The organism is uncultured Sphingomonas sp. (assembly GCF_913777625.1).
Classification (GTDB): Bacteria; Pseudomonadota; Alphaproteobacteria; order Sphingomonadales; family Sphingomonadaceae; genus Sphingomonas.
Genome location: NZ_CAJYTI010000010.1, coordinates 281511 through 467350, shown reverse-complemented (window position 1 = coordinate 467350; position 185840 = coordinate 281511). Strand labels below are relative to the sequence as shown.

General features: G+C 67.5%; 172 protein-coding genes, 1 tRNA gene, 2 other RNA genes and 1 pseudogene (1 of these 176 only partly in view). 62 read left to right on the top strand and 114 right to left on the bottom strand.

Annotated features, from left to right (window positions below; all coding sequences use genetic code 11):
* Positions 1-496, top strand: a 496-nt coding sequence (locus QZ814_RS07300) for an LptF/LptG family permease (protein WP_294330483.1), incomplete at its 5' end; no start/stop codon positions are given.
* 38 nt (positions 497-534) lie between these two features.
* Positions 535-1629: a hypothetical protein gene (locus QZ814_RS07295; protein ID WP_294330482.1), complete on the top strand. Its 1095-nt coding sequence runs from the start codon at positions 535-537 to the stop codon at positions 1627-1629.
* 6 nt (positions 1630-1635) lie between these two features.
* Here the strand turns inward: QZ814_RS07295 and QZ814_RS07290 are convergent, their stop codons facing one another.
* Together QZ814_RS07290 and QZ814_RS07285 are read right to left on the bottom strand one after the other, a co-directional pair.
* Entirely contained in the window at positions 1636-2427 is a 792-nt protein-coding gene (locus tag QZ814_RS07290; RefSeq protein WP_294330481.1) for a polysaccharide deacetylase family protein, read from the bottom strand.
* A 129-nt stretch (positions 2428-2556) separates the two neighbouring features.
* Complete coding sequence (locus tag QZ814_RS07285; RefSeq protein WP_294330480.1) at positions 2557-3663, bottom strand: fatty acid desaturase; 1107 nt, start codon at positions 3661-3663, stop codon at positions 2557-2559.
* Positions 3664-3814: 151 nt separating this feature from the next.
* On the opposite strand from QZ814_RS07285, the gene QZ814_RS07280 reads away from it, so the two are divergent.
* A complete protein-coding gene (locus QZ814_RS07280; RefSeq protein ID WP_294330479.1) occupies positions 3815-4972 on the top strand; it encodes an N-acetyltransferase in 1158 nt (385 codons plus the stop codon).
* Between the two features lie 48 nt (positions 4973-5020).
* On the opposite strand, the gene QZ814_RS07275 is transcribed toward QZ814_RS07280, so the two are convergent.
* From QZ814_RS07275 to QZ814_RS07240, 8 genes are all read right to left on the bottom strand, one after another.
* Positions 5021-5305 (bottom strand): hypothetical protein, encoded by a 285-nt coding sequence (locus QZ814_RS07275; RefSeq protein WP_294330478.1) that lies wholly within the window; start codon positions 5303-5305, stop codon positions 5021-5023.
* 93 nt (positions 5306-5398) lie between these two features.
* Positions 5399-5680 (bottom strand): hypothetical protein, encoded by a 282-nt coding sequence (locus tag QZ814_RS07270; RefSeq protein ID WP_294330477.1) that lies wholly within the window; start codon positions 5678-5680, stop codon positions 5399-5401.
* Between the two features lie 221 nt (positions 5681-5901).
* Positions 5902-6672, bottom strand: coding sequence for an exodeoxyribonuclease III (gene xth / locus QZ814_RS07265; protein ID WP_294330476.1), 771 nt, complete (start codon positions 6670-6672; stop codon positions 5902-5904).
* 10 nt (positions 6673-6682) lie between these two features.
* The gene (gene erpA, locus QZ814_RS07260; RefSeq protein ID WP_294330475.1) at positions 6683-7027 is read right to left on the bottom strand and encodes an iron-sulfur cluster insertion protein ErpA; all 345 of its coding nucleotides are present in this window, start codon (positions 7025-7027) and stop codon (positions 6683-6685) included.
* 49 nt (positions 7028-7076) lie between these two features.
* Positions 7077-8246 (bottom strand): M23 family metallopeptidase, encoded by a 1170-nt coding sequence (locus QZ814_RS07255; RefSeq protein ID WP_294330474.1) that lies wholly within the window; start codon positions 8244-8246, stop codon positions 7077-7079.
* A 124-nt stretch (positions 8247-8370) separates the two neighbouring features.
* The gene (locus tag QZ814_RS07250) at positions 8371-9174 is read right to left on the bottom strand and encodes a ferritin-like domain-containing protein (protein ID WP_294330473.1); all 804 of its coding nucleotides are present in this window, start codon (positions 9172-9174) and stop codon (positions 8371-8373) included.
* A complete protein-coding gene (locus QZ814_RS07245) occupies positions 9171-9641 on the bottom strand; it encodes a peroxiredoxin (RefSeq protein WP_294330472.1) in 471 nt (156 codons plus the stop codon). Before QZ814_RS07245 ends, QZ814_RS07250 begins: the two co-directional genes overlap by 4 nt.
* Positions 9642-9654: 13 nt before the next feature.
* Positions 9655-12330 carry a bifunctional [glutamine synthetase] adenylyltransferase/[glutamine synthetase]-adenylyl-L-tyrosine phosphorylase gene (locus tag QZ814_RS07240; protein ID WP_294330471.1) on the bottom strand — a complete coding sequence of 892 codons (2676 nt, stop codon included), beginning with the start codon at positions 12328-12330 and terminating at the stop codon, positions 9655-9657.
* Between the two features lie 89 nt (positions 12331-12419).
* Between QZ814_RS07240 and QZ814_RS07235 the strand changes: the two genes are divergently transcribed.
* A complete protein-coding gene (locus QZ814_RS07235) occupies positions 12420-12611 on the top strand; it encodes a hypothetical protein (protein ID WP_294330470.1) in 192 nt (63 codons plus the stop codon).
* Between the two features lie 3 nt (positions 12612-12614).
* On the opposite strand, the gene QZ814_RS07230 is transcribed toward QZ814_RS07235, so the two are convergent.
* Genes QZ814_RS07230 through QZ814_RS07220 form a run of 3 tightly spaced genes read right to left on the bottom strand, consistent with a single transcriptional unit; the run spans position 12615 to position 15102 of the window.
* Positions 12615-12950, bottom strand: coding sequence for a 2Fe-2S iron-sulfur cluster-binding protein (locus QZ814_RS07230; RefSeq protein WP_294330469.1), 336 nt, complete (start codon positions 12948-12950; stop codon positions 12615-12617).
* Positions 12947-14029 (bottom strand): cysteine desulfurase family protein, encoded by a 1083-nt coding sequence (locus tag QZ814_RS07225; RefSeq protein ID WP_294330468.1) that lies wholly within the window; start codon positions 14027-14029, stop codon positions 12947-12949. The genes QZ814_RS07230 and QZ814_RS07225 overlap by 4 nt, the downstream gene beginning before the upstream one ends.
* Complete coding sequence (locus QZ814_RS07220) at positions 14026-15102, bottom strand: aminotransferase class V-fold PLP-dependent enzyme (protein WP_294330467.1); 1077 nt, start codon at positions 15100-15102, stop codon at positions 14026-14028. The genes QZ814_RS07225 and QZ814_RS07220 overlap by 4 nt, the downstream gene beginning before the upstream one ends.
* Before the next feature lie 92 nt (positions 15103-15194).
* Here QZ814_RS07220 and QZ814_RS07215 point away from each other — a divergent pair, with 92 nt between their 5' ends.
* A complete protein-coding gene (locus QZ814_RS07215) occupies positions 15195-15851 on the top strand; it encodes an alpha/beta hydrolase (RefSeq protein ID WP_264609245.1) in 657 nt (218 codons plus the stop codon).
* A gap of 13 nt (positions 15852-15864) precedes the next feature.
* On the opposite strand, the gene QZ814_RS07210 is transcribed toward QZ814_RS07215, so the two are convergent.
* The 4 genes from QZ814_RS07210 to QZ814_RS07195 form a co-directional block, all read right to left on the bottom strand.
* Entirely contained in the window at positions 15865-16752 is an 888-nt protein-coding gene (locus tag QZ814_RS07210) for an alpha/beta hydrolase (protein ID WP_294330466.1), read from the bottom strand.
* A 232-nt stretch (positions 16753-16984) separates the two neighbouring features.
* On the bottom strand, positions 16985-17128 hold the full coding sequence (locus QZ814_RS07205) for a hypothetical protein (protein WP_294330465.1): 144 nt from the start codon (positions 17126-17128) through the stop codon (positions 16985-16987).
* Between the two features lie 26 nt (positions 17129-17154).
* Entirely contained in the window at positions 17155-17361 is a 207-nt protein-coding gene (locus tag QZ814_RS07200) for a hypothetical protein (RefSeq protein WP_294330464.1), read from the bottom strand.
* Positions 17333-18301, bottom strand: a complete 969-nt coding sequence (locus tag QZ814_RS07195) for a threonine/serine dehydratase (RefSeq protein ID WP_294330463.1) — start codon at positions 18299-18301, stop codon at positions 17333-17335. Before QZ814_RS07195 ends, QZ814_RS07200 begins: the two co-directional genes overlap by 29 nt.
* Before the next feature lie 153 nt (positions 18302-18454).
* On the opposite strand from QZ814_RS07195, the gene QZ814_RS07190 reads away from it, so the two are divergent.
* The gene (locus QZ814_RS07190; protein ID WP_294330462.1) at positions 18455-19678 is read left to right on the top strand and encodes a type III PLP-dependent enzyme; all 1224 of its coding nucleotides are present in this window, start codon (positions 18455-18457) and stop codon (positions 19676-19678) included.
* Between the two features lie 185 nt (positions 19679-19863).
* Complete coding sequence (locus QZ814_RS07185; protein ID WP_294330461.1) at positions 19864-20943, top strand: deoxyhypusine synthase; 1080 nt, start codon at positions 19864-19866, stop codon at positions 20941-20943.
* Between the two features lie 186 nt (positions 20944-21129).
* Here QZ814_RS07185 and QZ814_RS07180 read toward each other — a convergent pair whose 3' ends face one another.
* Positions 21130-21903, bottom strand: a complete 774-nt coding sequence (locus QZ814_RS07180) for an SDR family oxidoreductase (protein ID WP_294330460.1) — start codon at positions 21901-21903, stop codon at positions 21130-21132.
* A 102-nt stretch (positions 21904-22005) separates the two neighbouring features.
* Between QZ814_RS07180 and QZ814_RS07175 the strand changes: the two genes are divergently transcribed.
* Positions 22006-22407: a helix-turn-helix domain-containing protein gene (locus QZ814_RS07175; RefSeq protein ID WP_294330459.1), complete on the top strand. Its 402-nt coding sequence runs from the start codon at positions 22006-22008 to the stop codon at positions 22405-22407.
* A gap of 24 nt (positions 22408-22431) precedes the next feature.
* Here QZ814_RS07175 and QZ814_RS07170 read toward each other — a convergent pair whose 3' ends face one another.
* Entirely contained in the window at positions 22432-23382 is a 951-nt protein-coding gene (locus tag QZ814_RS07170) for a PHB depolymerase family esterase (protein WP_294330458.1), read from the bottom strand.
* Between the two features lie 239 nt (positions 23383-23621).
* Here QZ814_RS07170 and QZ814_RS07165 point away from each other — a divergent pair, with 239 nt between their 5' ends.
* Positions 23622-24497, top strand: a complete 876-nt coding sequence (locus tag QZ814_RS07165) for an alpha/beta hydrolase (RefSeq protein WP_294330457.1) — start codon at positions 23622-23624, stop codon at positions 24495-24497.
* A gap of 156 nt (positions 24498-24653) precedes the next feature.
* On the opposite strand, the gene pspF is transcribed toward QZ814_RS07165, so the two are convergent.
* The gene (pspF, locus tag QZ814_RS07160; protein ID WP_294330456.1) at positions 24654-25697 is read right to left on the bottom strand and encodes a phage shock protein operon transcriptional activator; all 1044 of its coding nucleotides are present in this window, start codon (positions 25695-25697) and stop codon (positions 24654-24656) included.
* A 399-nt stretch (positions 25698-26096) separates the two neighbouring features.
* Here pspF and pspA point away from each other — a divergent pair, with 399 nt between their 5' ends.
* The 9 genes from pspA to QZ814_RS07115 all read left to right on the top strand — a co-directional run bounded on the left by pspA (position 26097) and on the right by QZ814_RS07115 (position 29665).
* Complete coding sequence (gene pspA / locus QZ814_RS07155; RefSeq protein WP_294330455.1) at positions 26097-26765, top strand: phage shock protein PspA; 669 nt, start codon at positions 26097-26099, stop codon at positions 26763-26765.
* 3 nt (positions 26766-26768) lie between these two features.
* Positions 26769-27041, top strand: coding sequence for an envelope stress response membrane protein PspB (gene pspB / locus QZ814_RS07150; protein ID WP_294330454.1), 273 nt, complete (start codon positions 26769-26771; stop codon positions 27039-27041).
* 1 nt (position 27042) lies between these two features.
* Positions 27043-27414 (top strand): envelope stress response membrane protein PspC, encoded by a 372-nt coding sequence (gene pspC / locus QZ814_RS07145; RefSeq protein WP_294330453.1) that lies wholly within the window; start codon positions 27043-27045, stop codon positions 27412-27414.
* A gap of 30 nt (positions 27415-27444) precedes the next feature.
* Positions 27445-27735: a hypothetical protein gene (locus tag QZ814_RS07140; RefSeq protein ID WP_294330452.1), complete on the top strand. Its 291-nt coding sequence runs from the start codon at positions 27445-27447 to the stop codon at positions 27733-27735.
* 11 nt (positions 27736-27746) lie between these two features.
* On the top strand, positions 27747-28076 hold the full coding sequence (locus QZ814_RS07135) for a hypothetical protein (RefSeq protein WP_294330451.1): 330 nt from the start codon (positions 27747-27749) through the stop codon (positions 28074-28076).
* 14 nt (positions 28077-28090) lie between these two features.
* Complete coding sequence (locus QZ814_RS07130; RefSeq protein ID WP_294330450.1) at positions 28091-28357, top strand: hypothetical protein; 267 nt, start codon at positions 28091-28093, stop codon at positions 28355-28357.
* A gap of 196 nt (positions 28358-28553) precedes the next feature.
* The gene (locus QZ814_RS07125; protein ID WP_294330449.1) at positions 28554-28838 is read left to right on the top strand and encodes a hypothetical protein; all 285 of its coding nucleotides are present in this window, start codon (positions 28554-28556) and stop codon (positions 28836-28838) included.
* Positions 28839-28862: 24 nt separating this feature from the next.
* Positions 28863-29111, top strand: coding sequence for a hypothetical protein (locus QZ814_RS07120; RefSeq protein WP_294330448.1), 249 nt, complete (start codon positions 28863-28865; stop codon positions 29109-29111).
* 149 nt (positions 29112-29260) lie between these two features.
* Positions 29261-29665 (top strand): SufE family protein, encoded by a 405-nt coding sequence (locus QZ814_RS07115; protein WP_294330447.1) that lies wholly within the window; start codon positions 29261-29263, stop codon positions 29663-29665.
* A gap of 177 nt (positions 29666-29842) precedes the next feature.
* Here the strand turns inward: QZ814_RS07115 and QZ814_RS07110 are convergent, their stop codons facing one another.
* From QZ814_RS07110 to QZ814_RS07055, 12 genes are all read right to left on the bottom strand, one after another.
* Positions 29843-30142, bottom strand: coding sequence for a (2Fe-2S) ferredoxin domain-containing protein (locus QZ814_RS07110; protein ID WP_294330446.1), 300 nt, complete (start codon positions 30140-30142; stop codon positions 29843-29845).
* On the bottom strand, positions 30139-30675 hold the full coding sequence (locus tag QZ814_RS07105; RefSeq protein WP_294330445.1) for a J domain-containing protein: 537 nt from the start codon (positions 30673-30675) through the stop codon (positions 30139-30141). Before QZ814_RS07105 ends, QZ814_RS07110 begins: the two co-directional genes overlap by 4 nt.
* A gap of 181 nt (positions 30676-30856) precedes the next feature.
* Positions 30857-31235: RNase P RNA component class A (gene rnpB, locus QZ814_RS07100), an RNA gene on the bottom strand.
* A 40-nt stretch (positions 31236-31275) separates the two neighbouring features.
* Positions 31276-31860 carry a hypothetical protein gene (locus QZ814_RS07095; RefSeq protein WP_294330499.1) on the bottom strand — a complete coding sequence of 195 codons (585 nt, stop codon included), beginning with the start codon at positions 31858-31860 and terminating at the stop codon, positions 31276-31278.
* 100 nt (positions 31861-31960) lie between these two features.
* The gene (locus tag QZ814_RS07090; protein WP_294330444.1) at positions 31961-32662 is read right to left on the bottom strand and encodes an N-acetylmuramoyl-L-alanine amidase; all 702 of its coding nucleotides are present in this window, start codon (positions 32660-32662) and stop codon (positions 31961-31963) included.
* A gap of 41 nt (positions 32663-32703) precedes the next feature.
* Entirely contained in the window at positions 32704-33555 is an 852-nt protein-coding gene (locus QZ814_RS07085; RefSeq protein WP_294330443.1) for a protein-glutamate O-methyltransferase CheR, read from the bottom strand.
* On the bottom strand, positions 33552-34637 hold the full coding sequence (cheB, locus tag QZ814_RS07080; protein ID WP_294330442.1) for a chemotaxis-specific protein-glutamate methyltransferase CheB: 1086 nt from the start codon (positions 34635-34637) through the stop codon (positions 33552-33554). The genes QZ814_RS07085 and cheB overlap by 4 nt, the downstream gene beginning before the upstream one ends.
* Before the next feature lie 26 nt (positions 34638-34663).
* Entirely contained in the window at positions 34664-35029 is a 366-nt protein-coding gene (locus tag QZ814_RS07075) for a response regulator (RefSeq protein WP_294330441.1), read from the bottom strand.
* Between the two features lie 76 nt (positions 35030-35105).
* Positions 35106-35534: a chemotaxis protein CheW gene (locus QZ814_RS07070; protein WP_294330440.1), complete on the bottom strand. Its 429-nt coding sequence runs from the start codon at positions 35532-35534 to the stop codon at positions 35106-35108.
* Positions 35534-37849, bottom strand: a complete 2316-nt coding sequence (locus tag QZ814_RS07065) for a chemotaxis protein CheW (RefSeq protein WP_294330439.1) — start codon at positions 37847-37849, stop codon at positions 35534-35536. The genes QZ814_RS07070 and QZ814_RS07065 overlap by 1 nt, the downstream gene beginning before the upstream one ends.
* Before the next feature lie 100 nt (positions 37850-37949).
* Entirely contained in the window at positions 37950-39698 is a 1749-nt protein-coding gene (locus tag QZ814_RS07060) for a transferrin-binding protein-like solute binding protein (protein ID WP_294330438.1), read from the bottom strand.
* 85 nt (positions 39699-39783) lie between these two features.
* Positions 39784-40428, bottom strand: a complete 645-nt coding sequence (locus QZ814_RS07055) for a histidine phosphotransferase family protein (protein WP_294330437.1) — start codon at positions 40426-40428, stop codon at positions 39784-39786.
* A 124-nt stretch (positions 40429-40552) separates the two neighbouring features.
* Between QZ814_RS07055 and QZ814_RS07050 the strand changes: the two genes are divergently transcribed.
* Entirely contained in the window at positions 40553-41845 is a 1293-nt protein-coding gene (locus QZ814_RS07050) for a serine hydrolase domain-containing protein (protein ID WP_294330436.1), read from the top strand.
* Between the two features lie 20 nt (positions 41846-41865).
* Here QZ814_RS07050 and QZ814_RS07045 read toward each other — a convergent pair whose 3' ends face one another.
* A complete protein-coding gene (locus QZ814_RS07045) occupies positions 41866-42009 on the bottom strand; it encodes a lmo0937 family membrane protein (protein WP_294330435.1) in 144 nt (47 codons plus the stop codon).
* 150 nt (positions 42010-42159) lie between these two features.
* Between QZ814_RS07045 and QZ814_RS07040 the strand changes: the two genes are divergently transcribed.
* Positions 42160-43071 (top strand): response regulator transcription factor, encoded by a 912-nt coding sequence (locus QZ814_RS07040; RefSeq protein ID WP_294330434.1) that lies wholly within the window; start codon positions 42160-42162, stop codon positions 43069-43071.
* A gap of 103 nt (positions 43072-43174) precedes the next feature.
* Positions 43175-44059 carry a hypothetical protein gene (locus tag QZ814_RS07035; RefSeq protein WP_294330433.1) on the top strand — a complete coding sequence of 295 codons (885 nt, stop codon included), beginning with the start codon at positions 43175-43177 and terminating at the stop codon, positions 44057-44059.
* Position 44060: 1 nt separating this feature from the next.
* Here QZ814_RS07035 and QZ814_RS07030 read toward each other — a convergent pair whose 3' ends face one another.
* The gene (locus QZ814_RS07030) at positions 44061-44462 is read right to left on the bottom strand and encodes a M67 family metallopeptidase (protein WP_294330432.1); all 402 of its coding nucleotides are present in this window, start codon (positions 44460-44462) and stop codon (positions 44061-44063) included.
* An 18-nt stretch (positions 44463-44480) separates the two neighbouring features.
* On the opposite strand from QZ814_RS07030, the gene QZ814_RS07025 reads away from it, so the two are divergent.
* From QZ814_RS07025 to mtgA, 3 genes are all read left to right on the top strand, one after another.
* Positions 44481-45437, top strand: a complete 957-nt coding sequence (locus QZ814_RS07025; RefSeq protein ID WP_294330431.1) for an RluA family pseudouridine synthase — start codon at positions 44481-44483, stop codon at positions 45435-45437.
* A gap of 60 nt (positions 45438-45497) precedes the next feature.
* Positions 45498-46403, top strand: a complete 906-nt coding sequence (gene rpoH / locus QZ814_RS07020; RefSeq protein WP_125977365.1) for an RNA polymerase sigma factor RpoH — start codon at positions 45498-45500, stop codon at positions 46401-46403.
* A 137-nt stretch (positions 46404-46540) separates the two neighbouring features.
* Positions 46541-47209 carry a monofunctional biosynthetic peptidoglycan transglycosylase gene (mtgA, locus tag QZ814_RS07015; RefSeq protein ID WP_294330498.1) on the top strand — a complete coding sequence of 223 codons (669 nt, stop codon included), beginning with the start codon at positions 46541-46543 and terminating at the stop codon, positions 47207-47209.
* A gap of 155 nt (positions 47210-47364) precedes the next feature.
* Here mtgA and QZ814_RS07010 read toward each other — a convergent pair whose 3' ends face one another.
* The 8 genes from QZ814_RS07010 to QZ814_RS06975 form a co-directional block, all read right to left on the bottom strand.
* Entirely contained in the window at positions 47365-47625 is a 261-nt protein-coding gene (locus QZ814_RS07010) for a hypothetical protein (RefSeq protein ID WP_294330430.1), read from the bottom strand.
* Between the two features lie 72 nt (positions 47626-47697).
* Positions 47698-48021, bottom strand: coding sequence for a YbaB/EbfC family nucleoid-associated protein (locus tag QZ814_RS07005; RefSeq protein ID WP_294330429.1), 324 nt, complete (start codon positions 48019-48021; stop codon positions 47698-47700).
* Positions 48018-49676: a DNA polymerase III subunit gamma/tau gene (locus tag QZ814_RS07000; RefSeq protein ID WP_294330428.1), complete on the bottom strand. Its 1659-nt coding sequence runs from the start codon at positions 49674-49676 to the stop codon at positions 48018-48020. The genes QZ814_RS07005 and QZ814_RS07000 overlap by 4 nt, the downstream gene beginning before the upstream one ends.
* A 76-nt stretch (positions 49677-49752) precedes the next feature.
* Positions 49753-49850, bottom strand: an RNA gene (gene ffs, locus QZ814_RS06995) — signal recognition particle sRNA small type.
* Between the two features lie 45 nt (positions 49851-49895).
* Positions 49896-50024, bottom strand: a complete 129-nt coding sequence (locus QZ814_RS06990) for a hypothetical protein (RefSeq protein WP_294330427.1) — start codon at positions 50022-50024, stop codon at positions 49896-49898.
* Positions 50025-50121: 97 nt separating this feature from the next.
* Positions 50122-50775, bottom strand: a complete 654-nt coding sequence (locus QZ814_RS06985; RefSeq protein WP_294330426.1) for a sigma-70 family RNA polymerase sigma factor — start codon at positions 50773-50775, stop codon at positions 50122-50124.
* Positions 50776-50867: 92 nt separating this feature from the next.
* Complete coding sequence (locus tag QZ814_RS06980) at positions 50868-51005, bottom strand: hypothetical protein (RefSeq protein ID WP_294330425.1); 138 nt, start codon at positions 51003-51005, stop codon at positions 50868-50870.
* Positions 51006-51069: 64 nt separating this feature from the next.
* Complete coding sequence (locus QZ814_RS06975; RefSeq protein ID WP_294330424.1) at positions 51070-51867, bottom strand: response regulator; 798 nt, start codon at positions 51865-51867, stop codon at positions 51070-51072.
* A gap of 270 nt (positions 51868-52137) precedes the next feature.
* On the opposite strand from QZ814_RS06975, the gene QZ814_RS06970 reads away from it, so the two are divergent.
* The 3 genes from QZ814_RS06970 (at position 52138) to QZ814_RS06960 (ending at position 54290) form a co-directional block, all read left to right on the top strand.
* Positions 52138-52305, top strand: a complete 168-nt coding sequence (locus QZ814_RS06970; RefSeq protein WP_294330423.1) for a NepR family anti-sigma factor — start codon at positions 52138-52140, stop codon at positions 52303-52305.
* 12 nt (positions 52306-52317) lie between these two features.
* Positions 52318-53886 carry a sensor histidine kinase gene (locus tag QZ814_RS06965; RefSeq protein WP_294330422.1) on the top strand — a complete coding sequence of 523 codons (1569 nt, stop codon included), beginning with the start codon at positions 52318-52320 and terminating at the stop codon, positions 53884-53886.
* 269 nt (positions 53887-54155) lie between these two features.
* Positions 54156-54290 carry an entericidin A/B family lipoprotein gene (locus tag QZ814_RS06960; protein WP_294330421.1) on the top strand — a complete coding sequence of 45 codons (135 nt, stop codon included), beginning with the start codon at positions 54156-54158 and terminating at the stop codon, positions 54288-54290.
* Between the two features lie 43 nt (positions 54291-54333).
* Here the strand turns inward: QZ814_RS06960 and tatC are convergent, their stop codons facing one another.
* From tatC to QZ814_RS06910, 10 genes are all read right to left on the bottom strand, one after another.
* Positions 54334-55116, bottom strand: a complete 783-nt coding sequence (gene tatC / locus QZ814_RS06955) for a twin-arginine translocase subunit TatC (RefSeq protein ID WP_294330420.1) — start codon at positions 55114-55116, stop codon at positions 54334-54336.
* Positions 55113-55556, bottom strand: a complete 444-nt coding sequence (gene tatB, locus QZ814_RS06950) for a Sec-independent protein translocase protein TatB (RefSeq protein WP_294330419.1) — start codon at positions 55554-55556, stop codon at positions 55113-55115. The genes tatC and tatB overlap by 4 nt, the downstream gene beginning before the upstream one ends.
* Positions 55557-55652: 96 nt before the next feature.
* Positions 55653-55889 carry a twin-arginine translocase TatA/TatE family subunit gene (locus QZ814_RS06945; RefSeq protein WP_294330418.1) on the bottom strand — a complete coding sequence of 79 codons (237 nt, stop codon included), beginning with the start codon at positions 55887-55889 and terminating at the stop codon, positions 55653-55655.
* A 106-nt stretch (positions 55890-55995) separates the two neighbouring features.
* Positions 55996-56595 carry an SMC-Scp complex subunit ScpB gene (gene scpB / locus QZ814_RS06940; RefSeq protein ID WP_294330416.1) on the bottom strand — a complete coding sequence of 200 codons (600 nt, stop codon included), beginning with the start codon at positions 56593-56595 and terminating at the stop codon, positions 55996-55998.
* Positions 56592-57326 carry a ScpA family protein gene (locus QZ814_RS06935; RefSeq protein ID WP_294330415.1) on the bottom strand — a complete coding sequence of 245 codons (735 nt, stop codon included), beginning with the start codon at positions 57324-57326 and terminating at the stop codon, positions 56592-56594. The genes scpB and QZ814_RS06935 overlap by 4 nt, the downstream gene beginning before the upstream one ends.
* A 79-nt stretch (positions 57327-57405) precedes the next feature.
* Positions 57406-58410 carry a beta-N-acetylhexosaminidase gene (gene nagZ / locus QZ814_RS06930; protein WP_294330414.1) on the bottom strand — a complete coding sequence of 335 codons (1005 nt, stop codon included), beginning with the start codon at positions 58408-58410 and terminating at the stop codon, positions 57406-57408.
* Between the two features lie 42 nt (positions 58411-58452).
* Entirely contained in the window at positions 58453-59163 is a 711-nt protein-coding gene (locus QZ814_RS06925; RefSeq protein WP_294330497.1) for an SPOR domain-containing protein, read from the bottom strand.
* A gap of 5 nt (positions 59164-59168) precedes the next feature.
* Positions 59169-60893, bottom strand: a complete 1725-nt coding sequence (gene argS / locus QZ814_RS06920) for an arginine--tRNA ligase (RefSeq protein WP_294330413.1) — start codon at positions 60891-60893, stop codon at positions 59169-59171.
* 239 nt (positions 60894-61132) lie between these two features.
* Positions 61133-61546: a hypothetical protein gene (locus tag QZ814_RS06915; protein ID WP_294330412.1), complete on the bottom strand. Its 414-nt coding sequence runs from the start codon at positions 61544-61546 to the stop codon at positions 61133-61135.
* Entirely contained in the window at positions 61536-62516 is a 981-nt protein-coding gene (locus QZ814_RS06910) for a DNA/RNA non-specific endonuclease (protein ID WP_294330411.1), read from the bottom strand. The genes QZ814_RS06915 and QZ814_RS06910 overlap by 11 nt, the downstream gene beginning before the upstream one ends.
* Positions 62517-63086: 570 nt before the next feature.
* On the opposite strand from QZ814_RS06910, the gene QZ814_RS06905 reads away from it, so the two are divergent.
* On the top strand, positions 63087-63941 hold the full coding sequence (locus tag QZ814_RS06905) for a flagellin (protein WP_294330410.1): 855 nt from the start codon (positions 63087-63089) through the stop codon (positions 63939-63941).
* A gap of 73 nt (positions 63942-64014) precedes the next feature.
* On the opposite strand, the gene QZ814_RS06900 is transcribed toward QZ814_RS06905, so the two are convergent.
* Positions 64015-65160: a DUF1501 domain-containing protein gene (locus tag QZ814_RS06900; RefSeq protein ID WP_294330409.1), complete on the bottom strand. Its 1146-nt coding sequence runs from the start codon at positions 65158-65160 to the stop codon at positions 64015-64017.
* Between the two features lie 4 nt (positions 65161-65164).
* Positions 65165-66673, bottom strand: a complete 1509-nt coding sequence (locus QZ814_RS06895; RefSeq protein ID WP_294330408.1) for a DUF1800 domain-containing protein — start codon at positions 66671-66673, stop codon at positions 65165-65167.
* A 239-nt stretch (positions 66674-66912) separates the two neighbouring features.
* Between QZ814_RS06895 and QZ814_RS06890 the strand changes: the two genes are divergently transcribed.
* Complete coding sequence (locus tag QZ814_RS06890) at positions 66913-67194, top strand: hypothetical protein (RefSeq protein WP_294330407.1); 282 nt, start codon at positions 66913-66915, stop codon at positions 67192-67194.
* 93 nt (positions 67195-67287) lie between these two features.
* Here the strand turns inward: QZ814_RS06890 and QZ814_RS06885 are convergent, their stop codons facing one another.
* A complete protein-coding gene (locus QZ814_RS06885) occupies positions 67288-67563 on the bottom strand; it encodes a hypothetical protein (protein ID WP_294330406.1) in 276 nt (91 codons plus the stop codon).
* Between the two features lie 234 nt (positions 67564-67797).
* On the opposite strand from QZ814_RS06885, the gene QZ814_RS06880 reads away from it, so the two are divergent.
* Positions 67798-68613 (top strand): TorF family putative porin, encoded by an 816-nt coding sequence (locus tag QZ814_RS06880; RefSeq protein WP_294330405.1) that lies wholly within the window; start codon positions 67798-67800, stop codon positions 68611-68613.
* 144 nt (positions 68614-68757) lie between these two features.
* Here QZ814_RS06880 and QZ814_RS06875 read toward each other — a convergent pair whose 3' ends face one another.
* The 21 genes from QZ814_RS06875 to QZ814_RS06775 form a co-directional block, all read right to left on the bottom strand.
* Complete coding sequence (locus QZ814_RS06875) at positions 68758-69924, bottom strand: deoxyguanosinetriphosphate triphosphohydrolase (protein WP_294330404.1); 1167 nt, start codon at positions 69922-69924, stop codon at positions 68758-68760.
* 40 nt (positions 69925-69964) lie between these two features.
* Entirely contained in the window at positions 69965-71806 is a 1842-nt protein-coding gene (locus tag QZ814_RS06870; RefSeq protein WP_294330403.1) for an SPOR domain-containing protein, read from the bottom strand.
* A gap of 87 nt (positions 71807-71893) precedes the next feature.
* Positions 71894-73372 (bottom strand): cell division protein FtsZ, encoded by a 1479-nt coding sequence (ftsZ, locus tag QZ814_RS06865; RefSeq protein WP_294330402.1) that lies wholly within the window; start codon positions 73370-73372, stop codon positions 71894-71896.
* A 110-nt stretch (positions 73373-73482) separates the two neighbouring features.
* Entirely contained in the window at positions 73483-74745 is a 1263-nt protein-coding gene (ftsA, locus tag QZ814_RS06860; protein WP_294330401.1) for a cell division protein FtsA, read from the bottom strand.
* On the bottom strand, positions 74745-75725 hold the full coding sequence (locus QZ814_RS06855) for an FtsQ-type POTRA domain-containing protein (protein WP_294330400.1): 981 nt from the start codon (positions 75723-75725) through the stop codon (positions 74745-74747). Before QZ814_RS06855 ends, ftsA begins: the two co-directional genes overlap by 1 nt.
* Complete coding sequence (locus QZ814_RS06850; RefSeq protein WP_294330399.1) at positions 75722-76642, bottom strand: D-alanine--D-alanine ligase; 921 nt, start codon at positions 76640-76642, stop codon at positions 75722-75724. The genes QZ814_RS06855 and QZ814_RS06850 overlap by 4 nt, the downstream gene beginning before the upstream one ends.
* A 169-nt stretch (positions 76643-76811) precedes the next feature.
* Positions 76812-77702 (bottom strand): UDP-N-acetylmuramate dehydrogenase, encoded by an 891-nt coding sequence (murB, locus tag QZ814_RS06845; protein ID WP_294330398.1) that lies wholly within the window; start codon positions 77700-77702, stop codon positions 76812-76814.
* Positions 77703-77898: 196 nt separating this feature from the next.
* Positions 77899-79311, bottom strand: a complete 1413-nt coding sequence (gene murC / locus QZ814_RS06840; protein WP_294330397.1) for a UDP-N-acetylmuramate--L-alanine ligase — start codon at positions 79309-79311, stop codon at positions 77899-77901.
* Between the two features lie 12 nt (positions 79312-79323).
* A complete protein-coding gene (murG, locus tag QZ814_RS06835; RefSeq protein WP_294330396.1) occupies positions 79324-80475 on the bottom strand; it encodes an undecaprenyldiphospho-muramoylpentapeptide beta-N-acetylglucosaminyltransferase in 1152 nt (383 codons plus the stop codon).
* The gene (locus QZ814_RS06830) at positions 80472-81704 is read right to left on the bottom strand and encodes a putative peptidoglycan glycosyltransferase FtsW (protein WP_294330395.1); all 1233 of its coding nucleotides are present in this window, start codon (positions 81702-81704) and stop codon (positions 80472-80474) included. The genes murG and QZ814_RS06830 overlap by 4 nt, the downstream gene beginning before the upstream one ends.
* Complete coding sequence (murD, locus tag QZ814_RS06825; RefSeq protein ID WP_294330394.1) at positions 81701-83038, bottom strand: UDP-N-acetylmuramoyl-L-alanine--D-glutamate ligase; 1338 nt, start codon at positions 83036-83038, stop codon at positions 81701-81703. Before murD ends, QZ814_RS06830 begins: the two co-directional genes overlap by 4 nt.
* On the bottom strand, positions 83035-84108 hold the full coding sequence (gene mraY / locus QZ814_RS06820) for a phospho-N-acetylmuramoyl-pentapeptide-transferase (RefSeq protein ID WP_294330393.1): 1074 nt from the start codon (positions 84106-84108) through the stop codon (positions 83035-83037). The genes murD and mraY overlap by 4 nt, the downstream gene beginning before the upstream one ends.
* Positions 84096-85481 (bottom strand): UDP-N-acetylmuramoyl-tripeptide--D-alanyl-D-alanine ligase, encoded by a 1386-nt coding sequence (gene murF, locus QZ814_RS06815; protein WP_294330392.1) that lies wholly within the window; start codon positions 85479-85481, stop codon positions 84096-84098. Before murF ends, mraY begins: the two co-directional genes overlap by 13 nt.
* Positions 85482-85749: 268 nt before the next feature.
* Positions 85750-87165 carry a UDP-N-acetylmuramoyl-L-alanyl-D-glutamate--2,6-diaminopimelate ligase gene (locus QZ814_RS06810; protein ID WP_294330391.1) on the bottom strand — a complete coding sequence of 472 codons (1416 nt, stop codon included), beginning with the start codon at positions 87163-87165 and terminating at the stop codon, positions 85750-85752.
* Positions 87162-88865 carry a penicillin-binding protein 2 gene (locus tag QZ814_RS06805; RefSeq protein WP_294330390.1) on the bottom strand — a complete coding sequence of 568 codons (1704 nt, stop codon included), beginning with the start codon at positions 88863-88865 and terminating at the stop codon, positions 87162-87164. Before QZ814_RS06805 ends, QZ814_RS06810 begins: the two co-directional genes overlap by 4 nt.
* Positions 88862-89545, bottom strand: coding sequence for a hypothetical protein (locus QZ814_RS06800; protein WP_294330389.1), 684 nt, complete (start codon positions 89543-89545; stop codon positions 88862-88864). Before QZ814_RS06800 ends, QZ814_RS06805 begins: the two co-directional genes overlap by 4 nt.
* Positions 89545-90492, bottom strand: coding sequence for a 16S rRNA (cytosine(1402)-N(4))-methyltransferase RsmH (gene rsmH / locus QZ814_RS06795; RefSeq protein WP_294330388.1), 948 nt, complete (start codon positions 90490-90492; stop codon positions 89545-89547). Before rsmH ends, QZ814_RS06800 begins: the two co-directional genes overlap by 1 nt.
* Positions 90489-90971, bottom strand: coding sequence for a division/cell wall cluster transcriptional repressor MraZ (locus QZ814_RS06790; protein ID WP_294330387.1), 483 nt, complete (start codon positions 90969-90971; stop codon positions 90489-90491). Before QZ814_RS06790 ends, rsmH begins: the two co-directional genes overlap by 4 nt.
* A 495-nt stretch (positions 90972-91466) precedes the next feature.
* A complete protein-coding gene (locus tag QZ814_RS06785) occupies positions 91467-91757 on the bottom strand; it encodes a hypothetical protein (RefSeq protein ID WP_294330386.1) in 291 nt (96 codons plus the stop codon).
* Between the two features lie 85 nt (positions 91758-91842).
* The gene (locus QZ814_RS06780; RefSeq protein WP_294330385.1) at positions 91843-92835 is read right to left on the bottom strand and encodes a cysteine synthase A; all 993 of its coding nucleotides are present in this window, start codon (positions 92833-92835) and stop codon (positions 91843-91845) included.
* A gap of 46 nt (positions 92836-92881) precedes the next feature.
* On the bottom strand, positions 92882-93211 hold the full coding sequence (locus QZ814_RS06775; protein WP_294330384.1) for a DUF962 domain-containing protein: 330 nt from the start codon (positions 93209-93211) through the stop codon (positions 92882-92884).
* Positions 93212-93279: 68 nt separating this feature from the next.
* On the opposite strand from QZ814_RS06775, the gene QZ814_RS06770 reads away from it, so the two are divergent.
* Together QZ814_RS06770 and QZ814_RS06765 are read left to right on the top strand one after the other, a co-directional pair.
* Positions 93280-93834 (top strand): DNA-deoxyinosine glycosylase, encoded by a 555-nt coding sequence (locus QZ814_RS06770; protein ID WP_294330383.1) that lies wholly within the window; start codon positions 93280-93282, stop codon positions 93832-93834.
* Positions 93835-93943: 109 nt separating this feature from the next.
* Positions 93944-95305 (top strand): GAF domain-containing sensor histidine kinase, encoded by a 1362-nt coding sequence (locus QZ814_RS06765; RefSeq protein ID WP_294330382.1) that lies wholly within the window; start codon positions 93944-93946, stop codon positions 95303-95305.
* Positions 95306-95314: 9 nt separating this feature from the next.
* Here the strand turns inward: QZ814_RS06765 and QZ814_RS06760 are convergent, their stop codons facing one another.
* A complete protein-coding gene (locus QZ814_RS06760; RefSeq protein ID WP_294330381.1) occupies positions 95315-95812 on the bottom strand; it encodes a hypothetical protein in 498 nt (165 codons plus the stop codon).
* 218 nt (positions 95813-96030) lie between these two features.
* Between QZ814_RS06760 and QZ814_RS06755 the strand changes: the two genes are divergently transcribed.
* From QZ814_RS06755 to aat, 3 genes are all read left to right on the top strand, one after another.
* Complete coding sequence (locus QZ814_RS06755; protein WP_294330380.1) at positions 96031-96420, top strand: hypothetical protein; 390 nt, start codon at positions 96031-96033, stop codon at positions 96418-96420.
* An 85-nt stretch (positions 96421-96505) separates the two neighbouring features.
* Complete coding sequence (locus QZ814_RS06750) at positions 96506-97246, top strand: ParA family protein (protein WP_294330379.1); 741 nt, start codon at positions 96506-96508, stop codon at positions 97244-97246.
* Positions 97243-97968 (top strand): leucyl/phenylalanyl-tRNA--protein transferase, encoded by a 726-nt coding sequence (gene aat / locus QZ814_RS06745; RefSeq protein WP_294330378.1) that lies wholly within the window; start codon positions 97243-97245, stop codon positions 97966-97968. Before QZ814_RS06750 ends, aat begins: the two co-directional genes overlap by 4 nt.
* Positions 97969-98003: 35 nt before the next feature.
* On the opposite strand, the pseudogene QZ814_RS06740 reads toward aat, so the two are convergent.
* From QZ814_RS06740 to QZ814_RS06715, 6 genes and pseudogenes are all read right to left on the bottom strand, one after another.
* A pseudogene (locus QZ814_RS06740) lies at positions 98004-98240 on the bottom strand (DUF2155 domain-containing protein); the annotation flags it as partial.
* Between the two features lie 185 nt (positions 98241-98425).
* Positions 98426-98818, bottom strand: a complete 393-nt coding sequence (locus QZ814_RS06735) for an NADH:ubiquinone oxidoreductase subunit NDUFA12 (RefSeq protein WP_294330377.1) — start codon at positions 98816-98818, stop codon at positions 98426-98428.
* Between the two features lie 51 nt (positions 98819-98869).
* Positions 98870-99844 carry an alpha/beta fold hydrolase gene (locus QZ814_RS06730; protein ID WP_294330376.1) on the bottom strand — a complete coding sequence of 325 codons (975 nt, stop codon included), beginning with the start codon at positions 99842-99844 and terminating at the stop codon, positions 98870-98872.
* Positions 99845-99909: 65 nt separating this feature from the next.
* Positions 99910-101061 (bottom strand): aspartyl protease family protein, encoded by a 1152-nt coding sequence (locus QZ814_RS06725; protein ID WP_294330374.1) that lies wholly within the window; start codon positions 101059-101061, stop codon positions 99910-99912.
* 182 nt (positions 101062-101243) lie between these two features.
* A complete protein-coding gene (locus QZ814_RS06720) occupies positions 101244-101828 on the bottom strand; it encodes a cold shock protein (RefSeq protein ID WP_294330373.1) in 585 nt (194 codons plus the stop codon).
* A gap of 66 nt (positions 101829-101894) precedes the next feature.
* Complete coding sequence (locus QZ814_RS06715) at positions 101895-102437, bottom strand: regulatory protein RecX (RefSeq protein WP_294330372.1); 543 nt, start codon at positions 102435-102437, stop codon at positions 101895-101897.
* Between the two features lie 160 nt (positions 102438-102597).
* Here QZ814_RS06715 and QZ814_RS06710 point away from each other — a divergent pair, with 160 nt between their 5' ends.
* From QZ814_RS06710 to QZ814_RS06675, 8 genes are all read left to right on the top strand, one after another.
* Positions 102598-104325, top strand: coding sequence for a fatty acyl-AMP ligase (locus tag QZ814_RS06710; RefSeq protein ID WP_294330371.1), 1728 nt, complete (start codon positions 102598-102600; stop codon positions 104323-104325).
* A gap of 140 nt (positions 104326-104465) precedes the next feature.
* Positions 104466-106829 carry a GGDEF and EAL domain-containing protein gene (locus tag QZ814_RS06705; RefSeq protein WP_294330370.1) on the top strand — a complete coding sequence of 788 codons (2364 nt, stop codon included), beginning with the start codon at positions 104466-104468 and terminating at the stop codon, positions 106827-106829.
* Between the two features lie 120 nt (positions 106830-106949).
* Entirely contained in the window at positions 106950-107498 is a 549-nt protein-coding gene (locus QZ814_RS06700; RefSeq protein WP_294330369.1) for an FxDxF family PEP-CTERM protein, read from the top strand.
* A 373-nt stretch (positions 107499-107871) separates the two neighbouring features.
* Positions 107872-107948: transfer RNA gene (locus QZ814_RS06695), tRNA-Trp, on the top strand.
* Between the two features lie 532 nt (positions 107949-108480).
* On the top strand, positions 108481-118833 hold the full coding sequence (locus QZ814_RS06690; RefSeq protein WP_294330368.1) for a hypothetical protein: 10353 nt from the start codon (positions 108481-108483) through the stop codon (positions 118831-118833).
* 100 nt (positions 118834-118933) lie between these two features.
* Complete coding sequence (locus QZ814_RS06685) at positions 118934-119644, top strand: hypothetical protein (protein WP_294330367.1); 711 nt, start codon at positions 118934-118936, stop codon at positions 119642-119644.
* A 74-nt stretch (positions 119645-119718) separates the two neighbouring features.
* Complete coding sequence (locus QZ814_RS06680; protein WP_294330366.1) at positions 119719-120441, top strand: hypothetical protein; 723 nt, start codon at positions 119719-119721, stop codon at positions 120439-120441.
* Positions 120438-121184, top strand: coding sequence for a hypothetical protein (locus QZ814_RS06675; RefSeq protein WP_294330365.1), 747 nt, complete (start codon positions 120438-120440; stop codon positions 121182-121184). Before QZ814_RS06680 ends, QZ814_RS06675 begins: the two co-directional genes overlap by 4 nt.
* Positions 121185-121342: 158 nt before the next feature.
* Here QZ814_RS06675 and QZ814_RS06670 read toward each other — a convergent pair whose 3' ends face one another.
* The 5 genes from QZ814_RS06670 to QZ814_RS06650 all read right to left on the bottom strand — a co-directional run bounded on the left by QZ814_RS06670 (position 121343) and on the right by QZ814_RS06650 (position 128883).
* The gene (locus QZ814_RS06670) at positions 121343-122947 is read right to left on the bottom strand and encodes an asparagine synthase C-terminal domain-containing protein (protein ID WP_294330364.1); all 1605 of its coding nucleotides are present in this window, start codon (positions 122945-122947) and stop codon (positions 121343-121345) included.
* 84 nt (positions 122948-123031) lie between these two features.
* On the bottom strand, positions 123032-123922 hold the full coding sequence (locus tag QZ814_RS06665; RefSeq protein ID WP_294330363.1) for a hypothetical protein: 891 nt from the start codon (positions 123920-123922) through the stop codon (positions 123032-123034).
* A 64-nt stretch (positions 123923-123986) separates the two neighbouring features.
* Positions 123987-124832, bottom strand: a complete 846-nt coding sequence (locus QZ814_RS06660) for a hypothetical protein (protein WP_294330362.1) — start codon at positions 124830-124832, stop codon at positions 123987-123989.
* Between the two features lie 268 nt (positions 124833-125100).
* Positions 125101-126219 (bottom strand): LuxR C-terminal-related transcriptional regulator, encoded by a 1119-nt coding sequence (locus tag QZ814_RS06655; RefSeq protein ID WP_294330361.1) that lies wholly within the window; start codon positions 126217-126219, stop codon positions 125101-125103.
* A 702-nt stretch (positions 126220-126921) separates the two neighbouring features.
* A complete protein-coding gene (locus QZ814_RS06650; protein WP_294330360.1) occupies positions 126922-128883 on the bottom strand; it encodes a glycoside hydrolase family 127 protein in 1962 nt (653 codons plus the stop codon).
* A gap of 133 nt (positions 128884-129016) precedes the next feature.
* Between QZ814_RS06650 and QZ814_RS06645 the strand changes: the two genes are divergently transcribed.
* The 5 genes from QZ814_RS06645 to QZ814_RS06625 all read left to right on the top strand — a co-directional run bounded on the left by QZ814_RS06645 (position 129017) and on the right by QZ814_RS06625 (position 131709).
* Complete coding sequence (locus tag QZ814_RS06645; RefSeq protein ID WP_294330359.1) at positions 129017-129646, top strand: DedA family protein; 630 nt, start codon at positions 129017-129019, stop codon at positions 129644-129646.
* A gap of 278 nt (positions 129647-129924) precedes the next feature.
* On the top strand, positions 129925-130122 hold the full coding sequence (gene secE, locus QZ814_RS06640; RefSeq protein ID WP_010542828.1) for a preprotein translocase subunit SecE: 198 nt from the start codon (positions 129925-129927) through the stop codon (positions 130120-130122).
* Positions 130123-130138: 16 nt separating this feature from the next.
* Positions 130139-130678 (top strand): transcription termination/antitermination protein NusG, encoded by a 540-nt coding sequence (nusG, locus tag QZ814_RS06635; RefSeq protein ID WP_264609339.1) that lies wholly within the window; start codon positions 130139-130141, stop codon positions 130676-130678.
* 126 nt (positions 130679-130804) lie between these two features.
* Positions 130805-131107 carry a PadR family transcriptional regulator gene (locus tag QZ814_RS06630; protein ID WP_294330358.1) on the top strand — a complete coding sequence of 101 codons (303 nt, stop codon included), beginning with the start codon at positions 130805-130807 and terminating at the stop codon, positions 131105-131107.
* A complete protein-coding gene (locus QZ814_RS06625) occupies positions 131104-131709 on the top strand; it encodes a hypothetical protein (RefSeq protein ID WP_294330357.1) in 606 nt (201 codons plus the stop codon). The genes QZ814_RS06630 and QZ814_RS06625 overlap by 4 nt, the downstream gene beginning before the upstream one ends.
* Before the next feature lie 202 nt (positions 131710-131911).
* Here the strand turns inward: QZ814_RS06625 and QZ814_RS06620 are convergent, their stop codons facing one another.
* The gene (locus QZ814_RS06620) at positions 131912-132523 is read right to left on the bottom strand and encodes a general stress protein (RefSeq protein ID WP_294330354.1); all 612 of its coding nucleotides are present in this window, start codon (positions 132521-132523) and stop codon (positions 131912-131914) included.
* A gap of 44 nt (positions 132524-132567) precedes the next feature.
* On the bottom strand, positions 132568-132879 hold the full coding sequence (locus QZ814_RS06615; RefSeq protein WP_294330353.1) for a hypothetical protein: 312 nt from the start codon (positions 132877-132879) through the stop codon (positions 132568-132570).
* A 170-nt stretch (positions 132880-133049) separates the two neighbouring features.
* On the opposite strand from QZ814_RS06615, the gene QZ814_RS06610 reads away from it, so the two are divergent.
* From QZ814_RS06610 to QZ814_RS06595, 4 genes are all read left to right on the top strand, one after another.
* Complete coding sequence (locus tag QZ814_RS06610; RefSeq protein ID WP_294330352.1) at positions 133050-134123, top strand: AI-2E family transporter; 1074 nt, start codon at positions 133050-133052, stop codon at positions 134121-134123.
* 265 nt (positions 134124-134388) lie between these two features.
* Positions 134389-134820, top strand: coding sequence for a 50S ribosomal protein L11 (rplK, locus tag QZ814_RS06605; RefSeq protein WP_010545000.1), 432 nt, complete (start codon positions 134389-134391; stop codon positions 134818-134820).
* A gap of 4 nt (positions 134821-134824) precedes the next feature.
* Complete coding sequence (gene rplA / locus QZ814_RS06600) at positions 134825-135517, top strand: 50S ribosomal protein L1 (RefSeq protein ID WP_264609350.1); 693 nt, start codon at positions 134825-134827, stop codon at positions 135515-135517.
* A 188-nt stretch (positions 135518-135705) separates the two neighbouring features.
* A complete protein-coding gene (locus QZ814_RS06595; RefSeq protein WP_294330348.1) occupies positions 135706-136191 on the top strand; it encodes a hypothetical protein in 486 nt (161 codons plus the stop codon).
* Between the two features lie 84 nt (positions 136192-136275).
* Here QZ814_RS06595 and QZ814_RS06590 read toward each other — a convergent pair whose 3' ends face one another.
* Positions 136276-139110 carry a TonB-dependent receptor gene (locus tag QZ814_RS06590; RefSeq protein ID WP_294330496.1) on the bottom strand — a complete coding sequence of 945 codons (2835 nt, stop codon included), beginning with the start codon at positions 139108-139110 and terminating at the stop codon, positions 136276-136278.
* Positions 139111-139423: 313 nt separating this feature from the next.
* Between QZ814_RS06590 and QZ814_RS06585 the strand changes: the two genes are divergently transcribed.
* Positions 139424-142069, top strand: coding sequence for a TonB-dependent receptor (locus QZ814_RS06585; RefSeq protein ID WP_294330346.1), 2646 nt, complete (start codon positions 139424-139426; stop codon positions 142067-142069).
* A 66-nt stretch (positions 142070-142135) separates the two neighbouring features.
* On the opposite strand, the gene QZ814_RS06580 is transcribed toward QZ814_RS06585, so the two are convergent.
* From QZ814_RS06580 to QZ814_RS06570, 3 genes are read right to left on the bottom strand one after another with little or no spacing between them, the layout of a single operon-like run.
* Positions 142136-142543, bottom strand: a complete 408-nt coding sequence (locus tag QZ814_RS06580) for a TadE/TadG family type IV pilus assembly protein (protein WP_294330344.1) — start codon at positions 142541-142543, stop codon at positions 142136-142138.
* Entirely contained in the window at positions 142540-143043 is a 504-nt protein-coding gene (locus QZ814_RS06575) for a TadE family protein (RefSeq protein WP_294330342.1), read from the bottom strand. The genes QZ814_RS06580 and QZ814_RS06575 overlap by 4 nt, the downstream gene beginning before the upstream one ends.
* On the bottom strand, positions 143040-145085 hold the full coding sequence (locus QZ814_RS06570; protein ID WP_294330341.1) for a hypothetical protein: 2046 nt from the start codon (positions 145083-145085) through the stop codon (positions 143040-143042). The genes QZ814_RS06575 and QZ814_RS06570 overlap by 4 nt, the downstream gene beginning before the upstream one ends.
* 310 nt (positions 145086-145395) lie before the next feature.
* On the opposite strand from QZ814_RS06570, the gene QZ814_RS06565 reads away from it, so the two are divergent.
* The gene (locus tag QZ814_RS06565; protein WP_294330340.1) at positions 145396-147237 is read left to right on the top strand and encodes a methyl-accepting chemotaxis protein; all 1842 of its coding nucleotides are present in this window, start codon (positions 145396-145398) and stop codon (positions 147235-147237) included.
* A gap of 584 nt (positions 147238-147821) precedes the next feature.
* Here the strand turns inward: QZ814_RS06565 and QZ814_RS06560 are convergent.
* The 3 genes from QZ814_RS06560 to QZ814_RS06550 form a co-directional block, all read right to left on the bottom strand.
* Positions 147822-148103, bottom strand: coding sequence for a CopG family transcriptional regulator (locus tag QZ814_RS06560; protein ID WP_294330339.1), 282 nt, complete (start codon positions 148101-148103; stop codon positions 147822-147824).
* 96 nt (positions 148104-148199) lie between these two features.
* On the bottom strand, positions 148200-149495 hold the full coding sequence (locus tag QZ814_RS06555) for a SidA/IucD/PvdA family monooxygenase (RefSeq protein WP_294330338.1): 1296 nt from the start codon (positions 149493-149495) through the stop codon (positions 148200-148202).
* A gap of 81 nt (positions 149496-149576) precedes the next feature.
* Positions 149577-150353: a hypothetical protein gene (locus QZ814_RS06550; RefSeq protein ID WP_294330337.1), complete on the bottom strand. Its 777-nt coding sequence runs from the start codon at positions 150351-150353 to the stop codon at positions 149577-149579.
* A 540-nt stretch (positions 150354-150893) separates the two neighbouring features.
* On the opposite strand from QZ814_RS06550, the gene rplJ reads away from it, so the two are divergent.
* Together rplJ and rplL are read left to right on the top strand one after the other, a co-directional pair.
* The gene (gene rplJ, locus QZ814_RS06545) at positions 150894-151409 is read left to right on the top strand and encodes a 50S ribosomal protein L10 (protein WP_294330336.1); all 516 of its coding nucleotides are present in this window, start codon (positions 150894-150896) and stop codon (positions 151407-151409) included.
* A 60-nt stretch (positions 151410-151469) separates the two neighbouring features.
* Complete coding sequence (gene rplL, locus QZ814_RS06540) at positions 151470-151847, top strand: 50S ribosomal protein L7/L12 (protein ID WP_084580284.1); 378 nt, start codon at positions 151470-151472, stop codon at positions 151845-151847.
* Positions 151848-151929: 82 nt separating this feature from the next.
* Here the strand turns inward: rplL and QZ814_RS06535 are convergent, their stop codons facing one another.
* Positions 151930-152502, bottom strand: a complete 573-nt coding sequence (locus tag QZ814_RS06535) for a hypothetical protein (protein WP_294330335.1) — start codon at positions 152500-152502, stop codon at positions 151930-151932.
* Positions 152503-152527: 25 nt separating this feature from the next.
* On the opposite strand from QZ814_RS06535, the gene QZ814_RS06530 reads away from it, so the two are divergent.
* Positions 152528-153043 (top strand): hypothetical protein, encoded by a 516-nt coding sequence (locus tag QZ814_RS06530; RefSeq protein ID WP_294330334.1) that lies wholly within the window; start codon positions 152528-152530, stop codon positions 153041-153043.
* Between the two features lie 75 nt (positions 153044-153118).
* Here the strand turns inward: QZ814_RS06530 and QZ814_RS06525 are convergent, their stop codons facing one another.
* The 5 genes from QZ814_RS06525 to QZ814_RS06505 form a co-directional block, all read right to left on the bottom strand.
* Entirely contained in the window at positions 153119-153580 is a 462-nt protein-coding gene (locus QZ814_RS06525) for a hypothetical protein (protein ID WP_294330333.1), read from the bottom strand.
* Between the two features lie 183 nt (positions 153581-153763).
* Positions 153764-154318 (bottom strand): hypothetical protein, encoded by a 555-nt coding sequence (locus QZ814_RS06520; protein ID WP_294330331.1) that lies wholly within the window; start codon positions 154316-154318, stop codon positions 153764-153766.
* Between the two features lie 205 nt (positions 154319-154523).
* Positions 154524-156431 (bottom strand): CocE/NonD family hydrolase, encoded by a 1908-nt coding sequence (locus tag QZ814_RS06515; protein WP_294330329.1) that lies wholly within the window; start codon positions 156429-156431, stop codon positions 154524-154526.
* Positions 156432-156561: 130 nt separating this feature from the next.
* The gene (locus QZ814_RS06510; RefSeq protein ID WP_294330327.1) at positions 156562-158862 is read right to left on the bottom strand and encodes a TonB-dependent receptor; all 2301 of its coding nucleotides are present in this window, start codon (positions 158860-158862) and stop codon (positions 156562-156564) included.
* Positions 158863-158974: 112 nt separating this feature from the next.
* Positions 158975-160063 (bottom strand): acyltransferase, encoded by a 1089-nt coding sequence (locus QZ814_RS06505; RefSeq protein WP_294330326.1) that lies wholly within the window; start codon positions 160061-160063, stop codon positions 158975-158977.
* A 521-nt stretch (positions 160064-160584) separates the two neighbouring features.
* Here QZ814_RS06505 and rpoB point away from each other — a divergent pair.
* The 3 genes from rpoB (at position 160585) to QZ814_RS06490 (ending at position 170048) form a co-directional block, all read left to right on the top strand.
* Positions 160585-164730 carry a DNA-directed RNA polymerase subunit beta gene (rpoB, locus tag QZ814_RS06500; protein WP_294330325.1) on the top strand — a complete coding sequence of 1382 codons (4146 nt, stop codon included), beginning with the start codon at positions 160585-160587 and terminating at the stop codon, positions 164728-164730.
* 131 nt (positions 164731-164861) lie between these two features.
* Complete coding sequence (gene rpoC / locus QZ814_RS06495; RefSeq protein ID WP_294330324.1) at positions 164862-169145, top strand: DNA-directed RNA polymerase subunit beta'; 4284 nt, start codon at positions 164862-164864, stop codon at positions 169143-169145.
* Between the two features lie 141 nt (positions 169146-169286).
* Positions 169287-170048, top strand: a complete 762-nt coding sequence (locus QZ814_RS06490; protein WP_294330322.1) for a GGDEF domain-containing protein — start codon at positions 169287-169289, stop codon at positions 170046-170048.
* A 39-nt stretch (positions 170049-170087) separates the two neighbouring features.
* On the opposite strand, the gene QZ814_RS06485 is transcribed toward QZ814_RS06490, so the two are convergent.
* The gene (locus QZ814_RS06485; RefSeq protein WP_294330320.1) at positions 170088-171155 is read right to left on the bottom strand and encodes a carbohydrate porin; all 1068 of its coding nucleotides are present in this window, start codon (positions 171153-171155) and stop codon (positions 170088-170090) included.
* Between the two features lie 251 nt (positions 171156-171406).
* Here QZ814_RS06485 and QZ814_RS06480 point away from each other — a divergent pair, with 251 nt between their 5' ends.
* Complete coding sequence (locus tag QZ814_RS06480) at positions 171407-173170, top strand: methyl-accepting chemotaxis protein (protein ID WP_294330319.1); 1764 nt, start codon at positions 171407-171409, stop codon at positions 173168-173170.
* Here the strand turns inward: QZ814_RS06480 and QZ814_RS06475 are convergent.
* From QZ814_RS06475 to QZ814_RS06445, 7 genes are all read right to left on the bottom strand, one after another.
* Positions 173167-174186, bottom strand: coding sequence for a nucleoside hydrolase (locus QZ814_RS06475; RefSeq protein WP_294330317.1), 1020 nt, complete (start codon positions 174184-174186; stop codon positions 173167-173169). The genes QZ814_RS06480 and QZ814_RS06475 overlap by 4 nt on opposite strands.
* Positions 174187-174196: 10 nt before the next feature.
* The gene (locus tag QZ814_RS06470; protein ID WP_294330315.1) at positions 174197-174808 is read right to left on the bottom strand and encodes an ATP-binding cassette domain-containing protein; all 612 of its coding nucleotides are present in this window, start codon (positions 174806-174808) and stop codon (positions 174197-174199) included.
* Positions 174798-175487: a molybdate ABC transporter permease subunit gene (gene modB / locus QZ814_RS06465; RefSeq protein ID WP_294330314.1), complete on the bottom strand. Its 690-nt coding sequence runs from the start codon at positions 175485-175487 to the stop codon at positions 174798-174800. The genes QZ814_RS06470 and modB overlap by 11 nt, the downstream gene beginning before the upstream one ends.
* Before the next feature lie 24 nt (positions 175488-175511).
* Positions 175512-176228 (bottom strand): molybdate ABC transporter substrate-binding protein, encoded by a 717-nt coding sequence (gene modA / locus QZ814_RS06460; RefSeq protein ID WP_294330495.1) that lies wholly within the window; start codon positions 176226-176228, stop codon positions 175512-175514.
* 354 nt (positions 176229-176582) lie between these two features.
* On the bottom strand, positions 176583-177662 hold the full coding sequence (locus tag QZ814_RS06455) for a glycosyltransferase (protein WP_294330313.1): 1080 nt from the start codon (positions 177660-177662) through the stop codon (positions 176583-176585).
* The gene (locus QZ814_RS06450; RefSeq protein WP_365898229.1) at positions 177659-180175 is read right to left on the bottom strand and encodes a DegT/DnrJ/EryC1/StrS family aminotransferase; all 2517 of its coding nucleotides are present in this window, start codon (positions 180173-180175) and stop codon (positions 177659-177661) included. The genes QZ814_RS06455 and QZ814_RS06450 overlap by 4 nt, the downstream gene beginning before the upstream one ends.
* Before the next feature lie 129 nt (positions 180176-180304).
* Positions 180305-181552 (bottom strand): NF038122 family metalloprotease, encoded by a 1248-nt coding sequence (locus QZ814_RS06445; protein ID WP_294330311.1) that lies wholly within the window; start codon positions 181550-181552, stop codon positions 180305-180307.
* Positions 181553-181939: 387 nt separating this feature from the next.
* Here QZ814_RS06445 and QZ814_RS06440 point away from each other — a divergent pair, with 387 nt between their 5' ends.
* A complete protein-coding gene (locus QZ814_RS06440; RefSeq protein WP_294330309.1) occupies positions 181940-184372 on the top strand; it encodes a TonB-dependent receptor in 2433 nt (810 codons plus the stop codon).
* Between the two features lie 59 nt (positions 184373-184431).
* Here QZ814_RS06440 and QZ814_RS06435 read toward each other — a convergent pair whose 3' ends face one another.
* From QZ814_RS06435 to QZ814_RS06425, 3 genes are all read right to left on the bottom strand, one after another.
* Positions 184432-185169 carry a hypothetical protein gene (locus tag QZ814_RS06435; RefSeq protein ID WP_294330307.1) on the bottom strand — a complete coding sequence of 246 codons (738 nt, stop codon included), beginning with the start codon at positions 185167-185169 and terminating at the stop codon, positions 184432-184434.
* A 93-nt stretch (positions 185170-185262) separates the two neighbouring features.
* Positions 185263-185580 carry a hypothetical protein gene (locus QZ814_RS06430; RefSeq protein ID WP_294330306.1) on the bottom strand — a complete coding sequence of 106 codons (318 nt, stop codon included), beginning with the start codon at positions 185578-185580 and terminating at the stop codon, positions 185263-185265.
* A gap of 137 nt (positions 185581-185717) precedes the next feature.
* Positions 185718-185840: the final stretch of a hypothetical protein gene (locus QZ814_RS06425; protein ID WP_294330305.1), read on the bottom strand. It continues 432 nt past the right edge of the window; 123 of the gene's 555 nt are visible here — the last part of the coding sequence; its start codon lies beyond the right edge, outside the window; the stop codon is at positions 185718-185720.

The following is a 185840-nucleotide window of genomic DNA, read 5'->3' as shown; positions in this document are numbered from 1 at the left end:
GCCGCATGGCCACCGCGTGGCCAACGGCTGGGACATCGAGCCGGCGACGCGCTTCGACGTGGCGAGCGGCAAGCTGCAATCGCTGGGCCGGGTGACGATCGCCGGCGACGTGCGCCCCGACCAGTTCACGCTGGGCAACGTCAATCCCGACGGGCTGGACTTCACGCAGCTCAATGCCGCGATCGGCGACCTGCGCGATGCGGGGCGGCCGACCAAGTCGCTGGAGGGCACGCTGTGGCACAAATTCTCCGGGCCGCTGTCCGCAGTGCTGATGCCGTTGCTGGGCGCGGTGGCGGCGTTCGGCATCGCGCGATCGGGCCAGCTGTTCGTGCGCGCGGTGATCGGCATGGCGCTGGGCTTCGCCTATTTCGTCGCGGACAATTTCGCGCTGGCGATGGGCAATCTGGGCGCCTACCCGCCCTTCCTCGCCGCCTGGGCGCCGTTCCTGCTGTTCCTGATGATCGGCGAAGCGGTGCTGCTGCGGACCGAGGAATAGGCTATTCGGCTGGCGATCACCGCCGGGAGGCCTTGCCGATGCATCCTCGCCACGCCCCGTTGTTCGCCGCCGTCCTCCTTGCCGGCGCACCGGCAGGCGCCCTCGCCGCGCCCGAGCAGCTGTATCAGGGCAACGTCGGCACGGCGCGGGTCGTGATGGCGCTGACCGCGGACAAGGCCGAGGTTAGCGGCCAGTATTTCTATCTCACCTCCCGGCTCGACATCGATCTTGCGGGGAGCATCCAAGGCCAGACGCTCGATCTCCAATCGCGCGTGACCGGCGACAAGCTGCACCTCGTCCGCAACGGCGATACGCTCAACGGCACGCTCGTCACCGCCAAGGCGCGGCGCCTGCCGGTGCTCCTCCGCCCGGCCGGTGCCCCCGCGGGTCTTCCCGCCGACCTGCCGCCCAAGCTGAGCGCCTATGAACGCTGGCACCTGACCGGCCTTCAGTTCACCGCGCAGCAGGCCGAAACGCGCAACGGCAAGACCATCCGCTGGTACCGCGAGCCGCTTTCCGGCATTCGGCTGTTCCGCATCGAACGCGGGTATCCGGGCGCGGCAATGGCGGCCGTCAACCACGCGCTGGCCCGCAACCAGTGGCAGGACGTCTCGGCCTGGTTCGCCTGCACCGGCTATGAGGGCGGCCCCGGCATCGACGTGGCCGAGGCGCAAACGCCGTGGCTCGGCGCGAACCATGTCAGCTATGTCTGGAATGCCAGCTGGAGCTGCGCGGGCGCGGCGCATCCCGATTTCGGCACCACGGGCTACAGCTACGACATGCGCACGGGCCGCGAACTGCGGCTGGACGATCTGCTGCATTTCGGTCCGACACCCGTGCCGGCAGAAAGCAGCGACGCCTGGTACAGCTATCGCAGCAAGCGCTTCGCGCCTGCCGTGGTCGCGCTGCTCAAGCGCTACCACCCCAGCGAGATGACCGCGCCGGCCAAGGGTGACGAGGACGGCTGTGACTATTCCGATCCGGAGGTATGGAACTTCCCCGGCTGGGCGCTTTCCGAAAAGGGCCTGTGGCTCGGCGCCTATTTCGCCCGTGTCCAGCGCGCCTGCGACGCGCCGGACTGGGCGATCCTCCCCTGGTCTGCGCTGGGGCCGCACGCCGGCGAGGCGCCCTGACCCGCGTCAGGGATGCGCCTTGGCCCAGTCGAGCGCGTCCTGCAGCGTGGTCACCCAAACCTCGCCGCGATGCGCCGCCAGCCAGTCGAGCAGCTTCCTATGCTCGGCGTCCGGCACGGTGAGGTAATCGCCGCCGACGCCGTGGAACAGGAACACGGCCCAGCCGCCGCCCTGCTCGGCCTCACGGACATAGGCGATCATCTTCTCCGCCGTCGCGCCCTCGCCGAAGCCGCGCGCGGGGACATGCATTGGATCGGCCTTGGCGACATTGGCCCGCGCATCCGCCGGCGTGTCGACCACCCCGCGCACATAGGTGACCAGGTTCGCCTTGCGCAGTTCCTCCAGATAGTCGGTGCCGCCAGCCAGGCTCTGGCCGCACGGCGTCGCCAGGCCGTGGCGGGACTTTCCGTCGAGCGCGTGGAGCAGCACATTCTGCTGGGCGATCTCGCGCAGCATGCTGGCGGGGGTATAGGCCTCGCTCACATAGCGGGGGTCGGCGGGGTAGCTCGCCTTGCTGCAGGGATGGAAGATCGTGTGGTTGGCGAGTTCATGCCCCTCGGCCGCGACCTTGCGCCAGCGCTCGACTTGGGCCTCAGCCACATTGGCAAGGAAGAAGGTGCCCTTGAACCCGGCGGCATCCAGTTCGGGCACGACATGGTCGAGCTGCGAGGTCAGCGCGTCGTCATAGGTGAGCACCACCGCCGCCTTGGCGCCGTTCGGCCACTGGGTCTGTGCCGCCGCCGGCATGCCGGCCACCAGCGCGCAGAGCGCCGCCGCGCGCAGGAACATCGCTCGCATCATCCTCTCCCCCGATCTTGCCGGGCGCACGGTAGCGCGCGGGGCACACGAGGCAAGGCGACCATATCAACAAAAAGGGCCGGCGCACCGCCCGGTGCCCGGCCCCTTCCGATTCGTTCGGCGCCGCGATCAGCGCTGGCGCATCGTGCCCTGTGCCAGCTTCACCACGAGGCCCGAGAGCGTCGGGTAATTGGCCTGGTGATAGACCGAGCTGGGATCCAGTGCCGCGACGAGGCGGCGATGCGCCTCGCCCAGCGAATGGTATGGCACCGCCGGCAGCAGATGGTGCAGCGCATGGTAGCGCAGACCCACCGGCGCCCAGAGATAGGGCAGGAAGCCCGGCTCGGGCACGTTGACGCTGTCGAGATACTGGGCGGTCACGGTCAGCGGCTCGCCCTCATTCTCCCAGAGATGCGCGACCAGCGTCCGCACCTGGTTGATCACCGCCGAGGCGGCGACGATGCCGATATAGGCGAGGAAGGCGCGCAGCGGCAGGATGCCCGCGACGGTGATGCCGATCAGCGTGATGGCGAACAGGCTCGCGCCCAGCTCCTGCCAGAACCACTGGCGGCGGAACGCGCCCTCGGGTTCGCGACGCTCGAACGCAGGGTTGATCTGCAGCCCCGAATAGCGCGCGACGACCAGCCGGCGCAGCTTCGGGAAGAGCAGCGACAGCGGCGCCAGCACCGCGAAGCGGAGCAGCAGCCCGATCGGCATCAGCACCGAGACGAGCAGGAACAGCGGCAGCGTCCACGGCTTCATCCGGGCGAGCGGCAGATATTCCGGATCCTGCTCGGTGCCGTAGCGCGTGCGGGCGTGGTGGATCGTATGGATGCCCTCATACATGAACGAAGGCAGCAGCAGCGGAATGCCCACCAGCAGGTTCCAGCCCAGCCGGAAGCCAGGCAGCAGGGAATGCTTGAGGTGGGTGATCTCGTGGATGAACAGCTCGGCGCGATACAGCGCGAACACCGCGATCGCCGCGCCGATCAGCGCGATCCACGGCGACGCTGCGAACATCGCGGTCGCCATGCCGGCATAGCCGATCGCCGCCGAGAGCAGGCAATCGGTCCAGTAGAGCGCCTTGTTCGGCGTGTGCAGGTCGCGGGTCAGCTCGGCGGCGGCGCGAAGCATCGCGCGGTCGTCCGGAACGCCCGAAAGCCGGATGCGCGCGATCGTTGCCGACACATCGGCGTCCGGCGCGTCCGGAAGATCGAAGGCTAGCGTTTGGGTCATGGGTTCTGCCATTGGCCTTAGATAGTGGCTATACGGTGGCATTACAGGGCGACCAAAGGGCCAGTGCGCTGCGCTGCACGCCTGCCGCTTGACAGGCGCCTTCGGACGCAAGACTGCATTGCGCCGTATCAAGAATTTCTGGGGAACCATCGTGGCTAGTGCCGATCTCAAGGTCCGGCCCGTTTCGGGCAAGGCAGATACCAAGGCGTTCATCGAGCTCGCCTATCGCCTGAACGGCGACGATCCGAACTGGGTCGCGCCGCTGCGCGACGAAGTGGCGAGCACGATCAGCCCGAAGAAGAATGGCTGGTTCAGCCATGCCGAGGCTCAGTTGTTCCTCGCCGAGCGCGGGGGCAAGGTCGTCGGCCGCATCTCGGCGCATATCGACACGCTGGCGCTGCAGATGCCGCCCGAACAGGGCTTCGGCCCGGGCACCGGCTTCTGGGGGCTCTTCGAGGCCGAGGACGCGGAGGTCGCCGCCGCGGTGATCAAGCAGGCCGAGGACTGGCTGCGCGCCAAGGGCATGACCAAGGCACTCGGCCCGGTCAGCCTGTCGATCTGGGAAGAGCCCGGCCTGCTGGTGAAGGGCCATGACCATTCGCCGACGGTGCTGATGGGCCACCACCCGGCGCGCTACCAGGGCTGGATCGAGGCGCAGGGCTATGGCCCGGCCAAGAAGATCGTCACCTACGAGCTGGACATCAGCAAGGAATTCCCGCCGATCGTGCAGCGCATCGTCGCCGCCGGCGAGAAGAATGCCCGCATCCGCGTGCGCGAGGTGGACAAGTCGAAGTTCGCCGAGGAAGCGGCGATCATCCTCGCCATCCTCAACGATGCCTGGGGCGACAATTGGGGCTTCGTGCCGCTCACCCAGCCCGAGATCGACGATGTCGGCAAGAAGCTGAAGCCGTTGGTGTTCAACGACCTGATCCGCATCGCCGAATATGACGGCGAGCCGGTGGCGTTCATGGTCACCCTGCCCGACCTCAACGAGCCGCTGAAGCCGCTCAAGGGTTCGCTGCTCCCCTTCGGCTGGGCGAAGCTGCTGCTGTGGCTGCGCAAGCCCAAGGCGCGGACGATGCGGGTGCCGCTGATGGGCGTGGTGAAACGGCTGCAGAGCTCGCGCATGGCGAGCCAGCTCGCCTTCATGATGATCGAATATATCCGCCGCGCCTCGGTGGCGAACTATGGCGCGAGCCGCGGCGAGATCGGCTGGATCCTCGAAGACAATCAGGGAATGGTCGCGATCGCCGATGCGATCGAGAGCAAGATCAACCGCGAATATCTGATCTACCAGAAGTCCCTCTGAACGGGCTGCGGCAGCGGGTGGGGGTGTCCCGCTGCCGCGCCCCTTCGATCAACGCTCGACGAGGTTGTCGGTCAGCGGATCGATCCCCGTGGTGCGGATCCACTCCGCCCGGGTCTTGCACTCGCGCCGGTGCGGGATGCGCGAGCCGGTGGTTTCATATGCCTCCACGCAGATCTTCTGCGTCGTCGCCTTTGCCGCTTGCGGCAGCTCCTGCTTCTTGTCGTTCTCGAACGCGCGGGTCGCGGCACTGGCGGGGGCAATGCTGCCGGCAAGGAGCGCGCAGGCGCCGAACAGGATGGCGCCGGTACGGGCGGTGGTGGTGAACTTGGTCATGCTTTCCTCCTGAGAAACGGGCGTGCGGGGACGTTCCGCCGCACGCGATGCGGTGGTTGTTGCTTCAGCTTGCGATGTCGGTCGGGGTGGCGATCAATACTCGCCGAAGGGGTCCGCGCCTTCGCGGATCCAGGTCTCGCGCGTCTTGCACTGCTTGATCTTCTTGCCGCTGTCGGCGGCCTTGCGCTCGACGCACCAGATCAGGCCGCGCGCCGTGCGGTTGAGCAGGCGGATATCCTTCTTCATCGCGGCGGGGGCCGGCGTGGGTTCGGGATCGCGGGCGGCCTGGGCCGGGGCCGCTGCGGCGAGCGTGGTGACGAGCAGCGCGGCAGCGGGCACGAGGCCGAGAAAGTTGCGAGTGCGATACGTGGTCATGTCAGGCTCCAGTCTCTTGCGAGGTCCGACGCTCCTTCGTTTTCGCCGGTGCCTCGTTCATTGCAGAAGCCGTGCCAGTTTCATCTATCGTTTATTTTCAATCTCTTAGCTAAATTCACTCAAGTGTCATAGTGCCACAACACAGCAATTTGCGCCAGGAGTTGGCGCAGATTACCGGCTATCACACCATGTTACGGAAATGGGACGGAGGCGCCGCGCGGTCAGCGCAGCGTCACCCAGGTAGGCGCGTGATCGCTGGCCTTTTCGCGGCCGCGATAGTCCTTGTCGACGCCGGCGCCGGTGAAGCGATCGGCGGCCTGCGGGCTGAGCAGCAGATGGTCGATGCGGAAGCCCGCGTCGCGCTGCCAGGCACCCGCCTGATAGTCCCAGAAGGTCCACACGCCGCCCTTGGGGAAGCGGGTGCGCAGCGCGTCGGTCCAGCCCTGTGCCAGCAGCTGGCGGTAGCGCGCGCGCGATTCCGGCTGCATCAGCGCATCCTCGGCCATGGCGCGGACCGAGAAGGTGTCGTCGTCGTTCGGAATGACGTTGAAGTCGCCAGCGAGGATCGCCGGTCGCTCTTCGGCGAGCAGTTCCGCCGCGCGATCGTAGAGCCGGTCCATCCAGCGGAGCTTGTAGTCGAACTTCGGCCCCGGCTGCGGATTGCCGTTGGGCAGGTACAGCCCACCGACGACCAGGTCGCCAACCTCGGCCTCGATATAGCGGCTGTGCGCATCCTCGGGATCGCCGGCAAGGCCGCGCTGGCGCTCGATCGGCTGCTGCCCCCTGGCGAGGATGGCGACGCCGTTGAAGCCCTTCTGGCCGTGCCACACCGCGCCGTATCCGGCGGCCTCGATCGCGGCGATGGGCAGCGTGTCGTCGGAGCTCTTCAGCTCCTGCAGGCAGACGATGTCAGGCTGCTGTTCGGTGAGATACTCGACGAGGCGCTCGAGGCGGGCCTTGATGCCGTTGACGTTGTAGCTGACGATTTTCAACGGTTTGCGCTCAGATCGAGAAGCTGGTGCCGCAGCCGCAACCGGATGCCGCATTGGGATTGGTGACCGCGAAATGCGCGCCGCCGAGATTGTCGATGAAATCGACCTGCGCGCCGCGCACCAGATCCAGGCTGACCGGATCCACGACCAGTCGCACCCCGTCGACTTCCGCGATCGCGTCGTCGGCTTCCACCGTTTCCGCGAGGCCGAAGCGATACTGGAACCCCGAACAGCCGCCGCCTTCCACCGACAGCCGCAGGATCGCAGGCTTGGCCTGTTTGGTGGCGATCACCGCGACGCGCGCCGCTGCGGCGGGCGTCAGCGCGATGGTGGGCTGCTCAAGGATCGTCGTCATGGGCGCCGAGATAATGCGCCGGCGCCCGTCCGGCAATGCGGGGAAAGGCTCAGCGCGGACCGCCGACGCCGCCGCCGGTCACCGGCGCCTGCGCGATATATTCGCCCGACTGGATGAAGGGGATCGGATTGATCGCGTGCCCGTCGAGGCGGACTTCATAATGGAGGTGCGTGCCGGTCGAACGGCCGGTCGACCCCATCAAGCCGATGATCTGGCCCCGGCGCACGCGGGTATTGTCGGCGACGAGGATCTTCGACAGATGACCATAGCGGGTTTCGAGACCGCGGCCATGGTTGATCTCGACGAGGTTGCCATAGCCGCCCTGGCGACCGGCATGCGAGACGACGCCGTCGGCGGTGGCGTAGATCGGGGTGCCCATCTGGCCGGGGATGTCGACGCCGGCATGCATCGCAGCGGTACCGCGGAACGGATCCGAGCGGACGCCGAAGTGCGAGGTGAAGCTGACATGCTGCACCGGCTGCATCGACGGGATCGAGATCGACGCGGACTCGATCGAGTCGAGCTTCTTCCAGGTCTCGAACAGCGACCGGAACTGCGCATCCGCATCCGCGGTCACGGCGGTGGTCGCGTCGTCATCGCTCACCGGCTCATAGGGGCCGCCCATCGCGACGGTGACCTTGGCGAAGCGCTGCGGCGCGAGGCCGAGATGCTGGAGACGAGCGGCAGCCTGGCGCACCCGCACCTCGCCGACCTTCCGCGCCTTCGCGGCAAGCGCGACCTGGCGCGCCTCCACCTTCTTCAGCGGCGCGGCGATTTCGTCGGACAGCGCGCTGGTCTTCTGCGGCACGGCCTGGAGATCGGCTTCGAGCACCGAGCGATCGGCCTTGCCGGAGACGACCGCGTTCAGCACCGCCTGGCGCTGCTCGATCTTGGCGGCCTGCAGCTTGGCGGCATCCTTGGCGGCGGCCACTTCGGCGCGCATGCGGGCAACCTCGGCGCGCATCGCGGCGACCTGCGCCTCGGGCGAGCCCGCCACCGGCGCGGTATAGGCGATCGCGCCGGCCATCGCCTGCGACACGCCATAGCCGGAGAACAACACGGTCGTCACCGCGGCGCTGGCGAACAGCAGCTGCGAACGGCCCCCCACGCTGAAGCGGCGCAGCTTGCCGCCTTCGTGGAGGATCACATCCCGCGTGGTGAAGAACTCCCGGAACTTGTGCGCAAAGTCATCATTCTTGCGTTCGGACGGTACGGCCATGAGTCCCCGGCAAATTCATGGAAGCCAACACCGTAGCGACCCGGCGCGCAGCTTCAGGATGATGCGTGGCGAAGGGTCAGCCCCTGTCCTCTCCGTCTCGCTTGGAGACTCTTTTGGAGGATAATCAGCCGTCGGCAAGCGCTTGGTAGTACGCACGCGTCAAACCGGCTGAGTCGCGCGCCGAGTCGTTGAACGGCGGCTTAATGGCACCCCTGAAATGGGTACGGACCAGGTCTTGCCAAGTCGTTTCCGGAACGCAACGAGCCGCAGCACAGGCGGATTCGAACCACTCCGTACCGGCCCGTACATGGCGCACTTCATCGTTGACGATCCGTGTCAGGATCTTCGCGGTGACGGTATCGCCGGCCGCGTCGAACCGCTCGATCGTCGCGGGCGTCACGTCCAGCCCGCGCGCTTCCAGCACCATCGGAACGATCGCCAGACGCGCCTTGGCATCATGCGCCGTCTCCGTCGCCGCATCCCACAGGCCATCATGCGCCGGCAGCGCGCCATAGTGGCTGCCGAGGCTGCGCAGCCGTCGGTCGAGCAGCGCGAAGTGCATCGCCTCGTCCGCCCCGACGCGCATCCAGTCATCGGTGAAACCGGTGGGAAACTGCGCGCCGAAGCGGCCGACCAGATCGAATGCAAGGTCGATCGCCACGAATTCGATATGCGCGAGCGCGTGGATCAGCGCGATCCGCCCGCGCTCCGATCCGCCGCGGCCACGCTTGGGCATGCGGTTGGGCGGCAGCAGTTCGGGCGCTGCGGGGCGCGCCGGCCGATCGGGCATCGCCACGTCGAAGCGGAAGTTGAGCCGCCCGAGCCGCCAGTCGCGCGCCGCCGCCCGCGCCGCCATCACCTTCTCGGTCGGGTCGGCGGCGTCGAGCACCGCCCGGACCGCCGCCGCAACGCTGCGCCGTTCGCTCACCCCAGCGCCTTTGCCGCGTCCAGCACCTCGGCGGCATGGCCGGGCACCTTCACCTTCCGCCAGGCGCGGACCAGCGTGCCCGACGCATCGAACAGGAAGGTCGAGCGCTCGATGCCCATATATTTCTTCCCGTACATCGACTTCTCGACCCACACGCCCAGCGCCTCCATCAGCGCGCCGTCCTCGTCGGTGGCGAGCGGCACGGCGAGGTCGTACTTGGCGGTGAACTTCTGGTGCTTGGCGGGCGGGTCCTTCGAGATGCCGAGCAGCTTCACGCCGAGCGCGGTGAATTCCGGCATCAGCTCCGTGAAGTCCTGCGCTTCGCGCGTGCAGCCCGACGTGTCGTCCTTGGGGTAGAAATACAGGACGAACGGCGCGCCTGCGCCCCACTCGGGAAGCGCGATCGCGCTGCCGTCCGCCGCCACCAGTGCGCCCTTGGGGAGCGCGTCGCCCTGCTCGATGCTCATTGCCTGGTCTCCGTCAGCTACGGGCCTGGATGTCGGCCCAGCATTGGCGCACCTCCTGCCGCGTTGCGTCGAGCGTCGCAACCACCGCTTCCCAATCGGGCAGGCCGAGCGCGCGGGCAATCAGCGCGCGGGTGCGCTCGCCCGGCGGCTGGGCGTCGGGCGCGACCAGCCGCAGCGTCACCAGCAGCCGGGTGAGAAAGTCGTGCGCGTCTCGAAGCGCCGGCGGCATCAGCCCCTGCCCCACCAGCGCATCGATCGCGCGGCCAAGGCGCGGATCGAAGCCGGTGCGCTGGCAGAGTTGCTGAACGTGCACCGCAAATTCCAGATCGACCAGCCCGCCGTCGAGCAGCTTGGCGTCGAGCGGCCCCGCCGGCGGCTTGTGTGCGGCCATGTCGGCACGCATCTTGGCCGCGTCGGCGAGGATGTCGCGCTCGGGCCGGGCGCCGTTGAGCACCCTGTCGATGATCGCCTGCACCTGCGCGCGGGCTTGGCCGGAGCCGAACACCGGCCGCGCCCGGGTGAGCGCCATATGCTCCCAGGTCCAGGCGTCCTTTTCCTGATAGCTGGCGAACCCCTCCAGCGAGACGGACAGCGGCCCCTGCGTCCCCGAGGGCCGCAGGCGCGTGTCGACCTCGTAGAGCGGCCCCGCCGCCGTGGGCACCGAGAGCGCCGCCGTCACCCGCTGCGCCAGGCGGTTGTAATAGGTGACCGCGCCCAGCGGCCGTCGCCCATCCGACTCTGCCGCATAGTCACCGGTGAACAGGTAGATCAGGTCGAGGTCCGAGGCATGGGTGAGCGCGCCGCCGCCCATCCGCCCGAGCGCCAGGATGACCAGCTCGCTGCCCGGCACATGGCCGTGCTGCGCCGCGAACTCCTCGACCGTGGCGGCGGCCAGCACCTCGATCGCCGCTTCGGCGACGCGCGCATAGCCCGCGGAGACGTCGAGCGGGTCGCTTGCCCCCGCGACGATCTGCACGCCCAGCGCGAACCGCTTCTCGTTGACCAGCCGCCGGACATGTTCGAGCCGCCACTGATAGTCGGTGCCGCGCTCCTCGGCCGCCATCGCCGCCATCAGCGCGGGCACATCGCCCACCGGCGCCAATGCGCTCGCATCGATCAGCCCGTCGAGCAGTTCCGCACGCCGCCCGAGCTGTTCGGCCAGCGTCGGCGCGTGGCTGAGGATCGCGCTGAGCAGCCGGGTGAGCGCCGGCTGCGCTTCGAGCAGCCGGAAGATGTTGACCGCGCTCGGCAGCCGCTTGAGCATCGCGTCGAACCGGGTGATCGCGTGCTGCGGATCGGGTGCGCCGCCGAACCCGGTCATCAGCGTCGGCAGCACCGCCTCCAGCGCGCTCTGCGCCGCAGGACTGCGCAGCGCCGGATAGGTCGCGCCCCGCCAGCCCTCCACGACGCGACGAGCGATACCTGCATCGGGAAAGCCTGCCTCCGCCAGCCGCTCGCCGAGCAGGTCCGGATCGGTGGGCAGGCCGCTGCCGGAGCCTTCTGCCAGCGCGTCGTAGATCCGCCCGACCCGCTCGACATGCGGCTGGAGCAGCGCGACCAGCGCGGCACCGTCTTCCACCCCGTGCAATCGTGCGACATGATCGAGCGCGGCGGGGTCGCCCGGCAGCGTGTGCGTCTGGCGATCGTCGATCATCTGCAGCCGATGCTCGATCGTACGGAGCAGAACATAGGCGTCGTCCAGCGCCTTTGCCGCGTCCGCGTCGATCCGCCCTGCCGCCGCCAGCGCCGCCAGCGCGTCGCGGGTGGCGGGCACCCGCAGCGCCAGGTCGCGGCCACCATGGATCAGCTGGTGGATCTGCGCGAAGAACTCCACCTCGCGAATGCCGCCCCTGCCCCGCTTCAGATCATAGCCTGGCCCGAAGCGCTGGCCCTGGTGATGATGGTCGCGGATGCGGCGGGAGATTTCCTGGATCTCGCGGATCGTGCCGTAATCGAGCGCACGGCGCCACACGAACGGCCGGATCGCATCGAGAAAGCGCTGCCCCAGCACCACGTCGCCGCCGGCAGCACGCGCACGGATGAAGGCGGCGCGCTCCCAGGGCAGCGCCTGGCTCTCGTAATAGCTGATCGCCGCCTCCACCGGCAGCGCGATTGGCGTCACCTCCGGCGAGGGCCGCAGCCGCAGGTCGACGCGCAGCACATAACCGTCGCCGTCGCGGGCCTGGAGGATCTCCAGCACCCGCCGGCCGATCCGCACCGCCGCTTCCTCGGGCACCTCGCGCGGCTTCACCGGCAGCGTGGCGGGATCGAAGATCAGGATGGGATCGATGTCCGACGAATAGTTGAGCTCGCGGCTCCCCTGCTTGCCAAGTGCGATCGCGGCGAACCCGCGGGGCTCGGCATCGGGCGTGCGCTCGCGGATCGCCGCACGAATGGCGCAGTCCAGCGCCGTATCGGCGAAATCGCTGAGCAGCCGGGTCGTCCGCTCGAAGTCGTACGCGCCGGAAAGGTCGCCGATCGCGGCGATCAGCGCCAGCCGTCGCCGCTGGACGCGCAGCGCCTGCGGTACCGGCATCTCCAGGGTGGGGGCCGCCGCCACCCCGATCGGGTCGGCCAGCGCCGCAGCGGGATCCTCGGCAATGTCCGTTTCGCGCCCGAGCACGAGGCCCAGGAACGGCGAATGTTGGGCAATGCGCGCCAGGGTGTCAGCAAGGTCGAGAGAAGTCACGGGCAATCCTTAACGTTCAAAAACCGCATTGCTGCGGCGAACGGTGTCATCTTCAAGCAACGAATGCGGTACATGACCGTTTTGTGGCCGTGGTTCAGACGGCACCCTCCCAAGCCCAAGAGGCAAGCGCAGCGACTCCCTATCGCATCGAGGCGCCGCGTGCCGGGGACGGTATCGGCCGTGCGCTGGCCAATGCCTATGCCCGCGATTTCGGGCTACCGCAGGACATGGCGGTGCTGCTCGCCAAGCTGAACGACCGCGATCCCCGCTGCCATTGGTAGGGCTCACCGGCCCTGCATGTCCCGGTGCGCCGAGGGCATGCGAACCGTGAGTCCGTCGAGCGCGTCGGTCAGCACGATCTGACAGGCAAGCCGGCTGGTGCGCACCGCGCCCATGGCGAGGTCCAGCATGTCTTCCTCGTCCTCGCTGGCGGGGGCCAGCCTGGCGAAGTCCTCCGCTGCGACGATCACATGGCAGGTCGAGCACGCCATCTGCCCCTCGCAGGTGCCCTCCAGCGGTTGCCCCGCATTCTGTGCAACCTCGAGCAGCCGGGCACCCGGCGCGGCCCGCACCTCCTGCACCGCACCGCCGCCGGGCGCCTCGAACCGAACCCGGATCATGCCGCAACCCGCTGGGCGTCGGCAGCGGCGCAGATGCGGTCGAGTGCGGTCATCAATTCCTCCTCGGTGGTCATGCGGCCGAAGCCGATACGGATGCTGGAACGCGTCTGGGCCTCGGAAAGGCCCAGCGCGCGCAGGACATGGCTGGGGCGACCGGACCCGCTGGCGCAGGCCGAGCCGGCCGAAAAGGCGATGTCGCGCAGGTCCGCCATCAGGCGGGCGACGTCGAGGCCTTCGCGGTGGAGGTTGAGGTTGCCGTGGTAGCGGTTGGAGGCGGAGCCGTTGAGCTGCCAGCCAAGCCCCAGTCGCTGCGTCGCCGCTGTCCAAAGTCGACGCACATGCGCGGCATCCTCGTCCGATCGCGCCGCGGCGACCTTCGCCGCCGCCCCGAACCCGGCACACAGCGCCGGCGACAGCGTGCCCGACCGCCCGGGCGCTTCCTGCCCGCCCCCGTGCAGCAGCGGCACCAGCGCCGCCCCGTCGCGCACCCACAGCGCCCCGATCCCCTTGGGGCCGTGGATCTTATGGGCGGAAATCGCCACCAGGTCGCAGGTCGCGGGGATCGGCACCCGGCCATAGCCCTGCACCGCGTCGCACAGGAACAGCGCCCCCGCCGCATGGGCGATCTCGGCAAGTTCGGCGATCGGCTGGACAACGCCGATCTCGTTGTTGACCAGCATCGCGGCGACCAGTCCCGTGCCCGGGGTGATCGCGGCACGGGCGACGTCCAGGTCGACCAGCCCGTCCGGCCCGACGGCAAGCACCGTCACCGGCCGACCGCTCGCCGCCACCGTGTCCAGCACCGCGGCATGTTCGGTGGCGAGGGTGACGATGGGGCCGCTGGTGCCCTTGATCGCCCAGTTGAGCGCCTCGGTCGCGCCGCTGGTGAACGCCACCCGTCCGCCGGCGGGAAGCAGCGCCCCCACCTGTCCACGCGCGACCTCCACCGCCGCCTTGGCCGCGCGGCCGGGCGCGTGGGGCGAATGCGGGTTGGCGTGCTGCGATTCGAGCCAGGGCAGCATCGCCGCCAGCGCCTCGGGGGCGAGCGGCGTCGTCGCCTGATAATCGAGATAGATCATGCCGCCCGGGCTCGCGCCTCGGCAACGGTCGCGCGCCACAGCGCGGCGAAGCGATCGACATCGCCCTCGCTGGTGCTCCGCCCGAAACTCACCCGCACCACTTCGCGCAGGGCCGGCTCGGCCCAGCCCATGGCGGTCAGCACATGGCTCGGCCGCATGCTGCCCGAGGAGCAGGCACTCCCCGCCGAGACCGCGATCCCGGCAAGATCGAAGCGGATCAGCTGTGCGGCAGAGGAGACGCCCGGCATCCGATAGGCGCCGATCAGCGGGCTGCGCGGGCTTTGTGCGCCCACGACCTCGCCCCCTGCTTCAACGATCGAATCCTCCAGCCGGGCGCGCAGCCGCACCATTTCCGCCAGATCCTCCGGGACCGCCACCGCCGCTGCATAGCCGAGCGCGCCCGGCAGGTTCTCGGTGCCCGGCCGATAGCCCTTTTCCTGGCCGCCGGTCGGCAGCAACACGCCCAAATCGCGCACCAGCAGCGCGCCGATCCCCGGCGGGCCGCCGCGCTTGTGGGCGGAAACCGCCACCAGATCGGCATGCCGCAGCACCTCGGCATCGGCATGCGCCGGCATCTGCGCCCCATCGACCAGCAGCAGCCCGCCCGCGCCGTGCACGATCTCGGCGATGGCCGCGATCGGCTGGCGCACGCCGGTCTCGCTGTTGGCCCATTGCACGCAGACCAGCGTCCGCCCCGCGCCTTCCAGCGCCGCCGCGAGGGCCGCCATATCGACGATCCCGCCCGCCGTCACCGGCAGCACCTGCGCGCCTTCGCCCAGGCGCAGCACCGCATCATGCTCGACTGCGGTGATCAGCCGCCGCGCGGCGACGCTGCGGCCCATCGCGACGGCGAGCGATTCGCTCGCCCCGCTGGTCAGCAGCAGCTCGTGCGCCCAGCCATAGGCCGCCGCGATCCGCCGCCTGGCATCCTCCAGCGCCGCGCGCGCCGCCCGGCCGTCGCCATGCGGCGAGGAGGGGTTCGCCCAGCGCGTCATGCCGTCCATCACCGCCGCCACGGCCTCCGGCAGCATCGGGGTCGTCGCGGCATGATCCAGATAGAGTCGAGCGGCCAATGGCGTTCCAATTGCGTGAAGGGACCCGCTGCCTATATAGCGACCAAGTTCCTGCGCTCCACTGCGCATCTCCCTATTGAACAGGATCCGCCTTGCCCGAAGTCATTTTCCCCGGACCCGAAGGCCGCCTCGAGGGCCGTTTCGCTCCCGCGCCGCGCCCGCGCGCACCGGTCGCGATGATCCTCCACCCGCACCCGAATGCGGGCGGCACGATGAACAATCGCATCGTCCAGGATCTCTACAAGACCTTCCAGCGCCGCGGCTTCGCGACTCTGCGCTTCAACTTCCGCGGCGTCGGCAAGAGCCAGGGCACCTTCGACAACGGCATCGGCGAGCTTTCGGATGCCGCCAGCGCGCTCGACTGGGTGCAGAGCTTCCACCCCGAGGCCTCGTCCACCTGGGTCGCCGGCTTCGGCTTCGGCGCCTGGATCGGCATGCAGCTGCTGATGCGCCGCCCGGAGATCCGCGGCTTCATCTCGGTCGCGCCGCCGGCCAACATGTTCGACTTCACCTTCCTCGCCCCCTGCCCCAGCTCGGGCATCATCATCCAGGGCGAGCAGGACGAGGTCGTGACCCCCGGCGCGGTGCAGAAGCTGGTCGACAAGCTGCGCACCCAGAAGCACATCACCATCCACCACGACACCATTCCCGGCGCGAACCATTTCTTCGAGCACGAGATGGAACAGCTGATGGGCTCGGTCGACCGCTATCTCGACATGCGGCTCGACCCCAACTGCCCGATCCGCTGAGGATCCTGCCGGCTCAGTGCGACGCGAAGGTCGCGCTGAGCCAGCGATCGACGATCGCCGTGGCGGGATAGTCCGCCTCGCCGAGCTGGCGGTTCATCGCCACATGGCCGCGCAGGCCGCGGCCCCCGACGCCCTGCACCTCCACCTTGGATCCCTCCGCCCGCAGCGCTGCCCCCAGCGCTTCCGACTGGCGCGTACCGTCGTCGCGCTCGACGTGGAGGATCAGGAACGAGAGCACATTCGGCCCGGCCGTATGGGTGATCGGCGACAGCGCCCGCTGTCGTGCCGGATCGCTGCCGAACGCCTTGGTGTAGATCGGCCGCATGAAGCGCCCGGCCTCGGCCAGCTGCGCCGGCACGTCATAGGCCGCACCATCGAGCAGCACCACGCCGCGCAGCTGGTCGAGCATCAGGTCCTGTGCGTGCATGTAGCGCGGATCGGTGCCGACCAGCGCCGCGAGATGCGCGCCGGCGCTATGCCCCATCAGGACCATGCGGTTCGGATCGAAGCCGAGTTGCTTGGCGTGCGCGACCAGCCAGGCGAGCGCGGTTGCCACATCCTGCGCCTGCTGCTCGACGGTCGCGCCGGGGACCAGCCGGTAGTTGATCGTGGCGAAGGCATAGCCCTCGCCGGTGAAGTGGCGGATCTTGGCCGCCCCGGTCGCATTGTCCTTGCTGCCATGCTCCCAGCCGCCGCCATGGACGAAGACGATCAGCGGCGGCCGCGTTCGGGTGGAAACGGTGGGCGGGTAGTAATCGAGCTTCTGCTCTGCGAGCGCGCCATAGCCGAGGTCCCGCTTCGGTGCGGGCGCGGAGGGGGACGGCGTATCCATTTGCTGCTCGGCGAGCACGGGCGGGCCCGCGAGGAACAGTCCGGCCACCACCCATCCGATCGCGCGCATCCCGGTTCTCCTGCTGCGGGCGGGAGATATCGCATCGGGACCGGAGGGGTCGACTCGGAAAAGGTCGCAAGATGTAACGACCGCAAGATCCTCCCCTGCAAGGGGAGGGGACCGCGCCGAAGGCGTAGTGGAGGGGTGTCCCGGTTGGAGGCGTGGACGCCGCTACCAGCGGCGACACCCCTCCGTCATGCCTGCGGCATGCCACCTCCCCTTCCAGGGGAGGGTTGCAGGATCACACCGCCCAGATCAGCACATTGCCGAGGATCACCAGCGCGCACAGCAGCATCAGCACCCCGCGCTGCCGGTCGCCGCGGCGGAGCACGGTCACGCCGCCCCAGCTCAGCGCCAGTACCGCGAGCACGGCGATGCTCATCATCAGCGGATAGAGCCCCGAAAGGGCGTTCAGGTTACGACCATCCACAGCGTCACCCCCGACGCGATGCAGACGCAGGCCGTGCCGGCGACCAACCGCGAATCGCCGCGATAGGCGATCCGCAGCACGATCCAGAGCACATGGCCGAGTGCGAGGGTGCCGAGGCTGGCGAGCCGGGCAATGGCCGCGCCGATCGGATTGCCGCGATCATTCCGTGCTCCCGAGCGTGCGCGCATAGTCCTCCTGGTCGACGTTGCCGCCCGAAACGATCACCAACGCTCCCGGTTCCGCCGCCACCTTGCCGGCGAGCAGCGCCGCGATCCCCGCCGCTCCGCCGGGCTCGACGACCAGCCGCAGCTTCGCCGCCGCCCAGCGCTGCGCCGCACGGATCTCCGCCTCGCTCACGGCGATGCCAACCGCACCCCGGCGGGAGAGCACGTCGAAGGTCAGCGGCGACACGCGCGGGGTCTGGAGCGAATCGCAGGCGGTCGGCGGCGGGTTCGGCCCGACGGGTTCGATCCACCCCGCTTCCAGGCTCCGGCGCATGTCGTCCCAGCCCTCCGGCTCGACGGGCACGACCTCGGCCTCGGGCAGCGCCAGCGCAATCCCGGTGGAAAGCCCGCCCCCGCCGCACGGCACCAACACGCGCCTGGCCGCCTCCAGGCCCGCTTCGGCCATCTGCCTGGCCGCCTCGATCCCGGCGCTGCCCTGCCCTTCGATGATCCAGGGATCGTCGAAGCTCGGCACCAGTGCCGCGCCGCGGGCATGGGCGAGCTGCTCGGCGATCTTCTCGCGGCTTTCGGTGGCGCGATCATAGCGGACGACCTCCGCGCCCAGCGCCAGCGTCGCCTCCAGCTTCACCTTGGGCGCGTCGGCAGGCATCACGATCACCGCGGGAATGCCCAGGCGCTTCGCCGCCCAGGCCACGCCCTGCGCATGGTTCCCCGAGGAGAAGGCGACGACGCCCTTGTCGCGCACCCGCTCGTCCAAGGCGGTCAGCCGATGCCAGGCGCCGCGGATCTTGAACGCGCCGATCGGCTGCAGGCTTTCCGCCTTGAACGCTACCGGCACGCCCCGCACCTCGTGCACGAGCAAGGGCGTCGGCGGCAGGATCGCCGCAACCTTGGCGGCGGCATCACGGACCCCCGCACGGGTCGGCTGTCGCAATATCGTCACAAAACATCCTCGCCGTAGAAAAACGGACCCCAGAATCACTTTACACGGGGGACCGACGCGCATATGTGCGCTCCTCCGCTGCCCCATGGGACTTCCAACCGCAAGGCAGCTTTTCGTCAATGTTTGCCTCGCGGCATTTGGAGGTCCCTTGAGTTGCACAAGCATCATCGCGCGCTGGGGTTAGCGACCACCCGTATCGGCAACCGCGTTGCCGACATCGCTAAGCTTCGTCCGGTCCAGCCGGTAACGCTCGTCCGCCCGCATGCCGCATCGCGTGCGGCCCGGTTCTTCGCAGAGAAGTTCCCGGGTCGTTCGATGTATGCCGTGAAGGCCAATCCCTCGCCGGATCTGATCCAGATCCTGTGGGAGAGCGGAATCACGCATTTCGACGTCGCATCGATCGCCGAGGTTCGCCTCGTCGCCGGTGTCGCGCCGGAAGCAACCCTGTGCTTCATGCACCCGGTAAAGGCTGAGGAAGCCATATCCGAGGCGTATTTCGAGCACGGCGTTCGCGTATTCAGCCTGGACAGCATGGAAGAGCTGGACAAGATCGTTCGCGCCACCAAGGGCGCCACCGATCTCACGCTGTGCGTACGCCTCCGCGTTTCGTCGGATCACTCGAAGCTCAGCCTCGCGTCGAAGTTCGGCGTCGGCGTGGGCGAGAGCAAGGACCTGCTGATCGCGGTTCGCCAGGTCGCCGATGCGCTCGGTATCTGCTTCCATGTCGGCAGTCAGGCGATGTCGCCGGAAGCCTATGCCAATGCGATGGAGCGCGCCCGCGCCGCCATCGTCGAGGCGGGCGTGACGGTCGATGTCGTCGATGTCGGCGGCGGGTTCCCGTCCAGCTATCCCGGCATGGAGCCGCCGCCGCTCGAGCGCTATTTCGCGACGATCCACCGCGCCTTCGAAAGCCTGCCGATTTCCTATTCGGCAGAGCTGTGGGCCGAGCCGGGCCGTGCGCTGTGCGCCGAATACAGCTCGCTGGTCGTGCGCGTCGAGCGTCGCCGCGGCGATGAGCTGTACATCAACGACGGCGCGTACGGCGCGCTGTTCGATGCGGCGCATCTCGGCTGGCGCTTCCCGGTCCGTCTCCTCCGCGAGCCGGATTCGAACGCCAAGGACATGGGCTTCAGCTTCTATGGCCCCACTTGCGACGACATGGATCGCATGGCGGGCCCGTTCGAGCTGCCGGCCGACATCCAGGCGGGCGACTATATCGAGATCGGCATGCTCGGCGCGTACGGCGCGGCGATGCGTACCGGCTTCAACGGCTTCACCGCCGGCGATACGGTGATCGTCGACGACGAGCCGATGGTCTCGCTCTACACCGGCGAAGATGAGGCGGCTGCGGTTTCCTCGAACGTCGTCAAGCTGTAATCTACACGGCCTATCCGACCTCGCTCCCCTCCCGCTTGCGGGAGGGGTCGGGGGAGGGCATGGCGTATTCCTGGTTGGGAGCGGCCGAACAGCCCCTCCCCTAACCCCTCCCGCACGCGGAAGGGGCATTATGGGTTTCCGCGTCCCCTTTGAATGACGGCGGCCATGTGAAAATGGGAGTTCCCATGACCGACAGCCTCACCAAGACCGCGGCGGCCAACGCCCCGATCAACGACACCCGCAAGGCCGAGCTGCTTTCGAAGCAGGTCAAGCACATCGACATCAAGAGCTTCGACGCGCGCCCGATCGTCGACGCGATGGCCGATATGAGCTTCACCAGCCGCGACCTCGGCCGCGCGACCAAGATCTACAACGACATGCTGGCCGACAAGGACTGCACGGTCTGCCTCGTGATCGCGGGCTCCACCTCGGCCGGCGGCTGCATGGACCTCTATGCCGAGCTGGTGCGCAACAACATGGTCGACGTGATCGTCGCCACCGGCGCGACCGTCGTCGACATGGATTTCTTCGAGGGCCTCGGCCACAAGCACTATCAGGCGCTCGAGATCCCCGACGACGACACGCTGCGCTCGCTCTACATCGACCGCATCTACGACACCTATATCGACGAGGAGCAGCTCCAGGACTGCGACTTCACGATCAACAAGATCGCGAACGAGCTGGAGCCGCGCGCCTATTCGAGCCGCGCCTTCATCCGCGAGATGGGCAAGTACCTCTCCGAGCACGGCAAGAAGGAAAACAGCCTCGTCAAGCTCGCCTATGAGCATGACGTGCCGATCTTCTGCCCGGCGTTCGTCGACAGCTCGGCCGGCTTCGGCCTCGTCAAGCACCAGGTCGACCAGATGAAGGCCGGCAAGCCCTATCTGATGATCGACGCGGTGGCGGACTTCCGCGAGCTGACCGAGATCAAGATCCAGGCGGGCACCACCGGCCTGCTGATGATCGGCGGCGGCGTGCCGAAGAACTTCATCCAGGACACCGTCGTCTGCGCCGAAATCCTCGGCCATGAGGACGTGGAAGTGCACAAGTACGCGGTGCAGATCACCGTCGCCGACGTGCGCGACGGCGCCTGCTCGTCCTCGACGCTGCAGGAAGCCGCCAGCTGGGGCAAGGTGAACACCGGCATCGAGCAGATGGTGTTCGCGGAAGCCGGTTCGGTGATGCCGCTGCTGGCCTCGGACGCGTATCACCGCGGCTACTGGAAGGACCGCGCCAAGCGCGGCTGGGCGAAGCTGTTCGCCTGAGCCTGAGCCGCACAGGGCGAGCCCTGCTCGCCCTGAGACGGCGAAGGCCGGCCGGCGCGGCCCTGCCGCGTCCGACGTCGCGGGATTAACGCCGGCGACGGCCCATCCGGAAAAACGAAACGGCCGGGGAGCGATCCCCGGCCGTTTTGCTGTCCAATCCTCCCCGTTCCGGGGAGGATCTAGGGGTCACCCCTCCACCGCTTCCCGCGCCGCCTTGGCCATCGCCGTGAGCTGCGCCAGCGTCTCCTCGAACCGCCCCTCGCGCTCGGCGTCGCGAAGGAACTTCACCCGCTCGACCAGCACTTCCTTCGGGGTGGGCTGCCGTCCGAACAGCGCGATCACCTCGTCGGCGAACTCGTCGAGCGGCTGGTAGCCCGGGCGCTGGCTCTGGCCCGGCGTAAGCTCGGTCTGCACCGCCGGCGGGGCCAGCTCGATCACCTCGACCTTGCCCTCCAGCACCGCGCGCAGCGACACGGTGTAGCTGTGGATCGCCGCCTTGGTGGCGTTGTAGGTCGGCGTCGTTACCAGCGGCACGAAGGCCAGCCCCGAGGTGACGTTGACGATCGCCGCGTCGGGCGTCGCCACCAGATGGTCGATCAGCGCGTCGATCAGCCGGATCGGGCCCAGCAGGTTGGTGGTGATCGTCGCCTCGGCATCGGCGAGGTCGCGCTTGGCGTCGAGCGCCTCGAACCGCATGATCCCGGCATTGTTGATCAGCACGTTGAGCCCCGGATACGCGGCGATCAGTCGGGCGGCGAAGTCTTCCACCCCGGCGGCGCTCTCCACGTCGAGCGTCATCGCGTGCAGGCTGGCGCGGCCCTCGCACGTCGCTGCCAGCGCCTCGATCCGCCGCCCCGCGACGATCACGGTGTTGCCGGCGTCGTGGAAGCGGTGCGCGAGCGCTTGCCCGATGCCGGAGCCGCCGCCGGTGATCAGGATGGTGTTGCCGCTGGCCTTCATCGAACCCTCCATTGCTGGTTGCCGGCCGGGATGTACGCCGATAGGCTCCAAACGAAAGAAGGCACCCGAAAGATTTATACGCACCAAAAAGAGAGCGACTCCATGCCGTCCACCGCGCCCGTCCCCCGGGACCGCAGCCACGAGATGGATCCGCGCGTCGAGGCGCTCGTCACCGAGGTGATCGGGCGCGTGGCAGACAAATGGACGATGCTGATCCTCGAACTGCTCGCCGAACAGGGCGAGATGCGCTTCACCCGCATCGGCAAGGCGGTGCCCGGCATCAGCCAGAAGATGCTCACCCAGACGCTCCGCCAGATGGAGCGCGACGGGCTGGTGGTCCGCACCGTGCATGCGGTGATCCCGCCGCGCGTCGACTATCGCCTCACCGATCTGGGCGAGACGCTGGGCGAGGCGTTCTGCGGCGTATGGCTCTGGGCTGCGGCCAATCTCGAGCGGATCGAGGCCGCGCGCTGTGCCTTCGACGCCCGAGCGGGCGCGGGCTGAACCGCCCGCGCCCGCCCGCCGCGTTCAGTTGGCGAGCAGCCGCGCCACCATCTGGTGCACCGCGTCGATCTGCGGCCCGTGGCGCAGCTGGAAGTTGAGGCCGGAATAGCCCCACCAGTCCCAGCAGCCCATCGGGTTCATCGCGCTGGCATCGACCTGGGGATAGAGGACGACGATGCCGTTGCTGTCCGCCCAGCGGTTATAGCCGAGCTTCGCGTAGATGGCGTCGCTGCCGATCGTGTCGGCGCTCTGCTTGCAGCCATGGAACACGACATGCACCGCGCAGCGCGCACCGCTCGCGCGGCAGGCGGCCGGGACATAGACATAACCCTTGGTGGCCATCAGCGCGGCGGCGCCTCCATAGCGCCCCTGATCGAAGGCGATCGGCGCGGCAGTTGGCGCCGCCGCCGGCTTGAACTTCAGCGCGTACAGATGGTTGAGAATCGCGCCCGGCTGATCGTAGAGCGCGGTGCCGAGCGGACATTTGACGACGAAGATCCCGCCATTCTCGCTGCACGGATCACCGATCTCCGCGGATAGAAAGGCGTGGCCGGCCGGCATCGTGCCGACGAAGACCAGCGCGGCTGGCGCCACCTTGGCCTTGGTGTAGAACTCCCGCACAGCCGCCATCACGCTGGGTGCCACCACCGAATCCTTGGTGCCGCTGAACAGATAGACGCGCTGCTTCGCGATGCCTGCGACCGGATCGATCACGCCGTTGCGGGCGAAATCCTGCGCGGCCTTCCAGCTGCGCTCGGCCGGCGGCTTGCCCTGCATGCACACGCTGATGAAGCCCGCGCCGTTGGGCGGCGCGCAATTATAGGGACCGCCGGCAACGACGCCGACGCCCATCACCTCGCTCGACCAGGCGACCGAATATTGCACTGCCATAAAGGCGCCGGACGACAGTCCGGAGACCGAGACGCGGGCAGGATCCGCTCCCAGCGCGGGCAGGTCCTGCGCCCTGGCAGCCATGCTCAGCGAAAGGACAAGCATCGAGAATAATGAGAAAAAGAGTCGCATCTTCACCCCCCGGTGTTGAGATGGTTCGGCAACGCCCCGGCTGCTTGGCCGGTGGCGCGCATTGCTGCGACCCAGCGCCTTGCATAACATGATTCGCTGCAGCTGCGAAACGGAACCGGCATCCCTCGCCGACCCGGCGCCTTTGCCCTATCCTGACTCCGCATTTTGCCGGCCATAGAAAGGATCGCTGCATGCTTCGGCCCATCGTCGCCCTGTTGCTGCTCGGCGCGGCGACACCCGCACTTGCCCAGACCGACGCACGCGCGGTGCTCAACCTCGCCAAGACCCGCTTGCCCGCGCCGGCGCTGGTCGCCAGGTACGGCAGCGATCCGCTGCAAAAGGGCGAGCTGCGCCTGCCCAAGGGCAAGGGCCCCTTCCCGGTCGCGGTGGTGATCCATGGCGGCTGCTGGAGCGCCACGATCGAGGACTGGCAGGGCACCGCCCCGCTCGCGGAGGCGCTGGCGGCGCGCGGGATCGCGACGTGGAACATCGAATATCGCCGCACCGGCAATCCCGGCGGCGGCTGGCCCGGTACCTTCGAGGACGTGGCGGCCGCGACCGACTATCTGGCGGTGCTCGCCAAGACGCAGCCGCTCGACCTCACTCGTGTCGCGGTGGTGGGGCATAGTTCCGGCGCGCACCTCGCCCTGTGGGTGGCGTCGCGGCCGAAGCTGCACGATCCGGTCGCCGGGGCGATGACGGTCCGGCCGGTGACGGCGGTGGCGATCGACGGGCCGGGGACGCTGGCCCCGTTCGTCGGCGTCGACGCGGAGATATGCGGCGCGCCTGCGATCGTGCCGTTCATGGGCGGCACGCCGCAAGAGAAGGGAGCCGCCTACACGCTGGCCAGCCCGCAGGACCATCTGCCGCTCGGCGTCCACCAGCTGGTGGTGCTCGGCGCGTTGGGGATGATGGTGGAGCCCTATACCCAGGCCGCCCTCGCCTCGGGCGATACGGTGGTGAAGCTGGCCCCGGGCGGCGCGAACCATTTCAACATCATCACGCCCGAAACGCCACAGGGGAAGCAGGTGGCGGACTTCATCGCCGCGCAGGCATTTGGGGAGTAGGCGGCGGCGGTTCGCCCCTCCCCCTTCCCCTCCCGCGAGCGGAAGGGGTGCGCAGGCTGTTGCGCTTCAGCTTCTTCGCGCCCTTCTCGTTTGCAGGAGGGCCTGTCCGGTTATTGCTAATCATTCTCACATTTAAATGAGAGCGATTCGCAACAACTACCCGCCTGCCCCGAGCAGATCGTGCCGCCGCAGCGCGTGCCGCAGCTGGTCGTAGGTGAGCCCCAGCGCCTCGGCCGTCGCGCGTTGGTTGAACCGGTGCTCCGCCAGCGCCTGGCTGAGCAGCTGCTTCTCGAATCGCGAAACCCGCGTCTTGAAGTCGCCACCCAGATCCGCCGGTTCGGGTGCCGCGGTCGCGGGCGCGGCCGGCGCTGCGGCCGTCTCGGCGGGCTTCTCCACGGGACTCATCGACGAGGCCATCGGCCGGGGACGATAGGGTGACGCGAAGGGATCGATCTCGATCCGGTCGATCGGTCCGCCCCGATCCCAGCGATAGACCGCCCGCTCCACCACATTGCGCAGCTCACGCACATTGCCCGGCCAGTCATAGGAAAGCAGCGCATCGAGCGCGTGCGGGCCCCAGCCCGGCCAATCCTGCCACCCCAGCTCCGAGGCCATGCGCCGGCCATAAAAGTCGGCCAGCACCTCGACATCGCCGCCGCGGTGCCGGAGCGGCGGCAGGGTCACCACCTCGAAACTCAGCCGATCGAGCAAGTCGGCGCGGAACGTCCCCTTCTCCACCCGGTGCGGCAGATGCTCGTTGGTGGCCGCGACGATGCGCACGTCCACCCGCACCGGGCGCGACGAGCCGATGCGGGTGATCTCGCCATATTCCACCGCGCGCAGCAGCCGCTCCTGCGCGCCCATCGAGAGCGTGCCGAGCTCGTCGAGGAACAGCGTGCCGCCATCGGCTTCCTCGAATCGGCCGGTGCGCGCCTTGGTCGCGCCGGTGAAGGCCCCCGCCTCATGGCCGAACAGCTCGGCCTCGATCAGCGTCTCGGGCAAGGCCGCGCAGTTCATCGTCACCAGCGGCTGGTCCCAGCGCGGGCTGAGGCGATGGAGACGCTCGGCGACCAGCTCCTTGCCGGTACCGCGCTCGCCGATCACCAGCACCGGGCGATCCAGGGCGGCAGCCCGGCTGGCCTGTTCCAGTGCGTCGAGAAAGGCCGAGGACTGGCCGATGACCTGGGTGATCCGCTCCATTCCCCAAGCTTGGCGAATTTTCCTAACTCTTAGCAAGCGCTATTTGCGAAACTACAATTGTAGTCAAAGCAGAAATGGCGGTTTTCCGCCATTTTCGAAAACTGGCATGCCTTCTGCAAAGATGGAGGCAAGCCCGATGACGGGCACCAACTTCAACCTACCAAGGTTCAGGAACACGACCATGACCAAGCAGATCAGCACCCTCCGCAACGCCTTCATCGCGGTTTCCTTCGCCTTCCTCGCCAGCCTGGTCCTGACCGCTGGCGCGGTGGCACCCGCGATCGCCTGAGGCGGCACGAGGTCTCCTGGCACTGCCTCCCTCGGCGGTGCCAGGGCCGCCGGAAGGGCCCCCATCCCTTCCGGCGGCACCCCCAAAGAACATACGAAGGAGCGCATATCATGGGTATCTTCTCGCGAACCCGCGACATCATCGCCGCCAACGTCACCGACCTGCTCGACAAGGCGGAAGATCCCGCCAAGATGATCCGCATGATCATCCTCGAGATGGAGGAAACGCTGGTCGAGGTTCGCGCCAGCGCCGCCCGGACGATCGCCGATCAGAAGGAAATGCGCCGCCACATCGCGAAGCTCGAAAAGCTCCAGGAAAGCTGGACCGAGAAGGCGGAACTAGCCCTCTCCAAGGATCGCGAGGACCTCGCCAAGGCCGCGCTGGTCGAACGCCAGAAGGCTGCCGACATGTGCGACCAGCTGCAGCAGGAAATCGCGGTGCTCGACGAAGCGCTTCGCGCCTCGGAAGAGGACATCAACAAGCTGCAGAACAAGCTGCGCGAGGCCCGCACCCGGCAGAACTCGGTCGTCGCCCGCCTGGAAAGCGCCAACAACCGCGCCCGCTTGCGGGAAATGACCAACGGGTCGAAGATGCAGGACGCCTTCTCGCGCTTCGACATCCTGGAACGCCGCGTCGATCTGGCCGAAGGCCGCGCCGATGCGATGGGCCTGGGCGGCAATCCGAAGACGCTCGAAGAGGAAATCGCCGAACTCCGCTCGTCGGAAAAGGTCGATGCCGAACTCGAAGCGCTGAAGGCCCGTCTCAACAAGGGAGCCTGACGCATGAACGACTTCCTCATCCCGGTCTTCGTCTGTGCCATTCTCTTCCTCGGACTGCCCTGGATCGTCTTCCACTACGTAACGAAGTGGAAGCAGGCCGGGACCATCACCCGGGAAGACGAGAACCTGCTCGACGACCTGTACCGCACGGCGCGGATGCTCGAAGACCGGCTGATGACGGTCGAACGCATCATCGCCGCCGACAACCCCGACTATCGGCCGCACTCGGCACAGCGCCCGGAGCCCGGCCCCTACGATCCTTCACGGAGGAACTGAGATGTCCGCTCGCACCAAATTCTATCTCGATCGTCAGAACCGCAAGTTCATGGGCGTCTGTGCCGGCCTGGCGGATTACACGGGCATCGACGTGACCTGGGTGCGGGTGGCCACCGTGCTGCTCACCGTCGCCACGGGCTGGGTCGCGCTGGGCTATTTCGTGATCGCCTGGCTCGCCAACCCCAAGCCGGTGGGCCTGTACGACACGCCGGAGGACGAACGCTTCTGGCAGGGCGTCCGCTCGAGCCCCAAGCGCTCCACCGCCGAGGTCCGCTCCAAGTTCCGCGACATCGATCGCCGGCTGGCCGACATCGAGATGTTCTACACGAGCCGCAACACCCGGCTCGCCGAAGAGATCGACAGCCTGCGCTGAGGCGCAGGCGGTCAACAGGGAGGCAAGACAATGAACTGGGGTGGTCCCGAATTCGTGATCGCGCTGATGGCGCTCTCCACCTTCGGGTGGCTGGCCAATAACTGGATCCGCGCCAAGCATGGATATTCGATCAGCGACGATCACGGCGAGAATATCCACAAGACCGATCCCGACGCCCAGCGCAAGATCGACCTGCTCGCAGCCGAGAACGAACGGCTCGCAGGCCAGATCACCCGACTGGAAGACCGGATTTCCGTGCTCGAACGGATCGCCACCGATCCCGCCGAGCGTACCGCCCGCGCCATTGACGCGCTGCGCTGAGGAGACGACCGATGATCGAAGTTGCCCTCGCCCCGTTTCTTCCCTGGATCATCCTTTCGGGCATTGCGCTGGGGTTCTGCGGGATCGCCGCGGGGATCTTCAGCCACTGGCTCCGCATCAAGCACGGCTATCCGCTGGAAAATGCCTGGGGCAAGTCGGTTTACCCGCAGCGTAACGACGAGACGATCGAGCGGGTCAAGCTGCTCAGCCAGGAAAACGGCCAGCTGCGCGCCGAGCTGGGTGCGGTGAAGGATCGGCTCGCCAATGTCGAACGCATCGTGACCGACGGCGCGCACCAGCTCGACCGCGAGATCGACGCGCTGCGCAACCGCTCGAACTGAAAGGAACGCACGCCATGCTTTCCCCCCTTCTTATCCCGATCCTCGGCATCAGCTGCGGCCTTGTGGCGATCATTGGCGGCGTCTTCTTCCGCCCGCTGTTCAAGCTCTGGGAACGCCGCATGGAAATCGAGGCCGGGATCGCCGCCGAAAAGGCCGCCCAGTACGCCGCCCAAACCCAGCGGCTGGAGCAGCGGGTGCAGGTTCTCGAACGGATCATCACCGATCGCGGCATGGGCCTTTCGGAAGAGATCGAGAAGCTGCGTGACGCGCCGCTGAACTGAAGAAACGTTTCCACCCTCTTCAAAGCAAGGAAATTTCGATGATTGTCATGCTCGCAGTGCTTGCCGCACTGTGCGGGGGAGCTATTGCCCTCGCTGAAAGCCGCGATCGCCCCCGCCGCCGCGCGCTGCGCGCCGCCCAGGCATCGCACGCAGGGAATTGAGGCGCTTCGCGCGCCGACTAGGGGAGTAAGGTGCAATGAACCCGTTCGAAATGGTCGTGGCCATCATCGTCGTGATCACGATCGGCAATGTGCTCAAGTCGCGCAATGGCGGCAGCCGGCGGCGGATGCGCGGGCTGGAGGGTCTTGAGGGGCTCGCCGAGCAGGATCCCGCCCAGCGCCTCGAAGCCGAGAGGCTCCGCGACGAGGTCCGCGCCCTCAAGGAGCGCGTCCAGGTGCTCGAGCGCGTCATCACCGACAACGAAAAGAGCCTGCGGCTCGATCACGAGATCGAGAAGCTGCGCGACAAGAACCGGATCTGAGCCATGTTTTTGGGAGTAACCCCGATGACCAGCGACCCGCAACTCACCATCACCCTCGCCGTATCGGGCCTTGCCGGCCTGGGCATGATCACCGCCGCGGCGCTGTCCGGCTGGCGCGGCTGGCTCGCGCTCAAGCACCGCGAGCTGGTGGAACTCCGCCGTCCGGAAGCGACCGCGACGACGATGCCCAGCCCCGCGTCGCGGATCGAGCTGGCCGACCTCAAGGAACGCATCCGCAAGCTGGAAGCGATCGCCGCCGGGGTCGACCTGTGAGCAACACCACCCCGCCGGCGGCGGACGCCAAGCCCGCCCCGGCGCCGGAGCGGGCACCCCGCCCCCGGCTCGGCCTGCGCTACGGCGCGGCGACGACCAAGTAAGCGCGAGGCTGGAAAAGCGCGCGGCTTGCGGCTAGCGCGACATCCATGACCAGCCTCGCCGATCTCCAGGAAGAATACGGGTTTCTCGACGCGGACGATCGCTATCGCTTGCTGATCGATCTGGGCAAGGCGCTCGAGGACATGCCCGCCCCGCTCAAGACCGACGCGACGCTGGTGCGCGGCTGCTCGGCCTCGGTATGGGTCTATCCCACGCGGACGGAGGACGGGCGGCTGCACTTCCTGGCGGATTCGAACGCCGCGATCACCAAGGGCATCATCGCGCTGGTGCTGCTGACCGTGCAGGACCGCGAGCCGGCCGAGATTCTGGCGACCGACATCGAAGGCGCCTTGGTGCCGTTCGACCTGAAGAACCAGCTGAGCTCGAACCGGACGCAGGGCATCCCCAACATGATCGCGCTGATCCGGGAAACGGCGGCGCGGTACGCGTAACGGCTCCCGTCTTCGCCTACGCGCCGCCGGGTTCAACCAAGTACATCGTCATCCCCGCGAAGGCGGGGATCCATTGGCGCCGAGCCCGAAGCTCCTGCCCCTAGCGCACAGGCCAATGGATTCCCGCCTTCGCGGGAATGACGGTGGAACATGGTGAGCGCAGTAGCGCTGCCGACCTTACGAAAGCCCCAGCTCGCGGCCGACCTCTTCCAGGTCCGCGCCCTTCTTCACGATCAGCCACTCGCGCGCCTGCGCGCCGTTGACCACCGTCACCGCGCCGCCGGGGCAGACGCCCAGGCACTTGGTCTCGACCACGCCGATCTCGGCCTTGCGGCCCTTGCCCAACCCGAACTGCTTGCGCAGCGCCTTGGCGAGCGACGTCTTGCCCTTGGGGCCGAAGCCGCCGCCGAGCTTCTTGGAACATTTGCCGCACACCAGCACCGCATTGCCCCAGTTGGACGCGACGAGCTGGGTCATTGCGGCTTCCACTGGCGCCGGTCCTCGGCGGTCTTGAGCACGTCGTACGCTGCCTGGATCGCCTGGAAGCGCTTGGCGGCATCGGCGTCGTTCGGGCGCACGTCCGGATGATATTCCTTGGCGAGACGGCGCCACGCGCCGCGCACCGCCTCGAAGGTCGCGTCGACTTCCAGCTCCAGCACTTCGAGCGCCTTCATCTCGTCGCGCGAGCGGCTGCCGTCGCCGGGACCCGCCCAGCTGTTGGTCGCCGAATGGGCATAGCCGTTCGCGGTGCGGCGCTCGTTCGCCTCGCGCTCGGCCGCCTCTTCGGCGGTAAGCCCGGCGAAATAGTCCCAGTTGCGGTTATACTCCGCGGCATGTTCCTCGCAGAAATACCAGCGTTCGGGATTGTTGGGAGACTTGGGCGCCGGCCGATCGCCCGGCTTGTCGCAGCCGTCGCGGTCGCACAGGCGCACGCGCGCGGCCTCGCGCTCCGAGCCATATTCGCGCCAGCGGGGAAAGCCCCAGTCCATCGATCGCGTGTGTCGCGCCATAGCCCGCCCAGATAGGCGCGGGGCCGGCCAAAGGCCAGAGCCACGCGCGCGTTGATCGTCCGTTTGGAAACGCGCCAAGGGGCGTTTCGCGGCACCAGCCCGCTCCCCCACCCGGCCACCCAACGGCAATATCATCTGGGTAGCCGGGTGGGGGAGCGGGCTGGTGCCGTCCCGCGAAGATACTGCCAGAGGATCTGTAAGCCGGGTTCTGTCCACCCCCGAAGGGGATAGGCGACCATTCCTCTAGGCGACGGATTGCTCCGCCGCTCCAGCAACCAACCCGGACGACGCGCCGGAACGAGGCGCATGTGCCGTCCCTATTCGGTCTTGCTCCCGGTGGGGTTTACCAAGCCGCTTCCGTTACCGGTCGCGCGGTGCGCTCTTGCCGCACCCTTTCACCCTTGCCCTTACCCCGGCGAACCGGGGCAGTGGGCGGTCTGCTCTCTGTGGCACTTTCCCTGGGGTCACCCCCGGCGGGCATTACCCGCCACCGTCGTTCCGTGGAGCCCGGACTTTCCTCCCCTCGCATCGCTGCGAGCGGCGGCCGCCCGATCCTCTGGCCCGCTTGCTCTAGCGCCTCGGGCGCGGCGCGCAAGGCGTTCAGCGTTCCGAGGTCGATACAGGCGGCGATTCCGGTGCGGGCGCAGGCGATGGTGCGGACGCCTCCACGACGGGCGGGGCCGGTGTCGCGGGCGCGGGCGCTGCCTGGGCAGCGGGGGCCGGCGCGGCGGGCACCTCCGCCTTGCGGGCGTCGGCCGCATCGGCCGCCTTGGCAGCATCGCTCGCCTTGGCGTCGTCCGTCGCCCTGGCCTGTGCCTGCTGGGCCTTCTTCGCGGCGTCGGCGTCGCGGGCCTTGTCGGCCTCCTGCTGTTGCTGCGGATCCTGAGGTTCCTCGGCGGCATCGGGCTTGGCCGGGCCCATGGCGGTACCCCAGGCCTGCACCTCGATGCGCCACTGGGTAGAGGCAGTGCCGCCGGCGAGTGCCGCACGCCGGTAGTCGGACGCGACGCTCACCACCTTGTCCGCCCCCACGACCCGGGCGACGCGGTGGAGCTCGGCAGTCGCCTCCGCCGCCGTGGGGGCGTTGACGATACCGATCCCCGGCCCCTTCTGGTCGCCCCGAACCACGCCGGTCATACGGACATGCACCGGGCCGATCGGCGTCAACTGCGGTCGAATCGACATGCTCACCGTGTGTACCTCCGGCGCGCAGTTCATCAGATTCCGCTTAGAATTTCGTAATCCATCATGGTTACCGGGCCGGCGATTCGCCCGGACGCTGGCCTCAGTCGTCGCCCTGCGGCTTGGGAAGCAGCAATGCCAACAGGATGCAGCGACATTCCATGTCGATCTCGCCGTCGATCAGTTCGGGCCGGAAGCGCCGCTGAAAGGCCGTGACCGCCGCCACCGGGTCCGTCACGTCATAGCCGAATCGCTCCAGCGCCAGCATGAAGCCGCCGTCCGGCCAGCCGGGATCGACCAGGTTGTGCGTCGGGCGGGGCAGCGCCAGCCGCAGCCGGGCGAGCGCGTGCCAGTTGAACAGCTCGCCCGGGTCCTGCTTGCGCGCCGGCGCGACGTCCGAATGGCCCACGACATTGCCGCGGGTGATGCCGTGGCGCGCCTTGATGTCGGCGACCAGCGGGATCAGCGAGCTCATCTGCTCGGGCGTGAACGGCCGATAGCCGAATTCATGGCCCGGATTGACGATCTCGATCCCGATCGAGGCGGAGTTGACGTCGTCAATGCCTCGCCAATGCGCGCGCCCGGCGTGCCAGGCGCGCTTGCTCTCGTCGACCAGCCGGAAGATGCGGCCATCCTCCTCGATGAGATAGTGCGCCGAGACCTGCGCCGCGGGGTCGCACAATCGTGCCAACGCCGCGTCGCCGCTCTCCATGCCCGTATAATGGAGCACGATCATCGAGACGGGGGACAGGCGCTCGCCGAAGTTCGGGGACGGTGCGTCGTGCAGTTCCAGGCCGCTGGTCATGCTCTCTTCTACTGCCCGCACCGCGCCAGGCAATCCACCGCTCAGCTCGCTGCGGCGAGCGGTGGCGCATCGGGATCGACCGCACGGTAAAAGCCGCGAAAGGCTTCGCTGGGCGTGAAATGATCGGTCAGGCCGATCACCGTCTCGCCCGCGCCGAGCACCAGCAGGCCGCCCGGTCGAGCGGCGGTGGCCAGCCGGTCGAACACCTGCCGGCGCAGCGGCAGCGAGAAATACAGCATCACGTTGCGGCACAGGATGATGTCGAACTTGCCCGGCGGGGGGGCGTCGGCGGTGAGGTTCTGCTGGCGGAACTGCACGCGCCGTACCAGTTCGGGCTTGGCGACCCAATCGCTTTCGACGCTGTCGAACCATTCGACCATGCGGCGCACCGGCAGCCCCCGCTGGATCTCGAACTGCGAATAGCGGCCCGCCTTGCCCCGCGCGAGCGCTGCCTGGGAAACATCGGTCGCCACGATCTCCGGCGGCATCGAAAAGGCGGCCGCTTTCTCCGCGAACAGCATCGCCAGCGACAGCGGCTCCTGCCCGGTCGAACAGCCGGCAGACCAGACGCGGAGGCGCCGGGGGCCGACTTCCGCTTGCATCGCCACCGCCGCCGCCGCGACCTGATCGAGCACCGACACGTCACGGAAGAAGCTGGTTTCCTGATTGAGCAGCACGTCCACCACCTGATCCGCGAGTTCCCCTGACCGCGATCCCAGCAATTGCCCGACCAGCGCATCGAGGCTGGGCAGCCCGCGCGCGCGCAACACCGGCTTCAGCGCCGTCTCGATCCGCCAGGCGCGGTTGGCGGCGATCTGCTGGCCGGTGCGCTGCTCCAGCAATGCCCCGATCAGCTGCATCGCGCCCCCGCTCGGCGCCACATCCCCGATCATCGTGCGCCTCCCCGGCCGATCAGTCGGCCGATTTCGTCCGGCGGCAGCACCGCGCTCGCACGCCCCGCAGTCGCCACCGCGCCGGGCATGCCCCATACCACCGAGCTTGCCTGGTCCTGCACCAGCACCTTGGCGCCGGCATCGACCAGCCGCGCGGCGCCTTCGCAGCCGTCGCGCCCCATGCCGCTCAGCACCACGCCCAGCGCGCGGGCACCGAACACCTCGGCGACGCTGTCGAACATCGGATCGACCGAGGGCATGCAGCCGCTGCGCGCCCATTCGGTGCTCAGCCGGATCGCCGCGCCGTCCGAGGTACGCACCAGCTTGAGATGCGCCTCGCCCGGCGCGATCACGATCCGCCCGGGCCGGACCCGCATACGGTCTTCCGCCACGTCGCACGGCCGGCCGCCGAGCACGGAAAGCTGGGCGGCGAAATAGCCCATGAAGCTGGGTGGCAGATGCTGCGTCACCAGGATCGGCAACTGGAAGCCGGCCGGAATCTCGCGGAACAACTGGCTGAGCGCGTGAATGCCGCCGGTCGACGCTCCGATCGCGACGACCTGGATGCCATCGAGCTGCACGCCCGCGCTTGCCGGGCGGAGCGGCGGCGGGGCAGGAACCACGCCAGGCTGCCCGCCGGGCGCGGCAAGCAGCCTCGAAAGCCGGTCCTCCAGCACCTCCGCAAAGCGGCCGCCGAACGCGCCCACGCCCGGCTTCACCAGCGTATCCGCCGCGCCCAGCGCCAGCGCCTGGAGCGTGGTTGCCGCGCCCTCGTCTGCGGAGGAGGAAACGATCAGCACCTTGGCACCCTGGCCCGCCGCCACGACGTCCGGCAGCGCGGTGAGGCCGTCGATCCCCGGCATCGCGATGTCGAGGAGGATGATGTCGACCTGCACCCGCCCGAGAAAGTCGAGCGCGGCCCGCACGTCGCCTAGCGCTGCGGCGACCTGGAATCGCCGCGTGCCTTCGATCATCCGGGTGAGCACCGAGCGCGCGACGACCGAGTCGTCGACGATCAGCACGCGCCCCTGCGGCGCGGACGCTGCCGGATCGGGAAGATGGGGGGATGGCTGGCTCGTCACGCGGGCGCGCTCCGGCGAGGGGAAGGTCAGGCGACGCCTACGATCTGCAGCTTGCTTTCCAGCGTCTCGCGATCGAAGGGCTTCATCACATATTCGTCAGCGCCCGCTTCGATGGCGGCGCGGATATAGGCCATGCCGTTCTCGGTGGTGCAGAACACCACCTTGGGCCGCTGTTCGAGGCTGGAATTCTTCAGCGCGCGGAGAAAGTCCATGCCGCTCATCACCGGCATGTTCCAGTCGAGCAGCACCACGTCGGGCGGCGAGGCAAGGCACGAATCCAGTGCTTCGCGACCGTCCCCTGCTTCGCGGACTTCGAAATCGAGCGTCTCGAGAATATGCCGGGCGACTTTTCGAATGACCTTCGAATCGTCCACGACGAGGCAAGTCTTCATGGTCCCTGGTCCCCTGGCAGGCGTCTTTGTCCTTTGACAATAAGGACCAGACGTAAGTTTCGCGTTAATCCCGGGGTCAGGAAAGCAGTGCCGAGGCGGGTACCAGCGCGGCGAGATCGACGACGAGGATCGGTTCGCCGTCCCGCTCGACCACGCCGCGCGCCGCCGCCCGCCAGTTGCCGTCGAGCGCGATTCCCGCAGCCAGCGGGCGCAGTTCGAAGGGCGCGACGTCGTCCAGCGTGTCGACCAGCATCGCGTAATGATGACCATCGATCTGGGTGATCACCGCGCGCTTGGCGAGCGTGCAGCCCTCCAGCCCCAGCGCGGCTTCGGTGTCCACGACCGTCACCACCCGGCTGCGCAGCGCCGCCAGCCCGCGCACCGGCTTGGCGGCGCGCGGCACCGCCGTCACCTCGCCGATATCGACGACCGATTCGACCTGATCGGAATCGATCGCCACGGTGCGCCCGGCGACATCGGCGATCAGATAGAGTTGCTGCGCCATCACCGCCCTCCCCGCTGCGCCACCTGCGCCTCCAGGGCAAACAACAGCCCGGCGCGATCGTAGCGATAGACGCTGTCGTCGCCCGGCTCGGCCTGGCGTTTGCGCCGCAGCCGCACCACCGGCGCGGTGCGCACCGGCGGCTCGGCCGCATCGGCGGCGAGCACCACCGCCGGCGTCTCGCCCGGCGCCAGCGTCGTGGCGACCCGGTAGCCCGCCGTCTCCAGCAGCGGCCGCACGAAGGTGGCGAGCCAACCGTCCCTGTCGCCCGCCAACAGGCAGAGCGGGGCGTCGGGTGCCGCCACCCGATCGACATGCGCATCGAACACCCACAGCACGTCGAGCAGTTCGACCTGCTCGCCCTCGATCAGCGCGACCCCTGCGGCCGGGCCCGGCGTCCGCGCGGGTGCGATCTCGGCTGGCAGAGTGACGATCTCGATCGCAGAATCGATGGCGTAGGCGACCTCGGCGTCTTCGTCCTTCAACCGCAGCACGCTCAGCTTCTCGCGCCCGTCGAGGTGGCCCTGCATCGCCAGCGGCAGAATGCGGCCTTCGATCGCCAGCCGGGCACTGCCGGCAGCGTGCCGCACCTGCGCGGCGGAGATCTGCTCCACCCGGTCGACCGCCGCCAGCGGCACCGCGCGGCGGACGCCATCGAGGTCGTCGAACAACAGCGCCGGCAGCCCCGGTGCCTCGGGCGTCTCCACGGCATCGCCGAACGCTTCGCTCAGGTCGCGACTGAAATCGAGGCCCGCGACCCGCGCAAGCCCGGCGCAATCGAGCAGCAGCATCGGCAGCCCCGAGTCGGGCAGCGTCTGCCCGGCATAGATCCCGGCTGCCATCACCGCCGGCGAGGCGGGCTTGATCACCAGTTCCTCATTGTCGAGCACGCTGTCGACGGCGAGCGCATAGCTCCCCGCCCCCACACCGACGATCACCAGCATCCGGGGGCCGCCCTGCCCCTCCCGCCGCACATCGATGAGGCTGCCCAGATCGAGCAGCGGCATCCGCCGCGCGCGCACGGTGGCGATCGGCGTGCCGCCCAGCAGGTCGATGCGGATCGCCTCGCCGCGCTCGCTGACGATCTCCTCGATCGACTGGCGCGGAATGGCGAAGCGCTGGCGCCCGGCCGCGACGATGATCGCCGAGATGATCGACAGCGTCAGCGGCACATGGATGGCGATGCGCAGGCCCTTGCCCGGTACATTGTCCAGCGTGACACGGCCGCCGATCTGATCGATGCTGGCCTTGACCACATCCATGCCGACGCCGCGTCCGCTGATCTCGGAGACGGTGTCCTTGCTCGACAGGCCGGGGTGGAACATCAGTTCCAGCTTCGCCGCCTCGGGCAAGGCATGAAGTTCGCGTTCGGAGCGCACGCCGCTCGCCGCCAGCTTGGCGATCAGCCGGTCGATATCGACACCGCGGCCGTCATCGGCGATCTCGATGATGATCTGGTTGCCCGATTGGCGCGCCGAGACGCTGAGCCGCCCGGCCTCGCGCTTCCCGAGTGCGCGCCGATCCGCCGGCGCCTCGATGCCATGGTCGATCGCGTTGCGGATGATGTGGACCAGCGGATCGCGCATCACCTCGATCATCTCGCGATCGAGCTCGACGTCCGCCCCTTCGACCTGCAGCGCCACCGACTTGCCGAGCCCCGCGGCGGTGTCGCGCACCATGCGTGGCAGCGGCGAGAACAGCGCATCGATCTTCTGCATGCGCGTACGGGTGACGGTGTCGCGCATCTCGCCGACGGTGAGCGACAGCCGCTCCAGCGCCGCCTCCACCGCCGGATCGAGTTCGCGCATCCGCAGCCGGCGGGCCAGTTCGTTGCGGGCGAGCACCATCTCGGACATGCCGCTCATCATCCGGTCGAGCAGGTCGACGCCCAGCCGCACGCTGCGCGACGGCGCGCGCTGGGCAACGGGAGTCGGCAGCTGGATCTCCTCCGAACCCTCGGCGAGCGCTGCGATCAGCAGTTCCTCGCCGCTGTCGTCGAGCGCCGCGCCGGCGTCGATCGCCTCGACGATCTCGCCGATCCGGTCGACCACGGCGAGCACGGCATTGACCAGCGACCGGTCCGGCACGCGATTGCCGTCGCGGACCTGGGCGAGCACGTCCTCGGCGGCATGGGCGAGCCGCTCCAGCCGCGGCAGGTCGAGAAAGCCGCAACTGCCTTTCACCGTGTGGACGAAACGGAAAATGGCATCGAGCCGCGCCCGGTCGTCGGGCTGCGACTCCCAGGCGACGATTTCGCCCGAAAGCGCCTCGAGCGTCTCGCGCGTCTCGGCGATGAAGTCCTGCAGCAGGTCGTCCATGGGGCCCCGGTGGAAATTTCCAGGCGCCACCATGGCGGGCGAGGGTTAATTCCGGGTTATGGTACTGCCGACGGAGCAGCCCATCGCTTCCAATCGACCGTCAGCGTTGCTTCGCCAGCGCCACGCCTGTGACCTGCAGCGTAGCAGGGTCGGAGCGCGAGCCCGTCGCGAAGTAAAACGGGGCGCCGACCTCCTGTGCTGCGGGCCCGTAGAAGATCGGCGCGATCATTCCATCGAGCGTACCGTCGATGTTCGTGCGCGTGAACGCCCCCTGATACAGAGTACCGTTGAACGTCGCCTTCCCCAGGTCGCGGCTGCTACCGTTCGGCGAACGTCCGGTGAGGGCGAGCGCCCCGGAATAACGCGCATTCGTGAAATCGACGACGAAATCCGCGCCGCCGCTGATGTCGTACTGCGTACCGCTGACCGAGGCAGCAGCGCCATAGGCTACCCCCGAGAAGCTAGCCGATCCGGTTCTGGCCGCGAGCAATCCGCTAGGCGTTGCGATTCCATAGGGCTGGAAGTAGCGCTCGACGTTGGTGAAATCGACCGCGAGAGCGCGATCTGCCTTGGTCTGCTTCCAGGTAGCGAGGCTCAGATACGTGAGCTGCAGCTCGCTGTTTCCCGAACCGAGCTTGTAAAAGGACACCTCAACCGGCGCGCCTTGCACCGTGCTGCGATAGGTCGTGAAATTGGCAGGACCGTCCGACACGATATCCGCGGCCAGCGGCGTGTAGCCGTAGGCGGTGGGCGCAAACGTCGTGACGCCCTGTGGATCGATCACGACGAGCCCGTTCGATGCCGAGGCCTTAACGTCCGCATAGTCGGAATGGCCAGCCACTTGCTGCGTAAAGAATAGCGCCGACGTGCTGAACAGGCGCAAGCTTTCGCGAACGTTCAGGAGCGAGATGGTTTGCCCGGGTGCGCTGGCGTCCCGTTGGCCGGTCATCGCGCCGGAAAGCACGCCGCCCGGGCCGGTGGCTACGAAACTCGCCCCGATTTCGTCGGCCGCAGGCCCGTAGAATAGTCCTCGGAACGTTCCCGCGACGAGCCCGGCCTGTCCACCTGAATAGCTCAGATCGCCGACCAGGCCCGCGCTCGTGACGCGCCCGCCTGCCACGACATTCAGACTGCCGACGCGGCCGCCGCCCGTAATGAAGTTGAATTCGTCGACCGTTCCCGACGCAAGGAAGCTGGCCCGCGCGAAATCGACATCCAGCCCGCCGCGCCCTTGGATGGTGCGCAACTCCTGGCCCGGTGTCGTCAGCAACCCAAACACATCGGTGTTCCAGTGCGCGGAGCCCGAGGTCGGGATGGCGGCGGCATCGGTACGCAGACCGTAGCTGAAGATGCTGAACTGAGTCCTCTGGCTGCCGTCGGCAACGGTATTCCGCTGCCAATACCCCATTCCCACATAGCGGTTGCTGGTGCCGCTACCGTAATAAGGGGTGGTGACCAGGGTGAGCGCCTGCCCGGAAAGGCGATAGCGGCTCTCGCCCGGGACCGAAGAGGCCTGGGCACTGGTCGGGTCGAACAGCTGGCTGCTGCTCCCCGCCGTCACGGTATAGCTCTTGGTACCTGCATTGTAGCTGACGCTCACCGGGTCGTACGCGCCGGTCGAACTCGCCACGATACCCGCCGGCGTCGAAAGGACGACGCTGGTGGTGGCTGCGTCGCTGCTGAACGTCTGGCTGACGCGGAGATCGGTGATGTTGGAATTTGCCGGTGCCGATGCCGGGGGTGGCGCCGCCGAAGGCGATCCCGCGCCTGTACTCCCCCCGCCTCCGCTACACGCCGACAGCGCGCACAGCATACCGGCCACCGAAAGACGGGTGCCCCACTCCATCATTCACTACCCCCCAACCGTGTCGCCACGGCAAGTCGACGGCTTTTCGTTTTTCTGCCGACACTTCTACATCATTGCAACAATATGATCAGCCGAGGGGGAAGGATGCCCCAAACAGCAACACGTCGGACTCCGGCGGGCTGACCTGCAGCGTGCCGCCATGCTGCACGACCAGCTCGTGCGCCAGATAGGCCGCCGCCGCGCGCGGGGTGATCGGCGTCTCCTCGCGGCCGCCAGCAAGGGCGCCGCGCAGTTCGGGGTCGAGCACGATGCGCGGGCCGTCCGCGCGGATCACGATCTCGATCGCGCCGTCGGTGGTTTCCGCGCCGATATCGAGCTGGCCGCCGCGGATCAGCGCGTCGCCGCCGATCAGCGCCAGGTTGAGCAGCACCTTGATCGCCTGCTTGGCCATCACCGGCTCCTCGACCATCCAGCCGATCTTCACGCGGTGGTTGTCGCCGAACAGGCCTTCGAGCGCCGCCTGCGCCTCGCGGGTATCGACCGTCTCGCCGAAGCCGCCGGCCGCGCCGAATGCCAGACGGAAGAACTTCAGCTTGTTGGCGCTCGCCCGCGCGCTCTCCGCCAGCAGCTCGAGGCAGCGTGCACGCATCTCGGGGTCATGCTCGTCGGCGAGCAGTTCGAGACCGTTGTTGAGCGCACCGACCGGGCTCAACAGATCGTGGCACAGGCGCGAGCAAAGCAGGCTTGCGAACTCGGTAGGGCTGATATTCAAGTTTTGTGGCTCCAGCTGTGAATCCCCTTTGGCGCAGCAGACAAAAAGCTGCAAGCATCCCGGCGGTGTGATCGCGCCATCGGAAGTGACGGTCGGACGAACCGCGGACCGGGGGAGGAAATATATGAAATTTCGTATAATCTTGGCTGCTGCCGCCAGCATGACGTTGCTGTCGAGCACCATGATACCGTCCGCTTCCGCGCAAAAGATTGCCCGCCCCGCCGCGACGAAACTTCGCATCGATCCAGCCCGGATCGACCGGGCGCTCGCCCGGATGATCGCGGATGGCCGCGCGGTGGGGGTATCCGCACTGGTGTGGGTCGACGGCCGCGAGGTCTATTTCGGCGCGCGCGGCGATGCCGATCGCGAGGCGCACCGGCCGATGACCCGCGACACGCTGATCCAGATCTTCTCGATGACCAAGCCGGTCACCGGCGTCGCGCTGATGCAGCTTTGGGAGCAGGGCAAGTTCCGCATCGACGATCCGCTTGCCGACTATCTGCCGGAATTCGCGCAGGTCCGCGTCTATGCCGGCAAGAACGCGGACGGATCGGTGCGCACCGAGGCGCCGCGCCGCCCGATCCTGATCCGCGACATCCTGCGCCACACCGCCGGCTTTTCCTATGGCGGGAAGGAGCATCCCGCCGATCTGCTGTTCGACCAGGCGGATCCGCTGGCGCTCGACCACGATCTGCCCGAGTTCGGCCGCCGGCTGGCGTCGGTGCCGCTGGTCTACCAGCCGGGCACCCAGTGGCGGTACAGCGCCGCCGTCGCCGTGCAGGGGCTGCTGGTCGAGAAGCTGTCCGGCATGCCGTTCGAGGCCTATGTGAAGGCGCATGTCTTCGATCCGCTCGGCATGAAGGACACCGGCTGGACCCAGCCGGCCGAGCGCCTGCCGCGGCTGGCGGCGGGCTATCAGAAGGGCGCCGACGGCACGCTCGCGCGCATGCCGGAGGCGATGATCCGCCGCATCAACTTCGCGCCGCGCAAGCTGACGCCCGGCGACTTCGGCCTGGTTTCGACCAGCGACGATTATATGCGCTTTGCCCGCATGCTGCTCAACAAGGGCACGCTGGACGGGGTGAAGATTCTCAAGCCCTCCACCGTGGAGCGGATGGCCACCGACGATCTGGATCCGGCAATCACGCAGCGGCTGTGGCTGCCGGGCAAGGGCAATGGCGGGTTCGGAATCGATTTCTTCGTCCGCACCGGCCAGCCGAAGACGCCCGAGGAGAATCGCGGTGCAGTCGGCGAATTCTTTTGGGACGGTGCCTGGTCGACGCTGTTCTGGGTCGACCCTGCGAACAAGCTGACCGCGGTGTTCCTCGTCCAGAAAGCGCCGTTCGACGGCACGCTGCACCGCGATTTCCGCAAGGCGGTGTACGGCGCCGACTATACGGGCCCGGCCGGCGACTGATCGCCTGCCGGGCGCCCGGTTCAAACCCTGCGGCCGGTGAACAGCTGGATCAGGCCGATCACCAGGGCAATCACCAGCAGGATGTGGATGATTCCGCCGGCGATGTGGAACGAAAAGCCCAGCAGCCACAGGATGAGAAGGATAACGACCAGCGTCCAAAGCATAGAATTCACTCCCAGAAACCGCTTCGGTAACGAGAGATGGCGCGCGATCGTTCCGGCCGTGCCGCGTTAAAATCCGGTAACGCAATGAAACGCTGCGGCAAACAAGGGTGCGCAGTCCTGACGCTTCCGTAACCATGTGGGAAGCGTATCATGTCCCTGCCCGCTACGACCCCGCCTGGACTGGCCGCGTCGCCGCCGTTGCCGCCATCCTCGCGGCCGTCGCTCGCCGGGCGCCGTATCCTCCTTGCCGACCCCGACACGATCTTCCTCCAGGCACTGGTGGAGCCGTTCGAAGCCGAAGGTCTTCACGTGTTCCGGTGCGACGATCTGCCGCATCTGCGCCATCGCCTGACCGGCGCCGCCTGGGACGTGCTGATACTCGATCCCGCGATCGCAGGGGCAACCCCATCCGCCCTGTTCGGTGAGATCGCCCGGCTGCCGACGCCGCCGGCGCTGATCGTCACCGCGCCGGCGATGAGCGAGGTCGATCGCATCATCGCGCTCGAAATGGGGGCGGATCACTGCGTTTCGAAGCCGTGCAGTGCCGCGGAGATGCTCGCTCGCGTGGGCGCACTGCTCGGCCGGCGGCGCGCGACCGCTGCCGGCCTGCCCAGCGGCACCGCGTACTTCGCCGATCTCGCCTTCGATCCGCAGCGCCGGCTGCTGTATCGCCGCGACGGCGGCCGCCAGCGGCTGAGCACCGCCGAAGCCGATCTGCTTACGCTGTTCCTGCGCAACCCGCGGCGCATCCTCGACCGAGACGCCCTGCGCGCCGGCACCGCTGCCGGCCCGGGCAACGATCGCGGCCTGCGCGCGATCGACGTCCTGGTCAGTCGCCTCCGCGCCGATCTGACGGCGGCGGTGCCGGTGATCGTCACGGTGCGCGGCCAGGGCTATATTTTGCCCCATGGCGTTCGCTGGGATTCGGCCAGGCCGGAGGATCCCGGCCGCGCGCCACACGCACGGATGGACGGCGAGCGGCGCGCGTCCGCCACGGGCCGCACCGGGGTCGCCGGGCACGACGTGCCGGACGGTCCTGTCGATATGTCCCCGGGCGGATGACCAGCACGGCCGACGCAGCCAATCCTGCGCTCGTTTCGCAGGCGAATTGTTTCTCTCAAAATGAGCAGCTATGGTCCATTGCGGACTCGATCGGGGGAACGGCGTGCAAACGGAAACGGTGGATCTGGATGCACTGCCCCCCGAATGGATCGATATCGCCGAGCATCCGGCGTACGGGACCGCCGCACGCCAGTTGGCTCAGAACATGCTGGCGATCATCGATTCCGACCGGAAACTGGCGGCGGTGTTTCAGGATGCCGGCCATTACGTCGCGGCAATGTCCGCCGCGTATCTCGAGGCGAATGGCGACCTGACCCTCTCGACGCTGCGCCAGCTCTGCGCCGGGTCGGGCTTCCTGACCGCCAACCGGGCGGGCGCGCTGGTCGACTTCATGGTCCATATCGGCTTCGTGGAACGCCGTTCCGCCCTTCACTGCAAAACGACCCCGGCGTTCCAGCGAGCCTGGGGCGGCCATCTCCAGGCCGCCCTCGATGCCGCGGCGTTCGTCGACCCGGCGATGGGCGCGGCGCGCGACGCGCTCGGTGATCCAGAGGTGTATCAACGCTTTCTCGCCACGCAGGGGGAGCGCCTGCACGAGCTGGCGCGGATGGCAGATCCGTCGCCGACGTTCCGCTCGGTCTTTCTCCATCCCAGGGCGGGAAGCTCCATTCTCCATACGCTGGCGCTGGCCTGCACGGATGCCGCCTTCGTGCCGCATGCCGGCGCGCCGGTGTCGCTCGCCGGGCTCGCCCGCCGTTTCGGGGTGTCACAGCCGCATGTCCGCCGGGTGCTCAAGGGTGCCGAGGCGCACGCCTACCTGCTGCACCTCGGCCCCAGCATCCGCGCCTTCCACCCGCATGGCTTCGAAACGATCCGCTATTATTACGCCATGCGGATCGGGGAACTGATCCGGTGTGCGCGTGCCGTGATGGGCACCAATATGCGTGCTGCGCAGACGGCGACCGCGCGCTGCGTGGCCGCCCGCTGACCTAGGCGAGGATCAGCGCGACCGCGGCGAACCGATCCCATCGGCCGCGCGTCCCTGCCCGCCAGCACGTCACGTCGTCCCCGCCCAGCACGAGCCACAGCTTGCCGTCGGCGGCGGCCATTGCGGCATCGGTCGCGGAAGGCAGCGGATCGCCGCTGGGATGCGAATGCCAATAGCCGAGCAGCGTCGCGCCGCCCGCCCGCTCCGCCCGCAGCGCGGCGAACAGCGCGGCGGGATCGATCTCGAACCGGGTCTCCGGCGTGGCGGCGACGTTCCGGGTGTGCGCGAACGCCGTGATGTGCGGCCCTGCGCCGAACAGCAGCCCGCATGCCTCGCACGGGCTCGCCTCGGCCGCAGCTTTTTTCATACCGTCCAGTATAGATCTTGAAATCGTAACGCCCATGCCCATTTCCGGTAAAACATGAATCAGGGGGTTTCCATCTTAGAAGCGCGGATCGCGGACGAGGCGCATGGCTGGCGGCTGGACCGCGCCTTGACCGACGCGCTGCCAACGCTGTCGCGCGAACGCGTGAAGGCGCTGATCTCCTCCGGCGCGGTTACCGGCCCGGACGGCAACCTCGCCCGCGACCCTGCCCGCAAGGCGATCGGCGGCGCGGTGTTCCAGGTTGCCGTCCCCGATCCCAAGCCCGCGCACAACGAAGCGCAGGACATTCCGCTCACCGTGGTGTTCGAGGACGAGCATCTGATCGTGATCGACAAGCCGGCGGGCCTGGTCGTCCACCCGGCGGCGGGCAATTTCGACGGCACCCTGGTCAACGCGTTGCTCCACCACTGCGCGGGGCAGCTTTCCGGCATCGGGGGCGTGGCGCGGCCGGGGATCGTCCACCGGATCGACAAGGACACCTCGGGCCTGATGGTCGCGGCCAAGACCGATCCCGCGCATGTCGGCCTCGCCCACCAGTTCAAGGCGCATTCGATCGACCGCCGCTACAAGGCGATCGCCAGCGGCCAGACGCGGGTTGCCTCCGGAACGGTGAATGCCCCGCTTGCCCGCTCGCCTTCCAACCGCAAGAAGATCGCGGTCTGCGCGGAAGGGCATGGCAAGCATGCGATTACCCATTGGCGCAAAATTCGCGAACTGCGTGACGCAAGTTACATAGAATGCAGGCTCGAGACGGGACGAACCCATCAGGTGCGCGTGCACATGGCGTCGATCGGCCACCCGCTCGTCGGGGACCCTCTATATGGAAGTATGCGTTCCACCCATCGCGGACTTCTGGCAACCTTGGGTTTCCAGCGCCAGGCCTTGCATGCAGCACGTCTCGGGTTCATCCACCCGATAACAAGTAACGCTTTGTCGTTCGATAGCGAAATACCTGCAGACATGCAGGAACTGTTCAACCAGCTTCTCGTATGAGTTTTGTGGCGCCTGGGTCCTCCGTTCGGACCGGCGCCCGTTGGAAAGGGAGACACGATCATGGCTAGCGGCAGCAACGTCCCCGCGACGATTCCCGCGCTCGGCGGCGAGGCGAGCCTCAATCGCTATCTGGCCGAGATCAAGAAATTTCCGATCCTGAGCCCCGAGCAGGAGTACATGCTCGCCAAGCGCTTCCAGGAGCATGGCGACACCGATGCGGCGGCCCAGCTGGTCACCTCGCACCTGCGCCTCGTGGCGAAGATCGCGATGGGCTATCGCGGCTATGGCCTGCCCGTCTCGGAGCTGATCTCCGAGGGCAATATCGGCCTGATGCAGGGCGTGAAGAAGTTCGAGCCCGATCGCGGCTTCCGCCTCGCCACCTATGCGATGTGGTGGATCCGCGCCTCGATCCAGGAATTCATCCTGCGCTCGTGGAGCCTCGTGAAGATGGGCACCACCGCCGCGCAGAAGAAGCTGTTCTTCAACCTGCGGCGGATGAAGGCCAAGCTCGACGCGTTCGAGGATGGCGACCTGTCCCCCGAGAATCTCGCCAAGATCGCCACCGATCTGGGCGTGACCGAGGAAGAGGTCACCTCGATGAACCGCCGCATGGCGATGGGCGGGGATACCTCGCTCAACGTGCCGATGCGCGAGGATGGCGAGAGCCAGTGGCAGGACTGGCTGGCCGATGAAGGCCCGCTGCAGGACGAAGCTGTTGCCGAGGCGCAGGAGGCCGATGTTCGCCACGACATGCTCGTTTCCGCGATGGAAGACCTCAACGAGCGCGAGAAGCACATCCTCACCGAGCGTCGCCTGACCGACGATCCCAAGACGCTCGAGGAACTGAGCCAGGTCTATGGCGTGTCGCGCGAGCGCGTCCGCCAGATCGAGGTGCGCGCGTTCGAGAAGCTGCAAAAGGCGATGATGCGCCTCGCCGGCGACCGCCGCCTGCTCGCCACCCACTGATCCGGACGGCGGTTTCTGCCAGGTGATTGCAGGAACCGCCCCGACTGGGGCATGGCGGTGGCGTGACGAAGAATCGCGCCCGCCCCTCCTCTCCCCGCCGTTCCTCCGCCGGCCCGCGCAAGCCCTGGTGGCGCCGGCTGATCGTGCTGGGGGTCCAGCTCGTGCTCGGCTTCGTGCTGCTGTCGCTGGTGATGGTGACGGTCTATCGCTTCGTGCCGCCGCCGATCACCTGGACGATGCTCGGCGACGTGGTCGCCGGCCACGGCGCCACCAAGGACTGGATGCCGCTCCGCGAGATCGATCCCAGCATGGCGCGCGCGGTGATCGCCGCCGAGGATGCGCGCTTCTGCCAGCATCACGGCTTCGATTTCGCGGCGATCGAGAAGGCCTATCAGCGCAACAATGACGGCCGGCACAAGATCCGCGGCGGCTCGACGATCAGCCAGCAGACCGCCAAGAACGTTTTCTTGTGGCAGGGCGGCGGCTATTTCCGGAAGGGCCTGGAAGCCTATTTCACGGTGCTGATCGAGAATATCTGGGGCAAAAGGCGGATCATGGAGGTGTACCTCAACGTCGCCGAAACCGGCATCGGCACCTACGGCGTCAACGCCGGGGCGATGCGCTACTTCCACCATGATGCGTCGGAGCTGTCGGACCGCGAGGCGGCGCTGATCGCCGCGGTGCTGCCGCTTCCCAAGAAGCGCGCGGCGATCGACCCGCAGGGGTTCACCCGCCGCTATGGCAACAAGATCAATGCGCGGATCAATGTGGTGGCGGGGAACGGGCTGGATCGGTGTTTGAAGTGAGGCGGTCTCTCACCTGAACCCTCAGTCCATTGCGTCCACCAAAACCGTCATGCCAGCGAAAGCTGGCATCTCCCTGAGGCCTGGCAACAACGTCACACCACTCCTGAAGGAGATCCCAGCGTGCGCTGGGATGACGGCTCCTGAGGGTAGTTGCCTTACTTCGTAGCGTCCTTCGCCGCGTCGCCGACGTCCTTGGCCGCCGAACCCACGTCCTTCGCGACGCTGGTCACCGCATCGGTCTTGCGGTTCTCCCGCGCATTCTGGTTGAACAGATAGAAGGCGCCGATCACCACCGCGATCAGCACCGCCAGACCGATCAGCGCCATGCCGGCACCGCCGCCGCTGCGGCGCTCGATCACCGTGGTGTGGGTCGCGCGGTCGGTCGCCACGCCGTCTTCAACGATACGGTCCGCCATGATCGTCTCTCCTCGATTGTGTCTGGCGACAGCAACCGAGGGGACGGCGCTAGGTTCCCGTAAGCCCTTGTCTCAAAACGGGAGCTTGAAGCCCGGCGGCAGCGGCAGGCCGCTGGTCATCTTGCTCATCGCTTCCGACGAAGCGGCATCGGCCTTGACCCTGGCATCGTTGAACGCGGCGACCAGCAGGTCCTCCAGCATCGTCTTTTCGGCGACGTTGATCAGCGAATCGTCGATGGCGATGCCGATGATGCGGCCCTTGGCGCTGGCCTTCACCTTGACGAGCCCGCCGCCCGACACGCCCTCGACCTCGACCGAATCGAGGCTCGCCTGCGCCTTGGTCAGTTCGGCCTGCACATTCTGCGCCATGGCCATGATGTCTTCGAGACTCTTCATCCGTCACTCCCGGTCTTGGTCCAGCCGATCAGCTCGGCATCAGGAAAAGCTTGCATGGCAGCCGCGACGATCGGCGAGGCGAGCACCGCCTCGCGCTCGGCCGCTTGCCGGGCCGCCTGTTCCTCGCGCAGCGTCATCGCGGTGGCGCCGTCGACAAGGGTGATCTTCCAGTGCACGCCGGTGCTGTCCTTGAGCGCCCCGCCCAGCTCGCGCACGAAATCCTGCGGCAGCGGCCGCGCCGCGCCGAAATCGATCTCGCTGCCCTCGAAGCGCACCGGCCGCATGTAATCGCGCACGAACATCGCGAGCTGGAGCCGGCGATGCGCCTCCAGATGCTCGGCAAGTTCGGTCAGGTTGGTCGGCAGCACCGGCCCGGTTTCCTGCACCGTGGCAGGCGCTGGCGCGGTCGGTGCCGCAGCCGCTGCGGCCGGCGCACCGGCGGGCACCGCGATGCTGCCGCTGAGGATCTGCTTGGCCAGCTCGCCCGGATCGGGCAGCTGCGCCGCGTGGATCACGCGCAGCAGCGCCATTTCGGTCGCTTCGATCGGCAGCGCCGCCCTGGCGACCTCGTCATGCCCGCGCAGCAGCAACTGCCACAGCCGGTGGAGCGCCGGGAAGGACAGGCGGGCCGCCCAGGCCTCCATCGCCTCGCGCTCCTCGAGCGACTGACCGGAAAGCCGATGCGTGCCGAGCTTGACCAGGGTCACGCCGTGCACCGTCTCCAGCAGCGCGCGCAGCACCGCGAGCGGATCGACGCCCAGATCATATTGCGCCCGCAGCCCCGCCAGCGCCTTCTGCGCCTGGCCCTCGACCAGCGTACCGAACAGGTCGCGATTGGCGCCGCGATCGGACAGGCCGAGCATCTGGCGCACGGCTTCCGCCTTCACCCCCTCGCCTTCCAGCCCGGCATGCGCGATCGCCTGGTCGAGGATCGACAGCCCGTCGCGCGCCGAGCCTTCCGCCGCGCGCGCAACCAGCGCCAGCGCCTCGGGCTCGGCTTCAACCTGCTCCGCCTCGCACACGCGTGCGAAATGCTCGGCGAGCAGCTCGGCGGGGATGCGGCGCAGGTCGAAGCGCTGGCAGCGCGACAGCACCGTCACCGGCACCTTGTTCACCTCCGTCGTGGCGAACAGGAACTTCACATGCCCCGGCGGCTCCTCCAGCGTCTTCAGCAGCGCGTTGAACGCGTTCTTCGACAGCATGTGGACTTCGTCGATGATGTAGATCTTGTAGCGCGCCGAGACCGCCGCATAGCGCGACGCCTCGATGATCTCACGCACGTCGTCGACGCCGGTATGGCTGGCGGCGTCCATCTCGATCACGTCGATATGGCGCCCCTCGGCGATCGCGCGGCACGGCTCGCAGACGCCGCACGGGTCGATCGTCGGACCACCCTGCCCGTCCGGGCCGATGCAGTTGAGCGCCTTGGCGATCAGGCGGGCGGTGGAGGTCTTGCCCACCCCGCGCACGCCGGTCAGCAGGAAGGCATGCGCCAGCCGATCACGCTTGATCGCATTGCCCAGCGTGGTGACCATCGCATCCTGGCCGATCAGCGCGCTGAACGTCTGCGGCCGGTATTTGCGGGCGAGCACGCGGTACGCTTCGCCGCGCTGGGGCTGCGGGGGTTCGTCGAGGCCAAGCAGGGAATCGGACATCACGACCCTATCTAGGGACCCGCGCTCGATTTGTCGAAGCGGCAGGCGCGATGGGTTGTGGATAGCGATGTAAAGGATGGGTGGGAGCCGGAACGACCCGGGACGAAATCGTTACGGCTGCTTCCTTCCGGACCTGACCGGGTTGGCGACGATCCCGTCCGCCCGACTCCCGCGGCGCATATGGGCGAAGCGGTGCCCGGACGCAAGAGCCTGTGTGCGTTAGCGGAGAAGCTCGGCAAAGCGGGCGAGGACGCCACCGACGAGTGCGCCGATCCCCGCCAGCGCGATCATCGTCGCGATGCAGGGGCCAAAGCCGGACTGATGATTGTCGAAGCGGTCGAGTCGCATAAAAGCCTCCAGATGACGGGAGCGTGTCACCTGGAGGCCCATGTGAAAATCCGTAGGCTTCCTTACCGGAGTCCCACGCTATCTGGTTATCGACGCATCAACGCTCGCGGCTGAGATCGTCGACCTCGCCCATGATCGTGTCGAGCGCGGTACGGCCGTCCTCGTTGAGCGAGGTCGAGCGGCGCGAGGGCAGCTGTCCTTCCGACATCAGCGCTTCGAGCGCGACGCGGCCACGCGCCACGCGGCTCTTGATGGTACCTACCGCCACCTGGCAGATCTCGGCAGCCTCTTCGTACGCGAAGCCGCCTGCACCGACGAGGATCAGCGCCTCGCGCTGCGGCTGCGGCAAATGGAGCAGCGCGCGCTGCATGTCCGCCAGCTCGACATGACGATCCTGGCTCGCCGGCGCGGCCAGCAGGCGATCGGCAACCAGATCGTCCCATTCGCCCTTGAAGCGCGCGCGGCGCATCTGGCTGAGATAGAGGTTGCGCAGGATGATGAACGTCCAGGCACGCATGTTGGTGCCGGCCTGGAAGCGCTTGCGCGCGGCCCATGCCTTGAGCAGCGTCTCCTGCACCAGATCGTCGGCGAGGTCCCGGCTGCCCGAAAGTGACCGGCCGAAGGCGCGGAGATGCGGGATCACCTGCGCGAGCTGGGTTTTGAATTCGGGATCCGAGAGCGAGACATGTTCCACCGGCGCCGTGTTCGCGCCCGGCTCCTCATGATCCGTATGGGTGGCTTCTGTCGTCATGCATTCCCGATCAGTTGCGCGCGCGGCGTCATTCGTTGCCAAGCTGGGGTCCTCGGGGTCGATTACAAGCATTGCCCGGTGAAACATGCCAATCAAACCAAAAGGATAATGGCGAAGATCACGATCACCAGCAGCAGCCCGATGCCCAACACATAGCGGGTAACACCGGGCGTCGTGCCGGCGCGGGCACGATCAGTACTAACAGAGGCGGGTTCGTCTTGCTCAGCCATGAAAGCCTAAACACCCGAGAACCGTTTTAGCTCCGTACCGGGTGGAACCCGCCCCGATTTCGCGTCAGGCGGGCACCGTCGCCTCGTCGAAGAACAGCGCCTGGCTGATCGTCGCCTTCACCGTTTCGCGCTGGAACGGCTTGGTGATCAGGAAGGTAGGCTCCGGTCGCTCGCCGGTGAGCAGACGCTCGGGGAAGGCCGTGATGAAGATCACCGGCACCGCGAATTCGGCGAGGATGTCCTTCACCGCGTCGATGCCCGAGCTGTCGTCCGCCAGCTGGATGTCGGCCAGCACCAGGCCCGGCCGGTCCTCCATCGCCAGCGCGACGGCCTCGTCGCGGGTGACGGCGACGCCGGTCACGTCATGGCCGAGATCGCGGACGATCTGCTCGAGGTCCATCGCGATCAGCGGCTCGTCCTCGATGATCATCACCCGCGTGCGGGTCTGGCGCTCGATCTCGTTGACCGCCTCCGCGACCAGTTCGGTGACGCGGGCCGGCTGCTCGCCGATCAGATAGGCGGCGTCCTCGGGCGGGAAACCTTCCACCGTGGTGAGCAGCAGCGCCTGGCGCGACAGCGGCGTCAGCCGGGCGAGGCGCTTGCGGGCGATCGCCTCGGCATCATTGCCCTGTTCGACCGCGTCGATGCTGTCGTCCCACTGGCTCGACTGCCAGATCACCTGGAAGGTGCGGTAGAGCCCGAGACGCGCATCCACATCCCGCGGGAATTGATCGGGCGCCTCCACGATTGCTTCCAGCGCGGCGCGCACATAGCGATCGCCTTCGGCCTGGTTGCCGGTGAGCGCACGGGCATAGCGCCGCAGGAGCGGAAGGTGCGGCGCGAGTTGCTGACCAAGCGACATGAGCTATGTATTCTCCATCGAGTGCGGGAGCCGTTGTCGCTCCCCGCGGGCGTGAATTCAATGATTTCGTCACCCGAAGAAGCCCCTCCCCGGATTTCGCATCGAACGTGGAACAATCGAGGCGCTCTTTGGTTTCATCGACCGGACTGCGTGAATGGCTGCAGCGGCGCCGGGTGCTTGCACTCGGCGTCGTTCGCGGTATTCGCAACTGCAGGTCCATCGCTCATTTGGTCCGGGTATCCGGACGATCCGGACCCTTAGGGGGAATTGGTGCACTCCGCTAACAATGATCAGGGCAAGCAGCCTCCGGCGCAGGGCAGCGGCGACAAGCCGAATCCCAGCACCGATGTGGGTGATGCATTGCGCCGCGCGTATGACGAGACGCTGAACGAATCGGTCCCGGATGATCTGCTCGACCTCTTGAAGAAGCTCGATTAAACCAAGCGGGACATGAACGACCTGGATTCCCAACTCCGCGGTCGAGGCTTCTCGGCAGCGCTGGGGCGTTTGCCCACCGGCGCGAAAGTATTCCTGATCCTGGTCGGCGCACTGCTGCCGCTGGCGCTGATCGCGCTGTTTACCACGCTGCAGACCACGCGAAGTGCCGATGACGAAGCCCGCGAGCGGCTGAACGCCACCGCCCAGGAAAGCGCTGGCAATCTCGAAAACCTGCTGGCCAATCATGTCGCCCAGCTCGCTGAGGCCCTGTCGGCGCTCGCCCGCAACCCGAACGACGCCCCCAGCTGCACCCGCCTGGCCGGGACCTATGCGGCACAGGCGCGCTCGCGCTTCCTGGTGCGCGACGGCCATGGTCGCACGCTGTGCGGCCGCCCCTTCGAGCAGGCAGACGGGATCGACGCGGATCGCGGCGCCGTTTCCGCGCGGATCGTGCCGGGCGGGCTGGTGCTGCGTATCGGCGGCGAAGGCGGCAGCACCGCGACCGCTTATTATCCGCGCGACCTGCTCGCCGGACTGGCGCGTCCAAGCGGCTTCGTGCCCGATTATGGTTCGGCGCTGATCGGCCGCGGCGACCGGCTCACGCTCCGCGCGCTGAAGGACACCGGCCCGCTGGATCGCGGCAAGAGCCTGCGCAGCAACCTGGGCGTCGACGATCTCGCGCTGGAAACGACCATGCCGGGCGCGCCGATCACCTCGCCACTGGTGATCGCCACCGTCCTGCTGGTGCTGATGTGGATTGCCGCCGCCGGCATCGGCTGGTTCGTGGTCGACATCCTGCTGATCCGCCCGCTCCGCCGCCTGCGCAGCAGCGTCGCCCATTATCGGCCCGGCGACGTGATCGATACCGAGCGGCTGGGGCCGATTCCGGCGCAGGAGATCCGCGAGCTCGGCGACACGTTCAGCCAGATCAGCCGCACCGTCCAGGCGCATGAGGACGATCTCGCCAAGGGGCTGGTGCAGCAGACCAAGCTGACCCGCGAAGTCCATCACCGGGTGAAGAACAACCTGCAGGTCATCTCCAGCCTGATCAATTTTCATGCCCGCGCCGCCAAGGGGCAGGAAGCGGCCGATGCCTATGCCTCGATCCAGCGGCGGGTCGATGCCCTCGCGGTCGTCCACCGCCACCATTATGCCGAGATGGAAGAGAATCGCGGGCTCGAGCTGCGCTCGGTGATCGGCGAACTCGCCGCCAATCTGCGCGCGACCGCCCCGGAGCCGGCCCGCGGCATCGGCATCACCCTCGAGGTGGAAGCGCTGCTCGTCACCCAGGACGTGGCGATCGCCGTCGCCTTCGTGCTCACCGAAATGGTCGAGCTGGCGATCACCTGCAACGAGGCCGCGCAGATCCGCATCTCGATCAAGGCGCCCGAAGGCGCGGATCGCGCCGTGCTGCGCGTCTCCTCGCCGGCGCTGGTGAGCAATCCCGGCTTCGAACTGCTGGTCGAGAAGCGCTATGGCCGCGTGCTCCAAGGTCTTGCCAGGCAGCTTCGTACCCAGCTTCACCACGATCCGCTTGTAGGCGCGTATGAGACGAGCATCGCGATCAACGGCCGCCCCTGAAAAATGCACCGCGGTGCGGAACCCGGTACAAAGATCGGCGTTCTGACCTTCGGATAGCGACCTTTTGCCCCCCCGCTCTCGCTATCCACGACATGGGCCCGGAAGCGTCTACCCCTCCCCCCCCCGGTGACGCTTCCGGGCCTACTTCCTTCAAAAATAGACGAAAATCCTCATCGCAGCGCAGCCGCAAGCCGGCGCGTTGCCGGAACGATTCTCGGGGCACCGCATTGAACATCCGTCCCGAAAACGGGGAAAATTGGAGAAGTTCGATGCGTACACTCATCGCCTGTGCCGCCATTGCCGGCACCTTGCTGATCGCCGCCTGCAACACCGTGGAAGGCGCCGGCAAGGACGTTGCGTCGGCCGGCGACACCGTCGCCAACGCGGCTGCCAAGTCGAAGTAAGCAATGCAGTGCCCCTGCCGCGTGCGCGCGGCGGGGGCCTCGCTTATTCGGCGGTTTGCGCCTCGGCCTCGGCCTCGGTCGCCGCCGTGCGCTCGCGGCGCCGCCGCGTGAAGTAGATCGCAATCAGCGACAGGAAATAGAGGCCGACCAGCGGGCCCGCCAGCAGCAGCTGCGAGCCGATGTCCGGCGGGGTCAGCACCGCCGCGATCGCGACTGCCGCGACGATCGCGTAGCGCCAGGCGCCCTTCAGCTGCTCATAGGTGACGATGCCGGCATGCTCGAGCAGCATCAGCAGCACCGGCAACAGGAACGAAATCCCGAAGCCGAAGATGAACTGCATGACGAACTTGAGGTAGCTGTTCACGTCCGGCAGCGCTTCCTGGACGACGCCGCCCAGCGGTCCCTGGAAGCCGAGCAGGAATTTGAGCGCCACCGGGATGGCCACGAAATAGGCCATCGCCGCGCCGGCGGTGAACAGCACCGGCGTCGCCAGCAGGAAGGGCAGCAGCGCCTGCTTCTCGCGCCGGTAGAGGCCGGGCGCGACGAACTGCCAGAGCTGGTTGGCGATCACCGGGAAGGCGATCATCAGCCCGGCGAAGAATGCCACCTTCACCTCGACGAGGAAGCCGCCGAAAATCTCGGTGTTGATGATCTTCACCTGACCAGCCGTCTTGAGCGGCGCGACGAGGAAACCGAGGATGCCGCGCGCGAAATAGAGGCAGCCGCCGAACGCGGCGAGCAGCGACACGATCGACCAGATCAGCCGCCGCCGCAGCTCGATCAGATGGTCGAGCAGGGGAGCCTGGGTATCGTCGATTTCGGTCACGGCTGCACTTCGCTGGCAGGAGGCACGGGCTTGGCGTCGGTCGTCATGGGCTTGGGCGCGGCGACGTCGACGGGGTCAGGTTCCGGACGAATGTCCGGCTTCGGAGTCATGACCGGAGCGTCGTCGCCATGGAGCGCGGGATCGTGCGGCTGGTGTTCGATCGCGGCCGGGGTCGCATGCACATCGGGTGCGGCCAGCGGCTGCGGCGGATATTGCCGCATGATCCGCTCATTTTCCGCCGCCCACTGCTTTTCCAGCTCGGCGAGTTCGGCCTCGCGCACCATCGAGTCGAGTCCGGAGCGGAACTGGCGGGCGACGCCGCGCGCCTTGCCCACCCATTTGCCGACGAAATGCATCGCCCGCGGCAGGTCCTTCGGGCCGATGAACACCAAGGCTACGATGGCCACGAGCAGGAACTCGCTGGGCGCGATATCGAACATTCTTTCGGCGTATCCACTCGCATGGCACGTGCCGGAACGCCCGGCACCTTGCGATCAATCTGCGGGCGCCCCGTCAGCAGGGCGCCGCGGTTCGGCTCAGTGACGCTCCTCGCGGGCGCGTTCTGCTTCCGGGGTGTAGCCGGGTTCGGGCGCTGCCTTGCCCTCGATGCGGGTCGGCGGCGTCGGCGTGGTGTCGTCCTCGGCCATGCCCTTCTTGAAGCTCTTGATGCCCTTGGCGACGTCGCCCATCATGTTGGAGAAACGGCCGCCGCCCAGCAGCAGGATGGCGATGATGCCGACGACCAGCCAGTGCATCAGGCTGAAGCTACCCATGAGAATTCTCCTTGATATCTAGGCCTATCTAAGGCCCGCGGCTCCCCACGGCAACGGCTGATCACCCGGTACCACGGTTGTACCGGCCGAATCCGGCAGGATCCGCCTATTCGTCGTCCGCCACGGTTTCGCTTTCCGCCGCCGCCTCGGCCGCATCGAGCTGTTCCAGCGCAAGATCGACGGGATCGAGCAGCCCCGCCACCTTGAGATCCTCGATGCCCGGCAGGTCGCGTCGGGTGGCGAGTCCGAAATGGCTGAGGAAGCCGGGCGTGGTCGCATACATCAGCGGCCGCCCCGGCACCTCGCGCCGGCCCGCGGGGCGGACCCAGCCGGCCTCCATCAGCACGTCGATCGTGCCCTTGGAGATCTGCACGCCGCGGATCGCCTCGATCTCGGCACGGGTGACGGGCTCGTGATAGGCGATGATCGCCAGCGTCTCGATGCCGGCACGGCTGAGCTTGCGGCTGTCCTCGCGGTCGCGGCGGAGCAGATGGGCGAGATCGGCGGCGGTCTGGAAGTGCCAGCGGTCGCCGCGGCGGACCAGCTCGATGCCGCGCCCGGCATAGAAGTCGGCAAGGGCTGCCAGGGCTGCGCGCACATCGACCTCGGGCCCGACATAGGCGCGGATCTCGTCCACCCCCAGCGGCACTTCGGACGCGAACAGCACCGCCTCCACCGCCCGCACCGGATCGCCGGCGTCGATCATTGCGGGATCGCCTTGAGATAGAGCGGCGCGAACGGCGCGTCCTGGCGGATCTCCAGCCGTCCCTGCCGCGCCAGCTCCAGCGCCGCGACGAAGGACGAGGCGAGCGCCGAGCGGCGATACAAGTCGCTGGCGCCCTCGGGCAGGAAGCTCTCGATCACCGACCAGTCGATGCGCGTGCCGAGCTGGGCGGAGAGCCGCTCCAGCGCTGCCTCCAGCGTCATCACGTCGCGGTGGGCGACGACGTGCATCACCGGCCGGGTGCGCGCGCTGATGCGGCCATAGGCGGCGATGAGGTCGAAGATCTCGACTTCCCACTTGGCCTGGCGCTGAACGCGCAGCCCCTCGGGCGCGCCGCGCGGGAAGACGTCGCGCCCCATCCGGTCGCGTGCGACCAGTCGCGCGCCCGCCTCGCGCATCGCGCTCAGCCGTTCGAGGCGGAGCTGGAGGCGGAGCGCCAGTTCCTCGGGGCTCGGGCTCTCGGCGGGGTTGCGCGGCAGCAGCAGCGCGGATTTGAGATAGGCGAGCCACGCCGCCATCACGAGATAGTCGGCCGCCAGCTCCAGCCGCAGTTCGCGCGCGGCATGGACATAGGCGAGATACTGCTCGACCAGCTCGAGGATCGAGATTTGGCGCAGGTCCACCTTCTGGGTGCGGGCGAGCGCCAGCAGCAGGTCGAGCGGGCCTTCCCAGCCCTCGACCTCGATCTTCAGAATATCGTCGCCCCCGTCCACCGGGTGGTCATAGGAGGGGGAGACCCACCAAGCAAATCCACACTACTAAGCCCCCCCCCTGAAGGGTAGGGGCTAAGGCCTAGCTCAACCCCAGCAGCGCATCCCGCTTGGCCAGCAGCTCGGCGAGCGGCACGTCCTCCGCTTCGCCGACCGAGCCCATCGCCCGCGCCAGTCGCTCTAGGCAAGAGGCCAACGCATCGGGGATCCGCGACACGATCTCGACCATCTCCGGCATCCGCGCCCAGCAATCGAGCACCACGTCGCAGCCCGCCGCCAGCGCGCGTTCGGCCTTTTCGCCCGCAGTGCCGGACAGCGCCTTCATGTCGATATCGTCGGTGAACAGCAGCCCGTCAAAGCCGATCTTCCCCCGGATGATCTCGCGGATCACGGTCGGCGAGAGCGTCGCCGGCAGCTCGGCGTCCCAGGCCTCGAACACGATGTGCGCAGTCATTCCCATGGGGGCCGCCGCCAGCCGCTGGAACGGCAGCAGGTCCGCCGCGAGTTCCTCTGCGCTCGCCTTCACCCGCGGCAGTTCGAGATGGCTGTCGACCATCGCGCGACCGTGCCCCGGCATGTGCTTGACGATGCCGACCACGCCGCCCCGCGCCAGCCCATCGAGCAGCGCGCGCCCCAGCGCCGCCACCCGCATCGGCTCGCGCCCGAACGCCCGGTCGCCGATCGCGGGCGTGCCGCCCTCTACGGCCACGTCGAGCAGCGGCGCACAGTCCACCGTCACCCCCGCCTCCCGCAGGATCGCGGCAAGCGCCTGGCCGTTCGCCCGCGCCGCCTCGATCGCCGAGATCGGCGCGCGCTCGTACAGCGCGTCGAACGCCGCACCCGCCGGGAAGGCCGGCCACACCGGCGGCTGCATCCGCGCGACGCGGCCGCCTTCCTGGTCGATCAGGATCGGCAGGTTGGCCCGGCCGCTCAGGTCGCGCAGGTCATCCGTCAGCGCCCGCATCTGGGCGGGATCGACGCAGTTGCGCTTGAACAGGATGTAGCCGAGCGGATCCGCCTCGCGGAAAAAGGCGCGTTCGTCGTCGGTCAGCGTCAGGCCGGACAGGCCGAAGATCACGGGCTTCATGGGGAAGCGGCCTAGCCGATCCGTCTCCGCCCGCAACCCCCCTCAGTTCGCGATGAAGCAGTTCTCGCCGGCGACCTTCAGCTTGCCGCAGATCTCGCGCGCCTGACCATTGCTGCCGGCGTTCACCCGCAGCCGGTAGACGGTCTTGCCGTCCTCGGTGGCGAAGGGGATCACCAGCTTGCCGAGCGGGGCCAGATAGGCGAACCGCTTCGACATCCGCGTCCAGGCGCCATTGGCCGCGCTCTCGCTGGGAAAGGCGCCGAGCTGCACCAGCGCGCCCGATCCCTCGCCGCCGCCCGCCAATGCCGGCTTCGGAGTCGGCGTCGCGCGGACCAGCGTCGGCGCGGGCAGCGCGATCGTGGCGCTGCTGCTCGCCTTGGGGGCATTGGCGGGGCTTTTCTGCGGCTTCTGGCCTTCCACCGGCGCCTCGGGCAGCGCGCCGACATTGATGCCGGCCTCGCTCGGCCCGCCCTGGCTGGTGCGGAAGACGATATCGCCCTCCCCGTCGACGCGCATGCCGCCGGGCTGGTCCGGCCGCACCTTGTACGGCTCGGCGGGTGCCGCGATCAGCGCGCCGTTGCCGTCGCGCCCAGCCTGGTGGCGCAGCCAGTAATAGAGCCCCCCGGCCGCGCCGAGCACGAGCAGTGCGGCGAAGACATAGACGAACACCCGGCCCTGCCGGGGTTCCTCATACACTGCCTCCACGGTCTCCAGCCACGGGAGCCGCTCGCTATCGTCGTACCGGCCGACCATCGAGCTCACATCTCCTCGACCGCCTCCACGCCCATCAGCGCGAGGCCGTTGCGGATGACCTGCTGGATCGAGCGGCCGAGGAACAGTCGCGCGCGGGTCAGCGCCGGCTGCTCGACCATCAGGAAACGTCGATCGGCAGAGTCGTTGCCCATATTGTAGAGCGCATGGAATTCCGCTGCTAGATCATAGAGATAGAAGGCGATCCGGTGCGGCTCACGGGCGCTGGCCGCCGCTTCCACCACGCGCGGGAACTGCGCGGCGAGCTTGGCAACGGCCAGCTCGCGCGCGTCGAGCAGCGACAGGTCGGCGTCCTCGTCCAGGCTGATCCCCGCCTCGGCCGCACGGCGATGCACCGACGCCACCCGGGCATGGGCATATTGCACGTAGAAGACCGGGTTTTCCTTGGACGTCTCGAGCACCTTGGCGAAGTCGAAGTCCATCTGGGCATCGGCCTTGCGGGTGAGCATGGTGAAGCGCACCACGTCCTTGCCCACTTCGCGCACCACGTCCGCCAGCGTCACGAAATTGCCCGCGCGCTTGGACATCTTCACCGGCTCGCCGGCGCGCAGCAGGCGGACCATCTGGACGAGCTTGACGTCGAACCGCGTCTTGCCGCCGGTCAGCGCCTGGACGGCTGCCACGATCCGCTTCACCGTGCCGGCATGGTCGGCGCCCCAGATGTCGATCAGCTGGTCGGCCGACTGCGCCTTCTGGAAGTGATAGGCGAGATCGGCGCCGAAATAGGTCCACTGGCCGTTCGACTTCTTGATCGGGCGATCCTGGTCATCCCCGAACTGGGTCGAGCGGAACAGCGGCAGTTCCACCGGCTCCCAGTCCTCGGGCGTTTCGCCCTTGGGGGCCTCGAGCACGCCGTCATAGACCAGCCCGCGCTCGCGCAGCCACGCCTCGGCCTGCTCGGGCTTGCCGGCGGCCTGCAGCTCGGCCTCGGAGGAGAACAGGTCGTGATGGATGCCCAGCAGCGCCAGATCGTCCTTGATCATGACGAGCATCGCCGCGACCGCGATGGTGCGGAACAACGCCAGCCATTCGCTCTCGGGCGCGTCGACGTACTTGTCGCCATAGTCGGCAGCGAGCTGCTGCCCGACCGGCTTCAGATAGTCGCCCGGATAGAGCCCCTCGGGGATCTCGATGGTCTCGCCCAGCGCCTCGCGGTAGCGCAGGTGCGCCGAGCGGGCGAGCACGTCGACCTGGCCGCCGGCATCGTTGACATAATATTCGCGGATGACTTTGTGGCCGACATATTCGAGCAGGCTCGCCAGCGCGTCGCCCACCACCGCGCCGCGGCAATGGCCCATGTGCATCGGGCCCGTCGGGTTGGCCGAGACGTACTCGACGTTGACGGTCGTCCCCGCGCCCAGCGACGAGCGGCCATAATCCGCCCCGGCCTCCAGGATCGCGGCGACTTCGCCGCGCCAGCTGTCCTCGGTCAGCGTCAGGTTGATGAAGCCGGGGCCGGCGACCGACACGGCCGCGACTTCGTCCAGCTTCTCCAGCTCGGCGACCAGCTTCTCGGCGAGCGCGCGCGGATTGGTGCCGGCGGGCTTGGCGAGCACCATCGCGGCATTGGTGGCGAGATCGCCATGGCTCGGATCGCGCGGCGGCTCGACCGTGATCGCGCGTCGCTCCAGCCCCGCAGGCAGATCGCCGGCGAGGACGAGCGCATCCAGGGCCAGATTCAGATGCGCGGCGAAACGAGCATAGAGCGTCATTGAGCAATCCAATGGGGAATGGGAGCGGCGGCTGTAGCGCAGTGGCGCGGCGCCGTCATCCCTATTGGGTGCAGCGATCCTCCCCTGCAAGGGGAGGTGGCAGGCCGAAGGCCTGACGGAGGGGTGCCCCGGTCAAGGCATGCGCATGCCGCACCAGCGTATACACCCCTCCGTCGCGCTTCGCACGCCACCTCCCCTCGCAGGGGAAGATCGGAAGCACGCGCACCAACTCTCTAAGCTCAGAGCGTGTAGGACGGCGCATCCTCCTCCCAGGGTGGATAGCGGACGGGCTTGTCGCCATAATAGCGACGCAACGCCTGTTCGCGTCGCTCCATCATGTCGTCACTTCGGCTGGGATCATCGGGATAGGTGTAGGTTACCTCAAACCGCCCGTTACGGATGAAATACTGGATCTCCGACCATCGCGCTGTTCCCTCTTGCGCGTGCCAAAGCTCCAGCAGGACCTCGCTCCAACGATCGAGATCCGGCCGCCGATACATGATGTAATCGCCACCATCCTTGTAGATCGAGGGCGAAATCATCTCCGGATCGACTTCCGCATAGAGCAAGCTGTTTTCGATCGGATAAAGCGAGTCGGCCGCCAGCATCTGTCCAATCTCCCCCAGCAGACGTTCCGTCTCCTCAGTCGCCATGCCGCCCTACTCCCCGCTCATTCGGTAGCTTCACGCTGTTTTCACGTCCGTTGATGTTGAAAACGACGTCAATGGTCATGGGCCGCTGTGATGTACCACGAAAATGCGGCACGATCTTCACAGTTACGGCACTTCCCACCCGCTTAGCCCTTGCCCACTGATCCTCAAGGGCCCTGTACTTGCCTCGATTGACGCTGGCATCCTGCGCGAAATAATTGAATGCCTCAGTCGGCCCGTTGAAGCGCGATGCTATGTAATGCCCACCATCGTCTGTCGGCAATCGATCAGCACCACCGGCACCGCGCTGAAGACTTCTGGACCGGGGTTGAGACGGTGCAAGAACTAAGACGCCGGACACGCGTCGGGTTCGATCTCGTTCGTCGATCTGATAGTCATAGCCGTTGCGAGACACATGCCGCCAAGTTCGCTCTTCGGCTCGGCTGGCCAGGGCCATACCGGACCGAGTTTCATGAGCGTCTGCGGAACGGTTGTCGCCAGATGGCGTCTCCCAACTCCCGCTGGCGCCTCCGCCGCCGCCCTGCCCTCCACCGCCAACAAAACCCTCCTGCTGAGGCGAAATTAATGGCGATGGCGGCGGAGAGGACGGAGGAAGACTGAACTGATTGCGGTAGTGGCGGTATCTAACCTCTATCGCTTCTCGCCAATCCGGATCCCCCGGATGCTTGGCCAATTCGCTCGCTCTCCACGCGTCTGCCTCTTCAAGCGACGTGATTGGCTTGAGCTTCGGATCGTCCCCATAGGGCGGAACACGCTTTCGCTTCCGTTGCCCGCGTAAACCGGAGCCGGCCTTCGAAGCACTGCCAGTCCCCGCAAAGGTGAACCGTCCATTAGACGGATCATGCCAAGGGTTGAATTTAAATTCGATGGCACCTTCGCCCCCAATGCGAACCCATCGCCCGGTCCGCAACCAAATCGCAAAAGCTCGCCGCTGCTCGGTTGCTGTCTGCATACGCACTCCCCCGCATCCGCCACGAAGGAACCCATAGAACAAAATGAGAACATTGTCGAGATGGCGTAACGATCTTGGGCGGATTACTTCACCGTTTTGGAGCAATCCGACTCTACACCCGCACATGCCCCTCCATCCCCGCCGCAGCCGCCATCACCGGGAACAGCGCCTTCGCCGGCCGCGACGAGGCCGGCGCGAAGTGGCTGGGACCGCGCTTGCGATCAGCACGTCGAGTGCGTGGCGGGCTTCAGGTCCCGCCCCTAATGCGCCGCCACGCCGGCGCCCCGCTCGCATGCGCGCACTCTCAGCGCTCCGCCACCACCGCTCAGCCCGGCCCATCGAAACGCAGCAGCAACGCTTGCAACAGATTCATGGTTAACGATCGATAACCATCCCGAATATCCTGGTTTCACGAAGTATCCAAATGTAACCATTGAAATTTAAAGAAATAATTTTTTCCACCCAAGTTCCTTCCCAGAATGGACCTGCGAGATGCAGCAGTATCTCGCCGATGACCGGTGGGTCCGGTCTTGGTCGCAGAAGCGACAACCATCCAAGAAGGAAAGCAACATGTCGTTCTCCGTTAACACCAATGTCGGCGCAATGGCGGCTCTCCAGAGCCTCAACCAGACGCAGAAGGACCTGGCGACCACCCAGAACCGGATCAACACCGGCCTGGCGGTTTCCTCGACCAAGGATGACTCGGCAACCTACACGATCGCCCAGGGCCTCCGCAGCGATCTGGGCGGCCTGAAGTCGGTCTCGTCGTCGCTCAGCCGCGCCAAGAGCGTGACCGACGTCGCCGTTGCCGGTGCCGAGCAGATCTCCGACATTGTCAACCAGATGAAGGCGAAGGCGTATCAGGCAGCGGATGCCGGCCAGACGGCCGACAGCCGCACCCAGCTGAACAACGACTTCACCGCGCTGCGCGATCAGATCACCACGATCGTCAACTCGGCGGACTTCAACGGGACCAACCTGTTGAAGACCGGCGGCGGTACCGTGACGGCCCTGCAGTCGCTGCAGGACTCGAACACCGCGACCTCGCAGTGGAACCCGGATTCGCTCACCGTGGCGAACCAGGGCCTCGATCTGGGCGGATCGAACATCACCATCTCGTCGACCGCGACGATCAGCACCCAGGCCTCGGCCCAGGCGATGATCGACACGATCACCACGACCCAGTCGAACCTCACCTCGGTGCTCGGCAAGCTGGGCGCGGCATCGCGCAACATCGACGCGCAGTCGACCTTCACCAGCAAGCTTTCGGACACGATCGAAGCCGGTATCGGCAACCTGGTCGATGCCGATCTGGCGAAGGAATCGGCGAAGCTGCAGGCACTGCAGACCAAGCAGCAGCTGGGCGTGCAGGCTCTGTCGATCGCCAACCAGGCGCCGCAGACCATCACCTCGCTGTTCCGCTGATCGCCCGAGGCCCTTCCCCTGGGGGCCGACGGCATGGGCCGGGATGGTTCGCCATCCCGGCCTCTTTTTGGCGTCAGGCGCGGATCAGCCCGTCCATCGTTGCCGCGGTCGTCATCGCCGGGAACAGCGCCTTGGCCGTCCGCGCCGGTGCCAGATCGAAATGGCGCGAGACCGCGCTGGCGATCAGCACGTCGAGCGCGGTGGTCGGTTTCAGATCGCGATCCTCGTAGAGCGCGGCATCGCTGAGCCCCGGCCAGTCGGCCTGCACCCGGCCGCCCTGCACCGCGCCGCCGAGCAGCATCGCGACCGATCCCGTGCCGTGATCGGTGCCGCCGGTGCCGTTGGCCTTCACCGTCCGGCCGAACTCGGTCGCCACCACCACCAGCGTATTGTCCCAGTGCGGCCCCAGCCCGGACTTGAGCGCCGCGACCATCGCGTCGAGGCCCTTGAGCTGGTTGCCCAGCCGTCCGCGCTGGCCGGAATGGGTGTCCCAGCCGCCGGTCTCGATCATCGCCACGCGCGCGCCGCCGGGGGCCGAGAGGAGCTTGGCCGCGAGCGACCCGGTGTCCGCCGCCTTCTTGGCGCCGAGATCGCCGGCCAGCGTCCGCGTCGCCATCGCTTCCTGCCAGAGCGGGTGGAGCTGCTTGTCGCCCTCGTACATCGCCGTCACCCGCGCGAGCAGGTCGTCCGAGGCATCGGGCAGCGAGGACGGCGCATAGCTCGCCACCTCCAGCGATCCCCGCAGCGCCATCGGCACGGTCGCCGCGAGCGCGATCGCCTTGTCGCCGCTGGGGAGCAGGCGGAGCAGCCGGTTCATCCAGCCGTCCTTGAGCTGATAGGCCGAGACGCCGCCGGTCTCGAGCACGTTCTGCCCGTCGAAATGCGAGCGGTCGCGATAGGGCGAGGCCACGGCATGGACGAACAGCGCCTGTTTCGCCTGGTAGAGCCCCAGCGTGTTGGGCATCGCCGGGTGCAGCGCGAACATGTCGTCCAGCTTCGGCGCGCTGGCGAAATCGGCGGCGAGGTCGCCGCGCGCGCCGGCATAGGCCGGATCGCCCACCGGCGCGACGACGCCGAGGCCGTCGGCGGCGCCGCGCTGGATGATGAAGACGAAGCGGCGCTCGGTCGGCGCCGCGGCGAAGGCCATGCGCGCACCCAGCGGCGAGACCATCAGCGCGGTGGCGCCGGCGGAAAGCAGGTGACGACGATTCAGTATCATGACGCTATCTCCGCAGGAACTCGGGCGCGACCAGCAGGAGCGCGACTCCCTGGCTGTTGCTTTCCGCCCGGGCGATCGCCTGGGCGGTGGCGGGGCTGAGCGCCTCCGGGAACATCTCGGCGGCGCGGGCGCGCGGGTCGATCAGGTCGCGCGTGCGCTGGGCGATCCGCTCGGCGGCTTCCACCCGGCGCAACACCGCATCGGGCGCGGCCCAGGCGCCGGTCACATCGTCCCAGCCGGCGGGCGAGCCCGGCTTCCACACCGGCTGGCCGAGCTGGTACATCAGCCCCGGCACCGCATTGGGCTGGAGCTGCTGGGTGCCGACCGCGCGCATCGCCGAGATCGACCATTCCCAGGGCGACTTGAACTTGACCGTCCCCGGCGCCCAGCATTCGGGCGAGGCGATCAGCGTGCGATAGACGCTCGGCAGATCGCCGCCGGTCTTGACGAAGGTCGCTTCCAGCCGCGCGACCAGCTTGGGCGGCGGATCGTCGCCGGCGAAGTGGCGGGCGAGCTTGGTGGCGATGTGTTTCGCCGTCGCCGGGTGCGTGGCGAGATAGTCCAGCACCGCCGCCGCTTGCGCCTCGCCCGGCACCGTCCATTGCCTGCCGAGGATGGTGCGCGTGCCCGGCTCGTGCATCGCCTCGGCGAAGACGAAGTCGCCCGGACGGCCGGTAGCGCCGGTGAGCTTGGCGACCGGCCCTCGCCCGAAGCCGGCCACCGTCCAGCCGGTCATCGCACGGGCGAACTCGGTCACATCGGCCTGGCTGTAGCCGGAGCGCACGCCCAGCGTGTGCAGTTCCATGATCTCGCGCGCGAGATTCTCGTTGAGGCCAAGGCTGCGACGGACATTGGGCCGGTTGCCCGCGCGCACCGCCAGCGGGCTGTTGGGACCGACCGACACCGCCTGGTCGAGGAACAGCAGCATCGCCGGATGCCGCTCGACCGCGAACAGCATGTCGCGGAAGCTGCCCATCACATGCGGGCGGATCGCCTCGAACTCGAAGGCGCCCGCGAGGTTGGTCACTTCCATCTTGTCGCCCGAGACGGCGAAATGATTGGCCCAGAAATGCACCAGCCGCTCGGCAAAGGGCGCGGGCGACTGGATCGCGGCGAGCGCGCGGGCGGTGACCGCGCCGTTGTAGAGGTCGCGGCTCTGCTGGTTGAACTGCTTGCGAAACGCCTCGGTAGGATCGTCGGCGGGCTGCACCACCGGCGGCTGGGCGACCATCGGCGCCATCGCGCCGGCGGGCCTGGCCGGCATCGCCGGCGGCGCGACCGCGGCCGGTGCCGCAGGCGTGCCCGCCGCCTTTTTGAGCTGGGCGAGACGCTCGCGATAGTCGACGAACTGCGCGACCAGCGTGCCGCTCGCCGGCTGGTTCGCCAGCGCAGCCGGCGCGGGCGCATAGTGTGTAAGCTGCTGATCGAGCCACGCGCGCGGATCGGCGCCGGGATCCTCACCCGGGCGGGCGCCCAGGCCAAAGCGGTTCAACGCGATACTCTTGTCGGCCATCGGCGACACCTCCGCACTGTGGCGGACTGTCTACCCGGCAAGTGTCGCAGAAGTTTGCCAGCCGCAACGGTTCGTCGCATCGGCAAGCCGTTCGTCCCGCGCCGCTACGCTTGCAAAAGCTGCAACCATGACCCCCGCGCTTTGCGGTTGTCGAATCTGCTGCAGCGCAACATTTTGTCTATCAAGAACATACGAAGGATGCCGATCTGGCTCTTTTGGCCCCACGAAGGAGAAAGATCGTGACCCGTTTCACCATCGCACTCGCCGCTACCCTGTTTGCCGCCGCTCCCGCTTTCGCGGCTGACAACGTTGCCACCCGCAGCTTCACCCGTGACGGCGTGACCTATGTCTACACGTCGACCCCGAAGGGTGACGCGCAGGTCCTGGAAGGCGTCGCCAAGCCGGGCAACCAGAAGTTCCGCCTCGTCGTGCGCAACGGCTGGGTCGATGGCAACGCCGCCGGCACCCGCGTGTCGTTCCGCGTGCCCAAGGTGACCAAGGTGCAGGTCGCGTCGCGCTGAGCGACCGCCGCATCGGCTAGCCGAAAAACAGATGGCCCCGCGATCCCGAGGGAGGATCGCGGGGCTTTCCGTTCTGGGGGGACGGAAACTGGATTATTCGCTGGCGCCGGCGTGGCTACCGCTCGCGCGATGGACTTCCTTCGCCGGCGCCTTGTGGGCCGGCAGATACTGGTGCTTGCCGGCCTGGTGATGCGCCTGGGCGGCTCGGGGCTTGTGGCCCTTCATCCGCCAGGTGACGCCGTGGCTCTTGCCGGCGGGCATCCATACCCGCTCATGGGTTTCATGGAGCGACTGGGCGGCCGCCGGGGCGGCGAGCAGGGTCGCAGACAGTAGCGCGATGGTCGCAAGCTTCACGGTGACGTTCCTCATGGTCGGGCATCTCTCCTGTCCCCACCATCTACGCCGCCGCCTTTGCCTTCGCCTTGCGCGCCTGTAACGAATCATGTCCCCGCAGCCAGCAACACTTTCTTACGATCGGGTGAGGAAGCAGCAATGCTGCACTGCGAAGTTGATCCGGCGAGGCGACAGGCCCGGTCCATCGAGAACCAGTCGCCGCCTCGCCGCAGGATGGAACTTTCACTCGCAACCGAGAGGGAATGTTCCATGAAGATCCGTCTTGCCGCAGCAGCCCTGCTCGGCCTGTCCTCGCCGGCGTTCGCGCAGGAGACCGAGGCACCGAAGCCGATCACGATATCCGGCAGCGTCGCGCTCGTTTCCGACTATCGGTTCCGCGGCGTTTCGCAGACCGACAAGCAGATGGCCGTCCAGGGCGGCGTCACCGTGTCCCACGAAAGCGGGCTGTACGGATCGCTGTGGGGATCGAACCTCGCCGGCTGGGGCACGTTCGGCGGCGCCAATATGGAGCTGGACGTGGTCGGCGGCTACAAGCTGCCGATCGGGAAAGGTGCCGCGCTCGATGTCGGCCTAACCTGGTACATGTATCCGGGCGGCGCGGCGAAGACCGACTTTGCCGAACCCTATGTCAAGCTCAGCGGCAGCATCGGCCCGGTCTCGGCGCTGGCGGGCGTCGCCTATGCCCCGCCGCAGCAGGCGCTCGGCAACTGGAGCGCCACGCCCCAGAGCAAGGCGGGTGACAAGGAGCACAATCTCTACCTGTGGGGCGATGTGAGCACGGCGGTGCCGAGGACGCCGATCACCCTGAAGGCACATCTCGGCTATTCGGACGGCAATCCCGGCCTCGGCCCCAACGGCACCAGCGTCGCGCCGACAGGCAGCTATGCCGACTGGCTGCTCGGCGCGGACCTGGCGCTGGGCAAGCTGGTGCTCGGCGTCGCCTATGTCGACACCAGCATCACCAAGCGCGACAGCGCCTACCTGCAGCCCAACTTCTCCAGCACCAAGGACGGATCGAGCATCGCGGGCAGCAAGGTCGTGTTCTCGCTGAGCGCGGCGTTCTGACGGCCCACATCCTCCCCCGCCAGGGGGAGGTGGCAGGCGCAGCCTGACGGAGGGGGAGGAAGCACACCTCGAGGAGATGTTCTGGAATCCTCCCCCTCCGACGCCTTTGGCGCCACCTCCCCCTGGCGGGGGAGGATAAGAGGGTCAAAATCCCTCGGGCAGGTCGATCGTGCCGCAATGTTCGCGGTAGCGGGCGATGGCGTAGCGGTCGGTCATGCCGGCGATGAAGTCCGCGATGTGGCGGCTGCGCCAGGGATCGTCGGCGGGTAGCGCTTCGCGCCACTCGGCCGGCATCCGCGCCGGATCGTCGACATAGGCGGCGAACAGCCCCGCCACCACCTGCCGCGCCGAGGCCGCCGCCGCCAGCTGGCTCGGATGGTGGTAGAGATTGGCGTACATGAACCGCTTGAGGCCCCGCTCGGCGTCGCGCATCGCCGACGAGAATCCGGCGAGGCACCGACCCGCCTGCCGCACGTCCTCCGCCGTCGCCACGCCCGACTCCGCGATTCGCGCCTTCGTCTCGGCGATGAAGTCGTTGACCATCGACCCGATCTGCGAGCGAATGAGCTCGCCGGTCAGCCGCTTGGCGCTGACGCCGGGGAAACGCGCCTCGACGTCGCGCCAGGCGTCGGCGATCATCGGCACTGCCATGATCTGGTCGAGCGTCAGCAGCCCGGCGCGCAAGCCGTCATCGATGTCGTGATTGTCATAGGCGATGTCGTCGGCGATCGCGGCGACCTGCGCCTCGAGCGAGGGCCAGTTGTCCAGCTCCAGCGGAAACTCGGCATCGGCGGCGGCGAGCGCCCATTGCGGCTCGTGGATCGGGCCATTGTGCTTGGCGAGCCCCTCCAGCGTGTCCCAGGTCAGGTTCAGTCCATTCCACGAAGGATAGGGGCTGTCGAGCAGGGTCAGCGTGCGCAGCGTGTGGCCGTTATGGTCGAAGCCGCCCTTCCCCGCCAGCGCCGCCTCCAGGGCGTCCTCACCGGCATGGCCGAACGGCGGATGGCCGATATCGTGCGCGAGGCACAAGGCTTCGGTCAGGTCCTCGTTGAGCCCCAGCGCGCGGGCGATCGCGCGGCCGATCTGCGCGACCTCCAGGCTGTGGGTCAGCCGAACGCGGAAATGGTCGCCGTCGGGCGCCAGGAACACCTGCGTCTTGTGGCGCAAGCGGCGGAAGCTGATCGAATGGATGATGCGATCGCGGTCGCGCTGGAAGGCGTCGCGCGGGCCGCGGGCGCCGCCGCCCGCCTCGGGATGGCGGCGCCCGCGCGTGTCGCCGGGCATGCAGGCCCAGGAAGAAAGCTGTTTCACGCGCCCGCCCCTAGCCGAGCCCTGCGCCCATGTCGAAGGGTCAGGGGGCGATCTTCGTCACCTTCTGCCCGGCCTCGCTGGTGACCGTGAAGGCGGACACGCCCTCCCCCGCCAGCTTGTTGACGAAGGCCTGCGCCTCGGCGCTGGTCTTGAACGGCCCGGTGACGATGCGGTTGGTCGCCTTGAACGGCATCCACCAGCCGCCCCGCGCCTTGAGCAGCTTGGGCGACTTGGCCGCCACGCTCTTCCAGGCGCGGTCGACGGTCGACTCGTTGGCGCCGCTCGCCACCTGCACCCAGACGCGCTCGGGCTCGGCCTTTTTCGGGTCCGGCTTCTTGGGCTCGCCCTTCTTGCCCTTGGTCGGCTTGGCGTCGACGTCGTCGTCGGCTTTCAAGCCCTTCCTGGCACCGGGCCTGCCGGGCTTGGCGTCGCTGTCGTCCTCGACCTTGGCACCCTTTTTGATGCCAGCCTTGCCGGGCTTGGCGTCCGCCTCCTCCTCTGTCCTGGTGCCCTTCTTCGGCGCGCCCTTGACCGACTTGGCGTCTGCCTCGTCTTCGATCCGCGTACCCTTCTTGGCCACGCCCCGAACCGGCTTGGCCTCCACCGCTTCCTCTTCCTTCACCGGCTTGCGTGCGGCGGGCCTGGCGGGCTTGACCGCCTCCTCCGCCGGCTTGGCCGCGACGGTCGCCGGATGCGCCGCATAGGTGTTGATCCAGGGCGGCAGCGCCACCGGACGCGCCGCCGCCTCGCGCTCGCTAGCCGGCACGTCGACATGCGCGATGATCGCGGCGAGCGACTTGTCCTCGGCTCCGACCTTCGCGGAGGGCTGCGGGTTGGCCGATGCCACCGGCGTCGGCGCGCGGTAGCTGGGCCCCGGCGTCGGCGCAGGCGGCTGGTAGGTGGGTGCCGGCGTCGCGACCGGCACAGGCGCGCTCGGAACCGGACGCGCTGGCGACGTCTCCGCCTTTGCCATCTGCACGGGCGCGGAGCGGCTGGTCGAACGGTGCCCGCGCGGCTCCTCGCGCAGCGGCGTCGTGGCGGGCTTCACCGGCTGCGCCTGGGCGACCTGCACCGGCGCGCTGGGCGTATAGGCCGGCAGCGAAGGCGCCATGCGCGCGTCGGCGAGGCGTGCCGGCGTCGGCGAAAGCTCGCCGAAATGCACCGCAAAGGCGCGGTCGGCGGTGGGCAGCGTCGCCATCCGGCGGAAGAAGGGCACCAGGTTCTTGCCCGCCGCGCCCGGCATCATCGTCTCGGATATCTTCTCGGCGCCCGCAACATCGCCGTTCATCGCCAGGATGAAGGCGCGCGCGCGCCATGCCGCGCGGTCCTGCGCGCGCAACAGCGGGTCCAGCTCGCGCTCCGCCCCGGCGCGATTGCCGCTGATGCCGAGCGAGAGCGCATAGCGGCGCACCAGCTCGTCCTCGCGCCGTGTCGCCAGGGCCAGCTTGTAATCGCGCTGGGCAAGCACCGGCTGGCCGAGCAGATCATAGGCGAAACCGCGATCGGCCGCGAACTCGCGCACGTCGACGCCCTGCTGCTCGGCCCGCTGGAACAGCCGCAGCGCCTCGCCCGGGCGCTCCTGCCGGACCAGCACCGCGGCGCGGTTGCTGGCGATGCGCGGGTTGTTCGGCTCGATGCTCTCGGCCCGCTGGAGCAGGGCGAGCGCACCCGACAGGTCGCCCAGCCGCGTGCTCAGCCGTGCCGCCGCCAGCAGCGCCTCCACATCGCGCGGGTTCTCGGCGAGCACGCGCATCTGGGTGGCGAGCGCGTCCGCATCCGGGTTGTGCGCCTGGACGACTTCGCCCTGCGCCAGCGCCGGAGACGCGCCAAGGAGAAGCGCCGACGCCCATGCGCCGATGCCGAGATGTTTCTTGCTGATCATGCTGGCCACATTGCTGGCACAACGGCGCTGAACCGCCGCTGACAAAGCGACAGGTGGCCGGCGAACCGTGCCACCCGTGCGCCGTTCTTACTGGTTGTTCTGGCTGCGCAGGAAGCGCGGTATGTCCAGCGGATCCTTGTCCTCTTCCTCGGCCGGCTTGGTGCCGCGCGAGGCCGAGGCCATGCGCTCGAACAGCGTGCCGCCGGTCTTCGGACGCGGACGGCTGTCCGTATCCTCATCGCCACCGGTCAGCCAGCGACGACGGCCGGCCGGTGCCTCCGGTGCGGGCGCAGGCGCGGGTGCCGGGGTCGGTGCGGGCGTCGGGACCAGCGCTTCGGTGCCGAGCAGCAGCTCGTCCGACGGCGGGGCCGGCGGAGTCGGCTCGGGCGCAGGGGCGGCCGCGACCGGCTCCGGCGCGGACACGACCGGCGCAGGCGCTTCCTCGACCACGGACGCCGGTGCTACCGGCTCCGGCGCAGCGGCGGCCGGTGCGGGAGCCGCGACCGGCTCCGGCGCGGTGGTCGCAGCGGTGGTGCGGCGCGGGGTGGAGAAGGAGAAGACGCGCGGCTGTTCGGCCGGGGCGGCCGGGCGGTTCTCGACATTCGCGTCGATGCCGGTGGCGACCACCGACACGCGGATGCGGCCTTCCAGCTCCGGATTGAATGCCGAACCCCAGATGATGTTCGCGTCCGGATCGACCAGCTCGCGGATATGGTTCGCGGCTTCGTCCACTTCGAGCAGGCGCATGTCCTCGCCGCCGGTGATCGAGACGATCACGCCCTTGGCGCCGTTCATCGAGACGCCGTCGAGCAGCGGGTTGGCGATCGCCTTCTGGGCGGCGATCAGCGCGCGGTCGTCGCCGTCCGCCTCGCCGGTGCCCATCATCGCCTTGCCCATCTCCTGCATCACCGAACGGACGTCGGCGAAGTCGAGATTGATCAGGCCGGGCATCACCATCAGGTCGGTGATGCCGCGCACGCCCTGCTGCAGCACCTCGTCGGCCATCTCGAACGCTTCCTTGAAGGTCGTGTTCGCATTGGCGATCAGGAAGAGGTTCTGGTTCGGGATGACGATCAGGGTATCGACATATTTCTGCAGCTCTTCGATGCCCGCCTCGGCCGACTGGGCGCGACGCTTGCCTTCGAAGGCGAACGGCTTGGTGACGACACCCACGGTCAGGATGCCCATGTCGCGCGCCGCCTTGGCGATCACCGGCGCCGCACCGGTGCCGGTGCCGCCGCCCATGCCGGCCGCGATGAAGCACATATGCGCGCCTTCGAGCGAGGTCTGGACCTGCTCGATCGTCTCCTCGGCCGCCGCACGACCGATCTCGGGCCGCGAGCCGGCGCCCAGGCCCTGCGTGATCTTCGCGCCCAGCTGGATACGCTGGGGGGCGACCGACTGCTTGAGCGCCTGCGCATCGGTGTTGGCGACCAGGAACTCGACGCCCTGCACCTCGGCGCGGATCATGTTGGCAATGGCGTTGCCGCCGGCGCCGCCAACCCCGATCACCGCGATCTTCGGCGTCAGCTCGTCCACGTCGGGCGGAAGGAAATCGATACTCATTCTATGGTCTCCCGTGGCAGCGCCTCGCGCGCGCTGCACAACCTGATATTCTGTGATGCACGAACCGGAGCGACGACTCTAGCCGATATCACCCCGCCGGACGCTTTTCCTTAATAATTCGCCCGGAACGCCGCGATCAACCGCTGGAACAGCGCGCCCGGGCTCGCCCGCGTCACCAGCTGGTGCCGGCTGGGCTCCAGCGTGCGCAGGTCGATCGGATCCGCCGCGGCGAACTGGGTGAGCCCGGCCAGCGTCGAAAAGGCGGGCCCGGCATGCGCATTGGGCATGGCGAGCAAGCCCCGCGGCCGGCCGACGCGCACCGCATTGCCCAGCGCCTGCTGGGCATAGTCGGCAATTCCCGCCAATTCGGCGCCGCCGCCGGTCAGTACGATCTGGCGGCCCACCGGATCCTGGAAATTGAGCTTCTTCAGCTCCTTGCTGATCTCGGCGATCAGCCGCTCCAGCCGCTGGCGAATGACCGTATTGAGCGCCGCCTTGGTGATGCGCGGCCCCTCGACTCCCTCGTCGGCGGTGGCCGGCGCGACATCGATCGTCTCGCGATTGTCACGCGGGCTGAGGTTCGCCGAGCCGTGGAAGCATTTGGTCCGCTCCGCCCAGGCGCGCGCGGTGCCGAAGGCGGCGGCGATGTCGTCGGTGATGTCGGCCGACCCCATGGGAATCGAGGCCAGCCCAGCCAGCACGCCCTGCGCGAAAACGGACACGTTGGTCACGCCCGCGCCGATCTCGACCAGCGCCACGCCCAGTTCGCGTTCTTCCTCAGTGAGGCAGGCGAGCCCGGTCGCCACCGGCGCCGCGATGATCGAGCGGACCTCGAGATGCGCCGAGCGGACGCACAGGTCGAGATTGCGCACCGGCGAGCCTTCGGTGGTGACGACGTGGACGTCGACGCCCAGCCGATCGGCATGCAGCCCGAGCGGCCGCTTGACGCCGCCCAGCCCGTCCACCGTGTAGCGCGTCGGCTGCGCATGCAGCACCATCCGCCCCTGCGGGTCGATCGCCCCGCGCCCGGCCTTGAGCAGATCGTCGATATCCGCCTGCTCGACGCGGTGGCCACCCAGATCCGCCTCGACCTTGACGACGCTGGAGACCAGCCCGCCCGCCGAGAAGCTGACCCAGACATCCTCGATGTTGAAGCCGGCGATCCGCTCGGCCTGCTCCACCGCCTCGCGGATCGCGATTTCGGTGGCGTGCATGTCGGCGACATAGCCGCGCTTCACGCCGCGGCTCTCGCGCTGACCGGTGCCGAGCACGATCAGATTGCCCTCGTCGGTCCGCTGCGCGATCAGCGCCGAGACCTTCGACGAGCCTACGTCGAGCGCGGTAATCAACCCTTCCGGCGCTACTTTCGCCATCAGCCTTCCCCCGTGCCGGTGCCCGCCGGCGGTGTCGTTGTGGTCGGTGTCGTCGTCTTCCCCGGGGCGCTCGGGGCTGCCGGCGCCGTGGAAACCGGCGGCGGCGGCTCGATGACGCCCTGTCTGCGCACAACCAACTTGTTTGGAACGCGCATGTCAAATCCGACATTGCCACGGCCCAGCAGCCGCTGCGTGCCGTCGATCGCCACGAACTTGCGCAGCGCCGCGACCGCCTCGTCCTCGCCCTCCGGCAGCTGCAGCTTCTCGCCCGAGGTGAAATACACGTCCCAGCGGCGATTGCCGACCCAGCTCATCGCCTTGACCAGCGGCTTGAGGCTGGGCTGCGTCTCCAGCAGATGCATGCGCGCCGCCTCCTGGGTGTTGGCGCCCTCGCCGATCAGCAGCGGCAGTTCGGGCATCGCCTCGGGCGATACCGGCTCCAGCGCGACGCCCGAGGGATCGATCAGCATCAGCTGGCCATGGTTCTGCCAGACCGCGGCGGGGGTCCGCTCCTCGATCGCGATGTGCAGCGTCGAGGGAAGCCGGCGCGAGACGCGGGCGTCCTTCACCCAGGGGAAGGTCAGCAGCTTGGCGCGCACCTCGGCCAGATTGACCAGCGGCATCGCGCGCGAATTCTGGTCGAGCACCTGATCATAGACGGTGGCGCGGTCCATCCGCTTGAGCCCGTCGATCTGGATCTCGTCGACGCGCAGGCCGGCGTCCCCTACCGCCTGCGCGAAGCCGATCCCGATCATCTGCGGCACGCCCGCCAGAATGCCGATCGTCAGCACCACCGCGCCGACAGCGCCGACGATGCTCCACGTCGTGAGCTTGTGCAGCGTCTCCGGGCTCAGCGGGATGCCCGCGATCGCCTGGTCGAGCACGCCCGCCCGCTGCGGCCGGCGCGCGGTGCCGCGCGGCTTCGGCTTGTCGCCGCGCCGGGTGGTCGCGCGCTGCGCTTGGGCGGGCCTGCGGCTCACAATGCCTCCTCGACGATCCGTTGCACGAGACTAGCATAGTCGATGCCCAGATGGCGCGCCTGTTCGGGCACCAGGCTGAGCGGGGTCATGCCGGGCTGGGTGTTGACCTCGAGCAGGAACAGCCCGTCGACGCCCTGGGTGTCGTCCCAGCGGAAATCGGCGCGCGAGGCGCCCTTGCAGCCGAGCAGCCGGTGCGCGTCGAGCGCGATGCGCTTGCACGCTTCCGCCACGTCGTCGGGGATCTGCGCCGGGAAGACATGCTCGGTCAGCCCGTCGGTGTACTTGGCGTCGTAGTCGTAGAAACCGTTCTTCGGCTTGAGCTCAGTCACGCCCAGCGCCTGGTCGCCCAGCACCGCGGTGGTCAGCTCGCGCCCGCGGATGAAGGGTTCGGCGAGCAGCTGCTCGAACTCCTGCCAGGGGCCGCGCGCATCCGGATGGATCGGGTTGCCGACATTGCTCTCGGCGGTGACGATCGCCACGCCCACCGACGAGCCCTCGTTGACCGGCTTCAGCACATAGGGACGCGGCAGCGGGTCCTGCCGGTACAGCTCCTCGCGCGACACCATGCGGCCGCCGGGCATCGGAATGCCGTGCGGCACCAGCGCCTGCTTGGTCAGCTGCTTGTCGATCGCGATGACCGAGGTGACCATGCCGCTATGGGTATAGCGGATGCCCATCAGGTCGAGCATGCCCTGGACGCTGCCATCCTCGCCCGGCGTGCCGTGGAGCGCGTTGAACACCACGTCGGGCTTCGCCTCGGCGAGGCGCGCGGCGACGTTCCGGTCCATGTCGATCCGGGTGACGCGGTGGCCCAGGCTCTCCAGCGCATCCGCAACGCCGTTGCCCGACATCAGCGAGACTTCGCGCTCGGCCGACCAGCCGCCCATCAGCACGGCGATGTGGAGGGGGGTCACCACCGGGCGCCTCCAAGACCTGAAAGCCCCGCCGTCATCCCCGCGAAGGCGGGGATCCATTGGTGGAGAGGCATCGGCGCCTGCCGCGAACGCGCAGGCGAATGGATCCCCGCCTGCGCGGGGATGACGGTGGTAGTGGAGCCGCGCCGTTCAGCACGACCGGTACGCATTCTCACTTCGCCACTCCCACGCGCTGAATCTCCCACTCCAGTTCGACGCCCGACTGCGCCTTGACCCGCGCGCGGACGTCCTCGCCCAGCGCCTCGATATCGGCGCTGGTCGCCTCCCCCAGGTTGAGGAGGAAGTTGCAATGCTTCTCGCTGACCTGCGCGTCGCCGCGGCGCAGGCCCCGGCAGCCGGCCGCGTCGACCAGCGCCCAGGCCTTGTGGCCTTCCGGGTTCTTGAAGGTCGAGCCGCCGGTCTTGGACCGCAGCGGCTGCGATTCCTCGCGGGCGGCGGCGATGCGGTCCATCTCGGCCTGGATGTCCTCCGAGGTCTTGGGGAAACCGCGAAAGGTAGCGCTGACCACGATCGCGCCTTCGGGCAGGCTGCTGTGGCGATAGGTGTAGCCGAGATCGGCATTGGCCAGCACGCGGCGCTCGCCCGAGCGGAGCACGATGTCGCATTCGACGAGAATGTCGCAGGTCTCGCGGCCATAGGCGCCGCCGTTCATCCGCACGAAGCCGCCGACGGTGCCGGGGATCGAGCGCAGGAACTCGATGCCGCCGATTCCCCAGTCGCGCGCCTTGGACGAGACGAGGATACCCGAGGCACCGCCGCCGCAGCGGAGCGTCGTGTCGTCGATCTGCTCGACCGCGGCAAAGGCCTTGCCGAGGCGGATCACCACGCCCGGCACGCCGCCGTCGCGGACGATCATGTTCGAGCCGAGGCCGAGGCCCATCACCGGCGTAGCTGGATCGAGCGCGGCGAGGAAGGATGCGAGGTCGTCGGCATCGGCCGGCTCAAACAGCCACTCCGCCGCGCCGCCGCTCTTGAACCAGACGAGCGGCGCAAGCGGGGCGTTGGGCGTGAGTTTGCCGCGAACGGGAGGCATGCCAGACATCAAAGCCCCTCCCCTTCAGGCGCATCAGGTCGACGCTGCTCCCAGCAGCGCCTGAACAGCGCGGGGCGCTGTTCACTTGATGCGGGGTTGGGGTGGGGCGGTGTCTCACCGAGACCAACGTCTGGTCTGGCATCCCTCCACCCCCAAACCCCTCCTCCCAGGAGGAGGGGCTTAAGAAAAGAAACGGCGTTCTGGCTCACGCATCCCCCCGCGCAGCCGCGATCGCAGGCGCCAGGCCGGCCGCCCACTTGGTGATGTCGCCCGCGCCGAGGCACACGACCATGTCGCCCTCGCGCACCACGCCGCCGAGCGCGGTCGCCAGCGCCGTCGCGTCGGTGGTCGACGCCACCGCCCGGTGCCCGCGATGCGAGATCTGCTCGACCAGCGCATCGGCATGGACGCCCTCGATCGGCGCCTCGCCCGCCGGATAGACCGGGGCGACATACACCATGTCGGCATCGTTGAACGCCTGCGCGAACTCGTCCATCAGATTGCCCAGACGCGAATAGCGGTGCGGCTGCATCACCGCGATCACCCGGCCGCGCGTGCTCTCGCGCGCCGCCGCGAGCACCGCGCGGATCTCCACCGGGTGGTGCCCGTAATCGTCGATGATCGCCGCGCCCGCGACTTCCCCTACCTTGGTGAAGCGCCGCTTGACCCCGCCGAACTTGGCAAAGCCCTGCTGGATCGTCGCATCGGGAATGCCCAGCTCCAGCGCCACACCGATCGCGGCCAGCGCGTTCTGGACATTGTGGCGGCCGGGCATCGGCAGCTCGATATTCTCGATCGAGCGGGTGCTGCCGTCGCGATTGCGGATGATCGCCTCGAAGCGATTGCCCCCGGCATGCGGCGTCACGTTCACCCCGCGCACGTCCGCGCTGGCCGCGAAGCCATAGGTGACGATCCGCCGGTCGCGGACGCGCGGGATGATCGCCTGGACTTCCGGATGGTCGAGGCACAGCAGCGCCGCGCCGTAAAAGGGCACATTCTCGACGAACTCGACGAACGCCGCCTTCACCTTCTCGAACGAGCCATAATGGTCGAGATGCTCGGGATCGATATTGGTGACGATCGCATAGGTGCCGTCGAGCCGCAGGAAGCTGCCGTCGCTCTCGTCGGCCTCGACCACCATCCAGTCGCTGTCGCCGAGGCGCGCATTGGAGCCATACTGGTTGATGATCCCGCCGTTGATCACGGTCGGGTCCACCCCGCCGGCATCGAGGAGCGCGGCGACCATCGAGGTGGTCGTCGTCTTGCCGTGGGTGCCCGCCACCGCGATCGTGGACTTGAGCCGCATCAGCTCGGCCAGCATCTCGGCGCGGCGCACCACGGGGATGCGGTTCTGATAGGCGGCTTCCACCTCGGGGTTGGTCCGCACGATCGCGGTGGAAACGACCACCACGGCGGCCTCGCCCAGATTCTCCGCGGCGTGGCCGATAGTGACGGGAATCCCCCGGTCGCGCAGGCCCTGCACGACGTAGGAGTCCGCGACGTCCGAGCCCTGCACCTTGTAACCGAGATTGTGCATCACTTCGGCGATGCCCGACATGCCGATGCCGCCGATGCCGACGAAGTGAATGGTACCGATGTCGGTGGCGACGCCCTTCATGCGCCAAAATCCTTACGCAAAAGCTGGCCTTCCGTTGCTTGCCTTCTGCACCTTGCCCACCGGGGCCTTGGGCGCGTGGATCGATTCAACGAGGTCCGCCAGGTCGCGCACCGCATCGGGTCGGCCGACGCCGCGCGCCCGCGCCGCCGCATTCTCCAGCGCCTTGGTGTCGAGCCCCAGCTTCTGCATCTGCTTGGCGAGCTCGGGCGCGGTGAAGGCGCGCTGCGGGATGGTCCGCGCGCCGCCCGCCTCGGTGATCTCGCGCGCGTTGGCGGTCTGGTGATCGTCGGTGGCGCTGGGCAGCGGCACAAGGATTGCGGGGCGCCCGGCGGCGGTCAGCTCGGCGATGGTCGAGGCCCCTGCCCGCGCGATCACCAGATGCGCCCAGGCGAGCCGCTCGGGCATGTCGGGCAGATAGGTCGCGACCTCGGCGGGGATCTCGTGTTCCTGATACTTGGCGCGAACCATCTCGATGTCCTCGATGCGCGCCTGGTGCGTCACCTGCAGCCGGCGGCGGAAGTGCACCGGCAGCAGCGCCAGCCCGTCGGGCACCACCTGGCTGAGGATCGAGGCGCCCTGGCTGCCGCCGGTCACCAGCACGCGGAACAGCCCATCTTCCTCAAGCATCGGATAGGGCTTGGCGCGCAGGGCCAGCACCGCCTCGCGAACCGGATTGCCGGTGAGGTGGGTCTTCACCGCCCAGCCCGGCTTCATCCGCTCGACCTTGTCATACGAGGTCGCGATCGCCGCCACCCGGCCCGCGACCAACCGGTTGACCCGGCCGAGCACCGCGTTCTGCTCGTGGATCACGGTGGGAATGCGCGCGCTGAACGCCGCCATCAGTGCGGGGAAGGCCGGATAGCCGCCAAAGCCGATCACCGCGGCTGGGCGCAGCTGCTTGTAGAGTTTCCGCGCCATCGACCGGCCCGCCAGCATCTGCCGCGCCGCCTTCAGATATCCGATCGGCCCGCCGCCCAGTCGCCCGGCGGGGAGCACATGCGTCTCCACCCCCTCGAACAGGCCCGGAAAGCGCACGCCGCGCTCGTCGCTGACCAATGCCACCTGATGCCCGCGCCGCGCGAGCTCCACCGCCAGCGCGGCCGCGGGCACCATGTGCCCGCCGGTGCCACCGGCAGCGAGGACGTAACTACGGCGTTCGGTCATGCGGCTTTGCTCCAGCGGCCGGTATAGGGAGACCGCTTCAGATACGGGTTTCGGCGCGTGAAAGCGAGCAGCAGCCCATAGCCGATCGACAGCGCGATCATCGACGAGCCGCCATAGCTGATGAACGGCAGCGTCATGCCCTTGGACGGCGCGATGCCGGTGTTCACCGCCATGTTGATCAGCGCCTGCACGCCGAACTGCGAGGCCAGCCCCGCCGCTGCGAGCAGCCGGAACGGATCCTCCTCGTCGAGCAGCTTCATCAGCACGCGGACGACGATGGCGAGATAGAGCAGCACGATCACCGCGCAGGCGATCAGCCCGAACTCCTCGCCGATCACCGAGAAGATGTAATCGGTATGCGCCTCGGGCAGGCGGAACTTGATCTGGCCGCTGCCGGGCCCTGCGCCGAACAGCCCGCCGGCGCTCAGCGTGTCATGCGCCATCTCCACCTGATAGCGATCGGCGAGCGCGGCTTCCTTGGTCGGGAACAGGAAATTGTCGATGCGGGTGCGCGCGGTGCCGTAGAACAGATACGCCGCGACCACGCCGCCGATCGCCACCCCACCCAGCCCCGCGATCGCAGCGGGCGAGATGCCGGAAAGCATCAGCAGGATCACCCACACGGTGGAGAACAGAATGGTCTGGCCGAAGTCGGGCTGGAGCATCAGCAGCACCGCGATCAGCGCGGTGATCGCGCCCGTCACGATCATCACCGGCAGCTCGGGATCCTTGGCGCGGAAGGAGAGGATCCAGGCGGTCGAGACGATGAACATGGGCTTGAGGAATTCGGACGGCTGCAGGTCCGAAATGCCGAGGCCGATCCAGCGCTTCGCGCCGTTCACCTCGTGCCCGATGATCGGCAGCAGCATCATCAGCCCGAGGAACACCACCGCGCCGGCCAGCGACAGCCGCCGCGCCGCCGAGGTCGGCAGCATCGAGACGATCACCAGCACCGGCACGCAGATGCACACCCACATCAGCTGGCGCCAGAAATAATACATCGGCGGCACGATATGCACCGCGTCCGAATAGCGCCGCGCGGTCGCGGGCGAGGCGGCGGCGACCGCCACCAGCCCGATCGCGATCAGGAACAGCGGCAGGAAGAGGAGCACGCGGTCCACTTCCCAGAACCACATGCCCGCGCGGGACTTGCTGGCGCGGCTGAGCTGATTGGAGATGCGCGGTCGGCCGCTCTTGTTCTCGTCCGCATCTCCCGGCTGGCGGCTCACCCGAGCGACTCCACCGCGGCACGAAAGGCATCGCCGCGTGCCTCGAAGTCGCGGAACTGGTCGAACGAGGCGCAGGCCGGGGAGAGCAGCACGGCGTCGCCCGGTTGTGCGTTGGCGGCAGCGGCGCGGACCGCGGCTTCCAGCGTGCCGCACTGCTCGACGGGCATCTCGCCTTCGAGCAGGCCGGCGAACAGCGGTCCAGCCTCGCCGATCGTATAGGCACGCACGACATGGCCGAAGCCGGGGCGGCATGCCTCCAGGCTGTCGGTCTTGGCGACGCCGCCGAGGATCCAGTGGAGGCGCGGGAATGCCGACAGCGCGGGGGCGGTCGATTCCGGGTTGGTCGCCTTGCTGTCGTTGACAAACAGCACGCCATTGCGGGTGGCGATCCGCTCCATCCGGTGCGGCAGGCCGGGGAAGCTCTCGAGCCCCCGGTCGATCGCGACGCGGTCGATGCCCAGCGCTTCGCAAGCGGCAATCGCGGCGAGCGCGTTCTGGGCGTTGTGCGGCCCCTGCAGCGCGGGCCAGCGCGACTGGTCCATGCACACGCCGGGAGCGATCCTGGTCACGTCCTCGCTGCGGCCGGAGAGCGCCACCTGCCGGGCGATGTTCGCAGAGGCGGCGTCGCCGATGCCGATGATGGCGGCATGGCCCTTGGTCTGCATGCCGAACAGCCGCGCCTTGGCGGCGGCATAGCCCTCGAAGCCGTCATAGCGGTCGAGATGGTCGGGCGTGATGTTGAGCAGCACCGCGACGTCGCAGTCGAGGCTGCGGGTCAGGTCGATCTGGTAGCTGGACAGTTCCAGCACATAGACGCCGCCCGCAGGCAGCGGCTCCTGCCCGAGGATCGGCAGCCCGATATTGCCGCCGAGCCGCGTCGAAATGCCCGCAGTCTCGATAATGTGGTGGATCAGCGCGGTGGTGGTCGACTTGCCGTTGGTGCCGGTAATGCCGACGACGCGGTGCGCCGGCAGATCAGCGCGCGCCTGCGCGAACAGCTCGATGTCCCCGATCAGCGGCACGCCGTAGTGCGCAGCCTTGCTCGCGACCGGATGCCGGTTGAGCGGTACGCCCGGCGACACCACCGCAGCCTCGAAGCGGCTGAGGTCGATCGGAAAGGCTACCCAGTCCTTGGCCTGAAAGCCGGGTTCAGTTCCCAGATCGCGACGATCCGCTTTCAGCTGCTCCCAAACCTGGGCCCGCGCCGCCTCATTCGAATCCCACGCCAGCACCTCCGCCTCGCTGGCCACCAGCGCACGCACGGTCGCAGCGCCCGAGCGTGCGAGCCCGAGCACCGCGAAGCGTTTGCCGCGCCAGGCGGGGCTGGTGATCACCGCAGCTTGAGCGTCGCGAGACCGGCCAGCGCCAGCACGAAGGCGATGATCCAGAAGCGGATCACCACCGTCGGCTCCGACCAGCCGAGCTGTTCGAAATGATGGTGGATCGGCGCCATGCGGAACACCCGCTTGCCGGTGCGCTTGAAGAAGAACACCTGGATGATGACGCTCAGCGCCTCCATCACGAACAGGCCGCCGATGATGCCGAGCACCAGCTCATGGTGGGTGGTGACGGCGATGGTGCCGATCGCCCCGCCCAACGCCAGGCTGCCGGTATCGCCCATGAACACCGCCGCCGGCGGCGCATTGAACCAAAGGAAGGCGAGGCCCGCCCCGATCATCGCACCGCAGAAGATGGCGAGATCGCCCGCGCCCGGCACGTGCGGGATGCCAAGATACGTCGCGTAGATCTTGTTGCCGGCGAGATAGGCGATCAGCATGAATGCCATGCCCGCGATCACCACCGGCATCGTCGCGAGCCCGTCGAGCCCGTCGGTGAGGTTCACCGCATTGCCGAACGCCACGATCGTGAATGCCGCGAAGGCGATGTAGAAATAGCCGAGATTCGGGTGCACCCAGCTGAAGAAGGGCACGTAGAGCTGGGTATTGCCCTCGGCGAAAAGGATGATCGCGCTGGCGATGCCGGCGATCAGGAACTCGCCGATCAGCCGCACCTTGCCCGAGACGCCCGCGGTCTTCTGCTTCCGCACCTTGTCGTAATCGTCGAGGAAGCCGATCATGCCGAAGCCGAGCGTCACGAACATGCACGCCCAGACATAGGCGTTGCGCAGGTCCATCCAGATCAGCAGCGAAAGCGTCAGGCTGGTCAGGATCATCAGCCCGCCCATGGTGGGCGTGCCGCGCTTGGCGAGGTGGCTCTGCGGCCCGTCGGTGCGGATCGGCTGGCCCTTGCCCTGGCGCAGCCGCAGCCAGCCGATGAACTTCGGCCCCACCAGCAGCCCGATCAGCAGCGCGGTCGCCACCGCCCCGCCGGTGCGGAACGAGAGATACCGGAACAGATTGAGGACGCCGGGGAAGCCCAGCTGCTCCGCGATCAGATAGAGCATGTTTGCCTTTCCGCCAGCGCCGCGACGATCGTCGCCAGCCGCACGCCGTTCGACCCTTTGATGAGAACCGCATCGCCCGGCGCGAGCAGGGAGTCCAGCTCGGCCTTCGCAGCTGCGGCATCGGCCACATGGACGAAATCCAGCCGCCCCTCAAGCGCAGCGGCCAGCGGGGCCATCGCTTCACCCACCAAAATGGCACGGCTCACCCCGGCTTGCGCGATCGGATCGGCGAGTTCGGCGTGGAGCGCATCGGAATGCACGCCCAGCTCGCGCATTTCGCCGAGCACGGCGACCTTGCGACCGGCTTCGGCGGCGAGCACCTTCAGCGTGGCACGCACCGAGCTTGGGTTGGCGTTGTAGCTTTCGTCGATCACCAGCGCGGTGCCCTCGCCCACCGGCACGGTCATCCGCGCGCCGCGCCCGGCCAGCCCGCCCAGTTCGGCGAGCGCAAGGCCGGCGACTTCGAGGTCGCCGCCCACCGCATCGACCGCGGCGAGGATCGCCATCGCGTTCGACACCCAATGCTCGCCCGGCTGGGAAATGGTGAAGCTCAGTTCGCGGTCGCCGAAGCGCGCCATCACGAAGGTGCCGCCGCTGCGGGCGCGCATCGTCTCGACCGCCCGGTAATCGGCGCCCTCGCCGAGCCCGAAGGTGACGATGTTCGCCGCATGGGGCCGCGCGGCATTGAGCAGCCGGTCGCGATAGGGGCTGTCGAACGGCACGATCGCGGTGCCGCCGGGCTCGAGGCCCTGGAAGATCTCGCCCTTGGCGTCGGCAATGGCCTCGACGCTATCGAAAAAGCCGAGATGCGCGGGGGCGATCGCGGTGACGATCGCGACATGCGGACGCACCAGCCGGGTCAGTTGCGCGAGTTCGCCGGCATGGTTCATGCCCATTTCGAACACGCCGTAGCGGGAGCTCCGCGGCATGCGGGCGAGGCTCAGCGGCACGCCGGTATGGTTGTTGTAGCTCTTCACCGACCGGTGCGCGCAGCCCGGATCGATCCGGTCGAGCGCGGCGAACAGCGCCTCCTTGGTGCCGGTCTTGCCGACCGAGCCGGTGACGCCGATGATCTTGGCGGGCGAGCGCTGGCGGGAGGCGGCGCCGAGCGCGTTCAGCGCGGCGGTGGTATCCGCCACCTGGACGCTGGGATGCGCGGTCGGGTCGGAGACCACCGCACCGGCCGCGCCTTGCGCGAAGGCTTGATCGAGAAAGCGATGCCCGTCGGTGCTCTCGCCCTTGAGCGCGAGGAACAGGTCGCCCGGGCCGACTTCGCGAGAGTCGAAGGCTACGCCGGAGACGGCGAAGTCGGTCGAGGCGCGACCGCCGGTAGCAGCCGCGATTTCGTCAGCGGTCCAAAGCATCGACGTCATCTTCAAATCCTCCCCTGCAAGAGGACGGAGGTCGCATTTGGAATGTGCCAGCACGCCAGGTCTACCGATCCTCCCCCTTGACGGGGGAGGATAGCGCAGCTTGGCGCTTTAGCGCCTAGCGAAGCTTGGAGAGGGTGAGCGGTTGCACAGCAACCGCGCGATTTGCGGAACGCAAATCGCCCCCCTCTCCCTCCCCCGCAAGGGGGGAGGGGTGGAACGCATCGGCAAATGCGCGGCCTTGCAGAGGAGGATTGTAGAAGAAACCCCCTCACGCCGCGCACTCCCTTGCGACAGCAACATCATCGAACGGCAGCACCATCTCGCCGACGATCTGGCCCTGCTCGTGCCCCTTGCCGGCGACCAGCACGATGTCGTGCGGCGCGGCCATCGCGATCGCCGCCGCGATCGCCGCGCGGCGGTCGCCGACCTCGGTCGCCTCCGGCGCGCCCTTGAGGATCGCGCGGCGGATCTCGGCGGGATCTTCGGTGCGCGGATTGTCGTCGGTGACGATGGCGACATCGGCGCCCGACGCCGCCACCTGCCCCATCAGTTCGCGCTTGCCCGGATCGCGGTCGCCGCCGGCGCCGAACACCAGGATCAGCCGGCCCTCGGTATGCGGCTTCAGCGCCGCGATCGCCGCCTCCAGCGCATCGGGGGTATGGGCATAGTCGACATAGACCGGCGCGCCATTGGCGGCGATCACCGCCCGCTCCAGCCGCCCGCGCACCGGCTGCAGCCGCGCGCAGTTGGCGAGCGTCTGCGTGACATCGCCGCCGGTTGCGATCACCAGCCCGGCGGCGGTCAGCGCGTTCGCCGCCTGATAGGCGCCGATCAGCGGCAGCTTGACGGTGTGGAGCTTGTCCTCCGCCTCGATCTCCAGCGTCTGGCCGAGCAGCGAGGGCGTGCGGCCGATCAGCCGCAGCGTCTTGCCATGCTCGCCGACCGTGATCAGCCGGTTGCCGCGCATCCGCGCGAGATCCTCGACCTGCGGCGCATGCGGATCGTCCGCCCAGACGACGGCGGTGCCGTCCTCCGCCAGCACCTCGGCGAACAGGCGCATCTTGGCGGTGAAATAGGTCGCCATGTCGCCGTGATAGTCGAGATGGTCGCGGCTGAGATTGGTGAACGCCGCCGCGCGCACCGGCAGCCCCTCGGTCCGGTACTGCGACAGGCCGTGCGACGAGGCCTCGAAGGCGACATGGGTCACGCCCTCGCGCGCCAGCCCCGCGACGTTCGACAGGAAGGTGACGATGTCCGGCGTGGTGAGGCCGGTCGAGACGCGCTCGTCGGCCGTGGTCACCCCCAGCGTGCCGATCGAGGCGGCGTGGAAGCCCGCCATCCGCCACAGCTGGCGGGTCATCTCGACGGTGGAGGTCTTGCCGTTGGTGCCGGTCACCGCCGCCGTCGTTACCGGGAACGGCGCGAAGAATTGCGCGGCGAGCCCGGCAAAGCGCTGGCGCGGATTGGCATCGGCGATGTGCACCGCGCCCTCGACCTTCGCCTCAGGGCGCGCGACCACAGCGATCGCCCCCGCCTGCACGGCGGCGGGAATGAAGTCCTCGCCGTTCACCTTGGCGCCTTCGAACGCGCCGAAGATGGTGCCCGGCGCGACCTTGCGATGGTCGATCGCAAATCCGGTAACGACCGCGTCGTCCGCGCCGCCGATCAATGGTCCCAGTTTCATTCGGCGCTCGCTTTCGGCTCAGGGGAGCGATCGACCAGCGGCAGCAGCTCGCTTTCGTCGATGTCCTTGGCGTTGTCGGGCGCGATGCCCAGAAGGGCGCCGGTCCGCGCGATCACGCGCGAGACGACCGGCGCGACGGTCCAGGCCGCAGTGGTCCGCGGCGTATTGGCATTGGCCTTGGGCGAGTCGAGCATGGCCACCACCACATAGCGCGGCGCGTCGGCGGGGAAAGTCACCGCGAAGGTCGAGACGTTGCGATGATGGTCATAGCCGCCCTCGCTCGCGGCCTCGGCGGTGCCGGTCTTGCCGGCGACGCGGTAGCCCGGCGCCTCGCCCTTGCGGCCGGTGCCCTTGAGCACGATCAGGCGAAGCAGCTGGCGCATCCGGTAGCTGGTCGATTCCTGCAGCACCCGCCTGCCCTGCACCGGATGCTCGGCATCCACCTTCATCAGCGTCGCCGGATGCCAGATGCCGCCGTTGACCATCGCGGCATAGGCGGCGGCGAGGTGCAGCGGGGTCACCGCGATCCCGTGTCCATAGGCGGTGGTCATCACCGTGATCCGCCCCCAGTTGGCCGGCCAGAGCGGGCGCACCGCGCCGATCTCGATGCTCGGACGCTGGTCGAAGCCGAGGCGGCGGAACATGTCCTGCATCTTCTGTGCGCCCAGCTCGTCGGCAATCCGCGCGGTCGCGATGTTGGACGAATAGATCAAGGTTTCCGGGATGTTGAGCCAGCGGAACTGCTCGTCGCCGCGGTCGTCATGGATGGTGAAGCGGCCGACCTTCATCGGCGCGGTGGCGTCGAACCGCCGCGACATCGAGGTGATCGTGCCCGAATCGATCGCCGTCGCCACCGCGATCGGCTTGAAGGTCGAGCCCAGCTCATAGACGCTCTGGGTCACGTTGTTGCGCGGCGGCGGCCCGCCCAGCTGGTTGGGGTTGAAGCTGGGCAGCGAGGTCATCGCGATCACCTCGCCGGTATGCACGTCGAGCACCACGCCGGCGGCACCGCGCGCCTGCAGGTCAACCATCGCGCGGCCAAGCTCGCTCTCCAGCGCCGCCTGGACGCGGGTGTCGAGCGACAGGGTCACCGGCTTGCCGCGCAGCGCCGGGTCGGTCAGGCGCTTCTCCAGCACCTTTTCCATGCCGGTGACGCCGTGCCCCTTGTCGTCGAGATAGCCGAGGACGTGCGCCGCCATGTCCGACTGGGGATAGAGCCGGTCGGTCTCGCGCTGGAACTCGATCGCCGGCTCGCCCAGCGCGTTCATCTGGTTGACCAGCTCGGGCAGCGCACGGCGCTTGAGGAAGGCGAAGCCGCTGCCGCTGTTGAGCAGCGCATAATATTGCGCCTGGCTGCGCTCCGGGATCAGCTCGGCGAGCTTTTGCGCAAGCGCTGTCTTGTCGCCGATCACCTGGTTGGGATGGATCGCGATCGTCCAGGCATCGATGCTGCGCGCGAGCGGCGTGCCGTTGCGATCGACGATGTCGCCGCGTGCGGGCACCAGCGCGTTGGTCAGGTCGCGCGGGCTGGCGGGCCCCGCCGACCAGGCGAGAAAGGCGAGCTTGCCCAGAATCGCGAGCACGCCCGCGCCGAACAGGATCGCCAGGATCATCAGCCGCACATGCGCGGTGGCAACGAGCGCCTCGCGCCCGTCGCCCGAACCGCGCGCCCGCGTCGGAGGGGCGACGACGACGATCATCGCTGCGCCGTTTGCTCGCGCTTCGCCACTCGGCGCAGGTCGCTGATCGTCGCGGCGCTCAGCAGCGGCCGGTCCGGCTTGGCGAGCCGCGCCTTGTCGACCTTCTGCATCAGCTTGCCGAGATCCTCGGCGGGCTTGCTGTCCCGCGCGGCGACGCGGACGACGGTGGACGGGGCCGCCTTGACCGTCGGCACCTTGACCGGCGCCGCCGCGGCGGTCGCCACCGGCTTGGCCGCGGCGACGGCGGCGGCAGGCTTGGTCACAACGGCCGCCGTGGCGACCGGCGTCGCTGCCGGCACCGTCTCCACCGGACGGCTGCCGGTCGGGATCACCAGCGCCGCCGTCTGCACCTTGGCCGCACCGCCCGCGGAAGCCGGAACCGCCGTCGCCGGCTGGTCGAAGGCCGCAAGGCCGCTCGCGCTCGCCAGATATTGCTGCGGCTGGGGCGCGTTCATCGCCAGCACGTCGCCGTTCCAGCGCTCGATCTGGGCCATGTTGGCGCGCGTGTCGAACTCGGTTTCCAGCCCGCGAATATCCTTCTGCGCCTCGATGATGGCGACCTGCGTCGCCTTCAGCTTGGCGCGCTCGGCCGCACCGTGCGAGTTCACCATATAGCAGGTCGGCGCCACGACCGCGACGCACAGGAACCAGCCAAGCCCCCTGAAGCCATAGACCGCCATTACGCCACTCCATCCCCGGTCCACGGCGCCGCGTCGGTCCGCCGCGCCGCGCGCAGCGTTGCCGAACGGGCGCGCGGGTTACGCACCAACTCCGCCTCGCCAGGGCGCACGGCCTTGGCGGGTGTTTCAAAACTAGGTTCCGCCCGCGGCCCCACCGCCGGGCGATGCCGCGAACCGGCCGGCGTGCTGCCGCTGCGTTCGCGGAAGAAGCGCTTGACCAGCCGGTCCTCGAGGCTGTGGAAGGTCACCACCACCAGCCGGCCGCCGGGCTTGAGCACGCGCTCGGCCGCGGCCAGCACGTCGGTCAGCTCGTCCAGCTCGCGGTTGATGTGGATGCGCACCGCCTGGAAGGTCCGCGTCGCGGGATCCTTCTTGTCGTGCGGGCGATGGCCGAGCGCACGGCGCACCACCGCCGCCAGCTCCGAGGTGCGGGTCAGCGGCCGCGCCTCTACGATGAACTTGGCCACGCGGCGAGCGCGCGGTTCCTCGCCATAGTGGAACAGCACGTCGGCGATCTCGCCCTCGTCGGCGCTGTTGAGCCAGTCGGCCGCGCTCATCCCCTCGCCTGCCATGCGCATGTCGAGCGGCCCGTCCTGCTGGAACGAGAAGCCGCGCTCGGCCTGGTCGAGCTGCATCGAGGAAACGCCGATATCGAGTACCACCCCGTCCACCGGCGCCAGGCCGCGTGCGTCGAGCTCTTCGGCCAGCCGGCTGAACGGCGCGTGGATGAGGGTGAGCGTGCCGTCGCTCTCCGCGACCAGCCGCGCGCCGTTCGCGATCGCGGTCGGATCGCGATCGAACGCCGCGACCTGCGCACCGGCGCCGAGCATGGCGCGCGTGTAGCCGCCGGCGCCGAAGGTACCGTCGACATGGCGTTCGCCGGGCTGAATCGCGAGCGCATCGAGCACTTCGTCGAGCAGCACGGGGATATGGGGCGCGTCGGTCACAATGCCCCCTTCTGCTGCATCAGGAACAGGCAGATTTCCTTGAGTTCGGGGTCGGCGGTCTCGCTCGCCAGCAGTTCCTCGGGGGACCAGATGTCGAACGTGTCGCCGCTGCCGACGAAGAAGGCCCATTTCTGGATCTTCGCCTTGGCGCGGAAGAAGGGCGGCAGCACGAAGCGCCCGCTGTCGTCGTACGGCGCCTTCTCGACCAGGCCGAAGGCGCGGCGCTTGGGGCGCACGCTCGGCTGCTCGCCGCGATCCAGCGCCTGCTGGTCGAGCTTGTCGATGCGTTCATACTTCTTCTGGGACCAGCCGGTGTCGTGGGCGGAGAGGCACGGATCCTCCGCATGCACGCCGATCACGATCTGGCGGACCTCGGCATTGCGCTCGGCAGCAGCGCGCAGGTCGGCGGGTATGGCGACGCGACCTTTCTGGTCGACCGCCTGGAGCGCAAATCCCTCGAAGAGCTCCCTGTCTGCCACGCCAAATCCCAAGCCAGGCACGACTCTCCCGCCGCCGGAATCACGCGGATCGTGCCCAGCTGGTGATGTTCAGGAGAAAAGGGTTCGTGCCCCCCTTTAGTGTGCCCTTTTAATCACAATATAGGACGGGAAACAACGGGAGAGTTGGGGACAGAGCGGGAATTTGCGCCACTCCGCGCCACCGCCGGTCGCTTTTCACGTAATGCCCCCTGTTTGTTCATTGTTTCTTCTCACGCCACGGTCCTGCGATGCGGCAAAATGCTTAATGCTGCTGGGATCGCACGCCTCCGCGCCGAACGAGGGCACAAGCGGACAGAAATGCCGCTGCCTTGAGGGACAAGCAGCAAACCAATGCGACGTATGAATTTTTCCGGAGCTCGCGCATCGAGGCGGCGCGACCGGGATGTTGCGTCCCCGAAAGGTGGGGCAAAATCCCGTGCGATCCCCGCGCGACTGGCAGGTGGGGCACCCTCCCCCGCCAGCCCGGAGTCGGCGTCAGTGGCCGGCGGCTTCCTGCTGGTGAAGTTGTTCGCGCGCCTTGGCCGCAGCCCCGGGATCCGCCGAATCAGCGCCGGGCGCGACGCCTAGTTCCGCGAGCGGCTCGTCGCGGGTGCGATCGGCCGTGGCATTGTCGACGCCGGTAAGGTTGGCGACGACGGCAGCATTGGAGGCACCCGCCGCCCGCACCGGCGCCTCGCGATTGGCCGAGGACAGGATCATGAAGGACAAGGCCATCAACAGGATCACGGCCGCAAGGCCGGTCATGCCGACGCGGATGCGCTGCATCGCCTGTGCTGGATCCTGATGCGAACCGAATTTCATGACTGTGGCATAAATGTAACGCGCAAGCGTGCGCTTGTCGAGCAAAGCCTCAGCGCGGCGTCAACCATGCCGGGACAGGCAGCCCTTTCGCCTCGAGCCAGACGGGGTTGTACAGGGTCGAGAGGTAACGGAAGCCGGTGTCGCACAGGATCGTCGCGATCCGCTTGCCCGGCCCCAGCGCCCGCGCCAGCCGGACTGCGCCAGCAACGTTGATGCCGGACGACAGCCCCAGGCACAGCCCCTCCTCGGCGAGCAACCGACGGACCCATTCCAGCCCTTCCTCGTCGGAGATGCGGAACTGGGTGTCGATCGGCGCGCCTTCCAGGTTGCTGGTGATCCGTCCCTGCCCGATCCCCTCGGCGACCGAGGACCCTTCGGCGCGCAGTTCGCCGCACGCATAATATTCGTAGAGCGCGGCGCCATGCGGATCGCTGAGCGCGATGGTGACGGTCTCATCCTTCGCCTTCAATCCCAGGCCGACCCCGGCGATCGTGCCGCCGGTGCCCGCGGCGCAGGTGAAGCCGTCGATGCGGCCTTCCATCTGCGTCCAGATCTCCTCGGCGGTGCCGTAGATATGCGCCTTGCGGTTGGCGATATTGTCGAACTGGTTGGCCCAGATCGCGCCCGGCGTCTCCTCGGCGATCCGCCGGCTGGTGTGGACGAAATGGCCGGGGTTCGAATAGGGGGCGGCCGGCACCAGCACCAGCTCGGCGCCGAGCGCGCGCAGCGTGTCCATCTTCTCGCGCGACTGGGTCTCGGGCATCACGATGATCGTGCGATAGCCCTTGGCGTTGGCGACCAGCGCCAGGCCGATGCCGGTATTCCCCGCCGTCCCCTCCACGATCGTGCCGCCGGGCGCCAGCGTGCCCTGCGCTTCCGCATCGTTGACGATGTAGAGCGCAGCGCGATCCTTCACCGATGCGCCTGGATTGGCGAATTCGCACTTGGCGAAGATGTCGCAGCCGGTCGCCTCACTCGGCCCCTTGAGCCGGACAAGCGGGGTATTGCCGATCAGCGCGAGCGTGTTCTGGGAAACGTGCATGGCGGCTAGATAGGAGCGCGCCCCCGCCAGAGGCAAGCAACGCAATCTATTGCGCGACGCCGGCCTGCTTCAGATGCGGGCCCAGCCGGCCGGCGATCCACAGGAAGAACATCCGGTAGTCGGAAGCGAGCGACCAGAGCGGATAGGTGAAGGTCGCCGGGCGGTTGCGCTCCACCCCGAAATGCGCGCCCCAGGCAAAGCCGTAGCCGGCCAAGGGGATGGCGACGAACCACCAGCGGTTCAGCAGCACGCCCGCGGCGAGCGCGAGGAAGGTGAGCCCGGTGCCGATATAATGGAGCCTGCGCGTCGCCGGCCTGGCATGTTCGCGCAGATAATGGGGCCAGAAGTCCCGGTAGCGGGTGATCGTGCGGGCCATTGCGTCGAGCCTACCCGCTTTCGCCCCCGGCGAAAAGCCACCATGGACCAGAAGGCAGAAGGGATGGGATGGCGTCCCCCTTCCCGCACGGCCAGCGCCGGCCTAGACTCGCCGCGATGCCCGATCGCAAGCACAGCTTTCCGCCCGTCGTTGCACCCGATACCCGGCTGCTGGTGCTGGGATCGCTGCCCGGCGAACGCTCGCTGGCAGCCGGGCGCTACTATGCGCATCCGCAAAATCAGTTCTGGCAGCTGCTTTCGCCCGCCGCCGATCGCGATCTGGTCGCCTTGCCCTATGCAGCGCGTCTGGAGGCGCTGAAGGCCGCGCGAATCGGCCTGTGGGACGTGGTCGCCAGCGCCACACGGCCGGGCAGCACCGACGCGGCGCTGCGCGACATCGACCCGCACGACATCGCCGCGCTTGCCGCGCAGCTGCCCGACCTGCGCGCCATCGCCTTCAACGGCGCGACCGCGCACCGCCACGGCATGCGCCAGCTCGGCAGCGCCGCCGCGCGCTACACGATCGTCGCGCTCCCTTCGTCGAGCCCGCTGCACACCATCGGCATCGCCGCAAAGCAGCCTGCCTGGACGATGCTGCGCACCTATATCAGTGATAACGAGTAGCAATAGCGCATTTTCCCTCCTGGCACCCCGGGAAAGCTGCGACTCAGTAGCAATACGGAATAGCATTTGCCGCGCCGCCAGGTCAGGCTGCATCCTGAGCACCCATGCGATGATCACCGGCAGCGATCCTCCCCGCCCGACCGATGTCCGCTGCGATCCCGTCGGGGATTTCGGTTGCGATCCCGGTCAGGACACGAGTCTGCACGAGCAGCTGCTCGAACTGCTCGCCGATAGCGCCACCGAACTCCTCCAGGCCGAAGCGCTTGCGCCGGCGCTCGACCGAATCTTCGAACGCATCCGCCGCGTCATCCGGCTCGACGTGTTCTTCCATTACGCGTTCGACGAGGCCGGGCAGGCGCTGGACCTGGTCGCGTGGAGCGGCGTGCCGGATGCGCGGATGGCCGACTGGCGTCGCGTGCCGATTGCCCATGGCGTGTGCAGCACGCTGGCGCAGGACCGCCAGGTGATGATCGGCGAGAACATCCAGCAGTCCGACGACCCCCGCCACGCGGTCGCGCGCGGCATGGGCATGCAGGCCTTTTACGGCACTCCGCTGCTCCACAAAGGCCGGCTGCTCGGCACGCTTGCCTTCGGCCGGCGCTGCTGCGGCCGGTTCAGCGACGCCGAGATCCGCTTCCTGCAAACCCTTTCGAGCCATGTCACGCTTGCCGACCACCGGATCGGTGTCGACCACGAACTGCGCGCCCGGATCGAAGAACGCGACCGGATGCTGGCCGAACGCAGCGTGATCGAGCGGCAGATGCTGGAGCTGACCCGCGCCAGCGCGCTGGGATCGATCGCCGCGACGGTGGCGCACGAACTCAACCAGCCGCTCTCCGCCGCGACCAACTATCTGGCGGCCCTCCGGATGTCGTCTGCCGGCGACGAGTCTGCCCGCGCGCTCGCCTTGTCCGCCGAACAGCAGCTGCATCGCATCGGCGAGATCATCCGCCGCATCCGACGGATGGTGCGCCAGGACGATCTGCTGCTCGAGACCCGTTCGCTGGCGACGGTGATCGACGAGGCGGTGCTGGTCGTGCGTGCAGCGGCACCGGGACGGATTCCGCCGGTGACGGTCGCCATCGGCAGCGATGCGCCGCAGGCCCGCTTCGACAACATCCAGATCGTTCAGGTGCTCGCCAACCTGCTGCGCAACGCCGCCGAGGCGTGCGAGGGACGCCCCGCGTCCGCGATCACCATCGCGACCGAACGACTGGATCCGGAAATGGTGGTGGTGCGGGTGATCGACAATGGCCGCGGCATCGCCCCGGCGGTGAAGCCGACGCTGTTCCAGCCCGGGCTCCGCGACGGCACGCACCGCGAGCACGGCATGGGCCTCGGGCTCGCCATCTCGCGCCACCTGATCGAAGGACATGGCGGCCGCATCTGGACCGAGGACACCCCCGGCGGCGGCGCGACCTTCGCCTTCACCCTGCCGGCGGCGCCGGCGCGAACGCCCGTGCCCGCCTGACCCTGCGGCCTAGTCGCTGCCGTTGTCGGCGTTGCCCGCATCATAAGGCAGCGCGAGCGCTTCGTTGTACATGTCGCGATGCACCTGCTCGATGGTCTGCGGCTGTCCGCAGCCCTGCAGCCGCTGCCCGCCGATCTGGATCTCGGCGGCGAGCGGCGCGCCGTCGCCGCAGCGCTCAGGCCGCAGCGTGATCGTCACCGGCGCGCCCTCCGGCGTTTGCGTCGGGAACACCGCCTGGCCGCCCTTCACCTGCGGCGAGACCGGATAGAAGGGCACCGCCGCGCCCGATGCCGGCCGGTAGAGGATCCGCCCCGGTGCGAGATCGAGGGTCCAGCCCTTCCCCGCCACCGGGTGCAACTGCAGCGGCGCCGACAGGTCGACGCTGCCCAGCATCGGACCGCGCGCGACGGCGGCATTGGCCGGATCGTCGGCGGCGTTCTCGACGGAACTTCCGCCACACGCGCCCAGCGCCAGCGGCAACAGGATCCAGCACAAGCCAGGCTTCATACGAATGTCCTCCGCCTGCTTCCCTGCGCAGTCGCTCCGGCGCGGTCAAGCACGGTAAATGAGGTACTTCTTCGATCCTCGGCAGCATTCCCGAGTGTCCGGATCCCCCCTTCGCGCGCAATATTGCGTCTGGATCGTTGCGCCGCACCATCGGGTGAGACCATATATCCCGTTTTCGCTTGACGATGATTACCGCCTGAGGAAAAGCACCCTTCGCTATGAAAAACGCCTCCCCCCTCGCCCTTTCCGTCGTGGCGCTGCTTTCGCTCGCTGCCTGTAACAACAAGCCCGAAGTGGTCGACAGCCGCGCGCCGGACCCCATGGCTTCGCAGCTTGCGAACGCCGCTCCGGTCGAAGCCCCGCCGACGATCGAGACCACGGTGGCGTTCCGCTGCCAGCCGGGCAACACCCTGCTCGCCGCCGATTTCTTCAAGGGCGGCAAGATGGTCGCGCTGCGCGAGAAGAAGGATTCGCCCAAGTCGGTCCTGCTGACCGCGCCGGAAGCCGGCAAGCCCTATGTCGGCGAAGGCGGCTACAAGCTCGACGGCACCGCCAAGGCAGCCAAGGTCACCCTGGCCGACGGTTCGACCCACAGCTGCAAGGCCTGAGCCGCCGCTGCAACGCAAAAACAAGGCCCGGCGGGTATTTCCGCCGGGCTTTTTTCATGCCAGCTTCACGGGCGAGGAGACTCCAGTGGCCACCGTTGCGATTTACAGTCTCAAGGGCGGCGTTGGCAAAACAACGCTGACGATCAACCTGGCCTGGGCATCGGCCATGCGATCCGCGCGGCGCACCCTGCTCTGGGATCTCGATCCCCAGGCCGCCTCCACCTTCCTGCTCGGCGGCGATGCGGCCGGGCAGCATCCCGCCCAGTCGATCTTCTCCAAGGACGTCGCTGCCGCCAAGCTGATCCGCGGGACGGCGGTGGACCGGCTGGACCTGCTGCCGGCGGACAGCTCGCTGCGCCAGCTCGACCATCTGTTCCACGCGCTCGACAAGAAGAAGCGGTTGAGCAAGCTGCTCGGCGATCTCACCCAGGACTATGACCGCATCCTGCTCGACTGCCCGCCCGGGCTTACCGAGACCAGCGAGCAGGTGATGCGCGCCGCCGATCTGATTGTCGTGCCCGTCGTCCCCTCGCCGCTGTCGCAGCGCGCGTTCGAGGAGGTGGCGGCGCATCTCGGCCAGCGCGGCGCCAAGGTGCCGCTGCTGCCGGTGCACGCGATGGTGGATCGCCGCCGCAAGCTCCATGCCGAGGCGCTGGCCCGTCACCCGGACTGGCCGGTGATCCCGATGGCGAGCATCATCGAGTCGGTTGCCGTGCAGCGGGCGCCGGTGGGCGCCTTCGCCCCGCGCAGTGCGGGCGCGCGCGCGTTCAACGACGCGTGGCAGGTGGTCGAACGCATGCTCGGCGAAACCGCCGCCCGGCCGTGACGAGCCGTCGCGCAAGGGACATCGACCCGGCGATCGTGCTGCGCGCCTATGCCATGGGCGTGTTCCCGATGGCGGATTCGCGCGACGCCGGGTCGATCTACTGGGTCGAGCCGAAGCTGCGCGGCATCCTCCCGCTCGACCAATTCCACCTGTCGCGATCCTTGCGGAAAACCCTGCTGGCCGATCGCTTCCGCGTGACGGTCGACCAGGATTTCGCCGGCATCCTGCAGCTGTGCGCCGAAGCCGCGAAGGATCGGCCGGAGACCTGGATCAACGGCTCGATCGAGCGCGTGTTTCTGGAGCTTCACCGGCAGGGCCACGCCCATTCGATCGAATGCTGGGACGGCGACCGGCTCGCCGGCGGCCTCTACGGGCTGGCGCTGGGCCGGGCGTTCTTCGGCGAGTCGATGGTGACGCGGGTGCGCGACGCCTCCAAGATCGCGCTGGCGCATCTGGTCGCGCGGATGAAGGCAGGCGGGTTCCAGCTGCTCGATTGCCAGTTCATCACCGATCACCTCGCCTCGTTCGGCGCGATCGAGATTCCGCGGGACGCCTATGTCGCGTTGCTGGGCGAGGCGCTCGGGGCCTCCGCCGGCGCCGCGGCATTGCCGTCGGCCTCAGGCGACCTTTTCGCACTCGATGCGCCCGGCGACGATGCCGGCACGGTATCGGGCCCGCTGTCGCGGAAGGTCATCGCGCAGCTCTTGGGCCAGACGTCGTAAAGCGCATTCTGCACCACGTTGAGCGCCGGCTGCTCCTTGTAGAGCCAGCCGGAGAAGACGCGGTGCCAGTTCTTGTCCTCGCGGCGCAGGTCCATCTGCACGAAGGCGCCGGTCAGCCGGTCCTGCTCCCAGGGCGCGGTGCGCTCGCAGGCGCGCAGGCGGACCGTCATCTGCCCGTCGATCCGCGCGGCCTGGCCTGGCTTCAGCGTGATTTCGCGCTCGACGCCGTTGCGCTTGTTGAGCACGCCCAGCACCGCGACGCGCTCGCGCATCGGGGTGGCGGCGGCATCGACCGTCGCCGAATCAGGGCCGACCGCAACGGTATCCACGCCCTGATTGGCGGTTGCGCCGGTGATGACGATCTCGTCACCGGCATTGTCGCCCGCAGCGGCACCCTTGCCGCTCCCGCCACCCGAACATCCGGCCAGCGCGAGCGCGGCCAGCGCCGCGGCAGCCTTCATGCGTCGGGCGTCCAGGCCTCGTAATCGCCGGTCGCACGGACCCGCTGGCCGCCCTTTTCGAGCGCGCCGGGCGGGCGATAGGCGAGTTCGGTGCCGGTCAGGTTCGGCTCGGCGGGCTTCTGCCACGCGCGGACCGGCGGCAGCGCCTCGTCCGGCGCGCCCTCGATCTGGTGCGACAGCCAGCTGAACCATTCCGGCGGAATGCGGCTGGCGTCGTTGGAGCCCTTGTAGATCACCCAGCGGCGCGGGATGCCATTGGGATCACGGCCGCCCTCATAATAGAGGTTGCCGAGCGAGTCCTCGCCGACACGCGTCTTGCCGCGCAGGCCCATGCGAGTGCCGAACGTGGCGCCGTTCCACCAGGTGAAGATCGGAAAAGGAAGTCCCATGACCCTGCCCGATACCGCCAAGCGCGCGGCTCGGCAAGGTTCCGATGCGGCTCAACGCGCCGAATGCGCGAGGAGGAACGCGGCAATCCCTTCGGCCAGCCCCGGCGCCAGCGGCAGCGCGGGATCGCGATAGGTGGCGAGGTTGGCGGCACGCGCTTCCGAGTCGGTTGCCTTCAGCACATGCGTCATGCCCGGCACCACCAGCAGCGTCGCGTCGGGCCGGGCATGATGCAGCGCCTCGGCATCGGCGGCGGCGACCTGGATGTCTCGCGCGCCGGACACGATCAGCACCGGCCCGCGGTAGGCCCGGGCCAGCTTGGCGGGATCGAGCGCCATCTGGTCGATCAGGAAGCCCTGCACCGCGGGGTTGAACAGCGACATCAGCACCGGGGGCACGGTGGCGGGATCGACCCGCTCGCCATGCTCCAGCCGGGTGAAGCCCGCATCGGCCTGGGCCAGCATCGCCGGCGGCAGCCCGCTCGCCGCCAGCTGCTCGCGCAGGAGCACGCCCATCGGCCGCCCGGCGGCGGCGAGCAGCACCAGGCCGCAAATGCCCTCCGGCGCCTGCGCGGCCTTGAGCGCAATCAGCCCGCCCTCGCTATGGCCCAGCACCCATACGCAACGGGCGCCGGTCTTGGCCCGGATCGCGTCGATCCACCGGTGCGCGTCGGTCGCATAGTCGCCGATCGTCACCGCATTGGGATCGGCGATCGCCGCCTTGCTGCCGAACAGCCCGCGCTTGTCGACCCGCACCGATCCGATGCCCCGCGCCGCCAGCGCCTGCGCCAGCAGCTTGGTACTGTCGCTGTGCACGCCCAGCCGGTTGTTGCCGTCGCGGTCGGTGGGGCCCGAACCCGGAAGCATCAGCACCACCGGCTTGCCGGGCGCCGGGGCGATCCGCGTGCCGGCCAGCGCTCCCTGCGGCCCCGGCGCCTCGATGGCGGCTTCGGCGGGCGTTTGCGCTGCGGCAGGCGCAGCGGACAGGGCGAGCGAAAGCGGCAGAACCACGGACCACCAGGACGACATCAGCGTCTCCGAAGTATGATATCATATTTATATCGGAGAATGTCGCCCGGTGCAATCACGCGCGGTCAAAGATAGTCGGCGAGCAGCAGGGTGACGGTCTGCCGGCTGCCCTGCCGCTCGATCGCCAGCGGCACCGCCGTGCCGTCCGGGCGGGCCAGCATCGCCAGCGCGCCGGGCAGGTCTACGCCCGGCAGCAGGTCGCCGACCTGCAGCCCGGCGGCGGCCGCCGGACTGCCCGTGCCGATCATCGCGACGCGGACGCCCTGGGGCACGGGATCGAACCACAGGCCGGCATGCCCGTAGGGATCGCGCGCCGGCGCGAGCCCGTTGATCTTGCCCCATACCCGCCCCGCGGCCACCTCGGTCGCGAGGTTCAGGTGGCGGAGCAGGCCCAGCCCGAGAATGCCGTCGACGCCGGGAAACCCCATGCCCGGTGTCTGGTTGAGCACGACCAACGGCCGCTCGAAGCGCAGCCCGCCGCCCAGGTCCAGCACGTCGGCGCGGACCAGCGGGGAGACGCGGCCCGGCCCGTTGGTGCTCGCGGTGCGCACCGGCGCGAAGGGGGTGGAGGGCGCCCACAGGCCGCTGGCCTTCGCCGCCTCGCGATAGAGCTGGATATGCCCGGGCCCGCCGGTATCGAGCAGGAAGCGATAGCGCCTGCCGCCCAGCGTCCCGTGGACGAACAGAAAGGCCGAGCCGATGCCGCGCTTCGCGATCCGCGAGTCCAGCGCGGTGAACCCCGCCGGCGCCGCGCCGCGGCTCTTGGGATAGAAGCGCCAGACCCCGCGGTCGAAATCGAGATCGCTGTCGATCATGGTCAGCAGCGAGGAGGAGAGCGTGCCGCTGATACCCCTCCCCAGCCCCTCCGAGCCGAAGCCGGCAAAGGTGATATGACGCTGGGCGAAGACGCCCCCGAAAATCACGTCCTCCGCATCGTAAACGGGCAGCGTGCGGCCGTTGAACCGGGTCTGCCCGGTCTGTGCGAGGTGCAGCGATCGGGCAAGGTCTTCCCTAATCAGCCCGGCAAAGGCGCCGGTGTCGATCATGAAATCGAACGGTCCCTGCCCGCCCAGTCGCAGCGCGACGGTCACCCGCGCGCCGCGCAGCTGGACCGGCACCTCGATCGGCACGTTCGGACCGTCCTCGCCGGACGCGGCCCGGGCCGCGAGCGGCGCCAGGAGCGATGCAGCAAGCAGCGTACGACGGGACAGGGTCAAGGCGGGCCTCCACAACGGGCGCCGCATGCCGCCAGGAACGGCGGCCGCCTTCCGCGCCGACGACACCGCACCGCCGGCAGCTGGCTTTGTCAAGGAGGTCCGGCAAGCCCTTGATTCCGCGGCCCCACGCTATGCCCCGTGCCCGCGAATCCGTTGCCACCCCCTAAACCGGCGCCGCCCGCTTAGAGCGGCCGCTCGACCGCCACGGCGAGCGGGCCCTTCTCGCCCTCGACGATTCGGGCGCGCAGCGGCTGGCCGGGCTCGACCTCCTCGATGCCGGCGCGACGCAGCGTCTCCATATGGACGAAGATGTCGGCCGCGTTGCTGCCGCGGACGAGAAAGCCATAGCCTTTCAGGCGGTTGAACCATTTGACCGATGCCGATTCGAACGGACCTGCCTCGCCCATCAGCTTCTGGCGGTCGCCCCGCTCGGGGGCGCGCTTCACCGGCTCCACGGCCTCGGTCAGGTCGATCGAGACCACCGTCTTGGCCTGCAGGCCGCGCTGGCGCTGGACGGCGACGCATTCGATCCGCGCGCCCTCCGGCAGGCTCCGGCGGCCATGGTCCTGTAAAACCGAGAAATGGATCAGGATATCGCCGATCGCAGGATCATCGGCGACCATGAAGCCAAATCCACGCGTCACATCGAACCATTTGATGACGCCCTGATATACTCGCTCGTCCACGTCGGCATCGCTCACGAACCGGAGTTCCCCTTCCGATACGATCGAATAGTGTTCAGACGCCAGCTGTTGCTCAGCACGCATTATCGTTATCCCCCAAGCCAGCAACATTAACACAGCATTACCCAAAAGGGGAATCGCTTTGTGCGATCAGGAATGTCCCGCAATGAGCGCGCCATCCCCTTCCTCTCCGGGCTCCATCCTCAATATTCTAAGCGCGATTTCAGGCGGATGCCCCGCCCGTAAAAATGCAGCGACTTGCTTTTTGTGAAGTTCGCGTTCCGCGGGCACCGCGGCGAAAGGTCCGAATCGGCGGCGCCGAGCAAAGGCGAGCGCGCTGGCGAACGCATCGGCTTCGATCGCCGCTTCGAGATCGGCACTGTCCTCCGCGTCGATGCCGTCGTGGCGCAGCGCCATCGCCACCCGCCGCGCCCCCAGGCCCCGCCGCGCCATCGACCGTACCCGCATTTCGGCAAAGGCGCGATCGTCGACATAGCCGCGGTCTGCCATCCGCTCGGCGACGCCCTCGGGATCGGGCGGCCCCTCCCCCGCCCAGCCGCGCTCGCGCAGCTTGCGCACGAGATAGGCGGCAAGGCGCGCGCGCGTGGTGGCGAAACGCTCGACATAACGCAGCGCCAGCCGATCGAGATCGGCGGCGACGAGCGGTGGCTTGGGACGGGACGGTTGGGGCATGCGCCTTGATTGTGCCACACTGCCAACCGATTTTGAACGATACTGCGTAGCAGAGCCACTGCGGAAAACTGCGTTGTGGGGGCACAACGACCTGCTACCTCACGGGGGCACGAGAAAAAGAATGGTATTGAACGAAACGGGATCGCTCGAAACAGTGGATATGGCAGCGCCTGCGCCCACGCCCACGGAAGATACGCTCCCGCGCCGTTTCGCTGATTTCGAAACGCTGGGCGCTGCGCTGGACTATGCAGCGCAGGGTGTGCGCGGCCTGAACTTCCATGATGCGCGCGGCAAGCTCGCGCGGCCCTATCCCTTTGCCGAACTGCGTGCCGACGCGCTGGAGCAGGCGCGCCGCCTGATCGCGGCCGGTATCCAGCCGCAGGATCGCATCGCGCTGATCGCGGAGACCGGGCCGGAGTTCGCCGCGATCTTCTTCGGCGTGATCTATGCCGGTGCCTGGCCGGTACCGCTGCCGCTGCCGACGAGCTTCGGCGGCGCGCAGTCCTATATCGACCAGCTGCGCGTCCAGCTCGAAAGCTGCGACCCGGTGCTGCTGATCTACCCGCCCGAAATCGGCGCAATGTGCGCAGAGGCGGCGCGCCTGACCGACGTCGACGGGATCGACTGGGCAGCCTTCTCGCAGCGCCCTGCGCCGGAGACCGTGCTGCCGCAGGCGAAGTCGGACGACATCGCCTATCTGCAATATTCGAGCGGCTCCACCCGCTTCCCGCACGGCGTGGCGATCACCCACCATGCGCTGCTCAACAACCTCGCCGCGCACAGCCACGGCATGGAGCTGGAGGCCAAGGATCGCTGCATCTCGTGGCTGCCCTGGTACCATGACATGGGGCTGGTCGGCTGCTTCCTGTCGCCGGTCGCCAACCAGGTGTCGACCGACTACATGAAGACCGAGGATTTCGCCCGGCGTCCGCTCGCCTGGCTCGATCTGATCAGCCGCAATCCGGGCACCAGCATCTCCTATTCGCCGACCTTCGGCTACGACATCTGCGCGCGCCGCATGTCGAGCCAGACCAAGGCGAGCGAGCGCTTCGACCTCCGCCGCTGGCGCCTTGCCGGCAACGGCGCCGACATGATCCGCCCGGACGTGATGCAGCGCTTCGTCGACGCCTTTGCCGATGCCGGCTTCAAGGCGACCGCCTTCCTGCCGAGCTACGGCCTGGCCGAGGCGACGCTGGCGGTTTCGATCATGCCGCCGGGCGAAGGCATCGTCGTCGAGCTGGTCGAGGAGACCCAGCTCTCCGGCGGTACCGCCCGCGCCGATCGCCCGCAGCGCTACCGCGCGGTCGTCAACTGCGGCAAGCCGGTGCGCGACATGACGATCGAGATCCGCGAGGAAGACGGCACGCCGCTCCCCGAAAAGGCGATCGGCAAGGTCTGGTGCAAGGGCCCGTCGGTGATGGTCGGCTATTTCCGCGACGAGGCCGCCACCGAGGCGTGCATGGCCGATGGCTGGCTGGATACCGGCGACATGGGCTATATGTCGGAAGGCTATATCTACATCGTCGGCCGCGCCAAGGACATGATCATCGTCAACGGCAAGAACCACTGGCCGCAGGACATCGAATGGGCGGTGGAGCAGCTGCCCGGCTTCAAGCAGGGCGACATCGCCGCCTTCGCGATCACCACGCCCGGCGGCGAGGAAACGCCGGCGGTGCTGGTACAGTGCCGCACCTCGGACGAGCAGGAGCGCGTGCGCCTGCGCGAGGAGATTCGCGAACGCGTCCGTTCGGTCACCGGGATGAACTGCGTGGTCGAGCTGGTGCCGCCGCGCACCCTGCCGCGCACCAGCTCGGGCAAGCTCAGCCGCGCCAAGGCGCGCAACCTCTATCTGAACGGCGAGATCAAGCCCTACGCGATCGCCGCCTGAACCGGTTCCCGGCCGGGGCGCCCCCCGGCCGGATGCCCGGTGCGACATTGTTCCCACAGCGGCGAGGAAATGAACCTGTTCAGGTTCATTTCGCTATCAGCCTAACCTCTCGCTAACCTCATAGCGGCTATGCCCGCGACGTGAGCAGTTCCACGACAACGTCGCTGACCCAGCCGCGCGTCGATCTTCGCGCCTTGCTGGCGCTGCGCGATCCCAAGGACGGCATCGACTGGGCGCGGATGCGCGCGGCGCAGCTCGATGCCGGGCGCCGATCTGCACTGCTGCTGTTTTCGGCGCATGCGGCCGGCGCCGCCCTTGCCGCGCTCGCGATGGCGCCGCTCGCTCCGCATCTGCTGCTGTTCGGCTGGATGACGCTGGTGCTCGGCACCGCCGGCTGGGCGGCGCTGCGGCGGCTGCGCTGGCGCGACGGCCATGCGCTGACCGCGACGCTGCGCGACATCCGCCACACCGCGCCCGAGGGAATCGCGATGGGGATCGCCTGGTCGATCCTGCCGCTGGCCTTCGGATCGGTTGCGACCGCCAAGGCGAGCCTGGATCTTTGGGCCGCGACGACACTGGTGCTCACCGCCACCGCGATGACGATCGGCGTGCTGCCGCTGGCCAGCCTGAGCTTCATCGGCATTCTGGGCCTGACCTGCACGCTCACCCTGATCCTGGTAGGGTCGCCGCTGCTGGCCGGCGCCGCGGTGCTGCTGACGCTGCTGCTCGGCACCGGCGCGCATCACCGCGCCCGCTCGCTGGTGCTGCTGCGGGCCAACCAGATCGCGCTGGCCGAACGCGACCAGACGGTGAGCCTGCTGCTCCGCGAATTCGAGGATACCGGCTCCGACTGGCTGTGGGAGATCGACGCCCAGCGCCGCGTCGTCCGGGCCAGCCCGCGGCTCGCCGCGTCCCGCGGGCTGGATCCGGCCACGCTCGCTGGCATGCCGTTCCTCCAGCTGCTCGCCGGCCCGGCCTGGGAGAGCGGGCGCTTCACCCCCGAGTTCCACGCACTCGCCGAGCGGCTGAAGGGCCGCGAGCCCTTTGCGGACCTGGCAGTGCCGATCGAGATCGACGGCGAGTGGCGCTGGTGGCAGATGTCCGCCAGCCCGAAGTTCGATGAGCGCGGCGCCTTTTCAGGCTTTCGCGGAGTCAATTCGGACATCACCGAGCAGCGCCGCGCGACCGAGCAGATCCACCGCATGGCGCGGTTCGACGCGCTTACCGGCCTGCCCAACCGCCTGCACATCAACGAGGCGCTCGCCGCCGCGATGGCGGAATCGGACAAATGGGGCGGCCGCTGCGCCTTCATGATGATCGACCTGGATCGCTTCAAGGCGGTGAACGACACGCTCGGCCATCCGGTCGGCGACCGGCTGCTCCAGCACGTCGCCAAGCGGCTGCGCCAGCTGGTGAGCGAGAACGAGATGATCGGCCGGCTCGGCGGCGACGAGTTCGCCGTGGTGGTGCGCGACGCCCGCGACAGCGGCCGCGTCGAACGGCTCGCCCAAGGCATCATCGATGCGGTGTCGCAACCCTATGCGCTCGACCAGCACACCCTCTATATCGGCGCGTCGGTGGGCCTGGCGATCGCCCCGCTCGACGGCCGCACGGCGGAAACCCTGGTCCGCTCGGCCGATCTCGCGCTCTACCGCTCGAAGGACAAGGGCGGCGGCGTATTCCACGCCTATGAGCCCGAACTCCATGCCGCCGCCGAGGAACGCCGCGTGCTCGAGATCGCGCTGCGCGCCGCGGTCGACAAGGGGCAGATGCAGCTCGCCTACCAGCCGGTGGTCAACGCGCGCAGCGGCGGGCTGATCGGCTTCGAGGCGCTGCTGCGCTGGACCCACCCCGAATTCGGCGCGATCCCGCCGTCCAAGTTCATCCCGCTGGCCGAGGAGGCGCGGCTGATCGGCGCGATCGGCGAATGGGTGCTGCGCACCGCCTGCCACGAGGCCGCGCATTGGGAAGAACCCGCCCGCATCGCGATCAACGTCAGCCCCGAGCAGCTCCACAATCCCGCCTTCGCCACGCTCGTCGCGGAGACGCTCGCCGAGTCCGGCCTGGCACCCGATCGGCTCGAGCTGGAAGTGACGGAGAGCGTGTTCCTGCGCGAAGGCACGGCGGCGGTGCGCGTCCTCGAACAGATCCTCGATCTGGGGGTGCGGCTGAGCCTCGACGATTTCGGCACCGGCTATTCCTCGCTCGGCTACCTCACCCATACCCGGTTCAGCTCGATCAAGATCGACCGCGGCTTCGTCCAGTCCGCCGCCCGCGGCACGCGCGAGGCGATCGCGATCATCCGCGCCGTCGTGGCGCTCGCCGAGAGCCTGAACATGGCGACCACCGCCGAGGGCGTGGAAACCGAAGTCGAGCACCAGATGGTCCAGGCGCTTGGCTGCACCCGCGCGCAGGGCTTCTACTTCGGCCGGCCGTTGCCGGTGGCCGAAGTGCGCGCGCTTGCGTCACGAAACGGTAACGAAACGAGCCGCGCGCTCGCGTGATTCCCGACGCACCGTTCCCAGATTGAGACATAACCCCTTTTTTTCATTGGAACTTTGGAACCGTTCGACGGTCTCGCCTGCACTGCAATGGTTCACTTGCCGTTAAGGGAGACACCCCGCATGTATCGTACACTTATGGCGGCGGCACTTGGCGCCGCAGCGCTGGTCGCCGTTTCGCCCGCGCAGGCGCAAAACTATTTCGGCCCGGCCGACATGAATCTCGCTTTTGGCGTCGACGGCACCATCTCGGCCAATTTCGGCCGCTCCGGCATCACCGCCGGCACCTTCACCGACATCTATCAGTTCACCCTGCCACAGAGCGGCATGGCGAGCGGTTCGATCATCACCAGCGCGGTGACCTTCCAGGGCCCGACCGACCTCGATCTGAAGTCGGTCACCTTTAACGGCGTGGCGCTGACCGGCTTCTTCGGCAGCGGCGTCAACGAATTCGTGTTCGCCAACTCCGTGCCGATCGTGGCGGGCGCCCAGAACGAGATCGTCATCAACGGCTTCGCGCGCGGCAACGGCTCCTATGCCGGCCAGGGCGTGTTCGCCCCGTCGGGCGTGCCGGAGCCGGCTGCCTGGGGCATGATGATCGGCGGCTTCGGTCTCGCCGGTGTTGCGATGCGTCGTGCACGCCGCACCCGCGTCACCTACGCGAACGCCTGAAACCAAAAACACTCGGCCATTGCACCCAGGGCGCCGCTGCGGAGTTCCGCGGCGGCGCTTGTCGTTCCGGCGATCGCCGCAATCGCGCAGCTTCGCTCCCCTCCCCAACCGTCCGAGTCGGAGAGGCCGTACTTCGCCGGATCGGCCGCCCGAAACCGCGGCTCGCGCCCAGGCCGCAGATGAGCTCGCCGCCGCGCCTCTCGAGCTGCCAGGCGGACCTGGTTGGCGGTCATCAGGCCATGCCTGGCGGCGGGAGAGCCCGAAGGAATCCCACAACCATGCTCGCGTTTCCGACGATCACCAAAATACCCGGCGCCGAGAGCGGATCGCTCTTGCCCTCGCCCGTGGCTCGCGCTACACGCGCCATCCGCACAGGGGTGTAGCTCAGCTGGTTAGAGCGTCGGTCTCCAAAACCGAAGGCCCTCGGTTCGAATCCGAGCTCCCCTGCCACTTTCCTGTCGGCGAACGATAGGACTCCACACAATCTGGCGCCAAAACGGCTTCGTGCATGGGCACGGACCGAGAAGGCAGTGCGCGGGCACGCTCTCGAACCGCCCCCCGGCATTCTCCCGGCGGTTGCCCGTCCCCACCCCGATACCGCAGCGACTGCTGGCGCGACCATGGAGTCGTGGAGCGCCTCTGGCGTTCGGTCGCATAGCAAGCGACGTGCCTATTGGCAGTCGGCCGCCAGACCAGATATACTTGAGACTGCCCCCTCGCAGCATCATGATCAAACACCGACCACTCGATTCTCTAATCTACGAACATTGCAGGAAAATGGAACCACATCTCTTCAAAATTGACCTTCCGCCACAAAGCCGTGGAAAGTATCATATTGCCCATTATCTGCGATTACTATAATCGATCACAAGCGATTCTTAGACATATTGCCGCACTGAACACAACAATGGTCGCCTTCATACCGTACGTACGTCACGTTTTGGGGTAATTCCTCGAAGCAAGCGAAGGGCGGACCAGAAACATGGTGGGCTTTACCCTATATAATAACGCGCTGTATTTGCCGACCGCGGATATCGGTGACGTCTCACAGGCTCGGATCGGCTTCCTTTTTCAGGATGCAGCGCGCGCTGATCCAGGGTTCGAACTGAACCAGCAGAGTTGGACCGACCCGACGCAGCAAGGATTGTTCTTCTTCTTCCCGCCTTCGGCGAAGCGAGACTGGGCGAGCTTTGCCAGCCAGGTGCGCGCCCTGTTCGGGGCGAACAAGGGAGCGCAGTTCGCCTGGGTGACGGAGACGGTCAGCGGCACGTCCACACGCGTTTCGGCAACAACGCTCATCTTCGTCAACAACCAGGGGACCCAGCCCCCTTCGCCGCAGCAGGCGTTCAGTTTCGCGTTCGCCACCAACATAACCTTGACCGTCAACGCGAGCGCCTTTTCCCCGTGCATCATCCGCTTCGACGATGCGCTCGGTCAGTTTCTCTTCACGGGTCAGAATGCCACGACGGTCGCCTTGACCGCGCAACCGCCAGGCGGCGCGCCGCAGACCTTCCCCTCGACGAGCCCGACGCTGGCGCTGTCGATGAATGGCGGGGACGATCCGAACGGCGGCAGCGTCAACGCGAGCTTCGCGCTGTCGACGGACGATCTGGCCGCGTTCGAGGCGGGGCTGATGTATTTCGACGCCGGCGCAGCGGGGATGCTCGGCGCGTTCCGCTTTCCGGTCCTGCGCGCGCCGGGGGGAACCGCGACGGCGTTGCGCTTTTCCGCCTGGCTCGACGTCTTGGCCCCCCTGGACGCCACGCGCTCCTATCTGCGGTGCGACGATCCGCTGCTGGGCAGCTATTTCTCCACCGCGAACGGCAAGGCGATCACGCTGACCCCATCCGGGCGGGCGCAGGTGGCGACGGCAGCGCGGCTCGTGTTCGCCAATCGCCCCGTCCATGCGACCAGCGACACGAGCACCTATTATCTGACGCTGGCAGGCGCCTTCACCCTGGGACTGGACGACGGCGATTCCGCTGCATCCACGTCGATGCTGTGCGGCACGGCGGGTACCGAGTTCCTGAGCGTCAGCGTCGCGCCCGAGGGAGCCGACACGCTCGTCTTCAGCCCCGGCAATCCGGCCTTTCAGGCCGCCGCGCCGTCCGCGGTGCGGGGCGCCCAGCCGCAGTTTCTGGAGTCGGCCGGCGGTCAGGTGACCACCGCCTGGGTGCAATTGCAGACGCACGCCGGCGGCTATGTTTCGCAGCCACAGGATTCGCCGCTGTATCAGCAGCCCGTATCGTCCGGCAGCCGCGCGGGTGGGGTCGGCGCCGCGTTCGATGTGCCGCTGCTCGATTTCCTGCCGCTGCAAAGCTGGAGCGCGGTCCATGCCGAACGCCTCTCGGGGGCGGCGATCCAGAGCAGCCCCTTGGTGCCGCTCGTACCCTTTGCCGGCCTGTCCTTCGCCACCGCCACCGAAGCCGCGCCTTTCCTGGCAATGGAGGCAACGGCGCTCAATCCGACGCGGCGGAACCTGTTCGCGCGCGCCGGGGCGACCGCCTCGGCCAGCCGTCGCGCGGCCGGCGTCGCGATGAGCTTCGCGGCGCAGGACGACCTTACCTATGCGATGACGCCGCAAGCGTTGCTCGCTGGGTTGAGCGGTACGGGCGCCGACCAGCTGTGGGAAACGACGCGGATCGCGATCAGCCCCTCGCTCGACGGGGACTCGTCGATCTACCTCCAGTTCACGCAGATGGCCGACCAGATCCGCGCGGCACTGCAGCAGAACCAGATCTTCCTGGTCATCAGCACGCTGACCGATCCCGACGCGCCCGAAAACGCCCTGTTCGGCTTTTCCGGCACGGATCAGCAGGTCAATATCGCTGGCTGGCCGTTCAGCCTGTCCCCCGAGGGCACCGCCGCCAGCGACGGCACGCCGCCGATCCTGATCCTGAAATTCTATCCCGGCCAATCGGTGCAGGACCTCGTCGAGGATACCAGCCTCTGGTCGCAGCCGGACACGTTCAACGGCAGCAGCTTCACCGCCGCGCAGGCGCAGACCTATATCGCCAACCAGATCGAAGCGGCCGCGGCGGCGGTGGCCGAGGACGGCACCGCCTCGATCTACTATAATTTCTACCAGATCGTCACCGATCCTACCTGGAGCGGGCTGCTCGCGCTCAACGCCAACATGCAGCTCAGCAACCTGCCGACGGCGATCAAGGCGGTCACCGGCGGGATGACCTATCCGGGCGCGGACGGCAAACCCGTCAGCAACATCGATGCGTTCCGGGTCCATCATGTCGGCGTGTCGATCAGCGATACGGATCCTGGGCAGCAGGCGCCCACCCTGTCGCAAAGCTCGTTCTTCGGGCTCGTCGATTACGAGAAGCCGGTCCCGTCGACCGAGGCGCGGCTCGCGGCAGCCGGTTTCGACGTGCTCTACAATTTCGAAGTCGAGTATCTGCGCGCCTTGTTCACCAACTCCGCGCTGGACAGCTTCTCCTGCCAGGTCAACCTGACGATCAACAACCTGTTCGGCACCGATGTCACCGGCGAGCCCGCGCGTTCCGCAAACGCGGGTGCGGCAGCGGACGACGACAATGTCATCGTGATCACGGGATCGTACCAGGCGCACTCGACCAGCGGCGATGCCGACAGCGCGGGGGAAGGCGTCTATTCGTTCGTGTCCGAGGCCCCGTTCAACTACACGTTCGGCACCAATCCGTATCTGGACACGATAACGCTGAACAAGGTGCAGTTTTCGTTCCTGCAGGAGACCGAACAACAAGGCAGCGAGACGTCCAAGATCCAGGCGTCCTTCGGCATCTCGGGCAGCATGGTGTTCAAGAAATTCGACTTTCTGGACATCTTCGCGTTCAAGGAACTGGTCTTCAACGATCTGGGCATCGGCGTCAGCTTCGATCTGACCGTGCCGGCGACGGGCGCCCCCACCACCGCCAATACCCATCTCACCTTCGATCCCGGCAATCTGCGCCTCGACCTGGCCGCGACCGAGCCACGGGAAGGCAGCACCAGCATGCTGCGCCTGTTGCCGTTCAAGCTGAGCTCGTTCCTCTACAACCAGTATCCCGACAAGCAGACGGTGGAGGACCTCGGCTATTTCTCGCTGTCCGAGGTGCCGCTCGGCAGTGACCTCAGCCTTGTCAGTACGTTCACCTATGGGCTCGCCTTCGATCTCGACCTGGGCGGATTGGGTGGGCTGGTCGGGTCGCTGGAAGCGTTCAAGTTCGGCTTCCTGGTCGGCTGGGGCGTCGACAACCGCTCGCAGAAGGGCGGGATCGCGTTTGGCGTCCAGATTCCGCAGGCGGACGGCAAGCTGCAGATCAAGATCGAGGGCGTGCTGGACCTGCTGATCGAGCAGTTCGTCCTGCGCTACGAAAAGCCTGCCACGGGGGAACCCTTCCTCGTCCTCGCGCTGCACAAAAGTTCGCTGACGGTCATGGGGGTGCGGCTGCCGCCGGGCGAGGCGCAGATCGACGTCGCGCTCTTCGCACCGATGGACGATGCGGCGCGCATCGGCTGGATCGCCGCCTACAACAACATCGCCCCGCCCTCCCCCGAGGCCTCGCCCGCGCTGCGGGCACCGGCAGCAGCGCTGCACGCCGATCCCGCGCCCGCGCCGCCGCAGGGCAGCACGCCGTTCAACGCGCCGTTGTTCGCCGCCGCCGACAGCCCGGCGGACGCGACGCTGATCGCGGCCCATGACCGCGGCACCGCGCCAGCAGCGGGGCCCGGCTCCGCATCCGCACCGCCGTCGCGCACGGTCCTCACGCCCGATGCACCGGCACCCAGCGCCGCTTCCACCTCCACGACCGGTGCCGTGCTGCTGCCGCCGCTGCGTGCGACGGACGAAGAGGAGGAAAGCTCGGTCTTCGATCTGGTCTATCTGGGCATCGGTCAGCGGGTCGGGCCGAGCAAGGACGACACGCCGACGACGTTCGCCGATTTCATGACGTTCATGACCACGGACTTCTGGGACGCGATCGAGACTCGGGAATATGACAAGGTCTATCAGCGCGAAGGACAATGGCTCGCGCTGACCAATTTCAAGCTGCTCGACCTGATCGAGGTCGGCTTCGTCTTCTACGACACCACCCCGTTCTACAGCCTTACGCTCAATGTCGAGAAGCTGTTCAACTTCGAGATCACCTATACCAAGATCAGCGACAGCATCGGGCTGTTCTATGCCGAATTCAGCCTGCCGGACAGCCTGCGCACCTATGAGGTCGGCGCGGCATCGCTGACGCTGCCCTCGATCGGAGTCAGCGTCTACACCAACGGCAACTGGAAGCTCGATGTCGGCTTTCCCAAGGGCGACGATTGGAGCAAGTCGTTCCGGGTCGAGGCGATGGCGGGACCCGTCCCGGTCACGGGATCGGGCGGGTTTTATCTCGCCAGCCTGAGCTCGGCGACGACCGATGTGTTTCAGGCCGACTATGCGAGCATCCTCGCCTTCGGCTTCGCCGCGCGGCTGGGCGTGGGCAAGGATTTCACCGCCGGGCCGCTGAAGGCCGGGGTCAGCGTCACGTTCTTCGGCATCATCCAGGGCGCGGCCGGCTATCACGTCGCCGCTTCGGACGAGATCTTCAAGAAGCCCGACGCGCTTGCGTTGTCGGGGCAGTTCGGCGTCATCGGCGAGCTGTACGGCGCGATCGACTTCGTCATCATCAAGGCGAGCGTCAACGTCCGGCTGCAGGCGAGCATCGGCATCGTCCTCAAATATGAGCCGGCCGCGGGCAATGATGGTTCGATCCTGCTCTATCTCGACGCGAGCGTCTCCGTGAGCGTGTCGGTGGAAATCGGTCTCGGTTTCTTCTCGATCACGATCAGTTTCAGCTTCGACGCATCGTTCCGCTTCGACTGGCAGCTCGCCGGCCCGAGCCAGAATGCCGCCCGGCTCGCGCATCACCGTTCGCTGCGGGCCGGCAGGTTGGCGATGCTGACGACCACCGGCATTTCGACGCTGCCGCTGATCCCCGTCTTCTCCACGGCGCTTCCGATCTGGTTCACCCCGGAGGGAACCGCCGTGTTTGCCGACAGCGTCAAAACCGGCGTGCCCTGGGTGGTGACGTCGCTCGCGCTTCAGTTCGATCCCGCGCCCAAGAGAGGCACGACCTATGCCGACTTCCTTCCCTTCGAGAAGCTGACGACGCAGCTCGTCACTTGGGCCATCGGCCAGGCCACCGGCAAGGGCGGCTGGGACTATGCCATCGACTATGCGACGCTGTCCGGCCTGGACGAGAATCCCGACGTCCTGCTGGCGGGCATCGATTATGCGCTGCTGCTGGAACAGCTCGCGGTGTTCACCGCCGCGACGCTGATCGTCCCCAGCGAGCCCGCAGGCACGACGGTGAGCGCGGCTACCTTCCCGATGTTCCCCTTCGTCGGCCTCCAGACGACCGGCCGGCAGGTGAACGGCGCAGCTGCCGATCTGGACTATGTGTTCGCGAGCAAGAACATCGTTTCCGCGGACTACATCGCTTGGCTGGATGCCTATTTCAATCAGCTGTTCGTCAACCAGAGCGGCGGCGACGGCGCCGCGAGGCTCTCGGCAGCGCAGGCCGAGGATGCGGCCACGCCGCTCGTCCAGGAAATCTTCTGCGACTATCTCACCGGCCTGATCCGCGGCGGCGTCCACCAGTTGCTGGAGACGATGCAGAACGGCCAGATGACGAACGCGACGATCGACAAGCTGGTGGTCGAAAGCGTGCAGGCCGGCCTGTTCGCGTCGCTCGCCGGGCAGATGTCGAGCGCGTTCCGGGGGGGCACGCAGCTGCCCTATACGGCGGGACTGACCGTGCCCGACGGCCCGGCGAATGCCGTTGCCAACCCGCTCTATGCCTTGCTGTGGCAGGAGTTTCCGGTGGGCGACGTCGCGAGCGGCGGACAATATTCGATCGCGCTCAGCAATCCCGCCGGCAGCGGCCAGGCCTGGCTTTCGGTCACGGCCGACTGGAAGCTGACCAGCGACTGGCTGCTGCCCCTCCAGGGGATCGAGCGGAACGCGATCATCGCGCCATCCGCGCCGGTGCAATTGCCGTTCACCGATGTGGCGCCCCAATCCTTCGCGTTCAACAACGCCATCGTCTGGACCCAGCCTTCGGGCACCGCCACCAGCCTGCGGCCCTTTCCGTCGAGCCTCCAGACGCTGCAGACGCAGCAGGGCACGGCGATCAACATGCTGGTGGAATCGCGGACCGGGGGTGCCCCCTATCTTCCCGGCGGGACCACCCTGCCGCCCGGCAGCTTTGCCTGGGCCACCCAGATCAGCCTTACCGTCGCACAGGCAGTGGGCACGGACGGCAAGATCCTGCCCGACGTGTTCCAGCTGAACGGCGCGAGCGAGCAGGACGAGCAACTGCTCGAACAGATCATCGCGGCGATCACGACCGAGGGACTGCGCCCCACCATCCAGATCCTCTACCAGACCGCGGCAGGCGCGAGCGGATTGACCTCCAACGCACTCGACCCGACGGACGTCTTCGTGCTGCGGACCAACAGCACCACGGTTTCGGCGCCACCGACGAGGGTTGCGATGGCGTACGGCGCGCCGCCGCCCTCGGCGCCGGTCGGCGCTCATATCAACGAAGCCGAACCGTTCCTGAAGATTGTCCAGCAGGCAGTGGTGACCAACGCCACGGGCTATTATCTGCGCTACCGTGACAGCAGCGGCGACAGCCTGCCGCCGACGCTGTTCTCGGCCGGCCCCGCCCCGCTCACGATCCTTCTCACCTATCCATCGGACGGCACGGGCAACACCAAGGCCTCTCCTGCCAGCATCCGCCCCTTCTACAACGCGATCACGCTGGAGAACGCCGATCCGTCGCTGATCTATTATGCGGAAACGACGGATGCGGCATTGAACACGCAGCATGCCACGGTCGCGGCCGGAAGCATCGGCGTGCTGCTGACCCGCGATGATGCGGCGATGCTGGTGGCGCCGTCCGCCAAGCTGGCCGCGTTGACGGCGATGGATCACCGGCAGCGCTACCGGCGATCGGACCTGGTCCGCGCCCTTGTCGGATCGGGAATCGAGGACGAGGCCGACCTCCACGCGATCCTGGCAACCGCCGGCAGCGGCACCGCCCAGCTCAATGCGCTGTACAGCCTCGTCACCTATCGGGTGGAGGGGACGAGCGGCTTCGTTCAAAGCAATTTCTCGGCGCCGCTCCAGCCGCAGCGCCCGGATCCGGCGAGCAGTGCGGCCGACGGCCTGACCGACCGCTCGGACGGCACGCGGTCCTACCGCGCCTATGTGCCGCTCTATGCCCTGGCGGTCGACAATCAGCCGCTGCAGCCCATTCCCAATCGCTATGCGAGCATCGGGGCGCCCGTCCGTATCGACTTCTTCCAGAACGACGCGTTCGGCAACCAACTGCCGGGCGCCCAGTCGTTCGCCGCGATCAACGGCTATTTCGATCCGATCGTGCCGCTCGACCAGTGGCAGGGCCTGGTCTCGACCTATGACTTCAACACGTCGAGCGGCCCGCAGGCGAGCCATCTGACGGTTTATCTCCAGCTGAGCGCGGCGGCGTTCGCCGGGCTATCGGCGGACCAGCGCGCATCGGCGCTGCAAAGCTGGACGACGATCCTGGACCAGATCACCGGGCCCGGGATCGGCTTCACGATCGAGGCCAACCTGGCGCTCCAGGCCGATGGCAGCATGGCGGAAGTGGCGCTCGACACGAGCCAGACCGCCGCCGTCGTGTCGCTGGTCGAAGCGATCGTCGCATGGCTGCAGAATCCGACCGGCAGCTTCCCCGCCGATCGGGTCCCGCTCACCGTGGCGGTGCAGGGACCGGGCACGATCCCGCCGACCTTCGAGATGTTCGTGCTGCTGTCGATCGCGCGCGATCCCGCGCTGATCTCGCCGCTGCTCAAGGATGACGCGGGCGTCATCACCTTCCCCTCCGCCCAGCGCGCCAGCACGACCATCGCAGCCACGGTGGGCGGGTCGCAAGCGGACGGCACCTCGGTCAGCATCAATGCTTTCGCCAGCCAGTTCGTCCAGGCGTTTCCGGCGCTGGCGCTTGCCGTCGGCCTGGGCGGCGCGCACGAGTCCATCAACACGTCCAAACGAACCCGTCAGGCCAGCCGCCTGCGCGACATGGGCGTGCCGGCCGACAGCGGTGGTTCCGGGCAGTCGACGGCGCAGTCGCTATGGGCGGTGCAAAAGGTGCTGCTCGACATCTCGGTCGGAACCGGCCCCCAGGCAGGCCCCTATTACGCATCGCCGATGCCGCTCGACAACACGCTCAACAGCGCGGTCGTGCCGTTGCCGACGATGCCGGAGGGCCTGCCGGCCCTGCCTGCCAGCCAGTTGTTCACCGACGTGGACCTGGACGCGTACAATAGCGGGTTCTTCGCGGCCGTAGACCTGATGCTCACCCCCGCGCTCGCCGCTGCCATGTTCGAGAAGGCGCCCGCCGCCTACACCACGATCGCCAACGGCCGCAGCCGGCTCGCCGAGCTGTATGCGAGCAAGGAGATCGACTGGCTGTTCGATCCGAACGCGCCGTTCACCGGCCCGGTCGAACAGCTGTGGATCGCGCGGGACGCCTTTGGCGAGCAGATGCGGGCAGCGCTCGCGACCGCCTATACCACCGACACGATCGTCCAATATGGCGTTTCCTGGACGAATGCGCCGCCTGCGGCGGTGGACGGCATGTACGAGCTGTTCGGCACCGTTCGTCCGATCGCCGGCGGACCGCTCCCCAAAGGCTGTACGATCAGCGCCCCCCATGTGCCGATCGTATCGAGCGGCGCCAGCACGCTGACCTTCCTGTTCGGCCTCGACGACGTCCGCCACGCCGCGAGCGTTTCGCTCGACCTGGTGTACGAGGTGACGCACCTTCAGCATTTCCTCGAACCGGCCAGCGCGACGCCACCGGGCGAGGCACGGCCCTCGATCTGGCTGCAACTGATCGACACCGCAACGCCCCCGCATATCGGGCCGGCGAACATGTCGACCGTCATTCCGCTGGTGCTGCGCGAATACCCGATACCGCCGACATTGATCCGGCAGGCCGCGCAGGCCGGCGGCGGATCCGGCCAGGCCGGGGCGACGAATCCGCTGGTCGCCGCCGCCGCCTGGACCCTCGCCTATGCCTATCAGGCGCAGTTGACCCCGCACGACCAGATCGTCACCGCGATCACCTACAATAGCGACCTGTCCGTCACCAACGGCGCGGCCGCGGCCGTGAAATCCGGGCCGGACGGCGCCGTGGTCCGATACACGCTGTTCGAGTCGCTCGCCCGCTTCCGGGCAGCCTATGCGCTGCTCCAGTCGGTGCTGCCGATGCCGGAAAACCCCTCTTGGGTCGGTGCGGTCCAGTGCTTCGCCGATCTGGTGGATGCGGTCGTCCACAACACGACCTGGACGCCCGATCCCGCCCTGCTGGGTCGCACCGGCGACTTGCTGCGGATCACCGATTCCTATGGTGTCGAAGATGTCGCGATCGGCGGCGGCAGCAACCGCACCGTGACGATTTCCTGGACCGACGCGGAATCGAGCTTCGCAGGCGCCACGGTGTCGATCGAAGCGCTGGACCCGACCAGCCTGGCACCCTATCCGGACCAGACGCAGCAACGCACCGCCCAGTCGGTCATCGACACCTACACGCCGCAACCGCCGCTGGCGGACGACTGGATCGTGCACCAGATCGGCGTCCAGGGTCTCAACGTCCTCGCTGCCGAGAATGCGCTCGCCTCGGTGCAGGTCGAACGAAACCTGCTCACCATGGAAGCAGGCGGAAAGCCATGGTCCGCCAAGACCGCGTTCGTCTACATGACGCCGGTGGTCAGTGCGACGCAGCCGATCACGCCGTTCGTCGACTATGCCGTGCCGATCAACGTGGCGCAGTTGCCGAGCGCCGGCACCTGCAGCGCATGCACCCAAACGACACCGGCCGGCACGCAGAGCCTGTGCCAGTATGTCTATACGATCCTGTCCGACCTGCTGGCGAACGAGGTATCGGGCGCCGTGCTGGGCGACGCCCGCCGATCTGCCGGGCTGGGCGCCGCAGCGACAAGGCGCATGAAGATTGCGTGCAGCTTCCAATATGCGGTGGCCAGCGCGGCGGGCGTCAGCTCGGCCAACCCGGTCGCACCGCTCGTTCCGGTGGTATTGGCGCCTTCGTTCCTGATCGACGGCAGCGATCCTGCGCAACTGGGTGGGTTCGCCGCGCACTTTGCGGAGTCGATCACGGCATGGACGTCCGCAAATGGGCTGGTGTTCGGCCCCGCGGCGCAGCCCGGGGCGCGGCTCGTCTTCGATCTGACGCTGTTCGCCGAACTCAGCGGCTCCAACTTGCCGGTCTTGCGGCTCCGGACGCTGCAACTCTCGATGGCGGATGTCACGCCATGACCGGCAATCCAAGGCTCGGGCCGATCTGGCCGCACGAGGCGGTCGCAAGAACCGCTGGCGGACCGGCAATACGTCCATCCTCAAGCAAACCACGTAGGAGATGAACATGAGCGATCATGAAGGTGCGGTCCTGGACACGAAGGCCGTGAACACAAACTGGAATGGCGGCCCGTTGCAACTGCTCGTCAACCAGAGCGTCACCATCCCGCAGACGCCGAACGGAACGACGATTTTCGCCGCCACGAACCAGGCGACGCAAAACAACGCCGGCCAGCTCGTTCTCACGTCGGGCGGCGGTGCCCCGACAACGCTGGGCGTGCCGGCATTGAGCAATTCGCCGACCATCCTGATCAACAACTGGCAGGCCAACAATCTCGGCGTCACCAACACCAGCATCAACAACATCACGCCGATCCTGGTGCAGGCGGTGGGCCCGGGCATGCCGGGCATTCAGCCCCTCACGCTGAACGCCGGCATGCCGACGCAGATGGCGCCGGGGCAATGCGCGCAGGCGAATGCATCGCCGCAATGGATGCAGCTGGTCCTCCAGGTAACCGGGGCGACGCTCGGCGTGATCGGCGTGATCGGCGGCCCGCAGGACGCCTCGGGCAACAACGCCTATGCTATTCAGGTCAACGCACCGTCGAATACGGGTCCGGGAACGGGCATGACACCACCTCCCGGTTACTATGCGACGACGACGTCGAACACCTACACGTACCAGTTCAACTGGGGTAGTTCGCTGATCTTCGTCGCCAATTTGTCGCCTTCGACCGCCCAGGCGGTCGCAGCGACACTGCGGACACTGTAACCGCGCCTGCGCGGGACATGCTGCACCGTCGGGGGCGGCATGTTCCGCCCTGCGGCAACCAAAGGGGCGACAGGATGCGCTATCTCCGCAAACAACCGGCGAACTTCCAGATCATCGATCGCGTCTTCACCGATAGGGTCTGGGACGGCAGCGGCACCACGCTCGCCGTGGACCAGTCGGTCGGCATCCCGCAGACCCCGAACGGAACGACGATCCTGGGCTGGATGAACCAGGCCACGGCGAACAACAACGGTGCCCTGATGCTGACATCCGGCGGCAGCCAGCCAGCGCCTTGCAACGCCCCCGCGCTCGCGGCCCAGCCGAGCATTCTGGTCTGCAACTGGCACGCGGACAACCTCAACATCACGAACGTCAGCGCGAACGCTGCGACACCCATCTGGGTCGGGCTTTTCGGCCCCGGCATGCCCGGACAGAGTTCGAAACCGCTCCCGACCAATGGGACCCCCTTGGTGCTTGCGACCAGCCAGAGCGGAATCGCCGCGACCCTGCCCCAGTATATGCGCCTCAAAATGAGCGCGACGAGCGCCAGCCTGTGCGTCTTCGCGATCGTCGGCGGCCCCGCGGACGGCAGCGGCAACAACGGCTTCGTCATTGCCGTCAATGCCGCCCAAAACACCGGGCCCGACACCGGCGTCACCCCGCCTCCGGGCTATTATGCGACCACCGTCGACAACAGCTTCACGTTCCAGTTCAACTGGGCCGGGCAGCAGCTCTACGTGGTCAACATGTCGCCGGTGACCGCATCGGGCGCGCAGGTGACACTGAATTGCCTGTGAGCGCATCGGTCGCGCTGGCCTGGGCCTCGGTGATGCCGCAGCTATTGCCCTACGCGATCATCGACCGGTTGACGGTAGACCCCGTCTGGACCGGCGCGCCGCTGATCCTTCTGGAAAACCAGAACGCCGCCATGCCGCAGACGCCCAACGGCACCGTGATCTTCGCCTATTGGAACATGAGCAAGCAGAACAACGCCGGCTCCATCGCGATCACCTCGGGTGGGGGCCCGCCCAGTTTCAGGCAGGTCCCAGCGCTGCAGAACCAGCCTTATGTCTGGATGAACAACTGGCACAGCAACAACCTTAGCGTTACCAACATCAGTCCCAACCAGGATACCCCCATCCAGATCCAGGCGATCGGACCGGGAATCCCCGGTACGTCGCCGCTGCCGCTGCCGATGGGCGGGGACGGCCAGCAGCTCGGCTATGGGCAGACGGCGATCGGCTCGGCCTCGCCGAGTTACATGCAGCTGGTCATCACGTCGAACAGCTCGACCACGAGCATCGTCGGAATCATCGGCGGACCACCCGATACGCAGGGCAATAACGGCTATGTCATCGCCGTGAACTATTCCCGCGACACCGGCCCGGGAACCGGGACGGCCCCGCCGGAAGGCTATTACGCCACGACAGCCAGCAACAGCTATGTGATGACGCTCAACTGGAACAGCGCGGTGGTATTCGCCGCGAACCTGTCGTCGATGAATGCAACGCCCGTTCAGATCATCCTGCGGCAACTCTAGGGCGGGATAGGAGCAGGCGCCGTGCGTCGGCGGCGGCGGCCGCCGCGCCGAGTTGCGGTGCGGCGGCGCGCAACGCGACGCTACCCGCAGCCCACGATCGGCCTGGCCGGCCTATCGCCCGGGGCCCGCCCGCCATCTCCGCACATCGGCGGCGTCGCCTATCTACGCGCCCCCCTCTGCAACGAAAGCTCCAGGATCGCGGTCGCGTAGAACACCGTCGCGCCGACATCGCGGCCCCCGTCGCACCACGCTGCATAGTCCGCCCGAAGCTTGCCGCCATCGACGATGCCCAGATCGGCGAGCGCCGACGATCGGAACAGCCGGGTGAGCAGCGTGCGGGCGGGGCCCCGCATGCTCCGCGACATGGCGGGCGAGAAATCGTCCCGGACCCGTGGCGAGGTGACTTGCTCCGATAGCCCGTGCCTGGCGAGGAGCAGTCGTTCGATGCGACGGAAACGTCGCCATTCCGGCGGCAGCCTCGCACAGAAATGGACCAGTTCTGGCGTACAAAGCGGGTGTACGGGCCAGATCCCCCGCCTGAGATACCGCGCAGCGCTGAATGCGCTTGCTTCGATCGCGGAGTCGGACGCAGCCGCGCGCGGCATCGATTCCGTGGGACGCCTTAGCGCCTCCCGGGCCATCGCAGTCAGAAACGCCGGTGCATAGACGTCTTCCCCGCGCGAGACATTGCCGTCCGGCCGGAGCCCGAGTGCCCGGCGTTCGGAGGGACGAAGACCGAATAGTTCATCGCCACCGAACCCGGTCGCCAGCACGCCTATGCCGTCCCGCTGCGCCTGTAGCAGCAGTGCGTCCATCGCTTCATAATATCCCTCCTCCCAGGGCAGCGCCGGCAGGTCGCCCGTGACCCTGGCGCTTCCCGGCGCGAGCGGCAGATGATCCGCCATGGGAATTGCCGTGTCGGCGAGACGAAGCTGGCGCGCGATCTCGGCACGGCGCGCACGCTGGTCGCCTTCGGCCTCCCTGGTGCCGACCAGCGCCAGGCCGTAGCTTCGTTGGGAGAACCCTTCGCAACGGTGCGCCAGGGCCGCGACCATGCAGGAATCGAGTCCCCCGCTCACTTCGCACGCCGCACTGGCACCGGCGATCTCCAGCCAGCGACGCACGGACGCATGCAAGATGGACTCGAGGATCTCGACCGGGTCGACATCGGCGCGCAGGGTGCCGGCATAGGGCCGAGGCCATGGCGGCGGCGCAAGGAAGGTGAGGCGCGGCTGGTCGTCCTCGGCCTGGCCATTCCACCGGGCCTTGCCGCGCTCGGGCAGCAAGCGAAGTTGCGGATACAGCGTGCGGGTAGCGTACGGCGTCGCATAGTCGACGATCCAGCGCGCAGCGCCGGCGGCATCGACCGCCACCGGCACCAGCCTTTGGAGCTGCCCGGCGTCCCAATGCCCCTGCAGGCACCTCGCCTGTTCAACGAGAAAGAGCGGCGCGGTTCCCCAATGCCCGGTCTCGATCTTGGCCGACGCGCCGTCGACGATCATCATCAACCACTGCAGGGGCCATTTGCGGAGCTGCATGGCCGCCGCATCGAGATCCGCAACGCCGTCTAGCGCCGATCCGTCGCCCCCTCCCCGCCATCGCTCGCGAACGCAGAGCAACAGCCTGGAGCCTCGCGCGAGGCAGATCGTCTCAAGCGCGGGGTGACGCAACGGGGCAATCCAGCTTGCCCCGCGCGCATACCCTTCTTCGGTTTTTTGCCACGCCAACGCTGCATCGTACGTGGAGAGTGCAAAGGCTAACATCGGACGCCTCCCTCGATGCGCCTAAGAAGCCGCGATGTGCCGGGGCAACGGTGCCCCGGCTTCGCTTCACGGGGCGTCCGTGCCCTAGTTGCGACGGTTCTGGGCGTCCTGCCCGGCGGTACCCTTCGCCCGCAGCTCGTCGTCCTCTTCCGCGCCCTTGTTCCGGCGGTTCTGCGCGTCCTGCCCGGCGGTACCCTTTGCCAGCAGCTCGTCGGCCTCTTCCGCCCCCTTGTTCCGGCGGTTCTGCGCATCCTGCCCGGCGGTACCCTTTGCCAGCAGTTCGTCGGCCTCTTCCGCCCCCTTGTTCCGGCGGTTCTGCGCATCCTGCCCGGCGGTACCCTTCTTGCGCAGTTCGTCGTCTTCTTCTGCCCCCTTGTTCCGGCGGTTCTGCGCGTCCTGTCCGGCCGTGCCCTTCTTGCGCAGTTCGTCGATCCCTTCATCCTCGCCACGGTTGCGGCGGTTCTGGGCATCCTGGCCCGCAGCGCCTTTTCTGAAAGCGTCACCGCGCTCGACCGCGACATAGGCGGGGTCCTCAAAGGCGTCGTCACCTTGCGAGACGCCCGAAGACGTTCCGGCGGCTCCCACGGCATTGACCACCGTGATCGCGATCGTCGCCTGATCCCCGGTATTGTTGACGTACACGTTGACGTCGTTCGAGTCCGGAGGCGTTTGGCTATACTCCCAGTCGGATCCGGCATCGGTAAAGTCGATAATGCTGACCTGGGTCCCGCCCGCCGTCATGATCTTGATCGTGAAGCTCGACACCTCGAAGAAGCAGGATCCTGAATTCTTTGCTTCTATATACTGCGAACCGCTGCTCGGCAGCTGCGTTCCGGCAGGGATCGACGCGTCGTTGAAGATCGACAGGTTGGAGCCTTCATGGCCTTCGTCGTACACGCAATTGGAGTGGGTAATGTAGGTGGTGAGGTCCGTCGCGGACTTGTTCTTGACGACCATGTAAGCGCCGTAGCCCATAGCACTCTCCTCTCAGATGGATGTCGCATATCGAACGCATCGGCCCCGCATACATTCGGGATTGTCAGTCTGCAGTCAGCAGCATCGGTGCACGCAGTCGAATCCGCTTGCCGAGTGTATCCTCGAGGACGATTTCTCCGCTCGAGAAATAGTCGATCGCGATCTCGTTGGTGACGCGCAACGTGTGGGAGCCGTTGAGCGCCTCAAGTGCACCAGCGATGTCGACAGGCCAGACATGCTTCCACTTGAACACGCCCTTGTAATAGGCGGCGATCACGCCGGTGAGATACGCTTCGAAGACCACGCGCACCTTCATCGTCCCCTTGGAGGCGATGAGGTTGGCCGTCACGGACTCGCCTGGAGCGAGGTCCACCATCACGCCCGAGCTCTGCCCCATGGACACCGTGCGCGACTTGGAGCCGCCGACCTGGAAATCCGCCTGGAAGGTGATCGACGTGTCGCCCCCGATAAAGGACGTCCCATAGTTTACCGATTGGGAAACGCCGAACGACTTTGTTTCGGACCAGTTGGAGTCCACCGTATCCGAGACATCGTCGGTGATCGAAACGTCGAAGGATGCTGTCTTGCTGCTGTTGTTCTTGAAGACCTGCGACTTGAGCTGCGAGATCGCGGTATCGATCGAGACGATTTCTGCCTTTACGGGCTTCAGGCGGATGACGATGGCTTCCCAGCTATTGGTCGCGTACCAGTTGTCAGGCGTCGGATCCGCTACATATACCGCGTCGGGAAGCTTGCCGAGATACGCCTCGACCGCCTTCTTGAGTAGATCGTCGGTGAGTCCGAAGATCGGATACAAGTCTTTGGTGAGCGGGCGAATGTCCTCGCCAGTAGCCTTGACCGATGAAGACGCGACATCCTTGCCATAAACGATCTGGACATTGAATGCCATGTTCTTCTCGCCCCCATTCACGATGCCATCGCAGCATATAGGCTTGTCGAACGCACTAAAAATGAAACTGCGTCGATACTCGACACAGCCAATGAACGGATTTCGATGTACTACAGCACTACCAACCTGATCAACGACACGCCATTACAGGCGAAATCTTCGAGCCACCGCGAATCCAGGACCATATCTTCTGGATTGGGGCATCGCGCCTGCGCCTATGGATTGCGAAAGACAGGGCGGTGATCCCGGTCGCGACGCACCGCGCGCCTCAGCGGTCCGGGGCGGCTACGGCGTCGGCCTCGCCTCGATCTCCGGAATCTTGTCGTACCTCCGGCACCGGGAACGTGGTGCGCAGCCAGATGGCGACGCGCTCCGACGCCAGGGGGGAGAGCGTCAGAAAGGCGCGCCGCCCGTCTTGCCGGTCGGCGATGCGACGCACCAGCCCCGCCTTTTCCAGGACACCTATCCAGCGCAGCGCCGTGCTGGCCGCGACCGCGGCCGCGATGCAAGCACTGGAAACCGGAACCGGCCGCCCCTCGACCCCGGCGACATAGAGATCGAGGAGCAGATCCCAGGCAGGATCCGCGAAGTGGCACTTCGGGAACAGCGCGTCCCGGCGACGCCGCTGCTTGAGATAGTGCCTGGCGGCCGAAGCGAGCGCTTGCTCCCCATGCCCCCAAGGCCTTCCTTCGTCGTGGTTCGCAGCGTCCGCCGAACCTGGAATGGGCGCACGGGTCGACGCCTGCCGGGCCGGGGCGTGCGGACCGCATGCACGGCGCGCCGCTACCGGCGCCGACACGCCCCCTGCGCTCCAGAAGGCCTGGACAAGGCCGGATCCGCCGATCCCGCTGCCCGTGGCGCGGGCGGCAAGAGACGACGGCTGATTAGTCAGCGCTTGATCATGCTCATGCTGCCGCAGCATCCGCGCCGCTTCGGCGCGACCCGGCACCTGGAGCAGCGCAAGTGCCGCCCGGACGTGGTTATCGACCGTCGCCGGACTGATCGCCAGCCGCCGCCCAATCTCCTTGGAGGTATAGCCCTGGCGCACCAGCCGCAGGCAATCCCTCTGCCGCCCGGTCAGTCGGCCGATGGCCGTACTCCGTTCCTGCCAAGCGTCGGGCGCCCGGCCTCGACGCGCGACGGACGGATCGGCACGCCGCCCGGGGAAGAACAGGCCTTCCGTCTCCTCGGCTGCCGCAGGCGTCAGCGCCTCCTCGCGCACGAGCCAGTCCGATCCGCCCGACAATGCCTCCGAACTCGATCGGATGACCCCATCTTCAGGCGGCGGGCGGCCCACGAACCCCCGATCGGCTCGAACAGCTTCAAGATCCCCCGAACAAGGGGCGATGGCGTGACGTCCAAGATCATCATCGGGTGCGCCGCTCATGATCTGCTATTAGCACACTCCATGTGCTTCCGCCTGCAAATTCAGCCACCCGATATAAATATACCAATAATATATAGCAATCATTTCACAATACACGCCTGATAAATTGCCCGGGTAAGCGAAACACGTCAATCGTTTGATTGCGCCATGTCGCGACATGGCATTCCAGCGACAAGGAGGAGTCAAGATAGGCAAGCGATTCCGCGGGAACCGCAACCCGACATTCCAGGCGAAGACGGTGCCGACTATAGTACAAAGCGAGAAGACGCGGGCCATGTTCGCGCAGCAACAGCACCATGCCGTGTTACGGAAGCTTCCGGTGGAGCACTGCGCGGCGGACCGTCGGCACGGTGCCGATTATGGGTCGCTCGGCTGGCGCGCCGCCGATCCCGGATGCTCCGCGACGATTCTGCGGGAACAAGTCGCTCTGCACCGCACCCCGGCTTCCGCGGTACGGCAGCCATTCTCCAGCCCGACAAGACGGTCCCCGCACCGACAGGGCATGGCTGAATCCGGGCGGTTCACAGGCGGCGCAGTGGCGCGGCCGCTTCCTTCGGTTTGTCGCCCGCCCCGGCGACATGCGATCGCGCCGGCAGGACGTTCAGCCCGTTTCGCGCGGCATGTCGAAGGCAACGGCATCACCGTGACGGGATCGCATCCTTCGATGCCGCGACGGCATTCCCGATCCCTCGCCGGAACGCCTCAGGCCTGGGCCGGCGCGAGCTGCCAGTAGGTCGCGTAGCGCTCATGCGCGATACGGTGATACGGAATCAGCCGCACCGGCCGTCCGTCGGCGGCGGGCAGCGTGAATTCGAGCGGCCGGGCACCCGGCTGGATCGCCGCGGCCAGCGCCTGCGGGTCGCCCGCCAGCACCGGCACCGCCACCGCGCGATCATTGTAGCGGCCATAATCGCGCTCGTTAACGACGAGATCGTCGCCCGGTGCCAGCCCCTCGCGGCCCAGCGTCCCTGCCAGCACCAGCGGGCCATAGGTGAAGGCCACCACGTCCGGCGCGGCCGGCACGCTCTCCACGCCCGGCGCCATCGCCAACTGCAGCTCGACCGTGTCGCCGTCCTGCCAGGTGCGCTTGACCGCGACATGGTGCCCGGGCGCTACCGAGCGCGCGACGACATGGCCGTTCACCCGCACCTCGGCGGTACGGCTCCAGCGCGGATGGCGCAGGCTGAGCGCGAGGTCGACCGGCTTGTCCAGCCGCCAGCGCAGCGTGGTGCTGGGCAGTTCGGGAAAACGGGTTTCCTGCACCAGCTCCAGCCCCTTGTCGCGCCAGCGCAGCGTCGAGGGGATGAACAGGTTCACATAGAGCCCGCGATCGTCGTGGAAGTAGATCGAGTCGCGGTATTTTACATGGTTCTCCATGCCCGTGCCGGTGCAGCACCAGAAGCTGTGCTCGGGCGTGTGGTAGAGCTTCATATAGCCCGGCCGGGCGCCTTGGAAATAGGTCGCCATGCCGCTGTCCGGGTCCTGCGAGGCGAGGATGCCGTTGTAGAGCGTCCGCTCGTAATAATCGGCATATTCGGGCCGGGGATCGTGGAGGAACAGCGCGCGGGTCAGCTTCAGCATGTTGTGCTGGCAGCAGGTCTCCGATGCCTTGGCCGAGAAGACATGGTTCTCGAAATCGGCCATGGCGAAGAAATGCTCGCCGTCCCCGTGCCCGCCGGTGGCGAAGGAGCGGGTTTCGGCGACCGTCTTCCAGAAGAACGCCGCCGCATCGTGATAGGCGGCATCGCCCGTCGTCTCGTAGACGCGCTGGAAGCCGACGACCTTGGGCACCTGGGTATTGGCGTGGAGCCCGTCGAGATGGTCCTGCGCCTTGGCGAGCGGCGCGAGCAGTGCCTTGTGCGAGAAGCGCCGGGCGAGATCGCGATAGTCGGTCTTGCCGGTCATCGCATAGAGATCGGCATAGACCTCGTTCATGCCGCCATGCTCGGTCTCGAGCATCGCCTCGAACTGGGCGTCGGACAGCGGCCGGCACGCCACCACGCCCCAGTCGGCGAGGCGCAGCAGCACGGTGCGGGCGGGCGCGCTGTCCGCCAGCACGACGCCGTCGCGCAGGCCGGCATAGAGCTTGTGGAGCGTATACCACGGCACGCCGCTGATCTTGTCGCCGCGCAGATGCGCCGCGACCAGCGCCGCGCCTTCGGGAAAGGCGGTCACCAGCCCGCTGTTCGCCGCGTCCTGGCAGGCCGCCAGCTCGGTGGCGATATAATCGATACGCTGGCGGTAGCGGGCGTCGTTCGTCGAGCGATATGCAAGCGCGAGTGCCGACAGATAATGGCCGAGCGTATGGCCCTGGCAATGGATGTCGGTCCACATCGGATCCGATTCCCAGCCGCCATAGGCCGGCGCCTTGGGCTTGAGCCCGGCATTGACCCGGAACTGGTGGAGCAGCCGATCGGGCTGCAACCGCAGCAGATAGGCCTCGGTCGCCCGCTGGGCATGGAGGAAAGGGCCCTCCCCCAGCGTCACGTCCGCCATGTCGAACGGCTGGAGCCGCGGGGGGACGGCGATCGGCACCGGTGCGCCGGAGGGCGGCGCGGCATGGAGCGGCGCCGCCGCCCCGCTGCCGATCGCGACCGCTGCCGTGCAGCTGCCGGCCAGAAATGCCCGCCGCGAAGACTGCAGCCGCCCGCTTGCCGTGCTCATCGCCGTCTCTCCCGTTTTCGCTCTAATTACTCGGGGTTATCAGCCCGGTTCCAGGACGCCAAGCATCTTTGGGTCCGCATGCCCGCGCAAAAAGCGTCTTCCCAAATCCCTGCGGGTGCCGCAACGACGCGCGATGGTCGAACGCATCCTGGGCATCCTTGCCACCTTCACCATCGGCGTCATCTCGAGCGGCGGCTATCTCGGCATCGTCCTGCTGATGGCGATCGAATCCGCCTGCATTCCGCTGCCGTCGGAAATCATCATGCCCTTTGCCGGCTATCTTGTCTCCACCGGGCGCTTCGATCTGTACCTTGCCGCGACCGCCGGCGCGATCGGCTGCAACCTGGGCTCGATCGTCGCCTATGAAGTGGGCAAGCGTGGCGGGCGGCCGGTGGCGCTGCGCTGGGGCAAGTATCTGCTGATCGGCCCGGGCGAGATCGACGCGGCGGACCGGTTCTTCGCGCGCTATGGCAGCGTCGCGGTGCTGATTGGCCGGCTGCTGCCGGTGATCCGCTCGTTCATCGCCTTCCCGGCCGGCGTCGCGCGGATGAAGCTGGTGCCGTTCCACGTCTATACCTTCCTCGGCAGCTGGCCCTGGTGCTTCGGCCTGGCCTGGGTGGGCATGACGCTTGGCGACAAGTGGGATCGCGATCCCCGCCTCAAGGCCGCCTTCCACAGCGCCGATGCGCTGATCGGCGTGATACTGGTGGCGCTGCTGGGCTTCTACATCTGGCACCGCGTGCGCGGGCTGAAGCAGCGGTAGGCGACATAATCCTCCCCCGCCAGGGGGAGGTGTCAGGCGCAGCCTGACGAAGGGGGCGGAAGCACGCCGGCTTCCGGTCTGGCATCCTCCCCCTCCGTCGCCTTCGGCGCCACCTCCCCCTGGCGGGAGAGGATGAAGGGGCGGCTTGCACAACTTGGCACGATCCTCTAGATACAGCCCCCTAGCCGACAGCTTGGGTGGATTGCACCGGTTCCTGAAAAGGACCGGGCAGCGGACCCATGCCCGAAGCACCAACGTTCACACGAGGAATAGCCCCAGTGGCGAAGACCAGCCCCGTCGAATTCATGCGCCAGGTGCGCCAGGAAACGTCGAAGATCGCATGGCCCAGCCGCCGCGAGACGATCATGACCGGCGTGATGGTGATGATCATGACGACGCTGCTCGGCAGCTTCTTCCTCGGGATCGATTCGCTGTTCGATCTGATCGTCAACGCACTTCTTCGCCTCGCGCAGTAAGGAAAGACCAACAACCATGTCGCGCTGGTACATCATCCACGCCTATTCCGGTTTCGAGGGCAAGGTCCGCGACCAGATCATGGCCGACGCCACCCGCCTGGGCCTCGATCGCCTCGTCGAGGCGGTCGAAGTGCCGACCGAGACCGTCACCGAAGTGCGTCGCGGCAAGAAGATCCAGTCCGAGCGGAAGTTCTTCCCCGGCTACGTGCTCGCCAAGCTCGAGATGAACGATGACGTCTACCACCTGGTGAAGAACACGCCCAAGGTGACCGGCTTCCTCGGCAGCTCGGGCAAGCCCCAGCCGATCAGCGAGGCCGAAGCCGCGCGCATCCTCAACACCAAGGAAGAAGCGGCGACCGCGGCGCCCAAGGCCAAGCTCAAGGTCGATTTCGACATCGGCGACACGGTCAAGGTCATCAGCGGCAACTTCGCCACCTTCTCGGGCGTGGTGGAAGAGCTGGACTATGACAAGAACCGCGTGAAGGTCTCGATCTCGATCTTCGGCCGCGCGACCCCGCTGGAGCTGGGCTTCGAGGACGTCGAACGCGTCAAGTGATCACAGGCCGAGCGGCCTGCGCACGACCAAGACGAAGAAGCCGGGGTGCGAACCCCGGCTTTTTTGTTGGTCCGCGGCCGCGCGACGCGAGGTTGACAGAAAATTCTACTTAGGTTGAAATACAGCATGGGCCGCAACCGCCGACCGTCCAAGCAGATGCTCCGCCTTCTCGAGGCGCTCGCCGCGCACCCGCAGCAGTGGCGGCACGGCTATGACCTGATGAAGGAAACCGGCCTGCTGTCGGGCACGCTCTACCCGCTGCTGATGCGGATGACCGATCAGGGGCTGGTCGACGCCGAATGGCGCGCGCCCGAGCAACTCGGGCGGCCGGCGCGGCACGCCTATCGGTTGACGGCAGCAGGCGTCGCCTTCGCGCAATCGGCGGTCCCGGACCCGCCCCTTCCCACCCCCCGCACGGCCCTGGCGTGACGGCTGCCCTGGCACGCGGGGTGATGGCCCTGGCACGCCAGTGTCTCGGTGCCGAACGCGGCGAATGGGCCCTGGCGATGCAGGCGGAGTTCGAGGCTGCCTGCGAAGACGGCAAGCCGCTCGCCTTCGCCATCGGATGCCTGGCCGCCGCCGGAGGCCAGATGGTGCAGCACGGCGAAGGGCGCCGAACGCTTGCCGGCTATGCGCTCGCGCTGAGCGTGCTGGTGCCGATGGCGCTGCTGTATTTCCGGCAGGCGCTTGGCCTCGCGCATCTCTGCCTGGCCTGGGACCTGCTGGAAGGCGATTGGGCGAGCGTGCTGAAGCTCGGCACGGCGATCGGCGCGGCAACGATCACGCTGCGGAACGGCAGCCTGTACGCCGAGGACATGCGCATCGCCGACTATGTCGTCCTGCGCGACCGGCGCGGTCCCTACCTCCTGCCGGACCGGTTCGTCGGCACCTTGAACACGGGCATCGAAACCGCCGGCAATCGGCCGCCGCGCCCGCTGCGCCTCGACAAGCTCCCGCAGCCGAACCACATCCTGCTCCCCGATGTCGACACCGCGACCCTGTTCCGCCGCAGCCCGGCCCATCGACGCTAGCGCGAACAGGAAAGCCCAGGGCGGCACCCCGGCCCTGGTCGTGGTCCGCTGCCGATCGCAGATGCGATGCCGAGGATACGGGCGCTCGCGCTGTTCTCCCCATGGCCCCAGCGCCTGGGCGCACGCCACCGCCAATCCGTGACACCGCACAAAAAAGCCGGGGCGTTTGCCCCGGCTTTTTCTTCGTACCGAGACCTTCGGCTCAGAGCGCCGTTGGCTCGCGATAGGTTGCCCGCTCGCGGGCGATCTCGTCCCGCGTATAGGCTGGCGCGTCGCTGTCGAACTGGCTCCAGCCCGACTGGCGATAGGCGGCACCCCGCGTACCGGCGTCGACGCCGCGATGGCGGTTCAGCACCGCTTCCGCTTCGGCCGCACGATCGTCCGGCACGCGCGCGCTGACCAGCGTGCCGCCACGACGGACGCCTTCGGAATAGACGTTGGCGTCCTCCTCGCTCTCGCCGGCATTCTTGAGCGCGCCGACCAGGCTGCCGGTCGCCGCGCCGCCGATGCCGCCGATCGCCGCACCCGCCGCGGTGGAGGCGAGCCAGCCGGCCGCGACGATCGGGCCCAGGCCCGGGATCGCGAGCAGGCCCAGACCGGCGAGCAGGCCGCCGACGCCGCCCAGCGCCGCGCCGGTCGAGGCACCGCGGCTGACATCGCCATGCGCGTTGACGTCGCTCACCTCATGCTCGCCATGCGCATTGTTGGCGATGATGCTGAGGTCGTCATGGGGTACGCCCAATTGCTCCAGCGCGTGCACTGCCGCCTTGGCATCCGAATAATCGTCGAAGAGGCGCGTAATGGTCCGGCTCATGAACATTCTCCTGCAGAATGAGATAGGTGCAGAAATAGAGGAGGTCAGCGCGCGGTGACGTTGCCCTTATAGTCGAGCGTCACGGTGACTTTCTTGCCGTCCTTCATCGCCATGCCCTGCCAGGCGCCGTTCTTGGTGCCCTTGAGGTCGCTGATGTCGGTATAGCCGGCCTTGGTCAGGCGCCCCTTGGCCTGGCTTTCGGTGAACGAGCTATGGCCCTTGGCGGGTGCCGCGACATGATGCGCGGCGCTGTTCTTCACCACGGGATTGTGCGAGCCCTGCTGACCGCTCTGCGCAGCAGCAGCACCCGTCGTCGCCAGCGCGGCGACGGCGGCGGCGATGATGATCCGTTTCATGCCCATTCCTCTCGTTGGTTGGTCTTTCCCGAGCCACGCCCATCCTCCTGGCGCCGCTGGAATTTCCTAAACGATCTAAGGGCTTATTTAGTTCATCGGGCGCGTGCACCGCACCCGGCTTGCCAGCGGGCGCGGCCGTCGCCACTGTCGCCGCCAAACAGGGGAACCGCATGCAACAGACGACCAAAGCCCAGACCCGTGCGCGCGTCGTGCTCGCCGGGCTCATCGCCGCCGCCGCCCTGTGGATCGGCATGGCCTTCGTGCCGGCGATCCTCTGGGCGGGCGTCCTCGCGATCGGCGTGGAGCCGCTGCGCAGCCGCCTGCACGCGCGCTTCCCCCGCCCGACCTTGGTCGCCGCGCTGCTCACCCTCGGCGTGCTGCTGGTCGTGCTGATCCCGCTGTCGATCGCGATCAGCCAGGCGGTGGTCGAGGCGCAGGCGGTCGCCGGCTGGATCGCCGATGCCCGCGCCCACGGCGTGCCGGTGCCCGACTGGGTCACCCGCCTGCCCTGGGGATCGAGCGAGGTCCGCGCCTGGTGGACGCTCCACCTCGCCACGCCCGAGGCCGCCGCCGCCGAGTTCGGCAAGCTCGACTACAGCCTGTGGCGCAGCCATTCGGGGGCGCTCACCCACACGCTGGTGCGCCGGGTGGTGGTGTTCGCCTTCACGCTGGTCGTCCTCTTCTTCCTGCTGCGCGACCGCGACGCGATCGTCCGCCAGCTCGAACGCGGCGCCACCCGCGCGTTCGGCGATGCGGGCGACCGGCTCGGCCGCCAGATCTTCGCCGCGGTGCGCGGCGCGGTGGACGGCATGGTGCTGCTCGGGCTCGCCCAGGGCATCCTGATGTCGATCCTGTTCGTGGTCGGCGGCGTGCCGCACCCGATCCTGCTCGGGCTGTTCTCGGGCTTCGCCTCGATCATCCCGTTCGGGCTGGCGGTGGTGCTGGTGCTGGCGCTTCTGCTGCTGCTCGCCAAGGGCGCGGTGATGGCGGCGATCATCGTCGGCGCGATCGGCTATGCGCTCAACTTCGTGATCGACCATTTCCTGCGCCCCAGCCTGATCGGCGGCACCACCCGCCTCCCCTTCGTCTGGGTGCTGATCGGCATCCTGGGCGGGGTGGAGACGATCGGCCTGCTCGGGCTGTTCGTGGGGCCGGCGGTGATGGCCGCGCTGGTACTGCTGTGGCGGGAATGGGTGGCCGAAGGCGATATCGGCGGCGCCGAGGCCGGGCATACGGCGCCGTGACGTAAAGATCCTCCCCGGCACGGGGAGGGGGACCGCCGCCGCAGGCGGTGGTGGAGGGGGGCCTCCACACCGGATTCGCTCGCTGCGATCCCCCTCCACCATGCTGCGCATGGCCCCCCTCCCCGTGCCGGGGAGGATCTTGGAGCCCCTTGCCCCCCGCCCCGCTTTCGGCTAAGGGCGCCGGCTTCCAACGCATTCGTGGTGGAACCATGCGGGAGGCGGCCTCTGGTCGTCGCTTGTACCGCTCGACTTGAAAGAGAGTGACATGGCTAAGAAGATTACCGGCTATATCAAGCTGCAGGTGGCTGCCGGCGCCGCAAACCCCTCGCCGCCGATCGGCCCTGCCCTGGGTCAGCGCGGCGTGAACATCATGGAATTCTGCAAGGCGTTCAACGCCGCGACCGGTGACGTCGAGAAGGGCACGCCCCTTCCCACCGTCATCACCGTCTATGCGGATCGTTCCTTCTCGTTCGAGACCAAGACGCCGCCGGCGACCTATCTGCTGAAGAAGGCCGTCAACCTGAAGTCGGGTTCGAAGGAGCCGGGCAAGGTCGTGGCAGGCAAGATCAAGCGTTCGCAGCTGTCGGAAATCGCCCAGGTCAAGATGAAGGACCTGAACGCGAACGACATCGACGCCGCGACGAAGATCATCGAAGGTTCGGCCCGCGCGATGGGCCTCGAAGTGGTGGAGGGCTGATCCCATGGCCAAGCTGACCAAGAAGCAGAAGACCTGGACCGTTGACCCCGTGAAGCTGCACGGCGTCGATGAAGCAATCGCGCTGGTGAAGCAGTATGCGACCGCCAAGTTCGACGAGTCGATCGAAGTCGCGCTGAACCTCGGCGTCGATCCGCGCCACGCCGACCAGATGGTCCGCGGCGTCGTGACGCTGCCGGCCGGCACCGGCAAGGACGTTCGCGTCGGCGTGTTCGCCCGCGGCGCCAAGGCCGAGGAAGCCAAGGCCGCCGGTGCCGACGTCGTCGGCGCGGAAGACCTGATGGAAGCCATCCAGGGCGGCACGATCGATTTCGATCGCTGCATCGCGACCCCGGACATGATGGGCCTGGTCGGCCGTCTCGGTAAGGTGCTGGGTCCGAAGGGCCTGATGCCGAACCCGAAGCTCGGCACCGTGACCATGAACGTCGCCGAGGCCGTGAAGGCCGCCAAGGGCGGTCAGGTGGAATACCGCGTCGAAAAGGCCGGCATCATCCACTCGGGCATCGGCAAGGTGAGCTTCTCGAACGAGGACCTGCGCCGCAACTTCGACGCGCTGGTCGACGCGGTGGTCAAGGCCAAGCCGGCCGGCGCCAAGGGCAAGTACCTGAAGAAGGTCGCGCTCTCCTCGTCGATGGGCCCGGGCGTGAAGGTGGACACGGCGGAAGTCGCCGCGGTCTAAGTCCTTCGGGAACCGAAAAAGCGAAAGGGCCGGGGAGCGATCCCCGGCCCTTTTTGCTTGCGAAGCGCACATGCCCAATCCTTCTGGAATGCCTCCCATCTACGCAGCGACTGATTGCAGTTCCGAATAGATTCTGCTTAACGCTCGCCCCCCGGCGATCAGATCGCCGGGTCCAACAGGGGGATTACATGAAGAACTGGATGCTCGGCGCAGCACTAGCTGCGGCGACCCTATTTGCTTTGCCAGCGTCGGCACAGATTGGTCTGGAAGCGAACGGTGCACGTTCTGAGGATCAGTGGGGCGGTGAAGTTGGTGTCGGATACGGAGTTCATTTCGGTCCGCTCAGCCTACGCGGTGCAGCTGGCGCATTCCTGTACCAAGGGGATAGCTGGCCCTATTATCTGGACGATAATGGCGGCAGCACGCGTTGTCGTAATCATCGCAACGGCCAGTACGCGGATCGCAAAAATTGCGACGCGACCGAGGTCAAGGCCTATGGCCGCCTGGAGGGCATGTTCCATACGCCGACTGGCTTCGCGCTGGGCGTCGGTGCGCGCTTGAGCGACGAAGTACGGCCTTATGGCACGGTATCGATGCCGATCGGTCCGAAACTGAAACTGAAGGCGAATGCAGGCGAGAAGTATTTAGCCGCCGGACTCACCTTAGGATTCTAAACACTCACAGGGCTGCGACGCCTCGCCGGCCGGCGGGGCGGCGGCCAGATCGGGGCCGGGTAGGTGCCCGGCCCCTCCCCGTCCTCAGAAGCCGAACGACAGCCGCAGATAGCCGAACTGGCCCGGCAGATCGTAGGTCGTCGGATCGAAGTTCGCGCTGTCGCAGGTGAAGCAGGCCGGCGGCGAACGATCGAACAGGTTGTTCACGCCGATCGTCAGCCGGGTGCGGTTCTGCAGGAAGGCCGGCGAGAAATAGGCCTGGAAGTCGCCATACACCACCGCGCCCATCCGGTGCACGCCGTCGCGCTCGTTCACGCCGCTGATGTAGCGGGCGGTGAACGAGATGCCGTAGCCGGGCGTCGACCAGTCGAGCGTCGCATTGCCCTTGAAGCGCGGATAGGCCTGGTCCGGGCTGCCGCGCTCGGTGCCCGCGAAGCGCAGCGCCGGGGCGCCCAGATCGGCGGGCGGCAGCACGTCGTAGCGGAGCAGATAGGCGGCGCTCGCGTTCAGCCCCACCGTGCCCTGGCCGATCTTGTGGGTGCGGAAGGTCAGCGTCCCGTCGAGCCCGTCGGTCTTGATCGCGTTGAGGTTGAGCAGCCGCCCGCTGATCCCGGCGATCGTGCCGCTCGCATTGCGCTTGATCGCCGCGCAGCTGATCGGATCGGCATTGAACGCGCAGCGCCGCAGCGTCAGCGTCGCCGGCACCGAGTCGATCGCGTTGTTCAGCTGGATGTTGTAATAGTTCACCTCCAGGCTGAGCGCGCTGGCGAAGCCCTTGGCCCAGTTCGGGCTGTAGACGCCGCCCGCGGTCCAGGTCTTCGCCGTTTCGGGCTTCAGTGCGGTATTGCCCTGCGAGAAGATGCCGAGCTGGCCGCCGGTCGGCTCCGCATAGCTGCCGTTCGCCGGCACGCCGCTCGCGATGCAGTTGGCGCGCACGGTCGCGTTGGTCTGGAAGAAACCGCCCGCCGCGCTGGTGCAGGGATCGTTGATCGTCGCATCGGTGCGCGACAGGCCGGCATAGAGCTCGCCGATGCTCGGCGCGCGCAGGCTCTCGGCATAGCCGCCGCGCAGCAGCAGGTCGGCCACCGGCTTCCACAGGCCGGAGGCGGTGAAGGTGGTATTGCTGCCGAAGGTGGAATAGTTGGAGTGGCGCACCGCCCCGTCCAGCTCCAGCTTCTGGAAGAAGGGCGTGTTGGTGAGCAGCGGCACGCGCAGCTCGCCATAGACCTCGTCGACGTTGAAGCCGCCGCGCGACGGGCTGGTCGGCACGTCGGCGCCCAGCCCGGCGACGATCACCGCATCGGGATCATAGCTGGCGAACTGGTCGCGATGCTCATAGCCGATCGCCACGCCCACCGGCCCCGCCGGCAGATCGAACAGCGAGCCGGACAGGTTGGCGGTGGTGTCCCACAGCCGCTGCGAGCTGCGGTCATGCTCGTCGAACGCGACATAGCGCAGCATCGCGGGCGTGATCGAACCCAGCCCGCCGAAGATGTTGAACGGCACGCAGTCGCCGGTGCAGGCGGAAACCGGGCCCAGCGCCTTGGCGAGCCTGGCGGCGTTGATGTTGCCGGTGAACAGCTGGTGCGCGTCGTTGACGCCGTACACGCCGTTGACGTCCCAATACCATTTGCGGCCCGCGAGGTTGAACGAGCCGTCCAGGGTCAGCGTCGCCGACATGGTGTCGACATTCTGGGTGAACACCCGCTGCCCGGCCTCGACCATGCGCCGCGCGATGAACGAGAAATTGCCGTTCGCCTGCGACAGCGTCTGCCCGAACGGGTTGTACGGGTTGGTCGCGTCGATCGCGATCGTGTCGAGCAGATTGCCGTTGCCGGCATCGGGGCCGACGAACAGCGGGAGGAAGGCCGCCTGAGTGCGCGAATAGCGGTGGTTGTACACCAGCTTCACCCGCATGTTCACATTGTCGGTCAGCGCCTGCTTGAAGTTGAGGAAGCCGCCATAGCGCTCCGAAGGGGTGAGCAGATAGTTGAGCGGCGCGAAGTTGAACCGGTCGGCGCTGGTGAAGGTCTTGAAGTCCGACGGGTAGCTCGGCCGCCCGGCAACCGGCGCCTTGAGCGTGAGATTCTGGCCGAGCACGGCGAAGCGGCCGTTCGGCGTCGCGCCGCTGCAGCCGCCCACCGGATCGGTGCAGCTGGTCTGGCCGGGATTGGGGAATTGCGAGATCGAGCGATCGCGCGTGAACACCTCGCCCTGCTTCACATAGCTGGCGCCGACCACCAGTGAGGTGCCGGTCGACGGCGACTGGATGCCGTAGCTCGCCTCATATTGCTGGGTGGTGCCGTCGCCCTGGCGATAGCTGCCGTACTGGGCGGAGGCGCGCAGGCCCTGCTGCGCCTGCTTGGTGATGATGTTGATCACGCCGGCGACCGCGTCCGAGCCATAGAGCGGCGAGGCGCCCGATTGCAGCACCTCCACCCGCTCGATCAGGTTGATCGGCAGCGAGTTGAGGTCGACCGAGGCCGGAATGCCGCCCGCCGCCGATCCGTTGACGAAGCGCAGCCCGTCGACCAGCACCAGCGTGCGCTTGGCGGCGAGATAGCGCAGGTCGATCTCCGCCGAGCCCGAGCTGACCCCGGTGCCGTCCGGCGGCCCGCCGATATTGCCGGCATTGTTGACCTTGGTGTTGAGCCCGCCCGCCGCGCTCGGCAGCCGCTGGAGCACATCGGCGATGGCGGTGAGGCCGGTGCGGGCGATCTCCTCCTGCCCGACGGTGACGACCGGCTTGTCCTGATCGAGCGGGCTGCGCCGGATGCGCGATCCGGTCACGACGATATCCTCGGCCGGGCCGGTGCCCGGCTGGCCGCTGTCCTGCGCCCAGGCCGGCGTCGTGATGGTCCCCAGCGCCAGCGCGGCCACGGCAGCGCTGCAATATACCCGTCGCTTCTTCTCGATCATCCATCGTCCCCTGTTGAGGCCGATCGAGACATCCCCCCGCAGCATTTTGTAACAAAAGTGACTCAACGGGTGGCAATGGCAAGTGATTATTCCGCATATTGCCATCATTCTGGAAATAGTGTGTCCTGCACGCGGCGCGGCCATGCGCGCCGCCTGCGCCAGCCGCATGTTTCCCAAATTCGCACATCGTAATCGTTTGGCAACATTGGTTGCCGCGGGATTCATCGTTCTGAAAAGGTTTCGAAGCCGAAGTGTTGCAGTCGGCGCCTACAGGCGCGGGCAAGACCAATAAGGGTCCAGGGAGAATCCAATCATGCAACCGCACTCCGCGCTGCTTCGCGCCACGTCGGCGCTCGCCCTTTCGCTGGCGACGCTTGCCCCTGCCTATGCCCAGACCAGCGCCTCGCCGCAGGATGCGCAGCCCGCAGGCGAGGAGATCGTCGTCAACGGCAGCTATGCCCGCAGCCTCGCCGCCGCGACCGAAGCCAAGCGCCGCGCGGACTATGGCCTGGATTCGATCAGCTCGACCGACATCGGCAAGTTCCCCACCCAGAACGTCGCCGAAGCCCTCCAGCTCGTCACCGGCGTCGCGATCACCCGGCCGCGCGGCGAGGGCCTGTACGTCTCGGTCCGCGGCCTGGGCCCGCAGTTCCAGAGCACGCTGCTCAACGGCCGCCCGGTCGCGCTCAACGACCTGGTCGAGAATGGCGGCGCGAACGGCCGCCAGTTCCGCTTCGAGATGCTGCCCGCCGAGTTCGTCTCGAACATCGACGTGGTGAAGACCCCGACCTCGGACATGACCGAGGGCGCGCTGGGCGGCAACATCGACGTGCGCACCTTCCGCCCGTTCGACGTCGGCAACAAGATCACCGCCAACCTGCGCGGCACCTACACGACCCAGACCAAGAAGGTGAAGCCCAACGCCACGCTGATCGGCAGCCACACCTTCGGCGACACCTTCGGCATCCTCGTCGGCGCGCAGTACTGGGGCAAGTCGGTCCGCAACGACCGCTTCATGAACTTCGGCTGGAACCTCGACAAGTTCACCAAGCCCGCCCAGGGCGGCCTCGCCCCCGGTTTCTACACCCCCACCCGCACCCGCCCGACGATCGAGACCGAGGATCGCAAGCGCATCTCCGGCCTGGTCTCCGCCCAGTGGCGCCCGACGCCCGAGCTCGAGACCACGCTCGACGTGCTCGCGACGCGCCTCGACGTCGCCTATGACGAGTTCGGCCTCGACATCTATCCGGACGACACCAGCGTCGCCGGCCACACCCCCAAGATCGATCCCAGCTCGATCAAGCTGCAGGGCAACACGATCGTCGGCGCGACGATCAACGACGTGCGCTTCATGGCCAGCCGCGAATACAGCCTCAACCGGCACGACCTGCTGACCATCGGCCTCAAGCAGACCTGGAACCACGATCGCTTCCACGTCACCGCCAACCTCAACTGGTCGTCGGCGCACAGCTTCCACCCGAGCAACGCCGAGGGCACGGTGCGCAGCCGCGCGGTGTTCTTCGCGCCGCTCACCTATGACGGCTCGGCCGGCTACAAGATCACCCCGACGCTCACCACCCCGGTCGACGTCACCAACCCGGCCAACTACCAGCTGTTCACCTTCAACATCGCGCCGAAGAACAGCAAGGACTGGGACAAGTTCGCACGGCTCGACGGCGCCTATGACGTGGGCGGCTTCCTCCGCAAGATCGCGGTGGGTGCCGAATATCACTGGCGCAAGCGCGATTACTGGCGCCGTGACTATCTGGTGACCTCGTCCAACGGCCAGCCGCTCACCTCGCTGGGCGCCGGCGCGTACCAGCAGATCCCCTATGACGATTTCCTCTCGGGCGTCGGCGGCAACAGCCCGCGCACCTGGCTGGTCCCGGTGACCGCCACCTATTACAACGCGCTGTTCAACAACACGATCGCCAACGCGCCGCTCACCGCCGGCGACTTGGCCGCCTCGTTCAAGACCACCGAGAAGACCGCCTCGGCCTATGCCCGGCTCGACTATGGCACGATGCTCGGCGGCGTCGAACTGATCGGCAATGTCGGCATCCGCTATGTCCACACCGATCAGAACGCGACGGGCTATCTGCGCACGGGCAACAATGTCAGCCCCGTCGCCTTCCCCAAGACGTTCAACGACTGGCTGCCGAGCTTCAACCTCAAGGCCGAGCTGACCAAGACGCTGATCGCCCGCTTCGCCGCCAGCCGGGTGCTGACGCGCCCGAACGTGACGGACAGCGCCCCCCGCATCACCGTCTCCACCGACGCGCCCACCGCGAGCGGCGGCAATCCGCAGCTCCTGCCCTTCCTCGCCACCCAGTTCGACGGTGCGCTGGAATGGTATTTCAACCCGAAGGGCGCGCTGACCGGGGCGGTGTTCTACAAGGCGATGGACAATTACATCACCGCGCAGAACGTCAATATCGACATTCCGGGCCGTGGCACCGTGCTGCTCTCCACCCAGGTCAATGGCGGCAACGCCAAGGTCTACGGGGTCGAGGCCGCCTACAACCAGGTGTTCAGCTTCCTGCCCGCGCCGTTCGACGGCCTCGGCATGCAGACCAGCTATACCCACACCTCGGTGAAGGCGAACTACACCGCCGGCGCGCGGCCGATCGTCGACCAGCTGATCGGGCTGTCGAAGAACAGCTTCAACGTGGTCGGCTTCTACGAGAAGGGCCCGATCTCGACGCGGCTCTCCTATGTGTGGCGCGATCGGTATCTCTCGGGCACCGGCAGCACCACCCAGGCGCCGACCTACACCGCCCCGTTCGGCACGCTGGACGGCAGCATCGGCTACAAGCTGCTGCCGAACGTGCAGCTGAGCGTCGAGGCGATCAACCTCTCGGGCGCCAAGCTCTACACCTATAACGACGCATCGAGCCGCTTCGGCGAGATCAACTATTACGGCCGCACCTTCCTGTTCGGGGTGCGCGCGGAGTTCTGATCCACACGCTCCCCCGGGAGGGTGCGCGGAAGGGCCGGGAGCGATCCCGGCCCTTTTGCCATGGGGTCAGGACAATTTGGGGAAGCAGCCATGCGCCTGCACGGTCGCCGGCAGCACCGGCAGGAAGCCGGTGAGCGGCGAGGCGAAGGCATAGCTGAGGGTCACCTGCACCATGCCCGCATTGCCGTCGCACGCGGTGCTGGCGGTGTAGCCGATCTGGGTAGCGTCGAGCTTCAGCCCCCAGCGCAGGGCACGCGCGGCGGCGAAGCTCTGGACGTCGCTCGCCGCCTTGCACGGGGCGCCCAGCGCGCCGCATCGGGCGGCGCTGAACGCGGTCTCGGTCAGCACCTGCTTCACCCACACCAGCCGCCCGACCTCGAGGATGCCGAACAGCAGCAGCAGGAACACCGGCGCGAGCAGGGCGAACTCGATCGCGGTGGCGCCGCGCGGGTCGGAGGCGAGTCCCCGCCTCATTGCAGCCGGATGACCACGGATTGCGCGACGGGGGTGCCGTTCAGCATGCCGTTCGGCAGCACCATCGCCCGATAGGTCGACGATGCGCTGATCTGCAGATAATAGCCCGCGGTCGAGTTGGTCGTGGCGCCGCCGGTACAGACGCTGCCGCAGGTCGCGGCGGTATAGGTCCCGGTCTTGGAGAGGCAGGCGCAGCTGCGGTTGCTGTTGGTGCATGCCCCTGCCACCCCGTTGCAGGTGATGCTCACCTGCGGCGCCGGGGTCAGCCGCGCGGCGTTCTGGACATAGCCGGGCAGCGTGTCGAACGGCACCGACGTGCGGTTGGCGAAGGCCGAGACCGAGGCAGCCGACACCGCCGCCGCGAGCTGGCTGCGCTGGACGAAATAGCCCGCGACATCCAGCGCGAGCAGCGCGAAGACGAAGAAGAACAGGGTGAGCAGCGCGAACTCGATCGTGGCCGCGCCGCGCTCGTCCGCCGCCAAGGGGCGCCGCCGCCTCATTGCACCAGCCCGATCGACGTCGCGGCGCCGCTGCTGCCGCTGCCGGCGATGCTGGCGCAGGCCGACCCCGCCGCCGCCCCGCCGCTGGCGTTGATCGTCCGCACGATCAGCATGAAGCATTGCCCGGCCGAGAGCGTGCTGCTCCCGCCGGACATCGAGAGATCCGAATTGGGCAGATGCACCGCGCCGACGAACACGTTCTGCGCGCCGCCGCCCCAGCTGGTCGGATCGCTCGTGATGCTGTCGATCAGCAGGTCCGCGATCGCCCCGCCCGATACGGTGGTGCTGCTCGCGATCAGCTTGGTCTTGGCGCCGCCCGCAAGATTGACGGTGCCCGACAGCACGAAGGAGACGTTGATCCCCGCCATGTCGTAGCCCGAGACATCGACGCCTTCCAGGGTCTGCCCATAGCTCTGCCCGGTCACCGGCGAGCTGTAGGGCCAAGTCGTCCCCCCGGTGCCGTTGACCATGGCGCCCGCCACCGTATAGCGCCCCGCCCCGAACAGCGCCGATCCGGCGATGGTGAAGTTGCCCTTGATCAGATGGTTGGCCGTCCGCCCGAACACGATGCGGCTGCCACCGGCGGTGTTGATGTCGCCGCCGGCGCTGAAGATGCCGTCGCCCATCAGCAATACCGCGCTGCCCGACAGCGTGATCGCCCGGCCCGACCCGTCGGCGCCGATGCGGACGGCCCCCGGCCCCGCCGCGATCGTCGAGGACCCGTCGATCGCCAGACCGCCGCGCACGTCGAGGTCCCCCGCGCCCATCTTGAGCCAGCTGCCCCCCGCAACGCTCACCGCGCCGAAGGCATGGTTGCCGGTCCCCAGCGCCAGCGTCGCGCCGCCGCCCAGCGACAGCGTGCCGTTCATCGTCACCGGTCCGTTGCCGAAGCTGTTGCTACCCGAGAAGCTGATCGTGCCGCTGCCGATCGTCAGGCTGCCATCGCCCATCGTCACGCCGCTCGACCCGCTGTCGAACCCACCGTTGACCGACAGATTGACGTCGCCGAACGTCACGCTCGATCCGCCGCCGATCGACACGCCATTGGCCACCGTGATCGTCGATCCGCTCTGGAACTGCACGGTCAGCCCGCCGTCGATGGTCAGCCGCCCGATCGTGTAGTTGCCCTTGGGGATCACGTACTTGGCCGAAGCGCCCTGGCGATAGCCGGCGACGTTGCTGGACGGCGTCCAGCCGATCACCCAGTCCGCGCCCGCGGGGGTCGAGGGATTGCCGATCGCCACCGGCGCGGTGCTGCTGCCGATCGCCGCGCGCGCCGCCGCCAGATCGCTGTTGCCGTCCAGCGGATCGGCGAGCGTCGTGGCGGCATGCACCTGCTTGTCGCTGCTCGGTACGTTGGTGTTCCAGGACGGGTTGGTGAAGCTCCCGGCATAGCGGAGCAGCGACGTGGTGAGCGTTCCCCAGTCGTTGAGCACGCTGCCGGTGCCCGCCACGATGTTCTTGGCGGCGATGCGGGTGCCCTGGTTGGCGATGTTGGCGACCGCCGCGACCGAACAGTCCGGCGCGTCGATCGTCGCGCCGCCGCTGGTCTGGATGCCGGTGCCCGAAGGAGCGAGCGCCAGGATGCACACCGGCGCGATCGGGCTGGTGCTGCCGAGCGAGGCATAGGCGGTCGCCCCCACGTCGTAGCTGCCGCGATAGCCGAGCGCGGTGGCGACGGCGAACGGCACCGGGGTGGTGACCGTCACCTTCACCGCCTTGGCACCGGCGGTCGGCACGTCGGCGACCACCGCGGCGGTGACCACCGCATTGGTCATGCCGTTGGCGACGGTGACGTCCTGCGCGCTGGGCAGCAGCGCCGCCTCGCTGGATCCGGCGGCGCTGTAGGCGAGCGCGGCGCTGAGCGCGGCGGCATCGGCGGTGCGCTGGTTGCCGATCATCTGCGCATAGCCGCGCGCCAGGTCGACCGAGATCGCCGCCATTCCCAGCATCGCCGCGAGCGCGAGCGCCCCGATCGCCGCCACGGCCCCGCGCAGGTCTGCGCCGAGGGCACCGACCATCGGAAAAATACCTAGGCGCATCAGGGGCTTCATGCCCCACCTATTACCGAAACAGGTTGGAATAGCGTTAAAGGCTGCAAAATTCGAGAAACATCGCGCCTTTGCATCGGCTTGGAACGCATTCTTACGTGCATGCCGTGGTTAACCATGCGGCCCGCCAAGTCCTCCATAAAGGTCCTCCTGCCGACACCTTCATGAACTCAACGTGATAAATTGGGTATACGATTCGTCCGCACGGCCGCACCTTCCCCTATAAGGCGAGCAAGGGATCAAAGCGTGCCTGCGTCTACCTCATGCTGTGGGAAACTTTGCCGTGTCTGCCTTCGCCAATTTGAAGATACAATGGAAGATCCTCGCTCTACTTGCAGCGCTTGGCCTGGTGACGCTCGGCGTCGCCTGGTATGGCGGCAAGGTCCTCCTCGAGGCGGACGACAGCTATAGCGACATGGTCGACACGCGGCTGCCGGACACGGTCAAGCTCGCCCGCGTCAACCGGCTCGCCACCGAGATGGTCTATGCCGGCTACAAGGCGATGGCCTATGACGGCGCATCCGAGACCGCGCGCGCCGCGGCGAAGGACGAGGCCGCCTCGTTCGAAAAGGCGTTGAAGTATATCGACGAGGTCAGCACGTCGGAGCCCAAGCAGGCCGACACGCTCAAGCCGTTGGCGGACCTCGTCCGCGAGCTGCACGCGCGCCTCCAGAACAGTATCGCCCTTGGGCTGCGCAACGACGACGAGGGCGCCCGCAAGGTCCTGGTCACGGCGGACGACACCGCCGCCCGCCTGACCAAGGCGATGGCTGCGCTCAACGACGGGCGCATCAAGGACACCGCCCAGACCTCCACGGCACTCAGCGCCCGTTCGCTGTCGATGCGCACGACGCTGCTCGCCACCGCGGCGGTGGCGCTGGTCGCGGCGATGGGCCTCGCCGCCTTCCTCTCCAAGAGCCAGATCGTCGCCCCGCTCCTCCGGCTGCAGGACGCGATGCGCGCGCTGGCCGGCGGCAACACCGCGGTCGACGTCCCCGGCACCGACCGGCGCGACGAAGTGGGCACGATGGCCCAGTCGGTGCTGGTCTTCCGCCAGGCGGCCGTCGAGCAGGCCGCGGCGAACCAGGCCAAGGCGGCAAGCGACGCGGCCCAGCGCCACGTCGTCGAGACGCTGGAGGCGCGGCTCAACCAGCTCGCCGGCGGCGACCTGACCGCCACGATCGACAGCGCGTTCGCGCCCGAATACGAAGCGGTGAAAACCAACTTCAACGCCGCCGTCGCCGCGCTGCGCGATCTCATCGCCTCGGTCATGGAAAGCGCCGAGACGATCTCCACCGGCTCGGCCGAGATCGCCCAGGCCAGCGAAGATCTCGCCCGCCGCACCGAGGCCGCCGCCGCCAGCCTGGAGGAAACCTCCGCCGCCGTCACCGAGATGGGGCAGCGCATCAAGAACACCGCGACCGCCGGCACCCAGACGGTCGAGCGCGCGACCGGCGCGATCGGCGTGGTCGACTCCGGCCGCAGCGTCGCCGACGAGGCGATGCAGGCGATGTCGCGCGTCTCCGAAAGCGCCAAGGGCATCGACACGGTGATCGAGGGGCTCGACAAGATCGCCTTCCAGACCCGCGTTCTCGCGATGAACGCCGCGGTGGAGGCCGGCCGCGCCGGCGAGGCGGGCCGCGGCTTCGCGGTCGTCGCCGACCTCGTCTCGGCGCTGGCGATGCGCGCCGAGGAAGAGGCCGGCCGCGCGCGCGACCAGCTGACCACCACCCAGACGGACATCAACGCCGCCGTGGAAATGGTCCGCCGCGTGGATTCCGCGCTGGGCGCGATCGTCGGCGACGTCAACGAGGTCCACGGCCTGCTCGAGACGATGGCGCGCGACAACCAGGCCCAGGCCTCGACGGTGTCGCAGGTGCAGACCGCGGTCGGCAGCATCGACCAGATGACCCAGCAGAACGCGGCGATGGTCGAGCAGACCTCCGCCGCCGCCCGCAACCTCAACACCGAGGTGTCGTCGCTCAAGGCGCAGGCGCTGCGCTTCAACACCGGTCGCGGCGCGACGCGCGCGATGGCGGCCCCGTCCCGGACGGCGCCCACCGCAGCCTTCGCGCCGAGCAACCGCCCCGTGGCGGAGGTGCGCGCGGTGACGATGGCCACGGAGGACTGGGCCAGCTTCTGACGCCCCGCCCGCCGGCGACCGGCGCGGGCATGCTCTCGAACGACGCGGCGCGGCAACGCACCGCGTCGTTTGCGTTTGGGGTGGCAGTTCCGCCGTCGCAGCCCGCCGGCGACGATGTCGTCCCCCGCAGCGTCCCCAGCGTCCGCATTCCGATCGTCGCTGCGGCACCGGACACGCCACATGGGCTGGACAACATCGCGCTCGCTTGGCCGCTGTCGAACCGCGCCGGCGCATGGCAAAAGTTGGCACGGCTGGTACCGGCACTACACCGGTGCCGATCCTCGAACCGGCGCCCGGCGACCGGTTATCGCGCCTGCGGAACCGCGTTCGGGTTCCACTTCGACGTCCCGGCCGGGCGTGGCGGGGTCGAGAGACATTCGCTACTTCGGTCGGGGCCTGGCGACCATGTCGGCCGCGCCGGCGTCCCCCCGCCCCGCGCGCCCTTATCGCGAATATGGACGAAGTGGGCGCAATATGGACGGCCAGCTTCGTTCGTCGCATCTCGGCCGACGACCATCGAACTGGTGCAAGATGCGGCGCGCACGGAGCGGAAGAGAGATCTCGGCCCTATGGCACGGCGCGCGTCAAACGGTGGGTTCCTTCTGCGGCAACACCGCGACGGGACGGACGCCCTTTTCCTGCGCAGGACTCTTTTCGGAACGTCGACCCGACGCACCGCGCTTGCCCATCTCGACCTCCCGCAAAATGCTGGCATCGTCGGCAACCAGCCAGTCGGCGAGCTTCAGCCCGATCGCACAACGGATCAGGTCGCTTTTGGTGACGTTCAGCCGATGGGCGAGCTCACGAAGGCGCGCGTCATCCGACGGGCGCAGGTAGACGGAGCGCATAACCAATTCATCAGTCACAATAAATCTCCTTCCCCCCAGTCGATCACGACGTGGGAAAGGCATATATACATATATACACCTTTCCACAATCTTACAAGCTCATTAATCTCTCGGTTACTGCACATATCGCGCGAGCAGCTTGGTTGCCATCAGGCCAAGCGCGCCCAGATTCGACATAGCGGGTCCCTGCGCCAAATCCGCCAGCGCAGGGACGTGCAGGCCCGGCGGAAAGTCGAAGTCCGCCGGCATGGACAGATATCGGTCGATGTTCGCTTCTATCGAATCCCGCAAGTCCTGCGCAGGACTTCCCTTGCCGCCGGGTGCCGTAGCCGCTGCCGCCGCTGGATGATCCACCAGCTTGAGGAGCGACCAGCGATCAAACCCCAGCGCGTTGACGAGAAGGTCGGCTTCAATCGCGGTGGAACTGCCGGAGGGTGTTTCGACATCGATCGACAACATGTCGTCGGCGTCGATCGCCACGCTGCGCGCCTTGCCCATCTCGTAGCGAATCTTCGCGGACCCGTCGATCACGCGCTTGATGCGCATTGAGATGACCCCGGCCTCAGTCCGTTCGAGAAGCAATTTCCGATCCGCCAACGTCAGGCTCTGCCAATCGGAAGGATCGGAAAACCAGCGCCGCTCGGCATGGCCGTCCCCGCGCGGGAACAGCGTTCCCATGGGACTTATCGAGTGGATCTGCTTGTCATTCTCGAGATACCGCTCGGCAAGCCATGCCACGATCGTTCCCGCAGAGCCACCATTGCCCGCAACCACGATTTTCTGCGGGCCGGCGTCTAGGAAGCGCGCGCGATTGGGCCAGAAGCTGGCCGCATCGAACACCCGGTCGGGAGCAATTTTTTCCTGCCCCGCCAAGCGACGCGCATCGCCGCAGCCGGTCAACACGACGCCATCCACGATCATCGGGTTTCGCCAACCGTCCTTTACCGATTCGACGCACCATTTGTCGTTAACCCTGGAAACGCGCTTGACCTCCGCCTGGACCAGCGTCTGTCCCGCCTGCTCGAATACCCATCCGAGATATTTGGCGAAAAGGGCATGATTCGGGTGGGCACGATCGCGGTCCACCCAATCGGCGTACAGATCGTTTGCCACCAGGAACGCTGGCCAGGAAAAGCGGGCAAAAAGGTCGGAAGAAAGCAGGGGACCGAAAGGATCGCCGGGCCCCTGTTCGCCATAGGGAAAACCGACATCCTTCTCCCCCGGCGTGCAGAGCGTGAGAAATCCGGAGCTGAACGCGCCGTCTCCATCCCATGCGGCGCCAACTCTTTCACGTTCAAATATAATGAGTTCGGGAACCCGGCCGCTCCCCAACCGATCTCGTAATACTGCACATCGGGCAGCGAGTGCTGCCGCCTTCGGCCCACCCCCCACAACTGCAATCCGTGCCACGATTTCTTCCCCCCGTTTCGTTACCCCTCCGTCGATCGGGACATTTAATCAGGTATTCGTCAGCCTTGCACGGCATTTGCGCTAGTGTTCGTCTGTGCATCTTCCCCCATCCCGCTTCCGCCGCCCCTCCATCCGGTCCAGCGCGCGCGTCAGCCATCCCTCCGCCTCCTCGCGGGTGGTGCGCGCCAGCGGGAGGCCGGCATGGGGCTTTCCCTCGACGATTTCCGGGCGGCGATAGCCGAGCAGCAGCAGCGCTTCGCGCGGGGTCATGCGGGTGAGCGGCTCGGTCTCGTCCAGCCGCGCCTCCCAGTCCGCCAGCGCCTCCCCGTCAGGACGGAGCGCGTGGAGCGCATTGTCGAGCAGCGCCAGCTCCAGACGTTCATAGCCCTCGTGCAGCGCCGCTTCCATGGCGCGGGCGAAGGCGGGCGAGCGCGCCCGTCGGGCATAGATGGCATTCCAGCCGATCCCGGTCGCCTCGGCCGAGAGCCGGACATTGGCGGTGGTGGCGAGATGGACGAGGAAGCGACGCTCGCCCTCGGTGGTCAGCAGCCCCTTGGGCGCGCGGCGCACCTGCAGGCGCCGGCCGCGCGACGCGCGCACGCTATACTCGCCGCCGCCGGTGATCGCGGCATCGCCTTCGGGCGGGGTCGCGCCCCTGCCCGCGGCGAGCTGGGCCTCGGCGAAGCTGAGCGCTGCGTCCCATTGGGCGGCGAAATCGGGGTCGCGGGCGCGGCGCTTCTGGAAGGTCTTGCGCGTCTGCCCCGCCTGCTCGGCGGCGAGCGTGACGTTGGCGGTACGGCGCAGCGCCTTCAGGAAGCGCTGGTTCTCCCGGTTCCGCTGCGTCCTGGTGCCGCGCATGCTCCGCCCTCCCCTGCCGCCCGCTGTCCGGGTGGGGAGATTGTGTTCCTTTTTTGTTCTGTCAAGATCCTCCCCCGCAAGCGGAAGCGACCGCTGCCAGGGGCGGTGGCGGCGGGGTGTCCCGGCTGGTACGGGAGGCCTGCGCCACCGGCCGGGACACCCCTCCGCCAGGGCTGCGGCCTGCCACCGCGCCGTGCAGGGGCGATCGTCCGCCGGTCGCGCGTCGCTTGACTCCCCTGCCGATTCGGCTATGTGCGCGGCTCCTTCTTCGGAAGGAATCCGTCCGAGACAGCGAGGGACCGGAATATGCCGGTCTTAATCTCTCGCCTAGACGGGGACAGAATTTTCCGGCGACGTCGCCAGTCTCGCGCAGCTGCGCAGCTGGTTTTATGCGTTCCGGGTCACGCTCCAGGGATGCGTTCCCCGGCCTCGTGACGATCCTTCCCCTCGGACAAATGCGCCTGGCCCGTGTTCGCACGGGTCGTTAACCGGGGTTGCCGTCCGTTCGCGGGAGGCAGCCTCATGTATGAGGAGACCGGCATGGATCGTTCCCAGAAGGCCGACGCCGTTGCCGAGCTGAACCGCACCTTCAACGAGGTTGGCGTGGTGGTTGTCACCCGCAATCTCGGCATGACCGTCAAGCAGTCGACGGACCTGCGCAACAAGATGCGTGCAGCCGGCGCGACCTATAAGGTCTCGAAGAACAAGCTCGCCAAGATTGCCACCCAGGGCACCGATTATGCGGTGCTCGCGGACCTGCTGACGGGTCCGACGGCACTGTCCACCTCCGTCGACCCCGTGGCTGCGGCCAAGGTCGTCGCGGACTTCGCCAAGACGAACGACAAGCTCGAAATCGTCGGCGGCGCGATGGGCAATGTGCTGCTGGATCCGGCTGGCGTGCAGGCACTGGCCTCGCTGCCGTCGCTGGACGAGCTGCGCGGCAAGCTCGTGGGGCTCATCGTGGCACCCGCGACCAAGCTCGCCACCATCACCCAGGCACCGGCGGCGCAGATCGCCCGCGTGCTTGCGGCACACAGCGAAAAGCAGGCTGCCTGAGCTTCGGCTTCAAGCGACCGTTATCTTATCCCGAAACTTTTGAACTGATTGGAGTTTACAATGGCTGACCTCAACGCAATCGTCGACCAGCTTTCCGCGCTGACCGTTCTCGAAGCCGCTGAGCTTTCGAAGCTGCTCGAAGAGAAGTGGGGCGTTTCGGCCGCCGCTGCCGTCGCCGTTGCCGGCCCGGCCGCTGGTGGCGCCGCTGCTCCGGCTGCTGAAGAGCAGACCGAGTTCGACGTGATCCTCACCGGCGACGGTGGCAAGAAGATCAACGTCATCAAGGAAGTCCGCGCGATCACCTCGCTCGGCCTGACCGAAGCAAAGGCGCTGGTCGAAGGCGCCCCGAAGCCGGTCAAGGAAGGCGTGTCGAAGGACGAAGCCGAGAAGATCAAGAAGCAGCTTGAAGAAGCCGGCGCGACCGTCGAAATCAAGTAAGTGCTTCCTGGCCGATTTCAAGGCCTCGAAACATGGAAAGGGCGGCCTGGCAACAGGCCGCCCTTTTCTTTTGTTGCCAATACTAGAGCGCGGCCGGGCGATACGCGGTAGCCGCCAGCGCAGCGGGTGCGGGCCGATCAAGCCAGATCGGGCCCGGCTTGTCCGAGGCACCGGCGCTCCCGATCAGAAAGTCCGTCCCGCTTCGGCGAATACTGAGCCCGGCACGCCAGCGCAGATCGAGCATCAGCAGCGCGACGAACATCGGGCGGCCGCGCAGCGACACCGTATGGATCCGCGATCGCGGCAACACCATCCGAACCGGCAGCCGCAGCACAGCGCCGGGCGCGAGATCGAACGCCTCCGCCTGCGCCATCCCCGCAGACGCGCCATGGAAGGCGGCAATGTCCCGATCCTGGCCCGGATGCGCGCTGATCAGGGCCAGTGCCGGCCGTAGCGCCTCGGCCCGCTGGGGCCGGGTGTTGGTGATCTCCAGCTCCAGCTCGAACCGGAGCTCGGTCTCGGCAAAGCGGAGCTGCCCGGCGGCGACGCGCACGGCGAAGGGCGAGGTATCGGAATCGGGTATCGCGCGATCGCGTGGACGCGGCGGCGGCGCGGGCCGCGGCGGATCGACGGGGTCCAGGCGCGCCGCGATCACCGGCTCCGGAGCGGTGCGCCGACGATTGCGCCATAGGACCCACCCGGCCAGCGCGAAGGAGATCGCCGCGCCCCCGGCGAGCCACGGCCAGCGCGCCACGGGCGTTGCGGTCGGCGGCAACGCGGATCCGGCAGGAGGCGGCGGAGTCGCTGCCGGCCGCCGCTCGATCGCCGGCGACCCTGTCGGCGGCGGCGACGGCGCCCTTGCCCGCGGCGGCGTGGGCGTTGCCGAGGCCCGGGCTGGTCCTGCGGGGGACGATGCGACATGCGGACGGGGCGGAGCCGGCGTAGTTCTCGGCGTCGGAACCGCAACCGGCACGGGCGTGACGATCGGCACGGGCGAAGGCGCGGGGCTCGGCTCCGTCCCCGGCAACCGAAAGCGCTCGGGCAGCACGCCCGGAATGGCCTGGGGCGTGGATGCAGGCGTCGGAACAGGCGTGGGCGCCGCCTGCTCCTGCGCCGCTGCCGGCGCCGAGGCCAGCCCCGTCAAGATGGCCGCCGATAGTGCTGGAAGGATCCCCGATCTCACCTGCGCGTGCTGACGATCCGCAGATGAACCGCCGCTGCACCGGCCACAGTTCAGTCTATTGCTGCGGCCGCCTGTGGTCGCGACAAGATCAGTGGTTGTTGCGGCTCATCTTGCGCTCGACCTCACCGCGGATCCGCGCGACACGCGCGCGATCCACCCGATCGAGCCGCTCGCGCTCCATCCGGTCCCGTTCGGCACGCTCGAATTCCTCGCGCTCGCGGTCCTCGCGCGCCATGCGCTCGGCGATCCGCAACCGGATCGCCTGCAGCGCGGGGGACGCCTCGTCGCGCGCCAGCCGTGCGCGCAGGCCGTCCTCGCGGCGCACCGCCTCGGCCGCAGCGATACGGTCCGACCAGTGGCGCGGTCGGTCCTTCTTCTTCGCCCGGGCGCGGAGACGCTGCAGCGCGACCCGGTACATACGGAACATCCGCCCGGCGTGGATACCCGTCAGAATCGCGGCCAGGATCGCGACGCTAATATAGATTCCGCTGTTGGGGTGCGGCGCACGCAAAACCAGCAGGACCATGAGATAGCTGATCAGCGTCATCATCAGACAATAGGCGCCGAATTCCAGCGAGGTCATGAGATACCGGCGAACCGATTCGGGCTTCATCAACGCAATCCCATCAGGCGAGCCGCTCCTGCGTTGTCACCCCCGCCCGGCGCACTCTTCGCATCCGCATCATGAACCGAGCACGTTAATGAATCCTAAAGGCGCGGCAGGTGGAACGCCTCAGGACCGAAAAATCGGCGGCCGCACATCCGCCTCATCCACTTCTGCAAGTCGCAGCATGCGCGCGGCAAGGCGCGCGCGGATCGCCTCGAGCGACAGGTTCGGATCGATCGTCGCCGTCTCCTCCTGCTCGGGGTCGATATCCAGCTCGGCGCAGCGCTCGCGATAGGCAAGTTCCACCGCTTCCAGCTTCTCGAGCAGCCGAACCCGTTCGGGGTCGCCGCCGCGTGCCTCCAGCCGCTCCGAGGCGATACGCTCAGACCATTGCAGAGTCACCAGTTCGTCGCGCTGCGGCTCGCGCGGCCCGATGACAAGATCGTCCGGGAGCGCCGCCAAGCGCCGCATCGCCCTGCGATAGCGCCCGAACATCCGTAGCGCGTAGAGCCCGGTGAACACCGCCATCGCGATGCAGGTGTTGATATACCAGCGGGCATTGGCCTGGGGTGCGTAATTGACGAGCACATACATCGCCGCGCCAAGGGCCGTCATGAACAGGAAGTAGACGAAGAACTCCAGCGTCTCACGAAGATACCGCCGAATGTCCGCGACCCTCATGGCACTGCGCCCCTGCCCGTGCGGCGCCTGGTTCAGCCGCCGCTTGTATCGGCTGCAATTCAATCGGAAGGAGGTTAAGGAAGAATGCAGAGGGACGCAGAAGGCCTAGGGATTTCCCCGTAATACCAGGCATGTATGGCGAACCCGCCGCTGCCGGCCTCGCCGGATGACGGCCGCCCCGCACGCGGCGGGGCGGCCGCATCGATCAACGCGCTTTGGCCGCGCTCTGGTCTACCGGCACCACCGGCAGCAGCACCGAGCTGGCCTGCTTGCCGCCATAGACGATCGACACCGTCGCCTTCTGATAGTCGCCGGGCTTGGCGAAGAAGATGTTCTCCACATATTTCTGCGGGTTGCGGTCATAGACCGGGAACAAGGTCGACTGGATCTGCACCATGATCCGGTGGCCCGGCAGGAAGGTGTGGTTCACCGCCGGCAGTCGGAACTTGTACTCCTGCACCTTGCCCGCCGGGATCGGCGAGGGATGCTCGAACGAGTTGCGGTAGCGACCGCGGAAGATGTCCATCGCGATCGGCAGCTGGAACCCGCCCATCTCCTTGGCCGAGGCGATCTCGTCCGGATAGACATCGATCACCTTGACGACAAAGTCGCCGTCGGTGCCGGTCGTCTTGGCGAAGATGTCCGCGAGCGGCACGCCGGAGAGGCGTACGGCCTCCTTCAGCACCGGGGTCGAATAGCTCAGCACGTCCTGCCGCCCGTCGACGAAGCGCTGGTCGGTGACCAGATAGGTGCCCCAGCGGCCGTCGTTGAAGTTGATCGGGCGCGGCAGGTACGGGACCGGCTTGGCGGGATCGGAGACATAGCTGTCCTCCCCTGCCCCGGTCTGCGCGAAGCCCGCAGTCTCGCCGGCGCCGAGATAGAGCGGCGTCAGCTGCGCGCCCAGCGGCCACTTGTTGAGGAAGTCCCAGTGGTTCTCGCCGGTGTTGTAGATGCTGGCGACCGGCGGGGTATAGGACGGCGCGCCGTCCTTCAGATGCGCGTTGAAGAAGGGCAGCAGGATGTCGCGCCGCGCCTGGAGCGCCGTATCGCCCTCGAAGTTCAGCTCGCCGAGCTTCGAGCCGTTATAGTTGAAGCCCGAGTGCCGCCACGGGCCCATCAGCAGGAAGTTGTTGGTCGCCTGCGGAGTCTTCTGCCGTTCCTCCCAGGCATGGATCGCGCCGTACATGTCCTCGTGATCCCACAGGCCCTGCTCCCACAGGGTGGGGACGTTCGAGGGATTGGCCGCAAGGATCTTGTCGAGGGCCTGGCCCTGCCAGAAGGCATCGTACGACACGTGCTGGCTCAGCTTCTGCCAGAAGGGCAGCTGGTCATAGCCGTACTGCTTGGCCCAGTCGCCGGCCGAGCCGACCTTGCGGAAGGTGTCGTAATCGTCCCAGCCGCCATTGGGCGGGGTCGGGCCGCCGGCCTTGTAGCCGGTGATGCCGGAGATCCAGCCGATATTGGGCAGGCGGAAGGCGCCGTGGTGGAACCAGTCGTCGCCCATCCATCCGTCGATCATCGGGCTTTCGGGCGCGGCGACCTTGAGCGCCGGGTGCGGATGGAGCAGCGCCATCACCACCGTCCAGCCTTCGTAGGACGAACCGAGCATGCCGACCTTGCCGTTCGATTCGGGCAGGTTCTTCACCAGCCAGTCGATCGTGTCATAGGCGTCGGTCGTGTCGTCGACCTTGGTCGGGTTGAGCGGGCCGACCGGCGGGCGGGTGACAACGAAATCCCCTTCGGAGCGATACTTGCCGCGAATGTCCTGGAACACGCGGATATAGCCGGCCTGGGTGAACACCTCGTCGCCCTGCGCCAGCACCGAGAGCATCTTGTTGCTGTCGGTACGGCGAACGCGGTTGTACGCATCATAGGGCGTGCGGGTGAGCAGGATCGGGGCGTTCTTGGCGCCCTTCGGAATCACGATGGTGGTGAACAGCTTGGTGCCGTCGCGCATCGGCACCATCACCTCGCGGCGGATATAGTCCTTCGGCCCTTCGGGGAGCACGAACTTGGCCGGGATGTCGTTGAACGGCTGCGCCTGCTGGGCGTGCACGGCGGGAACCAGCGCCGTCGTCGCGAGGGCGGCCAGAAACAGGGTACGAAGCTGCATGATGTCTCCCCAGAGAACCGAAGCCCGGGGTGATAGTGTCACATTGGCGCGATGGGAAGCGCCTGCCCATGCATTTTGATCGGCGAAAAAGCTGGAGGGACGAGGCGCTGCCCCGCCCCTCCAGGGCCGATCAGAAGCGGCCGGTCAGCTGCACGCCGTAGAAGCGCGGCTCACCCGGGATGTAGGTCGGATCGTTGAAGGCGCCGCCGGTATTGCCGGCGTCGAGCAGATACTTCTCGTTGAGCGCGTTGCGGACATAGCCGGCGACCTCATATTTGCCCTCGGCGAAGCTGACGCCCGCCTTCAGGTTCACCAGCGTGTACTTGGTCTGCGAAATGGCTTCCTTGTTGGGGATCTCGAAGAAGATCTTGCTGCGATAGGTCACGCTGGGCGTCGCGAAGACGCGGATGCCGTTGCCGACCGGCGCGTCGACCGTGAAGCCGGCCGCCCACTGGGTGCGCGGCTGCAGGCGGAAGCGGTTGTTGGCATAGATGCCGTTCGCCTTGGTGTTGTCGATGCCGCCGTCGATGAAGCCGACATTGCCGAATACCGTCAGCCAGTTGGTCGGTCGCAGCTGCCCCTCGGCCTCGAAGCCGAGATTGCTGGCGGTGCCGGCGCTCTCGGTGATGCTGGTGCCGACCGGGCGGCCCGACGGATCGTTCGCGTCGGTGACGGTGCGGCTGATCTGGAAGTTGCGATACTTCTGGTAATAGACCCCGATCGAGCCGTTGAACATACCGCGCGACAGCTTGGCGCCGCCCTCATAGTTCCACACCGTCTCTTCCGGGATCACCGAGGCCACGACCGGCGCGGCACCCTGGTTGACCACCGGCGAACGGCGGCCCTTCGAGATGGTGGCATAGAGGTTGAGCGCATCGTTCACCCGGTACAGCGCGTTGAAGCGCGGCAGGAAGGCCTGGAAGCTGTCCTGGCTCCACAGCGTGCCCTTGGTGGTGGTCTGGCCCGGAATCAGCGGCGCCTTCGACAGCACCGAATTGGGGGCGACCGACACGAAGCCCGACTTGCGCTGCTCGATCATCGCGCGAAGCCCTGCGGTCAGCTCCAGCTTGTGGCTGGGCATCCAGGTCGCTTCGCCGAACATCGAATATTGGTCGTTGATGCCCTTGTTGGTGAAGATCGAGCTGTACGGGATCTGCGTCGCCGCGCCCTTGGTGAGGATCGACGTCGCCTGCGCGGCCGTCACCACGCCCGTGGACGAGATGCAGCCCAGCCCCGGGATCAGGTTGGCCGCGCACTGCAGGTAGATGCCTTCCTCGGTCGAGAAGGGCACTTCCTGGCGGTTGTTCTCGTGGAACACGTTCCAGCCGAAGCTGGTGCGGAAATGGTCGTTCGCATAAGCGAAGCGCGATTCATGGCTCAGCTGCGAGCCATAGGCGCCCTCGGCGAATTCGAGCCACCAGGCGGCCGAGCCGTCGGCGTCGAATACTTCGAGCGAGCTGAACGAACGATAGCCGTTGACGGTGGTGAAGCTCCAGCCGTCGCCCAGATCGTAGCGCGCGGTGAGGTTCACGTCATACACGTCGCGGGTGAGACCCAGCTTGTCGCTGCCCAGCACCTGCTTGGAGAAGGGCGAGCCCGACAGGTTGGCGGCACCGAAGGGGTCGCCGGGGCCCTGCGACGTCGCGAAGCGCTTGGAGACGAACGCCGTGCCGCTGTTGCGCTGGCGGTCATAGGTGCCGACCAGATCGACGGTCAGCGCACTGGTCGGCGTGTAGCGGAGCGAGGCGCGCAGGCCGAGCTGGTTCTGCGCGTAGAGGTCGCCCTGGGTGGTCGACAGGTTCTTCACATAGCCGTCGCGCTTCTTCCACTCGCCGGCGATGCGCGCGGCAATCACGTCGTTGCCGACATTGAGATGTCCGCCCGCCAGATAGGCATTGTAGTTGCCATAGCCGGCGGTCACCTCGCCCTCGACGCCCGGCTTGGGCTTGGCCGAGATGATGCTGACCGCGCCCACGGTCGAGGCCGTGCCGAACAGCGTCGCCTGCGGGCCCTTCACCACTTCGATGCGGTCGACGTCGTAGACCGCCTGGTACGCGCCGCGCGACCGCGAGATATCGACGCCGTTATAATAGAGCGTCACGCGTGCCGCCTGCTGCGCCGAGCCGCTGTCCGAGGTGATGCCGCGGATCACGATACCGGGATTGTTGGCGCTCTGCTCCTGGATGTTGAGGCCGGGAACATAAGCGGCGACCTCGTCGAGATCGTCGACGCCGAGGCGCTTCATCGTCTCCTGGGTGACGGCGGTGATGGTGATCGGCACGTCGCGGAGCTTCTGCTCGAACTTCTGCGAAGTGACGATGATGTCGCTACCCCCCGGCGCTTCCTGCTGCTGCTGCGCATCCTGCGCGTGGACCGCCGTCGCCGAAACGGTGGCGAGCAAAATGGCGACGAGACCCGATTTCTTGTTCATGGTGACCCTCCCTGGTTCGGGGAGGCCGTTGGGGCTCAAATATGAAACTATCACTGCAACGCGATGATGGTTTTATGTCCTGATCCAAGGGACACTCGGTGGCGGGCCGCGCTCAATTCGCCTTCAGCGCGGCGCCGCGCGGTTTGCGGAAGCGCTTGCGCAGCGTCTGCGCCGGCCGCTCGATCGCTTCCCAGGAGAAGGCGGCGAAGGGAAGTACCAGCACCATGGTGGCGAGCGCCAGCAGATGCCCCTCGATCGCCGGCACCAGGAGAAGGATCAGCCGCATCACCGGCATGCCGTAGATATAGGTGCCGAAGGAAAAATCGGGCAGTCGCGGCGCGCCCGGTATCTTGCCGGCGGCCAGGAACCCGACGCACAGCACCCAGTAGAGCACCGCGATGCTGCGAAGAATGTCCCCGAAGAACAGGGATCGGGTCAGATACACCAGCACCAGCAGTGCCAGCGCGCCGAGCCAGGACAGCGGGATGCGGTGCCGGTTGGCATAGGCCACGCCGCCCAGCAGGAACGCGGTCCACAGGCGGGCAATCTGCTCCAGAAAATAGAGGTGCCCGTGCAGCATGCCCTGCAGCCAGGCATGCACCGGCGGAAACAGAAACAGCAGCGCCCCGCCCAGACTGACCGGCACCACGAACCGGTGGAAGGGCTTGCTTCGCAGCAGCCCGAGCTTGGCCAGCACCGCGATGATGACGTAGCAGCGGATCTCCCACGGGATCGTCCAGAGCGAGCCGTTGATGTTGCACGGTTCGCCGCTTCCGCCACAGAAAACGCCGGTCAGCGAATACCAGCCCAGCGTCAGCTGGTTGTAGATCAGGAACCGCAGGGTATCGCTGCCGGTGAGATAGGCCCCGATCGACACCGTCGTGAAGGGAAGGAACAGCAGCACCACGATCACGCACATCGCGATCATGCCCGGCCAGATCCGCATGAAGCGCGAAAGGGCGAAGCTGCCGATCGAGGCATTCCGCTCGAGGCTCCGGTACATCAGGAAGCCAGACAACGCGAAGAAGCCGTTGACCGCAAACCAGGACATCGGCTGGTGGAAGAGCGCAATGGTCTCGTCCATCCCATTCGTCGCTTCCAGCGAGTGGGAATAGATGACGGATGCTGCCAGAATCAGTCGAACGAGGGTGAGGTTGTTGTGCTTCGCATCCAAAACACGGTCTGAAAGGAAATATCCCACACTTGTCCCCTGCACCCGTGGCCGAACCGAAGCCGGTCCTCGAACGCCGCTTCCCTGCTGCGCGGCATACCATGTCGCTGGAAACCGTCGTGTCGGGTCCCTGGCTTGTCCGGTGCCTAGCACAGGCCTTCATCCGGCCCATAGCCTGCGCCGTGCTCTAGCGACGAACTCCGCCGCGGCGCAACAGATTGTTGCTGCCAAGTGCCTAGGCTGCTTGGCGAATTTGGCGCCCCGCGCCTGGCGGGGCCGGCGGGGAACGTCTTGACCTGCCGATCGGCCGGCGCGGACAGGCTTTGACATCCCCTGCCCCACCCCCTATATCCCCGCTCTGGCCCTCCGTTCGGGACATGATGCGCCGTCGCGCAGTGCATCGTACGAATGGAACGGAACGGCTTGTCAGACGCCTGTAGAGCTGCCGAATCCCGAGCATCGGGGGTCGCGCGGCCTTTCGGCGTCGATTTGCACGTCCTGGCTCCCGGACAGGGGCACCGAGTTTACGGCTGACGAGGCAACACACACCTATGGCTACCAAGGCAATCGAGGGCGGCACGCTGAAGCGCCGCATCCGCAAGGTGTTCGGCGACATCCACGAAGTGGTGCAGATGCCGAACCTGATCGAGGTTCAGCGCGAATCCTACGAACAGTTCCTGCGGTCGGACCCCTCGATCGGCTATGTCTCCGGCCTCGAGAAGACGCTCCGCAGCGTGTTCCCGATCCGCGACTTCGCCGGCACCGCCGAGCTCGACTTCGTGACCTACGAGCTCGAGGATCCGAAGTTCGACGTGGACGAGTGCCGCCAGCGCGGCATCACCTATGCGGCGCCGATGCGCGTGACGCTGCGCCTCATCGTGTTCGAGGTCGATCCCGATACGGAAGCCCGGTCGGTGCTCGATATCAAGGAGCAGGACGTGTACATGGGCGACATGCCGCTCATGACCGAGAACGGCACGTTCTTCATCAACGGCACCGAGCGCGTCATCGTCAGCCAGATGCACCGGTCGCCGGGCGTGCTGTTCGACCATGACCGTGGCAAGACCCACGCGTCGGGCAAGTATCTCTTCGCCGCGCGCGTGATCCCGTATCGCGGTTCGTGGCTGGACTTCGAGTTCGACGCCAAGGACATCGTCAACGTCCGCATCGACCGCAAGCGCAAGCTGCCGGTCACCAGCCTGCTGTACGCGCTGGGGCTGACGTCGGAAGAGATCCTCAACTATTTCTACAACCGCGTCACCTTCCTGCGCGGTCCGAACGGCTGGCAGATCCCCTTCCAGGTGGAGAACTGGCGCGGTTCGAAGCCGATGTTCGACATCGTCGACGCCAAGTCGGGCGAGGTCGTGTTCCCGGCCGGCCAGAAGATCAGCCCGCGCGCAGCCAACAAGGCGGCGAAGGACGGTCTCGAAACGCTGCTGATCCCGACCGAGGAAATCTTCGGCCGCTACAGCGCCTATGACCTGATCAACGAGGCCACCGGCGAGATCTACATCGAAGCCGGCGACGAGGTCTCGGCCGAGAATCTCGAGAAGCTCGACAAGGCCGGCATCGACCGGATCGAGCTGCTCGACATCGATCACATCGCCACCGGTCCGTGGATCCGCAACACGCTCAAGGTCGACAAGGCCGAAGAGCGCCAGCAGGCGCTGTCCGACATCTATCGCGTCATGCGCCCCGGCGAACCGCCGACGCTCGAGACGGCAGAATCGCTGTTCGCCGGCCTGTTCTTCGATCCGGAGCGCTACGACCTCTCGGCCGTGGGCCGCGTGAAGCTCAACATGCGCCTGGGCCTCGACACCCCGGACACCGTCACCACGCTGCGCACCGAGGACATTCTCGAGGTCGTCAAGACGCTCGTGAACCTCAAGGACGGCAAGGGCGAAGTCGACGACATCGACAATCTCGGCAACCGCCGCGTGCGTTCGGTGGGCGAGCTGCTCGAGAACCAGTACCGCGTCGGCCTGCTCCGCATGGAGCGCGCCGTGAAGGAGCGCATGTCGTCGGTCGACGTGTCGACGGTGATGCCGAACGACCTGATCAACGCGAAGCCCGCGGTCGCCGCGGTGCGCGAGTTCTTCGGTTCGTCGCAGCTGTCGCAGTTCATGGACCAGACCAACCCGCTCTCCGAAGTGACGCACAAGCGTCGCGTCTCGGCGCTCGGGCCGGGCGGTCTCACCCGTGAGCGCGCAGGCTTCGAAGTCCGCGACGTTCACCCGACCCACTATGGCCGTATCTGCCCGATCGAAACGCCGGAAGGCCCGAACATCGGTCTGATCAACTCGCTGGCCACCTTCAGCCGCGTCAACAAGTATGGCTTCATCGAGACGCCCTACCGCAAGATCATTGACGGCAAGGTGACCAACGAGGTCGTCTACCTGTCGGCGATGGAAGAGCAGAAGCACACGATCGCGCAGGCATCGGCCGAGCTCGACGAGAATGGCGGCTTCGTCGACGATCTCGTCTCGGCCCGCCAGGGCGGCGAATTCCTGATGGCGCTGCGCGATCAGGTGACGCTGATGGACGTGTCGCCAAAGCAGCTCGTCTCGGTCGCCGCCTCGCTGATCCCCTTCCTCGAGAAGGACGACGCGAACCGCGCGCTGATGGGCTCGAACATGCAGCGTCAGGCCGTGCCGCTGGTGAAGGCGGAAGCGCCCTTCGTCGGCACCGGCATGGAAGCGACCGTGGCCCGCGATTCCGGCGCCGCGATCGCCGCCAAGCGCTCGGGCGTGGTCGACCAGGTCGACGCGACCCGCATCGTGGTGCGCGCAACGGGAGACGTCGATGCCAGCGAGAGCGGCGTCGACATCTACACGCTGATGAAGTTCCAGCGCTCGAACCAGTCGACCTGCATCAACCAGCGTCCGCTGGTGAAGGTGGGTGACATCGTGCAGGCCGGCGACGTGATCGCCGACGGCCCGTCGACCGAGTTCGGCGAGCTGGCGCTGGGCCGCAACGTGCTCGTCGCGTTCATGCCCTGGAACGGCTACAACTACGAGGACTCGATCCTGATCAACGAGCGCATCGTGAAGGACGACGTGTTCACGTCGATCCACATCGATGAGTTCGAGGTCGCGGCCCGCGACACCAAGCTCGGGCCGGAGGACATCACCCGCGACATCCCGAACGTCGGCGAGGAAGCGCTGCGCAACCTCGACGAGGCGGGCATCGTGTATGTCGGCGCCGAAGTGGAGCCGGGCGACATCCTGGTCGGCAAGATCACGCCCAAGGGCGAGAGCCCGATGACGCCGGAAGAAAAGCTCCTCCGCGCCATCTTCGGCGAGAAGGCCAGCGACGTGCGCGACACCTCGCTCCGCCTGCCGCCGGGCGTGTCGGGCACGATCGTCGACGTCCGCGTGTTCAACCGTCACGGCATCGACAAGGACGAGCGTGCGCTGGCGATCGAGCGCGAGGAAATCGAGCGCCTGCGCAAGGACGCCGATGACGAACGCAACATCCTCAACCGCGCGACCTGGTCGCGTCTGCGCGAGATGCTGCTGGGTCAGGTCGCGACCGCCGCGCCGAAGGGCCTGAAGAAGGGCGTCACGATCGACGAGGAGTTGCTCGACAGCGTCGACCGCCACGAGTGGTGGAAGTTCGCCGTCCAGGACGACACCATGCAGGGCAACCTGGAAGCGGTGAAGGGCCAGTATGACGAGGCCGTGAAGCGCATCAAGGACAAGTTCGAGGACCGCCGCGAGAAGCTGGAGCGGGGCGACGAGCTGCCGCCGGGCGTGCTGAAGATGGTCAAGGTGTTCGTCGCGGTGAAGCGCAAGCTGCAGCCGGGCGACAAGATGGCCGGCCGCCACGGCAACAAGGGCATCATCAGCCGCATCCTGCCGCAGGAAGACATGCCGTTCCTCGAGGACGGTACCCCGGTCGACTTCGTGCTCAACCCGCTGGGCGTGCCGTCGCGCATGAACGTCGGGCAGATCTTCGAGACCCATCTGGGCTGGGCCGCGCGCGGCCTGGGCCGGAAGATCGGCGATGCGCTCGATGCATGGCGTGCAGCCAACCCGAACCCGCAGGCCGGCGAGCCGCCGGAAGCGGTGCGCGAGCTGCTCAGCACCGTCTATGGCGACAACTACAAGGACGAGCTGCGCGAGCGCACGACCGAACAGCTGGTGGACCTGGCACAGAACGTCCGTTCGGGCGTGCCGATGGCCACCCCGGTGTTCGACGGCGCCGTGGAAGCCGACGTCTCGGCGATGCTGCGCATGGCGGGCCTGGACGAATCCGGCCAGGTGACGCTGTTCGACGGGCGCACGGGTGATGCGTTCGACCGCAAGGTGACGGTGGGGTACAAGTATGTGCTCAAGCTGCACCACCTGGTCGACGACAAGATCCACGCGCGTTCGATCGGGCCGTACAGCCTCGTCACCCAGCAGCCGCTGGGCGGTAAGGCGCAGTTCGGCGGCCAGCGCTTCGGTGAAATGGAAGTGTGGGCGCTCCAGGCCTATGGTGCGGCGTATACGCTCCAGGAAATGCTGACGGTGAAGTCGGACGACGTGGTCGGCCGCACCAAGGTCTACGAAGCGATCGTCAAGGGCGACGACACCTTCGAGGCCGGCATTCCGGAGAGCTTCAACGTGCTCGTCAAGGAAATGCGCTCGCTGGGCCTCAACGTCGAGCTGAAGAGCCAGGAAGAAGACGACGGTCTGGCCGAGGCGGCGGAGTAATCTGCTCTAGCCCCTCCCCCTCGGGGGAGGGGTTGGGGTGGGGCCTGAAAAGGCCCGCTCCGCAACCGACGACGAATGGACATCCCCTCCCCTAGCCCCTCCCGTACGCGGGAGGGCGATGGAGTGAAGAAATGAACGAACTGACGAACTTCGCGAACCCGCTCGCCAAGCCGGAAACCTTCGACCAGATCCAGATCGGGATCGCGTCGCCGGACCGTATCCGCAGCTGGTCGTTCGGCGAGATCAAGAAGCCCGAGACGATCAACTACCGCACGTTCAAGCCCGAGCGTGACGGCCTGTTCTGCGCGCGCATCTTCGGTCCGATCAAGGATTACGAGTGCCTGTGCGGCAAGTACAAGCGCATGAAGTACAAGGGCATCGTCTGCGAAAAGTGCGGCGTGGAAGTGACCGTCTCGAAGGTCCGCCGCGAGCGCATGGGCCATATCGAACTGGCCGCCCCGGTTGCCCACATCTGGTTCCTGAAGTCGCTGCCGAGCCGCATCGGCCTGCTGCTCGACATGCAGCTCAAGCAGCTCGAGCGCGTGCTCTACTTCGAGAGCTACATCGTCACCGAGCCGGGCCTCACCCCGCTCGAGAAGTTCCAGCTCCTCACCGAGGACGAGCTGCTCGACGCGCAGGATGAATATGGCGAGGACGCGTTCTCGGCCGGCATCGGCGCCGAAGCGGTCAAGATCATGCTCATGGATCTCGACCTCGAGGGCGAGCGCAAGGAGCTCCTGGAAGAGCTGGCGACGACCAAGTCGGAGCTGAAGCCCAAGAAGATCATCAAGCGCCTCAAGGTCGTCGAGAGCTTCATCGATTCCGGCAACCGCCCGGAATGGATGATCCTGGACGTCGTGCCGGTGATCCCGCCCGAACTGCGCCCGCTGGTGCCGCTGGACGGCGGCCGCTTCGCGACCTCGGATCTCAACGATCTGTATCGCCGCGTGATCAACCGTAACAACCGCCTGAAGCGCCTGATGGAGCTGCGCGCGCCGGACATCATCGTCCGCAACGAAAAGCGCATGCTGCAGGAAGCCGTCGACGCGCTGTTCGACAATGGCCGCCGCGGCCGCACCATCACCGGTGCGAACAAGCGTCCGCTCAAGTCGCTGTCCGACATGCTCAAGGGCAAGCAGGGCCGCTTCCGTCAGAACCTGCTCGGCAAGCGTGTCGACTATTCGGGCCGTTCGGTCATCGTGACCGGTCCGGAGCTCAAGCTGCACCAGTGCGGCCTGCCGAAGAAGATGGCGCTCGAGCTGTTCAAGCCGTTCATCTACGCGCGTCTCGATGCGAAGGGTCTGTCGATGACCCTGAAGCAGGCGAAGAAGTGGGTCGAGAAGGAGCGCAAGGAAGTCTGGGACATCCTGGACGAGGTGATCCGCGAGCACCCGGTTCTGCTGAACCGCGCGCCGACGCTCCACCGTCTGGGCATCCAGGCGTTCGAGCCGGTGCTGATCGAAGGCAAGGCGATCCAGCTCCACCCGCTGGTCTGCTCGGCATTCAACGCCGACTTCGACGGTGACCAGATGGCCGTCCACGTTCCGCTGAGCCTCGAGGCGCAGCTGGAAGCGCGCGTCCTGATGATGTCGACCAACAACATCCTGTCCCCCGCAAACGGCAAGCCGATCATCGTGCCGTCGCAGGACATGGTGCTGGGTCTCTACTACATCACCATGGAGAAGGAAGGCGAGCCGGGCGAAGGCATGATCCTCGCCGACATGGCGGAGGTCCACCAGGCGCTCAACGCCGGCGCGGTGACGCTGCACTCGAAGATCACCAGCCGCGTGCCGCAGACCGACGAGAACGGCAACACCTACCTCAAGCGCTACCAGACCACGCCTGGCCGCATGCTGCTCGGCGAGTGCCTGCCGCACAGCCACAAGGTGCCGTTCGACGTTGTCAACCGCCTGCTCACCAAGAAGGACGTGGGCGACGTGATCGACGAGGTCTATCGTCACACCGGCCAGAAGGAGACCGTGCTGTTCGCCGACGCGATCATGAGCCTCGGCTTCCGCAACGCGTTCAAGGCAGGCATCTCGTTCGGCAAGGACGACATGATCATCCCGGAAGCCAAGGTTGCGCTGGTCGACGAGACCAAGGCCCTGGTGAAGGACTTCGAGCAGCAGTATCAGGACGGCCTGATCACGCAGCAGGAGAAGTACAACAAGGTGATCGACGCCTGGAGCCGTTGCGGTGATCAGGTGGCCGCGGCGATGATGGACGAGATCAAGGCGGTCAAGAAGGACCCCGTGACCGGCCGCCAGATGCCCGACAACGCCATCTACATCATGGCGCACTCCGGTGCCCGTGGTTCGGCGGCGCAGATCAAGCAGCTGGCCGGCATGCGCGGCCTGATGGCCAAGCCGTCGGGCGAGATCATCGAAACGCCGATCATCTCGAACTTCAAGGAAGGTCTGACCGTTCTTGAATACTTCAACTCGACCCACGGCGCCCGTAAGGGCCTCGCGGACACCGCGCTGAAGACGGCGAACTCGGGCTACCTCACCCGTCGTCTGGTCGACGTGAGCCAGGACTGCGTCGTCCTCGAGGACGATTGCGGCACCGAGCGCGCGCTGGAGATGAAGGCGATCGTGCAGGGCGGTTCGGTGATCGCCTCGCTCGGCGAGCGCATCCTGGGCCGCACCACGGCCGAGGACATCATCGATCCGAAGACCAACCAGGTGGTCATCCCGATCGGCACCCTGCTCGACGAGGCGATGATCGCGCAGATCGAGGCGCTCAGCACCCCCGCGGTGAAGATCCGTTCGCCGCTGGTCTGCGAAGCCAAGCTCGGCGTTTGCGCCAAGTGCTACGGGCGTGACCTCGCCCGCGGTACCCCGGTGAACATCGGCGAAGCGGTGGGCGTCATCGCGGCGCAGTCGATCGGCGAGCCGGGCACGCAGCTGACCATGCGTACCTTCCACATCGGCGGTGCGGCGCAGCTCAACGAGCAGTCGAACCTCGAAGCCCCTGTGGACGGCAAGGCCGAGTTCCGCGACCTGCGCCTGATCGAGGATCAGCGCGGCCGTCGCGTGGTGCTCAGCCGCTCGGGCGAGATCGCGATCATGGACATGGATGGCCGCGAGCTGGCCGTGCACAAGATCCCGTACGGCGCCTATGTGATGTTCGACGACGGCCATCTGGTCAGCGCCGGCGATCGCATGGCCGAGTGGGATCCGTTCACCATGCCGGTGATCACCGAAACCGGTGGTGTCGTGAAGTATCAGGACATCATCGAAGGCAAGACCATGACGGAGCAGGTCGACGAAGCGACGGGCATCGCCCAGCGCGTCGTCACCGAATTCCGCGGTGCGGGCAAGAAGGAGGACCTGCGTCCTCGCATGACCCTCACCGGCGAGAATGCCGCCGAAGCCGCTCGCTACATGCTGGCGCCGGGCGCGGTGATCTCGGTCGAGGACGGTGCCACGGTGCAGGGCGGTGACGTTCTCGCTCGTGTGGCGCGCGAGTCCGCCAAGACCCGCGACATCACCGGCGGTCTGCCGCGCGTCGCCGAGCTGTTCGAAGCGCGCAAGCCTAAGGAAAATGCCATCATCGCGAAGGTCTCGGGCCGCGTGGTGTTCGGCAAGGACTACAAGGCCAAGCGCAAGATCGGCATCCAGCCCGAGGACGGCGGCGAGGTCGTGGAGTATCTGGTCCCGAAGTCGAAGGTGATCGACGTTCAGGAAGGCGACTACGTCAAGCGTGGCGACAACCTGATCGGCGGTTCGCCGGATCCGCACGACATTCTGGAAGTGCTCGGCATCGAGCCGCTGGCCGAATATCTGGTCAGCGAAATCCAGGAAGTCTATCGACTGCAGGGCGTGAAGATCAACGACAAGCACATCGAGGTGATCGTTCGCCAGATGCTGCAGAAGGTCGAGATCACCGACGGCGGCGACACCACGCTGCTGGCGGGCGAACAGGTCGATCGCGACGAGATGGACGAGCACAACGCGAAGCTCCAGCCGGGCCAGCAGCCCGCGATGGGGAAGCCGATCCTGCTCGGCATCACCAAGGCGTCGCTGCAGACCCGCAGCTTCATCTCGGCCGCGTCGTTCCAGGAGACCACCCGCGTGCTCACCGAAGCCGCGGTGCAGGGCAAGAAGGACACGCTGCTCGGCCTGAAGGAGAATGTGATCGTCGGCCGCCTGATCCCCGCCGGTACCGGTGCGGGCATGGGTCGCCTGCGCGTCGCTGCCACCTCGCGCGATGCGGCGCTGCGCGTCGCCCAGCGCAAGATGCAGGAAGCCTCGCTCATCGCGCCGGCGAGCGCGGCGGAAGAGCATGCGGCCGAACTGGCCCGCAGCGCGCGCGATGCGGCCGGCACCGGGGATGATCCCCTGGCGCAGGTGGCGCCCTCGGGCCACGGCACCGACGCGGATGCCGGCGAGTATCTGAACGAGGCGGAGTGATCCGCCCCGTTCGGGGGCTCGCTGCCTGACCGAGCGTGACAAGAAGGAAGCCGCCGTCCGGGAACCCGGGCGGCGGCTTTTTTCATGCGTCCCGCGCCGCACCGCGCGACCATTGTTACGCGGGCGATCTATAAGACGAGGATGACGCTACGGCCTCCCCGGTTCGATTTGCCCGCTCTCGGGCTGCCGGCATTGCTCGCTGCCGGCGGGCTCTATGCCGCGCACGCGCTCGATCTTGTGCATGGCGCCGCGCGCCACCCGCAGCAGATCGAGCCCGGCGAATGGCTGATCCTCGCAGCGGGTCTGCCGCTGGTGGCGGGCTGGTCCGTCCTGCACCGATACAATGTGCGTGCGCGTCAGCGCGCGGCCGAGGAACGTGCCGAATTTCTGGGCCAGCACGATCCGCTCACCGGACTCGGCCATCGCCGAGCGGCCGAGGAACATCTCGCGCTGCTGCTCGCCGAACCCTTGGCTGCGGGCACGCAAATTGCCGTGCTGATGCTCGAACTGGATGATTTCGGCGCCATCAATTCCAGGCTCGGTGGCGCGGTGACCGATGCCCTGCTCAAGGTAGTGGCGCGGCGGCTGGAGGCGTCGGTGCGTGTCACCGATCTCGTCGCGCGCGTCGAAGGACATCGATTCCTCGTGCTGCTGCCCGAAGTGGATGGGGCCATCGCGGCCGAGGCGATCGCGCGGCGGATCTGCGTGGCGATCGAGGCGCCGATCGAGGCGCAGGGCGGCCGGCACGTGGTGCGGGCAGGCATCGGGCTCGCGCTCCAGGAGCGTGACGGCGTATCGGCCCCTACCCTCCTCCGCCGGGCCGAAGCGGCGCTCGACGCGGCGAAGGCAGACGGCGCCGGTACGTGGCGGTTCTACGAACCCGAGGAAGCGCTGGCCGGCTAACCGCCGGCGCGTCAGGGTCTGGCCCTTCCTCGGCGGGGTTCAGAAGGAAAAGGTCGTGCGAAGCGCCGCGACCACGACCGTCGGGGATCGGTCGATTCCGCCGCGATCGAAAATGAACTGAAGGTCCGGCTTGAGCGTCAGCCAGGGAGCGACCTTGTCCGAATAGGCGAGTTCCAGGGCGGTCTCCGCCTTCGCCACCGGCAGCCCGTCCGCAGCCCGCATCGCCCGATATCCCTTGGTCGTCACACCGTGATTGACGGCGATGGAGAACGCGGAATCCGGCCGGTCGGCCAGCACCCGTTCGACCAGAACACCGGCCTGCGCGCCACCCTGATAGGGCGTGGTCTTGCCATCCGACACACCGACGCGGCCGAACAGGGTGACGGCACGGCGATCGTCGGCACCCGCCACCCGCAACTCGGCGACGATATACGCGCCATGGGCGCGCTGGCGCAGCGGCGCGCCGTCGGCATCGGTTTCGGTGAAATCTTCCTGTGCCTTGGTATAGCGCCAATAGCCCACCGCCAGCTTGGCGCCCGCACGTTCGACGCCGATCTCGCCGATCGCCAGCAACCCGTTGCGGAAATCGAAGTCGACCCCGTTCGGCTCGCCGGGGCATCCTGCAGTGGCGTTCAGCAGCGCTGCGCGGACATAGCCGCTCTTGCCGAACCGGCGCTCGACCCGCACGGTGACCGCCGTCGAGGGGAAGATCGAGGGACCATTCACCCCCGTGGCGGAGAGCTCGGACCCGACGCCGAACGCCGGCGCGATCAACAGCCCCGCCGCGCTGTTGGCATAGAATTCGGTGTTGAGGTCATAGAGCCCGGCGCGCACGCTGCCATGTTCGCCGAGGCGTTGCTGCACCCAGGCCTCGAACAGGTGCAGCCGGTGGCTGCGTACCTCGATATTGTCGATGCCCTGCAGGGTGCCGATACGCTCGTTGGGCGAGGTGCCGAGATTGTTCATCACGTGCACGTGCGCGGTCGCGCCATGCCAGCCGATCAACCGATCCAGATCGACATCGCCGAGCAGATCGAGGTTGTCGAGAACATGCACGCGCCGGTCCTCGCTGCCCCGGATGGCGGACAGCACATCGATCTTTTCCACAAGATGTACGCTCGCGGCCGGCTGCGCGAGTGCAGGACGCGACGCCACAAGTGCAAACGTTATTGCAAGTAGAAATCGCTTCATTGCAAAGCATCCTCCTACCCCTCGTGATAGTTTTTAGGTGAAGGACTCCGGGTAACGGAATTTTGTCTATAATTTCTTTGGATCGGTTGATGGTGTGGGGGACGGTAAAGGCTAGGAGAGCCAGCTTGTCGTCAATTTCCTCTGCAAGTCGTAAGCTAACGCACGTGATGATCGGTCTTTTCGCCACTTGCGGCGGAACCGGCATCGTCTCCGCCTGGCAGCTTTCCTCCGCACTGGAGCACCAGGCGGCGGGCGCGGCGCTGCTGCGCAACCACATGGAGGCCGACATGATGCACGATGCCGTGCGCAGCGACGTGCTCGGCGCCCTGGCCTCGGCCGACCCCTCGATGCACCTGAAGCTGGAGGATGCGCGCAAGGATCTGACCGAGCATCTCGACATGTTGCGCAAGAGCATCGCCGAGGATGCCGCCTTCCGCGGCGACGCGCGCGTCCAGGCTGCCACCGCGACGATCACCACCCCGATGACCAGCTATGCTGCGGCGGCACGCCAGATCGTCGACCTGGCGGGATCCGCCCCGGCAGAAGCCAAGCAAAAACTGCCCGATTTCATGACGCGATTCTCGGCGCTCGAGGAATCGATGAGCAAGGCGTCGGATGCGATTGAGGGCTATTCGGAGCGGATGGCGCGCAACGGGGCGATGCTGGGCAGCATCACCATCGCCCTGCTCACTGCCACCCTCGCCCTCGCCGTTGCCGGCGCGCTGTTCCTCGCGCGCAAGGTCCGCAACACGTTGGTGGCGCCGCTCGCCCATCTCGCCGAGGCCGTGCAAGCGCTCGAACCGGGCGCGAGTGCCGCCGTGCCGGAGGCCCATCGAGACGACGAACTCGGCGATCTGGCCCGCGCGATCGACAAGTTCAACGGCCATGTCGCCGCTGCCGAGGCCCAGAAGAATGCGCTGACCGACACGATTGTTCTCACGGTCGGCAGCGGCCTGCAGCGACTTGCCGAGGGGGACCTCACCACCACCATCGAGGCCGAGCTGACCGGACCGTTCGACCGGCTGAAGCGCGACTTCAACGCGGCGATCGACAGCCTGCGCGGCCTGATCGGCTCGGTCCACAGCGGCGCCACCAATCTGCGCCAGGGATCGAGCGAGATCGCCGTCGCCTCCGAAGACCTGGCGCGGCGTACCGAGGCCAATGCCGCCAGCCTGGAGACGACCACGCATGTGGTGGGTGAAATCGACGGCCGCCTGAAGACCTCGGTCGAAGCCGCCGCCGGCACGGTTGCGCGCGCCAACCAGACGATGGAGGCGGTGACCGCCGGCCGCAGCCGGGTGAGCAACGCCGTGGGTGCGATGAGCCGGGTGTCCGAAAGCGCCAAGGGCATCGACACGGTGATCGAGGGCCTCGACAAGATTGCCTTCCAGACCCGCGTGCTGGCGATGAACGCCGCGGTGGAGGCCGGCCGCGCCGGCGAAGCGGGACGCGGCTTCGCGGTCGTCGCCGACCTCGTCTCGGCACTGGCGATGCGGGCGGAGGAGGAAGCGGGCCGCGCCCGCGACCAGCTGACCGTCACCCAGGTGGAGATCGGCGCCGCGGTCTCCGCGGTCGAGGATGTCGACGGCGCCTTCGACTCCATCTCCGAAAATGCCCAGTCGGTCCACCAGTTGCTCGCGCAGGTGGCGGAGGACAACCGCGTCCAGTCGGCGGCGATCTCGCGCCTCAACGAAACGATCCGGACGATGGACCAGTCGACCCAGCAGAATGCGGCGATGGTGGAGGAAACTTCCGCAGCCGCGCGCAACCTGATGGGAGAAGTCGCCGACCTCGCCGAACGCGCAGGCCGTTTCCGCACTCAGCCGGGCGATCCCCGCCCGGCCGCACCGACCGCGCAGCGCCGGGCGGCTGGGCGCGCGCCGGCACCCGCGCCAGTCGTGGACGTCGAGGAAGAAGGGGCCTGGGTCTAGGCGGCAGCGCCCTGGCGCGCCGCCGCGCGCAGCTTGGCGAACAGGTCGGTGAAGGTCAGCCGCGTGTCGATCGCGCGGTAGACCCGCATCGGCCGGCCCCGGGGATCGGCGAGGTAGCGGCCATCCGGCCCGAGCTTCGGCGTCGGCCGCACCACATAGTCGCTCGAGGCGCTGTCCGGTTCGTAGGGCGTCTGCAGCGCGGTGAGCGTCACCAGCGGGCTGTCCCCCAGGATATAGGTCTCGCCGAGCCCGTCCGGGAAGCGCCCCCGCACCGCCTGCAGCGCATCGAGCAGGAAGGCGCCCGCGCGCCCTGCCCCGGCCAGCGCGGCCTCCAGTTCCGCCATGCCGATGGTCAGCTGCCGATAGACGTTGCGCGGCACCTGCCAGATCGTGACGTCGCTCGCGTTGAACACCGTCTCCACCGCGGCGCTGTCGATGGTGAGATTATATTCGGGGTCGGTGCGCGGCGGCACGCCGGGCAGCAGATCCCCCCACTCCATCCCGCCGATCCAGACGAGCGTGATCCGCCGTCCGATCTCCGGCGCGATGCGCAGCGCTTCGGCAAGGTCGGTCAGCCCGGCCCCGGCGCAGTAATAGAGCGGCCTGGTATCGGTACGCCGCGCTTCCGCGATGATCCGAGTCACCGCCGGGGTTGCCTGGGGCGGTGCGCCCGGGGCCGGCGCTGTATTGCGGCCCGCAAGGATCGGCGGCGGCGTCACGCCCAGCAGGCCCGCCAGTGTGCCCGCAACCGTCGCGGCGTGTTCGGCCTGCACCGTCGAGCGATCCATGAAGTCGTTCGGGTGGATATGCGATCCGACGATCAGCGGGATCGTGACCGAGGGCGAGAGCAGATGGTGCGCGAGCTGGAACAGGCCGTCCGGGTCCCCCGAATAGTCATTGTCCAGGATCACCCGCGACCGCGCCGCCGGCGCGCCCCGCGCCTGGGGCAGGAGGGCGGCGGCGGCCAGGCCGGCAGCACCGCTGAGGATCGCACGGCGGCTCCGCCTTCCCGACATCACGACTTCCTCATCCAAAGGCGACGATGCGATCCCCCAGCCGCTCCGCCTCCTCGCGATCATGGGTGACGAGCAGGATCGGCAATCGCAGCTCGTCACGCAAGCGTTCGAGCAAGCCCAGTATCTCCTCGCGCCGCGCACGATCGAGCGAGGCCAGCGGCTCGTCGAGCAGCAGGAAGGCGGGGTCGGCCAGCAGTGCGCGGCCGATCGCCACGCGCTTGGCTTCCCCGCCCGAGAGCGTGCGCGGCCAGCGATCGAGCAGATGCGCGATGCCGAGCAGGCCGATCACGCCATCGACATCCGTCGCGCCGCCCTTGCGCCGGCCATAGAGCAGGTTGGCGCGCACCCGCAGGTGCGGAAACAGCCGCGGCTCCTGGAACACATAGCCCGCGCGCCGCGCCTCGGGCGCAAGATCCAGCGCCAGGGCAGCGTCGAACAGCGTGCGCTCGCCCACTCGGATATGGCCGCGGTCCGGCCGCAACAGCCCGGCCACCATGTTGAGCATGCTGGTCTTGCCCGCGCCCGAGGGGCCGAACAGCACCGTCACGCCCGCGCCGGGCTCGATCCGGCAGGCGATTGCGGTCTCGCCCAGCGTGCAGGCCACGTCGATGTCAAAGGACATGGGTGCCCCGTCCGGTGCGCCGCGCGACCAGTTCCGATCCCAGCAGCGCGATGAAGGCGATCGCGATCGACAGCGCGGAAAGGCGCAGCACCTGCCCCCCCCCGCCCGGCACCTGCAACGCCGAATAGATGGCGAGCGGCAGCGTCTGGGTTTCGCCCGGCACGTTGGAGACGAAGGTGATCGTCGCGCCGAATTCGCCGAGTGCGCGGGCAAAGCCGAGCACCAGCCCGGCCAGCACCCCCGGCAGGGCGAGCGGCAGGGTGACGGTGGCGAAGGTTCGCCAGGGCCCCGCCCCCAGGCTGCGCGCGGCCTGTTCCAACCGCCGGTCCACCGTTTCCAGCGACAGCCGGATCGCGCGGACCATCAGCGGCAGCGCCATCACCGCCGAGGCGATCGCCGCACCGCTCCAGCGAAAGAGTACCGTGGTGCCGAGCCCGCGCTCGATCAGGCCACCCAGCGGCCCGGCGGGGGCGAAGGCGAGCAACAGCATCCAGCCGGTCACCACCGGCGGGACGACGAGCGGCAGGTGGACCAGCGCATCGAGCAACAGCTTGCCGCGAAAGCGCACGCGAGCGAGCAGCCAGGCAAGGCCGAAGGCAAGCGGCAGCACCGCCAGCACCGCGACCCCGCCGACCTTCAGCGACAGGAGCACGATGCCCCATTCCTCGGCGCTCAGCATGGGCGCAGCGTCACCGGCGCCGTGTCACAGGGGTGTGAAGCCGTAGCGCGCGAAGATCGCCTTGCCGCGCGCGCTGATCAGGAAGCGGCGGAACGGCTCGGCATCGGGGCTGGCGGCGGTCTTCAGCCGGGCCACCGGATAGCGGATCGGCGGGTGGCTGGCGGCAGGAAAGGTGCCCGCTATGCGTACCTTGGCGGAGGCGCGCGCGTCGGTGGCATAGACGATCCCGAACGGCGTCGCGCCGCGTTCGACCAGCGCCAGCGCCGCGCGCACATTCTCGGCACGCACGATCTGGGGCGCGAGCCGGTCCCACGCGCCGATCTTCTGGAGCGCCGCCTTGCCGTAAAGGCCGGCGGGCACCGCATCGGGATCGGCCATGGCAAGGCGCGCCTGGCCGATTGCCGCGAGCAGCGGCCCGGCGCGATCAAGCGCGATCGTACGGCGGTCGGCGGCGGCGCCAGCCAGCACCAGCCGGTTGCCGAGGAAGGCGATGCAGGTGCCGGGGGCGAGCTTGCCGGCCCTTTCCACGGCGTCCATCCATGGTTCGTCGGCAGAGACGAACAGGTCCGCGGGCGCTCCCGACTGGATCTGCCGGGCCAGCGCCGAGGAAGCGGCGAACGACAGCACCGGGCGCGGATGGCCCAGCCGCCCCCAGGCGTCGGCAGCGGCGTTCATCGATTCCTGCAGGCTGGCGGCCGCCAACACCAGCGGCGGCCGGGGCGCGGCATGGGCGGCCGGCATGAAGCTGAGCGCTATCGCCAGAAGCAGCGGCCGGCGCGCGCAGGAAGTGTTGAAAACCATGAGACTGCATCCGTTGGGCGGAGGGGGTACCGTCGCGGGACGATCGGGCCCTGTCAAGCTGGCGGGCTGCCCCGCCCCGAGCCTCTATGCGGAAAGCGCCGCAACCGCAGGAAAACGGGCGCAAGTTGACGAGGCAACCAGTCCCCTGCATCGTGAACGCGCCGTGGCTGGAAGCGCCGCAGGATCAAGACTGCGGGCAGGTCCTTGCACAATCCGAAGCCGAGCATGGCTTGCGCCCTATGCATTCTGATCTCGGCCTGCAGCGGCGGAGGCGGTGGCGGTGGCGAAGCCGCGCTAGGCCTCGCGAAGTCCGGCGGACGCCCGCTGGGGGCCCCGCCGCAAGGCCCGCACCGCGCCGATCACGCTGCTCGCCACCAGATCGGCGGCGGGCGCGTGGGTCAGCGCGGCTTCGGCCGGTCGCACGCCTACCGCGTGGCGCAGCGGCAACCGCCCCGAGCGCACCCCTGCCCGGCACAGCCGCCACCACAGCCGCGAGATCTCGCGATCGACCAGCGCCAGCGTCTCCGCATCGCGCCCCTGTGCCGCGAAATGGGCGCGCAGGACCGCGATTCCCTCGAACAGGCGGCGTAGCTCCGCCCGGTCGCCGATCGGCGCCTTGGCCATCACGTAGCGGACCAGCAGCGGTGCGATGTCCGGCGCATGCGCTCCCAGCAGCGCGGCATGGCGTTCGCGGAGCAGCGCTTCGGCATGGGCGGTCATCGTGCCGTTGAACCGCTGCGAGGCGCCGCCGGCATGGATGCGATACTGGGTCAGCACCGTGTCGATCTGTTCGATCCGGCCGAAGGCGCGAAGGCGGTGGTAGAGATCGAAATCCTCGACATAGCGGCATTCGGGCCGCTCGAACGGCTCCAGCTTCCGGGCGGCATCGGCGCGGAACAGCACCGAGGACCAGACCAGCGGATTCTGCACCAGCATCAGCCAGTCGATCAGCCCTGCGGTGAGCGGCCGCGGCCATTGGCCGGGACGCAGCTTGCCGTCGGTCAGACAGTCGGTCGCGGTGCTTACCAGCACCGTGCCGGGGTTCGCCTCCAGCCAAGCCAGCTGCCGGGCGAAGCGATCGGGCAGGGTGAGGTCGTCCTGATCGAGCCCGGCGATATAGCGGCCCCGCGCCTCGGCGAAGGCTCGGTTGCGCGCCACCACCGGGCCGCCGTTCACGGCGCTTTCGATCACCCGGATACGGGGATCGCGCACGCCCCGCAGCACCGCCACGGTGTCGTCTTGCGAGCCGTCGTCGACCGCGACCAGCTCCCAGTCGGGACAGGTCTGTGCCTGCAGGCTCGCCAGCGTCTCGGGGAGCAGCACGGCGCCGTTGTAGGTCGCCATCACGATCGAAATGGCGGGCGCCACGCTCATGCGGCGGCGCGTGCCTGCTCGGCGAGGATCTGGTCGATCACCATCCGGCCGATATCGTTCTGCCACAGCCACAGCCCGTTGGCCTTGCCGCTGAAGCTCGCCTCGCCGCCCAGCGGGCCGTCGGGCACATGGCCCGAGGCCAGCCCGAGACCATAGACGCCGGGCAGCGGCCGGCCCTCGGCATCGAGGACGCGGCACTGCTGGTCGACGAGCCGCGGCCGGCCGGGGCGATCCGCCATCAGCGCGATCCGCTGCCCCTCCACGTCGTAGAGCGGCAGCGCCCGCGGGCGATAGCCAAGCGCGCCGATCACCACGTCCGCGTCCCGCAATTCCGCCTGCATTGCGGCGTCGTTGTCGCCGGTCAGGCGGCACAGCACCATGCGCGGATCGGGCGCGCGACCGCCGACGCCGAGCATCCGTAGCACCAGCTCGCGCGCTTCCAGCCGGAAGCCTGCCAGGCGATAGACGAAGCCGCTCAGCGGGCAGATATCGTCCGGCCCGAAATCGGTGAAGCCATCGGCCCACGCCTCCTCGGCCGAGCGATAAAAGGGCCGCAGCGGCCGGCGATGGTAGAGCCGCAGCGCCCCTGCCCCCAGCGGCAATGCCGGGCTTGCCTTGAGGAGCAGCACGGCAGCCGCCATCGCGCTGGTCGAACCGCCGACGACGGCGATGCGCGGCGCGCGGATATCGGCGAGCCGGGCGCGGAGCCGATCGAGCCCGCCGAGGCGGAGGAACGCGTCGCCCAGCACCAGCCGATCGCCCGCCAGTTCCCCCAGCGGCACGCCGGCGACCTGCTCGGCGGCGACGTGCGCGGGATCCTGATGCCCGCCGGTCGCGATCACCAGATTGGCCGCGCGCATCACCCGATCCTCGCCGGTCAGCAGGTTGCGGACCTTGGCCGCCCAGTCCCCCTGCGGCGTGCGATGCGCCTCCAGCACTTCGGAGCGGGTGGCGACGACGCCCCCCTGCCCGGCCACGATCGCGCCGAGCCGCGCGCCGGTCGCCTCCAGGAAGGGCGTGGTGCGCGCCAGCGGCACGCCCAGCCGGCCGGCATGCAGCGCGACCTCGCGGCCCGCCGGATGATCGGTCAGCGCGGCGATGTCGCCGTGCACATTGTCCTTCACCGCGGTGAGGAAGGTCTCGGCCGTGCTGTCGGAGGTAATCGCGTAGCTGCCGATCTCGCCACGCCCCAGCACGGCATCGCGCTCGACGATGGCGAGGCCGCTCCGGGCGAGCCCGACGAGCTGGTTCGCCTTGGTCGCCGCGGTCAGCAGCGCGGTGCCGGCCGGGCCGCCGCCGACGACCAGCGCCGAATGCACCGTTCGCCCGCGCCGCTCCACGCGGAGACCGTCCAGCCCGACGAAGCGGCAAGCCTCGATCAGTGCATCGCACACGGTATCGACATCGGCGAGGGTCATTCCGTCGGTCACGGGCAGCGACAGGATGCGCCCCGCAATCTCGTCGGCGACCGGCAACGGGCCGTCGATCACGCAGCTTGCCCGGAACCAGGGCTGTTCGCCCAGATGCGGGCTGAAATAATGGCCCGCGCCGATCCCCTGCTCGGCCAGCCGCGCGATGATCGCGGCCCGGTGGCCGGCAAAGGGCCGCGGCAACAGCATCGACTGGAACTGCAGCGCCGGCCGCGCCCCGCGGAGCGCCTGGAATTCGAACCCGTGATCGCGCGCAAACCCGCCGAGGCGCGTCCGATAGGCCTGGTCGAGGCCGGCGCGGTGCGCGGCGAGGCCCTCCAGTTCCTCCAGCTTGGCCATGGCGAGCATGCCCAGCACTTCGGGCAGCTTGGCGTTGAGGCCCGGCCCCTCGGCCGATCGCCCCTCGACAAAGCCGAAATTGGCGAGGCTGCGCAGCGTCTCGATCAGGGCGACGTCGCCGCTATGGATCAGCCCGCCCTCGGCCGTGGCGAACACCTTGGTGGCGTGCATCGAATAGACGACCGGGAACGGCAGCCCCGCGCCAAAGGCACGCCCGTCGGCATCGCGCGCGCCGAGCGAGGCGGCGGCATCCACCACCACCCCGATGCCGCGCGCATGATAGTCATGGTAGCGCGCCAGATCGATTCCGGCGCCGAAGGTGGCGTAGGGCACCACCACCGCGATGCGATCCCCGTAGCGATCGAACGCCGCAGCTTCGGCTGCCCGGGCGATCGTCCAGTCCTCGGGATCGATGTCGCACAGCACGGGCGTGAGGCCGGCCCATTGCACCGCCTGGGCCGTGGCGGCGAAGGTGAAGGCCGGCACCAGCGCCAGGGCGCCCGAGCCCGCGCGCGGACCGGCGGCGTGGCGGATCGCCAGCATCAGTCCGCTCGTCGCATTGTTGACCGCGAGGCAGTCCCCTTGGCCGCCGAACACTCGCGTGGTCATCGCCGCTTCGAAACCGCGCACCACCGGGCCGCCATTCGAATAGACCCCGCGTGCCTCGATGCCGCGCAGGCCCTCGATCATCGTGCTCAGCCGCGATGGCTGCGGTGCGATCAGCGGCAGCCGCTGCATGCTCATCTCCCAATGCCTTTCCACCAGGAAAGGCGGACGCGGTGGGACCATGGCAGACACGGCTTAGAAAAACGTAAAATGCCAGAAGGGCCGGCCCGGTCTCCCGGTCCGGCCCTTCCAGTCGATCCGTAGAAATCAGGCGGCGATGGCAAGCCCGGCCAGCTGGCGACGGCGACGGATCGCGCCGCCGGCGATGGCAAAGCCGAACAGCATGGTCGCCCAGCTCAGCGGCTCCGGCACCGCCGTTGCCGCACGATAGACGTCCGCCGTGTTGATCGTGTAGCCCTTGTTGGCGAGCACATCGAGGTTGAGGTTCCAGCCGATCGTGTCGAACGCGGCCAGGTCGGTCGCGCTGATCACACCCATCTCGCCGTAGCAGAAGGTCGGGTCCATCACGCCGATCTGGTTATAGCCGTTGCAGCCGCCGGCGGCGCTGGCCGTATCCTTGAAGTGCGATGCCTGGCGGCCATCGCCGTTATACGCGCCGGTCGAGAACTGCGAACGGCCGTTGAACTGCGTCTTGCCGCCGTCGATCGAGAAATAGGACGCCGTGCCGACCGACCAGTCGAGCACCGGATCGCTGCCCGCAACGACATTCTTCGGATCGTTGCTGTAGCGGAACAGGTCCAGCATGGTGCCGACGGCCTGATTGTCCCAGACATAGCTGGGGCCCGAGGCGGCCGCGGGGCCCTTGCCGCTGTAGACGTCATAGGTATCGACGCCGCTGATGAAGCCCAGCGCATGGCCGATCTCGTGGATCGCCACGCCGATGAAATCCATCTGATTGTTGCTGATGCCGTTCAGCGGATTGAAATCGAAGCTGAAGGCAGAGCTGAACGTGATGTTGGCGTCATTGCCGGCCGAGAAGCCGGTATAGCCGAGCGCCTTGAGGTTCGCTTCGGTCGAGACGACGCGCGTGTTGTTGGTGGTCAGCGAGGTATCGTAGACGACCTTGGTCGGATCGATCCCGCGCGTGCCCGTGGTGGGCGCGTTGCGGATCATCTGGACGCCGACATTGGCACCCGACTGATAGAGCTGCGGCAGGACCACCGCGCTGTCCAGCGCCGAATTGCCGGTGGCTACGAGCTGCTGCAGCGCCCCAAGCACCGGCACGCTGTACCGCGAACTCTGCGTCGATCCGATCACGCCGGCATCCAGCGCGCTGTAGCCGATGCCGAGGTTGATCGTGACGTTGCTGGAGATCACGCTCTCCCAATAGCCGGCAGCGATCTTGAAGCCCATCTCGGCGGGGCTCCCCGCCACGCCGCCATTGTCGATCAGGTTGATCTTGAGCTGCGCCTGCGCCGGTGCAGCGGCTGCGACCAAGCCAAGCACGGCAGCTCCGCAGGCGACCATCGTCTTCATGTTCTTCCGGATCAACATTGATTTCCCCCATGGTTCGACGCGTTCCCGCGCGTCATTTCGATAGTTAACAATTTATTGCCGAACAGCGTCAAGAGAGCGCGAGAATGGCCTCAAAATGACGGCCAAGCGTGCGGAAAATGTCACACTTGCAAGATCATGCATGCTTTTGGCCGTAACCTTGGCGCAGGACGGGGCATGCTGGCGCCCCCCGACCAATAGCTCCGGCCGAAATAATTGCCCGCTTATCCTATGGCCTGCCGCGTAACGTAGAAAACCGTAGGTGATCGCCTTCACTTCTACGCAATCCGTCAATCCATTCCGACTATCAGCAATGCGGACTTCAACCGTTTCTCCAACAGACAGGATGGATCCGTGAAGATTCGTGGATTGATACTCCCGCTCATCATGACCAGCGCGTTCACTATTCCGGCGATTGCTCAGACGTCTGCCGGCAATAGCAAGAAAGAAGACGCGCAACCGTCGGCCGAGAAAGAGGTTTTCTCTACCGGCGTGGCGAAGGGCCGCGATCGACTGGATAGCGCCACCTCCACCAGTTCGCTGAAGGGCAGCGAGGCGCAGAAGCTGGGACCGGTGGGCCTTGCCGACATCCTGCGCACCATGGCCGGCATTCGCGTCGAAAACGGAATCAGCGAAGGCAACAACAACTACACGGTGCGCGGCCTGCCGATCGGCTCCGGCGGCTCCAAATATGTCCAGATCGAGGAAGACGGCCTGCCCGCGCTCGAGTTCAACGACATCTTCAACATCGCCGGCGACAGCTTCTTCCGCGCCGATTCGACGCTCGCGCAGATCGAGACGATCCGCGGCGGATCGGCCTCCACCTTCGCCTCGGGTTCGCCGGGCGGCCTGATCAACCTCATTTCCAAGACGGGCGATGTGGAAGGCGGCTCGATCCAGCTGACCACCGGGCTCGATTACGACCTGAAGCGCGCCGACTTCGACTATGGCGCGAAGCTCAGCGACAGCCTGCGCTTCCATGTCGGCGGCTTCTACCGCGCCGGCGAGGGGCCGCGCACGACCGGCATGACCTCGTTCCGCGGCGGCCAGGTGAAGCTCAACGTCACTAAGACCTTCTCGAACGGCTATATTCGCGCCTATGCCAAGCTGCTCGACGACCGCGCGCCGAGCTATGCCACCTATCCGGTGACGCTCACCGGCACCAACGACGCCCCGGTGCTGGGCAACATCCCCGGCTTCGACATCCTCAAGGATACGATGCTCTCCCCCAACATCAGCACGATGCTGGGGCTGGACAGCACCAACCGCGTCACCGCCTATTCGGTGAAGGACGGCCAGCATGCCGAGGCCAAGTCGCTGGGGCTGGAGGCGCAGTTCGATCTGGGCGGCTGGACGCTCACCGATCGCATCCGCTACTCGACCGCCTCGGGCCAGTTCCTCCGCGGCTTCCCGAGCACGATCGCGCCGATCGCCACCGTCGCCGCCTCGCTGGCGGGTGCCGGCGCCACCGCCACCTATGCCAACGGCCCCAATGCCGGCAAGGCGGTGCCGACCAATGCGAACGGCAACGGTCTGCTCTCCAACTTCTACGTCAACAGCTACAATCTGCGGAACGGCGACCATTTCGCCAACGACTTCCGCGCCACGCGCGTGTGGAAGATCGGCCAGGGCGACCTGACCGTCACCGGCGGCCTCTACATCGCCAGCCAGACCGTCGCGGCGGACGCGATGCAGGTCTCGATGGTCACCGACGTGGTCGGCGGCGGCAAGGCGGCGCTGGTCAACCTCACGTCCGCGGCGGGAGTCGCGCAGACGCAGGACGGCGTCTATGCCTATGGCCGCAACGGCCCGCGCCTGCGCCGCTCGTTCGACGTCGATTACAGCTTCTTCGCGCCCTATGCCTCGGTGAACTATCATTTCGGCAAGATCGCGATCGGCGGCAGCCTGCGCTACGATACCGGCCATGCCCGCGGCACGATGATCGGTTCGGACCTGGGCGGCGGCCGCGTCGGCACCGGCACGATCGACATGAACGGCGACGGCAAGATCAGCGCGCCGGAAACGCGCGTGTCGATCCTGCCGCTCGGCCAGCCGGCGCCGGTGAACTTCGACTTCAAATATCTCAGCTATTCGGCCGGCATCAACTACCGCGTCGCCGAGCCGCTGGCGCTGTTCGCTCGCTACAGCCGCGGTGGGCGTGTGAATGCGGACAAGATCCTGTTCACCAACGCGATCAACGCCGATGGCAGCATCATCGAGGATCGCCAGGCCTATGACGCGGTGAAGCAGCTCGAAGGCGGGCTGAAGTTCCGCCGGAACGGCATCACCTTCAACGCCACCGCCTTCCTGGCCTATGCCGACGACCACAATCTGCTCAACGGCTCGGTCACCTGGACCAACCGCAAATACCGCACTTATGGCCTGGAGATGGAGGGCGGAATCAAGCGCGGCCCGTTCAGCCTGGCGGCGGGCGCCACCTACACCAAGGCGAAGATCACCAAGGACTTTTTCGACGCCACCCAGACCGGCAAGCAGCCCCGCCACCAGCCGGCCTGGACGCTGCAGGCGACCCCGCAGGTCGAGACGCGCTACGCCACGGTCGGTGCCAGCGTGGTGACGATCACCAGCAGCTATTCGCAGGACGTGAACCAGCTGAAGATGCCCGGCTTCACCACCGTCGGCGGCTTCGTGATCCTGCACCCGACCAAGGCGATCGACGTCTCGGTCACCGGCGCAAACCTGTTCAACGCCAAGGGCTTCCTCGACATCAGCCAGAGCACCATGCCCACCACCGGCATCGGCTGGGCACGATCGGTGCAGGGCCGCACCCTCGCCGCCGCGGTCCGCTTCAGCTTCTGACGTTTCGTTCCGGAGAGCACCTGCCCGGTCGCCCCATAGCGGCCGGGCATTTTTTGTGGTCAGCGCGCGGCGGGTACCGCTGCGATCTTCACATGGAGCGCCGGAAACACGTCCTCGATCGGCTTGCTGTCCGGCAGCACATACACATAGCCGCCCTTCTTCGCGTACATCGGGCTCAGCAGCCTGGTGTAGAAGGCGGTCGGCACGTTGATGCAGCCGAAGGTAATGCGGTTGTCGTCGGGCGTCGGCGAGGCGAGCCGCTCGCGCCGCTTCTCCTTCCGCGCCGCAGCCCCGGTCGGCACCGGATGCAGCGCGACCGAGGTGTAGTAATCCACCCACAGCACCCGCTCCTTGCCGACCGCGAGGCCGAACTTGGCGAGGAAGCGTCCGGCGGGCGTGGTCTTCTCGGCGGGGCCGATCTCGGAGAGCTGCTTGGCGCCGACGCCGGGGCTCGCATCGTCCCCGGCGGTGATGCCGATCAGCACCGGCACCGCGGCCAGCTGCTTGCCCGCCGCGTCGTACAGGAACAGCGCCGCGTGCGGCTTGTCGACAATGAGATAGGGCAGCCCGTTATTGTCGCCCGCCTCGGACACCCAGTCATGCACCCGCAGCGTATCGGCGGAGGGGGCCAGTTCCGGCGCCGGCGCCTTCACGGCCGCGGGCTTCGCCTTTCGGGGCTTGGCCTTGGCGCCCTTCGGCTTGGATTTGGCCGCGGCCGGCCTGGCGTCCTGCGCGGCGGCGGCGGTCGGCGGCGCGAGCAGCGCCAGTGCGGCAAGCGCGAGAAAGCCCTGGATCATCGATTCCGTTGCTCATGGGAAAGTGGGTGGCCGCGCGACTGCGCGACCACCCGATAGATCCGGCCGGAACCGGCCGGCGTGAGGGTCGAGGCCTTAGTTGCGCGGACGCTTGCGCGGCTTGGCGTTCTGCTCGTCCACCTTCTGCGACAGCGCCTGCTGCTGCTGGTCGAGCGTGTCGACACGGCCGTTCAACTGGTCGAGCCGCTGGCCGTTCTGCTGCGCCTGGCCCGACGCGGCCTGCGCCTGCGACAGCGCCTGCTTTGCGGTACCGTCGGTTTCCTGGAGTCGCGTCTCGAGCGCGTCGACGCGCTGGCTCACCGGGGCGATCTGTTCGCGGACGAACTTCTTGGTGGCGCAGCCGCTGAGGCCGACGGCACCGATCATGAGCATCGCGAGGGGGGCAAACTTCATTCCGTTACGCATGTACACACCTTTCACTGGTTAATAAAAACAAAGGCTCAGCACCCAAGCCGGAGCACCGGGACCGCAACAATCCCGATTCTGTCCGACCGTGCGTCTTGTCCGCTGGACGGAGCCTGAACGGCCGGTCATCGCCGCTTTCCCTTCCGTTTGCCGACAGGCGCGAAGGGGTCGCGCGGGATTCCGTCATCGCTGGCCTCGGCCTTGGCGGGGCCGTGCTGCGCCGCTACACAGCGCTGGAGCTCCGCCAC

Coding starts and splice junctions, on each gene's coding strand:
- QZ814_RS07295 (WP_294330482.1), top strand. CDS start 535: ATGCATCCTCGCCACGCCCCGTTGTTCGCCGCCGTCCTCCTTGCCGGC.
- QZ814_RS07290 (WP_294330481.1), bottom strand. CDS start 2,427: ATGCGAGCGATGTTCCTGCGCGCGGCGGCGCTCTGCGCGCTGGTGGCC.
- QZ814_RS07285 (WP_294330480.1), bottom strand. CDS start 3,663: ATGACCCAAACGCTAGCCTTCGATCTTCCGGACGCGCCGGACGCCGAT.
- QZ814_RS07275 (WP_294330478.1), bottom strand. CDS start 5,305: ATGACCAAGTTCACCACCACCGCCCGTACCGGCGCCATCCTGTTCGGC.
- QZ814_RS07270 (WP_294330477.1), bottom strand. CDS start 5,680: ATGACCACGTATCGCACTCGCAACTTTCTCGGCCTCGTGCCCGCTGCC.
- erpA (WP_294330475.1), bottom strand. CDS start 7,027: ATGACGACGATCCTTGAGCAGCCCACCATCGCGCTGACGCCCGCCGCA.
- QZ814_RS07255 (WP_294330474.1), bottom strand. CDS start 8,246: ATGGCCGTACCGTCCGAACGCAAGAATGATGACTTTGCGCACAAGTTC.
- QZ814_RS07245 (WP_294330472.1), bottom strand. CDS start 9,641: ATGAGCATCGAGCAGGGCGACGCGCTCCCCAAGGGCGCACTGGTGGCG.
- QZ814_RS07230 (WP_294330469.1), bottom strand. CDS start 12,950: ATGATCCGGGTTCGGTTCGAGGCGCCCGGCGGCGGTGCGGTGCAGGAG.
- QZ814_RS07225 (WP_294330468.1), bottom strand. CDS start 14,029: ATGATCTATCTCGATTATCAGGCGACGACGCCGCTCGCCCCCGAGGCG.
- QZ814_RS07210 (WP_294330466.1), bottom strand. CDS start 16,752: ATGCGCGCGATCGGATGGGTGGTGGCCGGACTGTTCCTCGCGGGCCCG.
- QZ814_RS07205 (WP_294330465.1), bottom strand. CDS start 17,128: ATGATGAGCATCGCCGTGCTCGCGGTACTGGCGCTGAGCTGGGGCGGC.
- QZ814_RS07200 (WP_294330464.1), bottom strand. CDS start 17,361: ATGCGCGCACGCTCGGGAGCACGGAATGATCGCGGCAATCCGATCGGC.
- QZ814_RS07185 (WP_294330461.1), top strand. CDS start 19,864: ATGACCGACAGCCTCACCAAGACCGCGGCGGCCAACGCCCCGATCAAC.
- QZ814_RS07180 (WP_294330460.1), bottom strand. CDS start 21,903: ATGAAGGCCAGCGGCAACACCATCCTGATCACCGGCGGCGGCTCCGGC.
- QZ814_RS07175 (WP_294330459.1), top strand. CDS start 22,006: ATGCCGTCCACCGCGCCCGTCCCCCGGGACCGCAGCCACGAGATGGAT.
- QZ814_RS07170 (WP_294330458.1), bottom strand. CDS start 23,382: ATGGCTGCCAGGGCGCAGGACCTGCCCGCGCTGGGAGCGGATCCTGCC.
- QZ814_RS07165 (WP_294330457.1), top strand. CDS start 23,622: ATGCTTCGGCCCATCGTCGCCCTGTTGCTGCTCGGCGCGGCGACACCC.
- pspF (WP_294330456.1), bottom strand. CDS start 25,697: ATGGAGCGGATCACCCAGGTCATCGGCCAGTCCTCGGCCTTTCTCGAC.
- pspA (WP_294330455.1), top strand. CDS start 26,097: ATGGGTATCTTCTCGCGAACCCGCGACATCATCGCCGCCAACGTCACC.
- pspB (WP_294330454.1), top strand. CDS start 26,769: ATGAACGACTTCCTCATCCCGGTCTTCGTCTGTGCCATTCTCTTCCTC.
- pspC (WP_294330453.1), top strand. CDS start 27,043: ATGTCCGCTCGCACCAAATTCTATCTCGATCGTCAGAACCGCAAGTTC.
- QZ814_RS07140 (WP_294330452.1), top strand. CDS start 27,445: ATGAACTGGGGTGGTCCCGAATTCGTGATCGCGCTGATGGCGCTCTCC.
- QZ814_RS07135 (WP_294330451.1), top strand. CDS start 27,747: ATGATCGAAGTTGCCCTCGCCCCGTTTCTTCCCTGGATCATCCTTTCG.
- QZ814_RS07130 (WP_294330450.1), top strand. CDS start 28,091: ATGCTTTCCCCCCTTCTTATCCCGATCCTCGGCATCAGCTGCGGCCTT.
- QZ814_RS07125 (WP_294330449.1), top strand. CDS start 28,554: ATGAACCCGTTCGAAATGGTCGTGGCCATCATCGTCGTGATCACGATC.
- QZ814_RS07120 (WP_294330448.1), top strand. CDS start 28,863: ATGACCAGCGACCCGCAACTCACCATCACCCTCGCCGTATCGGGCCTT.
- QZ814_RS07115 (WP_294330447.1), top strand. CDS start 29,261: ATGACCAGCCTCGCCGATCTCCAGGAAGAATACGGGTTTCTCGACGCG.
- QZ814_RS07110 (WP_294330446.1), bottom strand. CDS start 30,142: ATGACCCAGCTCGTCGCGTCCAACTGGGGCAATGCGGTGCTGGTGTGC.
- QZ814_RS07105 (WP_294330445.1), bottom strand. CDS start 30,675: ATGGCGCGACACACGCGATCGATGGACTGGGGCTTTCCCCGCTGGCGC.
- QZ814_RS07095 (WP_294330499.1), bottom strand. CDS start 31,860: ATGTCGATTCGACCGCAGTTGACGCCGATCGGCCCGGTGCATGTCCGT.
- QZ814_RS07090 (WP_294330444.1), bottom strand. CDS start 32,662: ATGACCAGCGGCCTGGAACTGCACGACGCACCGTCCCCGAACTTCGGC.
- QZ814_RS07085 (WP_294330443.1), bottom strand. CDS start 33,555: ATGATCGGGGATGTGGCGCCGAGCGGGGGCGCGATGCAGCTGATCGGG.
- QZ814_RS07075 (WP_294330441.1), bottom strand. CDS start 35,029: ATGAAGACTTGCCTCGTCGTGGACGATTCGAAGGTCATTCGAAAAGTC.
- QZ814_RS07070 (WP_294330440.1), bottom strand. CDS start 35,534: ATGGCGCAGCAACTCTATCTGATCGCCGATGTCGCCGGGCGCACCGTG.
- QZ814_RS07065 (WP_294330439.1), bottom strand. CDS start 37,849: ATGGACGACCTGCTGCAGGACTTCATCGCCGAGACGCGCGAGACGCTC.
- QZ814_RS07060 (WP_294330438.1), bottom strand. CDS start 39,698: ATGATGGAGTGGGGCACCCGTCTTTCGGTGGCCGGTATGCTGTGCGCG.
- QZ814_RS07050 (WP_294330436.1), top strand. CDS start 40,553: ATGAAATTTCGTATAATCTTGGCTGCTGCCGCCAGCATGACGTTGCTG.
- QZ814_RS07045 (WP_294330435.1), bottom strand. CDS start 42,009: ATGCTTTGGACGCTGGTCGTTATCCTTCTCATCCTGTGGCTGCTGGGC.
- QZ814_RS07040 (WP_294330434.1), top strand. CDS start 42,160: ATGTCCCTGCCCGCTACGACCCCGCCTGGACTGGCCGCGTCGCCGCCG.
- QZ814_RS07030 (WP_294330432.1), bottom strand. CDS start 44,462: ATGGGCGTTACGATTTCAAGATCTATACTGGACGGTATGAAAAAAGCT.
- QZ814_RS07025 (WP_294330431.1), top strand. CDS start 44,481: ATGAATCAGGGGGTTTCCATCTTAGAAGCGCGGATCGCGGACGAGGCG.
- rpoH (WP_125977365.1), top strand. CDS start 45,498: ATGGCTAGCGGCAGCAACGTCCCCGCGACGATTCCCGCGCTCGGCGGC.
- QZ814_RS07010 (WP_294330430.1), bottom strand. CDS start 47,625: ATGGCGGACCGTATCGTTGAAGACGGCGTGGCGACCGACCGCGCGACC.
- QZ814_RS07005 (WP_294330429.1), bottom strand. CDS start 48,021: ATGAAGAGTCTCGAAGACATCATGGCCATGGCGCAGAATGTGCAGGCC.
- QZ814_RS07000 (WP_294330428.1), bottom strand. CDS start 49,676: ATGTCCGATTCCCTGCTTGGCCTCGACGAACCCCCGCAGCCCCAGCGC.
- QZ814_RS06990 (WP_294330427.1), bottom strand. CDS start 50,024: ATGCGACTCGACCGCTTCGACAATCATCAGTCCGGCTTTGGCCCCTGC.
- QZ814_RS06985 (WP_294330426.1), bottom strand. CDS start 50,775: ATGACGACAGAAGCCACCCATACGGATCATGAGGAGCCGGGCGCGAAC.
- QZ814_RS06980 (WP_294330425.1), bottom strand. CDS start 51,005: ATGGCTGAGCAAGACGAACCCGCCTCTGTTAGTACTGATCGTGCCCGC.
- QZ814_RS06975 (WP_294330424.1), bottom strand. CDS start 51,867: ATGTCGCTTGGTCAGCAACTCGCGCCGCACCTTCCGCTCCTGCGGCGC.
- QZ814_RS06965 (WP_294330422.1), top strand. CDS start 52,318: ATGAACGACCTGGATTCCCAACTCCGCGGTCGAGGCTTCTCGGCAGCG.
- QZ814_RS06960 (WP_294330421.1), top strand. CDS start 54,156: ATGCGTACACTCATCGCCTGTGCCGCCATTGCCGGCACCTTGCTGATC.
- tatB (WP_294330419.1), bottom strand. CDS start 55,556: ATGTTCGATATCGCGCCCAGCGAGTTCCTGCTCGTGGCCATCGTAGCC.
- QZ814_RS06945 (WP_294330418.1), bottom strand. CDS start 55,889: ATGGGTAGCTTCAGCCTGATGCACTGGCTGGTCGTCGGCATCATCGCC.
- scpB (WP_294330416.1), bottom strand. CDS start 56,595: ATGATCGACGCCGGCGATCCGGTGCGGGCGGTGGAGGCGGTGCTGTTC.
- nagZ (WP_294330414.1), bottom strand. CDS start 58,410: ATGAAGCCCGTGATCTTCGGCCTGTCCGGCCTGACGCTGACCGACGAC.
- QZ814_RS06925 (WP_294330497.1), bottom strand. CDS start 59,163: ATGGTCGGCCGGTACGACGATAGCGAGCGGCTCCCGTGGCTGGAGACC.
- argS (WP_294330413.1), bottom strand. CDS start 60,893: ATGACGCTCTATGCTCGTTTCGCCGCGCATCTGAATCTGGCCCTGGAT.
- QZ814_RS06915 (WP_294330412.1), bottom strand. CDS start 61,546: ATGGCGACTGAGGAGACGGAACGTCTGCTGGGGGAGATTGGACAGATG.
- QZ814_RS06910 (WP_294330411.1), bottom strand. CDS start 62,516: ATGCAGACAGCAACCGAGCAGCGGCGAGCTTTTGCGATTTGGTTGCGG.
- QZ814_RS06905 (WP_294330410.1), top strand. CDS start 63,087: ATGTCGTTCTCCGTTAACACCAATGTCGGCGCAATGGCGGCTCTCCAG.
- QZ814_RS06900 (WP_294330409.1), bottom strand. CDS start 65,160: ATGATACTGAATCGTCGTCACCTGCTTTCCGCCGGCGCCACCGCGCTG.
- QZ814_RS06895 (WP_294330408.1), bottom strand. CDS start 66,673: ATGGCCGACAAGAGTATCGCGTTGAACCGCTTTGGCCTGGGCGCCCGC.
- QZ814_RS06885 (WP_294330406.1), bottom strand. CDS start 67,563: ATGAGGAACGTCACCGTGAAGCTTGCGACCATCGCGCTACTGTCTGCG.
- QZ814_RS06880 (WP_294330405.1), top strand. CDS start 67,798: ATGAAGATCCGTCTTGCCGCAGCAGCCCTGCTCGGCCTGTCCTCGCCG.
- QZ814_RS06870 (WP_294330403.1), bottom strand. CDS start 71,806: ATGATCAGCAAGAAACATCTCGGCATCGGCGCATGGGCGTCGGCGCTT.
- ftsZ (WP_294330402.1), bottom strand. CDS start 73,372: ATGAGTATCGATTTCCTTCCGCCCGACGTGGACGAGCTGACGCCGAAG.
- ftsA (WP_294330401.1), bottom strand. CDS start 74,745: ATGGCGAAAGTAGCGCCGGAAGGGTTGATTACCGCGCTCGACGTAGGC.
- murB (WP_294330398.1), bottom strand. CDS start 77,702: ATGTCTGGCATGCCTCCCGTTCGCGGCAAACTCACGCCCAACGCCCCG.
- murC (WP_294330397.1), bottom strand. CDS start 79,311: ATGAAGGGCGTCGCCACCGACATCGGTACCATTCACTTCGTCGGCATC.
- murG (WP_294330396.1), bottom strand. CDS start 80,475: ATGACCGAACGCCGTAGTTACGTCCTCGCTGCCGGTGGCACCGGCGGG.
- mraY (WP_294330393.1), bottom strand. CDS start 84,108: ATGCTCTATCTGATCGCGGAGCAGCTGGGCTTCCCCGGCGTCCTCAAT.
- murF (WP_294330392.1), bottom strand. CDS start 85,481: ATGACGTCGATGCTTTGGACCGCTGACGAAATCGCGGCTGCTACCGGC.
- QZ814_RS06810 (WP_294330391.1), bottom strand. CDS start 87,165: ATGAAACTGGGACCATTGATCGGCGGCGCGGACGACGCGGTCGTTACC.
- QZ814_RS06805 (WP_294330390.1), bottom strand. CDS start 88,865: ATGATCGTCGTCGTCGCCCCTCCGACGCGGGCGCGCGGTTCGGGCGAC.
- QZ814_RS06800 (WP_294330389.1), bottom strand. CDS start 89,545: ATGGCGGTCTATGGCTTCAGGGGGCTTGGCTGGTTCCTGTGCGTCGCG.
- QZ814_RS06785 (WP_294330386.1), bottom strand. CDS start 91,757: ATGCAGCGCATCCGCGTCGGCATGACCGGCCTTGCGGCCGTGATCCTG.
- QZ814_RS06780 (WP_294330385.1), bottom strand. CDS start 92,835: ATGCACGTTTCCCAGAACACGCTCGCGCTGATCGGCAATACCCCGCTT.
- QZ814_RS06775 (WP_294330384.1), bottom strand. CDS start 93,211: ATGGCCCGCACGATCACCCGCTACCGGGACTTCTGGCCCCATTATCTG.
- QZ814_RS06770 (WP_294330383.1), top strand. CDS start 93,280: ATGGCGTCCCCCTTCCCGCACGGCCAGCGCCGGCCTAGACTCGCCGCG.
- QZ814_RS06765 (WP_294330382.1), top strand. CDS start 93,944: ATGATCACCGGCAGCGATCCTCCCCGCCCGACCGATGTCCGCTGCGAT.
- QZ814_RS06760 (WP_294330381.1), bottom strand. CDS start 95,812: ATGAAGCCTGGCTTGTGCTGGATCCTGTTGCCGCTGGCGCTGGGCGCG.
- QZ814_RS06755 (WP_294330380.1), top strand. CDS start 96,031: ATGAAAAACGCCTCCCCCCTCGCCCTTTCCGTCGTGGCGCTGCTTTCG.
- QZ814_RS06735 (WP_294330377.1), bottom strand. CDS start 98,818: ATGGGACTTCCTTTTCCGATCTTCACCTGGTGGAACGGCGCCACGTTC.
- QZ814_RS06730 (WP_294330376.1), bottom strand. CDS start 99,844: ATGTCGTCCTGGTGGTCCGTGGTTCTGCCGCTTTCGCTCGCCCTGTCC.
- QZ814_RS06720 (WP_294330373.1), bottom strand. CDS start 101,828: ATGCGTGCTGAGCAACAGCTGGCGTCTGAACACTATTCGATCGTATCG.
- QZ814_RS06715 (WP_294330372.1), bottom strand. CDS start 102,437: ATGCCCCAACCGTCCCGTCCCAAGCCACCGCTCGTCGCCGCCGATCTC.
- QZ814_RS06710 (WP_294330371.1), top strand. CDS start 102,598: ATGGCAGCGCCTGCGCCCACGCCCACGGAAGATACGCTCCCGCGCCGT.
- QZ814_RS06700 (WP_294330369.1), top strand. CDS start 106,950: ATGTATCGTACACTTATGGCGGCGGCACTTGGCGCCGCAGCGCTGGTC.
- QZ814_RS06690 (WP_294330368.1), top strand. CDS start 108,481: ATGGTGGGCTTTACCCTATATAATAACGCGCTGTATTTGCCGACCGCG.
- QZ814_RS06685 (WP_294330367.1), top strand. CDS start 118,934: ATGAACATGAGCGATCATGAAGGTGCGGTCCTGGACACGAAGGCCGTG.
- QZ814_RS06680 (WP_294330366.1), top strand. CDS start 119,719: ATGCGCTATCTCCGCAAACAACCGGCGAACTTCCAGATCATCGATCGC.
- QZ814_RS06670 (WP_294330364.1), bottom strand. CDS start 122,947: ATGTTAGCCTTTGCACTCTCCACGTACGATGCAGCGTTGGCGTGGCAA.
- QZ814_RS06665 (WP_294330363.1), bottom strand. CDS start 123,922: ATGGGCTACGGCGCTTACATGGTCGTCAAGAACAAGTCCGCGACGGAC.
- QZ814_RS06660 (WP_294330362.1), bottom strand. CDS start 124,832: ATGGCATTCAATGTCCAGATCGTTTATGGCAAGGATGTCGCGTCTTCA.
- QZ814_RS06655 (WP_294330361.1), bottom strand. CDS start 126,219: ATGAGCGGCGCACCCGATGATGATCTTGGACGTCACGCCATCGCCCCT.
- QZ814_RS06650 (WP_294330360.1), bottom strand. CDS start 128,883: ATGAGCACGGCAAGCGGGCGGCTGCAGTCTTCGCGGCGGGCATTTCTG.
- QZ814_RS06645 (WP_294330359.1), top strand. CDS start 129,017: ATGGTCGAACGCATCCTGGGCATCCTTGCCACCTTCACCATCGGCGTC.
- nusG (WP_264609339.1), top strand. CDS start 130,139: ATGTCGCGCTGGTACATCATCCACGCCTATTCCGGTTTCGAGGGCAAG.
- QZ814_RS06630 (WP_294330358.1), top strand. CDS start 130,805: ATGGGCCGCAACCGCCGACCGTCCAAGCAGATGCTCCGCCTTCTCGAG.
- QZ814_RS06620 (WP_294330354.1), bottom strand. CDS start 132,523: ATGAGCCGGACCATTACGCGCCTCTTCGACGATTATTCGGATGCCAAG.
- QZ814_RS06615 (WP_294330353.1), bottom strand. CDS start 132,879: ATGAAACGGATCATCATCGCCGCCGCCGTCGCCGCGCTGGCGACGACG.
- QZ814_RS06610 (WP_294330352.1), top strand. CDS start 133,050: ATGCAACAGACGACCAAAGCCCAGACCCGTGCGCGCGTCGTGCTCGCC.
- rplK (WP_010545000.1), top strand. CDS start 134,389: ATGGCTAAGAAGATTACCGGCTATATCAAGCTGCAGGTGGCTGCCGGC.
- rplA (WP_264609350.1), top strand. CDS start 134,825: ATGGCCAAGCTGACCAAGAAGCAGAAGACCTGGACCGTTGACCCCGTG.
- QZ814_RS06595 (WP_294330348.1), top strand. CDS start 135,706: ATGAAGAACTGGATGCTCGGCGCAGCACTAGCTGCGGCGACCCTATTT.
- QZ814_RS06590 (WP_294330496.1), bottom strand. CDS start 139,110: ATGATCGAGAAGAAGCGACGGGTATATTGCAGCGCTGCCGTGGCCGCG.
- QZ814_RS06585 (WP_294330346.1), top strand. CDS start 139,424: ATGCAACCGCACTCCGCGCTGCTTCGCGCCACGTCGGCGCTCGCCCTT.
- QZ814_RS06580 (WP_294330344.1), bottom strand. CDS start 142,543: ATGAGGCGGGGACTCGCCTCCGACCCGCGCGGCGCCACCGCGATCGAG.
- QZ814_RS06575 (WP_294330342.1), bottom strand. CDS start 143,043: ATGAGGCGGCGGCGCCCCTTGGCGGCGGACGAGCGCGGCGCGGCCACG.
- QZ814_RS06570 (WP_294330341.1), bottom strand. CDS start 145,085: ATGCGCCTAGGTATTTTTCCGATGGTCGGTGCCCTCGGCGCAGACCTG.
- QZ814_RS06550 (WP_294330337.1), bottom strand. CDS start 150,353: ATGCGCGGCACCAGGACGCAGCGGAACCGGGAGAACCAGCGCTTCCTG.
- rplJ (WP_294330336.1), top strand. CDS start 150,894: ATGGATCGTTCCCAGAAGGCCGACGCCGTTGCCGAGCTGAACCGCACC.
- rplL (WP_084580284.1), top strand. CDS start 151,470: ATGGCTGACCTCAACGCAATCGTCGACCAGCTTTCCGCGCTGACCGTT.
- QZ814_RS06525 (WP_294330333.1), bottom strand. CDS start 153,580: ATGATGACGCTGATCAGCTATCTCATGGTCCTGCTGGTTTTGCGTGCG.
- QZ814_RS06520 (WP_294330331.1), bottom strand. CDS start 154,318: ATGAGGGTCGCGGACATTCGGCGGTATCTTCGTGAGACGCTGGAGTTC.
- QZ814_RS06515 (WP_294330329.1), bottom strand. CDS start 156,431: ATGCAGCTTCGTACCCTGTTTCTGGCCGCCCTCGCGACGACGGCGCTG.
- QZ814_RS06510 (WP_294330327.1), bottom strand. CDS start 158,862: ATGAACAAGAAATCGGGTCTCGTCGCCATTTTGCTCGCCACCGTTTCG.
- rpoB (WP_294330325.1), top strand. CDS start 160,585: ATGGCTACCAAGGCAATCGAGGGCGGCACGCTGAAGCGCCGCATCCGC.
- rpoC (WP_294330324.1), top strand. CDS start 164,862: ATGAACGAACTGACGAACTTCGCGAACCCGCTCGCCAAGCCGGAAACC.
- QZ814_RS06490 (WP_294330322.1), top strand. CDS start 169,287: ATGACGCTACGGCCTCCCCGGTTCGATTTGCCCGCTCTCGGGCTGCCG.
- QZ814_RS06480 (WP_294330319.1), top strand. CDS start 171,407: ATGATCGGTCTTTTCGCCACTTGCGGCGGAACCGGCATCGTCTCCGCC.
- QZ814_RS06475 (WP_294330317.1), bottom strand. CDS start 174,186: ATGTCGGGAAGGCGGAGCCGCCGTGCGATCCTCAGCGGTGCTGCCGGC.
- QZ814_RS06470 (WP_294330315.1), bottom strand. CDS start 174,808: ATGTCCTTTGACATCGACGTGGCCTGCACGCTGGGCGAGACCGCAATC.
- modB (WP_294330314.1), bottom strand. CDS start 175,487: ATGCTGAGCGCCGAGGAATGGGGCATCGTGCTCCTGTCGCTGAAGGTC.
- modA (WP_294330495.1), bottom strand. CDS start 176,228: ATGCCGGCCGCCCATGCCGCGCCCCGGCCGCCGCTGGTGTTGGCGGCC.
- QZ814_RS06455 (WP_294330313.1), bottom strand. CDS start 177,662: ATGAGCGTGGCGCCCGCCATTTCGATCGTGATGGCGACCTACAACGGC.
- QZ814_RS06450 (WP_365898229.1), bottom strand. CDS start 180,175: ATGAGCATGCAGCGGCTGCCGCTGATCGCACCGCAGCCATCGCGGCTG.
- QZ814_RS06445 (WP_294330311.1), bottom strand. CDS start 181,552: ATGTTGATCCGGAAGAACATGAAGACGATGGTCGCCTGCGGAGCTGCC.
- QZ814_RS06440 (WP_294330309.1), top strand. CDS start 181,940: ATGACCAGCGCGTTCACTATTCCGGCGATTGCTCAGACGTCTGCCGGC.
- QZ814_RS06435 (WP_294330307.1), bottom strand. CDS start 185,169: ATGATCCAGGGCTTTCTCGCGCTTGCCGCACTGGCGCTGCTCGCGCCG.
- QZ814_RS06430 (WP_294330306.1), bottom strand. CDS start 185,580: ATGAAGTTTGCCCCCCTCGCGATGCTCATGATCGGTGCCGTCGGCCTC.